Raw genomic sequence first — 230,686 nt, forward strand, 5'->3', positions numbered from 1 at the left:
AAATCGCTCGTCTCGCCGTCATCGGTGTACATCCGGCAGCGGGCGCTGCCATTTTCGTCCGGGCAGGCCCACAGGGTCAGGGCGGTGTCGTCCAGCTGGGCGGTGCAGCTGGCGGGTCTTGCCACCGGCACCGCATGGCCCGGGCGGATGAACAGCAGCACTTCGTCCAATGCGCAGCGGACGTAGTGGTGCCCGGCGGGCAGAAGCTCGGTGTCGTAGTCGTCTACACTGCGGATGCGGTAGAGCTTCATTGCTTCCGGCAGGTAGACATGCCGTCCGCTGGCGTTCTGGGTGTAGACAGGCGCTACCATCACACCCTCGCCCAGCAGCAGCTGGTCCTGCACCTCGCGGGCATCCGGGTCAGCGGGAAAATCAAAGCCCAAGGGCCGGAAGTAACTGGTATTTTCCAATGCCGCCTTCATGAAGGTACTATAAAGGTAGGGCAGCAGGGCATACCGCAGCCGGAGCATCTTCCGCAGGGCAGGCAGCATATCCGCAAAGCGGTAGTATTCCTGCATCCGGGAGCCGTCGGTGGCGTGGTTGCGCATCAGCGGCGTGAACAGGCCGAACTCCAGCCAGCGCAGAGCCAGATCAGGCGTAGTATCGTAGGAAAAACCGCACAGATCGGCACCGGTATAAAGAAAGCCGCACAGCTGCACGTTGGGCATCATCTGGATATTGGCCAGAAGCTGTGCCCATGTGGAAGCGTTGTCACCCAGCCAGATGCCGCCGTAGCGGTGGCTGCCGATGAAGCTGGAACGGCTGTAGAGCAGCGTGCGTCTGCCGGGCCGCAGGCGGGCAAAGGCTTCGCCTGCCGCACGGGTCATATTGCCGCCGTAGAGGTTGTGCACCCTGTCATGGCGCACCCGCTGGCCGTCCACATCGTGGTAGAAGCTGGCGTAGTCCTCGGGGGCGTTCATCAGGCCCAGCGCACCGCCCACCACCTTGCCAAAGAACTCATCCTGCACGATGTTGTCCTTCCGGCTCAGTTCGTCCATGCTCTCAAAGAAAGCCTTGAGCCGCTCGGGTGAGTAAAACAGCGCAGGCTCGTTCATATCGTTCCAGAAACCCTCGATGCCGCAGTCGGTCAGTGCCTTGTACTGCCGGCCGAACCACTCCCGCACCTCCGGGCGCAGGAAGTCCGCAAAGTAAGCCTTGCCGGGCCACACCGCCGCCACAAAGGGGGTACCGTCGGCTTTGGTGCAGAAGTAACCGTTTGCAAGGCCCTCGGCACAGACGGGGTTCTTCGGGTCGATGCGCACACCCGCATCGATGATGGGCACCAGCCGGATGCCCTGTGCCTTCAGTTCAGCGCTCAGGGCGGCAAGGTCCGGAAAGCGCTGCTTGTTTACGGTAAAATCCGCGTAGTCCTGCATGTAATCGATGTCCATGCAGATCATATCCAGCGGCAGATCGTTCTCTTTGTACTGACGGGCCACCTCCCGCACGTCCTCAGCGGTTTTGTAGCCAAAGCGGCTCTGTGCCAGACCAAAGGCCCACTTGGGCGGGATATAGCTGCGGCCGATGAGCTGCCGGAACTGGCGGCTGATATCGTTCAGGTCGTCGCCGGTAATGATGTAAAGCTCATAGTCCGGCTCTTCGGTAGAAAAGCGCAGGGTGTCGTATTCGGTGTAGCCGATATCGTAACGCACTTTGCCCGGGAAATCGATGAACACACCAAAGCATTCACGGCCCACACCGCCATCAATGAGCAGAAAATTGTGCGCACCATAGTAGGAAAGCTTATCCTCGCTGTGGCGGGCTTCATCGGTGTTGTTGGTCACGTAGTGCCAGCCGCGCTTGTTGATGCCGCGGGGCATTTCGCCCAGACCGTACACGATGGCATCCGGAGCCATCCGGTAGGCCCAGCCGTCTTCTTCGGCTGTGAGGAAGGGCACCGGCCCGGCGGAAACTGGGATCTCCTGCACCACACTGTCGGTGGGCAGGGGCAGGCCAAAACGGAAACGCTGGATCATAGGGGACCTCCTTGTAGCATCCTTGCCCTCTCCGTCACGCCTTTCGGCGTGCCACCTCTCTCAAAGTGAGAGATTTTGCCAAAGGCCTCATCTCCGAGGGGGCTGCCGAGCGAAAGCGAGACTGGGGGAGTGGACTTCTCATTTTCTTTATCTTACCCCGGACCACGCTGCAAAACAAGAGACAAAACCGGCACTTTTTTGCCACAAAACCGGCAGAACGCAGCCAGAGCATAAAAATATCGGCGGCAGGCGGCGGATGCAATTGCAAATTCCGGCCCATACTGTTATACTGGAACTGCTACTTTGAATCGGAAAATGGAGGAAACCCATGTATCGCAATGGAATCAAGCGCCTGCTGGCGGTGGTGCTGTCGCTGTGCGGCATGATCTGCCTGTCCTGGCTTTTTCTCATTCTGGCCGTCGCCATCAAGCTGGACTCGCCCGGCCCGGTGTTCTTCAAACAGAAGCGTGTGGGCATTGGCAAAAAGCACTTTTACATTTTAAAGTTCCGCACCATGCGCATCGATACGCCCCACGATATGCCCACCCATCTGCTGCACGACCCGGACCAGTATATCACCCGCATGGGTCATTTCCTGCGCAAGACCAGTCTGGACGAGCTGCCCCAGCTGTGGAACATCTTTGTGGGGGATATGGCGGTCATCGGCCCGCGGCCTGCTTTGTGGAACCAGTATGATCTGCTGGCAGAGCGCGACAAGTACCATGCAAACGATGTGCGCCCGGGCCTGACCGGCTGGGCACAGATCCACGGCCGCGATGAGCTGGAAATTGCGGAGAAGGCCAAGCTGGACGGCTGGTATGTGGAGCATCTGAGCTTTGGGCTGGATGTGAAATGCTTCTTTGGCACCATTGCCGCGGTGCTTAAGCACGACGGCGTGGTGGAGGGCGGCACCGGCACTCTGCACGAAGAGAAAAAGTGACTCCTTCTGCCGCCATGCCAAAGCCTCCTCCTTGAGAAAGACTTCCCCGGCCGGGGAAGATGTCGCGCCAGTGACAAAAAGGGGAATGGGTGGCATCGCGCAGCGATGACGGAAGGAGTTCGTTCGCCATATCTCTTGATTTATCCCCGGAAAACTTGATTTATCCCCGGAAAAGCGTATAATAAAACAGTACACAAGACGTCAAAGGAGGATTCCTGTATTATGGAACGCACCTATATCAACGAGGCTCAAAAGGCCATCGGCGGCACGGTCAAGGTGCAGGGCTTTATCGAGAACCTGCGCAACAGCAAGTATATGGCCTTTATCGTGCTGAAGGATATTACCGGCAAACTGCAGATCACGGTGGAAAAGGAAGATCACCCCGATCTGGTGGATACCATCGATCAGCTCACCCCGGATTCCGTCATCACCGTCACCGGCAAGGTGGTGGAGAACGACTACGTCAAGATGGGCGGCGTGGAGATGATCCCCGAGAGCATCGAGATCGAGAGCATCGCCAACGCTCTGCCCATCGTCCGCAAGGAGATCGCAGCCACCAAGAAAAAGAAGGCTGTGGAGCGCTCCAGCATCGACCAGCGCATCGATTACCGCTGGATCGACCTGCGCACCGACGAGAACCAGCTCATGTTCAAGGCACAGAGCTGCTTTGTGAACGCCATGCGCAAGTTCCTGCTGGACCGTAACTTCATCGAGATCCACACCCCCAAGCTGATCGCTGCTGCCAGCGAGAGCGGCTCTGAGGTGTTCAAGGTGGACTACTTTGACCGCAACGCCTATCTGGCACAGAGCCCTCAGTTCTACAAGCAGATGGCCATGGCTGCAGGCTTTGAGCGCATCTTCGAGACCGGCCCTGTGTTCCGCGCCGAGAAGAGCTACACCAACAAGCACTCCACCGAGTTCTCCGGCTTCGATCTGGAGTTCAGCTACATCACTTCCTATAAAGACGTGATGAAGATGGAAGAAGAGCTGCTGACTGCCGGTCTGCAGGCCGTCAAGGACAACTACGGCGACCAGATCAAGGAGATGTTCGGGCAGGAAGTGATCGTTCCCACCACCCCGTTCCCGGTGGTCAAGCTGGCAGACCTGTACAAGGGTCTGGAAGAAGAGTTCGGCTACACCGTCGATGAGAGCGAGAAGGGCGACCTGACCACTGAGGCCGAGCGCCTGAGCTATGAGTGGGTGAAGAAGCACTACGGCCACGAGTTCCTCTTTATCACCGATTACTCTGCCGAGAAGCGTGCGTTCTACCACATGCGCGACGAGAACGGTGTGCCCCAGGGCTACGACCTGATCTGGCGCGGTGTTGAAATCACCACCGGTGCCCAGCGTGAGCACCGCTACGAGGTGCTGAAGAAGCAGGCCGAGGAAAAGGGTCTGGCCGATGATGTCAAGTTCTATCTGGAGTTCTTCCAGTACGGCTGCCCGCCCCACGGCGGTTTCGGTCTGGGCATCGACCGCCTGACCATGCTGCTGTGCGGCCTGACCATCAAGGATGCCGAGTTCCTGTTCCGCGGCCCCAACCGTCTGACCCCGTAATTTTATAGAGATCATACCGAGAGCTGCCGTGCATTTTGCACGGCAGCTCTCTTTTGTTGGACGATTTAAAATGGCTCCGCTTCGCTCTGCCATTCTTAGCGGAAAATAATTTTTAGATTTTGGTCTAGCGGAATGCCTGCGGGCATTCCGCTAGACCATTTTCACAGATGGGGCTGTGACGGAAAACGGCTTTTGCATGGCATCAGTATCGATTGCAATAAGAAGGTGTCCGGCTTTGCCAGAGGGAGTTCAGCCGTCCCCCTGGGAGAAGGGAAAGCATCCTCGCCCTCTCAGTCAAATCCTTCGGATTTGCCAGCTCCCCCGAAAGGGGGAGCTTCTGACGCATCCGCAAGGCTTGCATTTTATCTGGAAACTGCGCCGTTACTGCAAAAAGCTCCCCCTTCGGGGGAGCTGGCGAACGAATGTGAGCCTGAGAGGGTTCAGCATGCTGAAAGCAAACAGGTAGCCCCTCCACAGCGCCGCGCTTTCGCAGAAAGCGGCGCTGTAAATGCTGTTTTCCTCTACGACCCCATCTGTGAAAAAGCAATTCAGGAAAATCCGCAGATTTTCCTGAATTGCAATTATAAAATAAATTTTCCGCTGAATATGCCCAGAGCAAGGCGGAGGGCATTCAAAATCGTTCCGGCATAATGCCCCGCCCTGTTTCATACGATTACAACAAGCGGACCGGAATCCTGTCCGGTGCACAGCGCAAACGGGAAGGGGAGAGCAATTTGGCAAATCAGGAACAGAAGAGCATCTGCCGCGAGATCGGCGCACGCACCGGCGGAGATATCTACATTGGGGTGGTTGGCCCGGTGCGCAGCGGCAAATCCACCTTTATCAAGCGTTTCATGGAACAGCTGGTGCTGCCCGCCATCGGCCCGGCGGCTGCGCGGGAGCGTGCCCGGGACGAGCTGCCCCAGTCGGCAGCGGGACGCACTATCATGACCACGGAACCAAAATTCATCCCGGAAGCAGCCGTGCCCCTGCAGTTGGAGGGCGGCGGCGAGTGCCGGGTGCGGCTCATCGACTGCGTGGGTTACATGGTGGAGGGGGCTATGGGCCACGAGGAGAACGACAAGCCCCGCATGGTCAAAAGCCCGTGGTTCGACCACGAGGTGCCCTTCGACCTTGCCGCCGAGACCGGCACCCGCAAGGTGATCTGCGAACATTCCACCATCGGCATCGTGGTCACCACCGACGGCTCTGTGAGCGACATCCCGCGGGAGGGCTATGCCAGAACCGAGAAGCGCATCGTGGAAGAACTGGATGCGCTGGGCAAGCCCTACATCATCCTGCTCAACAGCACCCACCCGGATGCGCCGGAGACGAAGCAGCTGGCCGAGGGCATGGCACGGGACTACGACCACACCGTGCTGCCGGTGAGCTGTGTGGATCTGGACGCGGAGGCACTCGGCAGCATCCTGCGGCAGGTGCTGTACGAGTTCCCGGTGCAGGAGCTGGATTTTGCCCTGCCGCGCTGGGTCACGATGCTGGAAAACGGCCACTGGCTGCAAACGCAGGTGTACGATGCGGCCATGCAGCTGGCGGCAAAGGTCTCCCGCATGAAGGATGTACCCTCCGGAACAGACGCACCTGCGCTGGAATGTGACGCGGTGCAGCGCTCGGCCATCAGCGGCATCGACCTTGCAAACGGCAGTGTGCGCATCACGGTGGAGCTGAAGCCGGAAATTTTCTATCAGGTGCTGAGCGAGCAGACCGGCCTTGCCATTGGCGACGAAGCGGGCCTGATGCCCTGCATCATGGAGCTGGCAAAGGCCAAACGGGAGTACGAGAAGGTGCGCAGCGCCCTTGAGCAGGTGGAAGCCACCGGCTATGGCATCGTGATGCCCACGGTCAGTGAGCTGAAACTGGAACAGCCCCAGATCGTGCGGCAGGGCACGAACTACGGCGTGCGGCTGGAAGCCTGCGCGCCCTCCATCCAGATGATGAAGGCCACCATCCACACCGAGATCAGCCCCATCGTGGGCACCGAAAAGCAGAGCGAGGACCTTGCCCGCAGCCTGCTGGCCGGCTTTGAGGACGACCCGGAAAAGCTGTGGGAATCCAACATCTTTGGCAAGAGCCTGCACGAGCTGGTGAACGAAGGGCTGCAGAACAAGCTGCTGCACATGCCGCAGGAGGCCCGCACCCGCCTGCAGGAAACGCTGGAACGGGTCATCAATGAGGGCTGCACCGGGCTCATCTGCATTCTGATCTGACCGCTACAAAACAGAAGAGGGAAGCGCCGCGCGGGTGCCTCCCTCTTTATTTGTTCACTTTTCTTCTTCGGTCAGCTTATTGATGAGCATTTGGTAGATCTCGTTGCCCTTGAGGATGAACTGCTTTTTTACCAGCTCGGCGGTCAGCCGGTCCGGTGTGCCGAGATCCAGACAGAACAGCTCACTGTCCAGCCCTTTCACCGTGCAGCGGATGGTGCAGTGGCCGTCCTCTTTTTCGGTAATGCTGGCACTGTACTTGGCTTCCTTGCGGGCCCATGTCTGGCAGCGCAGCACAGCGGCCACAGCGCGCTCCCGCACACTGCGGGGCAGGTCGTAGGCAAGCTCCTGCGCCACTTTGCGGCCCTTCTCGGTAATGGTATAGCTGCCCTTTGTCAGGGTGACGAGCTGCTGCCTGGTGATATCGTCCAGACACGAGCCGATCTCGAAATAGTTCACCAGCGCTTCTTCCATCAGGGCGTTTTCGATCTCCTGCCGGGTAATGGGTCCGGCATTTTTGACCAGATAGCACAGCAGCAGCCGGATCTCGGTGCTGCTGGTCAACCCGCCGGGACGTACACCGGCAGTAAAAGCATCATTGGCGGCCATCGTTCCATACATCCCCCTTGCATTCCTTTTCTTTTATAGTATAAAGGCTTTCACGCCGGATTGCAAGCCGCAGCGGCAAAATCTGTCTCAATGCGCTTGGGGCTTTCCGGCGTGGAGTACACCCAGTGGTCCAGATGGCCCTCGGTGATGAAATACTTCAGCTCGAACCGGTGGCGCTGGCTCAGGGCGTGGTTCACGATCACCAGCTTGATCTTCATTTTTTCCGGCAGGATGTTCTTGATGTAGACGCTCACCGCCTGCCCGGGCACAAGGTCGGTGCAGCTCTCGGCAAGGCCCGCGAGGTTGGGCGCGATCTCGATAAAGGTGCCGTATTCCTCCACGCTGCGCACGATGCCCACCACGGTCTCACCCACGGTGAACCCGGCCGCATTTTCCTCCCATGTGCCCAGCAGTTCCCGGATGGTCAGCACAAAGCGGCCCTGTACATCCCGGTTCTTGACGGCGCACAAGATCTGCTGGCCCACGCTCACCCGGTCGGCGGGGGAGGAGATGCGGCTCACCGACATGCAGTCGATGGGCAGCAGGGCACTGATGCCGCAGCCCACATCACAGAATGCGCCAAACGGCTCGATATGGGTCACGGTGCAGGGCAGGATATCGCCGGGCTGCAGGGTGTCCAGATAGTCGGCCTTGCACATCTGCTGCGCCAGCGCGCGGGAGAGCCGGTAGAAGGGCTGACCGTTCTCGTCGGTGTCCAGCGCCTCGATCACAAAGCAGGTGGGGCGGCCCACCCTCGTCAGCACCGCAATGTCCCGCACGGTGCCGTTTGCGGCACCATCGGCGCACTGGGCAAAGGGCATCACGGCTCTCACCCCGCCGATCTCGAACCGCAGCTGGCGCTGGGTATCAAAGGCCAGAGCAGTGGCCTGCAGGATCTCGCGGTTTGCCATGGCGGCGCGCAGTTCAGTGGGGGACAGGCGCGCAGCAGAACGGTAGTTGCCTTCGGTACGGTAAGCTTGCATCATCTTTCATTCCTCTTTCTCTGCTTTTTAGGCCGTGCTTGGAACGGCAGCGGCCTTTCTGTTAAAACTTATGCATCCGCATGGGCGGATATTTGCATTTTGTGCGGCTTTGCATTATACTATATCTGTATGCGCAGCAAACCGGCACGCCGGGCTTTGCGCACACACCGCCTGCTGTTTTGGGCAGGCAGAAGGGAGAAGCAGAGCTATGGACATTGCTGTAGGCGATACCATCCTCACCCGCAAAAAGCACCCCTGCGGAGCGTCCAGCTTCGAGGTACTGCGCGTCGGCATGGATTTTAAGATCCGGTGTACCGGCTGTGGGCGCGAGGTGATGCTGCCACGTGCTAAAATTGAAAAGAACATCAAAAAGGTGGTAAAACCCGGGCAGGCCTAGCGCCCGGCGCAGCACGCATCCGGGGCGGAAAGGCTCCGGAGCCGTTCGGCTGCACGAACATGAATCTGAGTTTGTAAGGAGAACTGCCGGAATTATGCCGAACATGTTTACCCAGATGGATGCTGTCTGCCACCGCTTTGAAGAGCTTTCCATCCGCCTGAACCAGCCGGATACCGCCGCAGACCCTGCGCTTTTCCGCAGGCTGATGCGGGAGTACCACGATGCAGAACCTGTGGTGCAGGCCTACCGCGCGTGGCAGACCGCACAGGATCATCTGGCACAGGCCAAAGCTCTGCTGGAAGAACCGGGCGCACTTGACCCGGACTTCAAGCAGATGATACAGCAGGAAATCAGCGAAAAAAGTCAAGATGTGGAAAAGCTGGAAAATAATCTCAAAATTTTGCTGCTGCCCAAGGATGTGAACGATGGCAAAAATGTCATTGTGGAGATCCGCGGCGGCGCAGGAGGGGAGGAAGCTGCCCTGTTTGCCCACAGCCTGCTGCGCATGTACACCATGTATGTGCAAAGCAGGGGCTGGCAGCTGGAAATGCTCAACCTCAACGAGACGGAGCTTGGCGGCGTGAAGGAGGCCATCTTTTCGGTGGACGGTGCCGGGGCCTACAACCGCCTCAAGTACGAGAGCGGTGTGCACCGTGTGCAGCGTGTGCCGGAGACCGAGACGCAGGGCCGCATCCACACCTCCACGGCCACGGTAGCTGTGATGCCGCAGGCCGAAGAGGTGGACTTTGCGCTGGACATGAAGGACCTGCGCATCGACACCTTCCGCTCCTCCGGCGCGGGCGGTCAGCACATCAACAAAACCTCCAGCGCCATCCGTGTGACACATCTCCCCACCGGCATGGTGGTAGAATGCCAGAACGAGCGCAGCCAGTTCCAGAACAAGGACAAGGCGCTGGAGATCCTGCGCAGCCGCCTGCTGGCCCAGAAGCAGAAACAGCAGCAGGATGCCATCAACGCCAGCCGTCAGGGGCAGGTGGGCACCGGCGACCGCAGCGAAAAGATCCGCACCTACAACTTCCCGCAGGACCGCTGCACCGACCACCGCATCGGCCTGACCGTGCACAATCTTTCCAAGATCATGGACGGTAATCTGGACGAGGTGATCGACGCACTGGCCACCCGCGAACAGGCCGAAAAGCTGCAAAAGCTCAACGAACAGGGCTGAAATGTGGCTTTGAAAATAAAACGATATCCTGTCGATAAATGCTGAAAAGCATAAATACTTTACAGATAGAAAGAACGATGATCCGTATGGAAATGAAAACTGAAATTTTGCCCGCATCGGACGAAAAGAGCATTGAAAAAGCCGCTGCCCTGCTGCAGAACGGTGAGCTGGTGGCCCTGCCCACCGAGACGGTTTACGGCATTGCTGCCGATGCCCGCAACGGCGAGGCTGTGAAGAAGATCTTTGTGGCCAAGGGCCGCCCGCAGGACAATCCCCTGATCGTCCACGTCACCGGACCGGAAATGCTGCCCGGCCTTGTCAGCGAGGTGCCGGAGCGCGCCCAGCTGCTGATGGCTGCGTTCTGCCCCGGCCCGCTCACCATCATCATGCCCCGCGGCCCGGAGGTGGCAGCGGAGTGCTGTGCCGGTCTGGACACCGTGGGCATCCGGATGCCCAGCCACCCGGTGGCCCGCGCCGTCATTGAAAAGAGCGGCTGCGCCTTTGCTGCCCCCAGCGCCAATCTTTCCGGCAAGCCCAGCCCCACCAACGCGCAGGATGTGTTCACCGATATGGACGGCCGCCTGCCGCTGATTTTGGACGGCGGCGAGTGCGACGTGGGCGTAGAAAGCACTGTGGTGTCGGTGGTGGGCGAAAAGCCCACCCTGTTCCGCCCGGGCCACATCACGCTGGAAGACCTCGAGCGTGCCCTCGGCGAAGAGGTGGAAGTGTCCAAAGCCATCCTCGAAAAGCTGCCGGAGGGTGCTGTGGTGCGCAGCCCTGGCATGAAGTACAAGCACTACGCCCCCAAGGCGGATGTGACCTTGCTGGACGGCACCTTTGAGCAGTTCAAAGCCTATGTGGATGCCCACGCCGAGCAGAATCCCAGCTGCCTGTGCTTTACCGGCGAGGCGGAAAAGCTGGGTGTGCCCTGCGTGGAGTATGGCCGCGAGGGCGACGGTGCCGATCAGGCAAAGCACATCTTCCGCTGCCTGCGCGCGCTGGATGAGCAGGGCGATGCCGTGGTCTACGCCCGCTGCCCGCAGAAGGACGGCCTTTCCATGGCGGTGTACAACCGCCTGATCCGCGCTGCGGCCTTCCGGGTGATCAAGCTATGATCGCGCTTGGCATCACGGGCCGCAGCGGCTGCGGCAAATCCACGGTCACGGCGGTGTTTTCGGCCCACGGTGTGCCGCTGGCCGATGCCGACCAGATCAGCCGTGAGATTTTACTGCCCGGCTCGCCGCTGCTGCCCCGGCTGGCCCAGCGGTTCGGCGCAGACATTTTAAAAGCAGACGGCACATTGGACCGCCGCCTGCTGGCTGACCGCGCCTTTGCCACCCCGGAAGGCAAGGCGGCGCTGGACAGCCTGACCCACCCGGAGATCGTGCGCCGCATCCGTGCGGCAAAGCAGGCAGCACAGGATGCCGGTGCACCGCTGTTCGTGCTGGATGGCGCGGTCATCGTGGGGACTGCGGCACAGGCCGAGTGCGACCGCCTGTGCGTGGTCACGGCACCGTTTGAGACCAGTGTGGCCCGCATCGTGGCCCGGGACGGCATCTCGGCCGAGATGGCCGCCCGCCGCCTGAACGCCCAGACACCGGAAAGCACCCTCACCGCGCAGGCAGACTATGTGCTGCGCAACGATTCCAGCCTTGCACATCTGCAGGCTGCGGCAGAGCAGCTCTGCACAAAGCTTCTGGCAGAAGGAGGTGCGGGAAAAGAGCTTTGAACAAACGATATAACGAACAAGATCCTGCACCGCAGTACGACCCGGAGACGGCCCGCATCCGCCGCGCTCTCCGCGCCCAGAAGGCACGCCGCCGCAAAAAAATGCGCAGCCGCAGGCTGTTCCTGCTGGGCATGGCGCTGATCCTGCTGTTTGTGCTGGTGCCCAACTTGTGGGGCAGGGCAGAACGGCTTTTATACCCCGCAAGTACGAAGTGCTGGTGGACCAGTGGGCGGAGACTTACGGCCTTGACCCGCTTCTGGTGGATGCCTTCATCCGCACCGAAAGCGGCTTTGACCCGCAGGCCACCTCCACTGTGGATGCCCGGGGCCTGATGCAGATGACCGAGGAGACCTTTATCTGGCTGCGCAGCAAGATCGCACCGGACGAAGGACTGCTCTTTGCAAATCTCTACGACCCGGAGACCAGCATCCGGTTCGGATGCTATTACCTGCACCTGTGCATGGAGCGCTACAACGGCGATGTTGCCACTGCCGCTGCCGCTTATCACAGCGGGTGGGGCACGGTAGATGCTCTTTTACAGATGGAAGAGCACTCCGCAGACGGCGAAACGCTGCAGGGCTTTCCCTATAACCAGATGAACCACTACGTAAAAAAGATCACTTCCTGCTATGCGCGGTATCAGCGTATCTATGCAGAAAGCTGAGAGGAGATAAGGAAAATGAGCGAGAAACTTACCGCAAAGCAGGCTGCCGAACAGCTGCTTTACAAGCCGGAGTACGCTGCCGACAAGAGCGCCGACGTGAAGGAGAAGGCTGCAGCCTTTGCCGAAGGCTACAAAGCCTTCCTGAACGCTGCCAAGACCGAGCGCGAAGCTGCCGCCGCCAGCGAAAAGCTGCTGCTGGAGGCCGGTTACGAAAAGTTTGAGCCGAAAAAGACCTATGCCCCCGGCCAGAAGATCTACTTTGTGCAGGAACACAAGGCGGTGGTGGCCGCTACCATCGGCCGGAAATCTTTTGAGGAGGGCTTCCGTCTGGTGATCGCCCACATCGACAGCCCCCGTCTGGACCTGCGCCCGAACCCGCTGTACGAAGCAGACCACCTCAGCTACTTCAAGACCCACTATTACGGCGGCATCCGCAAGTACCAGTGGGGCACCATGCCGCTGGCCATCCACGGCGTGTTCACCCGTGCCGATGGCTCCAGCGTGTCCTTTGCAGTGGGTGAGGACGAGAATGACCCCGTGTTCTGCATCACCGACCTGCTGCCCCATCTGGGTGCCGAGCAGAACGACCGCAAGCTCAGCGAGGGCATCAAGGCCGAGGAGCTGAACGTGCTCATCGGCTCCGACGCTGTGGAGGATGCCGACATCAAGGAGGCCGTCAAGCTCAACACCCTGATGCTGCTGCACGAAAAGTACGGCATCACCGAGCGGGACTTCACCCGCGCTGAGATCGAGGTGGTGCCCGCCCATAAGGCCCGGGACGTGGGCTTTGACCGCTCCATGGTGGGCGGCTACGGCCACGATGACCGGGTGGACGCATACCCCGCCCTTATGGCCGAGATCGAGACGAAAGATCCTGTGCACACCACCGTCTGCGTGCTGACCGATAAGGAAGAGATCGGCTCCGACGGTGTGACCGGCATGCAGAGCATGTATGTGTTCCACTTTATGCAGCTGCTGTGCCGCGCCGCCGGTCAGGACGACATCCTTGCCTTCCAGAACAGCGTGTGTCTCTCCGCCGATGTGACCGCCGCCTACGACCCCTCCTGGGCAAACGCCTTCGAGCCGCAGAACGGTACTTACGCAGGCCGCGGCGTGGCCTTCTTCAAGTACACCGGCAGCCGCGGCAAGAGCTCTGCCAGCGATGCTTCCGCCGAGCTGGTAGGGGACATCACCCGCCTGCTGGATGCCAATGGTGTGGCATGGCAGATCGGTGAGCTGGGCCGTCTGGATCTGGGCGGCGGCGGCACCATTGCCAAGTACGTGGCCAACCGGGGCATCCCGGTGCTGGACATCGGCGTGCCGGTGCTGTCCATGCACTCGCCCTTCGAGGTCATCCATAAGACCGACCTGTACATGGCTTACCGCACCTTTGCACTGTTCTGCCAGAACGCGGAATAAAGATTTAGCCCCGGATCGCCCGCAGCCGCGCGCATTCCGGGGCTTTTTTTGAAAAAACTTGACCTTCAAGTGTCTTTAAGGTGTAATGTGAGTGCGGAGGTGAAGCAAATGAACATCAAACAGGCTTCGAAACAGAGCGGGGTGTCTGCCCCCAATATCCGCTTCTATGAAAAAGAAGGACTTCTGAATCCCGCCCGGCTGCCTGGCAACGACTACCGTGATTACACGGAACAGGACATCCGCACTCTCCGGTTCATCCGGATGCTGCGGATGCTGGATGTGCCGCTTCCGGTCATCCGATCCGTGCTTGCAGGCGATGCATCGCTGGGGAGTGTCCTGCGGGAGCAAAAGACCGCACTGGAACAGCGCGCAAAGCAGCTGGAAGGGGCGGCGCGTTTTTGTGCAGAACTGGCCCGGCAGGACCCGTCTGTGGCATCACTGGATGTGGACGCCTGCCTGTCCCGGATGGAGGACCCTGCGCAGCCGCAGAACTTTTTCTGCGGCTGGGTGCAGGATTACCGCACGCTGGCGCAGGTGCAGCATCAGAGGCATTTTTCCTTTATTCCGGAGGGCAGCATCAACACCCCGCAGGAGTTCACAGCGGCCCTGCAGACCTACGCAAAGGCCAACGGGATGCAGCTCAGCCTGACAAAAGAAGGAATGTACCCGGAATTTTCGCTGGATGGGATCCTATACAAAGCCTACCGCAACCCGGGCAAGTACCGCGATGAGATCTGCTGTGATGCTGCATCTCCGGAACAGCTGAACACCGGGCTTCCGTCCCGGCGGGAAAAGCTGCTGCGCATCGCGCGTATCGTGCTGCCGCCGGTGTTCACCTTTGCCGCCATTCTGGCGGCAGGCTGGGTGGCGACCGGCGGAGCGGACTGGCTCTGGCTGGCAGCACTGGCAGCGGCAGGGGTCCTGCTTGGCCGCGGCTTTGAACACCGGCTGTAACTGGGCCAGTCTGCTCAGCTTAGCGGCAGAGCTTCGGCCACCGTCAGAAAGGTGTAGCCGTTGTCTGCATACCACCGGATGATGTCCGGCAGTGCTTCGGCGGTGGTGTGTGTGGAGGAAGAATCGTGCATCAATACGATGCAGTTCGTCTGCTGCCCGGTCTCGTGCACCACATTGCGGTAGATGGTGCCCGCGCTTGGGTGCCCGCCTACGGCGTCCTCGGCGCACACGTTCCAGTCCACCCACTGCCAGCCTTTTTGCTCTACTTCGGCTTTCAGCTGCTTCATCAGGCTTTTGCCGCCGTAGCGCCGACTGACGGTGTTGGTGCTGCCGCCCGGAAACCGTAGATACCGGATGCTCTCGGCATCCACATAGGGCGCAATGCGCTCCTTTAAAAGGGCAATGTCCTCCCAATAAGCGTCGCTGCTGCGGTAGATATCGCTGTACTCGTGGGAAGCAGAGTGCAGCGCGATCTGGTGCCCGGCGCTGACCGCTTCGGTGAGCAGGGGCAGATACTTCTCGTTGTAACCGGTAGCCACCACAAAAAATGTGGCGTGCACTCCGGCTGCGTTCAGCGCGCTGAGCACATCCGGTGTGGTCTTGCTGGGGCCGTCGTCAAAGGTCAGGCAGACCCACTTTTCCGGCAGCGGCTGGGCAGCAGGCTCCTGTTGCTCCTGTGCCAGAGCCGAAATGGCGGGGGAGAGCATCGAAGTGTCCGGTGCCGGGGTAAGATCCTGCGCCTGACATCCGGTGACGACCGGCGGCGCAGCAGATACAAACCCCATAATGAGGGCGAACAGCATCACGGCAGCAACTCTGGCCCGCCTGCGCCGTGCGAGATATTCTGCAAGCTTCAAGAGCAAAACCTCCTTTGTCTGTTTGGTTTGCTCTTATCAGAATATGAACGACGGCGGATTCTATGAAAAAATCAGCCCACTCTCTGGCGTTTGTCCAGCCGCATCTTGTCAGCGATCATCGCAATGAACTCGCTGTTGGTGGGTTTTCCCGCAGGTTATGGATGGTATAACCGAAGTAGCTGTTGAGGGTGTCCACATCACCCCGGTCCCATGCCACCTCGATGGCGTGGCGGATGGCGCGCTCCACCCGGCTGGCGGTGGTGCCGTTTTTCTTGGCGATTTCCGGGTACAGACGCTTGGTCACGGCGTTGATATACTCCGGCTCGTTCATGGTGAGCAGGATGGCATCCCGCAGGAACTGGTAGCCCTTGATGTGGGCAGGGACGCCGATCTGATGCAGGATCTCGGTAACGGTCAGCTCATCGCTGTCCACACTGGTGTGCAGGATGTGCTTTTCCGGGCCAAGTGCCGCCTTGAGCACCCGTGCGGCAAGCACGGTCTCATCAAAGGGCTTTACAAAGTAGTAGGCAAAGCCTTCGTCCAGCAGCTCCTGTACCATCTCTTCGCTCTGGAAGGCACCGGTCACGAAGAAGGAGGTGTGCCGCTCACCGGCGGCATTGTAGCGCTGCTTTACCGCAAGGGCATCCAGACCGGGCATAAAAGCATCCAGCAGGACCACCTGCGGGCGCACGGTGAGCATTTTCTGCAGGACCTTGTTGCCGTCCTTTTCCACAACGGTCACGTCCACGCCCTTCTGCTCCAGCGCTTCGCGGCAGGCGGCAGTGAACGGGGCACCAGTATCCGACATCAAAAATCTAACTTTGTCCATGGTTGTTTCCTCCAATGTGTGCAGTTCCCTTAACACCATGGATTTTACCATAATTTTCCAGAACTTTCAACGGTTTATATTGGTAAATTTTGGCAAAGAAAATCGAAATGCGCAAATTTTTTTGCAGATCAGCTTTATGGCTGCGCAGCATCGTCTGTCTTTTCAACAGCGCGGGCCTGCTTGAGCATGGTCTGAGCAAAAATGCCGTAGCCCCGCGTGGGGTCGTTTACCAGCACATGGGTCACTGCACCCACCAGTCTGCCGTTCTGCAGGATGGGACTGCCGCTCATGCCCTGCACGATGCCGCCGGTTTTGGCAAGCAGCTGCCGGTCGGTCACGCGCAGGATCATGTTGCGGTGGGGGTCTGCGTCGTTTACCTTTTCAATGCGGATGCGGTATGCCTTGGGCACCTCGCCGTCCACAGTCGTCCAGATCTCGGCATCGCCCGGCACCACCTCCTGCGCAAAAGCCATCTCCAGCTCCGGGCCGGAAAATGCAGCCCGTGTTCTGCCATAGACCCCGGTCTTGCCGTTGATGCAGATGCTGCCAAGCGCATGGGTGCTCAGAAAGCGGCCCTTCAGCTCACCGGGGCTGCCCACGGTGCCGCTGGTACACCCCACGATCTGGCAGGGGACGATCTCGCCGCTGCGCAGGGCCACGCTCTCACCGGTGTCGCTGTCGCTGATGGGGTGGCCAAGCCCGGCAAACACCCCGGCGACATTGTCCACAAAGGTCATGGTGCCTACCCCGGCGGAAGAATCCCGCACCCACATCCCGGCGCGCCACTGTCCGGCGGTGCTGTCCCACACGGGGGTCAGCCGGGTCTGGAATTGCTCACCATTGCGGATATAGACCACCTGCACCGGTGCGCCTGCGGCCGTTTCCAGAGCATCGTGCACGGCATCGTTCGTCTCGGTCAGGGTGTCATCCATGCGCACCACCCGGTCGCCCAGCCGCAGCCCGGCCTTCTTGGCGGGGTTTGCGGTGCCGTCCGGGGTGTTCAGGTCGGAAAAGCCCACAATGAGCGCACCCTCGGAGAACATCTTAACGCCGAAAGGCGTACCGCACACGGTTACCACCGGACGTGTTTCCACCAGAGCGCGCACAGTCTTGACGGGCAGCCACCCGCCAATGGACAAAGTGGCCTGATAGCTGCCCGCAGCCTGCGTGCTGGCCGCGTTGCGGGAGCCAGCGGTGCGCAGCGGCTGCACATAGGCAAAACGGGGCAGGGTAAGGGTCTGGCCGGGTTCCAGCAAAATTTCAGCAGGCAGACTGTGCCACAGCCAGCCCAGCACCGCCAGCGCGGCCACCAGAAGATAAGTTACCGCAATGCTGCCAGCGCGGCGTAGTTTTGATCTGCGCATCGGCAAAAAGCCCCTTTCCGCCATGGAAAATGATACGATCGTCCGGCGATAGTATGCGCTGTGAAGGGCGGAAATATCAATGCAGTGATTGACTTTTGCCGCCGGAACTGATACTATATTAAGGCGGTTTGGCCGCAGCTGCAGAATAGAAGAATACGCGGGTATGGTGGAATTGGCAGACGCGCAGGATTTAGGTTCCTGTGCCGCAAGGCGTGTGGGTTCGACCCCCACTACCCGCATAAGAGAAAAAACGCGATGAGTTCTCAGAATTCATCGCGCTTTCTTTTATATAATATATAGTGTTGTTCGAGGTCTGCTCCCTCGCACAAAAAGAAACCGGTACAAAATGGGTACACCCCTGATAGACATTCCTACGGGTTGGGACCCGCAGGCTAAGCAAACGCACTGTGGCTTTGCTTGCGGCATAAATGCCGCCGCCTTGTTCGAGATCCCCTCCCTCGCACAAAAAGAAAAACCAGCACACAATGTGTACTGGTTTTTGGTGCGAGGAAGGGGACTCGAACCCCCAAGGATAAACCACACGCACCTCAAACGTGCGCGTCTGCCAGTTCCGCCACCCTCGCATACCGTATTGTTTTCGCAGCCCTGAAATCTCTGAGGTGAAAGACCGTGATGCGGACTGCTTGAATATATTACCACGTTCCCGGCAGATAGTCAAGCGCTTTTTCTCTTTTTAAATGAAATTTTCGGGCCGTCATTTCTTAAGAATATGTTGGTTGAAATGCATGGATGGGTGTGATACTATATAACTAACTATCTCTGCTCAGTTGTTTTGGCAGCAGGGAAGAAGATGATAAGGATACGGCGGAAATGCATTTCTGCGCAGGGTGCAGACCGACCGGTTTTTTGAAAGGAATTTGAGTGGACGCAGGAATGAACGAGAAAAAAGAAAATGTTATTGTAAACGGTTTTTTCTGGCGCTTTGCAGAGCGGTGCGGTGTGCAGCTGATCTCAGCGGTGGTGTCCATCCTTCTGGCGCGCATCCTTACACCCGATGATTACGGCAAGGTGGCACTGGTGACGGTGTTCAACAATATCATGTATGTCCTGCTGGACTGCGGCATTGGCACCGCGCTGGTGCAGAAGAAGGAAGTGGACGAGCTGGATTACTCGTCGGCGTTCTTTTTCAGCATTGTGATCAGCTTTGTGCTGTATGGGGGAATGTTCGTGGCGGCACCGTATCTGGCTGCTTTCTACAATGACCCCAGCATGACCCCGATCTTTCGCGGCATCAGCCTGACAGTGGCGGTCTGCGGCATCAAAACGATCCAGCAGGCGCATGTGACCCGGAACATGAAGTTCCAGTATTTTTTCTATTCCGCCTTTGCGGGCGCGATCGTATCCACGGTCCTGGGCCTGGGCCTTGCCTACATGGGTTTTGGAGTCTGGGCGCTGGTGGTGCAGCAGGTATCCAATATCACGGTGGACACGCTGGTGCTGTGGAAGCTGTCCTCCTGGCGGCCTAAGATGGAGTTTTCGTGGCAGCACCTGAAAGGGCTGCTCTCTTATGGCTGGAAGCTGCTGGCCTCGTCGCTGAGCAGCGTCATCTACAACAACCTGCGCAGCCTGATCATCGGCAAGATGTACACCTCGGCGGATCTGGCGTATTACAATCAGGGCGATAACCTGACTTATAATATCGCGTCAAGCGTGGATACTTCCATTGAGAGCGTTTTGTTCCCGGTCATGTCCTCACTGCAGGATGACCGTGCGCAGGTCAAGAACATGACCCGCCGCTCCATCAAGACCTGTACCTATATTATTGCGCCGGTGATGATGAGCACTGCGTTCTGTGCCGAACCGCTGGTGCGCCTGATCCTCACCGAGAAGTGGCTGCCCTGTGTGCTGTTCCTCAGGGTGTTCTGTCTGGGGTATGTGTGCTGGCCGATCATCACGGCAAACCTGAATGCAGCCAAGGCGGTGGGCCGCAGCGATCTTTACCTGAAATGTCAGCTTTTGAACGAAGGGGTGTGCATCCTTCTTCTGCTGGCAACATTCCGTGTCAGCGTCGAGGCCATTGCATATGGTATGCTGATCACGAATGTTGTGACCCAGATCCTGGATGCACAGCTCAACAAAAAGCTGATCGGCTATGGCTATCTGGAACAGATGCGCGATATCCTGCCGACCCTGCTGCTGGCAGCGGGCGCGGGCCTGTGCATGTATCTGGTCATTTTCCTGCACCTGCCGGATCTGCTGACGGTGATCATTCAGGTGGTGGTTGGTCTGGGCATTTATCTGACAGGCTCTGCCATTCTGGAATTGGACACCTTTGAATATTTCAAGGATGTGCTGGCTCCGTCCATCCGGCAGAAGCTGAAACGCTGAAACCGGCATTTGGAATCGTGTAAAAATCCGTCGGGCGGGTGATGTCCGACGGATTTTTGTTCTTTTTGTCTAAAGTATACAAGAAGAAACATTAAAAACCGGCAAAGCGACCATTGAAAAAACGCAACTGATATACTAGAATATAAGTACAAGAGCGCGGCACACGGCTGCGCGGAAAATGCAAAGCAGAAAATATAAAACAGGAGGATTTTCCTATGCCTATGAAAATGGGTTGGCGCTGGTATGGCGAGGGCAACGATCCCATCAGCCTGAGCGACATCAAGCAGATCCCCGGCGTGACCAGCATCGTCTGGGCGCTGCACGACAAGATGCCCGGCGAGATCTGGGAGATCGACGAGATCCAGAAGGTAGCCGATCAGATCCACGCCTACGGCTTTGACATGGACGTGGTCGAGTCGGTCAACGTCCACGATGACATCAAGATCGGCCTGCCCACCCGCGACAAGTACATCGAGAACTACAAGCAGTGCATCCGCAATCTGTCCAAGTTCGGTGTCAAGGTCATCTGCTACAACTTCATGCCGGTGTTCGACTGGACCCGTACCGATCTGTTCCACCCCGTGGGCGACGGCTCCACTGCACTGTTCTATGAGAAGGACAAGATCAAGGGCGATTACAAGGCTATGGCTGAGTACATCATGTCCTTCACTGAGAAGTATAACATGACCTTCCCCGGCTGGGAGCCGGAGCGCATGGCAAAGCTGGACGAGCTGTTCAAGGCTTACGCCCCTGTCACCAAGGAAAAGCTGTGGGAAAACCTGAAGTACTTCCTGGAAGCACTGATGCCCACCTGCCATGAGTGCGGCATCAAAATGGCTATCCATCAGGATGATCCCCCTTGGGATATCTTCGGCCTGCCCCGTCTGCTGGTGGATGCTGAGAGCATCGACCGCTTCCTGAGCATGGTGGATGATCCGTACAACTGCCTGACCCTGTGCACCGGCAGCCTGAACGCAAACCCCAACAACAACTGTGCCGAGATCGTGCGCAAGCACTGCGACCGCATTGCCTTTGGTCACATCCGCAACATCCACCACTTCCCCAACGGCGACTTCTCCGAGGCTGCTCACCGCGACTGCTGCGGCGAGACCGGCATCATCGAGGTGCTGCGTGCTTACCATGACTGCGGCTTTGAGGGCTACATCCGTCCCGACCACGGCCGTCAGCTGTGGGAGGAAGGCCCCGGCAACTGCCGCCCTGGTTACGGCAAGTATGACCGTGCTCTGGGCGTTCAGTACATGCTGGGTGTCTGGGATCTGCTGGATCGTCTGGATGAAGAGAAAAAGAAGGGCTGATAAATATGAAGCTGTCTGAGATCAAAAACGGCAATCTGTCCGCCGAGTGGGCAGAGAAGGGCTATGAGCTGCCCAAATTCGATATCGAGGCTGTCAAGGCCAAGACCCACGCCGAACCCACCTGGGTGCACTTCGGCGCAGGCAATATCTTCCGTGCATTCCCGGCTGCCATCCTGAACGATGCGCTGAACACCGGCAAGTATGACCGCGGTGTCATCGTGGCCGAGAGCTTTGACTACGAGATCATCGACAAGGCTTATCGTCCCTACGACAATATGAGCCTGCTGGTCTGCCTGAAGTCCACCGGCGAGATCGAGAAGAAGGTGGTGGCTTCCGTTACCGAGAGCCTGAAGGCTGACTACTCCTTCGGCGAGGACTGGGCACGTCTGGTGGAGATCTTCCAGAACCCCAGCCTGCAGATGATCTCCTTCACCATCACCGAGAAGGGCTACGGCGTTGCTCCTGCTGATCTGGAACGCGGCCTGACCCCCGTGCTGGCCATGGGCAAGGTCACTGCTCTGCTGTACGAACGCTTCAAGGCCGGCAAGCTGCCCCTGACCGTCCAGAGCATGGATAACTGCTCCCACAACGGCGATAAGGTCAAGAACGCTGTCCACGCCTATGCTGCCAAGTGGGTGGAGCAGGGTCTGGTGCCCGCCGAGTTCCTGGCCTATGTGCAGGACGAGACCAAGATCACCTTCCCGTGGAGCATGATCGACAAGATCACCCCGCGCCCGGATGCCAAGGTCCAGCAGATGCTGGCCGACGACGGCTTTGAGGACAACTACACCATCGTCACCGAGAAGCACACCTTCACCGCTCCCTTCGTCAACGCCGAGGAGACCCAGTACCTGTGCATCGAGGATCACTACACCAATGGCCGTCCTCCGCTGGAGCTGGGCGGTGTGCTGTACTGCGACCGCGAGACCGTGGACAAGATCGAGAAGATGAAGGTGTGCACCTGCCTGAACCCGCTGCACACTGCCATGTCCATCTATGGCTGCATGCTGGGTTACACCCTCATCTCCGCCGAGATGGCCGATGAAGACCTGCGTGCCTTCATCCAGAAGATCGGTTACATCGAGGCAATGCCTGTGGTCGTTGATCCCGGCGTGCTGAACCCCTACGAGTTCATCGGCGCTGTCATCAACCGCCGTCTGCCCAACCCCTTCATGCCGGATGCTCCCCAGCGTATCGCAACCGATACCTCCCAGAAGCTGGCCATCCGCTTTGGTGAGACCATCAAGGCCTACGAGGCACGCGGTCTGGACAAGAGCAACCTGATCCTGATCCCGCTGGTGCTGGCAGGCTACGCCCGCTACCTGAAGGGCATCGATGACAACGGTCAGGCCTTTGAGCCTTCCACCGATCCGCTGCTGACTGAGCTGCAGGCCATCGTTGCTCCGCTGGAGGTCAAGGAAGGCGAGCAGGACTTCAGCTGCCTGAAGAAGCTGTACAGCCGTGTTGACGTGTTCGGCGTGGATCTGTATGCCGTTGGTCTGGGCGAGAAGATCGAGGCAATGGCCAAGGAGCTGTTTGCAGGCCCCGGCGCTGTGCGCAAGACCCTGCACAAGTATACGCTTGCCCGCTGATCGGCTGACGCAATAACATAAGCTATCTTCGCACCCGCGCTGCGCTTTGCTTTGCCGCAGCGTGGGTCTTTATAAAAGAAAAGAACTGCTGAACGAAATGTCAGCAGTTCTTTTTTGCGTGTGCATATTTTTGGGTTTAGCCTTTTCTGCAGTCGTGCAGCTTTTCTTTGGGCAGGATGCCGGCCAAAAACTTCCACACCGCTTCCATGCGGTCGTTCAGTAAGTAAGCTTTCTCTTTCTCTACGTAGAGGTACACCGCATTGTCCGTGCGGTAGGCGCAGTAAAAGCTGTCCCATGCGTGGCGGCTGGTGGGTTCGGGCTTGTCCTGCTGGCCGTACATCCACACAGCAATGCCGGTGTCGGCCAGCTCCACACGGTAGAAGGCACGCGGCAGGTGCATCTGTTTGATCTGCCGGGAAACGCTGCGGAAGAACGAGTAAAAGTAGCTCACCGGCAGGCCGATGCCCACAATGGCAAGCACAGCAGCCAGCAGCCCGGCACCCGAGCGCTTGCCCAGCTGCGAAAGGCAGACGGCGGCAAAAGCCAGCATGATGGCGGCAAAAACAGCGGGACGCAGCCATGCTTTGCGGTGATGGAATGCATCGAACACGGCAAAATCGCGGAAGCCCTGCTCACCCATGGTGGTGGAAACGGAGATGGTCTGGGACATAAAGTCGCCTCCTTTGTATTTATAGGCATCGTACCACAATTGCGCGGTTTAGGCAAGAGAAAAACATGCAAACCTTGCCAATCCGGCCCAAAGCGTGGTACAATAAATCGTTACCAAACGAAAGGAGGCGGCAGGCTTTGCAGCACCGCAAGCGGCAGATCACCCTCAAGCAGCGCATGGGCTTGTGTCTGGCAGCATTTTTTGCGGCCTTTGCCATGCAGCTTACGCTCAATGGCTACCAGTCCAGAGCAGTGCAGGCAGTACAGGACGCGCAGATGGGCTGCTTCAACGCCATCAGCCGCTTTCAGGGCGGTGTGGAAAGCTCTATTTCCGTGCTGGAGAACTACCGCTGGGAGAACAGCGAGCCGGAGGAGATCATTGACCGGCTGCAGTCGGCATCTTCCACCTGCAACGCATGGCTCTGGCGCATCGGTACCAGCCTGAACAGTCTGGAAAGCGTCAGCGATGAGCAGTGGGTGCTCTACAGCGCAGTGGATACGGTCTATCAGACCTACACCGGCCTGCTGGATGAGCTGGAAAACGACCTGCTCAGCGGCAACGATGCCGCAGCTTCCCAGCTGTATTATGCAAAGGTGGTGCCCTGCGGCGATTACCTGAGCCAGTACACCCTGCAATTGCTGGAAACCGCCATTCAGGATTCCCAGACCACCTACACCACCATCTCGGCCCTGAACGAGCGCATCACCATGCTGCAGACGGTGGTGGTGGCGCTGTGCGTGGCGCTGGGCTGCGTTACCGGTTTGCTGGTCATGCGTCTGCTCACGCCGGTGCAGCAGATGATTGCAGCCTCCCGCGCCATTGGCAAAAGTGAGTTCGACACCCCGGACATCCCGCTGCCCAAGCAGACGGAGATCGCTCAGCTGGCCGAGTCCTTCAACATCATGAAGCACTCCATGGCCCAGCAGGTGACCACCCTGCAGGAGAAAAACGAAATCGAGCGGGAGCTGCACCGCCAGAAGACCGAAGCACTGGAGCTGCAGAACCGCATGGAGCGCAGCCGGCTGCAGCAGCTGCGCAGCCAGATCGACCCGCACTTTCTGTTCAACACCCTGAATGTGATCCAGCAGACCGCCGGTACCGAGACGGCCTACCGTACGCAGGCGCTCATCATGGCGCTTTCGCACCTGCTGCGCTATAGCCTGATGAGCAACGATGAACAGGTGCCGCTCTCCCGTGAGGTGCGCATCGTGGATGAATATTACTCCATCTACCATGTCCGCTTTGGTGAGCGGGTGCGTATGGAGTGGCGCATTTCCGATTCGCTGGATCTTACCGAGACCATGGTGCCGTCCTTTATTTTACAGCCCATCGTGGAAAATGCCTTCAAGCACGGCATCTGCCCCAAAGAGGAGGGCGGTGTGGTGCGCATCCGCGTGAACCCTCTGCGGGAGAAGGGACTGCTGTGCATCCGCGTGGTGGATAACGGCGTGGGCATCCAGCCGGATCAATTACGACAGCTGCGCGGGGCGCTCAGCCAGCCCGGTGAGCGCTGGGAGCATATCGGCATTTATAATGTTGCGGCCCGCCTGCGTCTGCTGGATCGGAACAGCCGCTTTGTGATACGGTCCCATCCGGGACGCGGTACGGCGGTGGTGCTGTATCTGCCATTGGTGGAGAATGAGGAGGAGTTTGAGGAATGATTCGTCTGTTGATCGCGGATGATGAAGCACTGGAACGGGAAACGCTGGCGGACATCGTGGCCCGCCGCTTTGAGCACGAAGTGACCATCGAGACTGCCGAGAACGGCCGCAAGGCAGCGGATACGGCGGTGCTGTGGGGCGCAGACCTGATCCTGATGGACATTGAGATGCCCGGTATGAACGGTCTGGATGCAGCCCGCGCCGTGCTGGAACAGCGCCCGGAGTGCAAGGTGATCTTTGTTACGGCCTACAGTCTGTTCCAGTACGCCCACGAGGCCATGCATCTGGGTGCCTGCGATTATCTGCTCAAGCCGGTGAACCCGGACGAAGTGGAAGCTTCCATCCGCAAGGCCATCCGTCAGATCGAGGCGGGCCGCCGCCTTGCAGAGCTGGCTCCGGTGGAACCGGAGCCGGAAGCTGACCCGGAGAGCGATGCCGCCGAAGCAGGGGAGAACGACCGCAATGCACTGGTCATGGCCCATGTGCGCAAGTATATGGAGGATAACTATATGTTCGACCTCTCGCTGGACAGTGTGAGCGAGATCCTGCATATCAGCCCGGCGTATCTCTCGGCACAGTTCAAGAAGTACCAGAAGATGAACTTTCTGGACTGCCTGACCGAGCTGCGTATCAACGCTGCCAAGGAGCTGCTCACCGACCCGTTCCGTTCGGCAGCAGAGGTAGCTTCCATGGTGGGCTACGAGGATTCCAGCTATTTTGCCCGCACCTTTAAAAAACGCACCGGCATGACCCCCACCCAGTACCGCAGGGAAGCGGCCAAGGCTGCACGGGAGGCCCGTCTGTGACCCGCCGCCAGATGCTCACCGCCCTGTTCGGCGCGGCGGTGCTGGCACTGCCGGTGGCGGGCTGCGGCCATCAGCCGGTGCAGGACGAGCCGGGGGCGGAACTGATCCTGCGCTATGCGGAGAACCAGCCGAAGGATTATCCTACTACGCAGGCGGCGCTGGCCTTTGCGGATCTTGTGGCCCAGCGCACCGATGGCCGCGTGAAAGTGCTGGTGTACAGCGGGGGAGAACTTGGCGCGGAACAGAGCGTGATCCAGCAGATGCAGTTTGGCGGCATTGACTTCTCCCGCGTGTCCCTCAGCCAGCTGGCAGAGTATGAGCCGGCGCTGAGCGTATTGCAGCTGCCGTACCTTTACACCGACGCTGACCAGATGTGGCGCGTGCTGGATGGGTCCATCGGTGACGAATTTCTCTCCATGCTGGAGTCGCTGGAGCTGACGGGACTGTCATGGTTTGATGCCGGTGTGCGCAGCATCTACACCCGGCAGAAGGTGACAGGCCTTGCGGATCTGCAGGGCCTGACCATCCGCGTGCAGGAATCGGACATGATGAGCGAAATGATCACCGACCTCGGCGCAAAGCCGGTAAAGGTAGTGTACAGCAAGGTGTATGCCGCTCTGCACAACGGCGAGATCGATGGTGCGGAGAACAGCTGGCCCAGCTACGAGGCCATGGGTCACTACGAGGTGGCACCGTATTTCCTGAAGGACGAGCACACCCGCGTGCCGGAAGTGCAGCTGGCAAGCCCCATGGTGATGGAAAAGCTGGCCGCACTGGACGAGCGCTACCCGGAGATCATCCGCCTGTGTGCCCGGGAGAGCGCCAAGGTGGAGCGCAGGATCTGGGCGCAGCAGGAGGCGGAATCGGAAAGTGATCTGCGTGCAGCAGGCATTGAGGTGACAGAGCTGGACGAAGAAGAAAAGGCGAGGTTCCGTGCTGCTGTGCAGCCGATGTATGATCGGTTTGCCCAGCAGGGCGAATTGATCGCCCGCATCCGGCAGGCATAAGCCCCACAGCAAAGCCCGGAAAAGATGGGCAAAGAAATCAGGAAAACAGAATAAAGAACCGGCAAAGCGCTGTGTGCTCTGAACCCCAAAGGGAAGGGCATCCAGCGCTTTGCTTCTATCTGGAATACAGAAATGTATCCATCTGTTAGGCGAAGGTGCACAAACAAAAAGCAAAGCACTTGGCATTTTTCACAAAAGAAATTCTGACATTTTTTCAAAAAACAGGACATTTTTTGAAAGCCCTTGTTTCGTTTAAAAAATTTGCTAAAGTGTGTACAGTAAATGAACGGCATGCGGGTCCTGTGCAGACCGTGCTGTTCGGGAGATTTAAGGAGGACGATTTATTATGAAAAAGATCACTCGTCGCAGCTTTCTGGCAGCAGCCGGTGTTTCCGCCGCTGCTCTGGCTCTGACCGCATGTGGTGGCTCCAGCAATTCTGCTGCTGCTTCCACCTCTACCGCAGCTTCTTCCACCGCAGCTTCTGCTGCTGGTGATGCTACTGCTGCTGCAAACGATCCCAAGGTGACTCTGGTCTACGCCGAGGTCAACCCGCTGGATACCATCGTTGGTCAGACCGCTACCCACTTCAAGGAGAAGGTCGAGGAGCTGACCGGCGGTTCCGTCGTCATCGACGTGCAGGCTTCCGGCGTTCTGGGTTCTGAGAACGACGTTCTGGATGCAATTCTGGGCGGTTCTACCTCCATCGATATGAGCCGTATCTCCGCTTTCGCACTGACCAGCTACGGCTGCAACAAGTCCAAGCTGCTGTCTATCCCCTTCACCTTCGAGAACCGCGCACACTTCTGGAACTTCGCCAACAGCGATCTGGCACCTGAGTTCCTGAACGAGCCTCAGGAGCTGGGCCTGCCCGTTCGTGGTGTCTTCTACGGCGAAGAGGGCTTCCGTCACTTCTTCACGGTCAACCCGGTTTCCGGCATCGATGATTTCAAGGGCCTGAAGCTGCGCGTGTCCAACGACCCCGTCATGAACGGCCTGGTCGAGGGTCTGGGCGCTAACCCCACCGTCGTTTCCTTCGGTGAGCTGTACAGCGCACTGCAGACCGGCGTTGTGGATGGTGCTGAGCAGCCCATCGCAAACTACAAGTCCAATGCATTCCCCGAGGTTGCCAACAACCTGATCCTGGACGGCCACACTCTGGGCGCTGTTCAGGCTGTTATCACTGATAACGCATGGGGCAAGCTGACCGAGAACCAGCAGGCTGCCATCATGGAGGCCGGTGCTGATACGCAGGCCTTCAATGCAGACCTGTCCGAGACCGCTGAGAACAAGGTTCTGGATGAGCTGAAGAGCTCCGGCTGCAATGTCGTGGATGTTCCCGATAAGGCACCTTGGCAGGAAGCTTGCCAGAAGGTCATCAGCGAGAACACCTCCGATCAGGCTGAGCTGTATCAGCAGCTGCTGGACATGAAGGCATAATTGAAAAAGCCTTTCCTGTTCTGAGATAGTATATAGCCCGGCGGGGGACTACGGGATACGCCCGCAGACCTGCCGGGCTTTTTATATGGAGGAATTCATATGCCGAAAATCTTTACCACTTTGGATAAGATCAAGCCGGTGTACGACATCACCTACAAAGTGGTCCTGTTTATCTGCAAGCTGCTGCTGATCGCAGATATCCTCATCACTACCATGTCGGTCATCGGTCGTTACGTCTCGTTCATCCCGGACCCGGCATGGTCGGAAGAGGTTGTGCTGACCTGTATGAGCTACATGGCCGTGCTGAGTGCTGCTCTGGCCATCCGCCGCGGTGCCCATATCCGCATGACTGCGTTTGACGTGTATCTGCCCAAAATCGCCGTCAAGGTGCTGGATATTCTGGCCGATCTTGCCGTGTGCATTCTGGGTGTCATCATGATGGTGGTCGGCTGGAACTATGCCACCACTCTGGGCGGCCGCGGCTTCTACGTGTCCATGCCCTGGCTGAGCCGCTTCTGGATGTACTTCCCGGTGCCGCTGGCCGGTGTTGCCATGATCATCTTCGAGATCGAGGCACTGTACAACCACATCAAGAGCATTTTTGTAAAGGAGGAAGTGTAATATGACAGTTCAGACACTGGCAATCATTGTCCTTCTTGTCAGCTTCTTTGTAATGATCTTCCTGCGTTTCCCCATTGCATACGCCGTTGGTCTTTCCAGCGTGCTGTGCATGATGGTGCAGGGTCAGGCACTGACCGATGTCTGCCGTCTGATGGTCAAGGGCATCTCTTCCTTCAGCCTGATGGCCGTGCCGTTCTTCATCACCATGGGCGTACTCATGGGCTCCGGCGGCATTTCTGAAAAGCTGATCGCTCTGGCTGATGCCTGCGTGGGCTGGATGCGCGGCGGCATGGCAATGGTCAACATCGTTGCTTCCTACTTCTTCGGCGGTATTTCCGGTTCTGCATCTGCAGATACCGCTTCCATCGGCTCCATCATGATCCCCATGATGGTCGATCAGGGCTACGATGCCGACTTCTCCACTGCTGTTACCATCACCTCCTCCTGCGAGGGTCTGCTGGTTCCTCCGAGCCACAACATGGTCATTTATGCCACCACTGCCGGCGGCATCTCGGTCGGCAGCCTGTTCCTGGCAGGTTATCTGCCCGGTGCTCTGCTGGCCATCGTCCTGATGATCGGTTCCTACATCATCTCGGTCAAGGAGAATTACCCCAAGGGCTCTCCGTTCAGCATCAAGGGCTTCGTTAAGCAGCTGGGCACTTCCATCTGGGCACTGGCCGCTGTTATTATCGTTGTGTTCGGCGTTGTTGGCGGTGTGTTCACCGCTACCGAGTCTGCAGCTATTGCAGTTATCTACTCTCTGTTCGTGTCGGTGTTCGTCTACAAGGGTCTGGACTGGAAGGGTGTCTGGCATGCACTGGATGAGTGCGTGAACACTCTGTCCATCGTGCTGATCCTGATCGCCACCTCTGCAGTCTTCGGCAACTGCCTGACCATGCTGCATGTGCCGGATCTGGCTGCAAATGCCATTACCAGCGTCACCGATAACCCCTACATCATCGCTCTGCTGATCGATTTGATCATCTTGGTTCTGGGCTGCATCATGGATATGGCTCCCATCATCCTGATCGCTACTCCCATCCTGCTGCCCATCGCAACCTCCATCGGTATCGATCCCATCCAGTTCGGTATCATTGTGGTTCTGAACTGCGGCATCGGCCTGCTGACTCCTCCTGTCGGCGCTGTGCTGTTCATCGGCTCTGCCGTTGCAAAGCGCCCGATGGAAAAGGTCGTCAAGGCGACCCTGCCGTTCTACCTGTGCATGTTCGTTGCACTGCTGCTGCTGACCTTCATCCCCGACATCAGCCTGGCGATCCCCAAGCTGCTGGGCGGCTACGTCAGCCCCATCACCAACCCGCTGGGTCCTGTGTTCATCCACTGATGGCCTGACGGCGTAAGGTAAAACCGTTAAAGTCCTCTGCATGAAAGTGCAGGGGACTTTTTTGTATGCTAAAAACTTTATTTTCCCTCTTGCATTCTGTCGGAATCGTGCTATAATAGTAAGGCAATCGTTTCCAAGGCCGCTCGACGGGGTAGCCGATATTGAAGGTTGTGATGGGCACATACATTTATAATATGGCCCCAATAAGTCAGAACCAGAAATGAGGTGAAAAGAATGAAACAGGGTATCCATCCGAACTACGTTGACTGCACCATCACCTGCGCATGCGGCAACGTCATTAAGACTCGTTCCACCAAGCCTGAGATCCACGTCGAAGTTTGCTCCAAGTGCCATCCTTTCTACACTGGCAAGCAGAAGCTGGTTGACTCCGGCGGACGTGTTGAGCGCTTCAACAAGCGTTTCGGCCGTAAGTAATTATGGTTTTCTGAGCACCGTTTCCTTTGGGAGACGGTGCTTTTTTGCTGCCTTTTTGGTATATGAAAGGGCGGCCTTAATCATTCTTAAGAATTCTTTTTGCATCCCGCCACAGGATTGTCTTATTTTTTACACATTTTCGGTCTAAAATATACCAGCATTGAACTAGATGAAAAAGGAGCGTTTGCTGTGATCGAAGTATCGCATCTGAGCAAAAAGTATGGCACGCACCCTGCCATTGAAGATTTGTCCTTTACGGTGGGCGACGGCCAGATCTTCGGCCTGCTCGGCCCAAACGGCGCGGGCAAATCCACGATCATGAATATCCTCACCGGCTACCTTGCCCCCACCTCCGGTGAAGTGAAGGTGGCGGGCTTCAGCCTGCCGGAGCAGGCCCGGCAGGCCAAGGCCTGTGTGGGCTATCTGCCCGAGCAGCCGCCGCTCTACCCGGAAATGACGGTGCAGGAATATCTGGATTTTGCTGCAGAGCTGAAAGGCATCAAAAAGAAGGCCGACCGCAAAGAACAGGTGCGCAAAGCTGCCCGCCGCACCGGGCTGGAAGAGGTGCTGCCCCGGCTCATCCGCAGTCTGTCCAAGGGCTACCGCCAGCGCGTGGGCATTGCGCAGGCGCTGCTGGGCGCGCCGCAGCTCATCATTCTGGACGAGCCTACCGTAGGCCTTGACCCTGCACAGGTCATCGAGATCCGCAGACTCATTCAGGAACTGGGCAAGACCCATACGGTCATTTTGTCCAGCCACATCCTCAGCGAGGTGCAGGCGGTGTGCAGTCAGGTACTGATCCTGTCCAAGGGGCATTTGGTGGCGGTGGGTGCGCCGGAACAGCTGGCCGAAAAGCTGAACCCCGGCAGCCGTCTGCGCGCTACCGCTCTGGGCGGGGGGAAGACCGTGCTGAAAACAGTCGGCTCCATTCCGGGCATCCGCAAGGTGGAGATCGAATCCGAGGCCGACGGACAGGTGACCTTTACCGCAGAAAGTGCCGATGCTTCTGACCGCCGTGCCGAGGTGTCCCGCGCCCTTTCGCAGGCCGGATGCACGGTGCTGGCGCTGGCAGCGGAAAACAGGACGCTGGAGGAAGTGTTCCTTGCACTGACCGAAAACGAGTCTGAAACACCATCGGATGAAGGGGAGGAGAAAACGGAATGACCGCCATTTTAAAACGCGAAATCCGCAGCAGCTTTCATGGCATGATCGGCTACGTGCTCACCGCCTTTATGCTGGCGGCAACGGCCATCTATTTTGTTGCCCTGAATCTGGGCTACGGCCTGACGGATTTTGGCTATTACACGCTTTACCGCACCACGTTTGTGCTGCTTTTGTATATCCCGGTGCTCACCATGCGCTCCTTTGCAGAGGAACGCCGCACCCGCACCGATCAGCTGCTGCTTACCAGCCCGGTGTCTGTGTGGGAGATCGTGCTGGGCAAATTCTTTGCCCTGTGCGTCATCTTTGCACTGCCGTGCCTTGCCGATGCGGTCATGATCCTTGTACTGGCCGCACTGGGTGCCACCGGCACGGCCACGCTGGCAAACTTGGCCGCTCTGCTGTGCTATTATCTCATGGGCTGCGCCGCCATTGCCATTGGCGTGTTTCTTTCCAGCCTGACCGAGAATCAGATCATTGCTGCGGTGGCAGGTGTTGCCGCACTGCTGCTGGCCTACATGATGCCCAGCCTGCGCAGCATGTTCACCGCAGGCAGCGCAGTGGCGCTGGCCCTGTTCACCGCCATTGCGGCAGTGCTCAGTGTGGTGGCAGGTCTGCGTACCCGCAGCTTTACGCTGGGCTGCCTGACCTTTGCGGGCTGCTGTGTGGTGCTGACGGCACTGTTCCTGCTGCAGAGCAGCTGGCTGACTGAAGCGTTCAGCGCGGTGCTCAGCGGGCTGTGCCTGTTCACGCCGTTTGAAGAGTTTGTCAACAACAGCTTTTCCATCCCGACGCTGGTGTACTACCTGACCGTGACCATGCTGTTTTTGTTCTTCACGGCGCAGGGGCTGGAAAAGCGCCGCTGGAACTGAGGGAAGGGGAACAACATGAAAAATTTCAAAGTTTCTTCCTCCGCAAACGGCAAGGTGTTCCGCAATGGGCTGTACTCCACGGCCATTCTGGCAGCAGCCATCGTGTTGGCCGTGCTGATCAACCTGCTGGTGGGGGCCATCCCGAAAAAATACACCGAGTTCGACCTCTCTGCCGCCAAAATGTACACGCTGGGCGACAGCTCCAGACAGCTGATGCAGAGCCTGGATCAGGACGTGACTGTTTATTATCTCTGTGAGACCGGCAGCGAGGATGCCATTATCACCAAGCTGCTGGATCACTACGCCGACGAGAGCGGTCACTTCCACTGGGAGCAGAAGGACCCGGCGCTTTACCCGACCTTTGCAGCGCAGTACGGCGCAGAGAATGCATCCACCGGCAGTCTGATCGTGGTCAGCGGTGAGAACAGCGAAGTGCTGAACGCCGCCGAACTTTACGAGTACGATTACTCCGATTACTACACCACCGGCGCTGCCAACGTGACCTTTGGCGGCGAAAAGCAGATCAGCTCTGCCATCTACAAGCTGACTGCCGCAGCAGAAAGTCATGCCTACTACACCACCAACCACGGCGAGCAGGCGCTTACCTCCTCGCTGACCGAGGCGCTCAAGGCGCAGAATATCGATGCCCAGCCGCTGGATCTGCTCACCGGCACCATCCCGGAGGACTGTGATCTGCTCATCATCAGCGACCCCGCTTCGGATTTTGCAGCTGACGGCCTTGTGGATGAGATCGCGCAGCTGCAGGCCTATCTGGAAAACGGCGGCAAGGTGCTGCTGACCACCAGCGGCTATACCGAAACGCCCAATCTGGATGCAGTGATGGCACAGTTCGGCCTTGCGCGTGAGCCGGGCCTTGTGGTGGAGGGCGATGCGGGCCACGCGCTGTACGGCTACCCGTACTCGCTGTTCCCGGACTACGCGGCCGCCGACGAAAGCACCGCGCTGGACGGCGTGAATCAGAGCACCCATGTGATGCTCTCGGTGGCACAGGGCATCACCATTACCGAGACAGACGATGTGACGGCGGAGCCGCTGCTGTATACCACCGAGGATGCCTACAGCAAGCAGGACTTTGATGCCAGCTCTTCTTCCGCAAAGGAAGCCGGCGATACCGACGGCCCGTTCTCGCTGGCCGTATGGGCGCGCAATGACTCCACCGGTGCCGAGGTGATCTGGATCGGCTGCCCCAACATGGACAACGAGCAGGTGTACCAGTCCATCCCGGGCAACCTGACCTTCCTGCAGGGCTGTGCCGCTTCGCTGGTAGGGCAGAGCCTGCTCATCGACACCAAAGCACTGGAAGCTGCACCCATCACGGTCCCGGCTTCCGCATCCATGACGCTGGGCATGGTGTTCGTATTCGTGCTGCCCGCAGCAGTGCTCATTGCAGGTGCTGTGGAGGTGCTGCTGCGTCGCCGCAGGTAAGGGGGCACTGCCATGAAAACAAAACAGCGCACCCTTGCGGTGCTTCTGGTGCTGGTGCTTGTGCTGGGCGGGCTGCTGTGGTTTGTCAGCCGCAGCAATGCCGCAGAAGAGGCTGCTTCCAGCGCCGCCGCAGAGGGCAGCATCCTGCTTTCTTCTTTTGCGGCAGGCGATGTGACCAGCATCCGGTATGCCTATGGCGGCGAAACGCTTACCCTAAATTACGATTCCGGCAGCTGGACGCTGGCGGATGACCCGGACTATCATCTGGATGTATCTGCCTGCAATACCATGGTCACGGCGCTGGCATCCCTGAACGCCAAACGTCAGCTCACGGCTCAGCCCGGCGAGGACTACGGCCTTGCCGACCCGGCTGTTACGGTCACGGTGACGGCGGCAGGCGAGACGAATACCTTTGCCTTTGGCACCGAGAACCCGGTCACAGGAGATCTGTACGTGCAGAAGGCAGGGGACGATGCCGTGTACACCGTTTCTGGCAACAAGGCGGCCTGCTTTGAGCTGACCAAAGCGGACCTTTTTGGCGCGTTCAACCCGGCGGGACTGACAGCCTCCGCGCTGGAAAGTGTTTCCATTATGACGGGCAGCGGCACCCTTGCACTGAATGCAGTCTCTGAGCCTGCGGAAGCGGAGAGCGATTCCTCGGAAAGTGCGGCCGATTCCACCACCTATCAGACCGTGTGGCGGCTGGCCGATGAACCCTTTGCCGATCTGGACGACAGCAAGGTGCAGAGCATCCTCTCTGCTCTGGCAGGCTATGTGACCGCACAAATCACGGATGCCGACCCTTCGGCCTATGGCTTTGCTGCACCGCTTGCAACGGTGCGGGCCGCCTCTGCCGATGGGACCGTGACCCTCCACTACGCCGAAAATGCAGACGGCTGCTGGATGATGGTGGAGGGGGACAGTTCCGTCTATGCGGTTGACCTTGACACTGTGCAGGCCCTTCTGATAACGGCCGCTGCCTTAAAAGCGGAATAAAAACCTTTGCGCGCCGTATGCGGAAAGCCCGCTGCGGCGCATGTTTTTTTGTTGCGGCGTGTAAAGCTTCGGCAAACATTGGCAGAGTGATTGACATTTCAGCAAAGATTGATTAAGATAGACGAGACAGGGCAGAATAACTGCGCAATATAAGAGCCTGCTTTTGCAGGTTCTCCGGTCGTCATGGATGTTGTGCGGGGCTGGGTCGCCCTGGTACGAGGGATGGGGCATGGCCCTGTCTTTTTTCGTATCTGAGTTACAAGGAGGATAAAGTAAAAAATGGACAACTCGGTGATCGTTTCACTGCGGGATATCGTAGTGGAATTTGACGGTCAGCGCATTCTGGATGGGCTGAACCTCGACATCCATGACAAAGAGTTCGTGACGCTGCTGGGCCCTTCCGGCTGCGGCAAAACCACCACCCTGCGTCTGATCGCAGGTTTTCTGGAACCCAATTCCGGCAAAGTGCTGCTGAAAGGTGAGGACATTACCGGCGTGCCGCCCTATAAGCGCCCGGTGAACACCGTTTTTCAGAAATACGCACTGTTCCCGCACCTGAACGTGTTCGAGAACGTGGCCTTCGGTCTGCGGCTCAAAAAGATGGACGAAGAGACCATCCGCCGCAAGGTGCGCAACATGCTGGAAGTTGTTGGCCTGAAAGGCTTCGAGCGCCGCAGCATCAGCCAGATGTCCGGCGGCCAGCAGCAGCGCGTGGCCATCGCCCGCAGTCTGGTGAACGAGCCGGAGATCCTTCTGCTGGACGAACCCCTTGGCGCATTGGACCTCAAGCTGCGCAAGGAGATGCAGCTGGAGCTGAAGCGCCTGCAGCGCGAAATGAACATTACCTTTATTTATGTTACCCACGATCAGGAGGAAGCCCTTACCATGTCCGATACCGTCGTGGTCATGAACGGCGGCAAGGTGCAGCAGATCGGCACGCCGGAGGATATTTACAATGAGCCGAAGAATGCCTTTGTTGCAGACTTCATTGGCGATTCCAACATCGTGGACGGCGTGATGCACCGGGATTTTCTGGTGTCCTTCTCCGGCGTGGACTTCCCCTGTGTGGACCGCGGCTTTGCCCGTGAACAGAGCGTGCAGGTAGTGGTGCGCCCCGAGGACATCGAGGTGGTCTCTCCTGTGGAAGGCCAGCTTGTCGGCGTTGTGAACGATGTCATCTTCAAGGGTGTCCACTTTGAGATGCATGTGGAGTGCGAGGGCCGCGAATGGCTGATCCATTCCACCCGCGCCTGCACCCCCGGTGAGACCATTGGTATGCGCATCGGCCCCAACGAGATCCACATTATGGCGCGTTCAGAGGGGTGAGCCGCAATGATGAAGATTTACGATAAAAAGCTGGCCTATCCGTACTTTGTATGGATGACGCTGTTCACAGTGGTGCCTTTGATCATCGTGGTGTACTATGCATTTACGGATGCAAACGGAGCTTTCACGCTGGATAACCTCACCTCCATCAGCGGCTACGGCTCTGTGTTTGCCCGCAGCCTGCTGCTGGCCCTCATTGCCACGGTCATTTGTCTGGTCATTGCGTTCCCGGTGGGCTATTTTCTTTCCCGCCTGCGGGTGAACAAGCAGCACATCATGCTCATGCTGGTTATGCTGCCCATGTGGATGAACTTCCTGCTGCGCACCTATGCATGGATGGGCCTGCTCAGCATCAACGGCCCGGTGAACGCTGTTCTGGGCGTGTTCGGCCTTGGCCCCTTCAATATACTCAACACCTCCGGCGCGGTGGTGCTGGGCATGGTGTATAACTATGTGCCCTATATGATCCTGCCGCTGTACACCAGCATGACCAAGATCGACCAGAGCCTGGTGGAAGCTGCGCAGGATCTGGGCGCTTCCACCACCAAGACCCTTCTCCGGGTGCTCATTCCCATGAGCGTGCCCGGCATCAGCACCGGCATCACCATGGTGTTCGTCCCGGCGGTGTCCACCTTTGTTATCAGCCGTATGCTGGGCGGCGGCTCCAACCTGCTCATTGGCGATCTGATCGAGATGCAGTTTCTGGGCAACAGCTACAATCTGAACGTGGGTTCTGCCATGAGCCTTGTGCTGATGATCATTGTGCTGCTGTGCATGAGCTTCACGTCCAGCTTTGACGAAGATGAAATGGAGGGCGTGTCCTGATGAAAACGAAACATCTGCGCCTGATGCAGCGCGTCTATATCGTGCTGTTTTTCTGCTTCATGTACCTGCCCATTGCATACATGATCGTATTCAGCTTCAACCAGTCCAAGGGCTATTCGCTCTTCACCGGCTTTACCCTCAAGTGGTACTCCAGCCTGCTGCACAACTCCTCCATCCTGCATGCGCTGCTGGTCTCGCTGGAAGTGGCTCTGATCTCTGCGGTCATTGCCACTGTGCTGGGTACAGCGGCAAGTCTGGGCATTGCGTCCATGGGCCGCGGGAGCCGCCTTGTCGTCACCAACATCACCTATATCCCGGTGGTCAACCCGGAGATCATCACCGGCATCTCGCTCATGCTGCTGTTTGTGGCCTACCAGCGCTTTGCCGGGGGTGTCTCCTGGCTGCCGGATACCATCATGGGCTTCCCGACGCTGCTCATTGCGCATATCGCGTTCAATGTGCCATATGTCATCTTCAACGTCACGCCCAAGCTCAAGCAATTGGATATCAAGCTGTATGAGGCAGCGCTCGACCTTGGCTGCGACCCCAAGCAGGCCTTCTTCAAGGTCATCCTGCCGGAGATCAGCCCGGCCATCCTGTCGGCATTCCTCATCTGCCTGACCTATTCCATCGACGACTTCATGATCTCCTATTTCAACTGCGGCACGGTGGAAACGCTGCCCATCGCCATCTACTCCATGACCCGTAAAAAGGTCAGCCCGGAGATCTATGCGCTGTCCACCATCATGTTCGTGGTCATTCTGTGCATCATTCTGATCTCCAACGCAATGGAGAGCCGCAGCTACCGCCGCGACCAGAAGGCGCTGAGAGGGGAGGGCGTGTGATGAAACGTTTTGCTGTGTTGCTGCTGGCGCTGGCAATGGCGGTCTGCTGTGCAATGCCCGCCTTTGCCGCCGGCACCATCGAAGTCACCGAGGATGTCTCGGTATCGGACGATTACGACTGGACCCGCTTCAAGGGCCAGAACGTGGCCATCAATGTCTATAACTGGGGCGAGTACATCTCCAACGGCTCGGACGACAGCGTGGACGTGGTGGCGGCTTTTGAAAAGCTCACCGGCATCAAGGTGAACTACACCACCTTCGACTCCAACGAGTCCATGTACGCAAAGCTCAAGTCCGGTGCAGCCAACTACGATGTGGTCATTCCGTCGGATTACATGGTGGCAAAAATGATCGCCGAGGGGATGCTCAAGCCTCTGAACTACGACAATATCCCGAACTTCAAAAAGATCAATCAGGAATACGTGAATCCGGATTACGATCCGCAGAATGCCTACACCGTGCCCTATATGCTCTGCACCACCGGCATCATTTATAACACCACCATGGTGGACAAAGCGCCCACCAGCTGGGCCGACCTGTGGGACGAGCAGTACGCAGGCAATATCCTGATGTTCAACAACAGCCGCGATGCTTACGCCATTGCTGCTTTTAAGAGCGGCCACGATATCAACCCGCAGTCCACCGAAGAGGCGGATGAGGTGGTGGAAGAGCTGAAGGCTCAGAAGCCGCTGGTGCAGGCCTACGTCATGGACGAGATTTTTGATAAGATGATCGGCGGCGAGGCAGCCGTCGGTGTGTACTACTCCGGCGATGCCATCACCATGATCGACGATAATCCCGACCTTGCATGGGTGTTCCCGGAAGAAGGCAGCGTGCTTTCCGTGGACTGCATGACCATTCCTGCTGCCAGCGAACATCAGGAAGCTGCGGAAATGTTCATTAACTTCATGTGTGAGACGGATATCGGCAAGGCAAACGCCGAGTACATCGGCTACACCACCCCCATGCAGGATGTGTGGGAGGTGCTGGACGAGGATCTGAAGGAGAGCGAGATCGCTTATCCGTCCGAAGAGAAAGCCGCCAAGGAAAAGGTGTTCACTGCCCTGAGCGACGATGTGAACAGCGAGCTGGACGTGAAGTGGAGCGAAATGAAGAGCTACGACGAGGGTGGCAGCAGTTTGCTGTTCCTTGCGCTGCTGGCAGCCATGGTAGCGCTGGCCTGCTTCAACATCTGGCGCAAGGTCCGCAGGCGCAACCGCAATCAGTATTAAACGCAAAGGAGGCTGCTGCACAGAACAACGTGCAGTGGTCTCTTTTTATAGAAAGGAAAAACCATGGAACAGTTCTTTTACACCGAGACCATGACAGTCATGAACGCAGATGCCGACTTCCGCAGCCTGCTCAAGCCCAGCGCCCTGCTGCGCTATGTGGAGCAGATTTCGACAGACCACGCCCGCGCCTTTGGTATGGATGACCAGTTCTTCAAAGATCGCGGTGTGACCTTTCTGGTGGGCAAGCAGGCCCTGAAATTTGACCGCGTGCCCCAGCGTGCCGAAACGCTGACCCTTACCTCCCGGGCGCAGGTCAGCAAACACGGTTCGGTCAAACGCATCACCACCCTGACCGATGCCGAGGGCAAAGAGGTGGCTATGGTGGACTGCCGCTGGATCGTGGCAAGCCTTGCCGAGGGCCGTATCCTGCGGGAGCCGGGCTGGACGGTGGAGAATTTCTGGAACGATACGGTGGAGGACGAGCTGCCTTTGCAGCTGCACAAGTGCAAGGATGGTCTGACCAGCGCAGGGGAGTGGACGGTGCATTATTCCCAGTGCGATCTGAACGGCCATTTGAACAACGCATTCTATCTGGACCTTGTCTGCGATGCGCTGCCGCTGGAAGTGATGCGCAAAGGCCCCGTGACCTTTGCTTCTATCAACTACCACCGCGAGATCCCGATGGGAGAAACGGCAGAGGTGTTTTATGCTCCTTCGGCGGATGGCTGGTATGTGGTCGGAAAGCACAACGGCCAGACCAGCTTTGAGTGCTATCTGGAGGTGGGAAAGACAAACGTGTAAATCGTTGATTTCTCAAGAGAACCGCTGCGCCGCTTTTAGCTGAAAATAAGCGAGCAATGCAAAAAAGCGTCACCCGTGCAGAAAAAACGGCGCATTTTGAGAATTGCATCCTCTGAGGAACAGGGAGTACTCTTTTATTAGAAGGATCTTCTGATTGTCCAAAGGAGGATAAAACAAATGAAAAAACATCTCCGAGTCCTTGCGGCCGTTCTGGTACTGTGCTTCAGTCTGCTGTGCCCGGCGGCATCTGCCGCCAGTGTACAGACTGCGGCCTGCAAGCCGTCCACTGCAGCCGTTCAGACCATTTCTGCCGGCAAAAAGACGGAGCAGATGGTCTGGGTCCCAACGCACGGCGGCAAAAAATATCACAGCAAGTCTACCTGCAGCAATATGAAAGACCCGGAAAAGGTTACATTATCGACAGCAAAAGCGGAAGGCATCACTGCTTGCAAAAAGTGCTATTAAGAAAATAAAGAATGATCTGCAAAGCCCTTGCCGGAAATTTTCTGGCAGGGGCTTTATATGTGTCTACAAAAAGTTAACAAAAGAAATTACAGAAAAATTACAAAACCCTATTGCAAAATGGTTTCAAAAGAGTTACAATATGGTTACAGCAAGGGCATAAGCCCTGCTGAGTGTGAAATCTTTTTCTTCTTGTTTTTTGGGATATCGGGCACAGGTTCTCCTCCTCCGGCTGTTCTCCTTCACAGTCGTGATCCATGTGCCGCACAGGCGGTATCCCGCTTCGTGTGCAAAAAAGCTCGTCCGTTCTGGACGAGCTTTTTTGCATCCATAAATCACGCAAAAACCGGCTTCTCATGCGGGAAAGTATGACCTTACGCCATTTTGGTGGGCAATTTGCCTGTTTTTCTGCAAAGGACATTTACAAAGTTTGGCGCGGCGGGGGTTTGTATTCCGGCTGGCTTTGTGGTACAGTATATACAATCAATTTATAGGTTGCAAACATGAATCCGATTGATGTTGATGCGTTAAGAGAAAAGGAGTTTGAACATGGCTTATTTCTATAAAGAACCTTCCCGCACTTTCGGTGAATATCTGCTGATCCCCGGCTATTCCTCTGCAGAGAATATCCCCACGGCTGTCAGCCTCAAGACCCCGCTGGTCAAGTACCGCAAGGGCGAGGAGGAGTGCCCCCTGCAGATGAATATTCCCATGATCAGCGCCATCATGCAGGCGGTCTCTGGCGATAAGCTGGCCATTGCACTGGCCCGTCAGGGCGGCGTGTCCTTCATCTACGGCTCTCAGAGCATTGAGAACGAGGCTGCCATGGTGCGCCGCGTCAAGAGCTTCAAGGCCGGTTATGTCGTGTCCGATTCCAACCTGGCCCCCACTGCCACCCTGCACGATGTGCTGGAGCTGAAGGCGCGCACCGGCCACTCCACCATTGCCATCACTGCCGATGGCACTCCGAGCGGCAAGCTGCTGGGTATTGTTGCATCTCGTGACTACCGCATCAACCACACTCCGGATGATGCCCCTGTCACCACCTTCATGACCCCGCTTGAAAAGCTGGTCACTGCACCGGAGAACACCTCCCTGCACGACTGCAACAACATCATCTGGGATAACAAGATCAACACCCTGCCTCTGGTGGATGCCGAGGGCAACCTGAAGTATATGGTGTTCCGCAAGGACTACGACTCCCACAAGAAGAACGCCAATGAACTGCTGGATAAGAACAAGAGCTATGTGGTGGGCGCAGGCATCAACACCCGCGATTACGCTGAGCGCGTGCCCGCACTGGTGGATGCCGGTGTGGATGTGCTGTGCATCGACTCTTCCGAGGGTTACTCCGAGTGGCAGAGCCGCACCATCGGCTGGATCCGTGAGCACTACGGCGATACCGTCAAGGTGGGCGCAGGCAACGTTGTGGATGCCGAGGGCTTCCGCTTCCTGGCCGAGGCTGGTGCAGACTTCGTGAAGATCGGCATTGGCGGCGGTTCTATCTGCATCACCCGCGAGACCAAGGGCATTGGCCGTGGTCAGGCTACCGCTGTCATCGAGGTGGCAAAGGCCCGCGATGAGTACTATAAGGAGACCGGCATCTACGTGCCCATCTGCTCCGACGGCGGCATCGTCCACGATTACCACATCACTCTCGCACTGGCTATGGGCGCAGACTTCGTGATGCTGGGCCGCTACTTTGCCCGCTTTGACGAAAGCCCCACGAATAAGGTGCGCATCAACGGCCAGTATATGAAGGAGTACTGGGGCGAAGGCTCCAACCGTGCCCGCAACTGGCAGCGCTACGATCTGGGCGGTTCCAGCAAGCTGAGCTTTGAGGAAGGCGTGGACAGCTACGTGCCCTATGCCGGTCCTCTGGCTGACGGTGTGCAGACCACTCTGTACAAGGTCAAGAGCACCATGTGCAACTGCGGCGCTCTGTCCATCCCGGAGCTGCAGCAGAAAGCAAAGCTGACCGTGGTTTCCTCTACCTCCATCGTTGAGGGCGGCAGCCACGACGTTGTGCTGAAGAATGCTACCCCCAATATCATCAACGGTTAACACGTTTGTTCTGAAAGCCGCCCATGCTGTTTGTGTATGGGCGGCTTTTTCTTACCGGAAATTGACCGGGATTTTCCAAAAATGCTTGCACCGCTCTGCGTTTGGTGATATCATGATAGAAACGCACTGTCAAGACAGGCAGGCGCGCAAACCTTCCCACAGGTCAGAACGGCAGGGGACAGCAAGGAGCCTTTGCCGGGTGTAAAGAAGAGAGGATACTATTCATGGACGAAATCAAGGTTGTGCCTTATATTCCAGATGAGGACTACGACAACCCCGCAATGGTCGTGGATTTTTATGAATTTACAATGGCAAACTGCCTGTTCCTGCACGGATTCAAGGACACCACGCTGGTGTTTGATATGTTCTTCCGCAAGAACCCGGATGCTCAGGGCTACTCCATCAGCGCCGGTCAGCGCAAGCTGACCCGCTTCCTGCTGAACTACCACTTCAATGCACAGGATATCTGGTGGCTGCGCACCAAGGGCATGAGTGAGGAATTCTGCGAGTATCTGCGCACCTATCAGTGGAAGGGCGACATGTACGCTCTGCCTGAGGGCACGGTGGCATACCCGCATGTGCAGATGGTGCGCATCGAGTGCGACCTCGTGGGCGCAATTTTGATCGAGACCTACCTGCTGCAGACCATGAACTTCCACAGTCTGATCGCCACCAAGGCTACCCGCGTCACCGGCCTGAACACCCACACGCCCCGCAGCGTGATGGAATTCGGCACCCGCCGTGCGCAGGGCGAAAGCGCTGGCAACGATGGTGCATATGCTGCTGTTCTGGGCGGCTGCGTGGGCACTGCCAACTGTTTGGCCGAGATGAAGTTCGGCGCGGAGGTCAAGGCTGTGGGCACCGTAGCGCACAGCTTCATCGAGTTCTTCCCCACGGAGTTTGATGCCTTCAAGGCCTTTGCCGATACCTACCCGGATTCGGTCAGTCTGCTGCTGGACACCTATAATATCATGGAGAGCGGTCTGCCCAACCTCATTAAACTGGACGATTACCTCATCGAAAAATACCCCAACGACCCGAACCGCCGCGTCAAGAGCGCCCGTATCGACTCCGGCGACCTGGCCCGCGGCTCCAAGCGCCTGCGCAAGGCACTGGATGCGGCCGGTAAACCTTACATCAAACTGGTGGCTTCCAATGGTCTGGACGAAAAGAAGATCGCCAACATGGAGCTGTATGAGCACGCTCATTTTGACTCCTACGGCGTGGGCGAAAACCTGATCACCTCTGCTTCCGACCCCGTGTTCGGCGGTGTGTACAAGCTGGTGGCGGTCAAGCAGCCGGATGGCAGCTACACTCCCAAGATGAAGTGCTCGGATTCCGCCAGCAAGGCCATCATTCCGGGCAAGAAGATGCCGTGGCGTCTCTACGATGAAAATGGCCAGGCCCAGTGTGACCTGATCGCCATGGATGATGAAGTCATCGAGGCGGGCAAGCCCGTCACGATGGTCAATCTGGACTCCGATGCCATCGAGCGCACCGTCACCATTACCCCCACCAAGGTCAAAAAGCTGCTGGTGCCGCATGTGCTGAATGGTCAGCTGGCCATTGAGCTGCCTTCGATCGCAGAGAAGAAGGCCTACATTGCAAAGCAGCTCACCGAGGAGACCTGGGAGAGCGAGCTGCGTCTGGAGTGCCCGCATAAGCACTATGTGAACATGACCCCGGCTGTGGCCGAGTGCCGTTCCAAGATGTATGCAGAGCTGCACGGCGGCAAGGTGTAAAATAAGCAAAATAAAAAGCCCCTCAAGCGTAAGCTTGGGGGGTCTTTTTATGCCGCCGACGGGGGTCGAACCCGTACTCTGTCTCCAGAAAGGGATTTTAAGTCCCTCGTGTCTGCCAATTTCACCACAGCGGCATACAACGCTAATAATAATACAATAGAATGGCTTCTTTGTCAAGAAAAAGCACGGAGCCCGTCTCTTCATCCTCCATTCACGATTCATTTGTAAAAAGTGCTTTTTCTTTCCGTGGTTTCATGGTATAATAACCTTCAGATACGGTTTTCCGGGCCGTAGCCGCATGCTTTGGCAGCGCGGCAGAAGAGGGCAGAGCGGGCAGCGTACCGCTCTGCTGGGGCAGTGCCCGCAAGATAGGGCGGGCGGGAAATACAAAAAGAGAGGCGAATCGAGATGTTGGATATGATCAAGTGCAGCACCGGCGGCGCATACTATGCCCGCGGTGAATGGGTGCCTGCAGACGGCGAAGCAAGCGCCGCACTGGCAGCAAAGGGCTTTGATGCCGCAGCCATCGAGAACGCAAAGACCGGCACCATGGCCTACAGCATTCTGCAGGCCCACAACACCAGCGGCGATGCCGAAAACCTGAAGATCAAGTTCGATGCCATGGCCAGCCATGACATCACCTTTGTGGGCATCATCCAGACGGCCCGTGCGTCCGGTCTGGAGAAATTCCCCATTCCGTATGTGCTCACCAACTGCCACAACAGCCTTTGCGCCGTGGGCGGCACCATCAATGAGGACGACCACCGCTTCGGCCTGTCCGCCGCCAAAAAATACGGCGGCATTTTTGTGCCCCCGCATCTGGCGGTCATCCACCAGTACATGCGCGAAAAGTTTGCGGGCTGCGGCAAGATGATCCTTGGCTCGGACTCCCACACCCGCTACGGTGCTCTGGGCACCATGGCCATTGGTGAGGGCGGCGGCGAGCTGGCAAAGCAGCTGCTGGGCCGCACCTACGATGTGGCCCGTCCGGGTGTTGTTGCAATTTATCTCACCGGCTCTCTGCCTGCAGGCTGCGGCCCGCACGATGTGGCCATTGCGCTGGTGGGCAAGCTGTTCAAGAGCGGCTATGTCAAAAACAAGGTGATGGAGTTTGTCGGCCCCGGCGTTGCGTCTCTGCGTCAGGATACCCGCAACGCCATCGATGCCATGACCACCGAGACCACCTGCCTGTCCTCCATCTGGGAAACCGACGAAACGACGCAGAAATTCCTTGCGGTGCATGGCCGTGCCGCCGACTATAAGAAGCTGGCTCCGGCCGACCTTGCTTATTACGACGGTGTGGTAAAGGTAGACCTTTCTGCCATCCGCCCCATGATCGCACTGCCCATGCATCCCTCCAATGCATTTACCATTGAAGAGCTGAACGCAAACCTTGAGGATATTCTCCATGCCTGCGAGCAGGATGTGCAGAAGCTGATCGGCCGCAAGGATGTCAGCCTTGACCTGTGCAGCAAGATCGAGAACGGTAAACTGCGTGTGGATCAGGGCGTGATCGCAGGCTGCGCAGGCGGTCTGTACGACAGCATTTATGAAGCTGCCTCCATCCTCAAGGGCCACACCGGCGGCTGCGGTGACTACGCCCTGAGCGTGTATCCCGGCAGCCAGCCCATCATGATGGAACTGGTGCGCACCGGAGTCATCCACGACCTGATGGCCAGCGGTGCCACCGTCCGCACTGCGTTCTGCGGCCCCTGCTTCGGCGCAGGCGACGTGCCCGCCAACGGCGCGCTGTCTATCCGCCATACCACCCGCAACTTCCCCAGCCGCGAAGGCTCCAAGCCCGGCAACGGCCAGCTTTCCGGTGTGGCACTGATGGATGCCCGCAGCATTGCGGCCACCACGGCCAACGGCGGCATTCTGACCCCGGCTACCGATATCGACTATGATCCCACCGTGCCGGAGTATCAGTACGATCCTTCCAGCTACGATACCCGCGTGTATCAGGGCTTTGGCAAGGGCGATTACGATGCCCTGCTCAAGCTTGGCCCCAACATCAAGGACTGGCCCGAAATTGCACCGCTGGGCGATAACCTGCTGCTGAAGGTGGCATCTTACATCACCGACCCTGTCACCACCACCGACGAGCTGATCCCCTCCGGTGAGACTTCGTCTTATCGTTCCAATCCTCTGGGTCTGGCCGAGTTTACCCTCAGCCGCAAGGACCCGGAGTATGTGGGCCGTGCCAAGGCCGTGCAGGCCGAAGAAAAGGCCCGCCGTGCAGGCGAGGGCAGCGCCGAGGTGCTGGCCCAGCTGCACAAGGTGCCCGGCTGCGAAAACCTGACTTGGAACGATGTGCAGATCGCATCCACCATCTTTGCCGTCAAGCCCGGCGATGGTTCTGCCCGTGAGCAGGCGGCCAGCTGCCAGCGTGTGCTGGGGGCCGGTGCCAACATCGTTACCGAGTACGCCACCAAGCGCTACCGCTCCAACCTCATCAACTGGGGTATGCTGCCGCTGCAGCTGGTGGGCGCAACGCCCTTCGGTCTGGGCGACTATGTCTTTATCCCGAATGTCCGCGAGGCCCTCAAGGGCGACCTGCAGGATATCAAGGCCTATGTGCTGGGCGACACCGCAAAGGAGTTCAGCCTGTACATGGCCCCGCTGACCGCCGACGAGCGCAAGATCCTGGCCGACGGCTGCCTGATCAATTTCTATAAGCACTGATATGATAGAAGGCTTCCTCTTTGGGGGAAGCCTTTCTCTGGCTTTCTTGGGAGGTTCATTTTCCATGCCCGGCGATCTTCACAACCATTCCACCTGTTCCGATGGCTCTGTGCCCATCCACCGCCTGCCGCTCATGGCGGCGCGGGCGGGGCTGGACACCATGGCCATTTCCGACCACGACACCCTGCTCAGCGTAAACTACTGCTATGAGCACCCTGTGCAGGACGGCGTGCGCCTGCTTCCGGCCACCGAGCTGACCGGCTATGACCATGAGCATAAGCATCGCGTGCACCTGCTGTGCTACTTCCCGGACCCGGAAAGCCGGGAACTGAAGGAGCACTGCGACATCCTGCGACAGCGCCGCAACGAGTGCGGCCTGCAAAGCGCAAAGGAGATCGAAGCGCTGTACCCGCAGTTCCGCACGGAACAGGCGCTGGAATACGCAAAGGACAGCGGTGTGCTGTTCAAAAGCGGCATTATGGAAGCGCTGCACCAGCTGGGGCTGTGCGATGCTGTGTACGGCAAGCTGTACAGTTATCTCTTTGGCTGGGAGCCGCGCGGCGTGGTGCTGCATCAGGTAAAATATCCCTCGGTGCAGGAAGTGATCGCCACGGCGAAAGCTGCCGGTGCGGTGCTGGTATTTGCACACCCGACCGTTTACAAGAGCATGCCGCTGGTGCGTCAGCTTGCCAAAGAGGGCATCATCGACGGCATTGAGGTGGAGCACCCCCGCAACAGCCCGGAGGACAGGGCCGAGTGTGCTGCTCTGTGTGAGCAGTATGGGCTGATCCATACCGGCGGTACGGACTTCCACGGTGCAAACCACAAGGTGCCGCACCCGGTGGGCACCTGTACCACGGCAGACGATCAGGTGGCACGCATTCTGGAGCTGGCCCACAAGCGCCGCGGTATTGATGTGTGACCCGGTCACATTGACATTCCGGCACGCTGCTCTATAATAGAAGCAGACGATCTTCGTCGGGATTTCTGTCAAAAAGAGAGGATTTTGAACTATGAGCAAGGAATTCAGCTTCCCGAACAGCGGCACCTGTTCCAAGCAGACCAACTTTGTGCTGAACGATGACCACACCATTGCGTCCATGGAGGTCATTGGCGGCTGCAACGGCAACCTGAAGGGCATCTGCCGTCTGGTCAAGGGCATGAAGGCCGAAGATGTGATCGACCGCATGGAGGGCACGCTCTGCGGTTTCCGCAATACCAGCTGCCCGGATCAGATCGCCAAGAACCTGAAAAAGGCTCTGGCCGAAATGGACTGAAAAAATCAAACAGCGAAGGGGAGATGCCTGCGGGTATCTCCTTTTTGTTTTCCCATCCCGACAGAAAGAGATGTTTTTTTTCTGTGCTTCGGGGCTATACTTCTTGTGAAAACGAATTTCATCAGCAAGGAGCGGGCAAATGAGTATTTGGGAAAAACTTGGCTTTGGCGGGTACAAGGGCTTTTCGCACGAGTCGGATCAGCTGCTGCGCAGTGCGGTGGAGCTTGCCGGGAACCTTGGCTGCGAAAAAGCCGATACCGGCCACCTGCTGCTGGCGATCCTGCAGCAGGATCACGGGGCGGCAGCACGGTTTCTGGAGGGCAAGCAGATCCGGGAACCGGAGGTGCGCCGTCAGCTGGCCGAGAGCCGCCGCGCACCGGCTTTGCATCTGGACCGCTACGCTCTTGCGCCGGACCTCAAGCGCACCATGGATTACGCCATCATCGGGGCACAGAACGCGCACCTGAACCGGGCCGAGCCGGAACATCTGCTCTGCGCCATGCTGGAGGATGACGGCTGCACAGCAGGCATCCTGCTGGCATCCATGGGCGTGCAGCTCACAGATGCCGTGCGGGAGTGCCGCCAGCTGTCCGGGCAGTTCGTACTGCCGTATCAGACGCGGACCACGGTCAGCGCGCCGCGCGGCAGCCGCGCCAGTGATAAGTACTGCCGGGATCTGACCCGCCGTGCTGCGGAACGGGAACTGGACCCGGTGTTCTGCCGGGAAGCAGAGCTGGACCGCATGGTGGAGATCTTATGCCGCCGTCAGAAGAACAACCCCTGCCTTGTGGGGGAGCCGGGCGTGGGCAAGACCGCCCTTGCCGAAGGACTGGCCCAGCGCATTGCCACGGATCGTGTGCCCCGTGCGCTCAAGGGCCGCCGTCTGCTGGCACTGGATATGGCCAGCCTTGTGGCGGGCACCAAATACCGCGGTGACTTTGAGGAGCGGTTCAAGAACCTGCTGGAAGAGCTGGTGCGGGACGGCAGCTCCATCCTGTTCGTGGACGAGTTCCACACCATCGTGGGTGCCGGTGCAGCGGAGGGTGCCATCGATGCAGCCAGCATCTTAAAACCGGTGCTGGCCCGGGGCGAGATACAAATTATCGGCGCTACCACTACCGAAGAGTTCCGCACCCACATCCAGAAGGATGCCGCACTGGAACGCCGTTTCGGCAAGGTGCAGGTAGAGGAGCCTACGCCTGCGCAGGCGCTGGATATCCTCAATGGGCTTGCGCCGCGCTATGAGTGCTACCACAATGTCTGCCTTCCGCCGGAAGCGCTGCAGGCTGCGGTGGAGCTTTCGGTGCGGTATCTGCCGGGGCGCTTTCTGCCGGATAAGGCCATCGACCTTGTGGACGAAGCCTGTGCGGCGGCACGCATCCGGGCCGAGCAGGCAAAGCAGTCAAAGCCCACGCTGATGCCGGACGATATCGCCCATGTGGTGGCGCAGGCCAGCGGTGTGCCGGTGGAGCGGGTAGGTGAGCAGGAGCGGGAACGACTGGACAAGCTGGAAGAACGTCTCAACGCCGAGATCGTGGGCCAGAGCCGGGCTGTGGCTGCGGTGGCAGGTGCCATCCGGCGCAGCCGCACCGGTCTTGGCGAGCCGGGCCGGCCCATGGGTGCCATGCTGTTTCTTGGCCCCACGGGAGTGGGCAAAACGGCTCTTGCCCGAGCGCTGGCGGTCAGCTGGTTCGGCAGCGAAAAAGCCCTGCTCAAATTTGATATGTCGGAGTATCAGGAACAGCACACCGCTGCCCGGCTGCTGGGTGCGCCGCCGGGCTATCTGGGCCATGACGAGGGCGGACAGCTGACCGAAGCAGTGCGCCGCCGCCCTTACAGTGTGGTGCTGTTTGACGAGATCGAAAAGGCACACCCGGACATTCAGAACATCCTTTTGCAGATACTGGAAGATGGCCAGCTGACCGATGCCATGGGCCGCAAGGCGGATTTCCGCAACACCATTGTACTGCTCACCTCAAACCTCGGCGCACGTTTTTTGGCGGGTCAGAGCACGCCGCTGGGCTTTGCGGCGGGCAGCGAAGCCGTGTTTGAAAAGCAGTCTGCGCAGGCCATTGAGGAGGCAAAAAAGTGGTTCCGGCCAGAGCTGGCAGGCCGTTTGGACGAGATGATCGTATTCCGTCCGCTGGCCGACGACAGCCTGTGCGCCATTGCCGAAAAAATGCTGTGCCAGCTGGAGCAGCGTGCCGCCCGCAGCGGCTACCAGCTGCATCACACACCGCGGGTAGGGCAGGCGCTGGCAGCAAAGGCCCGCTCTGCCTACGGGGCCAGAGAACTGCGCCGCGCAGTGGACAGGGCAGTGGAGCAGGCACTTGCGGATCAGATCGCATCCGGTACGGCCTGCGTGGGCCAGCACTGGACAGCGGACTGCTCGGCGGATGGTGCCATCGTCCTGCGGGAGGACGAAACCGCAACACTGTAAAGCATCGGAAGCTCAAAAGGACCGCCCTGAGTTACAAGACCCGGGGCGGTATTTTTTTGTCTGCAGGGGGGGGCGGAGACATCCGCTCCTTTTTTGTGCGTACGGGGCAGGGACATTGTGAGATTGGCTCTTGCATCCTTTTGGTTTTCTGTTATCATAGAAGCAACAGAATTGCAGGAGGAAGTCCATGCGCACATTATTTCTTTTGAACCCAACTGCCGGTAAGGCCGATTGCACCCGTACGCTGCCGCAGCAGATCAATGCTGCCGCCGCGCGTGCAGGGCTTGCGCCGGAAGAATATGCCATTCAGGTCACAAATCACGCCGGTCATGCCCGGGAGCTGGCCAATGCCGCTGCGCAGCAGGCCCGGCAGAGCGGGGAAGAACTGCGGGTCTTCACTGCCGGCGGCGACGGCACCTTCAACGAAGCGCTCACCGGGATCTATGGCTATGCAAATGCAGCCGTGGGCTGTCTGCCCTTTGGCAGCGGCAACGATTTTCTGCGCACCTTTGGTACAAAGGAAGAGTTTCTGGATCTGGATGCCCAGCTGGCCGGTGGGCCGGTGAGCATCGATCTGATGCAGACCAGCCTTGGCCTTTCGGCCACCATCTGCGCTGCCGGTCTGGATGCGCAGGTTGCCTACGGCATCCCGAAGTTCCGGCGCATCCCGCTGTGCGGCGGCGAGATGGCCTATGTGCTTTCCATTGTGGAACAGCTGTGCGGACACATCGGCCGCAGGGTGGAGTACACCATCGATGGTGAAACGCTGGATGTGGACTGCCTGATGTGTGCCATCTGCAATGGCCGCACCTATGGCGGCGGCTTCTATGCAGCGCCGGAAGCACAGCCCGACGATGGCTGGCTGGATGTATATATCATCCGCAAGGTGAGCCGCGTGACCATTGCAAAGCTGCTGGGAATGTACAAGAGCGGCAAGCACTTCCAGAACGGTCAGCTCGTCAGGGCTGCAGAGCCGTACTTCATTTACCGCCGCGCAAAACAGGTGAGCCTGCGCGCTGCGGATGGCCGCGGGCCGATCGTTGCCACGGCAGACGGTGAATGCGCACCCAAGGAGCAGATCACTGTACAGGTACAGCCGCTGGCAGGGCGCATCCTTCTGCCAAAGCCTGCTTTTGAGCGCTTTGCAGCGCAGAGGACGGCACAGAGTGCAGACCGAACATGAAAAACCAGAAGAAGAGACAGCTTTTTTGTCCAAGAAGAAAGCTGTCTCTTTTTCGCTGTACGGCTGATTTTTTCATCTGTCATAAATTCTTAACAAAAAGAAGCAAAAAAGGTCTTGATTTTTTGGGTCAAGATGAGTACAATACACTTAGCACTCAGAGAAATGGAGTGCTAAAGAACCAAAGAGCCGACAGGAGGCCCTTTGGACACAGCAAAGTTTTAAATTATATTTTTACTATAGGAGGGCAAGAACTATGAAGATCATTCCTCTTGCAGACCGTGTTGTCATTAAGGCTGTTGAGGTTGAGGAGACCACCAAGGGCGGTCTGATCCTGACCGGCAGTGCTAAGGAAAAGCCCCAGGTGGCTGAGGTCATCGCTGTCGGCCCCGGCGGCGTTGTGGACGGCAAGGAAGTCAAGATGACTGTGAAGGTCGGCGACAAGGTCCTCACCAGCAAGTACTCCGGTACCGAGGTCAAGGTGGACGGCGAAGAGTGCACCATCGTCCGTCAGGGCGATATCCTGGCAGTCGTTGAGGACTGAGCAGTTTCCCCTCTGATATTTGAAAATTGAGCTTTAAAGGAGCGATTTGATTATGGCTAAGCAGATCAAGCAGGGCGAGGATGCCCGCAAGGCACTGTGTGCCGGTATCGATACCCTGGCAAACACCGTTAAGATCACCCTGGGCCCCAAGGGCCGCAATGTGGTGCTGGGCAAAAAGTTCGGTGCACCGGTCATCACCAACGATGGCGTGACCATTGCCAAGGAGATCGAGCTGAAGGACGAGTTCGAGAACATGGGCGCACAGCTGGTGCGTGAAGTCGCTACCAAGACCAACGACGCAGCAGGCGACGGCACCACCACCGCAACCGTTCTGGCACAGGCCATGGTCACCGAGGGCATGAAGAATGTCACCGCCGGTGCAAACCCCATGGATATCCGCCGTGGCATGAGCAAGGCTGTTGCCAAGGCTGTTGAGACCATCAAGGCTCACAGCCAGAAGGTGAAGGACAGCAACGATATCGCCCGCGTCGGCACTATTTCTGCAGGCGACCCCGAGATCGGCCGTCTGATCGCCGAGGCTATGGAGAAGGTCACCTCCGATGGCGTTATCACCATTGAGGAGAACAAGACCACCGCTGAGACCTACAACGAGATCGTGGAAGGCATGCAGTTCGACCGCGGCTACCTTACCCCGTATATGGTCACCGATACCGACAAGATGGTGGCTGATCTGGACAATGCCGCTATCCTGATCACCGATAAGAAGATCAGCGTGATTCAGGATCTGGTTCCCCTGCTGGAGCAGGTCATGCAGAATGGTATGAAGCTGCTGATCGTGGCTGAGGATATCGAGGGCGAGGCTCTGTCCACTCTGATCGTCAACCGCCTGCGCGGCACCCTGAACGTCTGCGCTGTCAAGGCTCCCGGCTTTGGCGACCGCCGCAAGGAAATGCTGCAGGATATCGCAACCCTGACCGGCGGCACCGTGGTCTCCTCCGATCTGGGCTATGAGCTGAAGGATGCTACCGTCCAGATGCTGGGCCATGCCCGTCAGGTGAAGGTCTCCAAGGAGAACACCACTATCGTTGGCGGTGCAGGCGATAAGGATGCCATCGCAGCCCGCATCGCTCAGATCCGCAGCCAGATCGAGACCGCTACCAGCGATTTCGACCGTGAAAAGCTGCAGGAGCGTCTGGCAAAGCTGGCTGGCGGCGTGGCCGTCATCAAGGTCGGCGCTGCTACCGAAGTTGAGATGAAGGACAAGAAGCTGCGCATCGAGGATGCTCTGAACGCAACCAAGGCTGCTGTTCAGGAAGGTGTTGTTGCCGGCGGCGGCACTGCTCCTATCAATGCGATCCCCGCTGTGCGTGAGCTGTGCGACACGCTGGAAGGCGACGAGCGCACCGGTGCCAAGATCGTTCTGAAGGCTCTGGAAGCTCCTCTGCGCCAGATCGCTAAGAATGCCGGTCTGGAAGGCAGTGTCATCATCGACAAGATCATCTCTGCCAACAAGCCCAACTACGGCTTTGATGCTCAGAACGAGGTCTTTGTGGACGATATGATCGCTGCTGGCATCGTTGACCCCACCAAGGTCACCCGTTCCGCTCTGGAGAACGCAGCCTCCGTCGCTGAGATGGTGCTGACCACCGAAAGCCTGGTCGCTGATCTGCCGGAGCCCCCTGCTGCACCCGCTGCTGCAGGCGGTGACATGGGCGGTATGGGCGGCATGTACTAATAGCTGCCAAAAAACCGCATGAATCCTTGATTTTTGGAGCGCGCAAAAGCGGATTTACGCCAAACTTACGCCACTTACGCCAAAAATCGAAGCGCACTATAGGGTAACAAAATCGGCACTCGCTGAAAAGCGGGTGCCGATTTTTGCGTCTAGGGGATTTGAAGACTCATGAAACCCACTGATGGATTCTGTGAGCGGCAGACTGTCAGCGGCTTTATTGTTGACGAAAAACAAAGGTAGGGATACAATAATAAAAAAGAATGTAAAACCGGAAGGGAGTGTGCCGCTGTGGAAAACCAGAGAGACTTCTGCACAGAATGCCGCAGAGAAACGAGCTACACCCTGAAGAAAATCAAAATCAACCAGACCATCCGGGAAAAGGAATATACTTTTGAGATCACGGCTACTTTCTGCAACAAATGCAGCGGCGAAATGGGTGTTCCTGGTCTGCTAGACTACAACATAAAGGAGATTGACGAGCAGTACCGCCACTCAAATATACTGCAACGATTGGAATGTTACTATGGCTAAATCGTGAAACGAAATGGAGGTTATCTTGATGGACACAAATGCTAAACGTTATCTTGAACTTATTAGCCAGCATTTACAGGAACACCATGCGGCTCTTTTTGTTGGGTCGGGATTCAGTCTTAATGCTGATAAAGTAACATCTGATGTTCCAGACATTCCATTGTGGGCTGGGTTAGCCCAAAAATTCAAAGAAAAGCTAGGAGATTCTGATCAAAACGACCCTCTCGCATTGGCCGAGAGTGTGGAAATTGCGTATGGCCGTAGTGAATTAGATCATCTACTTTTAGACAGTATAAAAGATGCCGATTATCGTCCCTCACCTTTGTATGAAAAACTTTTGCGGCTGCCTTGGAGCGATGTTTTTACAACGAATTATGATACGCTTCTTGAACGTGCTGGGGAAAATCTTGTAGAGAAAACATTTACGCTGGTAACCAACAAGAATGATCTTGTGGGCAGTTCTGGTGCAACAAGACTTATTAAACTTCACGGTTCATTTCCTTCGCAACGACCTTTTATTATTACGGCAGAAGACTATCGGACATACCCTCAAAAATTTGCTCCGTTTGTAAATACTGTGCAGCAGTCATTGTTGGAAAATACTCTCTGCATGATTGGATTTTCAGGGAATGATCCTAATTTCAATAAATGGATTGGCTGGATCCGTGATAATCTTGGTGCAGAGAATGCGCCTTATTTGTATTTATTAAGCCATGAATCTGTTTCGGACGTTCGGCGGGAGTGGTTACATAGGCGGAATATTATTGTCGTTGACCTATCCGAGATTTTTTCTGCCGAGACTCCGTATGATATCTATGAGAAAGCTTTGGATTATCTTTGGAATGCGTATAGTGAATTCCGTGTAACTGGGCAGAATTGGAAAATACGTCATTTTTTTTGACGAAAAGTTGGATCGGACATCTTCTATTAAAGAAGCAATTCCGGTGTTACGAAAAAATCATGATAGCTGTCCCAAAGTATTGACTCTTTCTGCTTCAAATAGAATAAAGCTGCGACATCTTCTATCTACAGCTCATGCGATTTTGGCTCACCATTGCGCACAAAAAGATGCTGATACAGAAAATGAGATGGCTTATCTGTATGAATATAACTGGTTGAACGAAAAGACTTTGATGCCTCTTTTGGATTCGGATATCGATTTGTATCAAAAAGTTCTTGCCAGAAATTCTGATATACGCAGTTCTGAAAAATGCGCTATTCTTTTATCGTTACTCCGTTCTTTTCGAGAATATGGTGACGAAGAAAAATGGAATATAAAGTATGTAGAGTTGGTTGCCATGAAAGCATATTTTACGGCAGAACAACAGGAACAAATTCGATGGGAAGAATGTTTACATTCTCTTTTTCGCTACGAATTTCAGAAATTGAAACAACAATTGAAAAAATGGCACGTTTCACCGGATCAAACTTTATGGGCGTTACGTAAATCAGGACTGTGCGCCGAAGTTGGTGAGTATGATGTGGCACTTTCACTTTTGCAAAATTCTCTTTCCAATTTGCGGCAGCGCATTTCACATCAGACTAGACCGGATACTTTCCTTGTATCATTAGAGAGCCCTATGATGAAATTGCAAAGCTATATTTCAGAAATTCGCCCTTCTGATGCAGAAGAAAAGAATATCACATTCGTAGATGAGCATCGCCGAACAGTCCATAGGCAATATGAGGTAGATTGGGCTGATGAAAATAAATATTTCACATCAAGGTTAGAAGCACACTGGGTTCCTTTTCAAACACATGAAACCAAACCGCGTTTTGACTTTGGAGTGAATTCATCTACGACACACTATGGAGGAGAAGATAAAGAAAGAATAGTTGCTTTTACTTTTCTTCAATTCCGTGAGGAAACAGGCATACCATTTCGTCTTGAAAATTATGTGGACGGCGCAAAGGCAGCTTGTGGAGCCGCAGAACGCATTGCGCTATATTGTCCGCTATGGGCTATTTTGACCGTTGTAAGGGCTGGTGAAGAAAAGTTTATAGAAAATGCGCTTACACGTGGTGTTCTCAGTACATGGACCCCCAAAGAAACAGATGAATGCTGCCAATTTTATATAGATGCAGTTTTACGTACGGAATTAGAATTTACCAACCATAAGACCGCTGGCGGTAATACTTTTGTGACAAAAGCAGCTACAGTTCTTTTGGAGGCACTATCTGAACTGTGTTCTAAATGTTCGGATGAAATGATGGTGCAACTTCTGGACTTTTTGAAGAAATTATACTCTTCTCCTCAAAAAGATCATTATTTGCAAGCTGCATCACTTGTAAAAAGGCTGATTCCTTTTTATCCTGTTGGGTTGCATCGTGAACTGCTTTTGCAGTTGTTAACTTTTCCTCTGCCGAATCTAGAACGACTTAGGATTCATCGTGATTTGCTGGATCCATTTGGAGTGCTTTTAGCACGATCAAAAGGATTCAAAGTTGAATCGGAAAAGTCCTGCCAGGAAATTGAACAGTTAATTATTTTGTCTCAATCGCATGATAATGGCTTAAGTGCTTTAAACCGGTTGCTCTATTGTGGAGAACAGGGACTGCTGACATCTGATCAGAAAAAATGGTTGGGAGATTTTATCTGGAAGGATGGGAAACCACATCTTCCTGAAAATTGGCTGGATACTGTTTGCCTGCATTTCCCGTCCCAGCGTGAGAGAGACGAAATTCAATACCTTTGTCAGTCTATTACAAATAAGATTGAGGAAAACACATCTGGGGTGATTTGTTTCCCGGGTGATAATGATATTTTTAATGAACTTGTAAATGTTTCTTTTTTCCGTGCAGATGAGTTTACATCAGAGGAAACAAGCCGGATTCTTGAAGCTAGTAAGGAACGAATAGCGGATCTTTCTGATAATATCAGTCGTGGAATTGATGCATTTGGCGATGAAGGAGTATTTGCTTCTCAAATATATCAGATACTGCACGCTCTTTGGATTTTTACTACTCTTCGTTCGCAGTGGACACCGACAGAAAAGGACTGTGCTGTAATGTCGGTAATCATAACACAATGTGACTCACATCATATCAGCCATCATGGTATAAAGCGATATTGGTCCATATTTTTGAAGCAGAACTTTGAATCAAAAAAGGATTTGGAGCATTCTTTGCGATCTGCTGATACCAAACGTGCGCACAGCTGTTATAATGTACTTGCAACTACAATATGTAATCCGGACAAAAGGTTGCTTCCAGATGATGAGCTTTGCATAGGATTAGAAGTTGTTGCTCAACAGATTGCCTGGGGCGTTCCAAAGCAGCTAGCAGCTGCGTTACAAACGGTTTCTTTTGCAGCAGAATATCGTCCTGATCTGTTAACGACACACCCGATGGAACTTATATTGACAGGCCTTTCTCAGTTATTGGAACAAACTCGAATTTCTTCGGACGATACAGTGGCAACGGCATCAGAGAAGGGCGACATTCGTCGATGGGCTGTGATTCTTGCAACAAAAATAGATGCTGGAAAAATTTCTAAAGATGGACAAGAAATTTTAAAAGATTGGCGTGCTGTTAGCCAAGATAAGGATGAGTTCGCCGAAATCAGGAATGGCCAGCGATAATGAATCAAAGTGTCCATGTCTGGATGTGAAAATTTCTTACCTGAACTCTAAAATGGCGGGATTGTTCTAAATGGCAAACAGCCGCCCAGCATGACCATAACGGTCAACTGCTGGGCGGCTGTTGTTGTACTTATACTTACGCCAAATGGAGTTTCTCTTTCAGCGCATCCTGAAGGACGCCGGAAAAGTTGATGTGTGCCGATTCGGCGGCATCGTTGAGCCAGCCGGGAATGGAAAGGGTTTTCTTTACGGGTCTGTACCGCTTTTCGTACTCTTCCATATCGAAAGGTACCATCACCACAAAATCTTCCGGGTCAACATGGAGCGCAGAAGGGACAGAAGGCTCTGGGCAGACTTTGCAATCTTCCAGCATAAGGCCGATGGCATCCTGTGCCATGCGGACAGCTTCGTCCATGGTATCGCCTTGGGTGAAGCAGCCCTCAATATCGGGGATCTCAACAGAGTACCCGGTTTCTTCCAGGTGAAAAATTGCAGGATAGAAAATAGCGTTCATAATGTGACCTCACCTTTTATAATTCAACAAACAATCAATGTACCTTCACTTAACAGGCCTACATTATTGGTTGGAAATTGTAGAATAGTCTATGCAGTGCTTTGCAGTTTCAGAATATGAAGTCTACAATCATCATATTCTTACTTTTTGAGTCCGGCTAATTTGAGAATGTTTTTCTCGGTACCGGGCTTCAGATCCTTTGCGTGAAATGGAACGACAGTGGTTTTGTTGGTAGTTGGGTTATGGTACTTGTAGTGTGACCCATTTGCACTGACTAAAACAAAGCCGTTCTGCTCCAGCAAGCGAATCATTTGCTTGGGAGTCATCGGCATGGCGGGTGCCCCTCCTTTCTTTCAGGATTACAGTTTTATTGTATACGTATTTTACGTATTTGTCAAGAGGGCAAATAAGCCGCCCAGCGACCTTACGGTCTCGCTGGGCGGCTTATTTTTTGCGTTTCCACAACAGATATTCCTCGTAGCGGTGCATCTCGTTCTGTTCTTCTTCGGTCAGGCGCTGGCGCTGTTTGCGGGCTTCGTCCGAGGGGTCGATGTCGGTCAGACCCAGTAGGTAGTCGGCAGAGGTGCCATAACGCTTGCAGAGTGCAATCAAAACTTCATGGCTGGGAGATGCTTTGTCGCGTTCCCATGTGCGGACGGTAGGCACTGAAACATGAAATTCTTTTGCTAAATCTTCTTGCGTTTCACCGTTTAATTTGCGTAACTCCGCGAGCCGTTCGCCAATCATCCTAATTCCCTGCCTTTCTTTGCTATCAGTATAAATAATATTGTCGCTCTTGACAAAAACCGATAATCCTGTTGTCAGTTTTGCTTAAAAGTGATAATATTATTATCATAATAGTGCGAAAGTGATAAGAATACTGACACTTCCGCCGCAACGCTAAGGCAAAGCGAGGGAATCCCCGTTGGAACAACTGATCGACTTTCACGCACCGGAAGTACAGGCGGTGCTGGATACGCTACTAGAAGATAAATCCACCGGTAAAAACATCATCTGGGCAACCGACCCTCCGGAGGAGCTGCAAACGGTAATGTACGAGCCGGTGACGGATAAATCTCCGATCACTGCGCAGCAGCTCAGGCTGACCCACTACGAGGTGGTGCTGCCCCGGATGATGAAGCAGACCGACACCCAGCAGCAGCGCACCCGCAAAAAGGCGAGGTATTCAGCCCGGCATGGGTCTGCAACAAGATGAATAACGCACTGGATGCCGACTGGTTCGGTGCGCTGGGGGCAGAGCAGACCACCGGGCAGTTCACTGTGGAGCTGCTCCAAGGCTGGCAGGCGGTGGAAACGCCGGTGCAGTTCCCGGTTTGCGGGGCAGAGCCCTGGCATGGGTGCAGTATGTGCAGAGCCGCCGCTTGGAGGTGACCTGCGGCGAAGCCCCTTTCTGGCATCCCGGTACGATGCCGCCACCGGCGAGATGATCCCGGTAGCCCGGCGCATTGGCATTCTGGACCGCAAGCTGCGTGTGGTAAGCGAGAACGCCGCCACCGAGGACGAGTGGCGCAAATATGCCACCCATGCGGTGCAGTCCACCTATGGCTATGAGTATCAGGGTGATAATTTGTTGCTGGCACGGGTCAACCTGCTGCTGACCTATGCAGAGCATCTGCAAGCTCGTTGGCAGCGCAAGCCAACAGAAAAGGAGCTGCAGCCCATCGCCACCATCATCAGCTGGAACCTGTGGCAAATGGACGGCTTGCACCTCTCTGTGCCAGGAGGCAAGCCTCAGCCGGAGGCAGAACAGCTTGATCTCTTTTCCATGTTCGGGGCGGCAGAGCCGCAGCCGCCCACGGTATCCTGTAAAGTGAAAAACTGGCGCAAGGGCAGCCATGGAACCGCCCAGAACTTTGAAACCATTCAGGAAGGGAGTACCAGCATGAAGTTTGATTATGTCATCGGAAACCCGCCGTATCAGGATGAAACCCTTGGCGATAACAAAGGCTTTGCACCGCCAGTATATAACAAATTTCTGGATGCGTCTTATGAAATTGCAGATAAGGTGGAAATGATTCACCCTGCACGGTTTTTGTTCAATGCTGGTTCTACGCCGAAGGCATGGAATGAGAAGATGCTGAGTGATCCGCACTTGACAGTCTTGCATTATGAATCTGATAGTTCAAAAATCTTTGCAAACACAGATATTAAGGGCGGTGTTGTAATTACATACCGCGACAAAGTGAAGAATTACGGTGCGATTGAGCATTTTATTGTGTTCGATGAACTAAGAAGTATTGCTCGTAAAATTGGAAAAACAGACTATGTACCGTTAAGCAAGGTGATTTATGCAGCAGAATCGTATCGTTTCACAGAAACGATGCACAAAGAGAACTCAAGCGTGGAGTCTCTGCTAAGTAAAGGTCATAAATACGACTTCAAGTCGAATGTTTTAAGTAAACTCGATAATATTGTGTTCTTCTCTGAAATGCCGAAGGACGGAAGTTCTTATATAAAGATTTTGGGTCTGGACGGAAGCAAGCGCACAGAGAAATGGATTAGAAAAGATTACGTTCGTGTCCCTGAAAATTTTGGGAGTTATAAGGTTTTTATCTCCAAAGCAAACGGTAGTGGTGCTTTTGGCGAAACTCTCTCAGCACCGATAATTGCTGAACCGGGCATAGGACATACGCAGACATTTATGTCTATTGGAAAATGCGAAAGTGAACAAGAAGCTATCGCAATAACAAAGTATGTAAAAACAAAATTTGCAAGGGCAATGCTTGGGGTACTAAAAATTACGCAGGACTGTCCGGCACCAAAATGGAAATACGTTCCCCTTCAAGACTTTACCGCCCATTCCGATATTGATTGGAGCAAGTCGGTGGCGGAAATTGACCGGCAGCTCTACCACAAATATGACCTGACTGCAGACGAGATCGAATTTATCGAGACCCATGTAAAGGAGATGGCATAATGGCTGGCATAACCCTGCGCACTGCCCGGCAGGTGGTGCCCATGATCTACGCCTATACCACCCCGGAAATTGCCCGGCACAACGGCTGGACGAAGATCGGCTACACCGAGCAGTCGGTGGACAAACGCCTGAAACAGCAGACCCACACCGCCGATGTGCTGTTCCACGAGGAGTGGCGGGGCAATGCCGTCTACGATGACGGCAGCGGTGAGGTGTTCACCGACCACGATTTCCACGCCTACCTCCGCAAGCTGAACGTGGAGAACGACCGCAAAAATGAGTGGTTCCATCTGGATGGGGAGCAGTCCCGGCGCTATTTTCAGGATTTCCGCATGAACCGGGGCAGGGTAAAGCTGGATGCCGCCATCCCCTACACTCTGCGGAAGGAGCAGGCAGAGGCCGTGGCGCAGACCAAAGCCTATTACCAGAGCCACCCCGGCGGGGAATACCTCTGGAACGCCAAGCCCCGCTTTGGCAAGACCCTCTCCGTCTACGACTTCTGCAAGCAGGTGGATGCACAGACGGTACTCATCGTCACCAACCGCCCCGCCATTGCCAATAGCTGGTACAGCGACTATGTGCGCTTTCTGGGCAGGGAGTCCGGCTATCTCTTCGTCAGCCATGTGGATGCCCTTGCCGGGCAGCCCCATGTGCTGGACGAGCAGGGCTATCTGGATGCCGCCGCGCAGGGCGAGGAACTGTATAAGCGCATTGAGTTCGTCAGCCTGCAGGATATGAAAGGCTCGAAATATTTCGGCGGCGAGTACGACAAGCTGCGCCACCTGACCGAGCTGAACTGGGATGTGCTGGTCATCGACGAAGCCCACGAGGGCGTGGATACCTACAAGACCGACCTTGCCTTTGACCGCATCCACCGCCGCTTCACGCTGCACCTGTCCGGCACGCCCTTCAAGGCGCTGGCGAACGATAAGTTTGCCGGGGATGCCATCTTCAACTGGACCTACGCCGACGAGCAGGCCGTCAAGCGGAACTGGCAGGGTGAACCGGGGCAGCAGAACCCCTATGCAAACCTCCCCATGCTCAACCTCTACACCTACCAGATGTCCGAGATCATCCGGGACGAGATCCGGCAGGGTGTAGAGATCGACGGCGAAACGCAGGAATTTGCCTTTGACCTGAACGAGTTCTTTAAGGTAAAGCCCAGCGGCAGCTTTGAGCACGAAGCCGAGGTGGACCGCTTTCTGGATGCCATGACCACCCAGAACAAATTTCCGTTTTCCACCCCGGAACTGCGTGCCGAGCTGAAACACACCTTCTGGCTGCTGAACCGGGTGGACAGCGCCAGAGCGCTGGCAAAAAAGCTGCAGGCGCACCCGGTATTCCGGGACTATGAGGTGATCCTTGCCGCCGGTGACGGCAAGCTGGACGACACGGACGAGAACCAGAAGAGCTTTGACCGGGTAAAAGCCGCCATCGCCCACCACGAAAAGACCATCACCCTGTCGGTGGGGCAGCTCACCACCGGCGTGACCATCCCGGAATGGTCGGCGGTGCTGATGCTCTCCAACCTGAAAAGCCCGGCGCTGTATATGCAAGCGGCGTTCCGTGCCCAGAACCCCTGCCTTTTCCATGAAAACGGCACCTTCCGCCGCAAAGAGAACGCCTATGTGTTCGATTTTGACCCCGCCCGCACCCTGCTGATCTACGAGCGGTTCGCCAACGACCTTTCACAGGACACCGCCAGCGGCAAGGGCGACACCGAGGAGCGCAAGGCGCACATCCAGAATCTGCTCAACTTCTTCCCGGTCATTGGTGAGGACGAGGAAGGGGAGATGATCCCGCTGGATGCAGAAAAAGTCCTCAGCATCCCCCGCAAGATCAAGTCCAAGGAAGTGGTGCGGATGGGCTTCCAGAGCAATTTCCTGTTCCAGAACATTTCCAACGTGTTCAGTGCCCCGCAGGAGGTGCTGGACATTCTGCAAAACTTCCAGCCCATCAGCGAAGCGAAAGCAAAGCCCATCCAGATCACCCCGGAGACCGGCGCAGACCTTTCCCTGAACGACAAGGGCGAGGTGGATTTGGACGAGGGCTACGTCATCGGCAAGGCGGCGGATGTGTTCGGGGCAAAAATTTACGAGAGCACCCCGGCGCTGGACACCGCCCTGCAAGACCTGACAGATGCTCCGGCTCCTGCCAAAGAAGAGCATCTGGAACCCCTGAAAAAGAGCATCACCAAGGAGATCATCACCCCCATGGTGGAGCAGGCAAAGCAAGAGTATGGCCGCGACCTGAAGCTGTCCGACCAGAAGCGGTTTGAGAGCACCGCCAAAGCCAAAATGGACGTGGCGGTGAACAAGGTGGTGGACAACTACCGCATCGACCAGAGCCAGTTGGAGACCCAGCGCACCCAGCAGCTGCAAAGCTGCACCACCGCCCAGCAGCGCCAGCAGGTGAACCGGGAGTTTGACGCAAAGCAGCAGCAGAGCACCGCCGCCCTGATGGAGACCTTGCAATCCACCATCCAGCAGGCAGCGCAGGAGATGCAGCAGACCATCGTGCGCACTGTGGAGACCAACCAGAAGGAGCAGGAGAAAAAGGGCTACGAGGACACCGTCCGTGACCATCTCCGGGGCTTCTCCCGCACCATCCCGTCCTTCCTCATGGCGTATGGCGACGAGACCGTGACACTGGCAAACTTTGATCAGATCATCCCGGACAAGGTCTTTCAGGAGGTCACCAGCATCACGCTGGAGCAGTTCCGCTTTTTGCGGGACGGCGGACCGTACATCAACCAGACTACCGGACAGGAGGAGCACTTTGCAGGCCACCTGTTCGACCCGGTGGTGTTTGACGATTCGGTGAAGGAGTTTTTGAACCTGAAGGTCAAGCTGGCGGATTACTTTGACGAGAGCCGCACCGAGGATATCTTCGATTACATCCCGCCCCAGAAAACCAACCAGATCTTCACCCCAAAGTGGGTGGTGAAAAAGATGGTGGACTTGCTGGAGCAGGAAAACCCCGGCTGCTTCGATGACCCCGGCAAGACCTTCCTGGACCCCTACATGAAGTCCGGCCTGTACATTACGGAAATCGTCAAGCGGCTCTACCGCAGCGAGAAGATGCGGCAAATCTTCCCGGACGATAACGCCCGGCTGGAACATATCTTTGCCAAGCAGGTCTATGGGCTTGCCCCGACAGAGATCATCTACCGCATTGCCATCAGCTATATTCTGGGCTTTGCAAAGGATCACGGCATCACTGCCCACCATATCCGTCAGGCGGATACGCTGGAATTTGCCAAGGCGGGCACCATGGAAAGGGAACTGGATAAGATCTTCAGAGATTGAAAAACAGAATACAGCATAAAACCAAGGGCGGCTGTCTGCATGTGTGCAGATGGCCGCCTTTTTGTGCTATGCCTGTTACAAAAATGAAAGCTGTTGGATACATCATATCGAACAGGACGAGCGGTCTCATTCTCTCTCTTTTACCAAAGTTTCCCTTGTGTTTTCTTGCAAGCTGACAAAAGTGGCGTGTTTTCAAAACTTTTTGTTGACACAACTCGATTTTTGTGGTAATCTATCCCAACAATTTAATATAACATATTTACTTAGAGTTTCAGCTCGGCTCCCGAAGGAGCCGGAGCAAGTTTTTAACTTTCTATCGCTACATAACGAACCCGAACCAAGGCCATCCCGGAAGGGATGGTCAGATTCAGGTTGTTGTGTGGCGATTTTTTATTGCCAAATCCAGCACCGCACCTTGAAAACCGCATGACCGTCTGCATGGGATACCCGGCGATGACCCCGCAAGGGAGAGCCGGAAAACGCCGCCGGAAGGGGGCAGGAAAGCCATGCAGGGAGAACGGCACACCCAATATCAACTGGTCAAAATGGCCAGTTGATGTGGTGAATGACACAAAGCGTCATTCACCAGAAAAACTTTCTGCGTTACGGCTGACCCCATGTGGACATTTTGACCACATGGGTGAATTGCCGCAGCTTGAATCAATGTAGACAATTTGTCCACATTGACTCCGTTCGTGTTACGTTTGACCTCGACTTGACATTTTGTCAAGCCACGGTGAAAAGTGGTGGGTTACGAAAACCGTAACTCACCACTTGGAAGTGGTAAATGGACAAAATGTCCACTTACCACCCAGCCATAACGCACAGATTTTGGTTGGTGGTCATTTTGACCATCAACCAAACAATTGCAACACTTTATTGTACAAAAGTGGCTGTTACCATTTTGATAACAGCCACGCTTCCGTAACACTTTTGGCAAATAATGCTTTTCATTATCCACCACACACCCGTAACAGCCAAAGGAGGATGCCTATGACAACAGAACAATGGGAACGCGAAAATCAGGACACCCTGATGGAATATTTCATTGATGGCGCCCCCAGTGTGCGCAGAATCCAATGTGAATACTGCCGCAAGGCTATCTACACCCAGACCCGAAACCGCAAATATTGCAGCTTTCAGACCTGCGGTCACAAGATGTTGAATCTGCGGAAAAGCCTTAAAAAGCGTGCCGAACGTGGAACGTATACCTGCGCTTGCTGCGGGGAGCAGTTCTTACCGATCCGGGCAGATGCCAGATATTGCAGCAATGCCTGCCGGCAGAAAGGCTACCGCCAGCGCAAAGCGAATGCTGCTTCTATCCGGTAAAGTGGTGCTTCCCATTTTGGAAAGTACCACTTTACCGTAACGACTAATCGCTCGCTCCCAAATCCCCACAGTGGGAATTTGGGCGATTATCTGAAATCAAGTTCCGCTTTCCGTAACTTGATTTTAGCCGTAACGAAGCCACCGGAGTTATCATTTTGAGAACTTCGGTTTTATCTGTAACACGTCACCCCCACTCCGTAAAAATCAGGTGATCAAAATGAGCACTTGATTCTACCTGTAACGCCTCAAGGTCGTTGAAAATCAGGTTGCCAAGATGACAACCTGATTCTGACCGTAACAGAATCAGTGGGTCAAAATGGCCCACTGAAAAAGCCGGACGAGCTGTTTTTCTGGACAGCTTGCCCGGAGCAAGAGTGCAGAGGTGCGGGTCGCCAGTGGCGACCTCAAAAGGCCGCAGGCATTTTGAAGCACCGACCGAGCCGACAGGCGAGACCGCAGCCCTTTGAAGGGAGTCAAGGGGGAACGCCTTGCCCAGTGATATGATGCTGTGCGTCATATCCTACTGGGTATTATCTGGCGCAAAACGGCGGCAGATCCAGCAGCTCCGCTGCTGCGTTCTCCCACGCCAAGAAGTCGAAACGGAGGGATGTCTATCTGAAATTAACACGACACAACGGACGAGCTGGGACCCATGGCACCTATAACCCCAAACACAATGACCGGAGTTTCAACCTTGCCAACAGCGAGCACATCGACCCGGAACGAGCCAAGGGCAACATCTACTGGGACTGCTTCCACGGTTTCCGTTCGGCTCTCGATCCGCAAGACCCGGATGATCTGGCTGCGACCTTCTCGGAGGTAGAGCAGCAATTCTACGAGAACCGCTATTCCAACTTTGTGGAAAGCCAGAACGAGCGCAACGCCAAGATCCGGCACACAGAGCGCAACCGCTCCATTCCCGACCTACTGTCCAGCCGCAAGACCTGCCCGGAGGAGACCATCTACCAACTTGGAACGCTGGATGAACACGCTTCGGCAGAGGACTTGCTGAGCGTCGTCACAGAGTTCATCGAGGAGTTCAAGGCCAAGTATGGCGACCACGTTCATGTGCTGGACTGGGCACTGCATCTGGACGAAAGCACACCCCACATCCATGAGCGTCATGTGTTCGACTGCGAGAACAAGTACGGCGAGGTGGCACCCCAGCAGGAAAAGGCGTTGGAAGCGTTGGGCTTCGAGCTGCCCGACCCGGCCAAACCCTCAGCCGCCGCAACAACCGCAAGATCACCTTTGATGCAGCCTGCCGGAAGATGCTGTTTGAGATCGCCAAGCGGCATGGTCTGGAATTGGAGGAAGATGCGGAGTACGGCAACCGCAAATATCTGGAAAAGCAGGATTTCATTCTTGCCAAGCAGAAGGAGCAGCTTGCCGCCCAGCAGAGCAAGCTGGACGAACTGACCCTCAAGGTCAACGACATGGAAACGCTGATCGATGAAGTTTCGGCAGCGGCCTACGACAAGGCGGTGGAGGTCGTGACGGACATGGTACGCACCGAGACCCGCAAGGAAGATATGCGGATGATCGAGGACACGAGGAAGTGGGTGCTGTCCCCGGAACGCAAGGCTCCGCAGGCCACGAGAGAGTACGCCGCCCATCGGTTGGATACCGTGTTGGACAAGTTCCTCAAGACCATGCAGACCACCGCCGCCCGTTTGCAGAACAAGCTGCTGAAGCCGGAAGTCCGGCAGAAGTGCAAGGAGCAGGTCAAGGAGAAAGCACGGGATTCCGTTCTGCAACTGCTGAACCGCTTGCAGGCAGAACAGGCGCAGCGGAATCCATCTGCACCGCCTACCGCCGAAAAATCAGAAAATCGTTTTCAATAATAGTACGAGGTGATGTTTATTGAGCAAGGAAGTCAACGAAGAACGTACTCCCAGAACCGTTGCGGACGTAAAAGAAATGCTGACCAAGCACTCCAACGGCGAGATCCAGCGAACGATTCAAAATTGCATCACGATTTTGCAGAACGACCATGTGCTGGCCGATGCCATCCGGCTGAACCTGTTGAGTGAGCGCATCGACATCGTAAAGCCTGTGGGCTGGCCCCGCTCCGGCAAGACGCTGAACGACACCGACATGAAGTATATCCTGCGGAGGATGGAGAAATACGGCATTTCCAGCGAAAAGAAAATCGAATCTGCCATCCGCATTGTTGCCAATGAGAACCGCTATCATCCCATCCGGGATTACCTGAACGGCCTGCAATGGGACGGCACGGAACGGATAGCCCACGTCCTGCACCATTTTCTCGGTGCTGCGGAGGACGAGTACACTTGCGAAGCTATGAAAATTTTCCTGCTGGGAGCCATCAAGCGCGTGTTCCAGCCGGGATGCAAATTTGAAACCATGCTCTGTCTGGTGGGCGGGCAAGGTGCGGGGAAGTCCAGCTTTTTCCGACTGCTGGCGGTCAAGGACGAATGGTTCTCGGACGACCTGCGGCGGTTGGACGATGACAACGTATATCGCAAGCTGCAGGGGCACTGGATCATTGAAATGTCGGAGATGATCGCCACCGCCAATGCCAAGAGCATCGAGGAGATCAAGAGTTTTCTCAGTAAACAGAAGGAGACCTATAAAGTCCCCTACGAAACACATCCTGCCGACCGTCTGCGCCAGTGCGTCTTTGCTGGCACGACCAATCGGCAGGATTTTTGCCCCGTGACCGCACGGGTAATCGCCGCTTCATCCCCGTTCCGGTGGATGCGGAACTGGCTGAGATCCACATTTTGGACAACGAGGAGGAATCCCGTGCCTATATCGACCAGCTTTGGGCAGAAGCCATGACCATCTACAACAGCGGCAACTACAAGCTGGCGTTCAGCCCCGCCATGCAGGAAACTCTGCTAGCCCATCAGCAGGACTTCATGCAGGAGGATGCGCAAGCTGGCATGATTTACGCCTTTCTGGAGGACTACACGGGTGACCGGGTGTGTTCCAAGCAGCTCTATGCGGAGGCGCTGGGCAACACCAACATCCCGGCAGAGTGGGAGACCCGCACTATCTGCGAGATCATGAACACGGGAATTTCGCGCGGCGATATCCAAGGCTGGCAGGCGCACAAGACCGCCAAGCGTTACCCGAAGTACGGTGTTCAGAAAGGCTGGGAGCGCGTAACCAGCCCCGAAACCGGGGCTGAAAATTTCTTCGAAATAACGGATGCGGAAGCCAAGCAGCTGGGCTTTCCCTTCTGACGGACACCGGTTACACGTCTGGTTACAGATTCGGTTACGTTCCAGTTACAGCGCAAAAGCCGCATGGCTGCTGCATTTTCCTCTTTCTGTAACCATGTAACCTTAAAAAGATAAGAAAAAGTATAAAACCTACCGGATGCCCTGTGTGCAGAAAAAGAGAATTTTCCTGCCCGGTTACAGGCGTTCGGTTACAAAGAATTGGAGGTCTGCCTATGAAGGAAGTTCGCGTTTGCGAAGCAATGAAGTCCCCGGTGGGGACTTCAAGCGACGGAACGGTCTTGCATCAGCAAGATGGAGGGACCAAGTCCCGACAAGTTCCCATTTGGGAAAAGAGCAATCTGACGCTGGAAGAAGCTGCGGCTTACTCTGGCATTGGCATCAACAAACTGCGTGAAATTACGAATGAAGATAAATGCAAATTCGTCCTTTGGGTGGGAAACAAGCGTCTGATCAAACGTCGCCTGTTCGATTGCTTTGTCGAGCAAGCATATTCTATTTGAGAGGCTGCCAAAGGCTGCAAATGTGAAACCGTCCTTTTCTCATTCGCTGCGGGTGGAAATCGCATGGTTGATGTGTTATACTGACACTGACCTTATAGATGCGCTTTTCACAGAAAGGAGTTTCTAAATGTCTGAAAAGCGCAAAGATAGCAAGGGTCGTGTTTTGAAGGATGGCGAAAGCCAAAGAGCAAACGGCACCTACGACTATCGTTATACCGATATCCACAAGAAACGGCGTTGTATTTACGCTAAATCCCTGACAGAGCTGCGGAAAAAAGAGGAAGAACTGTGGCGCGATCTGGCAGACGGCATCGACTACGCCGCCGGAGAGATGACGGTGGCTGATCTGGTTGACCGCTATATGAACCTGAAACGTGGGTTGAAACCCAATTCACTTCGGTCGTACAACACAGCGGTCAAGCGGATTCATGCTGACCCTTTCGGGCAAAAAGCCATCAAAACGGTAAAATTGTCCGATGCGAAAGGCTGGTTCGTGTTTCTGCATGACAGCGGTTTCAAGCAAAACACCATAGGAATCCTGCAAAGCGTTGTCAGACCGGCATTCGAGATGGCGGTGGAGGATGACATCGTCCGCAAGAATCCATTTAAGTTCAAGCTGTCGGATGTTGTGCCGAAGGACGCTTATGTGCGCAATGCCCTGACCAGAGAACAGCAGGAGAAATATCTGCAATTCGTTCAAGACTATGGAGGCAACTATTATGATGATATCGTCATTCTTATGGGAACCGGCTTGCGTGTGAGTGAGTTGTATGGCCTGACACGAGCAGATATCGACTTTGAACGGCACTGTATCAATGTCCGGCGGCAGCTTTGCCGGACGGCTGAAAAGCCCTACTTTGTCACACCGCCGAAAACAAAAAGCGGTATCCGCAATGTTCCCATGACAGATACCGTTTGTGCAGCGTTGCGGCGTGTAGTAAAAGCCAGAGCGTCCACGAAAGTGGAAGCGCTGGTGGATGGTTGCAGCGGATTTCTCTTTCTGGACAAGTCCGGAATGCCGAAGGTGGCAATGCACTTGGAAAACTATATGCGCGGCGTGCAGGGAAAGTTTGAGAAGGCGTACAGCAAACCTGTTCCGCGCATTACACCTCATGTGCTGCGACACACCTTCTGCACCAATGTTCAGCAGGCCGGGCTGGATGTAAAAAGCCTGCAATACCTGATGGGCCACTCCAATGCCAGTGTGACGTTGGATGTCTACACGCACAGCAGCTTTGAATCGGTTGAAAGAGCCTTTGAACAGATCGCCGGCAACCTGTGATTTTCGACGCATGAAGCGGAATTGCTTACGCCGAAACTTACGCCAAAACTTACGCCAAAACTTACGCCAATCACCCGGTAAGTGGCGTAGATTTGCGTAGAAAAGCGTGGATCGTGCAAAAACGGAGAATCTGGAAAAATCGGCTTGTGGCCTTGATAATTCTACAAAAGTCTACGTTTCCCGATATTCGTGATTCGGCTCCAAAAGTGTGGTTTGGAAGGGCGGCATGTACTAAGCCAAAACCGCCGCTCCCAAGAATCCCAATTTATAAAAAGAACGCAGGCAGAACTTTTCGCAAAGGCGAAGGCTCTGCCTGCTTTTTTGCACCCCTGCCGCACTTTTCTCTTCGCCGCAAATGTGCTACAATAGCCTTAGCATAAGGAAAAGGGGAACGCGCATGGCCAGAAACAGGCAGAACCTGAACATCATCTACATCTCGGACCGAATGCGGGAGACGCTGCGGCCCATAGCGTCCTGTGCGCTCACGGCGGTGGTGGCCCCCATGGGCTACGGTAAAACGACGGCGGTGCGCTGGTTCTTGGCAGAGCAGGCCAAGGCGGGGGCCGTGGTGCTGCAAGCCAGCATCTACTCAGATAACCGCTCCATCTTCTGGAAAAGCGTGCAGAAGGCCTTTGCCGCCGCCGGGCTGACGGTGCTGGAGGGCTACGACTGCCCCGCTGACGCCAGCGGCGCGGCTTTGCTGCTGGAGGACCTGTGTGCCGCGCTGGGCGGCAAAACGCCCTACTATCTTTTTCTGGACGATTTCCACCTGCTGGGGGACGAGCGGGTGGCGCAGTTTTTGTGTCGGCTGGCCTACCGCCTGCCCGAGAACGTCCACCTTATCGTGGCCAGCCGCAACCGCTTTCTGCCCGGGGAGCAGGTGGTGCGGCTGGGGCGGCGGCTCCACCACATCGAGGCCGACGGCCTCCGCCTGAACCGGGAGGAGCTGCTGGCCTACACCCACCGCTGCGGCGTGGAGATCACCGCCGCCCAGGCCGAGAGCCTGCTGCGCTCCTGCGAGGGGTGGTTCTCCGCCGTCTACCTGAACCTCCATGCCCTGGCCGAGCGGGGGAGCCTGCTGCAGCCGGGGTCGGACATCTACGCCATGTTCACCGCCGCCATGCTGGAGTCCCTGCCCGAGAAGACCCGGGGCTTCCTCGCTGTGATGGGGCTGGCCGATGAGTTCACGGTGGAGATGGCCCGGGCTGTTACCGCCCTGCCCGACGCGGAGGAGGTGCTGCGGGCCCTCACCCAGCAAAACGCCTTTGTCACCCGCCTGCCGGACGGGGTGAGCTTCCGCTTCCACCACATGATGAAAGAGTGCGCCGAGCGGCTCTTTGCCCAGCTGCCCGCCGCCCGGCAAACGGATGTCTGGCAGCGGTATGGCCGCTGGTATGCCCAAAAAGCCCAGTACCTCCACGCTTTGCAGGCCTTTGAGCACTGCGGCGACCGCGACGCAGCCCTTGCCGTCATCGAGGCGGACGCGGGGGATCTGCTTGCCTCCCTCAGCCCCGCCGAGCTGCTGCAGCGGCTGGACCGCTGCCCGGTGGAAGCGCTGCAGCGCCACCCGCTGGCCATTCTGGTGCTGATGCGCCGGATGTTCACCTGGCAGCAGATCCCCAAAATGATGGAGCTGAAAGCCCTGCTGGAAGCCGCCGTGGCCCAACACCCCGAGTGGCCCGCCGCCGAGCGGGGCAACCTGCTGGGGGAGTGCGACCTCATCCAGAGCTTCTTGTTCTACAACGACATCACCCAGATGAGCCGCCTCCACCGCAGCGCCAGCCGCCAGATGAGCCGCCCCGCCGTCACCCTGCGCAACAGCGGCAGCTGGACCTTCGGCTCCCCCTCGGTGCTGATGATGTACTACCGCGCCCCCGGGGAGTTGGGCAAAGAACTGGCCGAAATGTACGAGTGTATGCCCCATTACTATAAAATCACCAACGGCCACGGCCGGGGGGCCGAGCTTTTGATGGACGCGGAGGCCGCCTACCTGCAGGGGGCGTGGGAGAAAGCCGCCGTGCTGCTGGAGCGGGCCCGGGCCGACGCCGCCGGGCAGGAAAACATGACCCTCTGCTGCGACTTTTGGCCCTGCGGCTGGCCCTGTGCGGCAAGGGGAAAGAGGGGTACGATTTTGCCGCCAAGCGCGCCGCCCTGCTGCAAAAGCACGATGGGGTGCAGGTGCATCTGCTGGAAAGCATCGCCGCCTATTTCTATGCCCTGCAGGGCAGGCCGGAGCAGGCCCCGGAGCTGTTCCGGGAGCACAAGCTGGCCGAGGTGAGCTTCTTTGGGCCCTGCCGCCCCATGATGTCCCTCATCGAGCAGCAGGTCTGGCTGGCGCAGGGGGAGTACGTGAAGGTGATCGCCCACAGCGAGGGCCTGCTGCGCCGGTGCGAGGCCATGCACTACGGTCTGGTGGGCCTGCAGGCCCGCATTCAGCTGGCGGCGGCGCAGCTGCGCTTTGGCCAGCGGGCCGAGGCCCGGGCTGCGCTGGCAGCGGCTTTGCTGGACGCTGTGCAGGACGATTTCTGGGTGCTCTTTGTGGAGCAGTATCCCGCTCTGGCCCCCCTGCTGGAAGGGGAGGACTGGGCTGCCAGCGAGCCGCGTCTGGGGCCCTTCGTGGCCCGCATCCTGCCCGCAGGCCGGGCCTTTGCCGCCCGGCTGGGCCTGCCCGCCCCCGCGCCGGAGCTGCCCCTGACCGACCGCGACCGGGAGCTGGCCCGTCTGGTGGCCGGGCGGTGCACCAACAAGGAAATCGCCGCCGCCCTCTACCTCTCCGAGGGAACGGTGAAGCAGTACATCAACCAGCTGTACGCAAAGCTGGATATGGGCGGCGACCCCCGCACCCGCCGCGCCCGGCTGGCGGAGTGGTATCAGAAAAACGCCCCCCGGAATTAACCAAAAACTAACCCCGGGTTAATAGCAAAAACCAAAGCTCCACGGTATCCTAAAAGTGAACCGTGGAGCTTTTTTCCTGCAACAAAATTGGTAGAAAAAGGGAGGCTTTTGCAATGAAACGAAGATGGAAGAAATTCCTCGCCGGGGTGCTTTCCGCAGCCCTCGCGCTGAACCTCGCGGCCCCGCTGGCACTGGCGGGCAGCTCGACGATGGGAGCAGCTTGCGGGGTGACAAATGTACTTCTGTATCCGGAGTATGTCGGACGGGTCGATGATAATGAGAGGGTGCCGTACATTCAGGGTGAGGTATCCTATGACCATGGCCTTTTGACCTTTGACGGAGATGTGACGCTGGATACAACTTCGGACCCGTATAATTCTTCGCTGGTCGAAGCCCTCAGTGAAAAAAATCTGAGGCTGGTGGCAAATGGCAAAGTGACGGGCAGAACGAAAAGCAACGGCTTTGATGGAGCAAAGGAAATAGTAAGGGGAGAATACGATCTCTCCAATACCGATGCGGGAAACCAGTCGAAAGGAATTTTAGGCGCTACAAACGATAAAACGACGATTGCTTCCGATACTAGAATCACGCTGAAGGGTTTCCAGACGGGCATCGGCTGGGGAAGCGTTCAGATCGATGGCAAGGTGAAGATCACAAATGCAGAATGCGGCATCGCCAATTTCACTACCATGAACCCGGGCAGCGAGCTGGAGATCCATGCGGATCGGTACATCGGGAAGGATTGTCTTCTGACATACAACGGCGGCCATCTGCTTATGATTGTGGCGGAAAACGGCGACGGCAATAACATCGTCCAGGGGAGACTGAGCATCGGAAACGTAAGCAGGTTCTGGTATCGCACCGACGAGAATGGAGCGTATACGGAAATCAACGTGAAGGAAAATTATGAGAACTTTACGGCTGCCATAGGACAGAACCAAGACTATCTGGAACTGACGGATGTGGACCCGGACCAGCCGGAAAGTGAAACCTACGACCTCTGGGTAGCAGGCAAGCAGGTCACAAAGAGCAACCAAAGCGATGTGCTGGAGGATGGCGGGTCTGTGAAGTTTGACCCGACGACCAACACGCTGACCCTGAACGATGCCGATCTCACGCTGGATGGGGCCGCGGGCGGTTACTGCTGCATCGATTCCCAATTGGCGGAAGAGCTGACCATTACCGGCACAGCCACCCTTTCCAACGCCGATGGAATCCTTACGGAAGGCCCGCTGACGCTGGATAACGCAACCCTCACACTTACGGGCAATATCGATGGCGACGTTGGTGATGACGCGATCCGGGCAGGCCGCTCTGACGAGGACATCACCATCCAAAACAGCACCGTGACCATTGCAGGCACGAACTCGGAAGGCAATTTCTTCCAGTTTGGCATTCGGTGCGGCAAGCTCACCGTGGCGAACAGCACGCTGGATGTGAAAGCCGGCGGCTCGGCCGTCGTGGCGCAAACGAGTTGGAGGCTTCCGGCGCAGGCACCGTCATCACGGCGGAAACGGATGCATCGGAGGAACAGGATTATTATGCCCTCGAACTGGGACGCCTGATCATGTCTCACGGCCTTGATCTGGTGGAAGGCAAAATGAACGAGAGTAAGAAGGCGAAGATCGCCCGGCCGGAGCAGGCCCCCACGGACTTTAAGGTCTACTGGGTCGTCCATCCGGGGGACGAACCGGTGAATGGAGGAATGCAGTTCCCCGGTGCGATCACCGGCAGCGAGGAGGAAGCCCGCCTCTTTGAGGGCTGGTTCCTCGAAGACGGCACCCGTTTGGAGGATAGCCCCTACTACATGGGCCCGGGCGCGAACCATGTGGGCAACCTCGACCGGGACGTGACCTTCTATGGCCATTGGCGCACCGCCGAGAGCGGCGAGGGCAGCCCAGACGGCGGAGACGGCTTCGGCACCCTTCTTGCGGGCGTCGCAGTCGTGGGCGCGGCGGGCGTCGTGGCCTATCAGGTGGGCACGGAGCTCATCCTTGACCAGCTCCTGCCTGCAGGGGTGGCCGTGCCCCATACCCGCGCCGAGCTGGCAATGCTCCTCTGGAACACCGCAGGCCGCCCGGCCCCGGCCACTCTGCCCGCCTTTGCGGACGTAGCCGACCCGGAGCTGGCCCAAGCCGCCCAGTGGGCCATCGAGCAGGGCTACCTGAAAGCCCGCGCCGACGGCAGCTTTAAGCCGGACAAGGGCGTCGCCAAGTGGCGCGTCATCCGCGGCTACCGGGCAGTGACCGAACCATGACCGTGCAGGTAAAATAGCCCCACAGCACAAGGCCCCGCAGACCTTTTTCAAAGTCTGCGGGGCCGCTGCTTGTTTATCTATCAGCTTGGAACGCTGGATGAACACGCTTCCGCAGAGGACTTGCTCAATCTCGTCACAGAGTTCATTGAGGAGTTCAAGGCTAAATTCGGCGAACACGTTCATGTGCTGGATAGGGCACTGCATCTGGACGAAAGCACGCCCCACATCCATGAGTGCCATGTATTCGACTGCGAGAACAAGTATGGTGAGGTGACCCGGTAAGTGGCGTAGATTTGCGTAGAAAAGCGTGGATCGTGCAAAAACGGAGAATCTGGAAAAAATCGGCTTGTGGCCTTGATAATTCTACAAAAGTCTACGTTTCCCGATATTCGTGATTCGGCTCCAAAAGTGTGGTTTGGAAGGGCGGCATGTCCTAAGCAGCAGATGTGCTTACTCAATAAGTACCTTATGGAGACGGGATCTCTTCGGAGACTCCGTCTCTTTTTGTATAGAAACCACAGATGCAGCCCACTCTATCAAAAAGGGGTGAGCAGATGTCCGGCAAACGGGTATTGGCGTTGTATGCAGCTGTTCTGCTGGGGTTTGCGGTAGTTTTGTGCCGCCTGTATTTTCTGGCAGAGAACCATACCTATGCTGCCCGGGCCGAAGCACAGAGCACGGTCCGGCTCTCGCTGCCTGCCCGGCGGGGCAGCTTCTACGACCACAGCGGCCTGCTTCTCACCGGGCTGGAAACGCGGTATCTTGCCCTCTGCTTCCCGGGCGAAAACAACTACACACGCCTGTATGCATTTACGGACAGTGCCGGGCAGGCACTTTTGTACCGGAACCGCAACCGCTCCGCACCGTTTCTGCTGGAAGTGGACCGCGACCTTTCCGGGCGCGGCATACGCTGCTTTGCAACGGCACGGCGCTGCGCAGAAGTTCCGCTGTGCCAGCATCTGATCGGCTATCTGGATGCAGAAGGCCGCGGCATTGCCGGGCTGGAAAAGGCGCTGGACAGCCAGCTGGCCGGGACAAAGGAGCATGACACGCTGGTGTGCGCGGTCACAGCACAAGGACGGCTGCGGGCCGGGGAAACACCGCAGCTCACCCGGCAGGACAGCAGTGCGGTGGGCGTGCAGCTGACGATCTCCCGCCCGGTGCAGCGTGCCGCCGAAGCGGTGGCCGCAGACACCATGACCAGCGGCTGCATTCTGGTTCTGGACACGGCCACTGCTGCGGTTCGCGCCAGCGTCAGCGTACCGGGCTATGACTCGGATGACCTTGCCGCAAGTCTGGATGCACCGGACGGTCCGTTCCTGAACCGCGCACTGGAAAGCTATGCTGTGGGTTCAGTGTTCAAGCCGGTGCTGGCTGCGGCAGCGCTGGAGCAGGGCATCCTGCCGGAGTGCGAATGCACCGGTGCTGTGGTGGTGGATGGACAGATCTTCCGCTGCGCAGGCGGTGTTCCGCACGGAACGGTGGACATGACTGCGGCTCTGGAAAAAAGCTGCAACGGCTATTTTATCCGGCTGGGGCAGCAGCTGGGGGCAGAGACGCTTTTGCAGATGTCCCGGCAGCTTGGCTTCGGGCAGGAGGTGCCGGTGGCAGGTGCGCTGTACGCCGATGCCGGAAAGCTGCCGTCTGCCGGGGAGCTTGCCCAGAGCGGCCAGCTGGCAAATTTCAGCTTTGGGCAGGGCGGTCTGCTGGCATCACCGGTACAGATCGCCGCCATGATGAACACCATTGCTTCCGGCGGGGTGTACCGCACGCCTTTCTTTGTGTGTGGCTCGGTGGATGAAACTGACGGTACGCCGCTGGAAACGCTTGCACATCCGCAGTCAAGGCGGGTGATGAGCGCGGAAAATGCAGCGCTCCTGCGTAAAATGCTGCAGCAGGTGGTGGAAGAGGGCACCGCACAGGATGCTGCCTGGCTGGAAGAAGGGGCTGGCGGCAAGACCGGTACCGCGCAGACCGGGCAGTTCACACCGGATGGCACGGAACGCAAAAACTTGTGGTTCACAGGGTTTTACCCGGCGCAGCAGCCGCGCTACACCATTGTGGTGCTGCAGGACGGGCAGGTGAGCACGGAACATTCCAGCGCCGCCATCTTTGCCCGGCTGTGCGCAATGCTGGACCTTCTGGCATAAAAATGCACGGTTTCTGCTTGCTTTTTTGCGCTTGTTATGCTACTATATATTTGTATTTCTGCGTAGTTTTTGTTGAATTAAAATAAAGGAGCGTTTCAATCCATGTCTGTTATCGAAATTGTTGGCGGTGTGATCCTGCTGATCGCTTCGCTCGTCATCGTTTTCCTCACTCTCATGCAGCACACCCACGGTCAGGGCCTTTCCGGTGCTATCAACGGCAGTATGGGCGGCGCAAACAATGCCCGTTTGACCCCGGCTGATCAGATGCTGGCCAAGACCACCCGCATTGCAGGTATTGTTTTCTTTGTGGTTGCCATTCTGGCATGTCTGTTTGCAGGCCGTCTGGCAGGTTGACAAGGTTCGTGCAGCCCCGTGTAAAGGACGGGGCTGTTTTTCTGTGTTATGATAGGATGTCGGCGGCAGTCTGACCGCCGGGCAGGGTGGGGCAGCTGGCCCACGATTGGCAGCGCTGCGGCACGTTGGAGGCTGCGGCCATGGAAGAGCAAGGAGAAAAAATATTATGGCAATGCGCGATAAAATTGAGCACGCGATCCAGAATCAGCCGTGCACCGTCAAAGACCTCAAATCCAAATTCGGCGGGGACCGCGGCTCGGACCGCAAGGTGATGGAGGCTGTGGATCAGCTGGTGCACGAGGCGGTCATCTGCCAGCGTCAGGGCGTGTTCTTTACGGTGCGCTCCGGCCGTGCAGACAAGGCTCTGCTGTGCAAGGTGGTAAAACTGGGCAAGAATTTTGCCTTTGTCATGCTGGAGGACGGCACCAGCGATATCTTTATCCCGGGCCGTTTTACCCGCGGTGCCATGCCCGGCGACATGGTGCTTGTAGAAAAGTTTGAGCACCCCCGTGTGGAGGGCAGCGATGAAGGCGAGATCCTGGCCATTCTGGAAGAAAAGAACGATCTGGTGGGCACTGCCCGCCGCATTGATGGCCGCCTGAAGTTCGTGCCGGACGACTGCCCGGCCATCTCCATGCAGATGATGCGTGATTGCGAGGGCGGTGCAAAGGACGGCGACAAGGTGGCCGTGGAGATCCTGCAGCGCGGCAATCGGCAGGAAGATCACCGCGTGGGCGTTGCCATGCGGTTTGGCAGCTCGGACGAAGCAAAGCGCTGCGCAAAGGCCCTGCTCTATGCGCAGGATATCCACAGCCGCTTCCCGGATAAGGTTCGTGAGGAAGCCAAGAAGCTGGAGAACGCTGAGGTCTCTGAAAAGGACACCGAGGGCCGCATGGATCTGCGCGCCCTGCCCATCTTCACCATTGACAGTGCTGAGACCAAGGACATCGATGATGCCATCAGCCTGACCAAGACCCCGGAGGGCGGTTTTGAGCTGGGTGTCCACATTGCAGATGTTTCCAACTATGTCAAGCCCGGCAGCGAACTGGACAACGAAGCGTTTAACCGCGCAACCAGCGTCTACTATGCCGATCAGGTGGTGCCCATGCTGCCCAAGCAGCTTTCCAACGGCATCTGCAGCCTGAATGAGGGCGTGCTGCGTCTGGCCTTCTCCTGCCTGATGCATCTGGATAAGGATGGCAACCTGATCGATTACCGCTTTGTCAAGTCGGTCATCCGCAGCCGCGTCAAGGGTGTTTACTCCGAGATCAACGCCTTGCTGGCCGGCAGTGCTGACGACGAGCTGAAGGGCAAGTACCATGAAGTGCTCAGCCAGCTGCCCGCCATGAAGGAGCTGTACGGCCACCGTGCCCGCCTGCGCAAGGAGCGCGGCTGCATGGATATCGAGAGCGGCGAGGTGAAGCTGATCCTCGACGAGGACGGCCACTGCATCGATGTGAAAAAGCGCACCTCCGGCGAGAGCGAAGCTATGATCGAAGAGTTCATGCTGCTGGCCAACCAGTGCGCTGCCCACTTTGCCCGCGTGAAGCAGATCCCCTTCGTGTACCGTGTGCACGAGGAACCCAATGCTGAAAAGCTGGAGCGTCTGCACACTCTGCTGCAGGCCTGCGGCATCAACGATCACTTTGCCAAGGATGTGCCCACCCCCAAGGAGCTGAGCGCAATTCTGGAAGGTGTGCGCGGCGGCCCGTATGAGCAGATCATCAATACCGGTATGCTGCGCTGCATGTCCAAGGCTGTGTATGAGGAAAAGCCCAAGGGCCACTACGGCCTGGTGCTGAAGGACTACGCTCACTTCACCAGCCCCATCCGCCGCTACCCGGATCTGGCCATCCATCGCATCATGACCGCCCAGCTCAAGGGCATGGATAAGGATACCATGGTGCTGCGCTACAGCGACTTTGCCGAGAAGGCAAGCAAGCAGTCCAGTGAGCGCGAGATCATTGCAATGCAGATCGAGCGCAAGGCTGAGGACTGCTACAAGGCCGAGTATGCCCGCCGCCATCTGGGCGAGTGCTACGAGGGCCGCATTTCCGGCGTGACCCAGCGCGGCCTGTTCATTGAGCTGGACAACGGCGTGGAGGGCTTTGTGCCGGCTTCCAGCCTGACCCCCTCCGGTACCATGCTCACCGAGGGCATCCGCCTGTCCGACCCCGTCTCCGGCAAGAACTGGAGCCTGGGCGACACCATGATGATCACCATTGTGCGTGCGGATGTGAACCTGGGCAAGATCGACTTTGAGGTTGCTCCGGCAAGCACAAAGTAAGCAAAAAGATCAGAACACCTGTACGGCGTTTTCCTGCATAGGAAGAGACTGTACAGGTGTTTTTTGTCCGCGGACAAGAAGCGGTGGAAAAGGGGAGAACGACATGCTGAAAAACGAAACACTGCGCAGAGATGCAGATGCCATCATCCGTGCCAGCCTGAACGCTGTTCTGCCGGACGAAGCGGTGCGCCGCGCGCTGAAAAATTTCCGGCCGCAGGGCGGCAGGGTGCTGCTGGTGGCTGCCGGTAAGGCAGCATGGCAGATGGCCCATGCTGCAGTGAAATTTCTTGGCCGGGTGGATGGCGGTGTGGTCGTGACCAAATACGGCCACGTGAAGGGCACGATCCCCGGCGTGGACTGCTGCGAAGCCGGGCACCCCGTGCCGGATGAGAATGGCTTTGCCGCCACCCGGAAAGCGCTGGAACTGGTGCAGGGCTTAACGGCAGAGGATACGGTGCTGTTTCTGCTGTCCGGCGGCGGCAGTGCACTGTTTGAAAAGCCGCTGATCCCCGGCGCAGAGCTGCAGCAGATCACGGGCCAGCTGCTTGCCAGCGGTGCCGATATCGTGGAGATGAACACCATTCGCAAGCGCCTGTCCGGGGTCAAGGGCGGGCGGTTTGCACAGAGCTGTGCGCCTGCGCAGGTGTTCAGCATCGTGCTCAGTGATATTCTGGGCGACCCGCTGGATATGATCGCCAGCGGTCCGGCGGTGCCGGATACCTCCACCTGTGCACAGGCCCTTGCCATTGCGGAAAAATATCACCTGCAGCTTTCGGCACAGGCCAAGGCTCTGCTGGCACAGGAGACTCCAAAGGTGCTGGACCATGTTGCCACGCAGATCACCGGCAGCGTGCGGGAGCTGTGCAGCGCAGCAGCCAACGCCTGCCGGGAGCTGGGCTATGAGCCGGTGATCTTGACCGACAGGCTCTGCTGTGAAGCGCGGGAGGCTGGCAGCTTCCTTGGTTCCATAGCCCGCACCCACGCGGGGCAGGGCAAAAAGCTGGCCTTTCTTGCAGGCGGTGAGACGGTCGTCCATCTGACCGGAACAGGTCTGGGCGGGCGCAATCAGGAGCTGGCCCTTGCTGCAGCACCAATGATCGCCGGGCTGGATGCAGCGGTCTTTTCGGTGGGCAGCGATGGCACCGACGGCCCAACCGATGCTGCGGGCGGCTATGTGGACGGCAGCACGGCCGCAGCACTGGCGCAGAACCAGCTGAACGTGTACGATGTGCTGCAGAACAACGATGCCTACCATGCCCTCAAGGCGGTGGATGGGCTCATCATCACCGGCGCGACCGGCACGAATGTCAACGATGTGGCCGTGGTGCTGATCGGAAATCAAGGATAGAACAAAGCCACCGGGAGTTCTCTGCAAAAAGCGGAAGCGGAACGGATGGAGCTGCAGCGCCGCAAGGTCGGGTTTATCTGTAAGACTGTTGCAGCACCCTATCATGTTGCAGGCAGTCTTCTGACGATCGGCACCAGCTGCGGCTTTGCCCTCTACCCGGAAGAAGGCACGGATACAGACAAGATCACCCGTCTGGCTGACCAGCGGATGTATAAGCACAAGCAAAAGAACCATGCCTTGCAGGATCATGGATTATATGGGTAAAAAATAAGGTGCTGTCCGCACAGACAGCACCTTATTTTTATGGTTTACATGTGCAGCAGGCTGCGCTGCTCGCTGGCGCGGAACTTGAGTGCCGCAGCAATGAATGCCTTGAACAGCGGGTGAGCACGGTTCGGACGGCTCTTGAACTCCGGGTGGAACTGTGCGCCCAAATGAAAGTCACGGCCGGGCAGCTCTACAGTCTCTACCAGACGACCGTCGGGGCTGGTGCCGGAAATAACAAGACCGGCGTCCTGCATCTCCTGACGGAATTCGTTGTTAAACTCGTAGCGGTGACGGTGGCGCTCCCAGATCTCGGCCTCGCCGTAGCACTCGGCCATCTTGGTGCCGGGCATCACCTTGCAGGGGTATTTACCCAGACGCATGGTGCCGCCCTTGGGAATGTTGCCCTGCTGGTCGGCCATCAGGGCGATCACATTATGCTTGCCATCCGGGGTGAATTCGCTGGAATTTGCATCCTTGTAGCCCAAAACTCCCCGGGCAAACTCCATTACCATGATCTGCATGCCAAGGCAGATGCCAAAGTAGGGAACATGGTTCTCGCGGGCATACTGTGCAGCCTGGATCATGCCCTCAATGCCGCGGTCGCCAAAGCCGCCGGGTACGATGATGCCGTCCACATCTGCAAAGGCTTCCTTGCAGGCGGCCTGGTCGGTCAGGTCCTCGCTTTCCACCCACTTGATCTCCACCTGGCTGTCATTCTCGAAGCCTGCGTGGTACAGGCTCTCCATCACAGAGAGATAGGCGTCGTGCAGCTTGACGTATTTGCCCACCAGTGCAATGCTGCAGGTCTTGCTGCGGGTAGCAATGCGGCTGACCACCTGCTTCCACTCGGTCAGGTCGGCAGCGGGCACATCCAGCTTGAGCTTCTGCACCACTACCTCGTCCAGACCACCGGTGTGCAGCATCAGCGGGCACTGGTACAGGCTGGGCATGGTCAGGTTCTCGATCACACACTCCGGCTTCACATTGCAGAAGGTGCTGATCTTGCGGCGGATGTCGCCGCCCACACTGCCGTCTGCGCGCAGGATGATGATATCCGGGTTCACGCCCATGCCCTGCAGCTCTTTCACAGAGTGCTGTGCAGGCTTGGATTTGTACTCGTCCGAGCCGGAAATGTAAGGCACCAGCACCACATGGATGTAGCAGCAGTTGTCGCGGCCCTGCTCCAGACCCACCTGACGGATGGCCTCGAGGAAGGGCTGGCTTTCAATATCACCGGTCGTGCCGCCGATCTCGGTAATGACCACGTCAGCCTCGGTGGAAGAGGCCAGATTGTAGATGTAGCTCTTGATCTCGTTGGTGATGTGGGGAATGATCTGCACGGTCTGGCCCAGATATGCACCCTGACGTTCCTTGTTCAGTACGTTCCAGTACACCTTGCCGGTGGTCAGGTTGGAGTATTTGTTCAGATTCTCGTCGATAAAGCGCTCGTAGTGGCCCAGATCCAGATCGGTCTCAGTGCCATCGTCGGTCACGAACACCTCACCGTGCTGCAGCGGGCTCATGGTGCCGGGATCCACATTCACATAGGGGTCCAGCTTCTGGCTGGCCACCTTCAGGCCGCGGCACTTGAGCAGACGGCCCAGCGATGCAGCTGTGATGCCCTTGCCAAGGCCGGAGACGACACCGCCGGTGACAAAGATGAATTTGGTTTGTTTCTCTGCCATAGAATTTCCTCCTCTATTTTTGCTTTTCTGAATTCTTTCCCTTATAAACCTTTGTGAATTCTTTCAGGTGAACGGTCTTGCTCTCAGCCTTTCCCAAAATGAGCCGGTGAAAGCAAGGATACTTTTCCCAATCCAATATTATACACCCATGTCCTCATAATTTTCAAGGACTTCCTGTGCAATTTCTGTGCGGTCACGACGGGTATCCATGGCCTGTTTTTCTATGTAGCGGTGTGCCTCGGCTTCGGTCATGTGCTCGTGCTCCACAAGGCAGCATTTTGCCCGGCTGACCAGCCGCACCTGTGCGATCTTTTCCTGTAAGCGGGCGTTCTCCTGCCGGGCACGCAGCAGGCGGTGGTTGCCCGCCGCCGCCATGTGCATGGCCTGCACAAAAAAGGCGGTGCTGAAGGGCTTTGACAGCAGCAATACCCCCTGTTCGCTCAAAGGTCCCAAAAGCTGCTCAGCCTGTGCGGCCTTGACCAGAAACACGACACCGGCATCTGTTTTTTCCACAGCATTGATGCACACCTCATGCCCGAATTCATCGGGCAGGGGAGAGTTGACCACGATCAGCTCAAAATCCGATTCCGTCATGCGCCGCCGGGCTTCGGCCCCGCTGGGAATGATCACCGGGCGGCTGTAGCCCATTTCGGTCAGCCGTGCAGCGATATACTCGTTGGAGCTTGCACCGGCACTTACGATCAGTGCACGTCCCATTTCCTTCGCTCCTTTCTCCTACACACTCTCTTTTGCAGGGGTCAGATGGCGTTGAAGTAATGGGTACGCTCGTACTCAACAGGGTCGGACGCGTGTTTCAGTGCTTCGCAGCGCTTCAGTTCTTCCGTAAAGTAGCGGCTGGCAAGCTGCTCGGGCAGCACTCTGCGCAAAAATTCGCTCTCCTCCGCAGCCTGCACGGCCTCTTCCAGACTGGCGGGCAGAGTCTCAAGGCTGAGGCCCTCAGCCATAGAGGGGTCGAACAGATTCTTGTTCACGGGGGCAGAGAGCACCATGCGGTTCTCGATGCCGTCCAATCCGGCAGCCAGAACCAGACCAATGGCCAGATAGGGGTTGCAGGCAGGGTCCGGGCTGCGCAGCTCCATGCGGCAGTTGTCGCCCTTTACCTGCGGGATGCGCACCAGCTGGCTGCGGTTCTGGCGGCTCCAGCTCACATAGCGGGGCGCTTCATCGCAGCCAAAGCGCTGATAGCTGTTGGGCAGAGGGTTGGTGAACACGGTCAGCTCCCGGCTGTGGGCCAGCACACCGGCCATAAAGCTGCCTGCAATGCTGTCCGGGGCAATGTCGCCCTCAAACAGGTTGCGGCCATCCATGTAAAGGGACAGGTTGATGTGCAGGCCGCTGCCTGCCTGATCCGGCAGGGGCTTGGGCAGGAAGCTTGCATGGATGCCGCTGCGGGTGGCAATGGCGCGCACGATCTGCTTGAACATCATCACGTTGTCGGCGGTCTTGAGGGGGCCTGCGTGGTGGCAGTCGATCTCGTTCTGGCCGTTGCCGCTTTCGTGATGGCTGTGCTGAGGGCTCATGCCCATCTGCTCCATGGTCAGGCAGATGTCCCGGCGGAGGTTCTCGCCTGCATCCAGCGGGGCCACGTCAAAGTAGCCGCCAAAGTCGATGGGGATACGGGTGGGGCGGCCCCGGTCATCATTCTCGAACAGGTAGAACTCACACTCTGCGCCCACATTGCAAGTGATGCCCAGCTTTTTGAATTTGCGATTCACGCTGCGCAGAAAGCCGCGGCAGTTGCCGCCAAAGGGCTGGCCGTCCGGCTTTTCCACATCACAGAAAAACTGCATCACCCGGCCCTCGGTAGGCCGCCAGGGGAGAATGGTCACGGTGGAAAGATCCGGCCGCAGCACAAGATCGCTTTCCTCCACCTTCATAAAGCCGGCAATGGAGCTGCCGTCGAAGCAGACACCGTCTTCCAGAGCTTTGGGCAGATCGTTTGCCAGCACGGCAATGTTCTTCTGAGTGCCAAAGATATCGCAGAAGGCAAAGCGCACAAATTTGACGTTGTTGTCCTCCACAAAATCAAGGATGTCCTGTTGGGTCGAATAGCTCATAATGGTTTCCCTTTCAAATAAAACGCCTAAAGGCCTGCCCTCAGAATGGGAGCAGGTCTTTAGGCTGGTGTAAGAAATAGGAAAAGGAGAATGGCAATTTTAAATTCCGCAGCCTACGGATGCTATTCTGCTGTTACGCTGATGAAAGATCAGACGTAGTAGAGCATCTTGCTGTAGCTGGGCAGAGGCCAATAATCCTCACCGCAGATGGTCTCGGCGTCGTCCGCAGCGGCACGCAGAGCATCCATTGCAGGCAGCACGTTGTCGTGGAAAGCAACGGCCTTTTCTGCCTCGGTGGGCAATGCCTTGGAAGCATCCACTGCATCCTGCAGGGTATCGACAGCGTCGCTCATAGCATCGGCATCAGCAGAGAGCTTAGTCAGGGTCTTGGTCTCACTGCGCACGCTGATGTTCTCGCTCACAGCCAGTTTGGATGCTGCGGTATTGGCAAGCTCGCTCATGTAGGAGTTGACGGCAGGCAGCAGCTGCTTGCGGGCCATTTCCAGCATGGTCAGAGCCTCGATGTTGATGATCTTGGAGTAGTGCTCCATCTCCACCTCGTAGCGGCTCTCCATCTCTACCTTGGTCAGCACGCCGAACTCTTCCATCAGGGCAATGTTCTTGGGCTCGATCAGGGCAGGCAGAGCAGCGGGGGTGTTCTTCTTGTTGGGCAGACCGCGCTTTGCGGCTTCCTCTTCCCACTCGGCAGTGTAGCCGTTGCCGTTGAAGATGACGCGGCGGTGGTCGCGGATGGTGCGCTTGACCAGAGCGATCACAGCGCTGGTAAAGTCCTCAGCGCTCTCCAGCTCGTCGGCGTAGCCCTTCAGTTCCTTTGCGACGGCGGTGTTCAGGATGGTGTTGGCATCGCTCAGGTTCTCAGCGGAACCGGGCATACGGAACTCGAACTTGTTGCCGGTGAAGGCAAAGGGAGAGGTACGGTTGCGGTCGGTGGTATCCTTGCTGAACTTGGGCAGGACATCAACGCCCAGATCCATCTTCATCTTGACGGGGCCGGCATAGGGGGAATCGGATGCGATAGCATCGATGACAGCTTCCAGCTCTTCGCCCACGAAGATGGAAATGATAGCCGGAGGTGCCTCGTTGGCACCCAGACGGTGATCGTTGCCGGGAGTGGCAACGGAGGTACGCAGCAGATCGGCGTACTCGTCAACAGCCTTGATGACAGCAGCCAGGAACACCAGGAACTGCAGGTTCTCCATGGGGGTGTCGCCCGGGTCGAGCAGGTTCTCGTGGGTGGTGGACATGGACCAGTTGTTGTGCTTGCCGCTGCCGTTGACACCCTCAAAAGGCTTCTCATGCTGCAGGCAGACCAGACCGTACTTGGGAGCGATCTTTTTCATCATCTCCATCGTCAGCAGGTTGTGGTCGATGGCAACGTTGGTGGTGTCGAAGATGGGAGCCAGCTCATGCTGGCAGGGAGCAGCTTCGTTGTGCTTGGTCTTGGCGGGAATGCCCAGCTTCCACAGCTCTTCGTCCAACTCCTTCATAAACTCGGAGACCTCGGGACGAATGACACCGAAGTAGTGCTCTTCCAGCTCCTGACCCTTGGCAGAGGGGGCACCGAACAGGGTGCGGCCGGTGAGGATCAGATCCTGACGGGCTTCGTAATCTTCCTTCTTAATAAGGAAGTACTCCTGCTCGGGGCCGACGGTGGTGGAGACGTAATCCACATCCTTGCCGAACAGCTTCAGGATGCGAACTGCCTGATTGGACAGTGCGTTCATGGAACGCAGCAGAGGGGTCTTCTTATCCAGAGCCTCGCCGGTGTAGCTGACGAATGCGGTGGGGATGCACAGCACGTCATCCTTCACGAATGCGTAGCTGGTGGGGTCCCATGCAGTGTAGCCGCGGGCCTCGCAGGTGGCGCGCAGACCGCCGGAGGGGAAGGAAGATGCATCGGGCTCGCCGCGCACCAGCTCCTTGCCGGAGAACTCCATGATGGCGGTGCCGTCGCCCACAGGGGAAACAAAGCCATCGTGCTTCTCACTGGTGATGCCGGTCAGCGGCTGGAACCAGTGGGTGTAGTGGGTGGCACCCAGCTCCATGGCCCAGCGCTTCATCACGCTGGCCACAACGTTTGCCACCTCAATGTCCAGCGGAGCACCCTTGTGCAGGGTGTTCTTCAGGCTCTTATAGGTTGCGCTCGGCAGGCGCTCCTTCATCACATGTTCGTTAAAGACCTTGCTGCCGTAGATTTCCATAACATTCGCTGCCATAAATCCTACTCCTTACTTGATCTTATTTTTCTTACCCTTTCGTCTGCATTCTGGTCTGCCGCAATGCCGCACCCAGAAGTACGAAAGCTTCTTAACAAAAACGGCGCTGCGAGTCAGGAGGTGACCCACAGCGCCGTTGCTGTCTATGGTTTGATTATAGCCCCGGCGGGCCAAAAAGGCAATTGACAAATCTGACGATTCTGTACAAACAGCTTCCTGCATTTTTGGAGCATCCGCACTTGGTATGACTTTTTAAGAGAACGAACCCTCTCCGCCCGATGGGAAAAACCCTCTCAGTCATTGCTTGCGCAATGCCAGCTCTCCCGAAGGGCGAGCTTTTATCCAGCTGCCGGGTAAGTTTATTCATCATCGGAAAAGATCGTTGTTTTCCGTCCCTGCTCATAAAGCTCCCCCCTCGGGGGAGCTGGCAAAGCCGTCAGGCTTTGACTGAGAGGGTTCAGGCAGCGCAGCAAAAAGATGCATTTACCCGATGGGGTCCCTTCTGGTGAAAATGTGTTTTTAATATACGGTGCCATTGCCCGTTACGGCCCCGCTTTGTGAAAAAAGAGCTTCCGGAAAATCCGCAGATTTTCCGGAAGCTCAAATATTAAAAATAAAACTTCCGCTGAAGATACCCAGAGTGAAACGGAGGGTATTCAAATCGTTAAATCACCTGAAAGAGGAAGAACTTCAGATAATTCGTCTCCGGCACACCCCACAGGATCGGATGATCCGGTGCCTGCTGTTTCACCTCGATCTGCCGCAGCTGGCGGTGCGCATCCTTTGCAGCGGCGCGCAGCATCTTGATGAACAGCTCCTCGGTGGCAAAGTGGGAGCAGCTGGCAGTTGCCAGATAGCCGCCGCGGGGCAGCAGCTTCATGGCACGGTAGTTGATCTCCTTGTAACCGCGCATGGCGTTCTCCACAGTGCGGCGCGCCTTGGTAAAGGCCGGCGGGTCCAGAATGATAAAATCGTAGGGGTGTCCTTCTCTTTCCAAGCGGGGCAGCAGCTCAAAGGTGTCCTCGCACAAAAAGTCCATATTGGCCAGACCGTTGCGCTGGGCATTGCGCTGCGCCATGGCAATGGCCTCGGCGCTGATGTCGGCGGCGGTCACACGGGCAGCGCCGCCCGCAGCGGCGTTCAGTGCAAAGCTGCCGGTGTGGGTAAAGCAGTCCAGCACGGTGTGGCCTGCAGCAAGGCGTGCCACCGCCCGACGGTTGTACTTCTGATCAAGGAAGAAGCCGGTCTTCTGGCCGTTCTCGAAATCCACATGATAGTAAACTCCGTTCTCGCAGATCTCGGTCTGGGTGCTTGCCGGGTGAGTCTCACCTGGCAGCTCAAACCAGCCTTTGTTCTGCTCAAGACCTTCCTTTGCGCGCAGAGCCTCATCGTTGCGCTCGTAGATGCCGTCGATGGTCTGGCCGTCGGCGCGCAGGACTTCTGCCAGAATGGGGAAGAGGATGGGCTTGAGCTTTTCCATGCCCACGCTCAGGGTCTGCGTGACGAGGATGTTGCTGAACCGGTCCACAGTCAGCCCGGGGAACTGGTCGGCTTCGCCAAAAATGACGCGGCAGGCGGAAAGGTCTGCAGGTTCCAGCACGGTCTTGCGGTAGTTCCATGCATATTCCACCCGGCGGCGCCAGAACGCAGCATCAAAGGTGTCGTTGGCATTGCGGGAGATCAGCCGCACGCGGATCTTGCTCTTGAGCGAAACGAAGCCGGTGCCAAGGTAGGAACCCTTGGTGCTGACCACATCGGCCAGCGTGCCGTTTTCCGGCTCATTTTCCGGGGAATGGAGGATGTCGTTCTCATACACCCAGGGGTGCCCGCCCACCAGCAGGCCTTCGGCGTGTTTGTTGACGGTATACACAGGGTAAGCGCGTTCTTTCATATGGTTCTCCTTATCATGGACGAACTCCCTTCGTCCCGCGTTCGCAGACAGAAGGAGTAAAAATCTACTCTTTATAATAGCACAAAATCATGTTATTATAAATAAGAAATGCCAAAAAACCGCATGAAAGAGGGATGCATTATGGAAATTGAACGCAAATGGATGGTGAAGGGCTGGCCGGAGGGGCTGCCCCTCAGGGAGGAATTTGCCATGCGGCAGGGCTATATCAGCGTGCGGCCCACTGTGCGCATCCGGGAAGAAGCCCTCACCGGCGGCAGAACGGACTACATCCTCTGCTTCAAATCCGGGGGCGGCCTTGCCCGCGAGGAGATCGAGCGCAGCATCGACAAAGCGCTGTTTGAGGATTTGGAACACAAGATCATCGGCAAACCTCTCATCCCGAAGCTGCGCCGCAGCTACACCCTGCCGGACGGTTCTGTGCTGGAAGTGAACCATGTGGACGAAGGCCAGCCCACCGAGTTCTGGTATGCCGAGGTGGAGTACCCCACGGTGGAAGCAGCCCTTGCATGGCAGCCGGAAAGCTGCGGCCTTGGCGATTACCTTAAGGATGAAGTGACGAACCAGCCCGGCCAGAGCATGGGCGAATACTGGGTGGAGACAAGAGGATGAAAAAAGTAAAACTCAAACTGGAACTGCAGTACAACTCCCCGGTGATCCTCACATTTTTCCTGCTGTCACTTCTGGTGCTGTTCCTCGACCAGTGGACGGATGGGTGGACGACGATGCATCTGTTCTGTGTCTACCGCTCCTCGCTGAAGGACCCGCTGTTCTACATCCGGCTGTTCGGCCATGTGCTGGGCCATGCCAGCTGGGACCACTTTCTGAACAACATGCTGCTGCTGCTCGTTGTTGGCCCGCCAATGGAAGAAAAGTACGGCAGCAAGCCGCTTTTGTGCGGCATGGTGTTCACCGCTCTGGTCACCGGCGTGCTGCAATGCGTGCTGTTCCCACGTTCAGGGCTGCTGGGCGCGTCCGGCATCGTGTTCATGCTTATCATGCTTTCGTCGCTGGCGGGCTTCTCCGGCGGCATCCCGGTCACCATGCTGCTGGTTGCAGCGCTGTACTTTGGTCAGCAGGTGTACGATATCATTTTTGTGCACGACAATGTAGCAAACTTCATGCACATTGTGGGCGGCTTATGCGGCACTGCCTTTGGCTACTACAGTGCGTTGCACAGCCGCCGCAGGCCGGCAAAAGCGGTGAAGTTTTCCAGCACGAACAGCCGCCGGAAGCGCTGAACCCACTGTGGACATAGGCTGATTTTGAAAAATTTGCAAACAGGTATTGACAAACGAAAAATCCGTGGTTTAATATAGCCAAATTCAATACACTAAACCGTTGAAGCGGAGATAACGGCGAACCATGCCTGTACAGAGAGCCTGCGCAGCTGAGAAGCAGACCGGAAACAGTTCGTCAAGGAAAGTGTGACTTTGCGTTATATTTTCCCGAAATGGACCGCTGAGGGTGCAGGGAACTGCGGAGAACTTTCGCCGCACAGTATTCTGCAACGTAGGGCATACGTCAGTTGCCGGGGATGTGTTGGCATCCCGCCAAGTGCATGGGGTCATGCCCATGAAGTCAGGGTGGCACCGCGGATAAAAGGCCATATTTTATTCGTCCTTGACAGAAGAGAGTTCTTCTGTTAGGGGCGTTTTTCTTTTCCACTCCCTCGGCAGAAGAGCCGGGGGAGTTTTTGTTTTAGGGCTCCCTTGTTTCCGGCACTAAGGCTCATGCCTGTGGTTGCGGCCACGAAAACCTGAACAAAACAAATGCACCCGGTTGCTGCGGTTCTGCCCACAGGCCGGGTGCATTTTATATTTTAGGAAAAATTACAGGTCACTGCGCGGGGAAGCTGCCATGGCCCAGAAGTTCAGCTCGTGCTCCGAGCAGGCATGGAAGATCTCGCGGCAGCGGGCAAGGCGCTCGTCGCTCAGGCCTTCGCAGACTTTTTCTGCAAACGCGGCCCAGTCGCGGCAGGCCGCCTCATAGCCCTTGTCAGCATAGTCCACCACCAGTGCACCATAAAGGGTATCCTGCACGGAAGGCTTTTCTTCCAGCAGTTTCTGGAAGATCCAGCCATAGCTCAGCATACAGGGCAGGCAGGCCATCATGCACTCGGCTGCGCCCTCGCCGTTTTTGGCGGCTTCGATCATAGCGTCCACATAGGCACGGTTCTCCGGCCGCAGCGGCAGGCTCTGGATGCCTTCATCGGTCAGTCCAAAGTGCTTGAGATAGTGCAGGCGGGCTGCATCCTCGCTCTCATTCACGAAGGAAAGCAGGGAATAGTAGGTGCGGATGGTCTGCATATCCTTTGCCTTGGTCATGCCCCAGGCAAACACCTTGGCATATTCCCGCAGGTAAAGACTGTCCTCCACGATGTAGCCCTTGAAGCAGGCTTCATCCAGTGTGCCATCCGCAAGGGGTCTTTCCAGAAATTCTGAGTGCAGGCATTTCTCCCACACGGGCAGGCTTTCCTGCACCAGCTGCTGCACAAAGGTCTGCTCACTCACCCACAAACTCTCCCTTCAGTGCAAACATGTGGTTCATGGGGCCGGAGCCATGGCCCAGATCCAGCATGGCAGAAAGACAGCCGGAAATGTAGGCCTTTGCGCGCTCCACAGATGCATCCAGATCATAGCCCTTTGCCAGATTGGACGCAATGGCGCTGGATAGGGTGCAGCCGGTGCCGTGGGTATTGGGGTTTGCAATGCGCTTGCCGCGGAACCATTTGCCGCAGCCGTCCCGCCACAGAAGGTCGTCGGCATCGTTGATCTGGTGGCCGCCCTTGCACAGCACGGCACAGTGGTATTTCTCGCTGATCAGCTTTGCAGCGGCCTCCATTCCGGCCGCATCGGTGATCTTCATGCCGGAAAGGATCTCAGCCTCCGGAATGTTGGGGGTGACCACCTCTGCCATGGGCAGCAGCTTTTCGGTCAGTGCCTGCACGGCATCGTCCCGCAGCAGCTTGGAGCCGGAGGTGGCAACCATCACCGGGTCCACCACGATATGCTTTGCGCCGTAGGTGTGCAGCTTTTCGGCGATCACACCGATCAGCTCTGCCGAGGATACCATGCCGATCTTGACGGCATCCGGGTAGATGTCGGTAAAAATGGCATCGATCTCCTGTGCCAGAAATTCGGGCGTGGCTTCAAAAATGCCGGTCACACCTGTGGTGTTCTGGGCAGTCAGTGCGGTAATAGCGCTCATGGCGTACACGCCGTTTGCAGTCATGGTTTTGATATCGGCCTGAATGCCAGCACCGCCGCTGGAATCGCTGCCGGCAATCGTCAATGCAGTTTTCATGGTTACAACTTCCTTTGCAAAAAATGCGGAAATGCCCGCAAGGAGGCACCTCCGCACTTTGAAGCAGCAGTATCTCCCTACGTTGGCATTGTCCAAATCAGGTCACAGGTCTGGGCAAACAGCCCACTCTCAGCCTGCTTTTGCAGGCTCCCTTTTTCTGCGTTCAAGAATACCACAGTGCCGCTGCATTTGCAAGGGGATGGCCCTTTTCAATCGGCCCGCTGCGTGGTAAAATGGAAAAAACAAAGGGGGAAATACCATGAACATCACGGTCTATCTTGGAGCAAATGCGGGCAATGATCCTGCGCTGGCGGCAGCTGTCCGGGAACTGGGCAGCTGGATCGGTGCAAACGGGCACCGCCTTGTGTACGGCGGCTCCCGCAGCGGCCTGATGGGCCAGCTTGCCCAGAGCACACTGGACGCAGGCGGCACGGTGACCGGTGTGGAACCGCAGTTCTTTGTGCAGCAGGAGCTGCAGCACGATGGCCTGACCGAGCTGATCGTCACCAAGGACATGACCGAGCGCAAGACGAAGATGATCGAGCTGGGCGATGCCTTCATCGCATTCCCCGGCGGTACCGGCACGCTGGAAGAGATCGCAGAGGTAATGTCCAAGGTCTCGCTGGGCCAGTTGGACGCGCCCTGCATTCTGTATGATCTGAACGGCTACTACGACAGCCTGAAAGCACTGCTTGCCAAAATGATCGAGAAAGGCCTTTCCACGCCGCAGCGCCAGCAGGGCATCCGATTTGCGGCGAATCTGGAAGAGATCACAACAATTTTGAATAAAGCCTAAAGGAAACGCTTCCCCGGCCGGGAAGCGTTTCCTTTTTATATCATTCTCCCAGTGCAGTGCGGATATTTGCCAGCACCTTCTGGCTCAGCAGCACAAAAGCCTGCTTGGTGCGTCCGGCAGAAACATTCGCGCAATGCACATTCTCACGGGCAAAGAAGTCTTCACCCACCGGGCCGGCAGCGGCACGGGTGTCACAGAAGAAGTGGGTGCCCGGCAGAGCAAGCCACTGTTCCAGAGCAGCAGAGTCAAAGCCCGGGCCGATGGAGGTGTTGAACAGTACCTTGCCTGCGCCCAGCTGTGCAAATTCGTCCTTGCCCAGCAGCAGGACATTTTTGTTCAGGCAGGTGAACACCACCTCGCTCTCGGTCAGCAGCTGTGCCAGCGGCTTATAGGCCATGCCCACAGCTTCGGCATCCGGCTTGCGGGTGCGGCTGTAATAGGCAATGTCGGCACCCATGAACTGCAGCGCGTCGGCGATCATTTTGCCGGACACACCCAGCCCGATGATGCCTGCCTTCAGCCCGGTGATCTCCACCGGCTCGTCCCGCAGCATGGGCATCCCAAAACCGTGCAGGATGCCGGTGAGCTCATGCAGGACGTACTCCACAACGCCGCGGTCGCCGTAGTCCCGGATGCCCAGCACTTTGATGCCGCGGGTGCGGGCGTAGGCGATATCCACATTGGCGCTTTCCTCAGAATACAGGCTGCAGCACATGCCGATGTAACGGATATTCGGGCAGCGCTCGATCACATTTTTGCCCATGCGGGAGGTGTAGCTCAGAAGCACAGCATCGGCATCTCCGATGCGCTGCACGATCTGGTCATCGCTGGCCGGGATATCGCGGTACAGCACCACTTCTTTTGCGTACTGATGCAGCGCTTCCTCGGCGGAAGGAATCAGGCTTACCGGCTCAATGGCCACCAGTTTGTTGAACATCTGCAAAGCCCTCCTTTAATAGAAGCATACGGGGGAGGAGAGGTTGCGCAGCAGGGCAACTACGCTCCAACCGGCAATGGCGCTGGTGGAAGAGCAGATATCCACCACGGCCTTCACGCCCTCGATCTCGGCGGTGATGCAGTGGTCGTCGCCCACCCAGCCGGGTACCGAGTGCATGGTCACGCCGGTGATCTCCGGGCCGGTGGTGGCCAGCGAGGTGGCAACAGCCACATTCACGCGGCGGGGGAAGGTGGCAATGGCCTGCTTGGCATTGCCGGTGAACACGGTGGTCTTTTCGGTATCGGTCAGCAGGTGGTCGGCCCATACCGGCGTGTTGCGGAAGCCCTTGGCTCCGGTGTGGGTCTCAATGCCTGCCGTCTCGGCCAGCTTCTGCGCCTCGGCCATCAGGGTGACGGTCTGCAGCACATCAAAGCCGCCAATGGCACCGCTTGCCAGATGCACCTTGGCACCGCCCTCCACGGCAGCGGCCTTGACCCGCTCGTAAAAATCAAGGTCCGCAAAGGCACCAATGGAAATAATGACCAGATTCACGCCTTTTTTCAGTACAGGCACAGCCATGGCGCGCACAGCCTCCACCGAAGCGGTCTCCACGATGTACTCCGGCTCCAGCGCCAGCAGAGCATCCACATCATCGCAGACGGGACAGCCTACCGTTTCGGCGGTCTTTTCCGCCGAAGCACGGGTGCGGCTGGTCACGCCCACCAGCTCATAGTCCGGCAGCAGACCGTTCTTCCATGCATCGGCCACAATGTTGCCCAGAAATCCGCAGCCTACGATACCAAATTTTGTTTTCATATCCTAAACTCCTTTTTCTGCTTTTTCCAAAGAAAGCAGCATATTCCATTAAAGTATATCATATCAAAACAAAAAATGATATAATAAGGTGCAAGAAAGGAGAAGGCTATGTCGAAAACAAAGGAGCTTTTCTGGACGTTTTTCAAAATTGGAGCGTTCACGTTTGGCGGCGGCTACGCCATGGTAGCCCTGCTGCAAAATGAGTTTGTAGAAGAGAAAAAGTGGGTAACAAAAGAAGAATTTCTGGACATGGTGGCAATTGCGGAGTCTACGCCCGGCCCGGTGGCGGTGAACAGTGCCACCTATATCGGCTACAAGATCGAGGGTACGGCAGGTGCGGCAGCGTCCACGGTGGCGGTGTGTCTCCCGTCCTTCGCGGTCATTTATCTGATCTCGCTGTTCTTTGACCAGTTCCTCCGCCTGTCGGTGGTGGCAAGTGCGTTCCACGGCATTCAGGTGTGTGTGATCTATCTGATCCTCTCGGCGGGCCTGAAAATGCTGAAGCAGCTGGAACACAGCGTCTTCAATATTGTCATCCTGACCACGGTTGCGGCAGCGATGGTGGGCTGTTCCATTGCAGCAGTGTCCTTCTCTTCCATTTTTTACATCCTGTTCAGCGGTGCGGCCGGGCTGCTGGTGTATGCAGTACAGCAGCTGCGGAAGGGGGAGAAGAAGCCGTGATCTATGCAGAACTTTTCTGGAATTTCCTCATGATCGGTGCGTTGTCCTTCGGCGGCGGCTACGGGATGATCTCGCTGGTGCGGGAAACGGTCTTAGGACACGGCTGGCTGACGGAAGGCGAATTCCTCAGCTTTATTGCGGTGTCAGAGTCCACACCCGGCCCGCTGGCCATCAATATGGCCACCTTCATTGGTTCTTCACAGGGCGGCTTCTGGGGCGCGCTGTGCGCCACGCTGGGTGTGGTGCTGCCGTCTTTTGTCATTATCCTGCTCGTTGCATCGGTGCTGCAGAACCTGATGAAGTATGCGGGAGTCAACGCAGTTCTTGGCGGCGTTCGTCCCTGTGTGGTGGCGATGATCCTTGCAACGGCAATCAATATGGCACTTTCCACACTGCTGGGCTTTGCGGGCCGCAGCACCGACTTTGTACCGGATGCGCGCTCCATTGCAGTGTTTGTACTTTTGTGGGCGCTGCATCTGCTGTGCCGCAAAAGGAACGGCAAGGCACCATCCCCCATTCTCATGATCCTGATTTCCGCAGGGCTGGGCATCCTGTTCTGGGGAGCATAAAAAATAACGCGCCGGGTGGTTCTCGTTGAACGATCCGGTGCGTTTTGTTGTAAAAAGCCGGGCACAGGAAAACTCATGGCTCCCTGTGCCCGGCTTCAGCTTTTATTGGAATTTAGGCGCTGTGCGATCAAGCTGCAACAGAAGAAGCAGCTTCGCTGGAAGCAGCCTCAGAAGAAGTGGCCTCAGAAGAAGCGGCCTCGCTGGAAGCAGCCTCAGAAGAAGAACCGTTCTCCTCTGCAACAGCGGAAGAAGCGCTCTCCTCGGCCTCAGCAGCAACAGAAGTGCTGGTAGAAGCAGCCTCGGAAGAGGATGCAGCAGTGGAGGAAGCAGAACCGCCGCAAGCGGTCATGCCAACAGCCAGAGCCAGAGCAACAACAGCAACACAAACATTCTTGAGTTTCATATCTAAAATCTCCTTGCCATACGCAAATGTATTTTGCAGAAGGCCCTACAGGAAGTGCCTTTCTGCAAGTGGATATTCTAGTCTTTTTTGCGAAAAAATCAAGAGCTTTTTGGCTAAGAAGTGAGATTTCAATGATAATCTACGATTTTGTTATAATTTATCGCTAAAAGTCAAAGAGTTTTTGTTAAACTGATCGAAGCGCAGAGAAACTCAGGAAAGAATTTTTTACCGCGTTGTAATCACTTTGTAATTTCTTTCATTGTTTGTTCCCTTGAATTAAGACGGGAATGCATGTTCCCTAAAGAGAAATAAAGAAATGCAAAAGTGAGGATGATGCGGCTCCGGAAACGGAAAAGAACCATTTGTCACCTGACAGTTGACCTGCGGAGAAAGAAAAGATGGTAAACTTTGTGCAGCGAACCTGAACAAAAATATCAAAAAATGACAAGTGCTATTTGAAAGTGATTTTTATTGGACATAAAAAGTGGATAATACAGACACAGCAGGGGATGAACGGGTTCCCTGAAAATAAAACATGTGTTTTGGAGGAAATAAAGATGAAGTACTATGTTACATTGACCGGACTCAACTACCGCTTCGGCACTCAGCCGTTTACAGTAGGCCAGAAGGTAAAGCTGGTCAAGGAGCCGGAGAATGACTTTGACCGCGAAGCCATCCGCGCAGAACTGCCGGGTCTGGGCAAGGTGGGTTATGTGGCCAACAGCACTCACACCGTGCTGGGCGACTGTTACAGCGCAGGCCGCATTTATGATAAGATCGGCGCTGCTGCCACCGCAAAGGTGAAGTATGTGCTTGCCAATGCGGTGGTATGCAGCGTAAAGGCGGCGGATATGAGGCAGGCTGGCCTGCCGCCGGTCGATCCGGCTACGGGTCTGCCCTTTGGCAACGAAGAAGATGCAATCGCATTCTGACAGAAAAGCCCGTCACACTGTATTTTGTGTGACGGGCTTTTCTGCACCTTTTTGCTTCGGCGCACATACACCGGGCAAAGGGGGAATGTATCGTGAACCAGATCGTTTTCACTGCGTGGGTACTGCTGTTCCCGGCGGCGTGCACTACACTGGGGGCAGCAGGCGTGTTTTTGCTGCGGCGGCAGTCGCGGCCCTGCACGCAGCGCATCCTGTGCGGCATGGCAGCGGGCATCATGCTGGCGGCCAGTGTGTGGAGCCTGCTGCTGCCTGCTATCCAGCGCGGACAGACTTTGCCGCTTCCGGCATGGATCCCATCGGCAGTGGGGCTTGTGCTGGGCGCAGTGGGCCTTTTGCAGGTGGAACAGTTTGCCGGGCAACTGCTGGCAGGCGGGGCCGGGCACGGCGGACGTATGGTGCTGGCTGTAACATTGCACAACCTGCCCGAGGGTATGGTGGCGGGCCTTGCCGCTGCACTGGCATTGACCGGGGAGCCGGATGCCATCAGCGGTGCACTGGCGCTGAGCCTTGGCATCGGCCTGCAGAATATCCCGGAAGGTGCAGCAGTCAGCCTGCCGCTGGCCCATAACGGCCGCACCCGCAGTCAGGCGTTTTTTGCGGGAGCGGCTTCCGGGCTGGTAGAGCCGTTGGGGGCATTGCTTGCCTTTGCTCTGGCCGAATGGGTCAGTACTGCGCTTCCGTGGCTGCTCAGCGCAGCGGCGGGCTGCATGGTGTGCGTGACCGCACAGGAGATGATCCCGCAGGCCGTGGAGGGCGACGAGCCTGCCGGTGTTGTAAGCATCGTGCTGGGATTTGCGCTGATGATGGCGCTGGATGTGGCATTGTAAGAAAAAAGGGCTGCTGCAAAATCAATGCCGTTAAAATAACAGGATAAAAGCAAAGCGCAGTACAAAACGCGAAAGCGCAGAGAATGTACTGCGCTTTTTGGATTTTAGAGACCATCACATTTTCTGACTTTGGGCTATCCTATTTGATCGTTTCATGCGTGGGCCGTGAAATGATACCTCCCACCCCTTGCAATCTGCCTGCGTTTATGGTACAATATTCTGGCATTCAGAAGGATGTGTCGGACAGCGCCTGCTGCGTGGTTCGGCATACGGATGCGGGTCCTGTACGATGGATTCGCTGTGAACCAGGTCAGGTGGGGAACCAAGCAGCCTTAAGCAGTGCGTTCGTGCGTTTCAGTAAGCCTGCATCCGTATGCCGAGTTACGCAAGGCGGGGACAAAACCCCGTCAGCGCTGTCCTTTTTATTTTGCAGGAAAGGGGAGAGAACCATGTACCGTGCCTTGTACCGCAAATGGAGACCGCAGCGTTTTGAGGATGTGGTAGGCCAGCGGGCCATTGTTACTGCGCTGAAAAACCAGATCACGGCAAACCGTGTGGGCCATGCCTACCTGTTTACCGGTGTGCGCGGCACCGGCAAAACCACCTGCGCCAAGATCTTTGCAAAGGCAGTCAACTGCCTGCATCCGGTCAATGGAGACCCCTGCGGCGAGTGTGAGATCTGCAAAGGCATCGATAACGGCAGCATTCTGGATGTGGTGGAGATGGATGCGGCTTCCAACAACGGTGTGGACGATATCCGCGACCTGCGCGACGAAACAGCTTACACTCCCAGCGCCTGTAAATATAAGGTATACATCATCGATGAGGTGCACATGCTGTCCACAGCGGCATTCAATGCGCTGCTCAAAACGCTGGAAGAACCGCCTGCCCACGTCATCTTTATTCTGGCAACCACTGAGATCCAGAAGGTGCCCGCCACCATTCTTTCCCGCTGCCAGCGGTACGATTTTACCCGCATCGGGCCGGAGGATATCGCCCGCCGGGTGGAATACATTGCAGGTGAGGAAAAACTGGAGCTTTCGCCGGACGGTGCGGAACTGATCGCCCGTCTGGCCGACGGTGCACTGCGCGATGCGTTGTCCATTCTGGATACCTGCGCAGGCGTTACGGCGAAAATCGATGCCGATGTGGTGCGCCGCATGGCAGGTGTGACCGACCGCAGTTATCTGTTCCGCATTTCGGACGCACTGGAAGCGCAGGACGGTGCCACAGCACTGGCCCAGCTGGCACAGCTTCGCCAGCAGTCTGTGGATGTCAAGCGTCTGACAGAGGAATTGATCGCGCATTATCGTGCTTTGATGCTGGCAGCATTGCCGGGCGGGCAGAGCCTTCTGTCCGGCGTTTCGCCGGAGGAGGAGGCTTTGTATTTGGAAAAAGGCCCGCAGCTGGGCCAGCGGGAGGCCATTCGTGCCATCCGTGCGCTGGGCAGTGCGCTGGAACATATGACCCGCGGCAGCGACCAGCGGATCGAGCTGGAACTTGCACTATTTGGCTTATCCGAACCGCCCCAGCAGCCGCAGGCAGTTCCTGTGCAGGCCGCGCCTGTCCGTGCTGCAGCTCAACCCGCAGCGCCGCAGCCGTTTGCCTCGGCAACTGCTGTGCAGCCCTTTGCAAGCGCTCCGACTCCCCAGCCGCCAATACCGTCCGTTCCTGTGGTGCAGCCTGCAGCGGAACCGAAACCTGTAAAGGCAGAACCTTCCGTGCCGTCGGAAATATCTGTAGAGCAGACTTCACCCGTCCAGACCGAAGAGCTGCCGCCGCTGCCGGAGGAACCGCCCGTGCAGCAGGCTGGAATGCTGCCTTGGGACGAGCCTGCCGCGCAGGCCGCACAGCCAGCTACACCCGTGCCGGCAGAGTTGGAACCTGTTCCACAGCCAGAACCGCCCAAACCTGCACCCACGCCCGCTGCAAAGCCTGTGCCGGAAAAGCCACAGGATGCCGGGCAGGAAGGGACTGTGCTGTATCCGTACTGGCCGCAGGTGGTACAGCAGCTGCAGGAAAAAGATCCCATGCTCTACACCTATCTGCGCAAGTCCAAGGCTTACTTTGATGGCACCCGCGTGCTGATCGACGGCGGCAAGACCTTCCGCGATTTTATCCGCGCCAACAAGGACAGCCAGCGCCTGATCAAAAAGCTGATCAAGGATGTGTCCGGTACGGTGGTGCCCATTGGTCCCTATGAACCAAAGAGCGCTGGCAAAACGGTCTCCAACGCAGAGCAGTCGCTTCGTGCACTGGAAAAGCTGGGGTTGGATGTGTCCATTGAGGATTCCGCAAGGAAAACGAGATCATAAAAATACATTGCATCAATAAGGAGAAACGATTATGAAAGCAAGAATGCCCGCAGGCTTTGGCCGCCCCGATATGAACGCCCTCATGCGTCAGGCACAGAAGATGCAGGAAGATATGAAAGCCAAACAGGCCGAGCTGGAAGCTGCCGAGTACACCGGCAGCGCTGCCGGTGAGATGGTCACTGTTAAGATGAACGGCAAGCACGAAGTGCTGTCCATCACCATCAAGCCCGAGGCTGTGGACCCGGATGATGTTGAAATGCTGGAAGATATGGTGGCTGCTGCCATCAACGCAACCGTCAAGCAGGTGGACGAAACTGCCGAAGCTGAAATGGGCAAGCTGACCGGCGGCATGAACATCCCCGGTCTCTGATCCGGCAGGAGGGAAGAACATGGGCTATACTGCTGCCCCGCTGGAAAAGCTGATCGAAGAATTCAGCAAGTTCCCGGGGATCGGGCGCAAGGGCGCTACCCGCATGGCGTATCAGGTGCTGAGCATGTCGGACGAAGATGCCGCCGCACTGGCGGGAGCCATTCAGGGTGCCCACACCAAGCTCCATCGCTGCCGTATCTGCCAGAATTATACAGAAGCGGATATCTGCCCCATCTGTGCCAGTGCAAAACGCGACCCTTCTGTGATCTGCGTGGTGGAAACGCCCCGCGATGTGCAGGCGTTTGAACGCACAAGGGAGTATCACGGCTTGTACCATGTGCTGCACGGTCTGCTCAGCCCGATGGACGGCATTACTGCCGAACAGCTGTGCGTCAAGGAACTTCTGGCCCGCTTGGGCGACGGCAAGGTGAAAGAGGTCATCATGGCCATGAACCCCACGGTGGAGGGTGAAGCCACCGCCATGTATCTGGCAAAGCTTATCAAGCCTCTGGGCATCAAGACCACACGTCTGGCCTATGGCCTGCCGGTGGGCGCAAGCCTGGAATACACTGACGAGACCACTTTGTACCGTGCACTTTCTGGCCGCGGTGAGCTGTGAATTGGGAAAAATTTACAGTTTCTTCAAAAACAGCCCTTGCAAAACCATAAAAAAATGGTATACTGATACAACAAACCACAATGGAGAAAGGAGGCGCGCGGAATGGCACCCACTAAGGAGCGTCCGGCAACAAAAACCATTGCCACAAACCGTGAAGCGCGCCATGAATACTTCGTTCTGGAAGCGCTGGAAACCGGCGTTGAACTGAAAGGTACGGAGGTCAAGAGCCTGCGTGCCGGAGGGGTCAACCTGAAAGACAGCTGGGTCGATATTGAGGATGGTGAACTGCTGGTAAAGGGAATGCATATCAGTCCCTACGACCACGGAAACATGTTCAATCAGGATCCGATGCGCGTCCGGCGCCTGCTGGCACACAAAAGTGAGATCCGGCGGCTGCATCAGCAGTGCAAGCTGCAGGGATATACCCTTGTGCCGCTTTCGCTCTATTTCAAACATGGCCGCGTGAAAATGGAAGTGGGCCTTTGCAAAGGCAAAAAGCTCTACGATAAGCGTGCCGATGCCGCCCAGCGCGATGCAAAGCGTTCCATTGACCGTGCCATGAAGTCCAACGGCAAATACTATTGATCTTTTCAGACCGCTTCCTGAAGCGGAACTTTTTCAAAGCTTTCTGCACACCGCAAGGTGTGCTTTATAAGGGGGCGTAAAGGTTTCGACGGGGAGAGCGAGGTCTGGGCAGCGGGTAGCAGTGGGGGAACTGCTCTATAACTCCTCCAAAAAAATTAACTGACAATAACAATTCTCAGTTGCTCGCAGCCTGAGTGCTGCGCGTTCCGCCCACTCTTGTGTCGTGTGGGGTCGGGGCGTCCTTTAGACACAGCACCTGAACGGACTTAAGCTTTGCGGACCGGCAGGAACTCATGAAGCTACCAATGCGCTAGCCTGACGATCGGCGTGGCGCGGCGGGAATGTTGTAGATCGCCTGCACCCGGAGATACCTACACTGAACTCTTTTCGGACATGGGTTCGACTCCCATCGCCTCCACCACAAAAAGCACCTAGAAACGTTTGTTTCTGGGTGCTTTTCTTTTTGCTGAAACTGGTTTATAAAGCACTCTATATCACAGAACGATTCGCTATTAGGGCGGCTTTTGTCACAATTTGTACGTATTTCCAGCAAAACAGAATGATTGTATAAAATTTATACACCCGCTAAAGTTTGTTTGTTGTCTGCTGCGGCGGCGCGGGGTATACTGTTGCCATAAGGACGGCGCAAGGATGCCGAAAAAAGCAATAAAAAGCAGGGAGGCTTTTCTATGTACTATTCCAGTGGCAACTATGAAGCATTTGCAACTCCTAAAAAGCCGGAGGGTGTCGATCATAAATCTGCATATATCATTGGTTCCGGTCTGGCCGCACTGACAGCTGCATGTTATCTGGTGCGTGACGGCCAGATGAAGGGCGAGCATGTGCATGTGTTTGAGAAAGACCCCATCCCCGGCGGTGCCTGCGACGGCTACAAATACGATATCGGTTACGTGATGCGCGGTGGCCGCGAGATGGATAACCACTTCGAGGTCATGTGGGATCTGCTGCGCTCCATTCCGTCTCTGGAGACCGAGGGTGCCAGTGTGCTGGATGAGTACTACTGGCTGAACAAGGAAGACCCCAACTATTCACTGTGCCGTGCTACCGTCAACCGCGGCGAGGATGCCCACACCGATGGCAAGTTCGGCCTGTCTGATAAGGGTGCTATGGAGATCATGAAGCTCTTCTTCACCCCCAACGAGCAGCTGCAGGATAAGAAGATCACCGATTTCTTTGATGATGAAGTGCTGAACTCCAACTTCTGGCTGTACTGGCGCACCATGTTTGCCTTTGAAAACTGGCACAGTGCTCTGGAAATGAAGCTCTACCTCAAGCGTTATATCCACCATATCGGCGGTCTGCCGGATTTCACCGCCCTGCGCTTTACCCGCTACAACCAGTATGAATCTATCATCCTGCCCATGGTCACTTACCTGAAGGACCACGGCGTGCAGTTCCACTATGAGACCAAGGTCGTGGACGTGAAATTTGATATCAATGGCAAGCGCAAGCAGGCAAGCAGCGTGGTTGTGGAGCACGCAGGTGAGATCAGCTCCATTGACCTGACCGAAAATGATCTGCTGTTCATCACCAACGGCGGCTGCGTGGAAAGCTGCACGATGGGCGCACAGGACAAGGCAGCAGGCTTTGATCCCACCATCAAGCCGGGCAACGGCTGGGATCTGTGGAAGAAGATCGCTGCACAGGACCCCGCATTCGGCAATCCTGAAAAGTTCTGCTCCGACCCCGAACATTCCAACTGGGAAAGCGCCACCATCACTACGCTGGACGACAAGATCCCGCAGTATATCCAGAAGATCTGCAAGCGTGACCCGTTCAGTGGCCACACCGTCACAGGCGGCATCGTCACCGTTAAGGACTCCAACTGGCTGCTCAGCTGGACGCTGAACCGTCAGCAGCAGTTCCGAGACCAGCCCAAGAACCAGCTGTGCGTCTGGGTCTACGGCCTGTTCAGTGATAAGCCCGGCAACTACGTCAAAAAGGCCATGCGCGACTGCACCGGCAAGGAACTGTGCATGGAGTGGCTGTACCATATCGGTGTGCCCGAGGATCAGATCGAAGAGCTGGCCGAGCACAGTGCCAACACCATCCCGGTCATGATGCCGTATATCGATGCATTCTTTATGCCGCGTGCGATGGGCGACCGTCCTGATATCGTGCCGGAGGGTGCTGTCAACTTTGCCTTCCTGGGTCAGTTCGCCGAGACCGGCCGTGACACCATCTTCACCACCGAATACTCCATGCGCACCGGTATGGAAGCTGTGTACACCCTGCTGGACATCGACCGCGGTGTGCCCGAGGTCTGGGGCAGCACCTATGATGTACGTGCCCTGATCGATGCAACGGTCAAGCTGCGCGACGGCAAGAAGATCACCGACATGGATCTGCCGCTCATCCCGCGCCTTGCCATGAAGGAAGCTTTGAAAAAGATCGAGGGTACCGACCTTGAGAAATTCCTCAAGGAATACAATGCGATTTGAGCTCGTTGCTCTGATCCATTTTTAAATCCCCTTTGAAAACAGCCCGCTTTTGCAGTCAACGACTGGCTGCAGATGCGGGCTGTTTTTTGCCCCGAAAAGGAATAATGTTGCACAAAAAGTGTGACTTAGTACCGTGAATTATGAACAAATTGTGCGATTCCGGGTTGTTCTTGGGTGTTTTGTGTGTTATGCTTAATATAACAAGCGTCGGGCTGGTTCTGTGCGCCCGATAAAAACAAAAGAGAGTTTTAAGAGGAGGTCGTTTTTCCATGAAACAGCTTATCTCCCGCCGCAGCTTCCTGAAAGCCGCAGGTGTCACTACGGCCGTTGCTGCCGTGAGTCTGGGCGCACCCGCTGCGTCTGCATGTTACCCCGGCAGCTTTAAGGACATTACGATCCTGTACACCAACGATGTTCATACTTATATCGACAAAAAATCGCCGGAACTGACCTATGCTGCCATCGCAGCTTTGAAAAAGAGCTATCAGGATGCAGGCAAAAATGTCCTGCTGGTAGATGCGGGCGACCATATTCAGGGTACCGCATATGGTTCCATGGACGAAGGTGCATCCATCATCCAGCTGATGAACGCCGCTGGCTACGATGTTGCTACGCCCGGCAACCATGAATTCGACTACGGCATGGCCCGTGCAAAAGAGGTAATGGCTGAGGCAGATTTCCCGTACCTCTCCAGCAACTGGGTCAATTTGCCGCTGGGCAACCGCGTTCTGCCGGATGTCAAATACTTCACCATCGGTGGCCGCGTGATCGCATTTGTGGGCATCACCACGCCCGAGACCTTCACCAAGTCTACTCCGGCTTACTTCATGGATAAGAGCCAGAGCCGCTATATCTATGATATTCTGGGCGGTGACGACGGCCAGAAGCTGTACAAGGCTGTGCAGAAGTCCATTGATAAGGCCAAGGTTCTGGCTGACTACGTGATCGGTCTGGGCCATCTGGGCGTTGATCCTTCCTCTTCGCCCTGGACCAGCAAGGAAGTCATCGAGCACACCTCCGGCTTCGATGCATTCATCGACGGCCATTCTCACACCAAGATGGAGTGTGAGTGGGTGAAGGATCTGTCCGGCAAGGCTGTCGCCCTTACCCAGACTGGCTCTTATTTTGCAAATGTTGGTGAAATGACCATCAAGGCTGACGGCTCCATTGCCACCCGTCTGATCTCCTCTTACGAAGGTTCCGACAGTGCCGTTGCCGATATCCAGAACGCATGGGTCGCTTCTGTGGACGACATGCTGGGTGAGAAGATCGCTGTTGCCGATACGAACTTCTACATCTCCGACCCCGAGACTGGCAAGCGCCGCATCCGCATGGCAGAGACGAATCTCGGCGACTTCGTGGCCGACGGCATTTACTCCTACTTCAATGAGGTGGAACAGCTGCATTGTGACATCGCTATCATGAACGGCGGCGGCATCCGCGCCGATGAGAAAGCCGGCTACTGGACCTTCAAGACCTGCAAGCAGGTCAGCCCGTTTGGCAATGTGGCCTGTCTGATGTCTGTCACCGGCAAGCAGATCCAGGATGCACTGGAGTTTGCAGCCCGCTTTGCCGGAACGGAAAAGGAGAACGGCGGCTTCCTGCATGTGGCAGGCGCTTCCTACGAGATCCACGCCGATATCCCCAACACCGTGCAGACCGACGAGAAGAATGTCTGGATTGGCAGTGCCACCGGCACTCCGCGCGTGCAGAACGTGAAGATTTACAACAAGGCTTCCGGTACTTATGAACCGCTGGACGAGGGCAAGACCTACGCTTTGGCTGGCATGAACTACACTCTGCGCAATCTGGGCGATGGCTTTGCCATGTTTGATGGCGCAGAGCTGATCAAGGACTATGTGTCTGAGGATTACCTTGTGATGTCTACCTATGCCATGACCTTTGGCGGTGTAGATGCAGAGGGTCTGCCGCATTTGACCACCGCAAACAGCCCGCTGGCCGATTACCCGGGCTATCTGCTGGATTACGAGAATCCCTACGGCGCAGGCCGCATCAGCATTCTGTAATAACTGCATAAAAATGGGCGTACCGTCGCAAAGACGGTACGCTGTTTTTGTATAACAATATAGAACAAAAAAACCATCCGGCATAAACCGGATGGCTTTTGGTTGGGGATGAGAGAATCGAACTCCCACAAGTAGAGTCAGAGTCTACCGCACTACCACTATGCAAATCCCCAATATTCGATTGCGTTTCGCAGTATGAGCCGCTCAACGTGTGCTATTATACGCGGAAAAGTGATACTTGTCAAGCGTGATTTTGAAAAAATTGCAAACTTTTTTAAAATGCGCGCACCAGCGGAGAAGTTTCTGCTTTACCATAAACTGGCATATTCTGCACCGGTCTCTTCATATACTAAAATGTACAAACCTTCAAGATACACAAAGAAGAGGAGGACGGCCTATGCTGGAACGAACCCATGCCCAGAACACCCAAACTTTGCTTTCGAGCCGCATCCCGCGGGATACCGAGCACGAACGTTATCACCCAGAACTGGAAGAAGAGCTGAAGGAATGTCTGTTCTGCCTGCGGCGCAATGAGATGATGTTTGATCTGGAGGTGGATACAGACCTGATCGAGCAGCGCATTTACGAGCGGCAGGCGCTTTTGTGCCGCTACCGGTACTTACTGGCCAGGGCGCGGGAGCTGGGGCTGCACACCGTCCTGACGAAGTATCAGCCTGCTGGACAGGTTTGAACAGGTTGGCAGCATAAAAATCTTGACAGAAAGCCCCTTGCGTGTTATCATAAGCAAAGATAAATGCGTACTGGGCTTTGTCCGGCGCGATGAAATTTTGAGAGCTAGAGAGGTTTTCTATTATGGAACGTATTAAGACCATTGCTACTCGTGACCTGACCAAGAGCGTTAAGACCGGCGGCTGCGGCGAGTGCCAGACTTCCTGCCAGTCCGCTTGCAAGACCTCCTGCGGCGTGGCTAACCAGCAGTGCGAGAACAGCAACAAGTAATTTTTGCAACCCCCTGCCGCCTTTGCCGGGCGGCATTTTTTTGTATAATTGGAATGGAGAGTAAAATGGTACACCAGTATCAATTGAACGGCTATAACATCGTGCTGGACACCTGCAGCGGCTCGGTGCATGTGGTGGACGATGTTGCATACGATATCATTGCCATGTACCCGGAGCATACTGCTGACGAGATCGTTTCGGCTATGATGGCAAAGTATGGAGACCGCGAGGATGTCACGGAGGAAGATCTGCGTCAGTGCATCGATGATGTGACCAACCTGAAGGAAGCAGGCAAGCTGTGGACCCCGGATACCTATGAGAATATGGCTTTCGACTTTAAAAACCGCAACACCGTGGTCAAGGCCTTGTGCCTGCATGTTGCACACACCTGCAACCTGAACTGCTCCTACTGCTTTGCTTCGCAGGGCCGCTATCAGGGCGACCGTGCGCTGATGAGCTTTGAAGTGGGCAAGCGTGCCATGGACTTCCTGATCGAAAACTCCGGCACCCGCCGCAACCTTGAGGTGGACTTCTTTGGCGGCGAACCGCTGATGAACTTTGATATGGTCAAAAAGCTGGTGGCCTACTGCCGTGAGCAGGAGAAGATCCACAACAAGAACTTCCGCTTTACCATGACCACCAACGGTATGCTGATCGATGACGATGTGATCGATTTCTGCAACAAGGAGTGCCACAACGTCGTTCTGAGTCTGGATGGCCGCAAAGAGGTCAACGACCGCTTCCGCAAGGACTATGCAGGCCATGGCAGCTACGATACCATCGTGCCCAAGTTCCAGGAGTTCGTGAAGAAGCGCGGCGACAAGAACTACTACATGCGCGGCACCTACACCCACTACAACACCGACTTCACCAACGATATCTTCCACATGGCCGACCTCGGCTTTACTGAGCTGAGCATGGAGCCTGTGGTGTCTAAGCCCGGCGATCCCAGTGCCCTGACCGAGGAAGATCTGCCCATCCTGAAGGAACAGTACGAGATCCTTGCCAAGGAAATGATCAAGCGCAACCGCGAGGGCCGCGGCTTTACCTTCTACCACTACATGATTGACCTCACCGGCGGCCCCTGCATCTACAAGCGCATTTCCGGCTGTGGCTCCGGCACGGAGTACATGGCTGTTACTCCTTGGGGCGATCTGTACCCCTGCCACCAGTTTGTGGGCGACCCCAAGTACCTGATGGGCGATATCTGGAAGGGCGTTACGAACACTGCCGTGCGCGATGAGTTCAAGCACTGCAACGCCTATGCCCGCAAGGAGTGCCAGAACTGCTGGGCAAAGCTGTACTGCTCCGGCGGCTGTGCAGCAAACTCCTACCACGCTACCGGCAACATTACCGGTGTGTATGAGTACGGCTGCGAGCTGTTCAAAAAGCGAATGGAATGCGCTATCATGATCAAGGTCGCTGAGAATCAGGAACTTGCCGCCAAGGGCATCGAGGTGCCTATTGAGCTTGGTTCTACCTGTAACGCCTGTGCTGATGGCGAAGCCTGCGAATGAGCACGACCACGCCTATTGTGGATTTTGTGCGCCGTTACGCACAGTCCGGCACCTCGCGGCTGCATATGCCCGGCCACAAGGGCCAGAGCCTTTTGGGCTTTGAGCCGTGGGACATTACCGAAATAAAGGGTGCGGATGAACTGTATGGGGCTGACGGCATCATTGCCCAGAGCGAAGCCAACGCTACCCGGCTGTTCGGCACGGTGCATACCTATTACAGCACAGAGGGCTCGTCCCAGTGCATCCGTGCAATGCTGTGCCTTGCACTGCAGGCTGCGCCCGCAGCCGGACAGCGCCCGGTCCTGCTGGCAGCGCGCAACGCTCACAAAGCGCTGTTGTATGCGGCGGCGCTGCTGGATTTTGATATCCAGTGGCTCTGGCCTGCGCCGCAGGATGCCGGTGCACTTTGCAGCTGCCCGGTGTCAGCTGCAAAGCTGACAGGTGCTCTGCAGGGTTTGGCACAGCAGGGCAGGAAGCCCTTTGGCGTCTACATCACCAGTCCGGATTATCTGGGCGGTGTGCAGGATATTGCAGCGCTGGCCGAAGTGTGCAAGGATTTTGGCGTTCCGCTTCTGGTGGATAATGCCCACGGTGCTTACCTGCGTTTTCTGCCGCAGGGCGGTCAGCATCCTATTGCGCTGGGCGCGGCCATGTGCTGCGACTCCGGCCATAAAACGCTGCCCGTTGTCACTGGCGGCGCATACCTGCATCTGGGCAAAAATGCCCCCATTCAGGACGAAGCCGCTGTGCGCAATGCACTGGCATTGTTTGGTTCCACCAGTCCGTCTTACCTGATCTTGCAGTCGCTGGACAAATGCAATCAGGTTCTGTCGGAGGGTTATCCGCTGCGGCTTTTGCAGTGCTGCGGATATTTGACCCGCCTGCGCCGGGAGCTGAACGAAGCCGCTGCGGCAAAACACTGCCCGGAGCCGCTGGCACTGGAAAGCGAACCTCTCAAGGTCACGCTGGATGCTGCTACACTGGGCATGACCGGCACAGAGCTTGCAGAAGCGCTGCGCTGCGCAAAGGTCGAGTGCGAATATGCCGACCCGCGCTATGTTGTGCTGATGTTCACCCCGGCAAATCCGCCGCAGGACTTTGAACGGCTGACTTCTGCCGTTCTCCACATTGTGGAAAACCTTACAGGACCGTTCCCGCTCTCGGAAAAAAACGATCGTGAGCTTTTGGAGCTGGAACACGAATTGCACACCTGCTGCAGCATCCGGCAGGCCGTGTTTGCCCCGCAGGAGCAGGTGCCCACAGAGCAGGCGGTGGGGCGTATCTGCGCTATGCCGACGGTTTCCTGCCCGCCTGCGATCCCCATTGTGGTCAGCGGCGAGAAGATCACACCGGCTGCCGTCCGGCTGATGCAGAAATACCATGTAATGCAGGCGGCTGTCCTGCGCAAAACGATCTGATTGTTTCAAAAGGCCCAAAGGCATCGTGTGTTTTGCACGGTGCCTTTTTTGCGCGCATATCCTGCAAAGCATGTGCATACTTTTCCAGTAGAGACGGACAGGGAAAGGAGCACACTGCATGGAACTGAAGATCTTTCGGGATACGCTGCCGCAGGCAGGCACGAGCTGCACCGTCAAGGCAGAACTTCCGCTGGAAACCGAGATCCTGATTTCAGATTATCTTCCGCCGGTGTTCAAGCTGGTCAAATGCTTTGCAAAACCGGTGGTGCTGCAAAAGCAGCTGCAGCCCGGGCGGCTTACATTGGAAGGCTATCTGCGCTGCACTGTGTTTTATCAGGGCGAGGACGGGGCCGGGCTTTGCCAGACCGAGCAGAAGCTGCCGTTTACAAAGCAGCTGGAGGTGCCGGAATTCTCCTTCACCAGCTGGATGGCCATGGTAGAAGGGCAGACCGAATACCTCAACTGCCGGGCAGTAAACCCGCACCGCATCGAGGTGCGCGGAGCCTATGGTCTTGTGGTTACTATCCATACACAGGATAAACAGGAACTAATCACAGCGCTGGCCGATGGCGGCATTGAACAGAAATTGCAGACGCTGAACGGCGTGCGCAGCACCGCGGTGCTGGAAAAGCTGGTCACTGTGGAAGGGGAGCTTGTGTTTGCAAAGCCGCCCGCAGCCATTCTGGATATTACCGGCAGCGCCGCCGTGCGGGAGGTAAAGCTGCTGGCGGGCAAGGCAGTGGTCAAGGGCGAGGTACGTGCCCAATGCGCCTGGCGCGCGGAAGGTGAAAGCAGCCTGCAAAGTCAGGCGGCATCCCTGCCGTTCAATCAGGTGGTGGATCTGGAAGGCGTAGCAGAGGACTGCAGATGCATGTGCGTGCTGGAGCCGGTGGGCTTTGCCCTTGCGGAGGGCGAACAGGAAGCCAGCGGCCAACTGACAGCCAGCGTGATGATGCATTTGCACGCATGGCGGCCCTGCCAGCTGCAATACGTAGCGGATGCCTTTTCTACGCAGTTTGAAACCGCCGTCACGCCGCAGGAATTGGCAGCAGAAGATCTTGCCTGTATGCTGAACGAGACAGCATCTTCCACGGCCTCCGGGCCGCTGCCAGATGCGGATGCTCAACTGCGCGCCTGCTTTGTGTCTTATGGACCGGCGCAGGTAACACCTTACCGCGACGGCTGGGCCTTTACGGTGCGTGCCGTTGCTACCGCCTTTGCCGAGAACAGTCTTGCTGAACTGGAAAGCTACGAAAAAACACTGGAGCTTGTCTTTCCGCTTGCAGTAGAAGCCCCGCCGGGTGCACAGTTCAGCCCGGAATGCTGGCTGAGCACCGAGAACATCCAGTGCAGCTGCACTGGCGGCACATTGGAAGTGACGGTCACCGCCCGTGCCGAAGGAGCCATCCTCTGCCGGAGCACACATTCGGGCATCGGCAGCATTGAGCTGGGCGAACCGCTGACGACTCCGGACCCGGAGATCGCACTGCGCATCTACTATGCACAGGCAGGGGAGGAGTTGTTCGGCATTGCCAGACGGTTCCATGTGTCACCGGCACAGATCCTGACGGCAAATGGGCTGGAAGCCGGTACGCAGGTCCTGCCGCAGGCGATGCATTTTCTGGTGCCGGGCGCATAAATCGACGAAGAACGCTGCCTTTTCAGGCGGCGTTTTCCTTTTGTGCCGAAAAGAAAGTGAAAAAGCCCTTCCTTCTCTGTGTGCGGGAGAGTATAATAAAAAGCGGTGTTTGAAATAGGAAAGGAGTAAAAAACAAAGATGAATTCCAAAAGTAAGCTCCTTGCCCCGGAGCTTGTCAATGCAGAAAGGCCGGTTTGGGCTTTCAGCAAAAAGATTTTCTGTGAGGGCATGCGGGATGGCGTTCCCATTGCGCTGGGCTATTTTGCTGTTTCCTTCTCGCTGGGCATTGCGGCCCGCCGGGCAGGTTTTACCCCGTTTCAGGGCTTTCTGGTCAGCCTACTGAACAACGCTTCGGCAGGCGAGTACGCTGCATTTGCCATCATCATGGCCAATGCGACCTATCTGGAAGTGGCCATCATCACACTGATTGCCAATGCGCGCTATCTGCTCATGAGCTGCGCACTGGCCCAGCGCTTTGCGCCGGGCACACCCTTCTGGCACAGGCTGCTCATCGGTTATGATGTGACAGACGAGCTTTTTGGCATCACCATTGCACGGCCCGGCAGCCTGAACCCATATTATACCTACGGTGCCATTCTGCTGGCGGCACCGGCTTGGGCCATCGGTACGGCGTTGGGCATCATTGCGGGCAATCTGCTGCCGCTGCGGGCTGTCAGTGCGCTGAGCGTTGCCCTTTACGGCATGTTCCTTGCCATCATCATTCCTCCGGCGCGTAAGAGCAGGGTGGTAGCTGCACTTGTTGCCATCAGCTTTGCACTGAGCTTTGTGTGCAATTACCTGCCGGGTATCGCCGCTCTTTCGGAGGGCACGCGCACCATTTTGCTCACAGTGCTCATTTCCAGCGCTGCAGCAGTTCTTTTTCCGGTAAATCCAGAAGAGCAGGAGGAAGAGCATGACGCATAATCATTACATTTACATTGCAGTGATGGCGCTGGTATCCTATGCCATCCGCATCCTTCCGCTCACACTGATCCGCAAGCCCATCAAAAATCGCTTCATTCAGTCGTTTCTGTATTATGTGCCCTATGTGACGCTGGCGGTCATGACCTTCCCGGCCATTGTCAACGCGACCCAGAGCCCGGCTGCCGGTGCCATGGCGCTGGTGGTAGGCATTGCAGCTGCTTGGTTCGGCGCAAGCCTGTTTCAGGTATCTGTGGCCTGCTGTGCCGTCGTGTTCGTGCTGGAACTGTTCCTTTAAAATTTCTGTGCCCGGCAGGCTGTCATGCTGCTGGGCACTTTTTCATTGCCCTGCAGGAGGAAATTATCATGAAAAAAATTCTTATCACCGGTGCAGGCGGCTTTGTCGGCTCCCGCATTTTGCAGCAATGGCAGGGAAAGTACGAGCTTTGCGCCCTTCCAAAAGGCTTTTTCTGTACAGCCGATGAAGCTCTCACCCGTGCGCAGGTGGAAGCTTTGCATCCGGATGTGATCCTGCACACCGCCGCTCTTTCCGATACCAGTTACTGTGCGCAGCATCCGGCAGAAGCTTACCGTGCCAATGTGGAGCTGCCAGTCTGGCTGGCACGGGCTGCGCAGCAGACGAAGGCAAAGCTGGTGGCATTCAGCTCGGATCAGGTCTATGCTGGTGTGCAGCAGCAGGGGCCGCTGCCGGAAACACTGGCCCTGCATCCCGCAAACATTTACGGCCAATACAAGCTGAAAGCAGAGCAGCGTGTGCTGGAGCTCTGCCCGGACTCGGTCCATCTGCGTGCCAGTTGGATGTATGACCTGCCCGGCTATGAGCTGCCCATCCGGGGCAATCTTCCGCTGAATCTTCTGCGTGCCGCGCTGAAGGGAGAGGCTCTGCGCTTCTCCCGGAACGACCACCGCGGCGTGACCTATGTGCGGCAGGTGATTGAAAATCTGGAGCCTGCCATGACGCTGCCCGGCGGCGTATACAATTTTGGCAGCGGCAATGCTGAAAACATGGTATGCACCGCCCGGCAGTTTGCCGAAACGCTGGGAATCGCTGTGCAGATCGAGGAAGAAAGCTGGGGCCGGAACCTTGTGATGGACACCACAAAACTGGAACGCTTCGGCATCCGGTTCGACACCACTCAGCAGGGCATCCAGCGCTGTTTAAAAGATTACGGGCTGAGAACGCTGTAAAATTTCCATATCGCACAAAAATCAAATAAAACAAAACAAAAAAGCAGGAGTTCTGCGCGAAATTCTTCCGACCAAAGCGGAAAAAACGCACAAAGCGCCCTGCTTTTTGTGTTTCTCAGCGGGAAACAGCCGTTCACGAAAAAGTCATACTTAATTTACAAGGATACGCAGTTTTGCTATAATAAATCCGCTTTTTTGGTAAAGCAGTCGAAAAGAATGATTTTTGTCAAGATTTGAGGAGAGTGGAACATTTGAAGGAAGTCAAGCTCGAAGAGTCGGCGTATCAGTTCGACGCAAAAATGTCCCTGAAACAGGCCATCCCGCTGGGTCTGCAGCATGTCTGCGCCATGTTTGTGGGCAACCTGACCCCGCTGCTGATCATCACCAGTGCCTGCGGCATTGCGGGTGGTGAGTTCGCAGATCTGCAGGTCACGCTGCTGCAGAGTGCCATGTTCGTGGCCGGTGTGGTCACACTGGTGCAGCTGTTCACCATCGGCCCCGTGGGCGGCAGTGTGCCCATCATCATGGGCACCAGTTCCGGTTTTATCGGCGTGTTCAACAGTGTTGTCGGCAGCATGGGCGGCGGTGTGCTGGCCTATGGTGCCATTATGGGTGCATCCATCATCGGCGGCATCTTTGAAAGCGTGCTGGGCTTCTTCCTCAAGCCTCTGCGCAAGTTTTCCCGCCGGTCGTCACCGGTACGGTTGTACTTTCCATCGGTCTTTCGCTGATCTCGGTGGGCATCAATTCCTTTGGCGGCGGCAACAGCGCAAAAGACTTTGGCTCCATGGAAAATCTTCTGCTTGCCCTGTTCGTATTGGTGGTCATTCTGATCTTCAAGCACTGGACCACGGGCTTCCTCAGCTCTTCCGCGATTCTGATCGGCATTCTGGCCGGTTACGTTGCGGCCTTTGTCATGGGTCTGGTGCTGCCCACCACCGGTGTCACTGCCGATGGTGTAGAGTTTACCAAGGCATGGGTGCTCAACTGGAATAAGGTGGCACAGGCCTCTTGGTTTGCCATTCCCAAGCTGATGCCGGTCAAGATCGTGTTTGATATGCGCGCTATTATGCCGGTGATGATCATGTTCGTTGTTACCGCTGTTGAGACCGTGGGTGATATCTCCGGTGTCATGGAGGGCGGCATGAATCGTGAGCCCACCGATAAAGAGCTGTCCGGCGGTGTGATCTGTGACGGTCTGGGCTCCTCCTTTGCGGCTCTGTTCGGTGTACTGCCCAACACTTCCTTCAGCCAGAACGTGGGTCTGGTGGCCATGACCAAAGTGGTCAACCGCATGGCTCTGGCCTCCGGTGCCATCTTCCTGATCCTGTGCGGCCTGATTCCCAAGCTCGGCGCACTGATCTCCATTATGCCGCAGGCCGTTCTGGGCGGTGCTGCCGTTATGATGTTCTCTTCCATCGTGGTCAGCGGCATCCAGCTCATCACCAAGGAAAAGATGACCCCGCGTCAGCTTACCATCGTCTCGGTGGCTCTGGGTGTTGGCTACGGCATGGGTGCCAACAGCGGCATTCTGGCACAGGCTCCGCACGCTTTACAGCTGATCTGCGGCGAGTCCGGCATCGTTCCGGCTGCGTTCGTGGCGATCCTGCTGAATGTGCTGCTGCCGAAGGATGACAAGGCAGAATAAAGCTCAAAGCTTTTGCCGGGCCAGCGCTTCCAATTGCGCAAGTGCTTCGGGCGTGTCGGCATCGGCCAATTCATTCCGATCCGCAATGTAAACGGTGTGAACATGCGCGGGATATTTCCGAAGCAGAACACTTCCGCCCATGCCCTGCGGCAAGGTGAGCAGTTCCTGAAAAAGTCCTTTTTCAAACAGAACGGGACTTCCAGTAAGGGGAGACGGGTCGTTACGGACCCGGAATCCCAGACGGAAGATCTCCCGTTCTGTTTCTTTTTGCCGTTCCAGCCGAGTTCTTTGATCCCATCCGGAGATGCCTGCCATGGCTTCCACTGTCTCGCGGCACAAAAGCGGCTGGTCTCCCGGCAGGAACATGCAGCCAAAAAGCTCCGGAACCTGTTCCAGCAGCGCAGAAAGACCCAGCCGCACCGTATCGTTTCGACCAGGCAGATCGTGCAGCAGCACCGGAACGTTGCGGGAGCGGCAAAGCTGCGCAACTTCGTCCGAACGTGTCACCACGATGCGGGCCGAAAGCTTTGGAGTATCGGTCGCTGCAAATGCGCGGCATAGCATCGGTTCCCCGCAGAACGGCGCAAGGAGTTTGTTGGAGCCGAAGCGCTGGCTCAGACCGGATGCCATGATGACACAGCCCACCGGAAGAAGTTCTTTCATATAGTACCACTCTTTCTGAAACGAATTCACAATAGTATTATATCGAAATCTGTGTTAAAATAAAAGAACAGAGAAAAAAAGAGAGAGGAACCTGCATCTATGATGACGATCCGAGAATATAAGCAGGCCGAAAGTCTGGAAGAAGCGTGGCAGCTGAACCAGAAAAAGGCCAACCGTGTGCTGGGCGGCATGATCTGGCTCAAAATGGAGAACATCAATGTCGGTACAGCCATCGACCTGTCCGGTCTGGAACTGGACACCATAGAGGAGACCGAGGGCAGCTTTTCCATTGGTGCCATGGTTACACTGCGCCAGCTGGAAGAGCACGCCGGCCTTGCTGCGTATACCCATGGCGCAGTAAAGGAAGCGCTGCGGCATATCGTGGGCGTGCAGCTGCGCAATCTGGCAACTGTGGGTGGCAGCATCTACAGCCGGTTCGGCTTTTCCGATGTGCTCACGCTGTTTATGGCCATGGACTGTTCGGTGGAGTTGTACAAGGGTGGGATCATATCCCTGCAGGAGTATGCTGAGCGCCCTTATGACCGGGACATCCTTGTGCGGCTGATTGTTAAAAAGGAAGAAGCAGAATTTTTCTATCAGTCCGTGCGCAACAGCCAGACTGATATCCCGGTGCTTACCTGCGCTGCCGCCCGTCTGGAAAACGGCAGCTATCGCATTGCGATCGGTGCGCGGCCGCTCAAGGCTGTGCTGTTTGAGCTGCCGGCAAAGGCGGGTGTTTCTGCGCAGGAACTGGCGCAGAACTTTGCCGATGAAGTAAAGCAAAAAATTGTCACTGGCTCCAATATGCGCGGCAATGCCGAGTACCGCCGCCATCTGGCAGGCGTTCTGACAAAGCGTGCTGTTCTGGAACTGGAAGCACGCACGGCACAGGAGGAAAATTAAATGCAGATCACTCTTACATTGAACGGCATCAAGGTCACAGAGGATGTGGCTGCAGATATGCTGCTGATCGATTTTGTACGTGCCCACGGCTGCAAGAGCGTCAAGCGCGGCTGTGAGACCTCCAACTGCGGTCTGTGCACGGTGTTTCTGGACGAGAAACCGGTGCTGTCCTGTTCGGTACTGGCAGCGCGTGCCAGCGGCCACAGCATTACCACACTGGAAGGCCTGCAGGAAGAAGCCGCGGAGTTCGGCGGCTTTATCGCGGATCAGGGTGCAGAGCAGTGCGGCTTCTGCAACCCGGGCTTTATCATGAACGCGCTGGCCCTCTTCCGCGAGAATCCGTACCCCAGTGAGGAAGAAGTGAAGGAATATCTCTCCGGCAACCTCTGCCGCTGCTCTGGCTATGAGGGCCAGCTGCGCGGCATCATGAACTTTCTGGCATGGAAAAAGCAGAAGGAGGCCGCAGAATGAGTACCATCAACAAGCCTTTCCGTAAAAAGGATGCCATGCAGCTGGTCACCGGCCAGCCCGTCTATATGGACGATGTGATCCCGCAGGACTGCCTGATCGTAAAGCTGCTGCGCTCTCCGCACGCAAATGCCATCGTCAAAACGATCAATACGGCTGTAGCAAAAAAGGTGCCCGGCATCGAGGCAATCTTTACATGGGAGGATGTGCCGCAGGATGCGCCGCGCTACACGCAGGCTGGCCAGACCTATCCGGAAGCCAGTCCGCGTGACCGCCTGCTCATTGACCGCCATGTGCGTTTTGTGGGCGATGTGGTGGCCATTGTGGCCGGTAAGGACGAAAAGTGCGTGGATAAGGCTCTCAAGCTCATCAAGGTGGAGTATGAGGTTTTGGAAGCAGTGCTGGACTATCACACTGCCAAGGACAACCCCATTCTGGTGCATCCGGAGGACAACTGGGCCAGTCTGTGCCCGGTGGGAGCCGACAACAAACGCAACCTCTGCGCCCACGATGAGAGTGGTTCCGGCGATATCGATGCTGTATTGGCGGCCAGCGATGTAGTCATTGACCATGTGTACCACACCAAGGCCTGCCAGCAGGCCATGATGGAGACCTTCCGCACCTACTGCTCCATTGATACCTATGGGCGGCTGAATGTGCTCAGCTCCACGCAGATCGTGTTCCATGCACGGCGCAATATTGCGAACGCACTGCATATTCCCAAATCAATGGTGCGCGTGGCAAAGCCCCGCATCGGCGGCGGATTTGGTGCCAAGCAGACGGCGGTCAGTGAGGTATATCCGGCTTTTGTGACTTGGAAGACCAAAAAGCCCTCCAAGATCATTTTCAGTCGTGTGGAAAGCCAGATCGCATCCTCGCCGCGTCACGAAATGGAGATCCATGTGCGGCTGGGTGCCACGAAGGACGGCGTTGTGAAGGGCATTGATCTGTACACCCTTTCCAATACCGGTGCTTATGGTGAGCATGGCCCTACGACCGTGGGCCTTTCCGGTCACAAGTCCATCCCGCTGTACGGCAAGGCAGAAGCCTTCCGCTTTATCAGTGATGTGGTGTATACGAACCACATGTCTGCCGGTGCTTACCGCGGTTACGGCGCAACGCAGGGACTGTTTGCCGTAGAATCTGCTGTCAATGAACTGGCTCATAAGCTGAATATGGACCCCTTTGAGCTGCGGCTGAAAAACACCGTACAGGAGGGCGATGTGATGCCCGCCTACTATGGGGCTGTCAACACCAGCTGCGCGCTGGACCGCTGCCTTGTCAAGGTGCGGGATATGATCGACTGGGAGCACAAATACCCTGCCCGTGATATGGGCAACAGTAAGGTGCGCGCTGTCGGTATGGGCATGGCGATGCAGGGCTCCGGCATTTCCGGCATGGATGTGGGCAGTGCCACCCTGAAACTGAATGACGACGGCTTCTACACCCTGATGATCGGTGCGGCCGACATGGGCACCGGCTGTGACACTACACTGGCGCAGATCGCCGCCGAAGTGCTGGACTGCCCGCTGGACAATATCACGGTCTTCGGAGCTGATACGGATACCTCGCCCTATGACTCCGGCTCCTATGCGTCCAGTACCACTTACGTTACCGGCAAGGCCACCGAAAAGTGTGCCATGAAGCTGCGCGGCCAGATCTGCAAGCTGGGCGCAGAGCTGCTGGAATGCACCGAGGACGAGGTGGAATTTGATGGAAAAGATGTTTTCAAGAGCAAAGATCCCACACAGAAAAAGTCTCTGAGCGAGATCGCGTATGCTTCTCAGTTCGGCCACATGGTTCCGCTGGAAGCCACCGAAACGCATACTTCGCCTTTGTCGCCGCCGCCGTTCATGGTTGGTGCTGCTGAGGTGGAAGTGGATACTGAGACCGGCGAGGTAAAGCTGCTGGAATTTGATGCCTGTGTGGACTGCGGCACGCCCATCAACCCGAACCTGACCCGTGTGCAGGCTGAGGGCGGTCTGCTGCAGGGCATCGGCATGACTCTGACCGAAAACATCACCTACGATAAAAATGGCTACCCGGAAGAGAACTCTTTGTTCCAGTACAAAATTCCGGCCCGCACCGATGTGGGCAAGATCAAGGTTGAATTCGAGAGCAGCTATGAACCCAACGGACCCTTTGGCGCAAAGTCCATCGGCGAGGTCGTCATCAATACACCGCTGCCTGCCATTTCCGATGCCATCTATAACGCTATCGGCACCCGGTTCTATGAGCTGCCCATCACACCGGAAAAAATCGCCATGGCAGTTGCAGAAAAGCAGAAATGATCGACGAAAAAATTTTTCCGTTTCTTGCGGAGAAGGGACATGTTATTTCTCTGGTGGGCGGCGGCGGAAAGACCACACTGATGTACAATCTGGCTGCGCACTGCGCCCGCAAGGGCTGGCGGGTATTGGCCGCTACCACCACCCATATTATGCAGCCGCCCGGCGGGGTCTGGGCACAGACGGATGCAGAGCTTTTCCGTCTGTGGAAGTGCAGCAGTTATGCCGTGGCTGGAACCGCTGCACACGGCGGCAAATTGACGGCCCCGCCGCAGGCACAGCTGGAGCGCTGGATGACCCTTGCAGATATCGTGCTCATTGAAGCGGACGGCGCAAAACGGATGCCCTGCAAGGCACCCGCTGCGCACGAGCCGGTGCTTTTACCGCAGTGCGATACGGTTCTGGCCGTAGCAGGGCTTTCTGCGTTGAGGCATCCGCTCCGGGAGGTCTGTTTCCGGGCAGAGCTTGCCGCAGAGCTGCTTTGTGTTCCGCAGGATGCGCAGTTGACACCGGAACTTCTGGCAAATCTGCTTGCAAGTGAAGCCGGTGGAAGGAAGGCTGTAGGGGATCGCAGCTTTTATGTTGTACTCAATCAGGTCGATACAAAAGAGCAGGCTGCCCTGGCCCGGCAGGTGGCTGATATTCTGAAAAAAATTTATCGGATTTCCTGCGCTATGTCTCATTTCGAGAAAGGAGAACGTGCATGAGCAAAGAGGGCAAGATCGTGTTCTGCACCGGCGGCGGATGCACTGCAAAGCTGGGAGCGGGTGTGCTGAGCCGCATTCTGGAAAAGCTGCCGCGCGGTGCAAGAGACCCGAGCCTTCTGGTCGGGTACGACAGCCGGGATGATGCGGCTGTATACCGCATTACCGATGATGTGGCGCTGGTACAGACGGTGGACTTTTTCCGCCGATGGTGGACGACCCCTATACCTTCGGGCAGATCGCAGCGGCCAACGCCCTGAGTGATGTCTATGCCATGGGTGGCGAGGTTAAGACTGCACTGAACCTTGTCTGCTTCCCGGAGAGCATGGATCTGAACATTCTGGGCGAGATTCTGCGCGGCGGAGCCAAGAAGGTGGCCGAAGCGGGCGGAAGCCTTGCAGGCGGGCATTCCATTGCCGATACAGGTGTGAAATACGGACTTTCGGTGACTGGCCTTGTGGACCCGAAAAAAATGTATACGAATGATTCCGGCAGGCCCGGCGACAAGCTGATTTTAACAAAAGCTCTGGGCGTGGGCCTGATCTGCACGGCAAACCGTGTGGGCGAAGCGGCACCGGAAGATATGGCCGGTGCCATTGCGTCCATGACAACGCTGAACAAAAACGCTGCCGAGATCAGCCGAAAGTATACGGTCCACGCGGCAACCGATGTGACCGGTTTCAGTTTTCTGGGCCATCTGCACGAGATGATGGGCGGAAAGCTTTCCTGTATCATTGATGCACGGATGGTGCCGGTTCTACCGGGAGCCGAAAAAGCGGCAGATGATTTTTTGTATACCGCTGCCGGACAGCGCAACCGCAACCATACCGGCCCATATGTCACTTTTGAAAATGTGCCGTTTGCAATGGAAGAGGTGCTGTTTGACCCACAGACTTCCGGCGGACTATTGCTGGCCGTGTTGCCAGAAGAAGCAAATGCGCTGGAAGCAGAGCTGCAGGCCGCTGGCCTGCCCGCAAAGATCGTGGGTGAGATCATACCCAAAACCGAACAGGAAATCACTGTAAAATACTGATGGAGACCTACAATTATGATGCTGAAAGTTGATGCCCGTGGTGACGCATGCCCGCTGCCCGTTGTAAAAGCCAAAAAGGCGATCTCTGAACTGAAGGGTGCCGGTGAGGTGGAAGTGCTGGTGGATAATGAGATCGCCGTGCAGAACCTTACCAAAATGGCCCAGCAGAAAGGTTATCAGTACAGCGCCGAAAAGCTGGCCGAGCGGGAATACCGCGTGCTGTTCACGGTCGGCGAAGCGTCCGAAACACCCACTGAAGAAGCACCGGCCTGTGCACTGGACACCCGCACGGACACGGTGGTTGCCATCAGCTCTGATAAAATGGGCATTGGCGCAGATGACCTTGGCAAGTCCCTGCTCAAGGCCTTTGTGTTCGCACTTACCCAGCAGGATCAGCTGCCCAAAACAGTGCTGTTCTATAACGGCGGCGCGTCCCTGACCTGTGAGGGTTCGCCCATGCTGGATGACCTGAAGACACTGGAAGCACAGGGCGTGGAGATCATGACCTGCGGCACCTGCCTGAATTTCTATGGCCTGACCGAAAAGCTTGCTGTTGGCAGTGTGACCAACATGTACACCATCGTGGAAAAGCTGACGCAGGCAGGCAACGTGGTGAAACCGTGATCTATCTGGATAACGCTGCCACGACCCTGCGCAAGCCGCCGCAGGTAGAGCAGGCTGTGCTGGACGCAATGCGCACGGCAGGCAATCCGGGACGGGGTGCTCATGAGCCCACGCTGCACGCAAGCCGTCTTGTTTATGCTGCGCGGTGCGCAATGGCAAAGCTCCTCCACGCACCAGACCCGTCCTGTATTGCTTTTGCGGCAAATGCAACGGAGGCCTTGAACATTGCATTGGGTGGTCTTTTTGCACCGGGTGATCATATCATCACAACGGTATGTGAGCATAACTCTGTTCTGCGGCCGCTCTACCGGCTGCGGGAACAGGGCTTGCAGTTCAGTTTTGCAGGCGTGGATGAGCGCGGACGGCTGCAATATGATGACTGGGATAAGCTGGTTCAGCCCAATACAAAAGCGCTGGTCGTAACAGGTGCTTCCAATGTGACCGGCAACGGAACGGATCTTGCAAAAGCAGCGGGTTTTGCGCACCGGCACGGCCTGCTGCTGATCGTGGATGCGGCCCAGACGGCGGGTTCACAGCCCATTGACGTACAGGCACTGGGCATTGATGTGCTATGCTTCACCGGGCATAAGGCGCTGCTTGGCCCGCAGGGAACAGGCGGCTTGTATGTGCGCCCGGGGCTTTCCATCCAGCCATTGGTAGTGGGAGGCAGCGGCGTACACAGCTTTGATGAACAGCATCCCGCACAGATGCCCACCGCTCTGGAAGCCGGGACGCTCAATGTTCCGGGTCTGGCGGGCCTGTGTGCCGGTGTGGAATGGATTCTGGCTCAGGGCGTGGAAACGCTGTGTGCAAAAGAAACTGCACTGGCGGCGCTCTTTTATAAAAACATTCGAGATCTGCCGAACGTGAAGATCTACGGCGACCCGGAAATGGCGCTGCACGCTCCCATTATCTCGCTCAACATCGGAGACGAAGATTCAGCCCGCATTGCAGATATTCTGTGGGAGGACTACAGCATCTGTGTGCGTGCCGGTGCGCACTGTGCACCGCTGATGCATAAAGCGCTGGGCACGGTGGAACAGGGCGTGGTACGGTTCAGCTTTTCGCATTTCAATACGGAAGCCGAAGTGCTTCAGACAGCAGCCGCTGTTCAGGAGCTTGCACAGGAGACCTGATATGCGCATCAAAAAAACTTATATTGTTCTTTCATTCCGCACAACGCTGGATGCCATGGAATGGGAAAAGCAGTGCCTTGCGGAGAAGGTTCCGGGCAGGCTCATCCCACTGCCGCGCGAGATCTCCGCAGGCTGCGGCCTTGCCTGGCGGATGCTGCCGGAAGAATTTGAGCAGTGGCAGAACCGGCTGGACCCGGCACGTTACGATCAGGCCGCAGCAGTAGAACAGTAATAAAGATAAAACAGGAGAATGACGCATGGGTAAAATGCCGCTTTATACAATGCTGCAAAAAGCCCGTTCTATGGGCGGCTGGACGATGGTAGCCCAGTTAGAGGGCGATGCCGCGGGGAGCCAGCTGCTTTTGCTGGAGGGCAGGCCTGTGTGGCAGAGGGGAGACAGCACCGTACTGCTGCAGCACCTGACAGAACTGCAGGGCTGCACAGCAGCTGGTATCCACTCTGTTGCAGGCACAGACATCTTTGCGGAGCGCTTTGGCGCGGTGCCGCAGCTGGTAGTCTGCGGCGGTGGACATGTGGCTGCAGCCGTTGTGCAGCTTGCAAAGCTGCTGGGCCTGACGGTCCTTGCAATGGATGACCGCGAGGAATATGCACAGCAGCTGCGGCTGGCCGGAGCCGATAAAGTGCTCTGCCTGCCGTTTGATAAAGCGCTTGCGCAGGTACCTGACGGCGCAGAGACTTATTTTGTGGTCGTCACCCGGGCACATGCATTTGATGTGGACTGCCTGAAGGTGATATTAAAAAAGCCTGCAGCCTATGTTGGCATGATGGGCAGCCGCGGGCGTGCCGCACTGGTGCGCCGTCAACTTCTGGAAGCCGATATCGATGCCGAAAGAGTGGAGGCGTTGTACGCACCCATCGGGCTTTCCATCGGCTCACAGACGGCAGAGGAGATCGCACTTTCCATTCTGGCACAGATCGTATCGATCAAGAATGCGCGTCCGCAGACGGAGGGCTTTTCATCTGCCCTTCTGGAAGCCATGGCTCAGACAGATGCCGCCGGGCAGCAGGCGGTGCTTGCCGTGATTGCGGCGCGGCACGGCTCTACGCCGCGGGAAATCGGCGCAAAAATGCTGGTTCGCACAGACGGCTCTATTGTGGGCAGCGTGGGCGGCGGTATTATGGAGCACCGCACCATTCTGGCTGCACAGGAAATGCTGACGGGAGCTGCTCCGGCGTATCAACGGCTGCATTTTTCGGCAGACGGCAAAAATGATGATGCAGCAATTGCTGCCTGCGGTGGGTCTATGGAGATCGTATTGACTCGACTCCAGCCCGGAGAGGAGATCAAATGAAGAAGGATGCACTGATCCTTGTGCGCGGCGGTGGCGACCTTGCTACCGGCACCATTCACCGGCTGTGGAGCGCAGGCCTGCGTGTGCTGGTGCTGGAAGCGGAGCATCCGGCGGCGATCCGGCGGCAGGTTTCTCTGTGCGAAGCCGTTTATGAAGGTGAGACCGCCGTTGAAGGTCTGCGTGCGGTACGGATCGAAACTCTGGCGCAGGCAGAAGAAATCTGGAAACAGAATGCCGTTCCTGTTCTGGTAGACCCGCAAGGAAAAAGCATTGCGCCCGCAAAGCCGGATGTCCTTGTGGATGCGATCCTTGCCAAAAAGAATCTTGGCACAACGCGGGATATGGCACCCCTGACCATTGCACTCGGCCCCGGTTTCACGGCCGGGCAGGATGTGGATGTGGTGGTGGAGACCAAACGCGGCCACCGGCTGGGACGCATCATTCGGGAAGGCAGTGCCATCCCTGATACCGGCATTCCCGGAATCGTTGGAGGCTACGGAAAAGAGCGCGTGATCCATGCCGGCACGGCCGGTATATTTATGGATCTCCGCAAAATTGGAGATATTGTGGAAGCGGGTGAGACCATTGCGCAGATCCGCACGGCAGATGGTGCCATGATCTCTGTGACCACGCAGATCACGGGCATTCTGCGCGGACTTCTGCGCAGCAGTTATCCGGTAACGCCCGGTTTTAAGGTGGCCGATATAGACCCTCGCAAAGAGGAACTTTCCAACTGTTTCCTCATTTCGGATAAGGCCCGCTGCATCGCGGGCAGTGTGCTGGAACTTGTCTGCGCTCAACTGTGGAAATAAACCTGTAAAAGCAAAAACCTCCGCTTCCCAGCGGCAGTATCGACAGGGAAGCGGAGGTTTCTATTTTTCATTTCAGTTGCGGTAGCAGCGGTCCTGACCTACCAGCCAGTCCTCACACAGGCGCTGGGCTTCCTCCAAACTGCGGCTCTCGCAGTCGAAGAATGCACCGTGCATCGAGCGATAGGAGTAGTGAACTCTCGGAATACCGTTGCCATCCTTGAAGCGTTCGCAGCGTTCTTCACCGGGCATCAGAAAAAGTTGTTTCATGGTTCCTTCTCCTTTGATTTCAGCATTCCGGAGCGGCCGGCCGGGTGCAAGCCGCACAACGCTTGCTATTGTAGCACGCAGGGGAGAAGTTTGCTATTGTCTTTTTGGCCAAAGATATGTTTTGTTTTTCTCTGTGGTTGTGGCACAAAAGGGCTTGACAAGATCATTCGTACAGGATGCATTCCTGTTCCTGCATTTTCTTTTTTGCCGCTGACGCTTTGCATGGGCAGCTGCCTTGGCGTATGAAAAAACCGATGGAACGGATGAAAATATTTTGTGTACTTTTCACAGTTTTCTTCTCGAGATTTTGGTGGTACAATAGAAGCATTAAAATATATCCTTTCAGGAGGAGCACATGGCAGAAAAGAATATTGAACTGGATAGTGTAGAGGTCGCCGCAGCTGTTTTTGGCAACTGCGACCGGAACATCCGTCTGCTGGAGAACGAATTTTCTGTTACGGCGGTCTGCCGGGGCACGCAGCTGCGGCTTTCAGGCGAACCGGCCAATGTTGCCGCGGCCAGCCGCGCTGTGGAGGGAATGCTGCTTCTGATCGAGAATCATACACCGCTGGAAGACCAGACCGTGCGCTACTGCATCAGTCTGGCGCACGACGGAGCAGAAAAGCGGGTCAAGGAACTGACCGAAGATTTTGTTACCGTAACGGTCAAGGGACGGCCGATCCGGCCCAAAACACTGGGCCAGAAGGAATATCTCAATGCCATCCGCACCAATGCCATCACCTTTGGCGTTGGCCCGGCGGGTACCGGCAAGACCTATCTGGCCGTTGCCATGGCGGTAAAGGCTTTTAAAGCCAAGGATGTTTCCCGCATCGTGCTCACCCGCCCGGCAGTGGAAGCAGGTGAAAAGCTGGGCTTTCTGCCCGGTGATCTGCAGCAGAAGGTAGACCCTTATCTGCGCCCGCTGTATGACGGCCTGTTTGATATGCTGGGTGCCGAAACTTACGAGCGCCTTGTGGAAAAGCAGATCATTGAGGTTGCACCGCTTGCCTATATGCGCGGACGCACGCTGGATGATTCCTTTATCATTCTGGATGAGGCACAGAACACCACACCGGAGCAGATGAAAATGTTCCTCACACGTATGGGTGTCGGCTCCAAGGTGGTGGTTACCGGTGATGTGACCCAGATCGATCTGCCGGAACGCACCCGCAGCGGTCTTGTGGATGCACTGCACGTGCTTAAAAATGTAAATGGGATTGCACAGTGCTATTTTACTGAGAAAGATGTTGTGCGCCACCGTCTTGTGCAGGAGATTATCAAGGCTTACGAAAAGGCTGCACACCCTGAAAAATAAAATCACCAGAATTCATATAAAGCCATCAAAAACAGAAAGGAGTGGACTGATTTATGTCCAATAAAGTTTTGATCACCAATTCACAGAAGGCCGTCAAGGTTCCTTCCGGTCTGCGCATTCTCATCCGCCGTGCCTGTAATGCCGTGCTGGAGTATGAGCATTTTGAAGCTCCTGCAGAGATCAGCGTGACCTTTGTGGATAACGCCGCCATTGCTGAGCTGAACAACCAGTACCGCAACAAGCCCATGCCCACCGACGTGCTGAGCTTCCCTCTGGGTGTAGACGGCAAATATGATGTTGACGAGAACAACGGCTGCAAAATGCTGGGTGACATCGTCATCAGTATGGAGCGTGCACAGGAGCAGGCAAACCTCTACGGCCATCCGCTGCAGCGTGAGGTGGCGTTCCTGACGGTGCACTCCATGCTGCACCTGCTGGGCTACGACCACGAAAATGGCGGTCTGGAAGCCATGCGGATGCGTGAGAAAGAGGAAGCTGTTCTGCTGCAGCTGGGCCTGCCGCGCACCGTAAGCTATACCGAGTAATAGATTCACCGTGCGGTTGCCGCACAATACAGACAGGAGCTAGATTTTGAGTAACGCTACACCCATTCAGGGGCATTATGATACTTCTTCCGTTTTTGTGGCTGTCATTGGCCGTCCCAATGTAGGCAAATCCAGTCTGACCAACCTTCTGGTTGGCGAAAAGGTAGCCATCGTCACTTCCAAGCCGCAGACCACCCGTACCCGCATTACCGGCGTGATCACCCGCGGGCCGCTGCAGTATGTGCTGCTGGATACACCCGGTGTGCACAAGGCACGCAACAAACTGGGTAAACGGATGGATAAGACTGCCAGCGATTCCATTGCAGATGTGGATGTTTCCATGATGCTGTTTGAGCCTTACGGCGCACTGAATGAATCGGAAATGGTGCTGGTGGATATGCTGCGCAGCAGCGGCGGCCCGGCAATTGCAGTCATCAACAAGACCGACCTTGTCAAGGAGCCTGCTGATCTGGAAGCCCGCAAAGAAGAGCTGAAGGCATTGGGTGTATTCGACGATATCTACACCATCAGCGTCCGTGATAACGACGGCTGCGAAGTGCTGTTCGATGCTTTGAGCCGCTATGCTGTGGAAGGCCCGCATTATTTTGATGATGATGCCTACACGGATATGCCGGAAAAGGAGCTTGTGGCGGAGGTCATCCGTGAAAAGGCCCTGCTGTTCATGCGCGACGAGATCCCCCATGGCATTGCTGTTGTGGTGGAGCGCTTCAAAGAGCGCCCGGGCACCGACCTGATCGATATTGATGTAAATATCTACTGCGAGCGCGAAAGCCACAAGGGCATGGTCATTGGAAAAGGCGGTGCAATGCTGAAAAAAATTGCCAGTGCTGCCCGTGCAGACTGCGAAGAGTTTTTGGGCTGCCGCGTCAATCTGCAGTGCTGGGTAAAGGTAAAATCCGATTGGCGCGATAACGAGTTCCTGCTGAACAACTTTGGCTTCAAGCAGAACACCAATAACCGCTGACACTTGCCAAAGCAGGACAGAATTCCCTTGGATGAACGGTTAAAATAAACCTGACACTATCCGTAACAGGGAAGAGGTGCTGCAAATGGATGCACAAGCAAGCTGGCAGGCGTTTGCCTGCACGGGAAACATTCTTCGTTATCTCGATTATAAACAACAGCGGCCGGAAGAAACCCCGGCAGAGGACCAAGAAAATGGAAGCCTTTGTAACCACGGGTCTGGTGCTGAAGGAGACCCGCTATAAGGAATCGGACCGCATTCTGACGATCCTGACACCGGAACTGGGCGTGATCTCGGCAGCAGCGCAGAGCAGCCTGCGGCTGAAGAGCAAGCTGTTCAGCGCGTGCGGGCTGTTCTGCTACTCCGAGTTCACACTGGTGCCGGGCCGCAACATGTACACTGTGCGGGAAGCAGAAGTGAAAAATGTCTTTCACGGCATCTCGTCCAGCATTGAGGGCATGAGTCTTGCCATGTATATGGCTGAAATGGCAATGACCCTTTCGCCCACCGGGCAGGAGGCACAGCGGGAGCTTCGGCTGCTGCTCAACTGTTTCTATATGATCAGCGAGAGCAAAACGGATCTGCGGGTGATCAAGGCCGTGTTTGAACTGCGTACCATGAGCGAGTGCGGCTTTATGCCGCAGATCGTGTGCTGCCGCGATTGCAGCGCCTATGATGGTGCTGCGTTCTATCTGGATGTGCAGGAAGGCCATCTGCTCTGTGCAGACTGCGCCGCAAAAGCAGGAAAGACCTGCAACCTTGATCAGGGCGCACTGTATGCGCTGCGGCACATCTGCCTTGTGGACGACAAAAAAATATTTGCATTCAAAATTTCTGTGGGCAGTCTGGAAAAGCTTTCCGCAGTGGCAGAGCGCTATGCACTGACCCACATGGACAAGCCTTTGAAAAGCTATGACTTTTTAAAGACCCTGCTGCCCTGAGCATAAAGGGAACCTATGGAAACAAGTTACTTAAAAACTCTGGAACTGGATAAGATCGTCGCTCGTGCCGCAGAGGGCTGCGTGTGCAAGGAAGCGCGCGAAATGCTGCTTGCCACTCAGCCGCAGTGCGACCCGGACGAGGTGCGCTATGCGCTGGAACAGACCGATGCCATCAACACCCTGCTGATCAAAAACGGCTCCCCGCGCTTTGGCGGCGTGGAGAATGTCAGTCAGCTGGCGGCCCGCGCCGTAAAAGGCGGCGTACTTTCAATGGGCGAGCTGTTGATGGTGGCTGGTGCACTGCGCAATTTTCAGAATCTTTCAAGCTGGTATGGCGCTTCGGAGCACGACGCTCTGCCTACAGACGATCTGTTCTATGCGCTGGCACCGCAGCCGGGCCTGGAACAGCAGATCTCCAGCGCCATTCTGGCACCGGATGCCATGGCAGACACGGCCTCTCATACCCTGAACGACCTGCGCAAAAAGATCCGCGCAACGGAGAATAGCATCCGTGACCGTCTGGAGAGCATGGTCCGCAATATGGATACCTCCAAGTATCTACAGGAAAGCGTGGTTTCCATGCGCAATGGCCGGTATGTTGTGCCGGTCAAGAGCGAATACCGCGGTGAGGTGAGCGGCATTATTCATGATGTTTCGTCTACCGGAGCCACCGTCTTTGTGGAGCCGCAGGCCGTTGTGGAAGCCAATGCCCGCATTTTGCAGTACCGTGCGCAGGAAGCGCAGGAGATCGAGCGCATTCTGGTGGCCTTTACCGCACAGGTGGCCGCCATTGAGCCGCAGTTCCAGTACAGCTACAAGGCTATGCTGGAGATCGATGTTCTGCTGGCAAAGGCACGGCTGGCTTTGGATCTCAAGGCATTCAAGCCTGCTGTCCGCACCGACGATTCCTTCTCGCTGATCCGTGCGCGCCACCCGCTGATCGATCCTAAAAAGTGCGTGCCTGTGGATATTGCTCTGGGCAGGGATTACGATTCTCTGATCATCACCGGACCGAACACCGGTGGCAAAACCGTCACCTTGAAAACAGCGGGCCTGCTGTGCGCCATGGCGCAGTGCGGCTTTCTGATCCCGGCTGACGAGCGCAGCGAGATCTGCGTATTTGACGAATTTCTGGTGGATATCGGCGATGAACAGAGCATTGAGCAGAGCCTTTCCACCTTCTCCGGTCATATGAAAAAGATCACCGGCATTCTGGAGCTTGCCATGCCGCACACACTGGTGCTGCTGGACGAGCTTGGTGCCGGTACCGACCCCGCCGAAGGTGCTGCGCTGGCTGTGGCCATCATTGAAGAGCTGCGCCGCCGCGGCGTGCTGCTGATGGCCACCACTCACTACGCTGAGCTGAAGGTGTTTGCTCTGGAAACCAAGGGCGTTGTCAATGCCAGCTGTGAGTTTGATCTGGAAACGCTGCGCCCGACCTATAAGCTGAGCGTCGGCGTGCCGGGCAAATCCAATGCGTTCCTCATCAGCGAAAAGTTGGGCATCCCGGAGCGCGTGATCGAAGCGGCACAGCAGCATCTTTCCGCAGAGGATAAGCGTCTGGATGCCGTTCTGGGACAGCTGGATGATCTGAAGCTGCAGCTGAAGGAAAGCCAGAACGAGGTGGAAGAGCTGAAAAATGAAGCTTCCCACCAGCTGGAAGCCGCGCAGAAAAAGCGTGATGAGCTGATCCGTCAGGGCGAAAATGAACTGGAAGCTGCCCGTGCTAAGGCTCGTGCGCTGGCACAACAGGTGGAAAGTCAGGCTTACGCCTTGACCGATGAACTGCGTCAGCTGCAGAAGGACGAGCGCATGAGCACCCAGCAGAAAGCTCAGCGCGCCCGCGAGATCGCCAAAAAAGAATCGGAAAAGCTGTTTATCGGCTCTGAGGCGGTGCATAACCCCGTCAAGGAATTTGTGCCGCTGAAAGAGGTCAAGGTAGGGCAGGAGGTCTGCATTGCAGAGCTGAACCAGCTGGCCACCGTATTGGCCCTGCCGGATAAAAACGGCGATGTTCTGGTGCGTGCAGGCATCATCAAGACCAAAGTTCCGCTCAAGGGCTTGAAACAGCCGGAAAAGCTGGTCAAGGAAAAGAAACCGCAGACTAAAGCACAGCAGCGCTATTCCCGCCTGACCGGCGATGCCAACCGCCCGAACGGCAGGGTAGAGAGGGTACAGCGTTCCGCCAAGATGGAATGCAATCTGCTGGGCCTGACGGTGGACGAAGCGCTGCCGGAGGTGGATTCCTTTATCGACCGTGCCATCCTGAACGGACAGACAGTGGTTTATCTGATCCACGGCAATGGAACCGGTGCGCTGCGCACAGCTATCCACAAGCATCTGCGCGGCAACCGCATGGTCAAAAGCTTCCGTCTGGGCCGTTATGGCGAGGGTGAAAGCGGCGTGACCGTGGTAGAGCTGAAATAAAGAAAAAGCTATCCGAAGGATTTTTCGGGTAGCTTTTTCTTACATTGAAGGAATTTGCAGAGCAGGATCGTATTCTATAAAGAATGCTAATATAAGGATGTAAGCCAAAATGGCAAAACGATATTCCAATGCCGCGCACTCAAAAAGACGAAAACAGACTTCTCATGTGCTCAAAAATACGGTCATTCTGCTTTTTTGCGCAGTGGGCATCTGGTTTGGCAGCTCACTCTGGCATGCAGCGCTGACTCTGCAGACAGCTCAGCCAGCGGAAAGCATCGCCGGTGAAGAATTCCGTCCGCAGGTCGGTGATCCGCCTTACCGCGTGGTGATCGATGCCGGGCACGGTGGAGCAGACCCGGGTGCAAGGGGAGTGATCGAAGAAAAAGATATGACCGCAGCAACCGCCTCGGAACTGATCCGGTTGCTGCAGCAGGACTCTAATTTTATTCCGCTGCAGACCCGTGACAGCTTTGATGAAACCACTACGCCCGCCCAGCGTGCCGCCAGAGCGGACGAACAGGCACCGCAGCTGCTGCTTTCCATCCACGGCAACTCAGCTGCAAATGGCTCCACTGCATCCGGCTTTGAGTGCTATCCGGCAGTGCCGGGCCGGACTTGGCATCAGGAAAGCTTTTACTTTGCGCAGCTGCTTGCCAAAGGAATGCAGGCTGCAGGAGCATCTCTGCGTGGGCGCGGGGGAGTCCGATACATTTATTATCTGGAAAACGATCAGAAGCAACTGGTGGAAAGCACCCACACCGAGGTGCGTGCAGAGCGAAGCTTTACGTTGCTGGAAGATGTAAATTGTCCGGCAGTGCTGGCAGAGCAATGCTTTGTAACGAATGAAGCAGATGTTGCACAGTTCGGCAGCGAAGAAGGTTGTAAAAAAACAGCCCGCGTTTATTACGAAGCGATCTGTGCATACTTTGGCACACAGCCGCAGGCCGAGCAGCTTGCCGGGTTCACTTTAAATTAAAAAGTATCAGCATAGCATCACCAAAGGAGAAGAAGCGATAACATTCTGAACCCAACACCATACAGCCATCAGTATTTTAAGACCGCTGAACTCATAACCAGAAGAGAAGGGCGGTCTTATTTTTTTGATTGCATAATTTTCGTATAATGCACGTTATGCGAAATATAGGGAAGTGAAAAATCTCTATTTTCCTGAATCTGGCCTTTTTCCGCGACCTGCGGATCTGCAGCCATCTGTAATACCGTATGATTCAACTTTTGCGTTTTTTATATTTTTGTGTCTCATTAGTATTTTGGTGCTACAATCTTTTTATGGACTTACAAATTACAAAGCTGCACAGTCTGCCGCTGCTATGCGCGCTTGCATTTTATTTTTCCAGATTCTCTTTTTATGTTGCTATAAGTTCTGTGGTCATTCTGATCTTTTTATTTTTCTGTGAACGACCATTTGCTCGTGCGATTTCAAATCGCTGGCCAGATCACAGCTTATCATTCCATTATTTATATAAATATATCTATAAAAATACCGCCGATGACATATCCGCACTTTGGACGCGTCACAGACGGTATCGTTCCATTTTATGGGTATTCTTATGTGGTTCAGGAATTTCCGTTTCCAGCGTTCGCATCAGGCTTCATTGCAAGCACGGAAGCATCCAGCCCGATGCCATCCTGAGCCGCACCCTCAAAGGCTTTCATGGGCGCAGACGAAAGTTCCTCATCCAGAGCTGAATCCTCTGCTGTCTCCCCTGTTTCCTTTTCTGTTGTATCCAAGATGTGAGAAGATGCTTTGGGCTTTTTGACCTTGCCCAGCGGGTTTTCTTCAATAGCCGCGCGCACCTGAAATTCCTGTAGGTGCGTATAAATTTGTGTGGTAGACACGTTGCTGTGGCCCAAAAGCTGCTTGAGTGTAAGGATATCTACATTGCCGGTCTGATACATCAGAGTTGCGGCAGTGTGGCGCAGCTTATGTGTGGAAAAGCCTTTTAATCCGGCTGCTTTCATTGCACCGGTCACTAGCTGTTCTACCCTGCGGTTCGAGATACGCTCTTTGCGCCGTCGGGTAATAAAGACCGCCTTTTCCTGCGGCAGAAGCCCCTCCATCGTATTGCGTTTGCCCAGATACAGCCGCAATGCTTCCATGCAGGCATCATTCAGATAAACCATGCGCTCCTTGTGGCCCTTGCCAAACAGGCGTATCTGGCGGTTTTCCAAATCAATGTCGTCCAGATTCATGCCGACAAGCTCTGCCAGACGCATTCCACAGTTCAAAAACAGCGTCACCATGCAATAATCCCGCTCCGGAAAATCGCTTTGGGTCTGCGTGCTTTCCAATAACTCCATGGACTGCTCCGCCGTCAGATATTTGGGCAGTACCTTATCCTGTTTGGGTGGGTGGATGGCCGCAGTTGGATCTGTATCCAGCCGGTTGACCTGATTGACCAGGTAATCATAAAAGCCGTGCAGGCTTGCCAGCCGCCGGGCCGTTGAGGACTTTTTGTTGCCGCACTCGCGGTTTAAAAAGTACAGATATTCGTAGATATCCTCCTTTGTTACGGAGGCCCAGAATGCGGTGTCCAGCCCTTTGGGGTCGATATCCTTCATCTCACTGTCTTCGGGCACAAGCCCACGGCGGCGCTTCATAAAACGGCTGAATCCGCGCAGATCACAGTAGTAGCTGAACGCCGTGTTTGCGCTTTTGCCCGCGATCACTTCCAGATAGCGGACGTATTCCACAATGTCCGGCGCAGCATCATCGAAGGGCTTGTGCTTGCCGGGATTTTTCTCGTCCAGATAGATCGACATTGTTTTTCCTCTTATAAGCGGTCAGATTTCAGGGCATTGATCGCATCGGTGATATAAGCCGCGCCGATCAGCTGCATTCCAGGATAATCTGCCGGACTCAGATGATTCAGGCTGTGCTTCGGGATCACCGCACGTTCAAAGCCGATACGCTCTGCCTCATGCAGGCGCTGTTCCAGATTGGGTACGCTGCGCACTTCACCGCCAAGGCCGACCTCGCCAATGGCGATCAGCTTATCGCTGACGGGCCTGTCCAGCAGCGAGGAGACCATACTCAAGCAGACAGAAAGATCACAGGCAGTATCACGCAGCGCAATGCCGCCCACGATGTTGATATATACATCCAGGTTGCCAAAGAAATACCCTGCACGCTTTTCCAGCACAGCAATCAGCAGATTCATGCGGTTGTAGTCGTAGCCGCTGCAGGCACGGCGCGGTGCTGGAAAATTGGTTTTGGTTGCAAGGGCCTGAATTTCGCTCAAAATGGGACGGCTGCCCTCCATGGTACAGGCCACACAGTTGCCGGAAACGCCAAGAGGACGGCCTTCCAGCAGCATCTGTGAAGGGTTTTCGATCTCAGCAAGGCCCTGCCCCGTCATATCAAACATGCCCAGCTCATTGGTGGAGCCATAACGGTTCTTGGCCGCACGCAGGATGCGGTACGGCAGCATTTTATCGCCCTCAAAGTAAAGCACCGTATCCACGATATGCTCCATGACTTTGGGGCCTGCAATGGCACCGTCCTTGTTCACATGGCCCACAATGAACATGGGAATCTCCTGCTTTTTGGCCACGGCCAGCAGGCGGGCCGCACTTTCCTTGACCTGACTTACCGTACCGGCGGAGGACGAGATATCCATGCAGCGCATCGTCTGGATGGAGTCGATGACCACGAGGTCCGGCTTTTCTTTTTCGATCAGGCCGCAGATCTCGTCCACATCATTCTCCGCTGCCAGAAAGATGTTATCCTGCGGCACTTTCAGCCGGGCAGCGCGCAGCTTGACCTGCCGCACCGATTCCTCGCCAGTGATATACAAAACGCTGTGCTGGTTGGAAATAGCACCGCACAGCTGCAGAAGCATAGTAGATTTGCCCACACCCGGCTCACCGCTCAAAAGCACAACGCCGCCCAGCACAATGCCGCCGCCAAGTACACGGTCCAGCTCCGAAATGCCGGTCAGAATACGGCTTTTTTCTTCGGTCATGCTGATCTCAGAAAGGCGTTTTGCGGTCAGGGTGGTCACCCCTTCCGGGCGGGCGGCTGCCGCCTGTTTGGCTGCGGCAGTACCTGCTTTGGGGGCTTCCGCTACAACGTCCTCGTTCATCGTGTTCCAGCTGCCGCAGCTTGGGCAGCGGCCCATCCAGCGGGGGCTTGTCTCGCCGCAGTTGGAACACACATATACAGTTTTCAGTTTTGGTTCCTTCATCAAAAAAGCTCCTGTTACATTGTCTTGGCTTTATTATTCTCTATTGTAGCATATAACAAGCAAACCCGCAAGAAAAGCCCTTGCTCAAAGCCTGCTTCCAATGCTTGCAAGCGCTGCAGAAATGCCGCACAGCGGCACAAATAACGTCAGCGTCAGCAGATACTGCCGGATGAATCCATGTGGCCGGACGATCTCCCGGTCAGGCCCTGCTGCAAAAAAGGAACAGACGCGGATCTGGCTGCTCACCCGCAGAGAATCTGTGCCGAGCGTGCACAGCCCTGCAGAAGCAGCTGCCGCAGGCAGAAATGCAAGCAGCAGAAGCCACGTTTCTCTTTTCAGTGCCGTGTCGGAAAGCAGCTGCACAAACAGCGTCCCGTTTCCCAGCCCATAGAACATCGTAAACAAAAAGATCAAAACCGGCCCCAGTGCGGAAAAGCCCATCAGGAACAGAAGGGTCGCGGCCGCAGCCAGCGTAAGATATTCCATTCCGAAAAGGCTGGCCGCAGTATGTGCATCTGCAGCGGCAAACAGGCCGCGCCAGCTTTGCAGGTAATATTGCAGCCAGTCCGGCTGCTGCTTTTCGCAGAAAGCCAGAAGCACGCCAGCTGAGCCAGAGCCGATCAGAAAGGCACAGACGAGCAGCCAGCAGGTTTTCTGCCGGGTTTCCGTGTGATGTCTCTGCAGCGGTGAAGGCACTTCCGGTGCGGATCGTTCTGGCGGCAGTGTTTTCTGCGGCTGCGGCAGAAGCGCAGCTTCACCTGTGGGAAGCGGCTGCGCGGCTTCTGGCAAATGCGCTGGCGTTCCTGTTTGCTGATAGACCCACATGATCGAACCTCCTTGTTTTATTTGTTCAGCTGCGGCGCTTTTTCTCCCGGGTCACCATGCCCAGCAATCCGCCAATACTGCCGCACAGGATCAGCACAGCAAACCGCAGCAGCGGCGGCTCTTCCGTAAGCGTACCGGAAGGAACGCTGAGCACCACGAGCAATGCCGCATAAAACAGGCCCTGTACAAGCCCGCACAGCAGGCCGCGTTCCTTTTGCAAAATGCAGCGATCCAACCGCTGCAAAGGCTCCCTGCACCAACGGCTGCTGTTGCCAGCGGCGGTGCGGCGGCACCAGAATAACCCTGAGCTGTCATCAGCGCTGCCATTGCGGCCAGCCCGCCCGCTGTGACCATAACGCCGACTGCCCCCGCCAGCAGAAGAACCCGGAGTTCCGCCGGGAAAAGATTTTTCTCAGACATAAAAACGCGCCTCCCTGCCAGTAATCTATGCAGGAAGACGCGTTTGATATGCTCTTAATTGTTTGAAGAGAAAGCTTACTTCTTGTCAGCCTTGTCCATGTTCAGCTTTTCAACAGCGGAAATTGCAGTCTTGGTGAAGCGGATCTTCACACGGTCAGCACCGGTCTCCAGAACAAAGGTATCGTCCTTGATTGCAACAACACGGCCAATGACACCGCCAATGGTGGTGACCTGATCGCCGATCTCCAGGCTGCTGCGCATTGCGGCATCCTTCTTCTCCTGCTTCTTCTGGGGACGATAGATCATGAAGTACAGCAGAACCAGCATCAGAGCCAGTGTGAAGAACAGGCTGATGTAGCCTTCGGAAGTGGTAGTCAGAAATTGCATGGGGCAAAATCTCCTCTCAAAATTCAGATAAGTTTATTATACCTTTTTAAACGACCTGTTGCAAGGCTTATTCTCAAATTCGGGTATCCAGAAGCTTTACATATTTATCGTGGAAAGCCATGAAGGTGCCTGCATCCAGCTCATCCCGGATGCGCTCCATCAGATGGTTATAGAACCACAGGTTGTGCATGACGGCAAGGCGCATTCCCAAAATCTCCTCCGCTTTGAACAGGTGGCGGATATAGGCACGGGAATAGCTGCGGCAGACCGGGCAGCCACAAGCAGGATCAATGGGGCGTTCATCACGCTCATACTTTGCATTCTTAATGTTGATGATACCGCCCCAGGTGTTCAGGTGACCATGCCGTGCGTTGCGGCTGGGCATTACACAGTCAAACAGATCCACGCCGCGGGCAACGGCCTCGATGATATTGCCCGGCGTGCCCACGCCCATCAGATAGCGGATCTTATCCTTGGGCATGTGGGGCTCCACCTGACTGATCATTTCATACATCACCTCGGTGGGCTCGCCCACAGCCAGACCGCCGATGGCGTAACCGTCTAGATCGAGGTCTGCGATCTGCTTCATGTGCTCCACACGCAGATCAGCAAAGGTGCAGCCCTGATTGATGCCAAACAGCAGCTGATCGGGATTCACGGAAATGCCCTCGTGCTTCAGGCGGGCCATTTCAATCTTACAGCGTTTCAGCCAACGGGTCGTTCGTTCGCAGCTGGCCTTGGAATAATCGTGCTGTGCGGGGTTCTCTACGCACTCATCAAAGGCCATGGCGATGGTAGAGCCAAGGTTTGCCTGGATCTGCATACTCTCTTCCGGTCCCATAAAGATGCGGTGGCCGTCCAGATGGGAGGCAAAGGTCACGCCCTCTTCGGTGATCTTGCGCAGCTTTGCCAGACTGAATACCTGAAATCCACCACTGTCGGTCAGAATGGGGCCGTTCCAGCGGGTAAATTTGTGCAGACCGCCCATATCGGCTACCAGCTTGTCGCCGGGGCGAAGGTGAAGATGATAAGTATTGCACAACATCACCTGCGCACCGATCTCCTTAAGGTCATGGGCCGAAAGGCCACCCTTGATAGCACCGGCAGTAGCCACGTTCTGAAAAGCGGGCGTCTGCACCGTGCCGTGCACGGTCTTGAACTCGCCCCGCCGGGCGTCGTGTTCCTGCTTGAGCAGTTTGTAGGTCGTCAAAGAAGGCATAGTTTTTATTCCTTTCTGTGCACGGAAAACAGCCGTGCAATCTTCATGAAAAAGCCCGGGATCAGGCTCATCAACAACAGAATAGCGGGAAAAATAATCAAAGAATCAGCATCGCATCGCCAAAAGAGAAGAATCTATAGCGCTCCTCCACAGCCACCTTATAGGCAGCCATGGTCTTTTCGTAGCCATACAGGGCCGACACCAGCATGATAAGGGTGCTTTCCGGCAGGTGGAAGTTGGTGATCAGGCCGTCGATGCAGTTGAACTTCACGCCTGGATACAGGAAGATAGAAGTGTTGCCGCTGCAGGCGCGGATCTCGCCGTACTTTGCGGCAACAGCTTCCAGCGTGCGGCAGCTGGTAGTGCCCACTGCGATCACACGGTGACCGGCAGCCTTGGTATCGCGGATCATCTGCGCCGTTTTTTCGTCGATGCAGTACCATTCGCTGTGCATTTTGTGATCCGCGATCTCGTCCTCCTGTACAGGGCGGAAGGTGCCCAGACCCACATGCAGGGTCACTTCAGCAATGTTCACGCCCTTGGCGCGGATGGTATCCATCAGTTCCGGGGTGAAGTGCAGGCCAGCCGTGGGCGCTGCGGCGCTGCCAAGCTCCTTGGCATAGACGGTCTGGTACTGGCTCTGATCCTCCAGCTGCTTGGTGATGTAGGGCGGCAGAGGCATTTTGCCAAATTCGTCCAGCTTTTCATAAAGCGTCTCAGTATCGTAATAGAATGTAACGTACTTGTTGCCGTCCTCCATGGTCTCATCCACCACAGCAGTCAAGGAGCCATCGCCAAAGCTCACTTTGGTGCCGGGCTGCATCCGCTTGCCGGGCTTTGCCAGACATTCCCACTGGTCACCTTTGACCTGACGCAGCAAAAGCAGCTCACACACAGCACCGGTGGGCTGCTTGACGCCCACGATGCGGGCGGGCAGGACCTTGGAATTGTTTACCACCAGCAGGTCGCCCGGCTCTAAAAATTCCGGCAGATCGTGGAAGATCTTGTGCTGGATGCTGTCGTCTTTCTGGCTCAGCACCATCAGCCGTGCAGAGTCTCTGGGGTCAGCCGGCTCCTGTGCAATGAGCTCTTTGGGTAAATCATACCAAAAATCTTTTTTTAACATAGCGTTCAATTTGCCTTTCCGATGATTGACACGGACACCGTATCAATGATATCATAAAATCTGTATAAACAGTATCTATTATATTGCATCGCTGTCCGGTTTGCAAGCCGTGAATCTATGTAATAGAAATATTTATTGAGTTCGCTTTCACGAAAGGAAAGGTGCTGGAAATGGAAAAACAGTATAAAGTGGGTATCGTAGGTGCGACTGGTATGGTCGGTCAGCGTTTTGTGACGCTGCTGGAAAATCACCCCTGGTTCAAGCTGACCGTTCTGGCCGCATCCGGCCGCAGCGCCGGCAAGACCTATGAGGAAGCTGTCGGTCCCCGCTGGGCCATGACCTCCCCCATGCCGGAAAGTGTCAAGAAGATGGTAGTTTTGGATGCATCCAAGGTGGAAGAGGTTGCTTCTCAGGTGAATTTTATCTTCTGTGCAGTCAACATGCCCAAGGATGAGATCAAGGCTCTGGAAGAGGCCTATGCAAAGGCTGAGTGCCCGGTGGTGTCCAACAACAGTGCAAACCGCTTTACCCCGGATGTGCCCATGGTGGTGCCCGAGATCAACGCCGACCACATCGAGATCATCCCCGCACAGCGCAAGCGTCTTGGCACCAAGCGCGGCTTTATTGCCGTCAAGTCCAACTGCAGCCTGCAGAGCTACGTTCCCGCCCTGCACCCGTTGATGAAGGATTTTGGTGTCAGCAAGGCTCTGGTGTGCACCTATCAGGCCATTTCCGGTGCAGGTAAGACCTTTGACCGTATGCCCGAGATCGTGGACAACGTGATTCCCTACATCGGCGGCGAGGAAGAAAAGAGCGAGCGCGAGCCGCTCAAGCTGTGGGGCCACATTGAGGGCGACCATATCGTGAACGCCGAAAAGCCGGTGATTACCGCACAGTGCTTCCGCGTGCCTGTCTCCGACGGCCACACCGCTGCCGTGTTTGTAAGCTTTGAGAAGAAGCCCACCAAGGAGCAGATTTTGGAGGCATGGGCAAACTTCCGCGGCCCCGCACAGGAGCTTGACCTGCCCAGCGCACCCAAGCAGTTCCTGCATTACTTCACCGAGCCGGATCGTCCGCAGCCCAAGCTGGACCGCAACACCGAGAACGGCATGGCTGTGTGCATCGGCCGCCTGCGCGAGGACACCCTGTTTGATTACAAGTTTGCCTGCATGAGCCACAATACTCTGCGCGGTGCCGCCGGCGGCGGTGTTCTGCTGGCCGAGCTGCTGGCCGCAAAGGGCTATTTCGACTAAGTATATTTTGCGCAAAAGCGCATACAAAGGAGTTTTAGGCTATGAAGAATCCTGTCTTTACCGGCGCGGGTGTTGCCATTATCACCCCGATGTACGAGGACGGAAGCATCAACTTTGACGAGCTGGGCCGCATTATTGAGGATCAGATCGCGCACCATACCGATGCCATCATCATCTGCGGCACCACCGGCGAGTGCTCTACTATGACCGATGAGGAGCAGCTTGCCGCCATCAAGTATACGGTGGATGTTGTCAACCACCGCGTGCCCGTCATTGCAGGCGCTGGCTCCAACGATACCGACCACGGCTGCGCACTGGCCGCAAAGTCTGCCGAATGCGGCGCAGACGCTCTGCTGATGGTGACTCCCTATTACAACAAGACCACGCAGGCTGGTCTGGTTGCTCACTTTACCGCCATGGCTGAGGCCGGAGGCATCCCGGTGATCATGTACAACGTGCCTTCCCGCACCGGCCTGAACATTGCCCCGGAGACTGCTCTGGAACTGAGCAAGCATCCTCTGATCAACGGCATCAAGGAAGCTTCCGGCAACATCTCTCAGGTAGCCAAGATCGCACAGCTGTGCGGCGACGAGCTGAACATTTATTCCGGCAACGACGATCAGGTGGTTCCCCTGCTGGCTCTGGGCGGCAAGGGCGTGATCAGCGTCGTGTCCAATGTCAAGCCGGAGCTGGTGCACAACTGCTGCAAGGCATTCTTTGACGGCGATACCGCCAAGGCGCGTCAGCTGCAGTTGGAAATGCTGCCGCTGGCTGATGCGCTGTTCTGTGAAGTGAACCCCATTCCGGTGAAGTACGCCATGAATGTACTGGGCTGGGAAGCTGGCGAGTGCCGTCTGCCTCTGGTAGAGCCGAGCGAGGCACACAAGGAGTATATTGAAAAGGCTCTGCGTGCAGAGGGTCTTATTACAGAATAAGTTTTTGGCTGCAAAATGCCCGGCGGAGCGCTCTGTCCGGGCATTTTGCGATATGCCGATATGCAAAACGGGCAGGAAAGGATAAAAATTATGACGGATATTGTGATTCAGGGCATCGGCGGCCGCATGGGCCATGTGCTGTGTGATATGATCGCACAGCGCGAGGACTGCCGCGTGATTGCAGGCATCGACATAAAGGATGGTAAACAGAACGGCATCCCTGTGTATGACAGCCTGGAAAAGCTGGACGGCAAGGGCGATGTGATCATCGATTTCAGCTCTCCGGCCGCTGTGGAAAAGGCTCTGCCCTACTGTGAAGCTCACAAGCTGCCCATCGTGGTGTGCACCACCGGCCTTTCGGAAGAGCTGCAGCTCAAGGTGGTGCAGCTATCCCGCACGGTGCCGGTGTTCAAGAGCGCTAATATGTCTATGGGCATCAATGTGCTGTCGGAGCTGTGCAAGCGCGCTTCGGCTATTCTGGGTGTGAACTACGATGTTGAGATCGTGGAGCAGCACCACCACAACAAGCTGGATGCACCCAGCGGCACCGCTCTGATGCTGGCCGATGCCATCAACGAGCAGAATAATGGCGAATATCACTATGTGTATGATCGTTCTTCTGTCCGTCAAAAGCGCGACCCGAAGGAAATTGGTATCAGTTCCGTGCGCGGCGGCAGCATCGTGGGTGATCACGAAGTGCTGTTCTGCGGCCCGGACGAGGTGATTACCCTCAAGCACACCGCTTACTCTCGCAATATTTTTGCAAACGGCGCTGTGAATGCAGCAGTTTACCTTGCAAAAAAGGAGCCAGGCCTGTACAATATGGGTGATATGATCGCTGCACTTTAAAAAGCCTGATTGCTCTGCTTTTGGCAGAAACATGGTGGAAGGATGTGGACGCGGATGAACAAACAATCCCCGCAACAGCACCGGCGCAGACCGACTGCAAAACGCCGCGCCAGAAGGCAGGCTTTCTGGACAGCCGGAGCGATGCTGATCGTATTTCTGTTCTGCCTGCCATTGCTGCCAAAGTTCTTTCTGCAGGAAAGCATACCGACGGCAGAACCGGTGAGCACGGAAAGCTCTTCTGCAGGTTCTGCCACTGTATCACAGCCGGAAGAAGCAGAGCCTGCGCCAGAGCCGGAACCGCAGCCGCTGGTTCAGACTGTCCGCTTTTCTGCAACAGGAGATAATCTGATCCACGCTCCCATTTATAAGCAGGCGCAGCGCCGCGCTTCCGGAGAGGAAGCTTACAGTTTCGATTACTGTTACGAACATATTGCGCCTTTTTATGCACAGCATGATGTGAACTGGATCAATCAGGAAACGCTCTGCACGGATGAATTGGAGCCATCCTCCTACCCATGCTTTTCTACGCCGGGCGATTGCGCCCGTGCGCTTTACCGGGCGGGTGTGCGAGTGTTCAGCCTGTCCAATAACCACACCTACGATAAAGGCGCTTCCGGCATTGCCGCTACCCTGCGCTTCTGGGGCAGTATGCCGGAGGATGTTGTAACGACCGGTTTGTGGAAGGGAGAAAGCGACTACGGTCATATCCCGCTGCAGACTGTCAATGGTGTAACGATCGCATATCTTTCCTACACAGAGCATACCAATGGCATCCCGCAGAACAGCTCCATGCAGGCCAATGTGATCTATACCAGCCAGACCGATGTGATCGAGCAGCAGGTAAAAGCGGCACGTCAGCTTGCAGATTTTGTGGTGGTGGGTGTGCACTGGGGCGTAGAAAACAGCCATGCCATCGCAGATCCGCAGCGAACTCTGGCGCAGAACCTTGCAGACTGGGGTGCAGACTTGATCATTGGCACCCACCCGCATGTGCTGCAAAATGCACAGTGGCTGACTGCAGCAGACGGCAGGCAGGTGTTCACGGCCTATTCTCTGGGCAATTTTATCAGCACGCAGGAAAAGCCCGATCAGCTGGTCGGCGCAATTTTATCGGTTCAGCTTGAAAAAACGACCGAACCGGACGGCACTGTCCGTTGCAGCGTGCTCTCTCCCAGACTTCTGCCGACGGTGACCCACTATGATGCAGGCAAATCCAATGTGCGTACCTACCTGTTCCGCGATTATACCGAAGCCCTTACAAAGGCCCACGGAGTACGGAAGGCGTATCCAGATTTCAGCCTGGAAATGATTCAGTCCATTGCCCGGGAAAATATCGACCCGGAGTTTTTGCAGCTTACCTGAATATTTTTGTATTGTTGAAGCCCGCCTTTCGGGCAGAACGGAGGATCCTTATGTACGGAGTATCGAAGATCAATATTGAGCCGAGCCTCATGATGATCAGTGTGCAGGATGTAGAGTTCAAGGGCAACAGCCTCGCACGTTACCTGCAGATCTTTGCAGATAACGGTGTGGTCGTAGATATGATCAGCCAGAGTGCACCCCATGGCACCACCATTGATTTCAGCTTTACCGCTTCCAGCAGTGATCTTCCGCTGGTGATGAAGGCTATTTCCGTTGCAAATCTGGACAAGGATGCCAAGGCTTCCCCGCTGATCAGCGTGGGTTATTCCAAGCTGAACCTGTTTGGTGAAGAAATGGTCACCAGCTGCGGCGTAGCTGCCCGTGCACTGAATTCTCTGGCAATGGCCGGCATTGAAGTACTGCTTATCACCACCAGCGATCTGGATATTTCCCTGCTGGTCCACGCAGAGAATGAGGATGCAGCTTACGAAGCATTGAAGAAGGCTTACGAGCTGTAAATTCTGCAAGCAAGCGAGCAATCCTCCATCAAGTGAAAAAATGCCGGTGCACTCCAAAACAGAGTACACCGGCATTTTCATGTTCAATATTTTTACAGAGTGACCTTGTGGTAGATCTTCTTGCCCTTCTTGATCACAATACCCTTTGCCAGCTGCTCAGCAGTGAAGCCAACGGTGGGAGCGGCTACCTTCTCGCCATCCACCAGAACACCGCCCTGCACGACCAGACGGCGTGCCTCGCCGTTGGATGCTGCCAGACCAGCCTTGACCATCAGGGTCAGGATGCCGATGGAGCCATTGGTCAGGTCGGCCTCGGTCAGCTGAGTAGAAGGCATGTGCTCGGTATCCATTGCGCTGCCGCTGAACAGTGCGCGGGCAGCATTCTGGGCCTTTTCGGCCTCTTCTTTGCCATGGACCATGCTGGTCAGCTCGTAAGCCAGAATTTCCTTAGCTTCGTTCAGGCGCTGATCCTTCCATGTGCTCATCTCGTCGATCTGCTCCAGCGGCAGGAAGGTGAGCATACGGATGCACTTCATCACATCGGCATCGCCCACATTGCGCCAGTACTGGTAAAACTCGAATGGACTGGTCTTGTTGGGGTCCAGCCAGACAGCATTGCCGGCGGTCTTGCCCATCTTCTTGCCCTGAGAGTCGGTCAGCAGGGTGATGGTCATAGCATAAGCGTCCTTGCCCAGCTTGCGGCGGATCAGCTCGGTGCCGCCCAGCATGTTGCTCCACTGGTCGTCGCCGCCGAACTGCATATTGCAGCCGTAGTGCTGGAACATGTAGTAGAAGTCGTAGCTCTGCATGATCATGTAGTTGAACTCAAGGAAGGACAGGCCCTTCTCCATGCGCTGCTCGTAGCACTTGGCGCGCAGCATGTTGTTCACGGAGAAGCAGGCACCCACATCACGCAGCAGTTCCACGTAGTTCAGGTTCAGCAGCCAGTCTGCATTGTTCAGCATCAGTGCCTTACCCTCAGAGAAGTCGATGAACTTTTCCATCTGCTTTTTGAAGCATGCGGCATTGTGGGCGATATCCTCTTTGGTCAGCATCTTGCGCATGTCGGTACGGCCGGAGGGGTCGCCGATCATGGTAGTGCCGCCGCCGATCAGGGCAATAGGCTTGTTGCCTGCCATCTGCAGGCGCTTCATCAGGGTCAGGGCCATAAAGTGGCCTGCGGTCAGGCTGTCGGCAGTGCAGTCAAAGCCGATGTAAAAGGTTGCCTTGCCATTGTTGATCAGGTCGATGATCTCTTCATCGGTGATCTGGGCCACCAGGCCGCGGGCCTTGAGTTCTTCGTACAGAGTCATGATTTTTTCCTCCTGTTTGTGGGCAGAGGGAAAAATAAAACACCCCCTGCCAAAAATGAATTTGGCAGAGGGCGAGAAAATTCGCGGTACCACCTCTGTTTGCCGCTTCCTCACAGAAACGACCTCACGAGTGCACACCCCAGAGTAGAGAGACACTCCTGCGTTTGTAACGCTCGCACGCGGCACAGCCTATTAACCTGAACGGCATTCAGCCTGCAGCTCCGGGAGGTATTTCCCCTGTTGCTCTGCGGCCCCTTACACCAACCGGGGTTTCTCTGGGCAGAACACTTCAAGGTACTTGTTCCCTTCATCGCCATTAACAAGGACTACTTTATCACAATGCTTCGGGCTTGTCAACCCCTTATCTGCAGCGGCTTATTTTGCGCCAAGACCCAGCATTTCGCGGGCATTGGCACGCGAAAGCTCGGTAATGTGGTCGCCGGAAATCAGCCGGGCCAGTGCTTCCACCCTGCCCTCCTCATCCAGCGGATGGATCTCGGTATAGGTGCGGTCATTGGCTACATTTTTCTGAATCAGCAGATGGCAGTCCGCCAGTGCAGCGATCTGGGCTGTATGGGTGATGCACAAGATCTGGTGGCCCTGTGCGCTCTGGCGCAGTACCTCACCAATACGCCCGGCGGCTTTGCCAGAAACACCGCTGTCGATCTCATCATAGATCACAGTAGGCACGGCATCCTTATCGGCCATTGCATTTTTGATGGCCAGCGTGATGCGGCTCAGCTCGCCGCCGGAAGCAATTTTTGCAAGGGGTTTGGGCGCCTCACCGGGGTTTGTGGAAATGTAGAACTCGATGCTGTCCTGCCCATGGCTTGCCAGCGGGCCGCGGGTATGGCGCAGTGTCATGCGCACGCCCGGCATGTTCAGAAAATCCAGCGTGCCGGAAATACGCTTGTTCAGCTCTTCAAAAGCGCGCAGGCGCGTCTGGGTCAGTGCTTCTGCCTTTTCACGGGCCAGCGCATAAAGGCGGAGCTTTTCTGCCTGCAGGTGGTCATGCCGCTCCTGTGAGGACTGGATGCGCTCCAGTTCTTCCCTTGCATTCTGTCCAAAAGCGATCACGTCTTCTACCGTATCACCATATTTGCGCTTGAGCTTGTAGATCAGATCCAGACGCTGCTCAATCTCGTCCAGCTCCGCATCGTTGGTATCATAGGAATCCAGCCGACCGATCAAATCTGCGGCAACATCCTTTGCATTGTAATACAGATCCAGCAGCTGACTGGATGCACCGGCAAGTGCATCATCCAGCTGCGCGGCAGCATCCACTGCATTGGATGCCTCACCCAGCAGATCGACTGCGCCGGAGGCCTCGTCATCGCCCGAAAGCAATGCATAGCTCTGTGCGATCTTATCCCGGATGGCAGATGCATTGGCAAGGATCTTGCGGCGGCTTTCCAGCGTCTGTTCCTCTCCGGCGGTCAGTCCGGCATCCTCGATCTCCTGCACCTGATAGCTCAACAGATCAATCCTGCGCTGCTTTTCGGCTTCGTCGGTGATCATGGCATCCAGCTCCCGCTTGATGCGCACAAGCTCCCGGTACAGGACATAATAGTCCTGAAACTCCGCGCTGTTCTGCGCATAATCATCCAGAATGCCCAGATGTCTTGCCGGGTTCAGAAGGCCCACAGAGTCGTGCTGACCGTTGATATTGATAAGTCCTCCGCACAGCTCCCGCAGAACCGCAGCCGTTGCAGGCATTCCGTTGATGCGGCAGGTGCTTTTGCCCTCGGCTGTGATCTCGCGGCTGAGCATCAGTGCATCCGAGCGCTCGTAGCCCGCCTTCTCAAGGCTGTCCAGTACCGTACCGGGCACCTCCTCAAAGGCTGCACGGATCACCGCCTTAGAGGCCCCTGTGCGCACAAGATCCTTTGAAGTGCGGTTTCCCAGGATCGCATTGATGGAATCGATCAGGATCGACTTGCCGGCACCAGTCTCACCGGTAAGAACATTCAGGCCCGGCTTGAAATGTACTTCAGCCTTCTGGATCACAGCAACATTTTCAATTTGCAGGCTGCTCAGCATATCTTTTCTCCCGCGTTATTTTTATCCAATGTGTCTCGTCAGTTCCGAGCAGATCGTTTTTGCATCACGCTCCGACCGTGCAACGATCAGGAACGTGTCGTCGCCCGAAAGCGTGCCGACCACATTTTTCCACTGCAATGCGTCAAAAACCTCGCATGCGGCGTTGGCCATGCCAGAATAGCACTTTACCAGCACAACATGTCCGGCGTAATCTACCCCCAGCACGGATTCATGAAAGATCGTTTCAAACCTTCCCTGCGTTTTGGGGTTGAAGCTTTCGTTCCGGCTGGAGACATAGCGATACCCCTCTGCCGTGGCAGCTTTTACCAAACACAGCTCCCGGATATCGCGGGAAACGGTGGCTTGTGTTACCTCGAATCCCTCTTTGGAAAGGTGATCCAGCAGAACTTCCTGCCGGCTGATCGGGTGTTCCTGCACAAGCCGGAGAATCACCTGCTGACGTTCTCCCTTGCTTTTTACATCTTCCTTACGGCTGCGCGCCATCGTAAACTCGCCTCCCCTTTATCGTCTGCTGCGAAGCTTCTGGTCAATGGCCTGGAACTGATCTGCTTTTCCGAAGGTGATCAGCTTTACCACCTGATCGGAGAGCCTTACTTCAGCCGTTGCGCCGGCCTTGAGCGGACAGCCAGCTCTGCCATCGCAGCTGATAAACACTTCATCATCGGCCACCTGTCCCACACAGATATTCAGCTTGCGCTCCTGCGCAAACACCATGGCCGGGCTGGCCAGACTGTGCGGGCAGATAGGCGTTACAACAACGCCCTTCGTCTGGGAATCCAGGATCGGCCCGCCCGCCGCCAGCGAATACGCTGTGGAGCCGGTGGGCGTTGCAACGATCACACCGTCCCCACGGTAGTGCTCTACTAAAATATCATCGCAGTAAATGCTGAAATCGATCGCCTGCTGCAGGCGGCCCTTTGTGACCACCACGTCATTCAGGGCGTGGCCCTCCCAGCCATCGTGGCCAAGAACGCGGACATACAGCAGCATCCGGTTGTCTACGCTGAACTCTCCCCGTGCAACAGCGGAGAGCTTGGCTTCCATCTCGCTGACTTCGCAGGTAGCCAGAAAACCACAGCGTCCCAGATTGATGCCCAAGATCGGCTTTGTGTACCGAAGCGAAAGATTTGCCTCATGCAGAATGGTGCCGTCGCCGCCAATGGTCAGGATCACATCTGCCTGCTCAAGGCATTCCTCCAGCGGCAGATAAACCACTCCGGCCGTGCTGCAGCTTGCGCGCGGCTGTTCACACATCAGAACAGCTGCACCATGGTTCATTAGAATCTGCGCCGCGCGCAGTGCGATCTCGTTGGCAGAGGTCTTGCCGGGATTCGGCGAAATATAGATCGTCATGCGGGAAGCTCCTTTTTCTGGTCTGATGGCAGAGCCGCTCAGCGGTCCAGCGTGCTGTGGCTTGCCGCCACCACCTGCTCTGCAACGCTGTCGTCCAGCACGGAAGGTTCACCGCTCTTCTGCACGAACATCAGGTATTCAATGTTGCCCTCAGGTCCCTTTACCGGGCTGAAATCCAATCCGCGTACAGCAAAACCGTTTGCAGCAGCATAGCCCATGGCATTGTGCAGCACTTCACGGTGGGTAGCAGGGTCGCGCACCACACCGTTCTTGCCAACCTTTTCGCGTCCAGCTTCAAACTGCGGCTTGACCAGACAAACGCCCATGGCATCCGGCGTTGTGATTGCCTGTGCCACCGGGAAAATATGGTGCAGCGAGATAAACGAGACATCCACACTGAAAAACTCGATCTGCTCGGCAAGATCCTCCGGTTTGACATTGCGGATGTTCGTGCGCTCCATGTTCACTACGCGCTCGTCTGTGCGCAGGCTCCATGCAAGCTGTCCATAGCCGACATCCACCGCATAAACCTTGACGGCACCGTTCTGCAGCATACAATCCGTAAAGCCGCCGGTAGATGCTCCAATGTCCATGCAGACCTTGCCATTTGGTGTAAGCGGGAAACACTTCATAGCTTTTTCCAGCTTCAGGCCGCCGCGGCTGACATAGCCAATGTCGTGCCCGCGCACTTCCACCTTGGCATCTTCCTTAATCATCTCTCCGGCCTTGTCCACCTTTTGCTCATTGACAAAAACGATGCCGGACATGATCAGCGCCTTTGCGCGCTCACGGCTCTGTGTCAGACCATGCTGAACAAGATATTGGTCCAATCGAATCTTCACAGTAAATTTTCTCCTTTCGTCACGGCCATCTGCACGGCCTGTACAAGATGCGCTGCATCCAGACCGGTTGCCTGTTTGATCTGTGCCACACTGGCATGCGGAAGACACGCGTTCCGCACCGCGCAATGGATAAAGCGCCCATTCCATCCGTTTTGCTGCAAAGCATATTCCAGATGTTCACCAATGCTTCCGTTTGCAATGCATTCTTCCGCAAACAGGATTGTTTTATATTTCGACAGATCAGCGATCATTTTACCTGTAAAGGGATACAGCTTTACAGCCTTTATCACATCACACGCAATGCTTTTTTGCTGTAATTCACGTTCTGCCTGCAAAAGGTCGGCCAGTTCGTCGGCGTAACTCACCAGAACGATTGTTGCATCATCCGCCTTGCGCAGGAAATCATAATCTTCGCCGGTGCAGCCAAATTCCGCCAGAGCTGCATCTTGCCCACCGCGGGGATAACGAATTGCCCGTGGGCCATGGAAGCGGTCACTCAACAGCTTCTGCAGCCAGTAATTCAGTTCCTGATAATTGGAAGGCGCATACAGCGGCATTCCAAGCTGGCTCAGGAAAGCGGGATCGTAAATGCCCTGATGCGTTTCGCCATCCGCTGGGACAAAACCGGCGCGGTCGATGGCAAAAACTACATTCTCCCGCAGCAGATTTACGTCGTGGATGATCTGATCATAGGAACGCTGCAGAAAGGTGGAATAAATGCATACCACCGGCAGCATGCCCTGACTTGCAAGCCCGGCAGCAAAGGTCACAGCGTGCTGTTCTGCCATACCGACATCAAAAAAACGCTCCGGGTGGCTGTGCGCAAAAAACTGCAGGCCGGTGCCATACTTCATTGCTGCAGTGATGGCGCAGATATTCGGGTTCCGGTTGCCTTCCGTCACAAGAGCATTGCCAAATACCGTCGAGAACGATTCCTTTGGTGCCACCTCCGGGTCGGGCATTCCATCCGGATCAAATGCCGACACGCCGTGATAGTTGCCGGGGTTTACCTCGGCCGGCTGATAGCCCTTGCCCTTTTTTGTGATCACGTGCAGAAAATGTGGCCCTTGCCGGTTGCGGATGGTGCGCAGTGTGCGTTCCAGCTCTTCCACGTTGTGGCCATCCACCGGCCCGATGTACTGGAAGCCCATATCCTCGAACATGGTAGAGTGGTACATTGCCCGACGCAAAAGCGTCTTGCACTCGGTGATGTTTTTTTTCAGTGGAGCGCCCACCAGCGGTACTCCATCCAAAAAGCTGCGCACATTATCCTTGGCATCAAAATAGGCCGTGGTCGTGCGCAAATGAGTCAGATAGCGGGCAAGTGCACCGACATTTTTAGAAATGGACATCTTGTTGTCGTTCAGGATCACAAGAAGGTTGTCCAGCTGTTCAATGTTGTTCATGCCCTCGTAGACCATGCCGCCGGTAAAGGCACCATCGCCGATCACCGCGACCACAAGCCCTGCTTCATGATGCAGCTTTTTGGCCCACGCCATGCCGATCGCAAGCGAAAGCGCCGTGTTTCCGTGCCCGGCAATGAATGCATCGTGTTCACTCTCGTTCGGGTTCGGGAAACCGGAGATCCCGTCGAGCTGGCGCAGCTTATCAAACTGTCCGCGCCGACCCGTAAGGATCTTGTGTGTGTAGCACTGGTGACCGACATCAAACACGATTTTGTCCTGTGGTGTATCCAGAACACGGTGCAGCGCAACGGTAAGCTCTACCACGCCAAGGTTTGAGGCAAGATGGCCGCCCGTCTTGGAAATATTCTCCAGCAGAAACTGGCGGATCTCCGCGCACAGCTGTTTCACCTGCTGTTCATTCAGTTGCTTTAAATCTCTGGGCTGATTGATGCTGTCCAGCAGCAATGCTCCCATAAATCACACGTCCTTCAAATGAAGATTTTCTGTTGCTGCAGTGCGTTCCTGCGTGAAAAAAGAATGTCTCAAGCCAGCGGATACAGGAAGCCGACGGCTGCGCCGACCAGTACGCCTGCCACGACCTGCAGCGGCGTATGGCCGACCATCTCCTTCAGATGCATGTTCTGCAGGAAAGGAGCATTCTTCTCGCTCACTTCGATCCACTGATCGATCATCTGGTTCAGGACCTTGGCCTGCTCGCCAGTCTCATGCCGCACGCCCATGGCATCGTGCATGGTAATGATTGCCACCACGCTTGCCACTGCAAAAATGGCAGAGTCAACGCCCACACAGCGTCCGGTTGCAATGACCATGGCACAGACCGTTGCGCTGTGGGCACTGGGCATACCGCCATCACCCCACATGCGTTCCAACTGGAACTTGCCCAGCAGGATAAAATTGATGATGGTTTTAAGCACCTGCGCCACAAGCCAGCCGAGCAGTGAAACCGTAAGGATCTGATTGAAAGACAGGATGTTTTGAATAAGCTGCATAATCTTTTTCCTTTATTCTGTATGGATTATTTTTAGTTTTTACGCACAAGAAGCTGCTGCGCAAGCTGTTCCAGAAACGCAGCTTTTTCGCCAAAATTCCGGTGCAGTTCCGTGCAGGTCTCCTGATTCAGGTCATGTGCAAGCTTCATGGCACCTTCCGCACCATAAAGGGTCACAAAGGTAGTCTTTCCATTTTCGCTGTCGCTGCCAATGGGCTTTCCCAGCTGTTCCGGTGTGCTGGTAACATCCAGCACATCGTCCACGATCTGAAAAACAAGGCCCAGACCATAAGCATACTGTTCCAGCGCTCTGCACTGTGCTTCATCCGCTTTGGCCGCAGCCGCACCCATCTGAATGGCTGCATTGATCAGCGCACCCGTTTTATTGCGGTGGATCAGCCGAAGCTGGTCTTCTGTTGCGGCCAACGCTTCGTATTTCAGATCCAGTTCCTGCCCATAGACCATGCCGCGGCTGCCAGCGCCTGCACCCAGTGCCCGCGCTGCCTGTACACAGACAGACGCATCTGCCGGGGCATTGGCGACTGTCTCAAATGCTTCTGTCAGCAGCACATCACCGGCCAGCATGGCAGTTGCTTCGCTAAACGCCTTGTGGCAGGAAGGACGGCCGCGGCGCAGATCATCATTGTCCATGCAGGGCAGGTCATCGTGAATGAGCGAATAGCAGTGCAGCATTTCTACAGCAGCTGCAAACTGCTGTGCCGCCTGCATACTGCCGCCCAGCATATCGCAGACGCTGAGAACAAGAACTGCACGGATCCGTTTGCCGCCGCCCATCAGGCTGTAGCGTGCCGCACGGCACACCTCGGATTCTTCCGGCAGAAAACGGCCGCAGGCCTTTTCCAGCGCGGCCATTGCCTGCGCCAGATAATTCTGATACTGCTCCTGATAGTCCATTAGCTTTCCTCCTGCACTGTGCCCGCAAGCTTTGCGTCGATCTCGTCAATCTGCAGCGATGTTTTTTCCAGTGCAGCATGGCAGTACTCCATCAGAGAAGCGGCCTCTGCATACAGTTTGACCGAATCTGCAAGGGTCGTATCCTCGCTCTGCATCTGTGCAAGGAGCGTATTCAGCCGTTCCATGCCTTCCTCAAAACTTTTGGGTGTTCTCATTGATCTCCTCCACCGCTTCCACCCTGCACTTTGCACGGCGGGAAGCGCTGCGAACATAGATTGTTTTTTCCGGCTGCAGATCATCTGCATTTAAAATAGTACCGTTGGCTGCTGTGACCATCGTGTAGCCGCGCGCCAGCACCTTGTATGGATCCAGCGAACCAGTAAGTGCTGCCGCATGACCCAGCTGCAATTCTGCAGAATGCAGGCGTTTCTGCATCTGCTGACGGATGGCATCCTGCACCTGCTGCAGCTGACCCTGACTTTTTTGCCAGTTTCGGCGTGCAAGGCCCTGCTCCAACACAAAGTTGTATTGTTCCAGACCATTATAGCATAAATCAAAACGTTTTTGCATATTTTTGCGAATATTTTGCTGCAAATCCAGTAATATCCGTTCCTGCTCTGCCCGATCCGGTACAGCCAGCTCTGCTGCAGCCGAAGGTGTTGGGGCACGGCAGTCTGCCACAAAATCCAGAATGGTATAGTCGATCTCGTGGCCGATTGCGCTGATCAGTGGTTTTTTGCAGCGGTATGCAGCCCGGGCGATCATCTCTGCGTTAAAGACCCACAGGTCTTCCCGGCTGCCGCCTCCGCGTGCAACGATGATCTCGTCCACCTCTTTGCGCTGATCCAGCTTTTTGATGGCATCGGCCACCTGCTGCGCGGCTTCAAACCCCTGCACTGTCACCGGACACAGCAGCAGCCGTACCGATGGCCAGCGCCGTGTGAGCACATTGCGGATGTCCTGCAGGGCAGCTCCCGTCTTGCTGGTAACAACACCGATGCATTTAGGAAATTCCGGCAGCGGCTTTTTGTGCTCCGGTGCAAACAGGCCCTCCTGCTCCAGTTTCGCCTTGAGCTGTTCCAACGCCAGCTGTGCGGCACCAATGCCATCCGGGAACATATCGTTCACGTACAGCTGAAATACGCCGTCGCGCTCATAAAGGGTAGCGCGGCAGCGCACGACTACACGCATTCCCTCTTCCGGGCGGAAGGCAAGACGGCGGGCATCTGCGCGGAACATTACAGCCTTCACGCTGCTGGCTTCATCCCGCAGGGAAAAATAGCAGTGCCCGCTGCGCGCATTCTGTACAAAATTTGCGATCTCGCCGCGCAGGGCAAGGTCAAACAAAGCATCGTTGGCATCCAGCAGCGTTTTTACATAACGGTTGAGTGCTGAAACGGTAATCACTTCAGCCATAATCCGGCCTCCCGCGCTGCCAGGATCGAAACACCGATGGCATTATCGCTGGAATACTGTCCCGGCACAAAGTAGACCTGCGGCAGACGTTTCTGCACCCATGCACGGATGATATCGCTGCTCATCACTCCGCCAGCACATACCACCGGCAGGCCGGGGTATTCCTTCTGTGCAGCTTTGGTCATTTTTACCACTGTATCCGCCACACAGAGCAGGCAGTATTTGCACACATATTCCGGCGTTTTGCCTGCGGCAAGCAGGGCATTGCACTGGTTTTCCAGCCCGGAAAGGCTGCATTGCATCCCCTTCACGCTGGATTTTGGCTTGATCTCCTCAGTGCACTGTGCAGCCAGACGGGAAACCTCGGCACCCGCCGGGAAGCCAAAGCCAAGCCTGACCCCCACACGGTCCACAGCCTGTCCGGCATAAAGGTCTGTGCTGGTGCCAAGCGTTGTGATCCGGCGCACCTGATCGCAGAGCAGCAGGTCCGTGGTGCCGCCGGAAATATGGAACAGCAGAACTTTTTCAGCAAACAGCTGTTCCCCCTTAGCTGCAAACAGCGCTGCGGCAGCGTGACCCTGCTGATGGGTCGTCAGCACAAGTGGGATCCCTTTTGCATGTGCAAAGGCCGTTGCAGCATTGACACCTGCAAGAAAGCAAGGCATATAGCTGCCTTCTACCGGGCGGGGCTTTTGCGATACGCCCACAGCATCAATCTGCGTCAGATCAAATTCCTGCGCCAGTTCCTGCATCATCTCCGGCAGCGCGACCGTATGATGAAACAGTGCATCGCTTTGCCGCAGGCCCAGCTGGCCCGCTTTTACCGGCAAAAAGCGCTTCTTTGCGCAAACAACCTCTCCAGCTGTATCAAACACTGCCAGAGAGGTTGCATAGTTGCTTGTATCAATGCCAAGCGTATAACGGCTCACTGTTCGGCCTGCTCCGCATCCAGACCGTGATCCCGGGCCACTGCGCCAAGCAGACCGTTCACGAACTGGTAATCTTCGTCCGCACCATACTTTTTCGTCAGTTCCACCGCCTCGTTGATGGCAACACCGGGCTTATTCTCGCCGCCAAACAGCATCTCGGCAACTGCCAGACGCAGGATGGTCAGGCTGACACGAGGCAGGCGCTCCATGGTCCAGTTGCGCAGATGTGCACGGATCTCATCATCCACCTCGGCAGAATGATCGTAGTATGCGTTCAGCAGATGCTTGCTGAAACCATCCACAGGGTGCTCTTCATCGTTTTCTTCATGGCTGGTAATGGCCTCTGCCAGCGGGATATCACCAAAGGTCTGCGAAAATGCCAGCAAAAATGCATTCTCGCGTGCTTCTCTACGGGGCAAAATATTTTCCATAATGTTCCTCTCGCAGCACGAAGCCTCTCCGGCCAGAGCACAGAGAGGATCGGCTTCCAATTCTGAATTTTATTTTACTTCTCTGCTGCAGTGGTTTCTGCAAGGCCGGCGATCACCAGATTGACGCGGCTCACAGTGACATTGGTCATGTTCTGCACAGCGTTCTTCACGTTTTCCTGCACCTTTTCGGCTACAGCAGGAATGCGTGCGCCAAAGCTCATCATCAGGTTCAGAGTGATGTTTGCGGTACCATCCCGCATTTCCACCACGACCGGAGACTGGATGCTGGATGCTTCCAGCAGATCCTTGAGCTTTTTATTTTGTCTGCCGCAGGAAACCTCGGCAACGCCGTCAATTTCCAATGCTGCGCAGCGTGCGATCTTGCCAATGACTTCGGTGGAGATCTGAAGGCTGCCGCCCCGAAGATCTGTATTCTGAAAATCCATTGTGTTGTCCTCCATTCAAAAGCGGGCACAGCCTGCTTTTTCTTGTTTGAAATGGTCCTGCCTGAAACGATCAATGCCATACGCAGGACAACATCATTCTTTATTGGTAGAGTTATTATACCATCAAAGCGGGTGCGATTTCAATACTTGTTTCGGAAAACTCTGCCGCACCTTCTTATTTGACCTCCACCACCGTGATGTTCTGGGCAGTCACAGTGCTTTTGTTCAGCACCACATCCCGGATCTGTGCCACCTGTTCCGCTGTGAGCGGTTCACCGGAGGTCATCACGGTAAGGTCTGCCCGGCCGGACTGCAAAAAGCACAGGCAGTCTGCAAAACCTTTGGCTTTGATCAGCGTTTCGATCTCATTCTCCGCATTCAGATCTTCCAGATTTGCGGTCATCTGGGCGGTATATTCCTTCTTTTCCTCTGCGGAAAGCGACGAGGATTTCATCGTTTTCTTGATGGAATCCATCGCCTCATCGTGGGCCTTCTGTCGCTTAAGCCGAGCCTGCTCAAAAAACTTTGCACCGCTGTCACTGGCAACGCTTACAAGCTGCGCTTCACCATAGTTTTTGTTGGCGCTGGACACCGCTTCGGCCTCTGTGGGCAGCTCATCCAGAACCGTCTGCGCCTGTACCGGGACATCCTCAGCCTCTGCCGCGACCATTGCAGCATTGTCCGGCAGTTCCGTGGGCACATCGCTGCGGGCGTACTGCCAGTTCAAGTATACGGCAATCACCAGTGCGGCAGCCAATGTAACAGCTGTGGCCCTGCGGGTATTTCTGGAAAGTGCTCTCATAAATCGTTCCTCCTTATAAAAGCTGCAGGGTCTCAGCCCTTGCGCTGTTCCACACAAATGCGGTTGGATGGCAGATCCAGCAGTGCGCTTACCAGTTCGGTGATCCGGGCAGCAACGCGGATGTCTCCGCCGCCCTCGCACAGCACGGCCACACCGCACACCTGCGGCAGACATACCGTTTCGGTCAGGGCTGAACCATCTTCCAGCAGGACATGGGTCTGCTGGGACTGCATTTCTCCGGACTGTGTATCCAGCGCATAAATGGCTTCTTCCCCAGTCTCCAGCGTGACCATCACGGTCGTTTTGCCCGCACCGCTCATCTGTGAGATCAGATGTTCCAGCCGGTTCTCCAGCTGTGCCTGATATTCCGTGCCGCTCTGGGCAGACTTTGTGTTTTTTGTGCTGCCCGCTGCCGCGTTCTGCGGAAAAAGTTCCGACAGCAGGATCAGCAGCATTGCCAGAACGCCTACTGCCGCAGCAAGCCTTGCTCTACCCTGTTTTCCTTTACATTTCCGGGCAAAATCTTTCACGGAATCTCCGAACGAAATGCCCCCTGCTTCTTTCATTCGGTGTCCTCCTGTACTTCCAGTATCGGTGCCATGCCAAGCTCCTGCTGCAGATATGCCGCGATCCGGCTCTGCTCTGCGGATGTGCACGCCGCCGGGAGGATCACAAGCACCTTTTCTGCCCGAACGGTCTGTTCTGTCCGGGTCAGTGTGATCTCAAGTTTCACCTTTGTACCAAAGCGCCGCTCACACTCTGCGCAAAGATCCGCTTCCAGCCGTTCCTGCGCTCCCTGCAAGAGCGATGTCTCCGTACTCTGGATGTTGACCGCTGCCGGAGCAGCCGCCGCTGCACTTTTCAGTTCCAGCTTCATCTGCGGGGCCAGCCGGAACAGGATCACTAGAATATATAGCCCGGCAACGGCTTTTATGCATCTGCCCGCCCAGCCTGCGCCCGCCAGCAGCGTCGTGATCTCCGCACAGATACAGGCAATGCAGAACGCCGATGCCGCCGTCTGAAATGCGTGCATTTCCTATCCGCCTCCCGTCATCATCAGAAGCCCCACACCTACCGTCAGCAGTTCAAAAAACAGTGCCGTTACTGCTGCCATGCATTTTACCGCTTCGGCCATGCAGTCAAACAGCGCCTGACAGCGCCGGTTCTCCGCAAGGCCGCACAGAAGCCTGCATCCTGCAAGGAATAGCAAATGGAGCAGAAGCTGCAGATACAGTGGCAGAAATTCGGCCCCGATCACGGCAAGTGCCGCAAAACCCAGACTGCTTTTGAGCAGCTGCATTCCGGCAAGAAATACTTCTGCCGTATCGCTCAGAGCCTGCCCGATCACCGGCACGCCGCCGGTAAGCAGCTGGCCCAACCGCAGTGCAGAACGGTCCAGCTGAACCGTTACCGCTCTTTGCAGCCCTAACAGCACTGCAAAAATCCGCCCAGCCCAGACAAGCCCCCTGCGCAGCAACGCGCCCATGACACGGCACGTTTCCGAAAGCCCCTGCTGGGTGCTGATGCAGCACGCCATGCTTACCGCAAGGTAGCTCTGCAGCAGCGGACTGACCACAAGCACCGTACCCTGTGCCAGAAAGCACAGCCCGGTCAGCAGCAGACCGCTTGCCGCTGTGCTGGCATTCACCTCTCCACCGGCAGCGAGCACACCGCTGTACACCGGAAGAAAACCCAGAAGGTAGTTTTTCCACCCCTCCATCCGCTCACAGGTCAGCTGTGCAAGGCTGATCAGATCTCCCCACAAAAGAGTGCCGCAGCCCACAGCCGCAGCCAGTTCCAACAAGGCGCTGTCGGCTGCTCCTCCCACCAGAAATGAAAGCACGATCAGCAACAGTAAAAACAGCAGAACATCCGCATAGCAGTGTGCCATCTGCCGGATCATCTCTGCCGGTGATCCCGGCAGGAGCGCGAGCAGAGATTTGAGCGGATCTTTGGCAAAGGACTCTGCGCTTTGCGGAGCTTTTTCCAGATAAGGCTGCCAAAGCTCCTGTCCGGGCAGGCCCTGCAGCTGTGCCGCAGCGGCATCAGGTGCAAAAGCCAGAAAGCATACGGTGCACAATACAAACGCTGCCGCTTTTTGCAGGAATTTTTTTATCATGCGGCAAGCCCCCAGATCTTCTGGCAGATCTCTTCCAGCAGAGGAAATGCTGCCGCCAGAACCAAACATCGGCCCGCAAACCCGGCGCACCATGCCAAAGTATCCGCACCAGCTTCTTCGCACAGAGTCCGCGCGTAATCGGTCAGCAGCAAAATTCCGGCACAACGCAGCAGACAGTCAAATGCAGGCCCGTCCACCCGGCGGCTGAAAGCCAATATATTCCGAAGCAGCTCCTGCACCGCCACTCCAAGCTGCAGCAGCACAAACAATGCTGCGCCAACGGACAGCAGAAACGCATAGGCCGGTGCATCCTTCCGCAGCAGAAGCTGCGCTGCTGCAAAGACGACCACTGCCCCCAGAATGGAAAAAGATGTACTCATAGTGCAAACAGCGACTTGATGGTAACGAACAGTGCGCTGATCTGCTTGACAAGGATGGAAAGCACTACCACAAGACCCGCAAGGGTCGTCATCATGGCCTGATCCTCCCGGCCGGAACGGATCAGCAGCTGGTTCAGGACTGCCACGATAATACCGATCGCTGCAATTTTGAACACAAGGTCGATCTCCAAGTTTTCGTCCTCCTGCCACTACAAAAGAATCAGTGCTGCCACCGCGCCGGCTGCAAGGCCAAGCCTGCACGGTAAGCCTTGCCCGGATGCCGCTTTCTGCTGCGCCTGGTGCAGGAATGCTTCAAAACGGGCAGAGTAATAATCCAGTCGTTCGCATTCCTGTGCCGCTTCGCTTTGGCCAAGGCCGGCAAAGCACTGCTCAAAGCAAAGGCGTTCCGCATCATCAAATCTTTCCGGTGCCGGAATTTCCTGCAGTTTTGGCGCTGCATCGCTTTCCAGCAGCTTTTCCTGCACGAGACACCGCTGCAGTTGTTCCAGATCCAGCCTGCGGTAAGCAATCTCCTGCCGGATGCGCTGCAGCAGCTCCACGGTGCGCTGCAGCTGCAGGATATGCTGCTCTGTTCTGACCTGAAATGCCGAACCGGTCAGCCACCCGCACAGCAGGAGCAGTGCAGCCGCTGCCCAATGAAAAAGCCGCATCATACCGTGCAGACCTGCCGGACTTTTCCCGGCGCTGTGCAGCCGTGCAGCAGTACAAATGCACGCAGCATTCCATGCCGCTGTAGCGCCTGCACCTGCGGCCGCCGGGCGGCTTCTTCCACGCTTGCGGCATGGACGCTTGCAACAAAGTCCACCCCGCTGTAAAAGCCCTGTTCCAGCGCTGCAGTTTCGGCAAGCGTGCCCAGCTCGTCCAGCAAAATAACCTGCGGCGAAAGCGTGCGCAGTGCCATCTGCACGGCCCGTTCCTTAGGGATGCCGGACAGCAGATCCAGCGGCGGCATCTTCTCGGAATCACCCGGCGGAAAGATCTCGCAGCGCTCGTCCACCACGCAGGCTCGCCGCTGCATCCCGGCCAGTTCTCGTGCGATCTGACGCAGCAGCGTCGTCTTGCCGCTGTCCGGCTCGCCGACCAAAAGCATCCCAATAAAATGCTTTTTCAGTTGCACCAGAAGTTCGTCCGGCAGCTGTACCGGAACCGCCCTTGCAATGCGCAGGTTCAACCCCTGCACCTGCTGCAGAACCGTCTGGCCGTCGCGATCCACATAGCGTCCTGCCACACCCACCCGACAGCCGGAGGGTGTGGTCAGAAATCCATACGCAAGCTCCGTCTGGTGTGCATGTACCGCGCCGCCGCACAGGGTGTGAAAGATCTCTTCGATCTGAAACTGATCCAATACACGCTCCCTCAGCTGCAGCGGGCACTCCGGCAGGTCCTGCAGCGGGAGCTGCCGACCCGACAATGTAACAAAAACACCACAGCCTGTCCGGAACCGAAGTTCATGGATCTGCGCTGCCGTCTGTGCTGGCAGCTGTCCCAATGGCCCGGCCAGCCATGAGGGAAGCAGGCGTATCGCCCGATAATACTCATCCACACTGTCCTCTCCTTTTTCAGGCTCATTGCCTGCTATGAGTATATGCCTGTCCCTGCCGGATAGAACCTGCGGACATAAAAATATCCCCGCAGCACAAAACTGCGGGGATATCCATTGGAGCGGTTTTATCAGGTGTTTTCGTCGCTGATCATTGCCAGAAATTCTGCCTCGGTCAGCACCGGGATGCCAAGCGCCTGCGCCTTGGTCAGTTTGGAGCCTGCTGCCGTGCCTGCCACAACATAGGCCGTTTTCTTTGAAACAGAACCGCTAGCCTTACCACCGTTTTTCACGATCAGTGCTTCCGCCTCATTGCGGGAAAGAGTTTCCAGCGTGCCGGTGACCACCAGCGTTTTCCCTGCCAGCTTATCACCCTTCGGTTCGCCCTTCCACTGCATATTCAATCCGGCATCGGCCAGACGATGGACAAGGTCGGTCGTTCCCTCTTTTGCAAAGAATTCCACGACGCTCTGCGCCATTACGCCGCCAAACCCATCGATCTCGCTGATCTGCTCTGCACTTGCTTCCCGGACAGCCTGCAGCGTACCGAAATGCTCTGCCAGCAGGGCCGCAGCTTTATCGCCAATGTTGCGGATGCCAAAGCCGAACAGGAGCTTATCCAGATTGTTCTGCTTGGAAGCCTCGATGGCGTTCAGCAGGTTATCGGCGCTCTTTTCCTTGAACTTATCCAGCGTCAGCAGCTGTTCCCGCGTCAGCGTGTAGATATCCGCTGCGGAGTGCACCATGTCCTTCTCCACCAGCTGGGTGGCAACTGCTGTGCCAAGGCCCTCGATATCCATTGCATCGCGGGAAGCAAAATGGATGATATTGCGCAGTGCCTGTGCCGGGCACTCGGGGTTAACACAGCGCAGAGCTGCTTCATCCTCCAGATGAACAACTGGCGCACCGCAGGAGGGACAGACCGCGGGCATCTCATAGGGCTGTGCATCCTCTGCGTGATTGGTAACACCGATCACTTCCGGGATGATATCACCCGCCTTGCGCACCTGAATGGTATCGCCGATGCAAAGGCCAAACTGATGGATAAAATCCTCATTGTGCAGGGTCGCGCGGGCAACGGTAGTACCCGCCAGAAAGACAGGGTCAAAGCAGGCCGTCGGGGTAAGAACACCGGTGCGGCCAACTGCGACCTCAATGCTGCGCAGCGTTGTCTCCTTTACCTCTGGCGGATACTTAAACGCAATTGCCCAGCGTGGGAATTTGTTGGTGGAACCCATCAAATCGCGCTGTGCAAAATCGTTCACCTTGATTACTGCACCATCCATATCAAAATCCAGTTTGGCACGGTGCTGACCGATCTGCTCGATCTCGGCAATGGCCTGCTCAATGTCATGCACGATATGATAGCGCGGCGAGACCGGCAGGCCAAGGCTCTTGAGGTAATCCAGACTTTCAGCATGCTTGGTAAGCGTTTTGCCGCGGATCTGCTGCACATTGAAAACAAAGATAGAAAGGCCCCGGCTTCCGGTGATCTTTGCATCCTTCTGGCGCAGCGAACCGGCAGCCGCATTGCGCGGATTTTTAAAGGGCGCTGCACCCTGCAGCTCCTGCTCCGCACACAGCTTCTGGAACGCGCCATGCGGCATATATACCTCACCGCGCACTTCCAGAAATTCCGGTGCATCCTTCAACTTTTTGGGAATGCTGCGGATGGCGCGGACATTGGCGGTCACGTCCTCGCCCACCACGCCATCGCCGCGGGTAGAGGCACGAACCAGCTCACCGTTTTCGTATTCCAGACTGCAGGAAAGGCCATCGATCTTGATCTCCACCACATACTCCGGCTCTATGCCGGCTTCCCGCACGCGGCGGTCAAAATCCCGCAGCTCATCATACGAAAATGCATCCAGCAGGCTTTCCATTTTTACCGCATGGGTCACCTTGGGCAGCTTGCTGCTGGCCGTGCCGCCTACCTTCTGGGTAGGCGATGATGCCGTGACCAGCTGCGGAAACTGCGCTTCCAATTCTTTCAGTTCCCGGGTCAGAGCATCATACTCAAAATCTTCAAGCTCCGGGGCATCCTGGTCATAGTAAAGCCGATTGTTTTTCTCAATCACAGCGCGCAATTCTTCCACGCGCTTTTTTGCCTGTTCCAACTCCAAACGTTCCACTCTCCCGCTATCCGGTTTCTCCCGCGCTGCCGTCCGGCACTACCGCCTGAAAATGCATCGCAGAAAACTATTTTGATTATAACACATCCAGCCGCGCTCTGCAAAGAGAAAACGGATACAATTTGTATAAGTGCTTTGAAATCTGCACGTGTAATCGTTTTCAATCATCGCTGCGGATTGATTTAAAATCAACACGTGGAGATACTCTTTGTTTATTCTTTTAATAAAGCAACGTATTATCGTGTGATTTCTCAACATCCATGACGAGTGAATCGTCCTGTGGTATCGTTAAGTCACCAGCCAAAACACACACAGAAAGGGCAACGCATTCGTCGTGAATGCTTCAGGCCTTTACCCCCGGCATCGTCCTCATGATGGTCGTGTTCCGTTCGTCACCACGGCAAAGAAAGCCGGTGTGGATGAGCATGTCATTAAAAAGATTGTCGGCCACTGTATTGATGATGTTGCCGAAAAGTCGTATACTAAAAGAGGCATTGAAAGAGGCATTGAGTGGATTCGTCATTTCATGCAATGCATCGTACCATCCTAGATTTTGTACTATTATTTTAGGAGAAAAGCTGTTCCGATTTGTGAATTAAGTATCATACCGTTTCAAGAGGAGATCAAGCTGCCATGGATTGGGAAACATTAAGATCAAGCTGTCTTGCCTGCACCCGCTGCGAGCTGTGCAAGACCCGCACCAATGTGGTGTTCGGTCAGGGTGTGGAAGATGCCGAAGTTCTGTTTGTGGGCGAAGGCCCCGGCCAGAATGAGGATGAGCAGGGTCTGCCCTTTGTGGGGCGCAGCGGCCAGCTGCTGGACAAATATCTGTTTGCCATCGACCTTGACCGCACGAAGAACTGCTATATTGCAAACATCGTCAAGTGCCGCCCGCCGCAGAACCGTGACCCCCAGCCTGCTGAGAGCGAAGCCTGTATGCCCTGGCTGCGGGAGCAGTTCCGCCTGCTGAAGCCAAAGATCGTGGTCTGCCTTGGCCGCATTGCCGCCCAGCGGATGATCCGAAAGGATTTCTCCGTGACCAAGGAGCATGGCCAGCTGTACGAAAAGGGCGGCATCCTGTTCATGGGTACCTTCCACCCCGCCGCTCTGCTGCGCAGCCCGCAGAACAAGCCTGCAGCCTTTGCTGATTTTACTGCCCTGCGGGACAACATTGAAACGGTGTGCAAACACACCTATCATAAAGACTGAATCATTCCCGCTGCAAGAACCAAACACCTTCCTTTTGCATACTCTAAAACAAAAAGAGAGGTGTTCGATTATGGAAACTGCACGACATGATTCCATTGATTTCTTTCTGGGTGCCACAACGCCTGCCGGTTTCAAGGGCTATTTTGAACCGCTGCGCCACGAACCCGGTATGCAGATGTACCTGATCAAAAGCGGGCCGGGCTGCGGCAAATCCACCCTGATGAAGCGGCTTGCCCGTGCTGCCGAACAGCGCGGCGAACTGACGCAGCGCATCCACTGTGCCAGCGACCCGGACAGTCTGGACGGCGTGATCCTGCCCGGGCAGCACAGGGCCATCGTGGATGCCACTGCGCCCCATGTGGTGGAGCCGGATGCTCCCGGTGCGGACGAAGTGGTGGTGAGTTTGTACCACACTATCGATGCAGAAAAGCTGCACCAGTGCACCGATGAGGTCAAGGCGCTGTTTGCCCGCAACGCCCTGCTGCGCAGCCGCGCTGCACGATATATTGCATCGGCAGGCAGCCTTTTGCTGGACAGCCGCCGCGCCGAAGCCTGCAGCGCCAATTTTGACAAGGTGCGCCGTTATGTCAAACGGCTGTGCACCCGGGTGATGCCGCGCACGGAAGGCATTGGCAGCGAAGAGCTGCGCCTGCTTTCCGCCGTCACCCCCAAGGGTGAAATGTTTTATCAGGGCACTGCACAGGCATTGGCGGATAAGTTTATCGTGTTCCGGGATGACTACGGCGCGGTGTCCCGCCTGCTGCTGGAGCTGATTCGTGCCGAAGCCCTGACGCGGGGCTACCACATTATTACCTGTCCATGCGCCATGCACCCGGAGGATAAGATCGACCATATCCTGATCCCGGAGTTGAAGCTTGCCTTCCTGACGGATAATCGCTGGCATCCGGTGCATCTGCCCAGTGTGCAGGCTGTGCGGTGCACCCGCTTCCTTGACAGGGAAAATCTGGCAGCGTACCGGGCACGGCTGCGCTTTAACGAGCGTGCTGCCGCCGAACTGCTGGAACAGGCCAGTGCCCTGATGGCACAGGCCAAGAGCTGCCACGATGAGTTGGAGACCTATTACCGTGCAGCGGTGGATTTTGGCAAAGTGGATGAAGCGGCAGCAGAATGCATGGAGATGTTCGGCCTGAAATAATCAGTTTACGTCGACGAACCGGGAGTTTCTCTGAAGACCGTCCGCTGGGGTGGGACCCTGTTGCCGTGAGGCAATAGGGCGGGCGATGGAATGGCCCGAATCGTGTCTGAAGAGAAATTACCGGTTCGTCAGTGTATCCCAAAAGCGGAGGTGAAATGCTTTGGCAACGGTTCATCTGCCCATCCGGCAGCTGGTGGAATTTCTGCTGCGGACCGGCAGCATTGACAGCCGGTTTACGGGGTTTGACCGTGCACTGGAAGGTGCCCACATCCACCGCAAATTGCAAAAAGCTGCCGGAGACGGCTATCAGGCTGAGGTATTTCTCTCCGTAGAGCGGCAGGCAGAGGACATCACTTTTACCCTTGAGGGCCGGGCTGACGGCATTTTTACCGATGAGACTGGCACGGTAGTCATTGATGAGATCAAGACCACCGCTGTGCCGCCGGAAGAGATCACTGAGGATATGAACCCCTGCCACTGGGCACAGGGCATGGTGTACGGTGCCATTTATGCCACACAGCAAAGCCTGCCGGAACTGAACGTCCGGCTGACTTATTATCAGATAGACACCGATCAGATCATCCGCTTTATCCGCCGCTTTACGCAGCAGGAGCTGGATGAATTTCTTGACAAATTATTGTGCCAGTATGCTCCGTGGGCGCAGCGCCGGATAGCGTGGGATGTAAAGCGTACTCAGAGCCTTGCGGCACTGCAGTTCCCGTTTGCGCAGTACCGGCCCGGACAGCGGGCTATGGCGGGCGAGATCTACCGCGCCTGCCGCGCTGGCAAGACCGCCGACTGCAAGGGCGGTACGCGGCTGTTCTGTCAGGCTCCTACCGGCATTGGCAAGACCATGAGCGCGCTTTTCCCCGCGCTGAAAGCCATGGGCGAAGGCAACGGAGAAAAGCTGTTCTATCTCACGGCCCGCAACACGACCCAGACTGCCGCCGAGGATGCCTTGACCCGGCTGCATACGGCCCAGCCAGAGCTTGCCCTGCGCAGTGTGACGTTGACCGCCAAGGAAAAGGTCTGCCTGCATCCGGACGCAGAGGGACATCCCGCCTGCCTGCCGGAGCTTTGTCCCTACGCCAACGGCTACTACGACCGCATCAAGGATGCACTGACAGCTCTGCTGGACGGTACCGGCAGCTTTGACCGCGCAGCGCTGGCCGGGGCGGCAAAGCGTTTTTCGGTGTGTCCCTTTGAACTGGGGCTAGACCTGAGCGAGTGGTGCGATGTGGTCATTGGGGATTACAATTACCTGTTCGATCCGGTGGTGCACCTGAAGCGGTTCTTTGATTCTTCCGGCGACTGGTTGTTTTTGGTCGATGAAGCACATAACCTGCCCGACAGAGCCAGAGCAATGTATTCTGCACGCTTTTGTAAAAGCAGCCTGACCGAGGCAAAACGCGCATTGGGCAAGGGCAAAAGTGCTTTAAAGACCGCTCTGACCAAAGCAGACAAAGCCCTGCTGGAAGCCCGGAAAGCCTGCATACAGCTTGCACCCCGGCACAGCAGCCAGACCGATGCCGCAGACCCGGCACAGACCAGTCTTTTGCCTGAAAACACTGCCCCCGCACTGGAACTACCCGAACCGCTGTATGCACAGGACAGTACTGTGTTTTTGCAGGAGCCGCCCTCTGCCCTGCTCAGTCCGCTGCGGGCCGTACAGGCACCTTTGCAGGACTGGCTGGAAGCGAACCCGGATGCCGAAGTACATGCACAGTTGCTGGAGCTTTATTTTGCTGTACAGGACATCACCCGTGCCGCCGAACGATACGACAGCCACTTTGTCACTCAGCTTACCGCGCGCGGCAGAGAGCTTGAATTGCAGCTGCTGTGTCTGGACCCGGCACCTTTTGTGGATGCCAGCCTTGCCGCAGGGCGCAGCGCAGCGCTGTTCAGTGCAACACTGGCTCCGCCCTCGTTCTACCGCAGTGTTCTGGGCTGCAGCGGTGCACGTGCCGTCGCACTGGACAGTCCCTTCCCGGCTGAAAATCTGGGGCTGTATTGCCTGCCGAATATCTCTACCCGCTACCGCGACCGCGAAGCCAGCGTGCAGGCAGTTTCGGATGCACTGGCCCGGCTGGTGCAGGCCAGAACCGGAAACTACTTTGCCTTTTTCCCAAGCTACGCATATCTGCGGCAGGTACACGAAGATTTTGCAGCACGTTACCCGGGCATTCGCACCCTTGTGCAGGAAAGCCGTCTGGATGATGCCGCTCGGGCTGAATTTCTGGCTCAGTTTGTGCCGGACCCGGCCGAAACACTTCTGGGTTTTGGCGTGATGGGCGGTATCTTTGGTGAGGGAGTTGATCTTGCAGGCAGCCGCCTGATCGGGTGCGCCATTGTGGGTGTGGGCCTGCCGCAGGTAAATCCGCAGCAGGAAATGCTGCGCCGTTATTATGACGCACAGAACGGCTTTGGATTTGATTATGCCTACCGCTATCCCGGCATGAACAAGGTACTGCAGGCCGCAGGGCGCGTGATCCGCACGCCGGAAGACAGAGGTGCGGTGCTTTTGCTGGACGACCGGTTTGCCCAGCAGGAATACATCCGGCTGTTCCCTCCTCACTGGCGGCATATCCGCTATCTGCGCAGCTGCGAAGAGCTGGCCGCTGCCCTGCAGGACTTCTGGAATAAATGAGACCCAAGCAAAAAGGCACTGCCGCACCCAAAACAGGAGCGGCAGTGCCTTTGCTTCTTTTTTGTTTTATTTTGCTGCTTTCCGGTTCTGCTGCAGGCTATCCCACGAGGGCATTTCATTGCGCAGCTTTTCCCACATGGGCATTGCCGTGCCGGTCTGCCTGCGCAGAGCATCGAACGCTTCGTCCAGATACTTCATTTCGGACACTGCGTGCATGGCGTGATCCGAAACGCACAATCTGCCCAGCGGTGTTTTTGTCATGGTAAACACCATCGCTTCCATCTTACGGCGGGCCGATGTGCCGGGCTGGAAATTATCGGTGTTGTTGGCATCGTTCACCGGGATGCCCGCATCCTTGAGCATCAGGCAGGCTTCATAGGCGGCATCCAGAATGGCGCCGCGCTGCTGCTTGGTGGCCCGGTGCAGATCGCCGTTGCAGGCATAGCATACATAGCACGCCGGCAGAACGAATGCAATGTGGCACTTGAGCCATTCATCCATATCGCCATAGAAGGTCAGCTTGTATTTTGCACCGTCAAAGGCGGTCTTGAGCCGGGTTCGGAAGGTGCCAGAAAGCGGAGTTGTGGCACCGCCCACCGTCATGCCAGCACTGGCGTACACACTGACCACATGGTCGTGTTCACGGCGGCCTGCCGTGCCCTGAAAGCCGAATGCGATCTTATCCGCCGGGCGCTGCATGAATTCCAGCACCTGCTTTGCCTGCGGGTTGTTGCCCACAAACACAAAATACTGGCTCTTGTTGGCCTTGAGCACAGGAAGCACATCCGGCAGCTGGCCCGCCTGCACGACCACAAAGACGAGATCATAATAATCATCCGGGGCGAGAGTGTCCACGGTTTTGATCCGTTCCGTTGTGGTCTTGCGCTGCACCCAGTGGCGGATGACCAAACCCTTCTGGTCGATCATTTCCTTCCACTCTCCGCGTGCAAGAAGCGTGACAACGTTCTTTTTGTTCTGCATCAGCACATGGGCCAGCTCGCAGCCCAAAACGCCTGCACCGTAAACCAGAATCCTCATCCAGATACGCCTCCCTTATGTGTGTTAAGGTTTGCTTACTTTTTCAAAAACGAGAAAAAGCCTTTTTTCTCGTAAGGTGCACTGCTTACGCCCTTGACCTCATAGCCGGTTGCATTGATGGCATCCCGCAGCTTCTGCTCGTCCAGCGGCTGTTCCGAGTGGATCACCGTCTGGGCTTTTGCCTGCGAGGACGACACCCTTTTCACCTCCGGGAAGGCCTTGCGCACGGCTTCGTTGACATGGCTCTCGCACATGCCGCACATCATACCATCTACTTTTACGATCGTTTCAATCATTTTATTCTCCTCCAGATCTTCTGCGCGCATCGGCCCGTTGACGCAGAATCTGTTAGGAAGCGCTAACCGCAGTTTCAAACAAAACGCCGCCAGGAACTGCCCGGCAGCGGTGCGGAGCGGTTCCCTGTTCTGTGGTGGGTCTGCTCAGAAAATGCACGCATGATTTCTTGTCTTCATCATATCACACCAGTGGGCTAAATGCAAGATGATAAATACCCCATCCCGGTTTTTGCGCTTTTCACTCATGCACCCGGTATCCTGCTGCCGTGGTCAGTATTCAATGCCCTGCCGGGCGGAAATTCCCCTCTGATAAGGGTGGCGGTGGCACTTCATCTCCGTGGCATAGTCGGCGGCATCCAGCATCCACTGCGGCGCAGCATGGGCAGTAAGCACGCATTCCTGCTCTGCCGGGCGTTCCAGCACAGCCTTTTGCAACAGGGCTTTATCCACCATATCCAGTTCCCATGCGCTGCCCGCTTCGTCCAAAATCAGCAGGTCGGCAGGGTCGGCCATGGCAGCTGTGAGGTTCGCATTCTGCAGCTGGCGGGTGGCTTCCTTTTCCGCTTCGTTCATCTGGAACACGAATTTCTGCCCCGCCTTGCCGCGGTACACCTTTGCACCCAGCTGTTCCAGCAGCGGCACCTCGCCGCTTTTGCCGCCTTTGAGGAACTGCAGGATCACCACCCGCTTTCCGCTGCCCATGGCCCGCAAAGCAAGGCCCATGGCAGCGGTGGTCTTACCCTTGCCATCACCGTAATATAGATGTAACAGTCCTGTACGCTTCATGGTCATTTCTCCTTTTGTCTTTGCGTTTATGGTAACACAAACCCAGCAAAAAAGGAAGAGGAAGCACCCGAAGGCGCTTCCTCTTTCAAACAATGCGATATTTACTGATACAGAGGGAAATCCCGGGTCAGCTTCAGCACACGGTCACTGATCTCGTCCTTCTTCTCGTCGTAGTGCCAGATGCAATCGGCGATGCAGTCGGCGATCACCTTCATCTCGGCCACGCCCATGCCGCGGGTGGTAACAGCCGGGGTGCCCAGACGCACGCCAGAAGTCACGAACGGGCTGCGAGTCTCGCCGGGGACAGTGTTCTTATTGGCGGTGATGTGCACGCTGTCCAGACGTGCTTCCAGCTCCTTGCCGGTGCACTCCTCGTCACGCAGGTCGATCAGCATGAGGTGGTTGTCGGTGCCGCCGGATACCAGCTTGACACCGCGTACCTGCAGCTCTGCTGCCAGAGCCTGTGCATTCTCCACGATCTTGCGGGCATATTCCTTGAACTCCGGCTTCAGTGCTTCACCAAAGCAGACAGCTTTTGCGGCGATCACATGCTCCAGCGGGCCGCCCTGGGTGCCGGGGAACACGGCAGAATTGATGCGCTTTGCAAGAATGGGATTGTTGGTCAGGATCAGACCGCCGCGGGGGCCGCGCAGGGTCTTGTGGGTGGTGGTGGTAACAACATCAGCATACGGCACAGGGCTCTGGTGATAGCCGCCTGCCACCAGACCGGCAATGTGGGCCATATCCACCATCAGATATGCACCATAGCCGTGGGCGATCTCAGCAATCTTCTCAAAATCGATGGCACGGGGATATGCAGACGCACCGGCCACGATCAGCTTGGGGCGCACCTTCTTAACCTGCTTTTCCAGCTCAGCATAGTCGATCACGCCGTCGGCATTGACACCGTAAGAGACAAAGTTATAGTTCTTGCCGGACATGTTTACCGGAGAACCGTGGGTCAGATGGCCGCCCTGAGACAGGTCCATGCCCATGACAGTATCGCCCAGATCCAGCAGAGCAAAATAAACTGCCAGATTGGCCTGTGCACCGGAGTGGGGCTGAACATTGGCATATTTTGCGCCGAACAGCTTGCAGGCACGCTCGATGGCAATGTTCTCCACCTCGTCCACATAGACACAGCCGCCATAGTAGCGCTTGCCGGGCAGGCCCTCGGCGTACTTGTTGGTCAGGATGCTGCCCATTGCGGCCATGACGGCGGGAGAGACGATGTTCTCACTGGCGATCAGTTCAATGTTCTGGCGCTGACGGTTCAGCTCGCGATCCATGGCTGCGGCCAACTCCGGATCAACGGTATTGACCAGACCGATGGTGTCCATCATTTCATTGTACATAATATTCTACCCCTCTCAATTTCCGGAGAAAGCCCCGGATCTCTGGATCTCTTCAAGCCACCCTGCTCCGCGCACGAACCGAATTGCTTTCTTTTATCATAGCAGAAAGCTGCAGAATCTTCAACTTCCATTTTGCCAAAAGGCTTGCTTTTTTCGTCTGAAGTGTTTATTATACTTGTATAAAAATGCAGTGTCGTTTTTGTATATTTTTCAAGTCAGTCAACCTTCAGATGAAGCGAGGTGTTCTCTGGTGACGGTCAGTGAAGCAAAGCAGACCCAGCGCAAAGCGGGCCGTGCCGCACGCAAGGCTCTCGGCCCGGAAGAACGCAAGGCTGCAAATGCCGCTTTGTGCGCATTCCTCTGGCAGCTGGCTGCCGTGCAGAATGCGCAGACCATCCTGCTGTACGCAGCGTTTGGTTTTGAAGCCGACCTTGCTGCCTTTGCCGCCGAAGCAGCAGCTCAGGGCAAAACGCTGGCCTATCCGGTGTGCGGCGAGGCGTATTCCCTTACAGCCGCTGTGCCCGGCCCGGACGGCTGGGAGATGGGACAGTACGGCATCCGCACCCCCATCCTGAGCCGGTCGGAGATTCTGCTGCCGGAAGCGCTGGATCTGATCCTTGTACCCTGCACGGCTTTTGATGCAGACTGCTTCCGGGTCGGCATGGGCAAGGGCTATTACGACCGGTATCTTCCCCGCTGCAAAAACGCGGTGAAGATCGGCATTGCATTTGAGGCACAGCGGGTGGAACATGCTGCTGTAGACGAGCACGACCAGCGGCTGGATGCCTATGTAACAGAGAGGGGTATTTACAAATGGAAATGACTAAGCTGAGCTGTGAGAAATTTCTCGCAGAGCTGGCCAGCAAAGCCCCCACGCCGGGCGGCGGCGGAACGGCGGCGCTGGTGGGTGCTGCCGGTGTAGCGCTGGGTAATATGGTGGGCAACCTGACCACCGGCAAAAAGAAATATGCCGCCGTGGAAGCAGACATTCAGGCCCTGAACACAAAGGCCGATGCCCTGCGCAAAGAGCTGGAGGTGCTGGTGCAGGCCGATGCCGATGCCTTTGCGCCGCTGGCTGCGGCCTACGGCCTGCCCAAGGACACACCAGAGCAGGCTGCACACAAAGCCGCCGTGCTGGAAAAGGCGCTGGATGCCGCCTGTGCCGTGCCACTTGAGATTATGGAAAAGTGCGCCGAGGGCATTGCTCTGGTGGAAGAATACGCCGCCAAAGGCAGCGTGATGGCCGTCTCGGACGCAGGCTGTGCAGCCGCTCTGTGCAAGGCAGCCTTGCAGGCCGCAAGCCTGAATGTGTTCATCAACACAAAGCTGATGGCAGACCGTGAGCGCGCTGCTGCGTTGGACGCAAAAACAGACAAACTGCTGGATGAATTTGTGTCGCGGGCAGACGCTGTTTTTGCATCCGTGACGAACAAATTGCGGAATAAGTGAGGAAAAATATTATGGCAACGATTTTGAAGGGCGCACCCGTTGTAGCCGCTATGAACGAACGCAATGCGGCGCTGTGTGAGCAGCTCAAGGCAAAAGGCATCACTCCCACGCTGGCCGTGGTGCGTGTGGGTGAGCGGGAGGACGACCTCTCCTACGAGCGCGGCGTGATCGCCCGCTGCGGCAAGGTGGGTGTGGAGGTAAAGCAGTTTCTTCTGCCCGCCGATGCTTCGCAGGACGATCTGCTGAAGGTGATCGCCGAGGTGAACGCAGAGGATACCATCCACGGATGCCTGCTGTTCCGTCCGCTGCCCAAGCAGTTCAATGACCGCACTGTGCGTGCGGCGCTGGCTCCGGAAAAGGACATTGACGGCATCACGGACGATTCTCTGGCCGGTGTGTTCACTAATACCGATCTCGGCTATGCTCCCTGCACCGCGCAGGCCTGCCTTGAGATCTTGAAGTATTACAACATTCCGCTTTCCGGCAGGCGCGCTGTCGTAGTGGGCCGTAGCCTTGTGGTAGGCAAGCCCGCAGCCATGATGCTGGACCGCGAGAACGCCACCGTGACCATCTGCAATTCCCGCACGCAGAACCTGCCCGCCATCTGCAAGGAAGCAGATGTGGTAGTAGTGGCCATGGGCAAGATGGGCGCCGTGGGTGCCGACTGCCTGCGTGAGGGCCAGACCGTGGTAGACGTGGGCATTCATGTGAACGAAAATGGCAAGCTGTGCGGTGACGTAAAGTTCAGCGAAGCAGAGCCGGTAGTGGATGCCATCACGCCGGTACCCGGCGGTGTGGGCACTGTGACCACCTCGGTGCTGGTGGGCCATGTCGTGCAGGCTGCAGTCAAAAAGGCCGGGCTGTAACGAATGATAGAACTATAAAATAAAAGACGCTTGATACACTGCTGTATGCTTCCCTGCCGGGAAAACATATTCAGACAAGACCAAGCGTCTTTTTTGATTGCTATATTTTAGCCGCGGACAATGAGCAGCAGCAAAGCCGAAGCCACACACTGCATGATCAGCCAGCGGGCCACCACCTGCTCGTCGCTCCAGCCCTTATTCTTGCGGGCGTGGTCGTGCAGAGGGGTGCGGGTGTTCTTGAGGATGGAAATGTGCAAAAAGCGCTTCAGGCTGATCTTCAGGATGCCCAGACTGCCATCCACGATGAACACGATGGCTGCCAGCAGGAAGGCAAACGGATGGCCGCATTTGAGGGACAGCATTGCGATAAAGAAGCCCATTGCGCGGCTGCCGGCATCGCCCATCAGCAGGCTGGACGGCTTTGCGTTGGACCACAGATAGGCCAGCAGCGCACCCATGAACACAACGCCTGCGGTGCCGTACTCGGCCAGCTCTGTTTTATAGGCCAGCAGGTAGGTGCCGATGGTCACCACTGCAACACTTGCCGAAAGGCCGTCCACGCCGTCGGTGCAGTTGACCACATTGATGCTGGTCCAGATCAGAATAACGATCAGCAGCAGGTACACAGCATACGGCAGAGTGAAACTCCACTGCAGGAAATTCACACCGCAGCCGTTGAAGTTGAGGTAGGTCACACCTGCAACAATGGCAATGGCAAAATCAATGATACCCTTTTTATACTCGTTCCATGCAGTTTCAGCAGCATCATCAAAGTAGCCGGACAGCATGGATGCAATGAGCAGGATGGTGTAGATGACGTATTCCACCTTGAACGGCAGGAATGCCAGCGATACCAGTGCGATGCACAGCACGAAGATCAGGCCGGAACCACGGGCCTTACCCTTGGAAAGCGCACCGTTCACCGCAAACTCGCGGCCATGGTCGTGCGGAAGCTTATCGTGAAAAACGGAGTCCATCAAAGCCGTAAGGGCAAACGCCAGCAGGAATGCCAGAGCATCGACACCGCGCTGTCCTACGACCGAAAGCAGTAATTCGATCATATTCAAAGTTCCTCTTTCTTTTATGTTTGTGAGAGAAGTGTATCACGCTATCCATAAAAAATCAATCATTCCCGGAGAAAAATCCACGTTTGATTGACTTTCTGCAGCGCCGCACTTATAATAGTATATCAGTCTGTCGAAAAAGTTTTTGTTTCTATAAAAGGAGAACTCATGTCCATCTCTCTTGAGCAGCTTTCGGCGCAGATGCGCCGGGGCGAACAGGTGCCGCTACGGCACACCATGCAGGTGGTGCTCACACTGAGCATCCCATCCATCCTGCAGCAGATCGTGGTAACTGCGGTGGAGTACATCGACGCAGCCATGGTGGGGCATATTGGTGCATCTGCTACGGCATCCATTGGCATCGTCAGTTCCAGCACGTGGCTCATGCATGGAATGCTGGCCGGTCTATATATGTCCTTTGCCATTCAGGTAGCACAGTATCTGGGTGCAGACCGGCAGAACGATGCACGCGGTGTATTGCGCCAATCTATGATCTTCAACCTTGTGGTGGGCCTCGCAGCTGCGGCCTTCGGCATTGGCATCAGCCGTTTTCTGCCCGGATGGCTGGGCGCCGACCCTTCCCTGCAGGCGGATGCATCGGCCTACTTTGCCATCTGGTCGGCTTCCCTGCCCTTTTTGATGATCATGGGAACCTACTCTTCCATGCTGCGTTCCTCCGGCGATGCCCTGACACCGGGCCTTATCAGCGTGCTGACCTGCGTGCTGGATGTGATCTTTAACTTCTGCCTTATCAATCCCACCCGTGAGATGGTGGTGTTTGGCCGCACAATGACCGTCTGGGGCCTTGGCTGGGGGGTACCGGGCGCAGCACTGGGCACCGCCCTTGCTACCGCTATCAGCGGTGTGCTGACCCTTGCCATCCTACTGCTGCGGGACGGCCCGCTGTGCATCCACAAGCCCGGCTCCTGGCACATTACCAAAGCCTGCCTGCAGAACCTGTGGAAGGTAGGCGCACCGCTGGCTGCAGAGCGTGCAGTTCTTTCCTCGGCGCAGGTGCTGCTCATCCGCATCGTATCCGGCCTTGGCACCACCGCCATTGCTGCCAACAGTCTGGGCGTGAGCGCCGAAAGCCTGTGCTACATGGCAGGCTATGGCATTCAGGATGCATCCCTTGCACTGGTGGGGCAGGCCGTGGGCGCAAACCGTCGGGATATGGCAAAAAACTTTGCCTGGCTGTGCACCGGCATGGGCATAGGCATCATGGCGCTGACCGGTGTTGGCATGTACATTTTTGCGCCAAACCTGATGGGTATTTTCACCGCAGATGCGGCAGTTATTGCGCTGGGCGCACAGGTGCTGCGCATTGAAGCACTGGCCGAACCGATGTTCGGTGCCAGTATCGTTGCCAGCGGTGCCATGCAGGGTGCCGGAGACAGCACGGGATGCTTTGTGCTGAACCTTGTCAGCATGTGGGGCATCCGGCTCACGCTGGCTTCCCTGCTGGCTCCGCATTTTGGGCTGGTGGGCGTATGGATGGCCATGAGCTTTGAGCTGACCATGCGCGGTGTGCTGTTCCTTGTGCGGCTGGTACGCGGCAGATGGCTGGACAAAGGGGCATTAGCCTGATCGACCGCTGGCGGATATATTTTCCTCTGAATAACAGCTCCCCGGCCGGGAACCGCACTGCGGGACCTGACCGGGGAGTTTTGCTGTGGTTATACGATTTGAGAAGAAGAAAAAATGGAGAACAAGTTACTTTCTGCCGTGCAGGATGGGAGACAGCGGCTTGTAGATCAGCATACACAGCACTGCATCCAGCAGGCCTTTGACCAGCGTGAAGGGCATATTGAAGATGACAAGGCACTTGATGAGGCTGTCTGCAGAAGGCAGGATGGCCTGATACATGCCGAGGATGGCTTCCAGCGGCATGTGGTAGAACTGTACATAGGCCGGATAGGTGATGAAGTAGTTGGACGGTACGCTGAACACAGCCATGGCTGCAGCGCCTGCAATAGCACCAATGATGGCGGTCTTGCGGCTCTTGTGGTGCTTATAGATAACGCCTGCCACAGCGGAGAAAACCGCACCCAGCATGAAGTTGCACAGCTCGCCCACGCATGCAGTGGAAGTGCCCTTGATAACGATGTGCAGCAGGTTCTTCATAAAGCTGATGACCACACCGTACACCGGGCCGAGAGCAAAGGCACCCAGCAGAGCCGGCAGGTCAGAAAAGTCCATCTTGACGAAGGACGGAATGAGCATCGGAATGGGAAACTCAATGAACATCAGGATAAAGGCCACCGCGCTGAGCATGGCGGCAACAGTAAGATTGTGAGTCGTGCTTTTTTTCATGGTAATGATCCTTCCCGGGGTAAGATGCCCCTTACAAAAATTGTTCCGAAAGCTCTTTTCGTATCTTGTTTTTTGGAACGGGAAGGACAAATAGAAAAGCGCCCTGCTGCAACAAAAACACTGCAACAGGGCGCGTAGACAACGATTTGCCTGCCGTTTCTTGCATCCGGACTATACCGTTGGTCCCGGAGTTGCACCGGGTCAGCACCCTTGCGGGTGGTCGCGGACTTTACCGCCAGTGGGGAATCTCACCCCGCCCTGAAACGAACTTTCTGGCACAAAGTATAGCGTGGCAGGCCCAGCTTGTCAAGAGGGCATCTTAAAATTTGTGCAAAAAATGTCAAAGTAACTCTTTCAAGCGCCCTTCTCTGTAAGCTCTTGCCCGGGTGGGTGCGGTATGGTATCATAGATGGGTCGTATAAAATTCAGGAGGTTATCATGATCTTTTCTATTCGTGATCTTTCGTTTGAGCTTGGCTCTGTACTGCTGGAGGGCTGGTTTGCACTGGCTGCGCGCGCAGGGTGCGCACTGCTCATTCTGCTTGCCGCATGGCTGGTACGCCGCTGGCTGAGCAAAAGGGGCATTCCGGCATTGCTGGCCCGCAAGTGGCACTTTAACGGCACTCCCATCCTGCTGCGCAGCTTTGCGGTACCCATCCAGCGCATGTGCACTGCGGTTGGCGTATATCTGGCGGCAGCTTCCCTGCCCTGGGCCATTCCCGGCATTGCCAAGCTGCTGTTGGTCTGCTTCCGCCTTGTCATGACCCTGCTGGTCTGCGAAGGCCTGTATGCGGCATCGGATCTGGCCGACCTGCTGCTGGCTTCCTGCAGCCCGGAGATCCGCTCCAACAAAACACTCTGCTCTTTGCTGGACACCGCCTACAAGGTGCTGGTGATCGTGCTGTGCGTGGCAGCGTTGGCACAAGAAGTGGGCTTTCCCATCGGCAGCATTGTCGCCGGTGCCGGTCTGGTTGGTCTGACCATCTCGCTGGCCGCACAGGAAAGCGCCAGCAACCTGTTTTCCGGCATCGTGATTCTGCTGGACAAGCCCTTCTCGGTGGGCGACTGGATCACTGTGGGCGATGTGGAAGGCGAAGTGATCGACATCAACTTCCGTTCCACCCGCATCCGCTCGCTGGATAAAACCATCAATGTGGTGACGAACAGTAAGATCTGCTCTTCCACCGTGCAGAACGCCGCCCTGCGCACCATGCGGCCCTACAAGTTCAATCTGGGTGTCACCTATGGCACCACCCGCCCGAAGCTGGAACAGCTGATGAAAGACTTGCAGACCATGCTGGACGCAAGCCCTTACACCAACAAGGGTACCAACATCGTACAGCTTGCAAACTTTGGCGATTCCAGCATCAACATTCTGGTCTCCGCCTACCTGCTGACCAACGCCTACGCGGAATTTTTGCAGATGCAGAACGACCTGAACCTGAACATTATGGACATCATGCAGGCCGACGGTGTGGATTTTGCGTTCCCCTCCACCAGCGTGTATATCGAAAAGAACTGAGCAAACCTGTAATGGGGCTGTTGCAAAATAGCGCTAACGAAAAGCGGAAAGCAAAAATCTCATCTTTTTCCCTCAAAAAGAGTAGAATTTTTCGGAACTGAAAATGCAAAAAGCTGAGCACCTGCTTTTTCACAGATGCTCAGCTTTTCTATACTCATTTTTTGAAATCTGCCTTTGAGACCTCAACATTCTGCCCGTTTTGTACGGTGAATGCGGCGGCTATTTTCAATCAGTCAGCTCAAGACTGGCAGGCAGTGATCAGGCTCATCTTGTAGACCTCGTCGGCGTTGCAGCCACGGGACAGGTCGTTGATGGGAGCGTTCAGACCCTGCAGGATGGGGCCGTAAGCTGCATAACCACCCAGACGCTGAGCAATCTTATAGCCGATGTTGCCGGCCTCGATGCAGGGGAAGATGAAGGTGTTGGCCTGACCAGCCACCTTGCTGCCCTTGCACTTGACCTGTGCAACTTCGGGAGCAACGGCAGCGTCAAACTGCAGCTCACCGTCCACAGCCAACTCGGGATCCATTTCCTGAGCCTTGATCACAGCGTCATGGCTCAAAGCAACGGTGCCGCCCTTGCCGGAGCCCTTGGTGGAGAAGCTCAGCACAGCAACCTTCGGATCGATGCCGAACAACTTTGCGGTCTTAGCGGTCTCAATAGCAACCTCAGCAAGCTTTGCAGAAGCGGCGATCTTGACCTCGCCGGTAGCCTTATCAATGGTATCGGTATAGTCGATGTTAACAGCACAGTCGCCCATGGCAATGCGCTTCAGGCCCTCTTCACCGCAGTCACGGTCCAGAATGAAGCAGGAGCTGACCAGATGTGCGCCCTTCTTGGTCTTGACCAGCTGCAGAGCGGGACGAATGGTGTCGGCAGTGGAGTAAGTAGCGCCGCCCAGCAGGCAATCAGCCTTGCCCATCTTCACCAGCATGGTGCCGAAGTAGTTGGACTTCTTCAGCAGAGCGGTGCACTCCTCAGCGGTCTGCTTGCCCTTGCGCAGCTCCACCATGGTGTTGACCATCTCATCGAAACCGGCATAGTTCTCGGGGTCGATGATCTCGGCAGCGGAAATATCAAAGTTACCGGCGGCAGCAGCAGCCTTGCACTCAGCCTCGTTGCCCACCATGACGACCTTCAGCACGCCCTCGGCCAGCAGCTTTGCAGCGGCCTCCAGAATGCGGGGATCATTGCCCTCGGTGAAAACGATCGTCTTAGGATTTGCCTTCAGCTGTGCTACCAGCGGTGCAAACATATCAGCCATTGTGATTACCTCCGAATTTACTTTCCAATATTCACATCCAGATATCTGTTGGACACAAGGATGCCTTTCTCTTTTATTCTAGCACATACGGCAAAAAGTTCAAGACAAAATTGGCTTTTTGTGCTACAATTTTTGCCTCACGCATCATCGTTATTTTCCTGCCAAAGTAGTAAAACACGCCCTGCGTATTCCTTCACAATTTCCCGTAATCCACCTTCCACAAATTTCAATTTTAAGCTATGCACTTTTCATCCACGATTTTTCTTTTTTAAAATGCAGAAAGCTCCAGTCAGTTCATATATTTTTTGCGTTAAAACGCAAAAAAGAGCCGTCCTCCCGATTCTTCGAGAGAACAGCTCCATAGTATTGGCTTTATAAATATCAGATAGAAATGGTGTTACACACGTCGATCAGCACCGGGTCAAGCGTCTTAGTCATTTCAAGAGCTTCATCCACAGGGTAATCCACCAGCTTTTCGCCCTTCATGCCGACGATGCGGTTATACTTACCCTGCTCCAGCAGGCACACGGCATGGTAGCCCATTGCAGAAGCGTTCACACGGTCACGCAGAGTGGGAGAACCACCGCGCTGGACATGACCCAGAATGGTGGCGCGGGAGTCGATGCCGGTGCGTGCCTGAATCTCGTTTGCGATTTCCTGTGCATGGCCGACACCCTCGGCAACAATAATAATGAAGTGACGCTTGCCGGTCTTCTGAGTCTCAGCGATCTTATCCAGAATATCACGCTGCATGTCAAATTCCTTCTCCGGCAGTAGAACAGCCATAGCGCCGGAAGCAATTGCAACATTCAAAGCAATATAACCGGCGTTGCGGCCCATGACCTCGACCACACTGCAGCGGTCGTGGCTCTGGGTGGTATCGCGCAGCTTGTCGATCATCTCCAGCGCGGTGTTCATGGCGGTATCGTAGCCAATGGTGTAATCGGTGCAGGAAATATCGTTGTCAATCGTGCCGGGCAGACCGATCATCGGAATGCCGCGGTGGGCCAGCTCACGAGCGCCGCGGTAAGAACCGTCGCCGCCAATGACCACCAGCGCATCAATGCCCAGTTCGCGGCACTTCTCTGCACCCTTGTCCTGACCTTCCTTGGTCTTGAATTCCAGACAGCGGGCGGTATACAGAATGGTACCGCCTGCAGAGATGATGTTCGACACACTGCGCAGGTTCATCTCAAAGCATTCGCCGTTCAGCAGGCCATTGTAGCCACGCTGAATGCCGATCATGCGGTAACCCTTATGCAGGCCGGTACGGACTACGGCGCGCACGGCAGCGTTCATGCCAGGAGCATCACCACCGCTCGTCAATACGCCAATCGTTTTGATCTGCTTTTCCATACGAGAGTTTCCCTCCAATTTGTTTCTTCATTTACCCAATGGTATCACAGCGCTCTCCGTTTTAACGCTGTCCAAAGCACTTCATTTGCCTTGAATCATTATAACACAAACGCCTTATTTTGGAAACAGCCATCCCGCCGGATTTGCGTTAAGATTCGTGCACGGAAATGTCATTTTGTTGCAATGTTGTCCGTTCCGACCAGCCTTTCCAGCTCTTTGAACAGCAGCGGATGGCCGGATGCGTACAGATGGCGCGGCACACGCAGATACTGCTTGGTATCGGTCAGATACAGGAGCACCGGCATGTCCCCATCAAAAATGCCAAGCAGATTGACCACCTTTGCATATTCCCTGCTGCTGCGGGAAGGCACACGGATATACAGCTTCTTTGCTGCCGTTTTCATCGGGTCCGGCCTGCCGTTATCCAGTCGGGCCGGATCGTAATTTTCGATCGGGACGATGCTCTCTGCCAGCAGCTTGGAAGCTTCATCCTCCCGTACCGACAGTCTGCCATCGATCACGACGACTGCATTTTCGTGCAGTGAATCCCGGAAAGCATCCAGCACCTTTGGGAATACGATCACTTCCATGGTGCCGGTCAGATCTTCTACGCTGGTAAAAGCCATCATGCTGTTGGACTTTGTGGTCATCATGCGGCTTTTTACCACCGCGCACACAATGCGCACTTTTTCTCCATCCTTCACATGGGCATCTTCCCCTGTAAGATCCTTGATGGTGTGGGATGCAATGCGTGCCGATTGTTCCCGGTAAGCATCCAGCGGATGACCGGACAGATACAGGCCGCTGACTTCCTTTTCCTGCTGGAGCAGTTCCTTATGGCTGTATTCCGGCAGCTGCTTTATTTCATAGTTATCCTCGGAAGCACCGCTCTGTGCTTCCCCGCTCATCACCGAGAACAGATCCAGCTGTCCATCCAGATTGCGCCGAGAGTCGGTCTCAATGCTCTTCAGAATGCCCTCTACGGCCTCCACATGGCTGTGGCGGTTGTTGCCCAGATGATCGAATGCGCCGGCCTTGATGAGGCACTCCACTGCCCGGCGGTTCAGTTCATTGCCATGCATCCGCTTGCAGAAATCGTACAGGCTGGTGTAAGGCTTCTTCTGCCGCCCCTTCACCACATTCTCGATCAGGTTGCGGCCCACATTTTTGACCGCATTCAGGCCAAAGCGGATCTGACCGCTTCCATCCGCCGTGAAGCCGCCGTTGGAAACATTCACATCCGGCGGCAGCACCTTGATGCCAAGGCGGGCACACTCGCCGGAATATTCAATGACCTTATCCGTGTTATCCAGCACACTGGTCAGCAAAGCCGCCATGAACTCACTGGGATAATGGCACTTGAGGTAGGCCGTCTGGAATGCCACATAGGCATAGCAGGCCGCATGGCTCTTATTGAACGCATATGAAGCGAAACTGGACATTTCATCGTAGATCTCATTGGCCACTTTCTCAGAGATGCCGTTTGCCACACAGCCGGGACATTCGTTGCCGGGATCGGTGCAGCCGTACACAAAGTGCTCCCGCTCGGCCTCCATGACGGCATGTTTCTTTTTGCTCATGGCACGGCGGACATTGTCTGCCTGACCAAAAGAAAAACCTGCCAGCTCCCGGAAGATCTGCATGACCTGCTCCTGATAGACGATGCAGCCATTGGTCACATCCAGAATGTGGGCCAGCTGTGGGGTCTTATAGCTGATTTTGTCCGGCTCGTGGCGGTTGCGCAGGTAGGTGGGGATCGAATCCATGGGGCCGGGACGGTACAGGCTGATCAGAGCGATAATGTCTTCTAGGTTCTGCGGCTGCAGGCCCACAAGCACCTGCTTCATGCCGGAAGATTCCAGCTGGAACACACCCTCGGTGTCTCCCTGCCCCAGCATCCTGTAGGTGTCCGGGTCGTCGTAATCCAGCTTCTGGATGGAGAACTCCGGGTGGTGCTTCTGCACAGCAGTTTCCGCGTCATGAATGACGGTCAGCGTGCGCAGGCCCAGAAAGTCCATCTTCAAAAGGCCAAGTTCTTCGATCTCGGTCATGTTGAACTGGGTCACAGGCAGGCCGTCGTTGGTGGCCAGCGGCAGATAGTAGTCCGTAGGCTCCGGGGTAATGACGACACCCGCCGCATGGGTGGAAGCATGGCGGGGCATGCCCTCCACCTTCAAGGCCGTGTCGATCAGCTCTGTGACCTGCGGGTCGGTATCGTACATCCGCTTAAGTTCCGGCGATACCTCCAACGCACGCTTCAGCGTCATTTTCAGCTCCATGGGCACCTGCTTTGCCACAACATCTACCTGCTGATACGGAATGCCCATCACGCGGCCCACATCGCGGATGGCGTTGCGGGCGGCCATGGTGCCAAAGGTGACGATTTGAGCCACATGGTCTGCACCATATTTCCGGTTGACGTAATCGATCACTTCCTGACGGCGCTCGTAGCAGAAGTCCACATCAAAATCTGGCATACTGACGCGCTCCGGGTTCAGGAAGCGCTCAAAGATCAGGTTATAACGGATGGGGTCGATATCCGTGATGCCCACGCTGTAAGCCGCAATGCTGCCTGCGCCGGAGCCACGGCCCGGGCCTACCGGGATACCCTGACTCTTGGCGTAGTTCACGTAGTCCCACACGATAAGATAGTAGTTCGTGTAGCCCATCTTTTTGACCACGCCGATCTCGTATTCCAGACGGTCTTTGTTGGCCTGCGGAACATTGGGGCCGTAGCGGCGCTCCAGACCTTCCCAGCAGAGCTTTTCAAAAAACGCCTGATTATCCATACCGTTCGGCGCTTTGTAATATGGAATTTTAGTATGTCCAAAATCAAAATCAAAGTTACACTGTTCGGCAATTTTGGCGGTATTCTCGCAGGCTTCCGGCACCATGGAGAACAGCTCGTACATTTCGTCTGTCGTTTTGACATAGAACTCGTCGGTCTGGAACTCCATTTTATCCGCATCCTGAATGGTCTTTCCGGTCTGGATGCAGAGCAGGATGCCCTGCATTTTGGCATCCTCCTTGCGCAGATAGTGGGAGTCGTTGGTGGCTGCCATGGGAATGCCGGTCTCCCGTGCAAGCTTGATGAGCTGCGGCAGCACAGTATTATCCTCTTCCAGACCATGGTCCTGAAGCTCGATATAATAGTTTTCCTCGCCGAAGAGGTCTCGATACCACAGCGCTGCTGCTTTGGCGCGCTCATAATCGCCCGCCAGAATGGCCTGTGGAACTTCGCCTGCCAAACAGGCCGACAGACAGATCAGACCTTCGTGATATTTTTCCAGCAGTTCCTTATCAATGCGGGGCTTGGAATAAAAGCCCTCCACAAAGGCGGCCGACACCATTTTGATCAGGTTTTTGTAGCCGGTCTCATTTTTGCACAGCAGGATCAGGTGGTTGTTGCCGTCGATCTTATTTACCTTGTCAAAGCGGGTGCGGGTGGCCACATACACCTCACAGCCGATGATGGGCTTGATGCCAGCCTTTTTTGCAGCCTTATAAAACTGCACGCAGCCGTACATCACGCCGTGGTCGGTGCAGGCAATGGCGGTCTGTCCGCACTCTTTTACGCGATCCATCAGCTGGTCAATGCGGCAGGCACCATCCAGCAAGCTGTACTCTGTGTGGATGTGCAGATGGACAAAAGGCCGGGTATTGGCTAATGCTTCGCTCATGCTTTTGCCTCCTGTTCCAGATTCTGCCGCAGATTTTCGGCCAATGCCTCCAGCTTCTTCATCCGGTGCGACAGGCCGGATTTGCTCACGGGTGGCTCAAAGCAGCCGCACAGCGCTGTGAGCGAAAGATCCGGGTACTGCATCCGCTTGGCAGCGGCCTCCTGCAGTACCTCCGGCAGAGTGCTAAGGGCATCCTGCTCTTCCAGAAAGCGGATGGCCTTCAGCGTCTGCGCATTGGCACGGGCCGTTTTGCCAAGGTTTGCCGTATCACAGTTGGTCTGTCGGTTGGTCTGGTTGCGCACCTGTTTGAAGGCTTTTTGTGCATGCATTTCCTCTGCAGCGTTTCCAGCGCCCATAAAGCTGAGCAGACGTTCCACATTGGCCCCGGTCTTGACGTAGATCAGGTTCACGCCGTTGCGGCGGGTGCGGTGCGGTGCAAACTCATGCTCTGCCAGCAGCGCTTCAAAGTCCCGTGCCAGATTGGTGCGGGAGGTAAGAAATTCCAGATTATATTCTTTCTGCGGATCAATGACCGTTCCACTGCACAAAAAAGCTGCGCCAATGTACGCACTGACGCAGGTCTGACAGCGGATAAGGCGGGGATCGATCTGCAGGCTGGTCTCGCTGCCCGTGGTGCCGAACAGCTCGTGCACCCGGGCCACCTGCTCCGGTGCGCGGATGTTGAATTCATACAGCACGCCGCTGGGCCGCTGCTTGTGCAGGATCTCGCCCTGCACGCCGCAGCGTGCGAACAGCTGCTGGGCAGCCTGCACCGTCTCCTGCTGCTCGGTTTGCACCACCAGACCCTTTGCATCAAAATATTTGGCAAAGCACGCAATGCCATAAGCTGCCGCACGCACACAGCAATCCTTCTGGATACTGCGCTGCGCGATCTCCTCCCGCGCGCGGGATGCAAAACTACTCATACTTCCTCGAATTCTGTCAGCGTTTGACATCACGGTGCTGCACGCCCGGCTCGTAGCCGAGTTGCGTGCAATACTCCGCGATCTTACGCGCAAATGTAATAGAACGGTGCTTGCCGCCGGTACATCCCACCGCAATGGTCAGCTGGCTTTTGCCCTCCTTGACGTACAGCGGCAGTGCATACTGCAAAAAGTTCTCATACCGCTTGAGCAGTTCCTGCGCTTCCGGGTGGCTCATGACAAAATCCACCACATCCTGATCAAGGCCGGTCTTATGCTTGAGTTCCGGCACGTAGAAGGGATTGGGCAGGCAGCGCACATCCAGCACAAGGTCTGCCTCCGGCGGGATGCCGAATTTGAATCCAAAGGACATCACGGTCAGGCGCATGGCGCCCTTGGCTCCGCCATTTTTTGCAAAAAGATCGCAGATGCGTTCTTTGTTTTGTGCTGTAGAAAGCAGGGCGGTATTGATGACGTAATCTGCACGCTCCTGCAAAGGCTTCAATATTTTGCGTTCCTTTGCAAAGGCCTCCCGGGTGGAAATGCCCTCGGCAATGCTGATGGGGTGGCGGCGGCGGGTCTCGCTGTAGCGGCGCATGAGTACATCGTCCGGGGCATCCAGAAATAGAATTTTATAATCCACACCCTGCTCATCCAGCTTGTCGAGCGCACGCTCGATCTCTTCGCTGGTGCGGCAGCCGCGCACATCCATGGAAAGAGCCACCCGCTCCAGCTGGCTGTCGCCTGCTTCCGAGAATGCAGTGATGCTGGGCAGCAGTCCGGCCGGAACATTATCTATACAGAAAAAACCGATATCTTCCAGCGCATTCATAGCCACCGACTTGCCTGCACCGGAAAGTCCGCTGACGATCAACAGCTCCATAATCTGATCTACCGCTCCTTTTTTGCTTTTTCCGTTATCGGACGACCCGGATCTCTTTTTCAAGGTCGTAGCCCGTCTTTTCCTTTACGATGGCGCGCACCTCGTCACAGAGTGCCAGCACATCAGCACAGGTAGCGCCGCCAAGGTTTACCACAAAGCCGCAGTGCTTATCGCTGACGGCTGCGCCGCCGTGGCGGTAGCCGCGCAGGCCGCACTGGTCGATCAGCGCAGCCGCAAAAGCACCCGCCGGGCGCTTGAAGGTGCTGCCGGCGCTGGGCTTATCCAGCGGCTGCTTTTCCACACGCTTGGCCATCAATTCATCCATTTTTGCACGGATGTCCGCTGCGTTTCCGGGCTGCAGATGGAACTGTGCCGAGAGGATGCAGCCGCTGTTCTCTTCAAAAATGCTGTGGCGATAGCGGAGATCCAGCTCTGCGGCAGGCACTTCTCTGACCTCGCCTTCTGCCGCCAGATACCGCACTGTGGTGAGCACGTCCTTCATCTCGCCGCCGTAGGCACCCGCATTCATATACACTGCGCCGCCCACCGTGCCGGGGATGCCGTAGGCAAATTCCAGCCCGGACAAGCCATGCTTCAGTGCCGCCTTACACAGTGCCGCAAGGCGGACACCTGCGCCTGCGGTCAGGACTGTATCTTCCACCGCGATCTCTGCGTCCAGTGCCGAAACATCGATCACCACGCCGGAAAAGCCTTCGTCCGCAAACAGGATGTTGCTGCCGTTGCCCAGCAGGTAATAGCGGACAGCCTGCTCCTTGCAAAGCGCAACTGCACTGCAGAGCTGCTGCTCGTTTTCCGGCATGACAAACAGCTGTGCCGGGCCTCCGATTTTAAAGGTACAGTGCGCCGCAAGCGGTTCATTCTCCCTGAACGGGATCGCCGCTGCCTGCAGTTTCTGCTTGAATCGTTCCATGATAACTTGCTCCTTTTGCGGTGTGGGATCAATCCATTTTATCGTCCAGACCCAGACGGATCAGCAGTTCACGCGCTGCGTTGTAACCCATCTTCTTCTGGCGGTTGTTGATGGCTGCAGTTTCCAGCACGACAGCCAGATTGCGGCCCGGTGAGACCGGAATACTGGTGCTGGGAATGCTGACGCCAAGAATGTCGTAGTATTCGTTTTCCAGACCGGTGCGCTGGTAGTTCTTAGTGGGGTCCCATGCTTCCAGCTGAACCACAAGGTCAAGGCTTTCGCTCAGTTTGACCGCGCCCACGCCGTACACACGGGCCACATTGATGATGCCAATGCCGCGCAGCTCAATGAAGTGGCGGATATTCTCCGGGGCAGTACCCATGATCTGGCGGTTGGACACCTTGCGCAGCTCCACCGCATCATCTGCCACAAGGCGGTGGCCGCGCTTGACCAGCTCGATGGCAAGCTCGCTTTTGCCAATGCCGCTGTCGCCCAGGATCAGGATGCCTTCGCCGTACACTTCCACCAGCACACCATGGCGGGTGATACGCGGTGCCAGTTCCAGATTCAGCACACTGATCAGGCTGCCCATCAGAGTGCAGGTGGTCTCATTGGAGCGCAGCAGTGCAACACCATGCTTCTGGGCCAGCTCCTGCATCTCCGGGAAAGGAGTCAGTTCTTCGCTGCGGCAGACGATAACAGCCGGCGGCTGCTGACGGAACAGCTGATCCAGCGCCTCGTAGCGTTTTTCCGGTGAAAGGCCGGACAGAAAGTTCATCTCGGCCAGACCCATGATCTGCAGACGCAGCTTATCAAAATAATCATAATAGCCCGCCAGAAACAGACCCGGGCGGTTCACTTCGGCGATCTCCACACAGATCTGATCCAGTTCCTTCGGCGTATAGACAACTTCCATACTGACACGGTCGGTCAGCGTTTTGAGCGAGACATTGAATGTGCCCATTCTTGTTCCTCCTGTGCTCCCTTTTGCTGCACAGCCCTGCCTGCTGTCAGGTACCGTGCAGGATTCCTTCTTATTATTATAATAGAACGATCGGTAAAAAACAATATTGTGCGGGCGGCTTTTTCGCAGCCCGGCAAGAATGCACGCAGCAGCGCAGCCATGTACTGATTTTTTACATTTTTCTTACCTTTACACGGATTTTACATTCCCTCGATTTTGGATTTTACATTGCATCTGTATACTCAAAATCAGGAGAAACACATCAAAAACACGTCAAACAAAAGTGAGGAAATCTTTATGACCATCTTCAATGTCTTTTCCCTGCTTGGAGGTCTTGCCCTGTTCCTGTTCGGCATGGACATCATGGGCAAAGCACTGGAAAAGCAGGCCGGCGGCCAGCTGCAGAAGATCCTGAGCAAGCTGACTGACAACCCCCTTAAAGGCTTTTTCCTTGGCCTGTGCGTCACCGCTGTGATCCAAAGTTCCAGCGCTACCACGGTCATGGTGGTCGGCTTTGTCAACAGCGGCATCATGGAGCTGCATCAGGCCATCGGCGTGATCATGGGCAGCAATGTGGGCACCACTGTCACCAGCTGGATCCTGAGCCTTTCCGGCCTGCAGGGCGACAGCCTCCTCATCAATCTGCTCAAACCCACTTCTTTCAGTCCTTTGCTTGCATTTATCGGCATTTTGCTGTATATGTGTAAGAGTGAGAAGAAAAAAGGCGTGGGTACCATCCTCATCGGCTTTGCCGTGCTGATGACTGGCATGACCACCATGTCTAACGCCGTCCTGCCCCTGCAGAACGAGGCATGGTTCACCAGCCTGTTCACCCGCTTTTCCAACCCCCTTCTGGGCGTTCTGGTGGGTGCCCTTGTTACCGGCATCATCCAGAGCTCCAGCGCCAGCGTGGGTATTCTGCAGGCGCTGAGCGCCACCGGCGTGATCACCTACGGCAGTGCCATTCCCATTATCATGGGTCAGAACATCGGCACCTGCGTTACCGCGTTGATCTCCTCTGTGGGTGCCAACAAGAATGCACGCCGTGCTGCCATGGTCCATCTGTACTTCAACATCATCGGTGTGACCATCTTCCTTGTCGGCTTTTACGGCCTGAATACGGTCTGCCACTTTGTTTTTGTGAACACCACCATCGAGGCATGGGGCATCGCTGTGGTGCACTCGGTGTTCAATATCGTGGCAACGCTGGTGCTGCTGCCCTTTGCAAACCTGCTGGAAAAACTGGCCATCCTCACCATTCCGGATTCGCCGGAAAAGGAAAGCTTTGCGCTGCTGGATGACCGCCTGCTGAACACCCCTGCCGTGGCCGTAGAACGTGCACGCTCTGCAACTGCTGAAATGGCAGAGCTTGCCCGTGTGGGCGTGATGCAGGCCATGAGCCTGACCCATGAGTGGAACGATACACTTGCGCAGAAGGTCCGCGAGGAAGAGACGCAGGTAGACCGTTACGAGGACGCTCTCGGCACCTATCTCGTCAAGCTTTCCAGCCGTGAGCTGAACCATGCCGACAGCCAGAGCGTAAATACCCTGCTGCACACCATCAGCGATTTTGAGCGCATCAGCGACCATTCCGTAAACCTGATGGAATCTGCCGAGGAGATGCACACCAAAGAAATCCAGTTCTCGCAGGATGCCCGCGACGAGCTGCAGGTGCTGGAGGATGCGGTGCAGGATATTCTGAACCGCACCACTGATGCTTTCCGCAAGGGTGATCTGCATCTTGCCAGCAAGGTGGAACCGCTGGAAGCCGTGGTCAACGAGCTGGTACGTGCCATCAAGGCCCACCACATTGCCCGCCTGCAGGCCGGCAGCTGCTCCATTGAATATGGCTTTGTGCTGGACGACCTGCTGACCAACTATGAGCGTGTGTGCGACCACTGCAGCAACGTAGCCGTTGCACAGATCGAGGTTGCACAGGACAGCTTTGATACCCACGCATACCTCAACGAGCTGCGTCACGGCAATGACACCAAGGAAAGTGAGGAATTCCATCGCCGTCTTGACCGTTACCGTGAACGCTATCTCTTCCCTGAAAATCAATCTGCGGAGGATTTTGACAAATGATCTATATTGTTGAAGACGATGCCGCCATCCGGGAGCTGGAACAGTATGCCCTGCAGTCCAGCGGATACGAAGTGACCAGCTTTGAAAGCTCTGAGCCGTTCTGGCAGGCCATGCACGCTGCAGAGCCGGAACTGGTGATCTTAGACGTGATGCTGCCCGGTGAGGACGGTTTTTCCATCCTGAAAAAGCTGCGCAACACCCCTTCCCTGCGCAGGCTGCCCATCATTATGGTCACGGCTAAGTCCAGCGAGCTGGACACCGTGCGCGGGCTGGACTGCGGTGCCGATGATTACATCTCAAAGCCTTTTGGCATCATGGAATTTTTGAGCCGGGTGCGCGCCGCCTTGCGCCGCTCGGCTCCGGAAGCACGTCCCAACGTACTCAGCTTTCACGAGATCCTGCTGGACAATGCCCGTCACAACGTGACTGTGAGCGGAACGCCGGTGGAGCTGACCTACAAGGAGTACAGTCTGCTGCGTTTGCTGCTGGAAAACACCAATCTGGTGGTGACACGCGAGACCATTCTGCAGGTGGTGTGGGGCACCGACATTTCGGTGGAGAGCCGCACTGTAGATATGCATATCCGCACCCTGCGCAAAAAGCTGGGGGATGCCGGCAAATACATCTGCACTGTGCGCAAGGTGGGTTACAAGCTGACCGATGAAGAGGAGGCCGGTGAAGAATGAAGCTGCGCAGCATGGAAGAAAAGATCAGCTACCGCCTGTTCCTGATGGGCTTCCTTGGTCTGCTGTTCACGGCGGCGCTTTGCATCTTTGTTTTTCACAAGGCATTCACGGCTCAGGCATGGACCAGCCTTGAGCGGGAAGCCGATCTGGTAAGCGCCGGTTATGATTTGGTGCAGGACCCGCAGCAGCTTTCGTCCTTTGTTACCAATAATCTGCGCATCACCCTGATCTCGCAGGACGGCAGCGTGCTGTTTGAATCTGCTACCGATCAGCCCATGGAGAACCATCTCTCCCGCCCGGAGATCCGTCAGGCCATGACCGAAGGTGTGGGCCGGGACATCCGCGATTCCCATACCATGGGCTACGAGACCTATTACTATGCCGTACTGTTGCCCAACGGTGAGATTTTGCGCATGGCACAGGATGCAGAAACGGTCTGGTCTATTTATGATTCGACCCTGCCTGCCATCGTGCTGAGCTGCGTTGCACTCATGCTGGCCGCCGCTGTGCTGGCAGCTCTGCTCACCCGTGCATTGGTCTCCCCTGTGCTGAGCATGACCGAAGATCTGGATCATATTCAGGACAATGTTCCCTATAAGGAGCTTGTCCCCTTTGCCGAAAGCATCCACTCTGACCGCATCCTCCGTGAGAACAATGAAAAGATGCGGCAGGAGTTTACTGCCAATGTCAGCCATGAGCTGAAGACCCCGCTGACCAGTATTTCCGGCTATGCGGAGCTGATCGAGACCGGCATTGCAAAGCCTGAGGATGTGCCGGGCTTTGCCCAGAAGATCCATGTGGAGGCCAGCCGTATGATCCAGCTGGTGAACGATATCCTGCAGCTTTCCAGTCTGGACAACGCCAGCGAAGCCGGTTCTGAGCCGGAGATGGAGACAGTGGATCTGCTTACCGTTGCCAAGGACTGCGTAGAGCGCCAGAAGCTGAATGCCCGCCGGGCATACATCTCGCTGAACTGTCTGGGCGAAAGTGCTCTTGTGCACGGCAACCGTGCCCTGCTGGACGAGCTATGCCAGAACCTGTGCGATAATGCGATCCGTTATAATCGTCCCGGCGGTAAGGTACAGATCACCACAGCCTGCAGCCGCGACGGACACTGCACCCTGACTGTGGCCGATAACGGCATCGGCATCCCGAAAGAAGCACAGTCCAGCGTGTTTGAGCGCTTCTATCGTGTGGATAAGAGCCGCAGCAAGGCTACCGGCGGTACCGGTCTGGGCCTTGCCATCGTCAAGCATATCGCACGCATCCACAACGCACGCATCAAGCTGGAAAGTCAGGTGGATGTGGGCACTACCATTACTGTCACCTTCCCCACTGCCAACTGAATCACATCGGTAAAAATCTCACGTCTGCCTGCAATTGCGGGCAGGCGTTTTTTATTGTTATCTTTTCTCTGCCCACACCGTTCTGCAATGCACTGCGCTGCTGCAGATGCACAAGGTCGATGCCCTGCTGCCAGAAAGACTGCACCGTCTGCGTGCACAGTTCTGCCAGCTGTTCGCACTGTGCGGCGCTTGGCTGCGGCGTATCATAGCTGCGCTGACAGTCCAGCCACAGACTGGCAGTTTCTTCCCGCAGGGTGACAGACACGCTGCATCGGCGAACCGTTACCGGCTCACCTTCCAGCCAGAAAGTATGCACGCCTCCCATTTCCAGCAAAAGCCGCGCTGTTTCCGCCTGCCGGGCCTCCAGCTCAATGCTGTTTTCCACTCGCCAGAGGATGCTTGTATCTGCAAGTGCCACTTCCTGTTTCTCTGCCCGCAGCTGCGGCAGAAGCATTCCGTCCTGATACTGGTAAAGCCTCGGCATCTGGTCTGTGCACTGCTTGAGCAACTCAAGCAGTTTGTTCGGAAATTCCTGCTTTTCCGCTGGAAGTTCCTCCAAAAATCCATCGTCCATCTCCAGCACAGAAACTTTTGCCGATACCCTGCCCTGCCTGTTTTCCAGCACCGTACGCTCATACGCTGCAAGCAGCTCTGCCGATGCATCTTGATCGATCAGCAGATAATCGCACAGACGGTAATCCGCCTTTTGCGGCAGTTGCTTTTGCGCCGCCGCCAGCGCTTTTGCCAGCGTGTCCGCCTGCGCCAACTGCAGCTGCACAGCCCCAGAAGCCTCGGATGCATCGGCGGCAGCTTCCGGAGCCTGATACAGCAGCCCTACGGTGATGGACTGTTCCTTCTGAGCAAGATACAGCGCACGAACCATGCTTTTTTCGGTGGTCTCGCAGCGCAGAAAAATCAGGCACCACCCGATCAAAAGCATCGCACTGAGAGAGCGCAGTTTCTTCTGCTTCATTTTACCGCTCCTTTCCCGCACTGCACCGCGCGCTGCCACACGGTACGCACTGCACCGCGCGCTGCCACACGGTACGCACTGCCGCGCAGAGAAAGCCGGTGCGGAAGATCGCGCAGGTGAGCCAGATGAGCAAAAGCAGCGCATCCATGCGGGAGAAAACATCTGCACTCCATGCCCGCAGCAGTTCCTGTTCCGGGTAATCCGCTGCGCCAAATACGAGGCACATCCCGGCAGTAAGACCCGCCTGTGCCAGAAAGGTGAGCCATGGCAGCCAGGACATGCTGCGCGGCTCTTCATAACCTGCAAGAAGCGGCCAGAACAAATACTCCGCATACAGCGGAACACGCGGCCAGCGGGCCAGTTGCACAGCATCTGCCGTCAGCAGGTGCGCCCAGTCCATCTGCCCGGCAAGCCCTGTCAGACAGACCAGCCCACCCAGCAGCACGAACCACCACAGCACCCGTGCCGGAGCATCCCAGCCGGAAGGCGGAATACACCACCCTGCCCAGAGCAAAAGCGGCAGCAGGCCGATCAGCGCCATGGAGCGGAACTCCTGCTGGCAGATGTTCTGGGCCTGCATTACGGTTCCAAACAACTCTGCCAGAAACCATGCTCCTGCGGAAAACAGCCAGATCCACTGCATGGCTGCCCGCTGCCAGCAGGCAGAGAACACCCCACTGATGCATGTGAGCAAAAGAGCCTGAACCGCTCCATGAATGATCATCCCACGCGGAGAGATACCGGTCTGCATTTCTTCTGCCAGCGCAGCTGTCCACACGCTCAGTGCCAGCACGGGAGCAGAAAAGCCTTTCTGTTTTTGTATCATTTTCCCTCCCGTTTCTGCCAGATATTAAAGTCGTGCGCTGAAAGACGGCGGTAGTTGCGGCGGATGATGCCATCCTCTGCCATGGGCCGCTGTGGGAACGGATGCGCCGCCAGATATGGCACCTGCAGGCAGGCTGTGCCGGAAAGACTGAGCAGAACTGCAAAAAAAGCCCCCGCAAGGCCCACCGGCCCGGCAAGACCTGCAGCCAGCACCACACCCAGACGCAGCAGCGTAGCAGGCTCGTACAAAGAGGGCGTGACGAACACCGCGATGGCCGTGATGCTTGCCACAAAGATCACCGGCGTGCTCATAAGCCCGGTGGCAATGGCAGCATCGCCGATGATCAACGCGGACACCAGACTGACCGAATGTCCCAGCGACTGCGGCATCCGCAGACCTGCTTCCCGGATGACCTCCAAAATGAGTATGACCAGCAGCATTTCCGCAAACAGCGGCAGCGGTGTGGCCTTCTCCGCCGCTTCGATCTTGTACAGAAGCTGCGGTGGGATCAGCTCCGGCAGGTAGACCGCCAGACAGACGAACACACCCGGCAGAAATACTGTGAGGTAGAACGAAACATATTTGAGGATGCGCAGAAAAGAGGAAAACACGGCGGTGGATGCATAATCGTCCAAGCACTCAAAATTTTCGCAGAAAAGAGCCGGAAGCACCATGGCAGAGGGACTTCCGTTGACCAGCACCACGATCTTGCCCTCACAGATCTTTGCCGCCGCCACGGCAGGCCGCTCGGTGTAGCTTACCGGCGTGAACAGCCGCGCCTTGCCCGGCAGCAGCCACGGCACAAAGTAACTGGAATCCAGCAAAAGCTCCGGCTTTGCAGCGGCAAGCGCTTTGCGCACACGGATCACCATGGCGGAGTCTGCCCTGTTTTTGCAGTAGCAGATGGCGTATTCCGTTTGCATTTCGGTATCGGCCTGCGCCACCTCCTGCACCAGATGTTCGGTACGGATGAGCCGCCGCAGCAGGCTCAGATTGACCCGCAGCAGGTCGGCAAAGCCTTCGCGGGAGCCGCGCAGATTGCCCTCCCCGGAAGGCTCGTCTACCGAGCGGAACTTCAGTCCCTGCACCGAGAAGGCAATGCCCTTTGCGCAGCCGTCCAGCAGTAAGACCGCCATGCCTGCCGTCATTCGTTTGATCAGATCAGCCAGATCTGTTACCGGCTCACTTTCTGCCGGAAAGGCTGAGCCGTGCAGGATCAGCTCAAAGACCTGCGGCCCGGTGCAACGCTGGCCTGCCTGCTGCGGCGGTGCCTGACGGCTGGCCGCATCCAGTAAAAGCTCCCACAAAGAATCCAGGCTTGCCATGCCGTCAAACAGCAGGATACTTCCCCTGCAATGATAAATCGTGATCTCCTTGGCATAATAATCCGCAGAGGTGCCAAACATTTTGTCCAGCACCGCAAGATTTGCCGCAAGGCTCTGTGATAACTGCCGCATCCAACCACTCCTTTGCACAGCAGTATGCCCGGCTGCAGCGGCATCCATTCCGCCAGAAACGACAGGAGGTCTTGTTACTTGAAGCTTCTGATCTGCCGCACTATCATCATTTATCTGTGCGTTCTGTTTGCCATGCGGCTGATGGGCAAGCGCCAGCTGGGCGAACTGCAGCCCGAAGAACTGGTGTCCACCATTCTCATTTCCAATCTGGCATCCATCTCCATTGAATCGGAAGAGGTGCCCATCACATCCAGCCTGATCCCGCTGTTTCTCATTGCAGCGCTGGAACTGCTGGGCTCCGTGCTGAGCTTCCGCAGCCAGAAATTCTTCAACTTTCTTTCCGGCAGACCAAAGACGGTGATCTTGGACGGGCAGATCGATCAGAAAGCCTTGCGGATGCTGCGGCTGACCACAGCTGACCTGATGGAAGCGCTGCGCGGTAAAAATATTTTTGACCCACGGGAGGTCTCCTACGCGGTGATCGAGACGAACGGCACCCTTTCGGCAGCACTGCGGCCAGAAAAAGAGCCAGCCCGTCTTGCTGACCTGCAGCTGAAGGTGACCCATACCAACGCCACCATTCCCTTTGTGCTGGACGGACAGGTGCTGGAAGACAACCTGCGCTGGTGCGGCAAGGACCGCACGTGGCTGGAACGCACGGCGCAGGCCAACACCCTGCTGCCGGAAGAAATTTTGCTGCTGATCGGCAACGAGACCGAGGATTATTTTTTGCTAAAAAAAGAGAACCGCCGTGCCGGCGGCTCCCATTGAGGTGAGCGGATGAAGCGGATCTATGCATGTATCGCCATTGTGGCCGTACTGTTGAGCGTGGCCTTTTACAGCAGCTGGAAGGTGCAGAGCTTTGCGGATGTGATCTCGGCAGACCTTGACACCGCCGCCGAAGCCATCCGCAATGCCGACTACCCTGCCGCCCGGCAGGCGCTTGCTGATGGTGCCGACCGGTGCGACCAAATGCGCACCAAAATGAACCACCTGCTGCGCACCGCAGATTTTACCGAGCTGGAAGCTGCACTGCGGGCGGCGGACGGACACCTGGAAATGGGTGCCCCAGAGGAAGCCTTTGGTGAGCTGCGCCGCGCACAGGTACAGGTGGAAACACTGGAATGGCTCTCGCACCGGCTGGTATAAACAAAAACACCGGCCCTGCCCCATTGGGCAAAAGCCGGTGTTCTGATGCAAATTATTTCTGTGGTTCCTTGCGGTCGCCCATCAGCTTTTTCAGCTCATTGAAAAAACTCTCCACATCAGCGAACTGGCGGTAGACGGAGGCAAAGCGAACATATGCCACTTCGTCGATCTTCTTCAGTTCCTGCATGGTCAGCTCACCGATGCGCACGCTGGGGATCTCACGGTCGTAGGAGCTGAGCAGCGTCTGCTCAATGCTGCTTACCGCACGCTCCAGCGATTCGTAGCTGACCGGCCGCTTGGCGCAGGCACGCACCATGGCGTTGAGCAGCTTCTGCCGGTCGAACGGCTCACGGGAGCTGTCCTTTTTGATGACCACAAGCGGAACAGTCTCCACGACCTCATAGGTCGTAAAGCGCATATGGCAGCTCAGGCATTCGCGGCGGCGGCGGATGCGCTCACTGTCTTCGGTGGGGCGGGAATCGATCACTTTGGATTCCTCGGCTCCGCAATAGGGACACTTCATGTTCTGTTCCTCCTGTCCGGTCTGACCGGGCTGTGTTTTTAGGCTTTGGTCTTGGGCTTGCGCTCACTCCACAGCACCCACGCAGAGGTGGAAACGCACAGCGAAGTGTACACGCCGCTGATCATGCCCATCATCAGCGGGAACGCAAAGGTAAAGATGCTGTCCAGACCATACAGCTTTGCCACGATGCACATAACGCCCAGCGCCATCACCGTGGTAATGGTGGTGATCAGGGTGCGGCGGGCGGACTGGTTCACCGAGTGGTTCACCAGCTCTTCAAAGGATGCCTTTTTACCCATCAGGGTGCGGTTCTCGCGGATACGGTCGTAGACCACAACGGTATCGTTGATGGAGTAGCCAAGGATGGTAAGCATGGCGGCAATGAAGTTGCCATCCAGCGCAGTGCGCAGCAGCACGAAGGTGCCAAACACCACCATCAGGTCGTTCACAAGCGCCAGCACTGCCATCATGCCGCCGGTCAGGCCGCCGATGTTCTTGAAGCGCAGGGCGATGTACAGCAGAATCAGCATCAGTGCAAACACCACGGCAACCAGACTCTTCTGCAGGAACTTGGTGCCCATGGCAGCGCTGACGTTGCTCAGCGACAGCTGTTCAAAATTGTTGTCCGGGCAGCTTTCGTTCAGGCTGTCCAGCAGCTTGGCCACCTGCTCGGTAGTCACTGTTTCGGTACCGGGCATCGAGATTTTCAGGGTCTGGCCACCGGTAGCAACATTCTCGCCGGTCTGCAGGGTCAGGCCGTTATTCTCCAATGCAGAGGATGCAACCTTCTGCACATCCGACATGGTAAAGCTGCCCTCGTAGCTCAGGGTGATCATGGCACCGCCGGTGAACTCGGTATCCAGATGGACACCCAAAACCACTGCGCACAGCACGATGGCTGCCATCAGGCAGGAGGAGATCGTCAGGAAGCGCTTGCGCAGGCCCACAAAGTCGATGGGCTTCTTCTCGGTTTTTCCTTGCCGGGCTTTTCAGCGCCGTAAAGCCAAGGATTGCGCAGTGCCTTGATGGATGCCGCACCGCGGATCATCACACGGGTAGCAAACACGCCAAACACAAAGTTCAGCAGCACGCCGGTGAGCAGCGTGTAACCGAAGGCATAAATAGTGCCTGCGGTGGAGGGGCCAAAGGCAAAGAACACAAAGTGGAGTGCCTTTGCAAACATGCCGTCCGAGGGGCCAAAGGCACCCATCAGCACGATGGCCACGATGACGATGGTCACGTTGCCGTCAACGATGGGGGTCAGGCCGCGGGCAAAACCGCTCTTGAGCGCTCCATCCAGAGACTTGCCGTTTTTCAGCTCTTCCTTGATGCGTTCTGCCGTGATAACATTGGCATCCACGCCCATGCCGATGGCAAGGATGATGCCTGCGATGCCGGGCAGGGTCATGGTAAAGCTTTCAAACACCGGGAAGTAGCCGGAAACGAACGCCAGCGTTGCTGCCACCTGACCAGCCAGTGCAATACATGCAAGGAAGCCCGGCAGACGGTACAGCATCGTCATGAACACCACGATCAGTGCAAAGGCGATCAGGCCGGCCAGAACCATGGCGCTCAGGCTGTTCTCGCCCAGACTGGGGCTGACGGTGGAATAGCTGTCCACCGTCAGTGCAAAGGGCAGTGCGCCGGAGTTGATCTGGCGGGCCATCTTGACGACCTGCTCCTGCGTGAAAGGATTGGAAGCCGAGCTTGTAATGATGGCAGAGCCATCGGTAATAGCGGTGTTGACCGTGGCCGTGCTCACGTTTTCATCGTCCAGCCAGATGCTGATGGTGCCGCCCGATGCAGCCAGCTTTGTGGTAGCATCGCCAAATGCCTTGGCACCGTCATCGGTGAACTTCAAGGAGACGAAATATTCCGAAGCACCGCCATTACTGACGGGGCCATACTGAGCTGCGGCGCTCTCGATCATGGAGCCGTCCAGGATCAGCTCACCGTCCGCACTGCTTCCCTCGCGGAAGGTCAGATAGGCGGTGGTGCCGATCTCATCGATCGCAGCTTCCGGGTCAAAATCTGTCTCACCGGACTGCCACGGGAACTCCAGGATCAGACTGTCGGAATTGTTATCCACATACAGCTCATAGTCGGTCACGTTCAGCGCCACGAGACGGTTCTCAATGACGAGCTGGGCTGCTTCCAGCTGTTCTTCGGTAGCATCGTAGCCATCCGACGGCACAAAGGTGACGTTGACACCGCCCTTGATATCCACACCGAAGCGGATATCCTTTGCACCTTTGATGTAGGTCGTGGTCGTATCGCCGTACTTGGCATACACACCGAAGAACGCAGTATACACAAATACCACGATCAACAACACTGTGGCGATCAGATGCCATGCTTTGCCTTTTGTTTTCATAAAATTCAGGGAACCTCCAAAAGCAGCAGTTCTTGCAGCTGCCGCCCGTATTCTAGTGCGGACCGCCTGCTCCGGCGGGCCTTATCATTTCCGCAAGGGGGCCGTCGTGCCGGCTTTCTTGCGACAAAACTCCCCTGACGGCCCAGACGGGCCGCACAGAGGAGATAAAATCAAAAAATGTTAGTCTGCCTTGTCAGCCAGCAGTTTTTCTGCCACAGCCAGACGCACACAGATGCACAGCAGTTCGGAAGCGGTTTCCACCTCGTCCAGACTGGGATAGGTGGGCGCAATGCGCAGGTGAGAATCCTCGGGGTCCTTGTGATAGGGATATGCAGAACCGGCACCGGTCAGGGTCAGACCCGCATCCTTGCACAGACCCGCCACGCGCTTTGCACAGCCGGGCATCACATACAGGCTGATGAAGTAGCCGCCCTTGGGGTCCGTCCAGTGGGCAATATCCCCGCAGGGGATGAGGTTGTTCTTGAACGCGGTCTTGACGGCATCAAAGCAGGGCACCAGACGACGACGGTGCTTTGCCATGTGGGCCAGCACACCTTCCTTGTTCTTCAGGAAGCGGACGTGGCGCAGCTGGTTCATCTTGTCGTAGCTGATGATCATGACCGAGAAGCGCTTGCAGATATACTTCATGCTGCTCTCGCTGCAGGCAATGGCAGAGACGCCTGCGCCCGGGAAGGTGATCTTGCTGGTGGAAGTGAACATGAACACACGGTTTTCGTTGCCGTACTTCTTGCTCTCGTTCAGCAGCACCGGAGTCTCGATGATCTCATCGGTCAGGTGATGGACGATATAGGCTTCATCCCAGAAGATCTTGAAATCAGGCGCAGCGGTCTTCATCTTGGCAAAACGCTCGATGGTCTCATCGCTGTAGGTGTAGCCATCGGGGTTGGAATACTGCGGCACACACCAGATGCCCTTGATGTCAGGATCCTCGGCCACCAGCTTTTCCACAATGTCCATATCCGGGCCATTGGGGGTCATAGGCACACTGATCAGCTCAAAGCCAAACTCCTCGGTAATAGCAAAGTGACGGTCATAGCCGGGCACCGGGCAGAGGAACTTGCGCTTCTCCACCTGAGACCAGGGGCACGGAGACTCCGGGAAACCGAACACATAGCCGATATTGACGAGGTTATACATCAGCTGCAGGCTGGAGTTGCCGCCCACGAACACTTCCTCCGGCTTTACGCCAAAGACATCCGCAAACAGCACGCGGGCCTCCTGCAGGCCTTCCAGCTCGCCATAGTTGCGGGCATCCGTGCCAGCATCGGTGGTGTAATCATTCATCTTCAGCAGGTCCATGGCCAGATCCATCTGGTGAGGGCCGGGCTTGCCGCGGGCCATATTCAGCTTGAGGCCCTTGGCCTGAAATTCCTTGTACTTTGCTTCAAGCGCTGCCTTTTCGGCAGTGAGTTCATCACGATTCATTGCAAGATAATTTGCCATTAGAAACACACTCCTTTATCGTACTTCCTGTTACCCATAGCGCCAGAGCGGCATTTTGCGGAGCATTCCTGCCAGGGAGCGTTCCCCATGCCATTCCAGACCTTAATATTATAGTACATTTTGCCCTCAGAAACAAGAATAATAAAGCAAAAAGCCCTGCCAAAAGCAAAAAGCTTTTGAAACAGAGCTTGAATGCCGGGTCTTTGCTCCCCTGCTGTACGCTAAAAGCGTCAGCTCAGAGCGACCTGATTTTTATAGCGCTTGCGCACCGCGCCGTATTCCAGATGTGCTTCGCCGCCTTCCACGGTATCTTCATCCACAGTTACGCGGATGATGGTAGCATCGGTGGGCACCTCGTACATGATGGGCAGCAGAATGCTTTCCATCACGCTGCGCAGGCCGCGGGCACCGGTCTTGCGCTCGATCGTCTTGCGGGCAATGGCGTGGAGCGCTTCATCCGTGAAGTTCAGTTCCACATTATCCATGCTCAGAAGTTCCTTATACTGCTTCACAAGGCTGTTGCGCGGCTCCTTGAGCACGCGAACCAGAGCGTCCTCGTCCAGATCGTCCAGCACGGTAATGACCGGCAGACGGCCGATCAGTTCCGGGATCAGGCCGAACTTGACCAGATCGTGGGGTTCCACCTTGCGCAGCAGAGCCTTCTCTGCTTCGCTGGAATTATCCTTCAGGCTGCTGCCGAAGCCCAGTGCGGACTTATCGGTGCGGCGCAGGATATACTTATCCAAGCCATCAAATGCACCGCCGCAGATGAACAGGATGTTGGTGGTGTCGATCTGGATGAACTCCTGCTGCGGGTGCTTGCGGCCGCCCTGCGGAGGAACATTGCTCACAGTGCCCTCCAAAATCTTCAACAGGGCCTGCTGCACGCCCTCACCGCCCACATCGCGGGTGATGGAGGGGTTCTCACTCTTGCGGGTGATCTTGTCGATCTCGTCGATATAGATAATACCGATCTGTGCCTTCTGCACATCAAAATCCGCTGCTTGGATCAACTTGAGCAGAATGTTTTCCACATCCTCGCCCACATAACCGGCTTCGGTCAGGGTGGTGGCATCGGCAATGGCGAAGGGAACGCCCAGCATTTTTGCCAGAGTCTGTGCCAGCAGGGTCTTGCCCACGCCGGAAGGACCCAGCAGCAGCACGTTGGACTTCTGCAGCTCCACATCGCTGCCCTTGCCGCTGAGGATGCGCTTGTAGTGGTTGTAGACCGAGACGGCCAGCACACGCTTTGCCTCGTCCTGACCGATCACATACTGATCCAGACCTTCCTTGATCTCAGCCGGGGTCAGGATGTTGATATCCAGATTGTCCGCAGGCTGGATGTGTGCACGGTTTGCACCGCGGGCCGGTCGGGCGCTTTTGGGCTGATCCGGCTTGTCGGAAAGCAGGTCGTGGCACAGGCCGATGCATTCGCTGCAGATATTGACACCGGGGCCGATGATCATACGCTCCACTTCGTCCTGATGCTTTCCGCAGAAGCTGCAGACCAGATCCTTTTCGTTTTTGTCTCTGCCGGAATTGTTATTTGCCATAGCTGTTTTTCCTTATCCTGGGTAAATTAAATGTCGGCGGCTCAGCGGTGGGCAATGACCTCATCGATCAGGCCGTATTCCTTTGCCTGCAGTGCGGACATATAGTTGTCGCGCTCGGTATCCAGCTGGATCTTTTCCAGCGGCTGGCCGGTGTACTCGCTGAGCATGCGGTTCATCTTATCGCGGATATACACCATGTGCTCGGCATGGATCTTGATATCGGTGGTCTGGCCGGAAAGGCCGCCGCCCTGCCCGCCAATCAGCGGCTGATGGATCAGAATTTCCGAGTTGGGCAGTGCAAAACGCTTCCCCTTGGTGCCGCTTGCCAGCAGGAAGGCACCCATGGAAGCTGCCATGCCCATGCAGATGGTGGAAACATCGCACTTGATATACTGCATGGTATCGTGGATGGCCATGCCGGCGCTGATGGAGCCGCCGGGGCTGTTGATATACAGGCTGATGTCCTTGTCCGGGTCCTGCCCTTCCAGATACAGCAGCTGTGCCACAACAAGGCTGGCGGAGGTATCGTTGACATCCTCGCTCAGAACGATGATGCGATCGTTCAAAAGACGGGAGAAAATATCATAGGAACGCTCGCCATGGGACGACTGTTCCACAACGTAAGGAACAAAACTCATAAAGTTCGCCTCCTGAAATGGAATATAGTATTTGCAAAATTGACCGATACGGTTTCCCTGCCGGTTCTGCCGTATCGGTCAATTTTTACAACCTTTGATTGAAACCGTGCAGCATACTGCCCGCTTCAAAGGAACACAGGAGCTGATTACTCAGCGTCTGCAGCCTTCTCTTCCTCAGCAGCCTTCTCCACGATGTTTGCGTGGCTCTTGATGAAGTCGATGGCCTTGTTGATGGCCAGATCCTTCTTCAGGTCGTCAACATTGACCAGCTCACGAACCTTGTCCTCTTCCATCTTGTACTGGTCAGCGATGCGCTTGATCTCAGCGGAAACTTCCTCCTCGGAAGCCTCGATGTTCTCAGCAGCAGCAACAGCCTCCAGAGCCAGACGGATCTTGACCTGCTTCTCAGCCTGCGGCATGAAGGAAGCGCGGAACTGCTCCATAGTCTGGCCCATATACTTCAGGTAGTCCTCGAGGCGCAGGCCCTGCTGCTCCACGCGGAATGCGAAGTCGTTGACCATCTCGTCCATGCGGGCATCATACATTGCCTGGGGGATCTCACCCTCCATGCTCTCGATGACCTGATCCACCAGAGCGTTCTCAACAGCCAGATCGTCCTGCTTGTCCAACTGCTCCTGATTGTTCTTGCGGATGGAAGCCTTGAACTCGTCCAGAGTGTCGTACTCAGAGCAATCCTTAGCCAGCTCGTCATCCAGAGCAGGCAGCTCCTTGTACTTCACTTCGTGCAGCTTGATCTTGAACACAGCAGCCTTGCCAGCCAGTTCGGCAGCCTGATACTCGGTGGGGAAGGTAACATTCACGTCGAACTCTTCGCCAGCGGAGTGGCCCACGATCTGATCCTCAAAGCCGGGGATGAAGCTGCCGCTGCCCAGAGTCAGGCTGTAGTGCTCAGCCTTGCCGCCCTCGAAAGCCACGCCATCGACGAAGCCCTCGAAGTCGATATCAGCGATGTCGCCGTTCTCAGCAGCGCCCTCACGGGTCAGCTCACGGGCATTGCGCTCCTGCACACGCTTCAGCTCAGCTTCAACAGCCTCGTCAGAAACAGTATGGACAGTCTTTTCAACTGTCAGACCATTGTAGCTGCCAATCTTGACTTCAGGCTTGACAGCGACCTTGACGGTCAGGGTGACACCGTTGGTCTCATCAGCAGAGTCAACAGTGACCTCCGGACGGCCGACCGGCTCAACGCCAGCTTCCTTGACAGCAGCCTCGAAAGCCTCGGGGAACAGCTCATTGATGGCATCATAGGTAAAGACATCAGCGCCGTACATCTTCTCGATCAGAGCGCGGGGAGCCTTGCCCTTACGGAAGCCGGGAACAGCGTACTTCTTGCCTTCCTTCTTGAAAACATCGGCAACAGCCTTCTTGAAAGCCTCTGCGTCGATGGAGAACTGCAGTTCTGCCATGCTCTTCTCGAGCTTTTCACACTTGATGAAATTCATTTGTTTTTCCTCCACTCAAAAATTCTATTGCGCAGGGCAGGAAGTTTTTGCCCTTTGCAACCGCGCACTGCGTCCTGGATGAACTTGCTTTTGCAATATGCGGGGACGCGCGCGCTCAATTGGGTGCAACAATCGCGTCAAAAACTATTATAGCACGCTCCTGACACAATTGCCAGCCCAAATTGTTAATTTTTATTGGTTTTAACGGTTCAATTGATGCGGTACGGGCAAAAACGCAGCCCATCGGCACTGACCAGCTTGTAGTGGATGCCATCCACATCGCCCTGCACCGCATAGCGGATGGCATTGCCGTGCAGATGGCCATAGTAGCAGGTCCTGATGCTGTATTCCTTTAAGGTGGCTACGATCTCCGGCGCACTGGTGCCGGTATACACCGGCGGATAGTGCAGGAACACCAGCTTTTCCAGCCCGGGTTCGGCGGCATCCAAGCTCATGCGCAGCCGTCCGATCTCGCGGTTCATCACCTTTTCGTCGTGGGCCTCGCCTGCATCAAACAGCCAGCCGCGGGTACCGCACAGTGCATACCCCTCTACACTGTAAGAGTTGTTGTGCAGAATGTGCAGGGTATCAAAGCCTTCTGCTTTGAGGTAGGCATTCATCTTGTTCACGGTAGACCACCAGTAATCGTGGTTGCCCTTCATGATGATCTTCTGCCCGGGCAGGCTCTGCAGAAATTCAAAATCCTTACGGGTATCGGTCAGGCGCATGGCCCAGCTGATATCGCCCGCCAATACAATGGTATCCTCTGGTTTGATGAGCTTGCGCCAGTTTTTCTCAAGGCGCTCCACATAATCATTCCAGCCGGGAAAAATATCCATCGGCTTGGAAGCGCCCAGAGAAAGGTGGGTATCGCCAAGCACAAAAAGTGCCATGTTTTTTCTCCTGTTCTAAATGCAGCAGGATGCGTTATTCCTGATAGCCCAGCGCCACCTCGGCGATCTGCGCAGGATCGATCACGGTGTTAAAGCGCTCCGGCTTCTGGCGCAGCGCGGCAAGGCTTGCCGGTGCGGTATGCGCGGTAGCTGCTTCCAGCTGCTGCATTGCTTCAAAATCATTTTCCGGGGCGGTGCGGCCCAGTGCTTCCAGCACACTGCGCGGGAACTTGAAGGGAGACGCGGTGGACAGCACCACCATGGGCACGCCCTCGCGCTTTTTCTGCGCTGCCACATGGAACGCAACGGCGGTGTGGGTATCACACAGGTAATTGTCCTTCTCGTAGCGGACACGGATCTCCCCTGCCACTTCTTCCTCACTGCTCCAGCCGCAGGAGAAGTTCTCCTGAATGGCAGCCAGCGTCTCCGGACGCACAGTATAGCTGCCAGTCTCGGCAAGGCTCTTCATCAGGCCCGCCACCTCGGCATCACTGCCGGTGACATGGTACAGAAGGCGCTCGAGGTTCGAGGACACCAGAATGTCCATGCTGGGCGAGGTGGTCTTGAAGAACTCCCGCTTTGCGGTGTAGGTGCCGGTGGTGAGGAAATCGGTCAGCACGTTGTTCTCATTGGAAGCGCAGACCAGCTTGCCTACGGGCAGGCCCATGCGCTTTGCATAGTAGCCTGCCAGAATGTCGCCGAAGTTGCCGGTGGGTACGCAGAAGTCCACTTCATCGCCGAAGGTGATCCTGCCCGCCTTGAGCAGCTGGGCATAGGCGGCAAAGTAATAGACGATCTGCGGCACCAGACGGCCCCAGTTGATGGAGTTGGCGCTGGACAGGCGGATGTTCCGCTTGGCAAGCTCTGCTGCAATGGCAGTGTCACCAAAGACCTTCTTCACACCGGTCTGTGCATCATCAAAGTTGCCGCGCACAGCGTACACTGCCACGTTGGCGCCCTCCTGCGTTGCCATCTGCAGGCGCTGGATCTCGCTGGTGCCGCCCGTGGGATAGAACACTGCGATCTCCACGCCCGGGATATCATGGTAGCCGTCCAGAGCTGCCTTTCCGGTATCGCCGCTGGTCGCCACAAGGATCAGGGTCTTTTCCGTGCGGCCCAGATTCTTTTTGGCTTCCACCAGAAGCTTCGGCATCAGCTGCAGAGCATAATCCTTGAATGCACAGGTAGGGCCATGCCACAGCTCTAAGGCATAGGTGTCCCCTTCCACCGGGGCAAGATAGCCTGCCTTGCCGCCAAAGGCCTCTCCGTAGGTCTTGTGGGCAGCTTCAGTCAGGAAATCCTGCGAGTAGTCGGTCAGATATTCTTTGATGACGGCAGCTGCCATGGCCGGGTAGTCCAGCTCGCACAGTGCCTTCACATCCACCTGCGGAAAGCTTTCCGGTACAAACAGACCTCCCTCGTTGGACAGGCCCTGTGCGATTGCTTCCGAGGAAGTCACTTTGCGGTTTTGGTCTCTGGTACTAAAAAACTGCATTGTTGTCGCTCCTTTTTCGCCGTAGAACGTGCAAAGCACGCTCTTCTGCTGTGGCAGAGAAGCCCTCTGCCCGTACATTTTCCCACCGGGGCCGTTGCTTTACGTGAGAAAAGCGCCCCTTATAATATGTACCATCCAGCGCCCGCTGTCAAGAGGGAACACTTCTGCCACGTCAAATCGCACCGGTGCATCGCTCAGGCCATTCTGCTGCAGATAACACTGTGCTGCACGGATCAGGCGGCGCTGTTTGGGCCGGTCCACCGCTTCTGCCGGGCTGGCCAGAGAGCCTTCCGCACGGGTCTTGACCTCACAGATGACAATGGTCCCATCCGGCTCCTGCACCACAACATCCAGCTCACCCATCCGGGTGTGGAAGTTGTGTGCCAGCAGCCTGCAGCCCTGCTTCTGATACCAGCGGGCCGCAGCAGCTTCTCCCCTGCGCCCTGTCTCGGCGCGGTTCACTTTCCGTTCTCCGGCCAGTAGCCCTGCTTTTTGAGGAAGCTGCGGCGGTAGAACGGCTGGATGCCGTACTGGGCGATCAGCTCATAGTGGAGCTTGGTCGGGTAGCCCTTGTGCTTTGCCAGCTGATACTGCGGATACTGTCTGTCCAGTTCCAGCATATAGCGGTCACGGCTGACCTTGGCAAGGACGGATGCTGCGCCGATGCTGGCACTGGTGGCATCGCCCTTGACCACCGGCTGTGCCGGGACCAGCAGCCCTGCCGGGGTGCGGTTTCCATCCACGAGAACAAGGTTCGGCACGATGTCCAGCTCTTCCACAGCCTGCTTCATGCCGCCCATGGTGGCGTTGAGGATGTTGTCCCGGTCGATGATCTCCGGCCCCACAAAAACAATTTTGTAGGCCAACGCCTTTTCAATGATCTCATCAAACAGAGCTTCCCGCTTTTTCTCGGTAAGCTTTTTGGAGTCGTTGATGCCAAAGACCGGATTCTCCGGGTCCAGAATACAGGCCGCTACGCACACCGGGCCGCACAGAGGGCCGCGTCCGGCTTCGTCCACGCCTGCAAAGCAGCCATACTGACTGCGTACAGCGGCATCGTACTCATACAGCGGAGCCGAGATCTCCTCGTCGGAACGGCGCTTCATTCGTCATCCTCCTCGGCAAAATCAGCCAGATCATCCCGCTGCGGCGGACGCTCCAGCGAGATGCGGCCCCACTTGCAGGCGCGGAACTCGTCCACCAGCATAATGGCGCAGCGCTCGGTGTTCACCTCGCCGCCGCGCACCAGCAGACCGCGCTTGCGGCCGATGGCTTCCATCAGCTCGTAGGGCGGCAGGGCCAGCGTTTCGGCATCCAGCTTGTAGCGCTGGGCCACAAGGTCGGGGTAGTTGCGGCGCACCTCGTCCAGCAGGTTCATGGCCAGCTCTTCCACATCCAGAATATCATCCTTGATGGAGCCGATAAAGGCCAGATTGGACGCAATGGTCTTGGAGTCAAACTTCTTCCACAGTACGCCGGGCATATCCAGCAGATCAAATTTGTCGGTGCTGACCCACTGTTTGCCCTTGGTTACGCCCGGGCGGTCTGCCGCCTTGGCGCGGGCAGAGCCTGCAAAGGTGTTGATGAAGGTGGATTTGCCCACATTGGGGATGCCGCACAGCATCACCTGTGTTTTGGCACCGCCCATGCCGCGGTTCTGGCGGCGTTCCAGCAGGCCCGCCAGTTCTTTTTCAATGGCAGCCTTTACCGCATTGGCACCGCCCTTCTGCTTGGCGCTGATGGCCACACAGCCGGCATCTGCCGCACGGAAATACTTGATCCACTCTTCCGTTACAGCCGGGTCTGCCAGATCGGCCTTGTTCAGCGCGTATAGTTTCGGCTTGCGGGCCGTGATGCGCTCGATCTCCGGGTTCAGGCTGGAAAGCGGGATGCGGGCATCCAGCAGCACAAGGCTGGCATCCACGTGCTGGATCTCCTGCTCCATCATGCGCAGGGTCTTGGTCATGTGGCCCGGGAACCACTGAATATTGTACTGGTTTGCAAAGCGGGTATCCATTTCGTTCATTTTACCACCCCAAAATCTGTAAAGGGCATAAAGCACACAAGCACCTTGCCCAGAATATCCCGTTCATCGATGCAGCCCACATAGGTGGAACGGCTGTCCAGTGATTGGTTGCGGTTATCACCCATCACGAACACCGTGCCCTCCGGCACCGTATACGGGAAAGTTACATCATAGCCAAGATAGGTAGGCTCTGCAATGTAGTCCTCCTGCAAGACCTCGCCGTTCACCGCCACGGTGCCGGTCGCATAATCGATGGAGACCGTATCGCCGCCTTTGGCGATGACACGCTTGACCAGCGGTTTACCGTAGGAGGTATAGCTGTCCACAATGACCACGTCACCACGCTGCGGTGTATAGCCTGCTCCCCACACGATGAGCTTATCACCGTTCACCAGTGTGGGCACCATGGAGCTGCCGTCCACCTGAATGATGCGGAAGAAAAACGAAAAGATCAGCACCAGCACCAGCGCTGCCGAGATCAATGCCTCGTACCATTCCAGCAGGTTCTGCCCACGCACGGGCTTTGCCTGTTCCTGTTTTTCCATATCCGGTACACCTCACCTTCTGGTTTTACACTGCTGACCCGATTATACCGCAGCCGACAGGCTCTTCGCAAGAACGGTGCCTGCAAAAAGCCGCATTTTTTCCGAAATTTTGATAAAGAAAAAAGGGACAACAAGGTTGTCCCTTTTTTCCCGTTTCAAATCGGGGATGATCAAATATCGCTCTTGACCTTGGCAGCCTTGCCCGTACGACCACGCAGGTAGAACAGCTTTGCGCGGCGAACCTTGCCCTTGCGGACAACGGTGACCTTCTCAACGAAGGGGCTGTTGATGGGGAAGACACGCTCGATGCCGACACCGTAAGCAACGCGGCGAACGGTGAAGGTCTCAGCAACGCCGCCGTGCTTCTTTGCGATCACAGTGCCCTCAAAGGCCTGAATGCGCTCACGGTCGCCTTCCTTGATACGAACATCAACGCGGACGGTATCGCCAACGTTGAACTGAGGCTTTTCAGCCTTGATGCTGCCTTCAGAAATAATCTTCAGTGCGTCCATTTTTGAATCCTCCATTTGTTTTTAGACGTTCATACACGGCACTTTGCCGTCAGAGGACCGCCCGTTTAATGATATTGTCATTAACCCCGCTGTGGTCTCAGCGGACACTAACGCCTAAATAGGATATCACAAAACCTGCGTGAATGCAAGCGTTCTGACCAAAATAAATGCAAAAATTTTCTGTTTTGCCCAACAGACGGTCTTTCACGCTCCGATCAGACAAACAGCTGCTTATCTGCCGTCAAAAACTTTTTGCGCAGGATGTTGGCGCTGACGGCAGGCAGGCCGAATTTTTCTTCCAGAAAGCCGGTCAGCAGCGAGGGGTTCAGGTTCAGTTCCTGTGCGGCCGGCATGCACAGATCAATGTGCAGGCTGTCCCCCTCCGTGGTGTACTCCACCTGCGGCGATGTAATCCTTCAGCTCAATGATCTTGTTGCCTTTTTTGCCGTGCTTTTCCACCGGAGCGCTTTCCAGCGCATTGTACGCATCCAGCGCCGCAGCCGCTGCCGCCGGGTAGGTGATGCGATAGCATGCGTAGGCAATGAGGTCCGCCTTCATCTGCACCGGGCCAACGTGCGTGATCACGATGCCTGCGGGCATGATGGCATTGAGGGCCGCTTTCCACTGCTCAAAATCCGGGGCTTCCGCTTCGGTCTTGACATCCACGCACTCGCACTCGCTCTCCTGCCCCAGCGAAAGCGGGCAGGCAAAGGTCATATAGATGTGGGGGTTGAAACCCAGCGTATGCCACACCGGCAGGCCGCTGCGCTTGAGCACCCGCTGCATCACCCGCTGCAGGTCCAGCAGGGAGATGTAGGAGGCCTCATTCTTTTTCTCAAACGAGATTCTGACTGTAATCAAAGCAGGGACCTCCTAACAGATGATTTGCGCCGCAGCCGTGGCAGGCACGGTTGCAGGGCTGGGTGGTCTGGGCGGCAAGAGCCTTTTGGTACTCCCGCACCAGATATTCGTGGGTAACACCGTAGTCCATATGGGACCAGGGCGTCACTTCGTCCAGACCGATGGGCCGCTGGCAATAGAATGCCGGGTCGATGCCCAAATCGGCAAAGGTCTGCAGCCAAGTATCGTACTTGAAGCACTCCTCCCAGCCGTCGAAGTAGCAGCCGCGCTTGTAGGCTTCCACAATGACCGGTGCCAGACGGCGGTCGCCCTTGGCGAACACGCCCTCCAGAAAGCTGGTGGTGCTGTCGTGATAGTTGACCTTGATCTTGCGGCTGCGCACACTTTCCAGCAGGTGCTTCTGCTTGGCGCGCAGCATTTCTTCAGTGTCCATGGGCACGAACTCAAACGGCGTATGGGGCTTGGGCACAAAGCAGGCACAGCTGATCGTCACCTGAACGCCCTTTCCCTTGCCGCGCTTGGGCAGAGAATAGTAAAGATCGACCACCTTCTGCGCCGTCTCTGCGATGCCCTCAATGTCCTCCATGGTCTCGGTGGGCAGGCCCATCATGAAGTAGAGCTTGACCGAGGTGTAGCCCGCGTTGAATGCAATGGTGCAGGTCTTTTCGATCTCATCCCATGTGACATTCTTGTTGATGACGTTGCGCAGGCGCTGGGTGCCGGCTTCGGCGGCGAAGGTCAGGCCGCTCTTGCGCACCTTGGTGGTCTTTTCAATGAGGCTCTGGGAGAAATTGTCCACGCGCAGCGAAGGCAGTGACAGACTCACATGCTCCTTGGGTGCCCACTCGTTCAAATCGTCCAGCAGCTCTTCCAGCTGGCCGTGGTCAGAGGTGGACAGGCTGGAAAGGCTCAGTTCTTCATAGCCGGTGTTGGCGCACAGCTCCTGCGCCGCCCTGTTCAGAAGGCCCGCGTCACGCTGGCGCATGGGACGGTACAGAAAGCCCGCCTGACAGAAACGGCAGCCACGCACACAGCCGCGCAGCACCTCAATGCTGGCGCGGTCCTGAATGGCACCCACCATGGGCACCACGAAATTCGTAGGCGGGGCAAACTCGTTCAGGTCCTTGATGATCGCCTTGGTGATGCGCGCCGGGATGCCCGGCTCATTGGGGGTGATGGCCTTGACCCGGCCATCTTCGTAATACTCCACATCGTAGAACGCCGGGATATAGACACCGGGGATCTTTGCAATGCGCAGCAGCAGCTCCTTTTTGGAGACGCCGCCCTCCTTCTTGGCCTTTTCGATCTCGGCGCAGATGCCGGGCAGCTGGTTTTCGCCCTCACCCAGCTGGACCACATCAAAAAAGTCCGCAATGGGTTCCGCGTTGCAGGCGCAGGGGCCACCCGCCACGATCAGCGGCCAGCTTTCATCGCGATCCTTGGAATAGAACGGGATGCCCGCCAGATCCAGCATAGCCAGAATATTGGTATAGGAAAGCTCGTACTGCAGGGTGAAGCCCACTGCATCAAAAGCGGTGAGCGGATCCTTGCTCTCCATGGTGTAGAGCGGCAGACCAAGACGCTCCATCTCGGCCTTCATATCCAGCCACGGCATAAAAGCACGCTCGCACCACCAGTTTTCGTGGCTGTTGAGCAGCTCATACAGGATCTTTTCGCCGAGGAAGGACATACCTACCTCATAGGTGTCCGGAAAGCAGAACGCAAAGCGGACATCCACTTTTTCTTTGTCCTTATATACACTGCCGGGTTCTCCGCCGGTATAACGACCAGGCTTCTGTACCCGTCCCAGTGCTTCTTTCAGTTTTGGATCAAACATCGAGTCCTCCAATAAACAGTCCATTTTTACACGTCATTTTATTGTACCCGAAATGAGCTGTTTTTTCAATCATTTCCCTTAAACTTTTTGCCTGCACGCCGCATTTCGCACAGGCAGGATGCCAGCTGCGCCCCATCCAGCGGTGGAACGGGCAGCAGATTGAATCCCCCGGTCAGCAGATTTGCCGCCCAGAAGGCACTGCCGCGGATGGTCAGTTCCTGTTCCAGCCGCAGCGCCCAGATGCCTGCCAGCATGAAATTGACCGCCGGGCCTGCAGCAGCCAGCCAAAAGAGCCGCCCCGGTGAAAGGCCCCGGGCCGGAGCGTCCATCCGCATACAAAAGCCGGTCATGGTCACCTCAATGACCGGAAAGCGGCGCAGAAACACACAATACACCAGAATGTGCCCGCACTCGTGCAGGAACGCCGCCAGCAACCCCAGCCGCAGAAAGCCGCTTGCATCAAAGTAGAGCAGAAAATACAGTGCGCTACACAAAAGCAGCGGGTCGCGGAACACCAGCGGCCCCAGCTGCCGGGAATCATGCAGCTTCATGAGGAAAGGCCCAGCGCATCCGCCGGGTCACAGGCTGTTCCCTGCCGGTACAGTTCAAAATGCAGGTGTGCTCCCGTAGCGCGCCCGCTGCGCCCTGCTGCGCCCAGCAGCTGCCCTGCTTCCACCACCTCGCCCGGGCGGACATAGGCGTACTGCAAATGGGCGTAAAGTGACTCGCTGCCATCTGTATGGAGAACACGCAGACAGGTGCCATAGCTTGTGCTGCGGTATGCCTGCACCACCGCACCGCCTTCCGCAGCAAGCACTTCTGTTCCCTCTGCACAGGCAAGATCAATGCCCTTATGGAACGTCCTTTCCCCGGTAAAAGGATCCTGCCGCCAGCCGTATCCGTCCGAAACACGGTACTGTGTGGTGTCCAGCGGGAAACAGAGCTTCCCCGTTTTTTTCTGCGCCCGCACCGGAAGCACCACGCACACCAGCAGTCCGGCTAAAACTGCCAGAAAAATCACCCTCCGTCTGGGCTGCTCCCTGCCGTGCCCGGCTCGTCCCCATCGCTTTGCCCGCACCTTCTGCCTCCCGCCTTCCGTTTGCTTTTTATTTATGCAGGCAAACACGCAAAAAGACCCGGCAGAGGGTTTGCTCTGTCGGGTCTTGCAAATATTATCTGCGTAACTTGAAAAAATCCAAAATCCGTTTCAGGCGGCTTCTGGGGGCGGGTGTCTCCACCACCACCGGCTTTATCGGCTTGGCTGCAGGGGCAGGCTGCGGCTCTGTACGCTTTTTATGATTGACCATCTGTTCCAGCTGGTCAAAGCGGTCGCCGCTTTCCGGTGCCGCAGCAGATTCCGGGTGAGAAACTTCTGCCTGTTTTGCAGCGGGAGCCGCTTCCGTTTTCGCAGGTTCTGGCTTTTCTGCTTCGGCAGAAGGTTCAGGCTGTTTTTCCTGCACAGCGGCAGAAAGCTTCCAAGGCTCCGGCTGCGTCCAGTCATTTTTCAACAGCTCATACATGCCCATCTGGCCGTTCACCAGTGCTTCGCCCTCAGCGGGCTTTACCTTCTGGTAGCTGCCGTCCGGGCGCATCTCGCGGGCATTGACATTATCCCGCAGCTGCAGCTGCAGAATGTCGGTAAGCTTCCGCACCAGCACGGGATCCTCCACGCGCACGCCCACCTCCACGCGGCACTCGGTGTTGCGGGTGAGGAAATCGCCGGATGCAATATAGATGCGGGTATGTGCACCATCGAAGAAGCTGTAAATGCGGCCATGCTCCAGATAACGACCCACAAGGCTGCGGATATGCAGGTTCTCCGTCTTGCCGGGCACGCCGGCGCGCACGCAGCAGATGCCGCGCACGATCATATCAATGCGCACACCGGCACAGCTGGCTTCCTGCAGCTTGAGGATGATATCCCGGTCGCTGATGGAATTGTTTTTCAGGATCATGGATGCCGGACGGCCCATGCGGGCGGCGGCAATGACACGATCCATCTCTTCCAGCAATACGCTCTTGAAGCGCAGCGGTGCTACCAGCATCCGGTCGCTCTCCTCAGTCAGCTTCTGCACAGCAAGGTTCTGGAACACATTGGAAGCTTCCTCGCCAATGCCATGGTCTGCCGTAATGAAGGAGTAGTCCGTGTAAAGCTCACTGGTCTTTTCGTTGTAGTTGCCGGTGCCGATCTGGGTGATATAAGAGTAGCCCTCTTTGCTCTTTTTGGTGATAAGGGTCAGCTTGGAGTGCACTTTGTAATCATCAAAGCCATAAATGACCGTACAGCCTGCGCTTTCCAGCTGCTTCGACCAGTCGATATTGTTCTGCTCGTCAAAGCGGGCGCGCAGCTCCACCAGCGCCACCACCTCTTTGCCGTTCTCAGCGGCTTCCATCAGCGCCTGCACGATCTGGGACTCCCGCGCCATACGGTACAGTGTCATTTTGATGGAAATGACCTCAGGATCATGGGCAGCCTTTTTGAGCATGGCAATGAAGGGCCGGATGGACTGGTACGGGTAGCTGAGCAGCACATCGTGCTTCTGCACTTCAGCGGCAAGGTCGTAGTCCGGCGGCGGCAGCATGGGCCGTGCAGCCGGGTAGAACAGTTCCGGCCGCCCCTCCGCTTCCATGCGGCCGGTGAGCTTGTAGAAAAAGCTCAGATCCAGCGGGCTTTTCTGCTCGAACACCCGTTTATGGGTGAGCAGCAGACGGTTGCACAGCAGGCGTTCTACCTCCGGGGCCGGAGCAGGCGTGATCTGCAGACGCACCGCAGCCAGCTTACGGCGGCGCTTGAGCAGCTCGGTCATGATCTCGCGGTAGTCGATATCATGATCCATCATGCCCTCTTTTACGTCGATATCCGCATTGCGGGTAACGCGGAAAAGACATTTTTCCTGAATCGTCTCTTTGCCAAAGATGCTGGCCGCAAAGTGCAGCACCAGCTCTTCGGTAAGTGCAAACTGCGTTTCGCCGTCTTTTTTTACAACGTGCATCCGTTCCATCTGGCTGGAAATGGGAATGATTCCAAGGCTCTGCCCTGCCGGGTGTTTTTCCTTGAGCAGAACGCCAAGGTAAATCTCCTTATTGCGCAGGAATGGGAACGGATGGCGGTTATCCACGATCTGCGGGCTGAGGATGGGGAACAGCTCCGTTTGGAAGTACTTCTTCCAGAAGTGCTCGTCCTCCTTGGACAAGTGGTCAAGATCCACCTTGCGCCAGCCGCACTCCGCCAGTGCTTCCAGCGCCTTTGCGTAGTATTTATCGCACTCCTCCTGCAGCTGTGCCGTTTTGGGCATGATGGCAGTCAGCTGTTCCGCCGCAGACATGTTGGTCTTGTTTTCCCTCTTGACCTTTTTGCCCTGTTCCTGTTCCAGATTGGCGCGCTCCTGCAGAGAACCCACGCGCACCATAAAAAACTCGTCCAGATTGGAACCGTAGATCGCAAGAAATTTGACCCGCTCTGCAAGCGGAACATTTTTATCCTTTCCCAGCGCAAGAACGCGCCGGTTGAAATCCAGCCAGCTCAGTTCCCGGTTGATAAAAATGGTATCGTCACTCATAATCATTCCCCTTTTTGCTGCGCCGGGCCGCCGGCTGCGGCTCAGCTCACGGTTGCCATTCCTGCCCAGGAATCCACAATGGTCTGTGTCAGGCCCGGAACATTGGCTGCATCTTCTACCCGTTCAAACGGGCCATTCTGCGTCCGGTAATCCAGAATCGTCTGTGCGCGCTTTTCCCCTACGCCCGGCAGTGTGCACAGCGCAGAGAGATCGGCAGTGTTCAGATCCACCAGCACATACTGTTCCAGCCCGGTCGTATCCGGCAGGACCTGCGGTTCGGTAGCCTGCAGCGGCACGGCAAAGCCAAAGGCCAGCACTGTGCACAAAACCACCGCCGCCAGCGACAGCGCAAGAAAGAGTTTTTCCTTCTTTTGCAGGACCAGAAGATGCGTTTCTCTCATTGTACCTGACTTTCCTCCAAAAAGAAAGGCTTCTGCGAAAGAATTTGCAGAAGCCTTGCACAAATTTTACGCCAAATTTTCAGCATCCCGCACCATACGGTACAGCACTTCCACTGCAGAACCTGCCGCAGCATCGGTCAAAGTGACCTTTTGGGCAGCAAGACGCAGCTCAGCCGGGGCATCCGCAGCTGCGGTGCTCTGGCTGGAAGCGCGCACCATGTCCAGCATAGGCAGCCCTCCGGCAAGTACTAGCACATCTTCCGGGTCGATGCCCACCGGCATACACACGGCATCCAGCATTTCACGGCCGGAGACGGTTCTGGGGGTCAGGATCAGCGTATCCGCTGCGGCACGCTCGCCCAGCAGCACCGCTGTGCGGTCGCCCAGAGATTTTTCCAGCAGCGAGATCATGGGCACTGCCTTGCTGTCCTGATACAGCAGCACCCGCAGCACTTCTTCCCCCTTGATGTCTGCCGCGTTTGCCAGCAGATAAGGGGTCCATTCCTGCCGCAGATGACGTTCCAATGCCTCGCTCATGCGCAGCACGCGGGTAGTACCGTCGGTCATCTGCAGGGCAATGCCCACGCCCTCTGCCACCGGCAGGCGGGCGAACAGGTCGGCATCCTGCCCGGCAAAGGTGCACAGCGGCTGGCGGGTGCCATCGGAAAAATGGTAGGCCATGGCACCGCCGCACACCAGCGCAGGAGCGCTGAGCCGTACACTGCCCAGAATGGACCGCACTGCCCGCGGCGTGCGCTGGGAAAACACCGTAAAACGTCCGCCGCGGCGGACGAACAGCTGCAGCACATCCCGCACCACCTGCGTCAGGTTGCCGTCGGCACCCAAAAGCAGATGGTCCAGATCACACAGTACAAGCGTTGAAGAAAGATGGTTCATACCGTTCCCCTCCTGAGCGTTGCAAGAAAATGAGTGAAGTATTCCGGCAATTCCGAATCGAACCGCAGATGTTCGCCGGTGATCGGGTGCACAAAGCCAAGCGTTTTGGCGTGCAGGCACTGGCCGTGCAGACTGGTGATGCAGTTGTGCGGGCCGTACACCGGGTCGCCCGCCACCGGGTGCTGGATGGATGCCATGTGCACGCGGATCTGATGGGTGCGGCCGGTCTTCAGGCGGCATTCCAGCATGGTAAAGTTGTTCAGCCGTTCCAGCACCTGATAGCCGGTATAGGCATATTTGGTGTGCGGCTCACTGGCCGGGTAGACCGCCATCTTTTTGCGGTCGGTCTTGCTGCGGCCCAGATTGCTTTCCACAAAGCCCTCATCTTGTGCAAAGCCGCCGTACACGATGGTGCGATACGCGCGCTCCACACTGTGCACCGCCATCTGTTGGGAAAGGCCGATGTGCGTTGCATCGTCCTTTGCCACCACCAGCAGGCCGCTGGTGTCCTTATCGATGCGGTGCACGATGCCGGGGCGGATCTCGCCGCCGATACCGGACAGGCTTCCCTTGCAGTGCCACAGCAGCGCGTTCACCAGCGTGCCGTCCGGGTTGCCGGGAGCTGGGTGCACCACCATGCCTTTGGGCTTGTTGACCACCAGCAGATGCTCGTCCTCATAGACGATTTCCAGCGGGATGTCCTGCGGCACGGCCTCAATGGGCTTTGCGTCCGGAATTTCCAGAACGATGGTGTCGCCCGCCTTGAGCTTCAGGCTTTTGGCAACCAGCCTGCCGTTGCACAACACATGACCGTCGGCCACCAGCGCCTGCAGAGCAGACCGGGAAAGGCCGGTGTCCTCGCCGCTCAGAAAGCGGTCGATGCGCTGGCCTGCCGTCTCCTGCTCCACCACAAATTCACGCTGTTCCATGGCTCACTGCTCCTTCGGGGACTGCCCGTTCTCAGCGTGCAGCTCTTCCAGAAAAATTACCAGCACCCAGAGGCCCACGCCCACACACACGCAGATATCCGCAAAATTGAACACCGCAAACTGCATGAACAGCAGATTGATGTAGTCCACCACCTCGCCGTTGAGCACACGGTCGATCAGGTTGCCGATGCCGCCGGCAAGGATCAGCAGTAGCGCAGCCTGCTGCAGGTATCTGCCGCGGCTGCGGAAGAACAGCCCGTAGGCCACAAAGATCAGCGCTATGCTGGTAGCGATGATGAGGAACAGCTGCTTGCCGCTGAGCAGGCTGAACGCCATGCCCGGGTTGAGCACGAACCGCAGCTCCACCACATGGGGGATCAGCGGCATTGCACCAATGGGCTGCAGCACATTGGTGGCCCACAGCTTGATGGCCTGATCGATGCCAATGAGTGCCGCAGCCGCGAGCAGATTAAAAACAACAAATGCCATAGGATACTCCCAAAATCATTCAGTATAAAAAACGGCGCTCCCCGGTATAAGGGAGCGCCGCCCTTTAAAACATTGTTTTATGCGGAACGCTTAGGCTTCCACAACGCTGGCGCAGCGTGCGCACAGGGTGGGATGTGCGGCATGGCTGCCGATGGAAGAAGAATACTTCCAGCAGCGTTCGCACTTTTCGCCGGTGGCATGTGCAGCAGCAACGCCCAGGCCTTCAACAGCACTTGCAGCGCCGCCTTCGCCCTTGACCAGCTCTACCTGAGAGACGATCATCAGGTCGGCCAGCTCGTCCATGGGGATGCTGTTGAGCAGGCTGTACACAGTATCATTGCAGTACAGGGTGACGGCAGCCTCCAGAGAAGCACCGATGACCTTTTCGGCACGGGCCTGCTCCAGGACCTTCTTCACCTCATCACGGACGGCGATCAGCTGTGCCCACTTTGCCTTGAAGGCTTCATCGGCGGCATACTGGCCGGCCTTGGGCATCTCCTCAAAGACAACGTACTTGTTCATGCCCTCAGTCTTGGGCATGAAGTCCCAGATCTCCTGACTGGTGAAGCACAGGATAGGAGCAATGATCTTGTCCAGAGCTACAAGGATCTTGTACATGGTGGTCTGAGCAGCCTTGCGGCCTGCGCCGTTGGTGCAGTACAGGCGATCCTTGGTCACATCCAGATAGAAGTTGGACATTGCAACAACGCAGAAGTTGTACACTGCATGATAGACCTTGTTGAAGTCGTACACAGCGTAGCCTGCGCTGGTGTTGACCATCAGGTCATCCAGAGCAGCCAGTGCCCAGCGGTCGATCTCCTGCAGCTGATCGTCAGCCACACAGTCGGTGTTGGGATCAAAGCCGTCCAGATTGCCCAGAATGAAGCGGGCGGTGTTGCGGATCTTGCGGTAAGCCTCGCTCAGCTGCTTGAAGATGTTCTTGCCGGCACGCACATCCACGGTGTAGTCGGAAGAAGCCACCCACAGACGGATGATATCAGCGCCGTAGTCCTTGATGATCTCGCTGGGCTCCACGCCGTTGCCGGCGCTCTTGTGCATCTGCTTGCCCTGCTCATCCACGACCCAGCCGTGGCACAGAACAGACTTATAGGGTGCGCAGCCCTTGCTTGCAACGCTGGTCAGCAGACTGGACTGGAACCAGCCGCGGAACTGGTCGCCGCCTTCCATATACATATCAGCCGGGAAGCGCAGTTCCGGACGCTCCTCCAGCACAGCGGCGTGGGTGGAGCCGGAGTCGAACCAGACATCCATGATGTCGGTGTCCTTGGTCCACTCGGAAGCACCGCACTTTTCGCACACTTCGCCTGCGGGGATGATCTGCTCGGCTTCGTACTTATACCATGCATCGGAACCTTCCTTGCGGAACAGGTCGCTGACAGCCTTGATGGTGGCATCGGTGATGTGGTAGGTGCCGCACTTCTTGCAGTAGAATGCGGGAATGGGCACGCCCCAGGTGCGCTGGCGGCTGATGCACCAGTCGTTGCGGTCGCGCACCATGCCCTTCATGCGGTCATGGCCCCAATCCGGCATCCAGGTAACGGTGTCGATGGCCTTGTAGACATCCTCGCGGAACTTTGCGATGGAGCAGAACCACTGTTCCGTTGCACGGAAGATGATGGGGTGATGGCAACGCCAGCAGTGCGGGTACTGATGCTTGATGTGCACCTGACCCATGACAGCACCGGACTCGGTCAAATCGGCCAGAATGGTCTTGTTGGCAGCCCACACGCGCTGACCTGCATACTTACCGGCCAGCTCGGTCAGATAGCCGCCATCGTCCACGGGGACGGTGATGGGCACCTGCGGATACTTCTGGCAGACGTTGAAGTCGTCCACGCCGTGGCCGCCTGCGGTATGGACGCAGCCGGAACCGCTTTCCAACGTGACGTGATCGCCCAGAATGACCCAGCCTTCCTTGGGCAGGTAGACGTGGTTGTAGCGCATCAGCTCGAACTCGGTACCGGGGACCGGCTCACCCACGATCTCGTAGTTCTCGATGTGGCAGGCATCCATGACGCTCTTGACCAGTTCGGTGGCCATGATGTGGAATTCATCGCCGATCTTGACGAAGGAGTACTCGAACTGGCCGTTCAGGCAGATCGCCTCGTTGGCGGGCAGAGTCCAAGTGGTGGTGGTCCAGATGACGAAGTAGGTCTTGTCCATCGGGATGCCGTGCTTTGCCAGCACACCGTTGGGGTCCTGAGAGACGTGGAAACGCACGAAGATGGAATCGCAGTCGTCCTCGCCGTACTCGATCTCGGCCTCTGCCAGAGCCGTGCGACAGTCCGGGCACCAGTACACGGGCTTCAGGCCCTTGTAGATGTAGCCCTTCTTTGCCATCTCGCCAAAGATCTCGATCTGGCGTGCCTCGAACTCAGGCTTCAGGGTCAGATACGGATGTTCGAAATCGCCGATAACGCCCAGACGCTTGAACTGGTCGCTCATGATGTCGATGTGCTCGGTAGCAAACTTTTCGCAGATCTGGCGCAGTTCCAGCTTGGAAATGTCCTTCTTCTTATCACCGACGGAGGACAGAGCCTTCAGCTCGATTGGCAGGCCGTGGGTATCAAAGCCGGGCACATAGGGAGCCTGGAAACCCTCCATGTTCTTATCGCGGATAATGATATCCTTGATGATCTTGTTCAGGGCAGTACCCATGTGGATATTACCGTTTGCGTACGGAGGGCCGTCGTGCAGGATGAACTGCGGCTTGCCCTCGTTGTGCTTCATGAGCTGATTGTACAGGTCGTTGTCGTCCCAATCCTTCAGCATGACCGGCTCCTTCTTGGGCAGGCCGGCACGCATTTCAAACAGGGTCTTGGGCAGGTTCAGAGTACTATCGTACTGCGATTTGTTCTTAGCCAATGGTTTACACTCTCCTCTACATTTCCTTATGGGGTTGCCTTACTCGCTGAACTTGATACCCTGAAAAGCATCGTAGTCCGGCTCGTCCGGCTTAAAATCAGCAGGAGGCGCGGGCGGCGGGTCCAGCTTGAGCTGGCTCTCATCCTTTGCCCAGAAATCCTCGCTGCTGTCAGCTGCCTTGTCGTCGTCATTTTCAACAACGGCAGCAGGTTCTGCATCTTCCTGTGCGGGCTGTGCAGGCTCTGCTTCCGGCTCCTGCACGTCCGCTGCCTGCGGCTGGGCTGCAGCGGCAGGCTCACTTTCCTCTGCAGCAGGCTCTGCCTGTTCGGCATCCTGTGCAGCCGTTTCCTTCTGGAACTCCGGCAGACGGCTCAGCGACTCCACATGGCTGCGGTACAGGTTGAGCACATCAGACTTGAAGCGGGTCACTTCCAGACGCACGCGGTCATACTCGCGCTCCTCTGCAAGGCGCTTCTCGTTTGCTTCGTTCTCGATCTCGTCTGCACGGTCGTTTGCCTTCTGCAGCAGTTCGTTGGCATCGCGGATGATATCATCACCGCGCAGATTTGCACGATGGATGATCTCTTCTGCTTTCTGGTTTGCTTCGCGGATGACATTTTCGCCCATGCGCTGTGCATTGATCAGCGCGCTCTTGAGCATTTCACCATCTGCCTCAAAGCTCTTCAGTTCATCGTGCAGCTTCTGGTTTTCAGCAGTCAGGTCCGCAATCTGCTTGCGAAGCTGTTCCGCCTGCGCATCGTCTTCCCGCAGCTGTTCTTCCACCTTATCCAGAAAACGGTCTACGTCCTCTGTGCGGTAGCCGCGGAGGTTTTTCTCAAATTGCACAGAACGGACATCCTGCGGAGTCAGCATAGTCATTTCCTCCCGTTGCTTTTAATATTGAAAAAATTCGATGATTGACCGATCTTTTCTGCTTTTGCCGGGCAGTGCAGTCAGGTTGAAGCGGCCCTTGCCGCGCACCGTGAACACATCGCCCTCATATACCTGCGCATGAGGTTTATCCGCCGGCAGGTGGTTGATCTCCACCCTGCCCGCCTCGATCAGTTCCGAAGCCTGTCCTCGGCTGCAGTGCAGCATAGCTGCCAGCACAGCGTCCAGCCGCAGGGACGATACCGTTGCACTGTGCATCTCACGCTCCGCCTGCGGAAACTGCGGCACCTCGTCCAGCGTCAGCAGTTCCGTGGTCAGCTCCGTGTGCCCAGCCTGAAACAGTTCCCGGCAGATCAGCTGTGCTGCCGGTTCCAGCGCAAACACATAAGCTGTGCCCGGCTGATCCTCCGGCAGAACGATATCTCCCAGCGCCTCGCGCCGCAGCTCAAGGCCCATCAGACTGCCCAGGTAATCCTTGTGGGCGGGCAGCGCAGCCCCCGCCTGTGCACAGCATTGCAGCCGCACACAGCAGATGGGTGCTTCGCCGCAGCTGTACTCCGGCTCGATACAGAGCACCCTGCGCTCCGCATTCAGCCAGCCGCCCTCAAACCGGAAGCCCTCCTGCACACCGGCACGGCCCAGTGCCGCGCGGGCCAAGTCTTGCTCGCGGTCACTCAGGAAAGCCGAATACCGCGCAATGTCCCGGGAAAAGGCCGTGTGGGCCAAGTCCTCGATATGGCGCATGAGATAGCGTTCTTCATCGGTACGCGCAGGGATGAACCCGCGCGCCGCCTTGGGCTGCGGATCAATAGAACGCGCCATTGTTCTCCAGCTCGTCCAGCAGATCACCCATGATATCCACGTTGTACGGAGTGATGATGAAGGTGCTGTTGGCCACGCGCTTGATCTGGCCATTGTTTGCATATGCAACACCGGACAGGAAATCCACCAGACGGCGGGACACTTCCTTGTTGGTGGACTCCAGATTGAGCACCACGGTGCGCTTGTTGTTCAGGTGGTCAGCAATGGTACTGGCATCCTCAAAACGCTCAGGCTTGACCAGAACGACCTTGAGCTGAGTGGTGGCATTGATGTTGACCACCTTGCCGTTCTTCTTGGCACCCTCAACAGGCTCTTCATTTTCGTCGTCAGCACCAAGGCCGATGCCATTGTTATTGTTTACCATCTGGGGGCCATCGTCAATGTACTGATCCTCGTAATCGTCTTCCTGGTCAAACAGACCTTTCTTAATGCTGTCAAGCAAAGACATACAATCTGCTCCTTTCATTCGGGCAGCATGGCGCTGCCTGGCGTTCTTTGCAAATAGATGCAAATAATAGCTTTATCTATTATCGGATTTTTTGCCTCAGATGTCAATAACTACAAAAGCTTTCCATCATACAAATTTTGTCCGGAAACGATTATTTCGTCATAAAGCCTCACCTTGCTGACCGAGCCCTCGGTCCCTTCGGGCAGAACAAGGATGTAATCGCCGTCCGTGATGAGGGGATGGTCTGCGTCCACCGGGTCGATCGGGCAGAAGCGGGCAATGTTGCCAAGTTTCACGTACACACCTGGAATGTAGTTTTCGCCCTGCGTTTGTGCCTCGGTGCCATCCTCTTTTAAATAGTGCACAGCCGCAGCAGGCACCCGCAGGCCGCTGCGCTCTCCTACCGAGATGCGTGCTGCAGCCCGGTTCAGGCAAAGCACATCGCCGTTGATGGAGTTGCAGGCAAGCACAAAGCGGGCAAGGCCGCTGTCCTGATCGATCTCCACCTCGGTGACGGTGGCCTTGAGGCTGTTTTCCACCTGACCCGGGAAGCTGATCTCCACCGCTGTGCTCAGCGGCTTGCCGTTCTGACCCAGCAGCTTTTCGCCCTGCTTTGCAGTGCACACGCCCACATAGCGCCATGTGAACCCTGCCACGATCTTACCGGCGCAGCCGTCCAGTGCCAGCACTGGGTCGGACTGCAGATAGCCCTGCAGCTCCTGTGCGTTCAGTGCAAGGATATCATCGGCACTGGCATTGAGCCGTCCGCTGCTGGAAGAGCGCACAAAATAGCCGGTCTGCGGTGCAGTGATCTGCGCCGGGCTGCCCAGCTGCGCCTGCACGCTCTGGGACTGCTGGACCAGCGCAGTGATCTGATCGGTAAAGTTTGCAGCTTCGCCCGTTACCACCCAGAGCTTGTTCTGGGCCAACAGGTAGGCATTGGCATCATCATCCACCGCTTCATAATCGCTGTCGTCCAGCGTATCCAGCAGGTCATACAGCGCAGAAGAACGTTCTTTTAAAAGGGTATCCAGCTGCAGCGCAGAAGTGTTCTGCGATTTCTGCAGCAGGTTGATCTGATCATTCAGCTGGTTCAGCTGCAGGCGCAGCGAAGCCTGCGAAGCGTTGCTGTACACCTCTGCCACTGCGGTGCCCGCTGAAACGCGCTCGCCGTCGGCAGCAAGATATCCAAGGTTTCCGCTGCCTGCCACATAGCTTTCGTCGAACAGCAGAACTCCGTCGGCTTCCACCGTATCCGAAATGACCGCAGGCAGCGCAGTCTCATAAACATTCTGCGGGAACAGGATATGTGCGGCCTGATACACCACATAAATTGCTGCCAGCAGCAGAAACGCGATCAGCACGCCTGCCAGAGTGGTAAGCACATGCGGCGCATGGCGTTCCTTCTGGGTCTCATCCGGCATATCGATCATCCTTTCGCTAAAAATTCGCTAGTTTTGCGGATGGCAGTCTGCACTGCATCCGGTGCACCGGCATCCAGCCAGACCACATCGTCCATATGGCGGAACCAGGTCAACTGGCGCTTGGCATAGTTGCGGGATGCCTGCTTGAGCTTTTCCGTGCAGGCTTCCAGTGGAGCTGTCTGCTCAAAATACGGAAAGAACTCCTTGTATCCGATGGCCTGCGCTGCCGTGCGGAAGCTTTCCCGGTTCTGCCAGACATGCTCCGCTTCCTTTATAAGGCCCGCTTCCAGCATTTTGTCCACACGCAGGTCAATGCGGCGGTAAAGTACCGCGCGCTCTGGGAAATCCAGACCGAGGATCAGGCTGCGGTAGGGCCGCTCCGGTGGGAGAGACTCCGCCTTCTGTTCGCTCAGCTTTTTGCCGGTGGCACGATAATGTTCGAGTGCGCGCAGCACCCGCACCTGATTGTTCGGGTGGATAGCCGCAGCAGCTTCCGGGTCGGCCTGCTTCAGTTCTTCGTACATGGCAGCACCGCCTTTTGCAGCCAGTTCCGCCGCCAGTTGCTCCCGCAGACCGGCAGGTGCTTTTTCCTCTGTAAAGCGCACCCCATACAGAAAGCTCTGAACATACAGCCCTGTGCCGCCCACAAGGATGGGCAGCTTCTTCCGGGCAGAGATCTCTTCTTCCAGCTTTCCGGCCATGGCGGTAAAGTCTGCCACGCTGAAAGCCTTGTCCGGTGT

At 56.3% G+C, this 230,686-nt stretch carries 210 protein-coding genes, 4 tRNA genes, 2 other RNA genes, 5 pseudogenes, 2 riboswitches and 1 other annotated feature (2 of these 224 only partly in view); of the genes and pseudogenes, 121 read left to right on the forward strand and 100 right to left on the reverse strand.

Features of this window, described 5'->3' with window-relative positions; all coding sequences use genetic code 11:
- Positions 1-1,976, reverse strand: the 5' portion of a protein-coding gene (locus PXT33_RS07485) for a TIM-barrel domain-containing protein (RefSeq protein WP_332376239.1). Its footprint begins 40 nt before the window's first position; 1,976 of the gene's 2,016 nt are visible here — the first part of the coding sequence; it begins with the start codon at positions 1,974-1,976; its stop codon lies beyond the left edge, outside the window.
- Between the two features lie 328 nt (positions 1,977-2,304).
- On the opposite strand from PXT33_RS07485, the gene PXT33_RS07490 reads away from it, so the two are divergent.
- The 4 genes from PXT33_RS07490 to spoIVA all read left to right on the forward strand — a co-directional run bounded on the left by PXT33_RS07490 (position 2,305) and on the right by spoIVA (position 6,698).
- Positions 2,305-2,916, forward strand: a complete 612-nt coding sequence (locus PXT33_RS07490; protein ID WP_097774899.1) for a sugar transferase — start codon at positions 2,305-2,307, stop codon at positions 2,914-2,916.
- 222 nt (positions 2,917-3,138) lie between these two features.
- Entirely contained in the window at positions 3,139-4,473 is a 1,335-nt protein-coding gene (aspS, locus tag PXT33_RS07495) for an aspartate--tRNA(Asn) ligase (RefSeq protein WP_005941202.1), read from the forward strand.
- A gap of 192 nt (positions 4,474-4,665) precedes the next feature.
- Positions 4,666-5,124, forward strand: a complete 459-nt coding sequence (locus PXT33_RS07500; RefSeq protein ID WP_347070266.1) for a hypothetical protein — start codon at positions 4,666-4,668, stop codon at positions 5,122-5,124.
- A gap of 83 nt (positions 5,125-5,207) precedes the next feature.
- Complete coding sequence (spoIVA, locus tag PXT33_RS07505) at positions 5,208-6,698, forward strand: stage IV sporulation protein A (protein ID WP_044953602.1); 1,491 nt, start codon at positions 5,208-5,210, stop codon at positions 6,696-6,698.
- Positions 6,699-6,752: 54 nt separating this feature from the next.
- On the opposite strand, the gene PXT33_RS07510 is transcribed toward spoIVA, so the two are convergent.
- A complete protein-coding gene (locus tag PXT33_RS07510) occupies positions 6,753-7,304 on the reverse strand; it encodes a DUF4364 family protein (protein ID WP_118527808.1) in 552 nt (183 codons plus the stop codon).
- A 50-nt stretch (positions 7,305-7,354) separates the two neighbouring features.
- The gene (locus PXT33_RS07515; protein ID WP_294648633.1) at positions 7,355-8,290 is read right to left on the reverse strand and encodes a S1 RNA-binding domain-containing protein; all 936 of its coding nucleotides are present in this window, start codon (positions 8,288-8,290) and stop codon (positions 7,355-7,357) included.
- A 205-nt stretch (positions 8,291-8,495) separates the two neighbouring features.
- Between PXT33_RS07515 and PXT33_RS07520 the strand changes: the two genes are divergently transcribed.
- The 7 genes from PXT33_RS07520 to PXT33_RS07550 all read left to right on the forward strand — a co-directional run bounded on the left by PXT33_RS07520 (position 8,496) and on the right by PXT33_RS07550 (position 14,636).
- Positions 8,496-8,684, forward strand: a complete 189-nt coding sequence (locus tag PXT33_RS07520; protein ID WP_005941184.1) for a DUF951 domain-containing protein — start codon at positions 8,496-8,498, stop codon at positions 8,682-8,684.
- Between the two features lie 94 nt (positions 8,685-8,778).
- A complete protein-coding gene (gene prfA, locus PXT33_RS07525) occupies positions 8,779-9,870 on the forward strand; it encodes a peptide chain release factor 1 (RefSeq protein ID WP_097777901.1) in 1,092 nt (363 codons plus the stop codon).
- Between the two features lie 86 nt (positions 9,871-9,956).
- Positions 9,957-10,985, forward strand: coding sequence for an L-threonylcarbamoyladenylate synthase (locus tag PXT33_RS07530; RefSeq protein WP_044953601.1), 1,029 nt, complete (start codon positions 9,957-9,959; stop codon positions 10,983-10,985).
- A complete protein-coding gene (gene coaE, locus PXT33_RS07535) occupies positions 10,982-11,599 on the forward strand; it encodes a dephospho-CoA kinase (RefSeq protein ID WP_097777900.1) in 618 nt (205 codons plus the stop codon). Before PXT33_RS07530 ends, coaE begins: the two co-directional genes overlap by 4 nt.
- A 169-nt stretch (positions 11,600-11,768) precedes the next feature.
- Entirely contained in the window at positions 11,769-12,263 is a 495-nt protein-coding gene (locus tag PXT33_RS07540) for a lytic transglycosylase domain-containing protein (RefSeq protein WP_347070267.1), read from the forward strand.
- A 15-nt stretch (positions 12,264-12,278) separates the two neighbouring features.
- On the forward strand, positions 12,279-13,682 hold the full coding sequence (locus PXT33_RS07545) for an aminopeptidase (RefSeq protein ID WP_097774905.1): 1,404 nt from the start codon (positions 12,279-12,281) through the stop codon (positions 13,680-13,682).
- Between the two features lie 108 nt (positions 13,683-13,790).
- Positions 13,791-14,636: a MerR family transcriptional regulator gene (locus PXT33_RS07550; RefSeq protein ID WP_332376244.1), complete on the forward strand. Its 846-nt coding sequence runs from the start codon at positions 13,791-13,793 to the stop codon at positions 14,634-14,636.
- 14 nt (positions 14,637-14,650) lie between these two features.
- Here PXT33_RS07550 and PXT33_RS07555 read toward each other — a convergent pair whose 3' ends face one another.
- From PXT33_RS07555 to spoIVB, 3 genes and pseudogenes are all read right to left on the reverse strand, one after another.
- On the reverse strand, positions 14,651-15,493 hold the full coding sequence (locus tag PXT33_RS07555) for a polysaccharide deacetylase family protein (protein ID WP_332376245.1): 843 nt from the start codon (positions 15,491-15,493) through the stop codon (positions 14,651-14,653).
- 71 nt (positions 15,494-15,564) lie between these two features.
- Positions 15,565-16,322 (reverse strand): annotated as a pseudogene (gene spo0A / locus PXT33_RS07560) (sporulation transcription factor Spo0A).
- Between the two features lie 134 nt (positions 16,323-16,456).
- Complete coding sequence (spoIVB, locus tag PXT33_RS07565; protein ID WP_332376248.1) at positions 16,457-17,686, reverse strand: SpoIVB peptidase; 1,230 nt, start codon at positions 17,684-17,686, stop codon at positions 16,457-16,459.
- A gap of 157 nt (positions 17,687-17,843) precedes the next feature.
- Between spoIVB and PXT33_RS07570 the strand changes: the two genes are divergently transcribed.
- Positions 17,844-17,925, forward strand: a tRNA-Leu gene (locus tag PXT33_RS07570).
- 261 nt (positions 17,926-18,186) lie between these two features.
- Here PXT33_RS07570 and PXT33_RS07575 read toward each other — a convergent pair.
- A tRNA-Leu gene (locus PXT33_RS07575) sits at positions 18,187-18,270 on the reverse strand.
- A 310-nt stretch (positions 18,271-18,580) separates the two neighbouring features.
- Between PXT33_RS07575 and PXT33_RS07580 the strand changes: the two genes are divergently transcribed.
- From PXT33_RS07580 to PXT33_RS07590, 3 genes are all read left to right on the forward strand, one after another.
- The gene (locus PXT33_RS07580; RefSeq protein WP_154255438.1) at positions 18,581-20,035 is read left to right on the forward strand and encodes a lipopolysaccharide biosynthesis protein; all 1,455 of its coding nucleotides are present in this window, start codon (positions 18,581-18,583) and stop codon (positions 20,033-20,035) included.
- A gap of 215 nt (positions 20,036-20,250) precedes the next feature.
- Positions 20,251-21,351 carry a mannonate dehydratase gene (gene uxuA / locus PXT33_RS07585; protein WP_154258830.1) on the forward strand — a complete coding sequence of 367 codons (1,101 nt, stop codon included), beginning with the start codon at positions 20,251-20,253 and terminating at the stop codon, positions 21,349-21,351.
- A gap of 5 nt (positions 21,352-21,356) precedes the next feature.
- Positions 21,357-22,943, forward strand: coding sequence for a mannitol dehydrogenase family protein (locus tag PXT33_RS07590; RefSeq protein WP_332376250.1), 1,587 nt, complete (start codon positions 21,357-21,359; stop codon positions 22,941-22,943).
- A gap of 136 nt (positions 22,944-23,079) precedes the next feature.
- On the opposite strand, the gene PXT33_RS07595 is transcribed toward PXT33_RS07590, so the two are convergent.
- Entirely contained in the window at positions 23,080-23,613 is a 534-nt protein-coding gene (locus tag PXT33_RS07595; protein WP_332376252.1) for a YcxB family protein, read from the reverse strand.
- 137 nt (positions 23,614-23,750) lie between these two features.
- Here PXT33_RS07595 and PXT33_RS07600 point away from each other — a divergent pair, with 137 nt between their 5' ends.
- The 19 genes from PXT33_RS07600 to PXT33_RS07690 all read left to right on the forward strand — a co-directional run bounded on the left by PXT33_RS07600 (position 23,751) and on the right by PXT33_RS07690 (position 44,695).
- On the forward strand, positions 23,751-25,274 hold the full coding sequence (locus tag PXT33_RS07600; protein WP_332376254.1) for a histidine kinase: 1,524 nt from the start codon (positions 23,751-23,753) through the stop codon (positions 25,272-25,274).
- Positions 25,271-26,080, forward strand: a complete 810-nt coding sequence (locus PXT33_RS07605; protein ID WP_005937194.1) for a response regulator — start codon at positions 25,271-25,273, stop codon at positions 26,078-26,080. Before PXT33_RS07600 ends, PXT33_RS07605 begins: the two co-directional genes overlap by 4 nt.
- Positions 26,077-27,087 (forward strand): TRAP transporter substrate-binding protein, encoded by a 1,011-nt coding sequence (locus tag PXT33_RS07610; protein ID WP_332376256.1) that lies wholly within the window; start codon positions 26,077-26,079, stop codon positions 27,085-27,087. The genes PXT33_RS07605 and PXT33_RS07610 overlap by 4 nt, the downstream gene beginning before the upstream one ends.
- A 346-nt stretch (positions 27,088-27,433) precedes the next feature.
- Positions 27,434-28,525, forward strand: coding sequence for a TRAP transporter substrate-binding protein (locus PXT33_RS07615; protein WP_005937202.1), 1,092 nt, complete (start codon positions 27,434-27,436; stop codon positions 28,523-28,525).
- Between the two features lie 99 nt (positions 28,526-28,624).
- Positions 28,625-29,146, forward strand: coding sequence for a TRAP transporter small permease (locus tag PXT33_RS07620; protein WP_005937205.1), 522 nt, complete (start codon positions 28,625-28,627; stop codon positions 29,144-29,146).
- A 1-nt stretch (position 29,147) separates the two neighbouring features.
- Entirely contained in the window at positions 29,148-30,488 is a 1,341-nt protein-coding gene (locus PXT33_RS07625) for a TRAP transporter large permease (RefSeq protein WP_005937207.1), read from the forward strand.
- A gap of 234 nt (positions 30,489-30,722) precedes the next feature.
- Positions 30,723-30,923: a 50S ribosomal protein L31 gene (gene rpmE, locus PXT33_RS07630; protein ID WP_005937210.1), complete on the forward strand. Its 201-nt coding sequence runs from the start codon at positions 30,723-30,725 to the stop codon at positions 30,921-30,923.
- Positions 30,924-31,112: 189 nt separating this feature from the next.
- Positions 31,113-32,087, forward strand: a complete 975-nt coding sequence (locus PXT33_RS07635) for an ABC transporter ATP-binding protein (protein WP_207698209.1) — start codon at positions 31,113-31,115, stop codon at positions 32,085-32,087.
- On the forward strand, positions 32,084-32,956 hold the full coding sequence (locus PXT33_RS07640; protein WP_207698208.1) for an ABC transporter permease: 873 nt from the start codon (positions 32,084-32,086) through the stop codon (positions 32,954-32,956). The genes PXT33_RS07635 and PXT33_RS07640 overlap by 4 nt, the downstream gene beginning before the upstream one ends.
- A gap of 15 nt (positions 32,957-32,971) precedes the next feature.
- Positions 32,972-34,402 (forward strand): Gldg family protein, encoded by a 1,431-nt coding sequence (locus tag PXT33_RS07645; protein WP_154258838.1) that lies wholly within the window; start codon positions 32,972-32,974, stop codon positions 34,400-34,402.
- Positions 34,403-34,414: 12 nt separating this feature from the next.
- The gene (locus PXT33_RS07650; RefSeq protein WP_332376257.1) at positions 34,415-35,398 is read left to right on the forward strand and encodes a DUF4340 domain-containing protein; all 984 of its coding nucleotides are present in this window, start codon (positions 34,415-34,417) and stop codon (positions 35,396-35,398) included.
- 279 nt (positions 35,399-35,677) lie between these two features.
- On the forward strand, positions 35,678-36,724 hold the full coding sequence (gene potA / locus PXT33_RS07655; RefSeq protein WP_097774916.1) for a spermidine/putrescine ABC transporter ATP-binding protein: 1,047 nt from the start codon (positions 35,678-35,680) through the stop codon (positions 36,722-36,724).
- Between the two features lie 9 nt (positions 36,725-36,733).
- Positions 36,734-37,549, forward strand: coding sequence for an ABC transporter permease (locus tag PXT33_RS07660; RefSeq protein WP_154255474.1), 816 nt, complete (start codon positions 36,734-36,736; stop codon positions 37,547-37,549).
- The gene (locus PXT33_RS07665) at positions 37,549-38,394 is read left to right on the forward strand and encodes an ABC transporter permease (protein WP_005937234.1); all 846 of its coding nucleotides are present in this window, start codon (positions 37,549-37,551) and stop codon (positions 38,392-38,394) included. The genes PXT33_RS07660 and PXT33_RS07665 overlap by 1 nt, the downstream gene beginning before the upstream one ends.
- A complete protein-coding gene (locus PXT33_RS07670) occupies positions 38,394-39,626 on the forward strand; it encodes a spermidine/putrescine ABC transporter substrate-binding protein (RefSeq protein WP_332376258.1) in 1,233 nt (410 codons plus the stop codon). The genes PXT33_RS07665 and PXT33_RS07670 overlap by 1 nt, the downstream gene beginning before the upstream one ends.
- Positions 39,627-39,689: 63 nt before the next feature.
- Entirely contained in the window at positions 39,690-40,427 is a 738-nt protein-coding gene (locus PXT33_RS07675; protein WP_223387781.1) for an acyl-[acyl-carrier-protein] thioesterase, read from the forward strand.
- A 177-nt stretch (positions 40,428-40,604) separates the two neighbouring features.
- Positions 40,605-40,892, forward strand: a complete 288-nt coding sequence (locus PXT33_RS07680) for a hypothetical protein (RefSeq protein WP_332376259.1) — start codon at positions 40,605-40,607, stop codon at positions 40,890-40,892.
- 546 nt (positions 40,893-41,438) lie between these two features.
- Positions 41,439-42,953 carry an IMP dehydrogenase gene (locus PXT33_RS07685; RefSeq protein ID WP_154258848.1) on the forward strand — a complete coding sequence of 505 codons (1,515 nt, stop codon included), beginning with the start codon at positions 41,439-41,441 and terminating at the stop codon, positions 42,951-42,953.
- A gap of 224 nt (positions 42,954-43,177) precedes the next feature.
- The gene (locus PXT33_RS07690; RefSeq protein ID WP_005937257.1) at positions 43,178-44,695 is read left to right on the forward strand and encodes a nicotinate phosphoribosyltransferase; all 1,518 of its coding nucleotides are present in this window, start codon (positions 43,178-43,180) and stop codon (positions 44,693-44,695) included.
- Between the two features lie 50 nt (positions 44,696-44,745).
- On the opposite strand, the gene PXT33_RS07695 is transcribed toward PXT33_RS07690, so the two are convergent.
- Positions 44,746-44,829: transfer RNA gene (locus tag PXT33_RS07695), tRNA-Leu, on the reverse strand.
- Between the two features lie 283 nt (positions 44,830-45,112).
- Here PXT33_RS07695 and PXT33_RS07700 point away from each other — a divergent pair.
- From PXT33_RS07700 to PXT33_RS07745, 10 genes are all read left to right on the forward strand, one after another.
- Complete coding sequence (locus tag PXT33_RS07700; RefSeq protein WP_405002404.1) at positions 45,113-47,380, forward strand: hydratase; 2,268 nt, start codon at positions 45,113-45,115, stop codon at positions 47,378-47,380.
- Between the two features lie 64 nt (positions 47,381-47,444).
- The gene (locus PXT33_RS07705; protein ID WP_097774920.1) at positions 47,445-48,302 is read left to right on the forward strand and encodes a PHP domain-containing protein; all 858 of its coding nucleotides are present in this window, start codon (positions 47,445-47,447) and stop codon (positions 48,300-48,302) included.
- A gap of 91 nt (positions 48,303-48,393) precedes the next feature.
- On the forward strand, positions 48,394-48,657 hold the full coding sequence (locus tag PXT33_RS07710; RefSeq protein WP_005937268.1) for a TIGR03905 family TSCPD domain-containing protein: 264 nt from the start codon (positions 48,394-48,396) through the stop codon (positions 48,655-48,657).
- Between the two features lie 139 nt (positions 48,658-48,796).
- A complete protein-coding gene (locus PXT33_RS07715) occupies positions 48,797-51,097 on the forward strand; it encodes an ATP-dependent Clp protease ATP-binding subunit (RefSeq protein ID WP_332376262.1) in 2,301 nt (766 codons plus the stop codon).
- Between the two features lie 187 nt (positions 51,098-51,284).
- Positions 51,285-52,280: a diacylglycerol kinase family protein gene (locus PXT33_RS07720; RefSeq protein WP_120019824.1), complete on the forward strand. Its 996-nt coding sequence runs from the start codon at positions 51,285-51,287 to the stop codon at positions 52,278-52,280.
- 253 nt (positions 52,281-52,533) lie between these two features.
- Positions 52,534-52,821: a co-chaperone GroES gene (gene groES / locus PXT33_RS07725; protein ID WP_005937287.1), complete on the forward strand. Its 288-nt coding sequence runs from the start codon at positions 52,534-52,536 to the stop codon at positions 52,819-52,821.
- A 52-nt stretch (positions 52,822-52,873) separates the two neighbouring features.
- Positions 52,874-54,517 carry a chaperonin GroEL gene (gene groL / locus PXT33_RS07730; protein WP_332376264.1) on the forward strand — a complete coding sequence of 548 codons (1,644 nt, stop codon included), beginning with the start codon at positions 52,874-52,876 and terminating at the stop codon, positions 54,515-54,517.
- 288 nt (positions 54,518-54,805) lie between these two features.
- Complete coding sequence (locus tag PXT33_RS07735) at positions 54,806-55,048, forward strand: hypothetical protein (protein WP_332376265.1); 243 nt, start codon at positions 54,806-54,808, stop codon at positions 55,046-55,048.
- 28 nt (positions 55,049-55,076) lie between these two features.
- Positions 55,077-55,949 carry an SIR2 family protein gene (locus PXT33_RS07740; protein WP_332376266.1) on the forward strand — a complete coding sequence of 291 codons (873 nt, stop codon included), beginning with the start codon at positions 55,077-55,079 and terminating at the stop codon, positions 55,947-55,949.
- 43 nt (positions 55,950-55,992) lie between these two features.
- Entirely contained in the window at positions 55,993-58,629 is a 2,637-nt protein-coding gene (locus PXT33_RS07745) for a hypothetical protein (protein ID WP_332376267.1), read from the forward strand.
- A gap of 136 nt (positions 58,630-58,765) precedes the next feature.
- Here PXT33_RS07745 and PXT33_RS07750 read toward each other — a convergent pair whose 3' ends face one another.
- The 3 genes from PXT33_RS07750 to PXT33_RS07760 all read right to left on the reverse strand — a co-directional run bounded on the left by PXT33_RS07750 (position 58,766) and on the right by PXT33_RS07760 (position 59,890).
- Positions 58,766-59,143, reverse strand: a complete 378-nt coding sequence (locus PXT33_RS07750; protein ID WP_347070268.1) for a type II toxin-antitoxin system HicB family antitoxin — start codon at positions 59,141-59,143, stop codon at positions 58,766-58,768.
- A gap of 140 nt (positions 59,144-59,283) precedes the next feature.
- Positions 59,284-59,475 carry a type II toxin-antitoxin system HicA family toxin gene (locus tag PXT33_RS07755; RefSeq protein WP_112114942.1) on the reverse strand — a complete coding sequence of 64 codons (192 nt, stop codon included), beginning with the start codon at positions 59,473-59,475 and terminating at the stop codon, positions 59,284-59,286.
- A 112-nt stretch (positions 59,476-59,587) separates the two neighbouring features.
- Positions 59,588-59,890 carry a helix-turn-helix transcriptional regulator gene (locus tag PXT33_RS07760; RefSeq protein WP_332376268.1) on the reverse strand — a complete coding sequence of 101 codons (303 nt, stop codon included), beginning with the start codon at positions 59,888-59,890 and terminating at the stop codon, positions 59,588-59,590.
- Between the two features lie 178 nt (positions 59,891-60,068).
- Here PXT33_RS07760 and PXT33_RS07765 point away from each other — a divergent pair, with 178 nt between their 5' ends.
- From PXT33_RS07765 to PXT33_RS07855, 19 genes and pseudogenes are all read left to right on the forward strand, one after another.
- Positions 60,069-60,359, forward strand: coding sequence for a hypothetical protein (locus tag PXT33_RS07765; protein ID WP_347070269.1), 291 nt, complete (start codon positions 60,069-60,071; stop codon positions 60,357-60,359).
- Positions 60,356-60,535, forward strand: coding sequence for a hypothetical protein (locus tag PXT33_RS07770; RefSeq protein WP_347070270.1), 180 nt, complete (start codon positions 60,356-60,358; stop codon positions 60,533-60,535). Before PXT33_RS07765 ends, PXT33_RS07770 begins: the two co-directional genes overlap by 4 nt.
- Positions 60,498-62,081, forward strand: coding sequence for an Eco57I restriction-modification methylase domain-containing protein (locus PXT33_RS07775; protein WP_347070271.1), 1,584 nt, complete (start codon positions 60,498-60,500; stop codon positions 62,079-62,081). The genes PXT33_RS07770 and PXT33_RS07775 overlap by 38 nt, the downstream gene beginning before the upstream one ends.
- Positions 62,081-65,389: a DEAD/DEAH box helicase family protein gene (locus PXT33_RS07780; RefSeq protein ID WP_347070272.1), complete on the forward strand. Its 3,309-nt coding sequence runs from the start codon at positions 62,081-62,083 to the stop codon at positions 65,387-65,389. Before PXT33_RS07775 ends, PXT33_RS07780 begins: the two co-directional genes overlap by 1 nt.
- Positions 65,390-66,382: 993 nt before the next feature.
- The gene (locus PXT33_RS07785) at positions 66,383-66,718 is read left to right on the forward strand and encodes a hypothetical protein (protein ID WP_332376271.1); all 336 of its coding nucleotides are present in this window, start codon (positions 66,383-66,385) and stop codon (positions 66,716-66,718) included.
- Between the two features lie 1,271 nt (positions 66,719-67,989).
- Positions 67,990-68,562, forward strand: coding sequence for a hypothetical protein (locus PXT33_RS07790; RefSeq protein WP_347070273.1), 573 nt, complete (start codon positions 67,990-67,992; stop codon positions 68,560-68,562).
- Positions 68,563-68,638: 76 nt separating this feature from the next.
- Positions 68,639-69,930 (forward strand): annotated as a pseudogene (locus tag PXT33_RS07795) (VapE domain-containing protein).
- Positions 69,931-70,142: 212 nt separating this feature from the next.
- On the forward strand, positions 70,143-70,430 hold the full coding sequence (locus PXT33_RS07800) for an excisionase (protein WP_405002379.1): 288 nt from the start codon (positions 70,143-70,145) through the stop codon (positions 70,428-70,430).
- A gap of 127 nt (positions 70,431-70,557) precedes the next feature.
- Complete coding sequence (locus PXT33_RS07805; RefSeq protein ID WP_332376272.1) at positions 70,558-71,712, forward strand: site-specific integrase; 1,155 nt, start codon at positions 70,558-70,560, stop codon at positions 71,710-71,712.
- Positions 71,713-72,109: 397 nt separating this feature from the next.
- Positions 72,110-73,990 (forward strand): hypothetical protein, encoded by a 1,881-nt coding sequence (locus tag PXT33_RS07810; RefSeq protein WP_347070274.1) that lies wholly within the window; start codon positions 72,110-72,112, stop codon positions 73,988-73,990.
- The gene (locus PXT33_RS07815) at positions 73,885-74,607 is read left to right on the forward strand and encodes a LuxR C-terminal-related transcriptional regulator (protein ID WP_347070275.1); all 723 of its coding nucleotides are present in this window, start codon (positions 73,885-73,887) and stop codon (positions 74,605-74,607) included. Before PXT33_RS07810 ends, PXT33_RS07815 begins: the two co-directional genes overlap by 106 nt.
- Positions 74,608-74,720: 113 nt before the next feature.
- Positions 74,721-76,172 carry a hypothetical protein gene (locus PXT33_RS07820; RefSeq protein WP_347070276.1) on the forward strand — a complete coding sequence of 484 codons (1,452 nt, stop codon included), beginning with the start codon at positions 74,721-74,723 and terminating at the stop codon, positions 76,170-76,172.
- A gap of 2 nt (positions 76,173-76,174) precedes the next feature.
- Complete coding sequence (locus PXT33_RS07825) at positions 76,175-76,864, forward strand: hypothetical protein (RefSeq protein WP_347070277.1); 690 nt, start codon at positions 76,175-76,177, stop codon at positions 76,862-76,864.
- A 75-nt stretch (positions 76,865-76,939) separates the two neighbouring features.
- A pseudogene (locus PXT33_RS07830) lies at positions 76,940-77,137 on the forward strand (hypothetical protein); the annotation flags it as partial.
- A 281-nt stretch (positions 77,138-77,418) separates the two neighbouring features.
- Positions 77,419-79,014, forward strand: coding sequence for a penicillin-binding protein 2 (locus PXT33_RS07835; protein WP_332376275.1), 1,596 nt, complete (start codon positions 77,419-77,421; stop codon positions 79,012-79,014).
- Between the two features lie 102 nt (positions 79,015-79,116).
- Positions 79,117-79,368 (forward strand): preprotein translocase subunit SecG, encoded by a 252-nt coding sequence (secG, locus tag PXT33_RS07840; protein ID WP_005937305.1) that lies wholly within the window; start codon positions 79,117-79,119, stop codon positions 79,366-79,368.
- A 166-nt stretch (positions 79,369-79,534) separates the two neighbouring features.
- Positions 79,535-81,655, forward strand: coding sequence for a ribonuclease R (gene rnr, locus PXT33_RS07845; protein WP_332376276.1), 2,121 nt, complete (start codon positions 79,535-79,537; stop codon positions 81,653-81,655).
- Between the two features lie 103 nt (positions 81,656-81,758).
- Entirely contained in the window at positions 81,759-83,003 is a 1,245-nt protein-coding gene (locus tag PXT33_RS07850) for a glycerate kinase (RefSeq protein ID WP_005937311.1), read from the forward strand.
- Positions 83,004-83,048: 45 nt separating this feature from the next.
- Positions 83,049-83,267 (forward strand): diguanylate cyclase domain-containing protein, encoded by a 219-nt coding sequence (locus PXT33_RS07855; protein ID WP_154255457.1) that lies wholly within the window; start codon positions 83,049-83,051, stop codon positions 83,265-83,267.
- Positions 83,268-83,311: 44 nt separating this feature from the next.
- Here PXT33_RS07855 and PXT33_RS07860 read toward each other — a convergent pair whose 3' ends face one another.
- From PXT33_RS07860 to PXT33_RS07880, 5 genes are all read right to left on the reverse strand, one after another.
- A complete protein-coding gene (locus PXT33_RS07860; protein ID WP_118527002.1) occupies positions 83,312-84,955 on the reverse strand; it encodes a CTP synthase in 1,644 nt (547 codons plus the stop codon).
- 138 nt (positions 84,956-85,093) lie between these two features.
- The gene (locus PXT33_RS07865) at positions 85,094-85,672 is read right to left on the reverse strand and encodes an ANTAR domain-containing response regulator (RefSeq protein ID WP_005937320.1); all 579 of its coding nucleotides are present in this window, start codon (positions 85,670-85,672) and stop codon (positions 85,094-85,096) included.
- 41 nt (positions 85,673-85,713) lie between these two features.
- Positions 85,714-87,033, reverse strand: coding sequence for a glutamine synthetase family protein (locus tag PXT33_RS07870; RefSeq protein WP_005937322.1), 1,320 nt, complete (start codon positions 87,031-87,033; stop codon positions 85,714-85,716).
- Positions 87,034-87,182: 149 nt separating this feature from the next.
- Complete coding sequence (locus PXT33_RS07875) at positions 87,183-89,270, reverse strand: glutamine synthetase III (RefSeq protein ID WP_332376278.1); 2,088 nt, start codon at positions 89,268-89,270, stop codon at positions 87,183-87,185.
- A 664-nt stretch (positions 89,271-89,934) separates the two neighbouring features.
- On the reverse strand, positions 89,935-91,161 hold the full coding sequence (locus PXT33_RS07880) for a class I SAM-dependent rRNA methyltransferase (RefSeq protein ID WP_332376279.1): 1,227 nt from the start codon (positions 91,159-91,161) through the stop codon (positions 89,935-89,937).
- 141 nt (positions 91,162-91,302) lie between these two features.
- On the opposite strand from PXT33_RS07880, the gene PXT33_RS07885 reads away from it, so the two are divergent.
- Complete coding sequence (locus PXT33_RS07885) at positions 91,303-91,791, forward strand: CYTH domain-containing protein (RefSeq protein WP_118527011.1); 489 nt, start codon at positions 91,303-91,305, stop codon at positions 91,789-91,791.
- Complete coding sequence (locus tag PXT33_RS07890; protein ID WP_005941761.1) at positions 91,788-92,420, forward strand: rhomboid family intramembrane serine protease; 633 nt, start codon at positions 91,788-91,790, stop codon at positions 92,418-92,420. Before PXT33_RS07885 ends, PXT33_RS07890 begins: the two co-directional genes overlap by 4 nt.
- 591 nt (positions 92,421-93,011) lie before the next feature.
- On the opposite strand, the gene PXT33_RS07895 is transcribed toward PXT33_RS07890, so the two are convergent.
- Both PXT33_RS07895 and thiD read right to left on the reverse strand, forming a co-directional pair.
- A complete protein-coding gene (locus tag PXT33_RS07895; RefSeq protein WP_347070278.1) occupies positions 93,012-93,692 on the reverse strand; it encodes a TENA/THI-4 family protein in 681 nt (226 codons plus the stop codon).
- On the reverse strand, positions 93,685-94,485 hold the full coding sequence (gene thiD / locus PXT33_RS07900) for a bifunctional hydroxymethylpyrimidine kinase/phosphomethylpyrimidine kinase (RefSeq protein WP_332376281.1): 801 nt from the start codon (positions 94,483-94,485) through the stop codon (positions 93,685-93,687). Before thiD ends, PXT33_RS07895 begins: the two co-directional genes overlap by 8 nt.
- A gap of 56 nt (positions 94,486-94,541) precedes the next feature.
- A riboswitch (TPP riboswitch) is annotated at positions 94,542-94,649 on the reverse strand.
- 95 nt (positions 94,650-94,744) lie between these two features.
- Between thiD and PXT33_RS07905 the strand changes: the two genes are divergently transcribed.
- Positions 94,745-95,281 carry a TIGR00730 family Rossman fold protein gene (locus tag PXT33_RS07905; protein WP_332376282.1) on the forward strand — a complete coding sequence of 179 codons (537 nt, stop codon included), beginning with the start codon at positions 94,745-94,747 and terminating at the stop codon, positions 95,279-95,281.
- 40 nt (positions 95,282-95,321) lie between these two features.
- On the opposite strand, the gene PXT33_RS07910 is transcribed toward PXT33_RS07905, so the two are convergent.
- Both PXT33_RS07910 and PXT33_RS07915 read right to left on the reverse strand, forming a co-directional pair.
- Positions 95,322-96,218, reverse strand: coding sequence for a D-isomer specific 2-hydroxyacid dehydrogenase family protein (locus PXT33_RS07910; protein WP_207698185.1), 897 nt, complete (start codon positions 96,216-96,218; stop codon positions 95,322-95,324).
- A gap of 15 nt (positions 96,219-96,233) precedes the next feature.
- The gene (locus PXT33_RS07915; protein WP_332376283.1) at positions 96,234-97,034 is read right to left on the reverse strand and encodes an aspartate dehydrogenase domain-containing protein; all 801 of its coding nucleotides are present in this window, start codon (positions 97,032-97,034) and stop codon (positions 96,234-96,236) included.
- Positions 97,035-97,142: 108 nt separating this feature from the next.
- On the opposite strand from PXT33_RS07915, the gene PXT33_RS07920 reads away from it, so the two are divergent.
- Both PXT33_RS07920 and PXT33_RS07925 read left to right on the forward strand, forming a co-directional pair.
- Complete coding sequence (locus tag PXT33_RS07920) at positions 97,143-97,715, forward strand: chromate transporter (RefSeq protein WP_005941745.1); 573 nt, start codon at positions 97,143-97,145, stop codon at positions 97,713-97,715.
- Complete coding sequence (locus tag PXT33_RS07925) at positions 97,712-98,284, forward strand: chromate transporter (RefSeq protein WP_332376284.1); 573 nt, start codon at positions 97,712-97,714, stop codon at positions 98,282-98,284. Before PXT33_RS07920 ends, PXT33_RS07925 begins: the two co-directional genes overlap by 4 nt.
- A 127-nt stretch (positions 98,285-98,411) precedes the next feature.
- On the opposite strand, the gene PXT33_RS07930 is transcribed toward PXT33_RS07925, so the two are convergent.
- Complete coding sequence (locus PXT33_RS07930) at positions 98,412-98,687, reverse strand: hypothetical protein (protein WP_332376285.1); 276 nt, start codon at positions 98,685-98,687, stop codon at positions 98,412-98,414.
- A gap of 557 nt (positions 98,688-99,244) precedes the next feature.
- On the opposite strand from PXT33_RS07930, the gene PXT33_RS07935 reads away from it, so the two are divergent.
- The 10 genes from PXT33_RS07935 (at position 99,245) to PXT33_RS07980 (ending at position 108,842) form a co-directional block, all read left to right on the forward strand.
- Positions 99,245-99,619, forward strand: coding sequence for an HIRAN domain-containing protein (locus PXT33_RS07935; protein WP_332376286.1), 375 nt, complete (start codon positions 99,245-99,247; stop codon positions 99,617-99,619).
- A 92-nt stretch (positions 99,620-99,711) separates the two neighbouring features.
- Positions 99,712-100,464 carry a ZIP family metal transporter gene (locus PXT33_RS07940; protein WP_165852537.1) on the forward strand — a complete coding sequence of 251 codons (753 nt, stop codon included), beginning with the start codon at positions 99,712-99,714 and terminating at the stop codon, positions 100,462-100,464.
- A 273-nt stretch (positions 100,465-100,737) separates the two neighbouring features.
- Positions 100,738-100,836, forward strand: an RNA gene (gene ffs / locus PXT33_RS07945) — signal recognition particle sRNA small type.
- Positions 100,837-100,913: 77 nt separating this feature from the next.
- Positions 100,914-102,779 (forward strand): DNA polymerase III subunit gamma/tau, encoded by a 1,866-nt coding sequence (gene dnaX, locus PXT33_RS07950; RefSeq protein ID WP_332376287.1) that lies wholly within the window; start codon positions 100,914-100,916, stop codon positions 102,777-102,779.
- A 31-nt stretch (positions 102,780-102,810) separates the two neighbouring features.
- The gene (locus tag PXT33_RS07955; RefSeq protein ID WP_097774953.1) at positions 102,811-103,149 is read left to right on the forward strand and encodes a YbaB/EbfC family nucleoid-associated protein; all 339 of its coding nucleotides are present in this window, start codon (positions 102,811-102,813) and stop codon (positions 103,147-103,149) included.
- 19 nt (positions 103,150-103,168) lie between these two features.
- Positions 103,169-103,768 (forward strand): recombination mediator RecR, encoded by a 600-nt coding sequence (gene recR / locus PXT33_RS07960; RefSeq protein ID WP_005941730.1) that lies wholly within the window; start codon positions 103,169-103,171, stop codon positions 103,766-103,768.
- Between the two features lie 102 nt (positions 103,769-103,870).
- Positions 103,871-104,353 carry an SsrA-binding protein SmpB gene (gene smpB, locus PXT33_RS07965; protein ID WP_005941729.1) on the forward strand — a complete coding sequence of 161 codons (483 nt, stop codon included), beginning with the start codon at positions 103,871-103,873 and terminating at the stop codon, positions 104,351-104,353.
- 70 nt (positions 104,354-104,423) lie between these two features.
- Positions 104,424-104,774, forward strand: a transfer-messenger RNA (tmRNA) gene (gene ssrA, locus PXT33_RS07970).
- A gap of 268 nt (positions 104,775-105,042) precedes the next feature.
- Entirely contained in the window at positions 105,043-106,815 is a 1,773-nt protein-coding gene (locus tag PXT33_RS07975) for an oleate hydratase (protein ID WP_097775570.1), read from the forward strand.
- Positions 106,816-107,084: 269 nt separating this feature from the next.
- Positions 107,085-108,842: a bifunctional UDP-sugar hydrolase/5'-nucleotidase gene (locus PXT33_RS07980; protein ID WP_294647459.1), complete on the forward strand. Its 1,758-nt coding sequence runs from the start codon at positions 107,085-107,087 to the stop codon at positions 108,840-108,842.
- Positions 108,843-108,941: 99 nt separating this feature from the next.
- On the opposite strand, the gene PXT33_RS07985 is transcribed toward PXT33_RS07980, so the two are convergent.
- A tRNA-Gln gene (locus tag PXT33_RS07985) sits at positions 108,942-109,015 on the reverse strand.
- Between the two features lie 224 nt (positions 109,016-109,239).
- Here PXT33_RS07985 and PXT33_RS07990 point away from each other — a divergent pair.
- The 9 genes and pseudogenes from PXT33_RS07990 to PXT33_RS08030 all read left to right on the forward strand — a co-directional run bounded on the left by PXT33_RS07990 (position 109,240) and on the right by PXT33_RS08030 (position 118,154).
- Entirely contained in the window at positions 109,240-109,533 is a 294-nt protein-coding gene (locus tag PXT33_RS07990; RefSeq protein ID WP_005942150.1) for a hypothetical protein, read from the forward strand.
- Between the two features lie 122 nt (positions 109,534-109,655).
- On the forward strand, positions 109,656-109,802 hold the full coding sequence (gene scfA / locus PXT33_RS07995; RefSeq protein WP_005926683.1) for a six-cysteine ranthipeptide SCIFF: 147 nt from the start codon (positions 109,656-109,658) through the stop codon (positions 109,800-109,802).
- Between the two features lie 65 nt (positions 109,803-109,867).
- Entirely contained in the window at positions 109,868-111,319 is a 1,452-nt protein-coding gene (gene scfB / locus PXT33_RS08000; protein WP_165853647.1) for a thioether cross-link-forming SCIFF peptide maturase, read from the forward strand.
- The gene (locus tag PXT33_RS08005; RefSeq protein WP_332376290.1) at positions 111,316-112,737 is read left to right on the forward strand and encodes an amino acid decarboxylase; all 1,422 of its coding nucleotides are present in this window, start codon (positions 111,316-111,318) and stop codon (positions 112,735-112,737) included. Before scfB ends, PXT33_RS08005 begins: the two co-directional genes overlap by 4 nt.
- 118 nt (positions 112,738-112,855) lie before the next feature.
- Positions 112,856-114,376 carry an SPOCS domain-containing protein gene (locus PXT33_RS08010; protein WP_005942145.1) on the forward strand — a complete coding sequence of 507 codons (1,521 nt, stop codon included), beginning with the start codon at positions 112,856-112,858 and terminating at the stop codon, positions 114,374-114,376.
- Between the two features lie 138 nt (positions 114,377-114,514).
- A complete protein-coding gene (locus tag PXT33_RS08015; protein ID WP_332376291.1) occupies positions 114,515-115,300 on the forward strand; it encodes an AzlC family ABC transporter permease in 786 nt (261 codons plus the stop codon).
- Entirely contained in the window at positions 115,290-115,595 is a 306-nt protein-coding gene (locus PXT33_RS08020) for an AzlD domain-containing protein (RefSeq protein WP_005942135.1), read from the forward strand. Before PXT33_RS08015 ends, PXT33_RS08020 begins: the two co-directional genes overlap by 11 nt.
- A 68-nt stretch (positions 115,596-115,663) precedes the next feature.
- Entirely contained in the window at positions 115,664-116,506 is an 843-nt protein-coding gene (locus PXT33_RS08025) for a sugar nucleotide-binding protein (protein WP_332376292.1), read from the forward strand.
- A 299-nt stretch (positions 116,507-116,805) separates the two neighbouring features.
- Positions 116,806-118,154, forward strand: a pseudogene (locus tag PXT33_RS08030) (uracil-xanthine permease family protein).
- Between the two features lie 3 nt (positions 118,155-118,157).
- On the opposite strand, the gene PXT33_RS08035 reads toward PXT33_RS08030, so the two are convergent.
- Positions 118,158-118,817, reverse strand: a complete 660-nt coding sequence (locus PXT33_RS08035) for an NTP transferase domain-containing protein (protein WP_005942125.1) — start codon at positions 118,815-118,817, stop codon at positions 118,158-118,160.
- 99 nt (positions 118,818-118,916) lie between these two features.
- On the opposite strand from PXT33_RS08035, the gene PXT33_RS08040 reads away from it, so the two are divergent.
- The 10 genes and pseudogenes from PXT33_RS08040 (at position 118,917) to yqeB (ending at position 128,098) form a co-directional block, all read left to right on the forward strand.
- Positions 118,917-119,720 carry an FAD binding domain-containing protein gene (locus tag PXT33_RS08040; protein WP_332376294.1) on the forward strand — a complete coding sequence of 268 codons (804 nt, stop codon included), beginning with the start codon at positions 118,917-118,919 and terminating at the stop codon, positions 119,718-119,720.
- Entirely contained in the window at positions 119,721-120,191 is a 471-nt protein-coding gene (locus PXT33_RS08045) for a (2Fe-2S)-binding protein (RefSeq protein WP_005942122.1), read from the forward strand.
- Complete coding sequence (locus PXT33_RS08050) at positions 120,188-122,479, forward strand: molybdopterin cofactor-binding domain-containing protein (RefSeq protein ID WP_332376295.1); 2,292 nt, start codon at positions 120,188-120,190, stop codon at positions 122,477-122,479. Before PXT33_RS08045 ends, PXT33_RS08050 begins: the two co-directional genes overlap by 4 nt.
- A complete protein-coding gene (yqeC, locus tag PXT33_RS08055; protein WP_332376296.1) occupies positions 122,476-123,183 on the forward strand; it encodes a selenium cofactor biosynthesis protein YqeC in 708 nt (235 codons plus the stop codon). Before PXT33_RS08050 ends, yqeC begins: the two co-directional genes overlap by 4 nt.
- Positions 123,180-124,213: pseudogene (gene selD / locus PXT33_RS08060) on the forward strand (selenide, water dikinase SelD). Before yqeC ends, selD begins: the two are co-directional and overlap by 4 nt.
- An 18-nt stretch (positions 124,214-124,231) precedes the next feature.
- The gene (yedF, locus tag PXT33_RS08065; protein ID WP_332376683.1) at positions 124,232-124,837 is read left to right on the forward strand and encodes a sulfurtransferase-like selenium metabolism protein YedF; all 606 of its coding nucleotides are present in this window, start codon (positions 124,232-124,234) and stop codon (positions 124,835-124,837) included.
- A complete protein-coding gene (locus PXT33_RS08070; RefSeq protein ID WP_332376298.1) occupies positions 124,834-125,973 on the forward strand; it encodes an aminotransferase class V-fold PLP-dependent enzyme in 1,140 nt (379 codons plus the stop codon). The genes yedF and PXT33_RS08070 overlap by 4 nt, the downstream gene beginning before the upstream one ends.
- Before the next feature lies 1 nt (position 125,974).
- Positions 125,975-126,205 (forward strand): DUF3343 domain-containing protein, encoded by a 231-nt coding sequence (locus tag PXT33_RS08075; RefSeq protein WP_097775510.1) that lies wholly within the window; start codon positions 125,975-125,977, stop codon positions 126,203-126,205.
- Positions 126,206-126,230: 25 nt separating this feature from the next.
- The gene (locus PXT33_RS08080) at positions 126,231-127,286 is read left to right on the forward strand and encodes an XdhC/CoxI family protein (protein ID WP_332376299.1); all 1,056 of its coding nucleotides are present in this window, start codon (positions 126,231-126,233) and stop codon (positions 127,284-127,286) included.
- On the forward strand, positions 127,283-128,098 hold the full coding sequence (gene yqeB, locus PXT33_RS08085) for a selenium-dependent molybdenum cofactor biosynthesis protein YqeB (protein WP_298637894.1): 816 nt from the start codon (positions 127,283-127,285) through the stop codon (positions 128,096-128,098). Before PXT33_RS08080 ends, yqeB begins: the two co-directional genes overlap by 4 nt.
- A gap of 72 nt (positions 128,099-128,170) precedes the next feature.
- On the opposite strand, the gene PXT33_RS08090 is transcribed toward yqeB, so the two are convergent.
- On the reverse strand, positions 128,171-128,365 hold the full coding sequence (locus PXT33_RS08090; protein ID WP_097781781.1) for a DUF3873 family protein: 195 nt from the start codon (positions 128,363-128,365) through the stop codon (positions 128,171-128,173).
- 355 nt (positions 128,366-128,720) lie between these two features.
- Here PXT33_RS08090 and PXT33_RS08095 point away from each other — a divergent pair, with 355 nt between their 5' ends.
- The 6 genes from PXT33_RS08095 to PXT33_RS08120 all read left to right on the forward strand — a co-directional run bounded on the left by PXT33_RS08095 (position 128,721) and on the right by PXT33_RS08120 (position 135,554).
- Positions 128,721-129,680 carry a PhoH family protein gene (locus tag PXT33_RS08095; RefSeq protein WP_005942102.1) on the forward strand — a complete coding sequence of 320 codons (960 nt, stop codon included), beginning with the start codon at positions 128,721-128,723 and terminating at the stop codon, positions 129,678-129,680.
- Between the two features lie 53 nt (positions 129,681-129,733).
- On the forward strand, positions 129,734-130,225 hold the full coding sequence (gene ybeY / locus PXT33_RS08100; RefSeq protein WP_097775507.1) for an rRNA maturation RNase YbeY: 492 nt from the start codon (positions 129,734-129,736) through the stop codon (positions 130,223-130,225).
- A 46-nt stretch (positions 130,226-130,271) separates the two neighbouring features.
- A complete protein-coding gene (era, locus tag PXT33_RS08105; protein ID WP_154255692.1) occupies positions 130,272-131,210 on the forward strand; it encodes a GTPase Era in 939 nt (312 codons plus the stop codon).
- 194 nt (positions 131,211-131,404) lie between these two features.
- A complete protein-coding gene (gene recO, locus PXT33_RS08110; protein ID WP_044953693.1) occupies positions 131,405-132,151 on the forward strand; it encodes a DNA repair protein RecO in 747 nt (248 codons plus the stop codon).
- Between the two features lie 15 nt (positions 132,152-132,166).
- A complete protein-coding gene (locus PXT33_RS08115; protein WP_294647448.1) occupies positions 132,167-134,578 on the forward strand; it encodes an endonuclease MutS2 in 2,412 nt (803 codons plus the stop codon).
- A gap of 109 nt (positions 134,579-134,687) precedes the next feature.
- Positions 134,688-135,554 (forward strand): N-acetylmuramoyl-L-alanine amidase, encoded by an 867-nt coding sequence (locus tag PXT33_RS08120; RefSeq protein ID WP_243111868.1) that lies wholly within the window; start codon positions 134,688-134,690, stop codon positions 135,552-135,554.
- 599 nt (positions 135,555-136,153) lie between these two features.
- Here PXT33_RS08120 and PXT33_RS08125 read toward each other — a convergent pair.
- The 7 genes from PXT33_RS08125 to queA form a co-directional block, all read right to left on the reverse strand.
- Positions 136,154-137,359 (reverse strand): tyrosine-type recombinase/integrase, encoded by a 1,206-nt coding sequence (locus PXT33_RS08125; protein WP_332376301.1) that lies wholly within the window; start codon positions 137,357-137,359, stop codon positions 136,154-136,156.
- 11 nt (positions 137,360-137,370) lie between these two features.
- Complete coding sequence (gene radA / locus PXT33_RS08130; protein WP_242821940.1) at positions 137,371-138,717, reverse strand: DNA repair protein RadA; 1,347 nt, start codon at positions 138,715-138,717, stop codon at positions 137,371-137,373.
- A 150-nt stretch (positions 138,718-138,867) separates the two neighbouring features.
- Positions 138,868-139,608: a hypothetical protein gene (locus PXT33_RS08135; RefSeq protein ID WP_332376302.1), complete on the reverse strand. Its 741-nt coding sequence runs from the start codon at positions 139,606-139,608 to the stop codon at positions 138,868-138,870.
- A gap of 25 nt (positions 139,609-139,633) precedes the next feature.
- Positions 139,634-139,852: a TIGR04086 family membrane protein gene (locus tag PXT33_RS08140; protein ID WP_347070279.1), complete on the reverse strand. Its 219-nt coding sequence runs from the start codon at positions 139,850-139,852 to the stop codon at positions 139,634-139,636.
- A 251-nt stretch (positions 139,853-140,103) separates the two neighbouring features.
- The gene (yajC, locus tag PXT33_RS08145) at positions 140,104-140,415 is read right to left on the reverse strand and encodes a preprotein translocase subunit YajC (RefSeq protein ID WP_005942086.1); all 312 of its coding nucleotides are present in this window, start codon (positions 140,413-140,415) and stop codon (positions 140,104-140,106) included.
- A 73-nt stretch (positions 140,416-140,488) separates the two neighbouring features.
- Complete coding sequence (tgt, locus tag PXT33_RS08150; RefSeq protein WP_332376303.1) at positions 140,489-141,634, reverse strand: tRNA guanosine(34) transglycosylase Tgt; 1,146 nt, start codon at positions 141,632-141,634, stop codon at positions 140,489-140,491.
- 97 nt (positions 141,635-141,731) lie between these two features.
- Positions 141,732-142,760 (reverse strand): tRNA preQ1(34) S-adenosylmethionine ribosyltransferase-isomerase QueA, encoded by a 1,029-nt coding sequence (gene queA / locus PXT33_RS08155; protein WP_005942082.1) that lies wholly within the window; start codon positions 142,758-142,760, stop codon positions 141,732-141,734.
- Positions 142,761-142,930: 170 nt separating this feature from the next.
- Between queA and asd the strand changes: the two genes are divergently transcribed.
- From asd to PXT33_RS08180, 5 genes are all read left to right on the forward strand, one after another.
- Entirely contained in the window at positions 142,931-144,013 is a 1,083-nt protein-coding gene (asd, locus tag PXT33_RS08160) for an aspartate-semialdehyde dehydrogenase (protein ID WP_332376304.1), read from the forward strand.
- Positions 144,014-144,054: 41 nt separating this feature from the next.
- On the forward strand, positions 144,055-144,948 hold the full coding sequence (gene dapA, locus PXT33_RS08165) for a 4-hydroxy-tetrahydrodipicolinate synthase (protein WP_332376305.1): 894 nt from the start codon (positions 144,055-144,057) through the stop codon (positions 144,946-144,948).
- Positions 144,949-145,038: 90 nt separating this feature from the next.
- Positions 145,039-145,797 carry a 4-hydroxy-tetrahydrodipicolinate reductase gene (dapB, locus tag PXT33_RS08170; RefSeq protein ID WP_332376306.1) on the forward strand — a complete coding sequence of 253 codons (759 nt, stop codon included), beginning with the start codon at positions 145,039-145,041 and terminating at the stop codon, positions 145,795-145,797.
- Positions 145,798-145,851: 54 nt separating this feature from the next.
- A complete protein-coding gene (locus PXT33_RS08175) occupies positions 145,852-147,159 on the forward strand; it encodes a CapA family protein (protein WP_332376307.1) in 1,308 nt (435 codons plus the stop codon).
- A gap of 50 nt (positions 147,160-147,209) precedes the next feature.
- Positions 147,210-147,677, forward strand: coding sequence for an ACT domain-containing protein (locus PXT33_RS08180; RefSeq protein WP_097775498.1), 468 nt, complete (start codon positions 147,210-147,212; stop codon positions 147,675-147,677).
- 92 nt (positions 147,678-147,769) lie between these two features.
- On the opposite strand, the gene tyrS is transcribed toward PXT33_RS08180, so the two are convergent.
- The 22 genes from tyrS to ligA all read right to left on the reverse strand — a co-directional run bounded on the left by tyrS (position 147,770) and on the right by ligA (position 166,792).
- Positions 147,770-148,990 carry a tyrosine--tRNA ligase gene (gene tyrS / locus PXT33_RS08185; RefSeq protein ID WP_097775497.1) on the reverse strand — a complete coding sequence of 407 codons (1,221 nt, stop codon included), beginning with the start codon at positions 148,988-148,990 and terminating at the stop codon, positions 147,770-147,772.
- A 64-nt stretch (positions 148,991-149,054) separates the two neighbouring features.
- Positions 149,055-149,310: a binding site (T-box leader), on the reverse strand.
- Between the two features lie 55 nt (positions 149,311-149,365).
- Positions 149,366-151,030 (reverse strand): DNA repair protein RecN, encoded by a 1,665-nt coding sequence (gene recN / locus PXT33_RS08190; RefSeq protein WP_332376308.1) that lies wholly within the window; start codon positions 151,028-151,030, stop codon positions 149,366-149,368.
- Positions 151,031-151,051: 21 nt separating this feature from the next.
- Positions 151,052-151,534 (reverse strand): arginine repressor, encoded by a 483-nt coding sequence (locus PXT33_RS08195; protein ID WP_005942062.1) that lies wholly within the window; start codon positions 151,532-151,534, stop codon positions 151,052-151,054.
- Positions 151,535-151,552: 18 nt separating this feature from the next.
- On the reverse strand, positions 151,553-152,404 hold the full coding sequence (locus PXT33_RS08200; protein WP_332376309.1) for an NAD(+)/NADH kinase: 852 nt from the start codon (positions 152,402-152,404) through the stop codon (positions 151,553-151,555).
- Between the two features lie 38 nt (positions 152,405-152,442).
- Positions 152,443-153,246 (reverse strand): TlyA family RNA methyltransferase, encoded by an 804-nt coding sequence (locus tag PXT33_RS08205; RefSeq protein WP_005942058.1) that lies wholly within the window; start codon positions 153,244-153,246, stop codon positions 152,443-152,445.
- Positions 153,243-155,126: a 1-deoxy-D-xylulose-5-phosphate synthase gene (gene dxs, locus PXT33_RS08210; RefSeq protein ID WP_332376310.1), complete on the reverse strand. Its 1,884-nt coding sequence runs from the start codon at positions 155,124-155,126 to the stop codon at positions 153,243-153,245. The genes PXT33_RS08205 and dxs overlap by 4 nt, the downstream gene beginning before the upstream one ends.
- Positions 155,127-155,194: 68 nt before the next feature.
- The gene (locus PXT33_RS08215) at positions 155,195-155,662 is read right to left on the reverse strand and encodes a divergent PAP2 family protein (protein ID WP_005942054.1); all 468 of its coding nucleotides are present in this window, start codon (positions 155,660-155,662) and stop codon (positions 155,195-155,197) included.
- A 32-nt stretch (positions 155,663-155,694) separates the two neighbouring features.
- On the reverse strand, positions 155,695-156,576 hold the full coding sequence (locus tag PXT33_RS08220) for a polyprenyl synthetase family protein (RefSeq protein WP_120079276.1): 882 nt from the start codon (positions 156,574-156,576) through the stop codon (positions 155,695-155,697).
- Positions 156,576-156,791 carry an exodeoxyribonuclease VII small subunit gene (xseB, locus tag PXT33_RS08225; protein ID WP_223387585.1) on the reverse strand — a complete coding sequence of 72 codons (216 nt, stop codon included), beginning with the start codon at positions 156,789-156,791 and terminating at the stop codon, positions 156,576-156,578. The genes PXT33_RS08220 and xseB overlap by 1 nt, the downstream gene beginning before the upstream one ends.
- Positions 156,769-157,992: an exodeoxyribonuclease VII large subunit gene (xseA, locus tag PXT33_RS08230; RefSeq protein WP_332376311.1), complete on the reverse strand. Its 1,224-nt coding sequence runs from the start codon at positions 157,990-157,992 to the stop codon at positions 156,769-156,771. Before xseA ends, xseB begins: the two co-directional genes overlap by 23 nt.
- The gene (locus PXT33_RS08235; RefSeq protein ID WP_097781770.1) at positions 157,980-158,921 is read right to left on the reverse strand and encodes a glycoprotease; all 942 of its coding nucleotides are present in this window, start codon (positions 158,919-158,921) and stop codon (positions 157,980-157,982) included. Before PXT33_RS08235 ends, xseA begins: the two co-directional genes overlap by 13 nt.
- The gene (gene nusB, locus PXT33_RS08240; RefSeq protein WP_005942043.1) at positions 158,918-159,352 is read right to left on the reverse strand and encodes a transcription antitermination factor NusB; all 435 of its coding nucleotides are present in this window, start codon (positions 159,350-159,352) and stop codon (positions 158,918-158,920) included. Before nusB ends, PXT33_RS08235 begins: the two co-directional genes overlap by 4 nt.
- A 74-nt stretch (positions 159,353-159,426) precedes the next feature.
- Complete coding sequence (locus PXT33_RS08245; protein WP_005942042.1) at positions 159,427-159,813, reverse strand: Asp23/Gls24 family envelope stress response protein; 387 nt, start codon at positions 159,811-159,813, stop codon at positions 159,427-159,429.
- Between the two features lie 160 nt (positions 159,814-159,973).
- Positions 159,974-160,600 (reverse strand): SpoIIIAH-like family protein, encoded by a 627-nt coding sequence (locus tag PXT33_RS08250; protein WP_332376312.1) that lies wholly within the window; start codon positions 160,598-160,600, stop codon positions 159,974-159,976.
- A gap of 32 nt (positions 160,601-160,632) precedes the next feature.
- On the reverse strand, positions 160,633-161,166 hold the full coding sequence (locus PXT33_RS08255) for a stage III sporulation protein AG (protein WP_332376313.1): 534 nt from the start codon (positions 161,164-161,166) through the stop codon (positions 160,633-160,635).
- Positions 161,163-161,633 carry a hypothetical protein gene (locus PXT33_RS08260; protein ID WP_332376314.1) on the reverse strand — a complete coding sequence of 157 codons (471 nt, stop codon included), beginning with the start codon at positions 161,631-161,633 and terminating at the stop codon, positions 161,163-161,165. The genes PXT33_RS08255 and PXT33_RS08260 overlap by 4 nt, the downstream gene beginning before the upstream one ends.
- A gap of 3 nt (positions 161,634-161,636) precedes the next feature.
- Positions 161,637-162,719, reverse strand: a complete 1,083-nt coding sequence (locus PXT33_RS08265) for a stage III sporulation protein AE (protein WP_332376315.1) — start codon at positions 162,717-162,719, stop codon at positions 161,637-161,639.
- Positions 162,716-163,099 carry a stage III sporulation protein AD gene (locus PXT33_RS08270; RefSeq protein WP_332376316.1) on the reverse strand — a complete coding sequence of 128 codons (384 nt, stop codon included), beginning with the start codon at positions 163,097-163,099 and terminating at the stop codon, positions 162,716-162,718. Before PXT33_RS08270 ends, PXT33_RS08265 begins: the two co-directional genes overlap by 4 nt.
- Positions 163,096-163,290 (reverse strand): stage III sporulation protein AC, encoded by a 195-nt coding sequence (spoIIIAC, locus tag PXT33_RS08275; protein ID WP_005942027.1) that lies wholly within the window; start codon positions 163,288-163,290, stop codon positions 163,096-163,098. The genes PXT33_RS08270 and spoIIIAC overlap by 4 nt, the downstream gene beginning before the upstream one ends.
- Before the next feature lie 18 nt (positions 163,291-163,308).
- Complete coding sequence (locus PXT33_RS08280) at positions 163,309-163,773, reverse strand: hypothetical protein (protein WP_120019879.1); 465 nt, start codon at positions 163,771-163,773, stop codon at positions 163,309-163,311.
- Complete coding sequence (locus PXT33_RS08285; protein WP_097775486.1) at positions 163,770-164,663, reverse strand: ATPase, T2SS/T4P/T4SS family; 894 nt, start codon at positions 164,661-164,663, stop codon at positions 163,770-163,772. The genes PXT33_RS08280 and PXT33_RS08285 overlap by 4 nt, the downstream gene beginning before the upstream one ends.
- Positions 164,664-164,791: 128 nt before the next feature.
- Positions 164,792-166,792, reverse strand: a complete 2,001-nt coding sequence (ligA, locus tag PXT33_RS08290) for an NAD-dependent DNA ligase LigA (RefSeq protein ID WP_332376317.1) — start codon at positions 166,790-166,792, stop codon at positions 164,792-164,794.
- A gap of 633 nt (positions 166,793-167,425) precedes the next feature.
- Here ligA and PXT33_RS08295 point away from each other — a divergent pair.
- The 3 genes from PXT33_RS08295 (at position 167,426) to PXT33_RS08305 (ending at position 171,804) form a co-directional block, all read left to right on the forward strand.
- A complete protein-coding gene (locus tag PXT33_RS08295) occupies positions 167,426-168,001 on the forward strand; it encodes a uracil-DNA glycosylase family protein (protein WP_005942018.1) in 576 nt (191 codons plus the stop codon).
- A 70-nt stretch (positions 168,002-168,071) separates the two neighbouring features.
- Complete coding sequence (locus PXT33_RS08300; protein WP_097781765.1) at positions 168,072-169,157, forward strand: hypothetical protein; 1,086 nt, start codon at positions 168,072-168,074, stop codon at positions 169,155-169,157.
- A 160-nt stretch (positions 169,158-169,317) separates the two neighbouring features.
- On the forward strand, positions 169,318-171,804 hold the full coding sequence (locus tag PXT33_RS08305) for an ATP-dependent DNA helicase (protein ID WP_332376319.1): 2,487 nt from the start codon (positions 169,318-169,320) through the stop codon (positions 171,802-171,804).
- A 66-nt stretch (positions 171,805-171,870) separates the two neighbouring features.
- On the opposite strand, the gene PXT33_RS08310 is transcribed toward PXT33_RS08305, so the two are convergent.
- From PXT33_RS08310 to glyA, 4 genes are all read right to left on the reverse strand, one after another.
- On the reverse strand, positions 171,871-172,842 hold the full coding sequence (locus PXT33_RS08310; protein WP_097775482.1) for a ketopantoate reductase family protein: 972 nt from the start codon (positions 172,840-172,842) through the stop codon (positions 171,871-171,873).
- 35 nt (positions 172,843-172,877) lie between these two features.
- Positions 172,878-173,138 carry a heavy-metal-associated domain-containing protein gene (locus PXT33_RS08315; RefSeq protein WP_044953687.1) on the reverse strand — a complete coding sequence of 87 codons (261 nt, stop codon included), beginning with the start codon at positions 173,136-173,138 and terminating at the stop codon, positions 172,878-172,880.
- A 270-nt stretch (positions 173,139-173,408) separates the two neighbouring features.
- Positions 173,409-173,924: a cob(I)yrinic acid a,c-diamide adenosyltransferase gene (locus PXT33_RS08320; RefSeq protein ID WP_097775481.1), complete on the reverse strand. Its 516-nt coding sequence runs from the start codon at positions 173,922-173,924 to the stop codon at positions 173,409-173,411.
- Positions 173,925-174,025: 101 nt separating this feature from the next.
- Positions 174,026-175,279 carry a serine hydroxymethyltransferase gene (gene glyA / locus PXT33_RS08325; protein WP_332376320.1) on the reverse strand — a complete coding sequence of 418 codons (1,254 nt, stop codon included), beginning with the start codon at positions 175,277-175,279 and terminating at the stop codon, positions 174,026-174,028.
- A gap of 250 nt (positions 175,280-175,529) precedes the next feature.
- Here glyA and PXT33_RS08330 point away from each other — a divergent pair, with 250 nt between their 5' ends.
- The 3 genes from PXT33_RS08330 to PXT33_RS08340 are packed head-to-tail and all read left to right on the forward strand — an operon-like array spanning position 175,530 to position 177,594.
- Complete coding sequence (locus PXT33_RS08330) at positions 175,530-176,102, forward strand: 5-formyltetrahydrofolate cyclo-ligase (RefSeq protein ID WP_332376321.1); 573 nt, start codon at positions 175,530-175,532, stop codon at positions 176,100-176,102.
- Complete coding sequence (locus PXT33_RS08335) at positions 176,093-176,728, forward strand: cyclodeaminase/cyclohydrolase family protein (RefSeq protein WP_154259869.1); 636 nt, start codon at positions 176,093-176,095, stop codon at positions 176,726-176,728. Before PXT33_RS08330 ends, PXT33_RS08335 begins: the two co-directional genes overlap by 10 nt.
- A gap of 11 nt (positions 176,729-176,739) precedes the next feature.
- On the forward strand, positions 176,740-177,594 hold the full coding sequence (locus PXT33_RS08340) for a tetrahydrofolate dehydrogenase/cyclohydrolase catalytic domain-containing protein (protein ID WP_332376322.1): 855 nt from the start codon (positions 176,740-176,742) through the stop codon (positions 177,592-177,594).
- A 107-nt stretch (positions 177,595-177,701) separates the two neighbouring features.
- On the opposite strand, the gene PXT33_RS08345 is transcribed toward PXT33_RS08340, so the two are convergent.
- Positions 177,702-178,655, reverse strand: coding sequence for a phospho-N-acetylmuramoyl-pentapeptide-transferase (locus PXT33_RS08345; protein WP_097775477.1), 954 nt, complete (start codon positions 178,653-178,655; stop codon positions 177,702-177,704).
- A 171-nt stretch (positions 178,656-178,826) separates the two neighbouring features.
- Between PXT33_RS08345 and PXT33_RS08350 the strand changes: the two genes are divergently transcribed.
- The gene (locus PXT33_RS08350; RefSeq protein ID WP_332376323.1) at positions 178,827-180,245 is read left to right on the forward strand and encodes an MATE family efflux transporter; all 1,419 of its coding nucleotides are present in this window, start codon (positions 178,827-178,829) and stop codon (positions 180,243-180,245) included.
- Between the two features lie 126 nt (positions 180,246-180,371).
- On the opposite strand, the gene PXT33_RS08355 is transcribed toward PXT33_RS08350, so the two are convergent.
- Positions 180,372-180,971 (reverse strand): ECF transporter S component, encoded by a 600-nt coding sequence (locus tag PXT33_RS08355; RefSeq protein WP_005941988.1) that lies wholly within the window; start codon positions 180,969-180,971, stop codon positions 180,372-180,374.
- A gap of 150 nt (positions 180,972-181,121) precedes the next feature.
- A riboswitch (FMN riboswitch) is annotated at positions 181,122-181,241 on the reverse strand.
- Between the two features lie 168 nt (positions 181,242-181,409).
- Here PXT33_RS08355 and PXT33_RS08360 point away from each other — a divergent pair.
- Positions 181,410-182,492, forward strand: a complete 1,083-nt coding sequence (locus tag PXT33_RS08360; RefSeq protein WP_044953685.1) for a mechanosensitive ion channel family protein — start codon at positions 181,410-181,412, stop codon at positions 182,490-182,492.
- 238 nt (positions 182,493-182,730) lie between these two features.
- Here PXT33_RS08360 and pta read toward each other — a convergent pair whose 3' ends face one another.
- The 7 genes from pta to hprK form a co-directional block, all read right to left on the reverse strand.
- Positions 182,731-183,756, reverse strand: coding sequence for a phosphate acetyltransferase (gene pta / locus PXT33_RS08365; RefSeq protein WP_005941982.1), 1,026 nt, complete (start codon positions 183,754-183,756; stop codon positions 182,731-182,733).
- Between the two features lie 381 nt (positions 183,757-184,137).
- Complete coding sequence (gene pfkA, locus PXT33_RS08370; protein WP_005941980.1) at positions 184,138-185,112, reverse strand: 6-phosphofructokinase; 975 nt, start codon at positions 185,110-185,112, stop codon at positions 184,138-184,140.
- A gap of 170 nt (positions 185,113-185,282) precedes the next feature.
- Positions 185,283-188,792 (reverse strand): DNA polymerase III subunit alpha, encoded by a 3,510-nt coding sequence (locus PXT33_RS08375; protein WP_332376325.1) that lies wholly within the window; start codon positions 188,790-188,792, stop codon positions 185,283-185,285.
- Positions 188,789-189,718 (reverse strand): DNA-binding protein WhiA, encoded by a 930-nt coding sequence (whiA, locus tag PXT33_RS08380; protein ID WP_005941975.1) that lies wholly within the window; start codon positions 189,716-189,718, stop codon positions 188,789-188,791. Before whiA ends, PXT33_RS08375 begins: the two co-directional genes overlap by 4 nt.
- A gap of 16 nt (positions 189,719-189,734) precedes the next feature.
- Positions 189,735-190,598: an RNase adapter RapZ gene (gene rapZ / locus PXT33_RS08385; protein ID WP_154255707.1), complete on the reverse strand. Its 864-nt coding sequence runs from the start codon at positions 190,596-190,598 to the stop codon at positions 189,735-189,737.
- A 34-nt stretch (positions 190,599-190,632) separates the two neighbouring features.
- The gene (gene murB, locus PXT33_RS08390) at positions 190,633-191,529 is read right to left on the reverse strand and encodes a UDP-N-acetylmuramate dehydrogenase (protein ID WP_207698057.1); all 897 of its coding nucleotides are present in this window, start codon (positions 191,527-191,529) and stop codon (positions 190,633-190,635) included.
- Between the two features lie 28 nt (positions 191,530-191,557).
- Entirely contained in the window at positions 191,558-192,493 is a 936-nt protein-coding gene (hprK, locus tag PXT33_RS08395) for an HPr(Ser) kinase/phosphatase (RefSeq protein WP_120079314.1), read from the reverse strand.
- Positions 192,494-192,790: 297 nt separating this feature from the next.
- Here hprK and PXT33_RS08400 point away from each other — a divergent pair, with 297 nt between their 5' ends.
- From PXT33_RS08400 to PXT33_RS08410, 3 genes are read left to right on the forward strand one after another with little or no spacing between them, the layout of a single operon-like run.
- Entirely contained in the window at positions 192,791-194,578 is a 1,788-nt protein-coding gene (locus PXT33_RS08400; RefSeq protein ID WP_097782128.1) for a Na/Pi cotransporter family protein, read from the forward strand.
- A complete protein-coding gene (locus PXT33_RS08405; protein ID WP_097775630.1) occupies positions 194,575-195,264 on the forward strand; it encodes a response regulator transcription factor in 690 nt (229 codons plus the stop codon). The genes PXT33_RS08400 and PXT33_RS08405 overlap by 4 nt, the downstream gene beginning before the upstream one ends.
- Entirely contained in the window at positions 195,261-196,610 is a 1,350-nt protein-coding gene (locus tag PXT33_RS08410; RefSeq protein WP_298637913.1) for an ATP-binding protein, read from the forward strand. Before PXT33_RS08405 ends, PXT33_RS08410 begins: the two co-directional genes overlap by 4 nt.
- A 1-nt stretch (position 196,611) precedes the next feature.
- Here the strand turns inward: PXT33_RS08410 and PXT33_RS08415 are convergent, their stop codons facing one another.
- From PXT33_RS08415 to PXT33_RS08425, 3 genes are read right to left on the reverse strand one after another with little or no spacing between them, the layout of a single operon-like run.
- Positions 196,612-197,583, reverse strand: a complete 972-nt coding sequence (locus PXT33_RS08415) for a hypothetical protein (protein ID WP_298637914.1) — start codon at positions 197,581-197,583, stop codon at positions 196,612-196,614.
- A gap of 1 nt (position 197,584) precedes the next feature.
- The gene (locus PXT33_RS08420) at positions 197,585-198,409 is read right to left on the reverse strand and encodes a hypothetical protein (protein WP_332376327.1); all 825 of its coding nucleotides are present in this window, start codon (positions 198,407-198,409) and stop codon (positions 197,585-197,587) included.
- Positions 198,406-199,866 (reverse strand): spore germination protein, encoded by a 1,461-nt coding sequence (locus PXT33_RS08425; protein ID WP_223387566.1) that lies wholly within the window; start codon positions 199,864-199,866, stop codon positions 198,406-198,408. The genes PXT33_RS08420 and PXT33_RS08425 overlap by 4 nt, the downstream gene beginning before the upstream one ends.
- A 78-nt stretch (positions 199,867-199,944) precedes the next feature.
- Here PXT33_RS08425 and PXT33_RS08430 point away from each other — a divergent pair, with 78 nt between their 5' ends.
- Both PXT33_RS08430 and PXT33_RS08435 read left to right on the forward strand, forming a co-directional pair.
- Positions 199,945-200,637, forward strand: coding sequence for a DUF421 domain-containing protein (locus PXT33_RS08430; RefSeq protein ID WP_223387565.1), 693 nt, complete (start codon positions 199,945-199,947; stop codon positions 200,635-200,637).
- A gap of 9 nt (positions 200,638-200,646) precedes the next feature.
- Positions 200,647-201,015, forward strand: a complete 369-nt coding sequence (locus PXT33_RS08435) for a DUF4363 family protein (RefSeq protein ID WP_005941949.1) — start codon at positions 200,647-200,649, stop codon at positions 201,013-201,015.
- Positions 201,016-201,067: 52 nt separating this feature from the next.
- Here the strand turns inward: PXT33_RS08435 and nrdR are convergent, their stop codons facing one another.
- The 30 genes from nrdR to miaA all read right to left on the reverse strand — a co-directional run.
- A complete protein-coding gene (nrdR, locus tag PXT33_RS08440; RefSeq protein WP_044953681.1) occupies positions 201,068-201,538 on the reverse strand; it encodes a transcriptional regulator NrdR in 471 nt (156 codons plus the stop codon).
- 38 nt (positions 201,539-201,576) lie between these two features.
- Positions 201,577-202,485, reverse strand: coding sequence for a protein translocase subunit SecF (secF, locus tag PXT33_RS08445; protein ID WP_347070280.1), 909 nt, complete (start codon positions 202,483-202,485; stop codon positions 201,577-201,579).
- Complete coding sequence (gene secD / locus PXT33_RS08450) at positions 202,461-203,912, reverse strand: SecDF P1 head subdomain-containing protein (protein WP_347070281.1); 1,452 nt, start codon at positions 203,910-203,912, stop codon at positions 202,461-202,463. Before secD ends, secF begins: the two co-directional genes overlap by 25 nt.
- Before the next feature lie 180 nt (positions 203,913-204,092).
- The gene (locus PXT33_RS08455) at positions 204,093-205,376 is read right to left on the reverse strand and encodes an aminotransferase (protein WP_005941939.1); all 1,284 of its coding nucleotides are present in this window, start codon (positions 205,374-205,376) and stop codon (positions 204,093-204,095) included.
- Positions 205,377-205,606: 230 nt separating this feature from the next.
- Positions 205,607-206,929: an ATP-dependent Clp protease ATP-binding subunit ClpX gene (gene clpX, locus PXT33_RS08460; protein WP_332376330.1), complete on the reverse strand. Its 1,323-nt coding sequence runs from the start codon at positions 206,927-206,929 to the stop codon at positions 205,607-205,609.
- A 41-nt stretch (positions 206,930-206,970) separates the two neighbouring features.
- Positions 206,971-207,567, reverse strand: a complete 597-nt coding sequence (gene clpP / locus PXT33_RS08465; RefSeq protein WP_005941935.1) for an ATP-dependent Clp endopeptidase proteolytic subunit ClpP — start codon at positions 207,565-207,567, stop codon at positions 206,971-206,973.
- Positions 207,568-207,713: 146 nt separating this feature from the next.
- A complete protein-coding gene (tig, locus tag PXT33_RS08470) occupies positions 207,714-209,030 on the reverse strand; it encodes a trigger factor (RefSeq protein WP_249235965.1) in 1,317 nt (438 codons plus the stop codon).
- Between the two features lie 209 nt (positions 209,031-209,239).
- Entirely contained in the window at positions 209,240-209,923 is a 684-nt protein-coding gene (locus tag PXT33_RS08475) for a metallophosphoesterase (RefSeq protein WP_005941928.1), read from the reverse strand.
- 34 nt (positions 209,924-209,957) lie between these two features.
- Positions 209,958-211,418, reverse strand: a complete 1,461-nt coding sequence (gene thrC / locus PXT33_RS08480; protein ID WP_097775638.1) for a threonine synthase — start codon at positions 211,416-211,418, stop codon at positions 209,958-209,960.
- A 99-nt stretch (positions 211,419-211,517) separates the two neighbouring features.
- Entirely contained in the window at positions 211,518-211,880 is a 363-nt protein-coding gene (locus PXT33_RS08485; protein WP_120079326.1) for a YraN family protein, read from the reverse strand.
- Positions 211,877-212,524: a ribonuclease HII gene (locus PXT33_RS08490; RefSeq protein ID WP_097777741.1), complete on the reverse strand. Its 648-nt coding sequence runs from the start codon at positions 212,522-212,524 to the stop codon at positions 211,877-211,879. The genes PXT33_RS08485 and PXT33_RS08490 overlap by 4 nt, the downstream gene beginning before the upstream one ends.
- Complete coding sequence (gene ylqF, locus PXT33_RS08495) at positions 212,521-213,444, reverse strand: ribosome biogenesis GTPase YlqF (RefSeq protein WP_005941918.1); 924 nt, start codon at positions 213,442-213,444, stop codon at positions 212,521-212,523. The genes PXT33_RS08490 and ylqF overlap by 4 nt, the downstream gene beginning before the upstream one ends.
- Entirely contained in the window at positions 213,441-213,989 is a 549-nt protein-coding gene (gene lepB, locus PXT33_RS08500) for a signal peptidase I (protein ID WP_097775640.1), read from the reverse strand. Before lepB ends, ylqF begins: the two co-directional genes overlap by 4 nt.
- A gap of 170 nt (positions 213,990-214,159) precedes the next feature.
- Positions 214,160-214,501 (reverse strand): 50S ribosomal protein L19, encoded by a 342-nt coding sequence (gene rplS / locus PXT33_RS08505; RefSeq protein WP_022257134.1) that lies wholly within the window; start codon positions 214,499-214,501, stop codon positions 214,160-214,162.
- Between the two features lie 215 nt (positions 214,502-214,716).
- Positions 214,717-214,899 carry a hypothetical protein gene (locus PXT33_RS08510; protein ID WP_347070282.1) on the reverse strand — a complete coding sequence of 61 codons (183 nt, stop codon included), beginning with the start codon at positions 214,897-214,899 and terminating at the stop codon, positions 214,717-214,719.
- Positions 214,862-215,362, reverse strand: a complete 501-nt coding sequence (locus PXT33_RS08515; RefSeq protein WP_347070283.1) for a TIGR03936 family radical SAM-associated protein — start codon at positions 215,360-215,362, stop codon at positions 214,862-214,864. The genes PXT33_RS08510 and PXT33_RS08515 overlap by 38 nt, the downstream gene beginning before the upstream one ends.
- Positions 215,337-217,199 (reverse strand): TIGR03960 family B12-binding radical SAM protein, encoded by a 1,863-nt coding sequence (locus PXT33_RS08520; RefSeq protein WP_097775642.1) that lies wholly within the window; start codon positions 217,197-217,199, stop codon positions 215,337-215,339. Before PXT33_RS08520 ends, PXT33_RS08515 begins: the two co-directional genes overlap by 26 nt.
- 65 nt (positions 217,200-217,264) lie before the next feature.
- Complete coding sequence (locus PXT33_RS08525; RefSeq protein ID WP_120020213.1) at positions 217,265-217,750, reverse strand: peptidase; 486 nt, start codon at positions 217,748-217,750, stop codon at positions 217,265-217,267.
- Complete coding sequence (locus PXT33_RS08530; RefSeq protein WP_332376335.1) at positions 217,747-218,220, reverse strand: M23 family metallopeptidase; 474 nt, start codon at positions 218,218-218,220, stop codon at positions 217,747-217,749. Before PXT33_RS08530 ends, PXT33_RS08525 begins: the two co-directional genes overlap by 4 nt.
- A 151-nt stretch (positions 218,221-218,371) precedes the next feature.
- On the reverse strand, positions 218,372-220,759 hold the full coding sequence (ppk1, locus tag PXT33_RS08535) for a polyphosphate kinase 1 (protein ID WP_332376336.1): 2,388 nt from the start codon (positions 220,757-220,759) through the stop codon (positions 218,372-218,374).
- Between the two features lie 41 nt (positions 220,760-220,800).
- The gene (locus PXT33_RS08540) at positions 220,801-221,160 is read right to left on the reverse strand and encodes a ComEA family DNA-binding protein (RefSeq protein ID WP_223387556.1); all 360 of its coding nucleotides are present in this window, start codon (positions 221,158-221,160) and stop codon (positions 220,801-220,803) included.
- A 66-nt stretch (positions 221,161-221,226) separates the two neighbouring features.
- Positions 221,227-222,057, reverse strand: coding sequence for an HAD hydrolase family protein (locus PXT33_RS08545; protein WP_154259900.1), 831 nt, complete (start codon positions 222,055-222,057; stop codon positions 221,227-221,229).
- On the reverse strand, positions 222,054-222,986 hold the full coding sequence (locus tag PXT33_RS08550; RefSeq protein ID WP_005941869.1) for an RluA family pseudouridine synthase: 933 nt from the start codon (positions 222,984-222,986) through the stop codon (positions 222,054-222,056). Before PXT33_RS08550 ends, PXT33_RS08545 begins: the two co-directional genes overlap by 4 nt.
- Positions 222,987-222,989: 3 nt before the next feature.
- Positions 222,990-223,475, reverse strand: coding sequence for a signal peptidase II (gene lspA, locus PXT33_RS08555; protein ID WP_005941866.1), 486 nt, complete (start codon positions 223,473-223,475; stop codon positions 222,990-222,992).
- A 90-nt stretch (positions 223,476-223,565) separates the two neighbouring features.
- Positions 223,566-226,361 carry an isoleucine--tRNA ligase gene (gene ileS / locus PXT33_RS08560; RefSeq protein ID WP_207698042.1) on the reverse strand — a complete coding sequence of 932 codons (2,796 nt, stop codon included), beginning with the start codon at positions 226,359-226,361 and terminating at the stop codon, positions 223,566-223,568.
- 39 nt (positions 226,362-226,400) lie between these two features.
- A complete protein-coding gene (locus PXT33_RS08565; RefSeq protein ID WP_332376341.1) occupies positions 226,401-227,234 on the reverse strand; it encodes a DivIVA domain-containing protein in 834 nt (277 codons plus the stop codon).
- A 21-nt stretch (positions 227,235-227,255) separates the two neighbouring features.
- Complete coding sequence (locus tag PXT33_RS08570) at positions 227,256-228,074, reverse strand: S4 domain-containing protein (RefSeq protein WP_120079346.1); 819 nt, start codon at positions 228,072-228,074, stop codon at positions 227,256-227,258.
- Positions 228,058-228,522 carry a cell division protein SepF gene (locus PXT33_RS08575; protein WP_044953672.1) on the reverse strand — a complete coding sequence of 155 codons (465 nt, stop codon included), beginning with the start codon at positions 228,520-228,522 and terminating at the stop codon, positions 228,058-228,060. Before PXT33_RS08575 ends, PXT33_RS08570 begins: the two co-directional genes overlap by 17 nt.
- Before the next feature lie 110 nt (positions 228,523-228,632).
- Entirely contained in the window at positions 228,633-229,946 is a 1,314-nt protein-coding gene (locus PXT33_RS08580) for an HlyD family efflux transporter periplasmic adaptor subunit (RefSeq protein WP_332376343.1), read from the reverse strand.
- Positions 229,947-229,951: 5 nt separating this feature from the next.
- A protein-coding gene (gene miaA, locus PXT33_RS08585; RefSeq protein WP_405002405.1) for a tRNA (adenosine(37)-N6)-dimethylallyltransferase MiaA crosses the window boundary here: on the reverse strand, positions 229,952-230,686 show its 3' portion. The gene runs 186 nt beyond the window's last position; only the last 735 of its 921 coding nucleotides appear in the window; its start codon lies off the right edge, out of view; its stop codon occupies positions 229,952-229,954.

The organism is Faecalibacterium taiwanense, from assembly GCF_036632915.2.
GTDB classification, from domain to species: domain Bacteria; phylum Bacillota; class Clostridia; order Oscillospirales; family Ruminococcaceae; genus Faecalibacterium; species Faecalibacterium taiwanense.

Bases quoted from the DNA above. Each gene is read 5' to 3' on its own strand.
- lspA (WP_005941866.1), bottom strand. From the start codon at position 223,475: ATGGCATTTGTTGTTTTTAATCTGCTCGCGGCTGCGGCACTCATTGGC.
- PXT33_RS08115 (WP_294647448.1), top strand. From the start codon at position 132,167: ATGGAAACAAGTTACTTAAAAACTCTGGAACTGGATAAGATCGTCGCT.
- PXT33_RS08010 (WP_005942145.1), top strand. From the start codon at position 112,856: ATGGAACTGAAGATCTTTCGGGATACGCTGCCGCAGGCAGGCACGAGC.
- PXT33_RS07770 (WP_347070270.1), top strand. From the start codon at position 60,356: ATGAATAACGCACTGGATGCCGACTGGTTCGGTGCGCTGGGGGCAGAG.
- PXT33_RS07700 (WP_405002404.1), top strand. From the start codon at position 45,113: ATGATCAAGTGCAGCACCGGCGGCGCATACTATGCCCGCGGTGAATGG.
- PXT33_RS07545 (WP_097774905.1), top strand. From the start codon at position 12,279: ATGAGCGAGAAACTTACCGCAAAGCAGGCTGCCGAACAGCTGCTTTAC.
- PXT33_RS07865 (WP_005937320.1), bottom strand. From the start codon at position 85,672: ATGGGACGTGCACTGATCGTAAGTGCCGGTGCAAGCTCCAACGAGTAT.
- PXT33_RS08280 (WP_120019879.1), bottom strand. From the start codon at position 163,773: ATGATGCGGCTTTTTCATTGGGCAGCGGCTGCACTGCTCCTGCTGTGC.
- xseA (WP_332376311.1), bottom strand. From the start codon at position 157,992: ATGGCTGAAGTGATTACCGTTTCAGCACTCAACCGTTATGTAAAAACG.
- recN (WP_332376308.1), bottom strand. From the start codon at position 151,030: ATGCTGAGCAGCCTGCAAATTGAAAATGTTGCTGTGATCCAGAAGGCT.
- PXT33_RS07920 (WP_005941745.1), top strand. From the start codon at position 97,143: ATGTCGAAAACAAAGGAGCTTTTCTGGACGTTTTTCAAAATTGGAGCG.
- groES (WP_005937287.1), top strand. From the start codon at position 52,534: ATGAAGATCATTCCTCTTGCAGACCGTGTTGTCATTAAGGCTGTTGAG.
- clpX (WP_332376330.1), bottom strand. From the start codon at position 206,929: ATGGCAAATAACAATTCCGGCAGAGACAAAAACGAAAAGGATCTGGTC.
- secG (WP_005937305.1), top strand. From the start codon at position 79,117: ATGTCTGTTATCGAAATTGTTGGCGGTGTGATCCTGCTGATCGCTTCG.
- PXT33_RS07740 (WP_332376266.1), top strand. From the start codon at position 55,077: ATGGACACAAATGCTAAACGTTATCTTGAACTTATTAGCCAGCATTTA.
- PXT33_RS07580 (WP_154255438.1), top strand. From the start codon at position 18,581: ATGAACGAGAAAAAAGAAAATGTTATTGTAAACGGTTTTTTCTGGCGC.
- PXT33_RS07890 (WP_005941761.1), top strand. From the start codon at position 91,788: ATGAAAAAAGTAAAACTCAAACTGGAACTGCAGTACAACTCCCCGGTG.
- PXT33_RS07805 (WP_332376272.1), top strand. From the start codon at position 70,558: ATGTCTGAAAAGCGCAAAGATAGCAAGGGTCGTGTTTTGAAGGATGGC.
- PXT33_RS07760 (WP_332376268.1), bottom strand. From the start codon at position 59,890: ATGATTGGCGAACGGCTCGCGGAGTTACGCAAATTAAACGGTGAAACG.
- PXT33_RS08265 (WP_332376315.1), bottom strand. From the start codon at position 162,719: ATGATAAAAAAATTCCTGCAAAAAGCGGCAGCGTTTGTATTGTGCACC.
- spoIVB (WP_332376248.1), bottom strand. From the start codon at position 17,686: ATGCGCAGATCAAAACTACGCCGCGCTGGCAGCATTGCGGTAACTTAT.
- rapZ (WP_154255707.1), bottom strand. From the start codon at position 190,598: ATGGAGCTGTTGATCGTCAGCGGACTTTCCGGTGCAGGCAAGTCGGTG.
- rplS (WP_022257134.1), bottom strand. From the start codon at position 214,501: ATGGACGCACTGAAGATTATTTCTGAAGGCAGCATCAAGGCTGAAAAG.
- PXT33_RS07935 (WP_332376286.1), top strand. From the start codon at position 99,245: ATGAAGTACTATGTTACATTGACCGGACTCAACTACCGCTTCGGCACT.
- PXT33_RS07800 (WP_405002379.1), top strand. From the start codon at position 70,143: ATGAAGGAAGTTCGCGTTTGCGAAGCAATGAAGTCCCCGGTGGGGACT.
- radA (WP_242821940.1), bottom strand. From the start codon at position 138,717: ATGGGCCGCTGCCCAAGCTGCGGCAGCTGGAACACGATGAACGAGGAC.
- potA (WP_097774916.1), top strand. From the start codon at position 35,678: ATGGACAACTCGGTGATCGTTTCACTGCGGGATATCGTAGTGGAATTT.
- PXT33_RS08360 (WP_044953685.1), top strand. From the start codon at position 181,410: ATGATCTTTTCTATTCGTGATCTTTCGTTTGAGCTTGGCTCTGTACTG.
- PXT33_RS07755 (WP_112114942.1), bottom strand. From the start codon at position 59,475: ATGCCGATGACTCCCAAGCAAATGATTCGCTTGCTGGAGCAGAACGGC.
- coaE (WP_097777900.1), top strand. From the start codon at position 10,982: ATGATCGCGCTTGGCATCACGGGCCGCAGCGGCTGCGGCAAATCCACG.
- PXT33_RS07595 (WP_332376252.1), bottom strand. From the start codon at position 23,613: ATGTCCCAGACCATCTCCGTTTCCACCACCATGGGTGAGCAGGGCTTC.
- PXT33_RS08490 (WP_097777741.1), bottom strand. From the start codon at position 212,524: ATGAAGCGCCGTTCCGACGAGGAGATCTCGGCTCCGCTGTATGAGTAC.
- ybeY (WP_097775507.1), top strand. From the start codon at position 129,734: ATGTCCAATAAAGTTTTGATCACCAATTCACAGAAGGCCGTCAAGGTT.
- PXT33_RS08545 (WP_154259900.1), bottom strand. From the start codon at position 222,057: ATGAACCATCTTTCTTCAACGCTTGTACTGTGTGATCTGGACCATCTG.
- glyA (WP_332376320.1), bottom strand. From the start codon at position 175,279: ATGTACAATGAAATGATGGACACCATCGGTCTGGTCAATACCGTTGAT.
- clpP (WP_005941935.1), bottom strand. From the start codon at position 207,567: ATGAGTTTTGTTCCTTACGTTGTGGAACAGTCGTCCCATGGCGAGCGT.
- yqeC (WP_332376296.1), top strand. From the start codon at position 122,476: ATGATCGACGAAAAAATTTTTCCGTTTCTTGCGGAGAAGGGACATGTT.
- xseB (WP_223387585.1), bottom strand. From the start codon at position 156,791: ATGAGAACACCCAAAAGTTTTGAGGAAGGCATGGAACGGCTGAATACG.
- tgt (WP_332376303.1), bottom strand. From the start codon at position 141,634: ATGCCTTCTTTGACGACCTACAAACTGCTCAAGCAGGAACACGACGCC.
- PXT33_RS08220 (WP_120079276.1), bottom strand. From the start codon at position 156,576: ATGGACTATCAGGAGCAGTATCAGAATTATCTGGCGCAGGCAATGGCC.
- PXT33_RS08035 (WP_005942125.1), bottom strand. From the start codon at position 118,817: ATGAAAGAACTTCTTCCGGTGGGCTGTGTCATCATGGCATCCGGTCTG.
- tyrS (WP_097775497.1), bottom strand. From the start codon at position 148,990: ATGACTCTGTACGAAGAACTCAAGGCCCGCGGCCTGGTGGCCCAGATC.
- PXT33_RS07875 (WP_332376278.1), bottom strand. From the start codon at position 89,270: ATGGCAGCGAATGTTATGGAAATCTACGGCAGCAAGGTCTTTAACGAA.
- ppk1 (WP_332376336.1), bottom strand. From the start codon at position 220,759: ATGAGTGACGATACCATTTTTATCAACCGGGAACTGAGCTGGCTGGAT.
- PXT33_RS07825 (WP_347070277.1), top strand. From the start codon at position 76,175: ATGTCTCACGGCCTTGATCTGGTGGAAGGCAAAATGAACGAGAGTAAG.
- murB (WP_207698057.1), bottom strand. From the start codon at position 191,529: ATGGAACGATTCAAGCAGAAACTGCAGGCAGCGGCGATCCCGTTCAGG.
- PXT33_RS07685 (WP_154258848.1), top strand. From the start codon at position 41,439: ATGGCTTATTTCTATAAAGAACCTTCCCGCACTTTCGGTGAATATCTG.
- dapA (WP_332376305.1), top strand. From the start codon at position 144,055: ATGAAGAATCCTGTCTTTACCGGCGCGGGTGTTGCCATTATCACCCCG.
- PXT33_RS08375 (WP_332376325.1), bottom strand. From the start codon at position 188,792: ATGAGCGAAGCATTAGCCAATACCCGGCCTTTTGTCCATCTGCACATC.
- PXT33_RS08575 (WP_044953672.1), bottom strand. From the start codon at position 228,522: ATGTCTTTGCTTGACAGCATTAAGAAAGGTCTGTTTGACCAGGAAGAC.
- queA (WP_005942082.1), bottom strand. From the start codon at position 142,760: ATGTTAAAAAAAGATTTTTGGTATGATTTACCCAAAGAGCTCATTGCA.
- PXT33_RS07855 (WP_154255457.1), top strand. From the start codon at position 83,049: ATGGAGCTGCAGCGCCGCAAGGTCGGGTTTATCTGTAAGACTGTTGCA.
- PXT33_RS08580 (WP_332376343.1), bottom strand. From the start codon at position 229,946: ATGCCGGATGAGACCCAGAAGGAACGCCATGCGCCGCATGTGCTTACC.
- PXT33_RS08355 (WP_005941988.1), bottom strand. From the start codon at position 180,971: ATGAAAAAAAGCACGACTCACAATCTTACTGTTGCCGCCATGCTCAGC.
- PXT33_RS08270 (WP_332376316.1), bottom strand. From the start codon at position 163,099: ATGAGTACATCTTTTTCCATTCTGGGGGCAGTGGTCGTCTTTGCAGCA.
- PXT33_RS07665 (WP_005937234.1), top strand. From the start codon at position 37,549: ATGAAAACGAAACATCTGCGCCTGATGCAGCGCGTCTATATCGTGCTG.
- uxuA (WP_154258830.1), top strand. From the start codon at position 20,251: ATGCCTATGAAAATGGGTTGGCGCTGGTATGGCGAGGGCAACGATCCC.
- PXT33_RS07590 (WP_332376250.1), top strand. From the start codon at position 21,357: ATGAAGCTGTCTGAGATCAAAAACGGCAATCTGTCCGCCGAGTGGGCA.
- PXT33_RS08350 (WP_332376323.1), top strand. From the start codon at position 178,827: ATGTCCATCTCTCTTGAGCAGCTTTCGGCGCAGATGCGCCGGGGCGAA.
- PXT33_RS08080 (WP_332376299.1), top strand. From the start codon at position 126,231: ATGGGTAAAATGCCGCTTTATACAATGCTGCAAAAAGCCCGTTCTATG.
- PXT33_RS07790 (WP_347070273.1), top strand. From the start codon at position 67,990: ATGCTGTTTGAGATCGCCAAGCGGCATGGTCTGGAATTGGAGGAAGAT.
- PXT33_RS07510 (WP_118527808.1), bottom strand. From the start codon at position 7,304: ATGGCCGCCAATGATGCTTTTACTGCCGGTGTACGTCCCGGCGGGTTG.
- pta (WP_005941982.1), bottom strand. From the start codon at position 183,756: ATGGCTGATATGTTTGCACCGCTGGTAGCACAGCTGAAGGCAAATCCT.
- PXT33_RS08550 (WP_005941869.1), bottom strand. From the start codon at position 222,986: ATGGAACAGCGTGAATTTGTGGTGGAGCAGGAGACGGCAGGCCAGCGC.
- dapB (WP_332376306.1), top strand. From the start codon at position 145,039: ATGACGGATATTGTGATTCAGGGCATCGGCGGCCGCATGGGCCATGTG.
- PXT33_RS07680 (WP_332376259.1), top strand. From the start codon at position 40,605: ATGAAAAAACATCTCCGAGTCCTTGCGGCCGTTCTGGTACTGTGCTTC.
- recR (WP_005941730.1), top strand. From the start codon at position 103,169: ATGGGCTATACTGCTGCCCCGCTGGAAAAGCTGATCGAAGAATTCAGC.
- PXT33_RS08045 (WP_005942122.1), top strand. From the start codon at position 119,721: ATGCAGATCACTCTTACATTGAACGGCATCAAGGTCACAGAGGATGTG.
- PXT33_RS08200 (WP_332376309.1), bottom strand. From the start codon at position 152,404: ATGACGATCTATATTTCGCCGAATCCCGGCAAGACCTCTGCCAACGAG.
- PXT33_RS08245 (WP_005942042.1), bottom strand. From the start codon at position 159,813: ATGGAGGACAACACAATGGATTTTCAGAATACAGATCTTCGGGGCGGC.
- PXT33_RS07710 (WP_005937268.1), top strand. From the start codon at position 48,394: ATGAGCAAGGAATTCAGCTTCCCGAACAGCGGCACCTGTTCCAAGCAG.
- PXT33_RS07625 (WP_005937207.1), top strand. From the start codon at position 29,148: ATGACAGTTCAGACACTGGCAATCATTGTCCTTCTTGTCAGCTTCTTT.
- PXT33_RS07785 (WP_332376271.1), top strand. From the start codon at position 66,383: ATGACAACAGAACAATGGGAACGCGAAAATCAGGACACCCTGATGGAA.
- nusB (WP_005942043.1), bottom strand. From the start codon at position 159,352: ATGGAAAATATTTTGCCCCGTAGAGAAGCACGCGAGAATGCATTTTTG.
- tig (WP_249235965.1), bottom strand. From the start codon at position 209,030: ATGAATTTCATCAAGTGTGAAAAGCTCGAGAAGAGCATGGCAGAACTG.
- PXT33_RS08025 (WP_332376292.1), top strand. From the start codon at position 115,664: ATGAAAAAAATTCTTATCACCGGTGCAGGCGGCTTTGTCGGCTCCCGC.
- PXT33_RS08520 (WP_097775642.1), bottom strand. From the start codon at position 217,199: ATGTTTGATCCAAAACTGAAAGAAGCACTGGGACGGGTACAGAAGCCT.
- PXT33_RS08120 (WP_243111868.1), top strand. From the start codon at position 134,688: ATGGCAAAACGATATTCCAATGCCGCGCACTCAAAAAGACGAAAACAG.
- PXT33_RS08435 (WP_005941949.1), top strand. From the start codon at position 200,647: ATGAAGCGGATCTATGCATGTATCGCCATTGTGGCCGTACTGTTGAGC.
- PXT33_RS08475 (WP_005941928.1), bottom strand. From the start codon at position 209,923: ATGGCACTTTTTGTGCTTGGCGATACCCACCTTTCTCTGGGCGCTTCC.
- PXT33_RS07780 (WP_347070272.1), top strand. From the start codon at position 62,081: ATGGCTGGCATAACCCTGCGCACTGCCCGGCAGGTGGTGCCCATGATC.
- rnr (WP_332376276.1), top strand. From the start codon at position 79,535: ATGGCAATGCGCGATAAAATTGAGCACGCGATCCAGAATCAGCCGTGC.
- PXT33_RS07820 (WP_347070276.1), top strand. From the start codon at position 74,721: ATGAAACGAAGATGGAAGAAATTCCTCGCCGGGGTGCTTTCCGCAGCC.
- PXT33_RS07605 (WP_005937194.1), top strand. From the start codon at position 25,271: ATGATTCGTCTGTTGATCGCGGATGATGAAGCACTGGAACGGGAAACG.
- PXT33_RS08005 (WP_332376290.1), top strand. From the start codon at position 111,316: ATGAGCACGACCACGCCTATTGTGGATTTTGTGCGCCGTTACGCACAG.
- secD (WP_347070281.1), bottom strand. From the start codon at position 203,912: ATGAAAACAAAAGGCAAAGCATGGCATCTGATCGCCACAGTGTTGTTG.
- PXT33_RS07620 (WP_005937205.1), top strand. From the start codon at position 28,625: ATGCCGAAAATCTTTACCACTTTGGATAAGATCAAGCCGGTGTACGAC.
- PXT33_RS07910 (WP_207698185.1), bottom strand. From the start codon at position 96,218: ATGTTCAACAAACTGGTGGCCATTGAGCCGGTAAGCCTGATTCCTTCC.
- PXT33_RS07850 (WP_005937311.1), top strand. From the start codon at position 81,759: ATGCTGAAAAACGAAACACTGCGCAGAGATGCAGATGCCATCATCCGT.
- PXT33_RS07905 (WP_332376282.1), top strand. From the start codon at position 94,745: ATGAACATCACGGTCTATCTTGGAGCAAATGCGGGCAATGATCCTGCG.
- PXT33_RS07915 (WP_332376283.1), bottom strand. From the start codon at position 97,034: ATGAAAACAAAATTTGGTATCGTAGGCTGCGGATTTCTGGGCAACATT.
- PXT33_RS07810 (WP_347070274.1), top strand. From the start codon at position 72,110: ATGGCCAGAAACAGGCAGAACCTGAACATCATCTACATCTCGGACCGA.
- PXT33_RS08075 (WP_097775510.1), top strand. From the start codon at position 125,975: ATGCGCATCAAAAAAACTTATATTGTTCTTTCATTCCGCACAACGCTG.
- PXT33_RS08260 (WP_332376314.1), bottom strand. From the start codon at position 161,633: ATGCACGCATTTCAGACGGCGGCATCGGCGTTCTGCATTGCCTGTATC.
- PXT33_RS08255 (WP_332376313.1), bottom strand. From the start codon at position 161,166: ATGAAAGAAGCAGGGGGCATTTCGTTCGGAGATTCCGTGAAAGATTTT.
- yqeB (WP_298637894.1), top strand. From the start codon at position 127,283: ATGAAGAAGGATGCACTGATCCTTGTGCGCGGCGGTGGCGACCTTGCT.
- PXT33_RS07880 (WP_332376279.1), bottom strand. From the start codon at position 91,161: ATGAAAGAACGCGCTTACCCTGTGTATACCGTCAACAAACACGCCGAA.
- PXT33_RS08020 (WP_005942135.1), top strand. From the start codon at position 115,290: ATGACGCATAATCATTACATTTACATTGCAGTGATGGCGCTGGTATCC.
- aspS (WP_005941202.1), top strand. From the start codon at position 3,139: ATGGAACGCACCTATATCAACGAGGCTCAAAAGGCCATCGGCGGCACG.
- PXT33_RS08410 (WP_298637913.1), top strand. From the start codon at position 195,261: ATGAAGCTGCGCAGCATGGAAGAAAAGATCAGCTACCGCCTGTTCCTG.
- PXT33_RS07645 (WP_154258838.1), top strand. From the start codon at position 32,972: ATGAAAAATTTCAAAGTTTCTTCCTCCGCAAACGGCAAGGTGTTCCGC.
- PXT33_RS07860 (WP_118527002.1), bottom strand. From the start codon at position 84,955: ATGGCAGAGAAACAAACCAAATTCATCTTTGTCACCGGCGGTGTCGTC.
- PXT33_RS07980 (WP_294647459.1), top strand. From the start codon at position 107,085: ATGAAACAGCTTATCTCCCGCCGCAGCTTCCTGAAAGCCGCAGGTGTC.
- PXT33_RS07650 (WP_332376257.1), top strand. From the start codon at position 34,415: ATGAAAACAAAACAGCGCACCCTTGCGGTGCTTCTGGTGCTGGTGCTT.
- yajC (WP_005942086.1), bottom strand. From the start codon at position 140,415: ATGCAATTTCTGACTACCACTTCCGAAGGCTACATCAGCCTGTTCTTC.
- PXT33_RS08095 (WP_005942102.1), top strand. From the start codon at position 128,721: ATGGCAGAAAAGAATATTGAACTGGATAGTGTAGAGGTCGCCGCAGCT.
- PXT33_RS07955 (WP_097774953.1), top strand. From the start codon at position 102,811: ATGAAAGCAAGAATGCCCGCAGGCTTTGGCCGCCCCGATATGAACGCC.
- dnaX (WP_332376287.1), top strand. From the start codon at position 100,914: ATGTACCGTGCCTTGTACCGCAAATGGAGACCGCAGCGTTTTGAGGAT.
- thrC (WP_097775638.1), bottom strand. From the start codon at position 211,418: ATGCAGTTTTTTAGTACCAGAGACCAAAACCGCAAAGTGACTTCCTCG.
- smpB (WP_005941729.1), top strand. From the start codon at position 103,871: ATGGCACCCACTAAGGAGCGTCCGGCAACAAAAACCATTGCCACAAAC.
- PXT33_RS08175 (WP_332376307.1), top strand. From the start codon at position 145,852: ATGAACAAACAATCCCCGCAACAGCACCGGCGCAGACCGACTGCAAAA.
- yedF (WP_332376683.1), top strand. From the start codon at position 124,232: ATGCTGAAAGTTGATGCCCGTGGTGACGCATGCCCGCTGCCCGTTGTA.
- PXT33_RS07520 (WP_005941184.1), top strand. From the start codon at position 8,496: ATGGACATTGCTGTAGGCGATACCATCCTCACCCGCAAAAAGCACCCC.
- PXT33_RS08310 (WP_097775482.1), bottom strand. From the start codon at position 172,842: ATGAGGATTCTGGTTTACGGTGCAGGCGTTTTGGGCTGCGAGCTGGCC.
- PXT33_RS07975 (WP_097775570.1), top strand. From the start codon at position 105,043: ATGTACTATTCCAGTGGCAACTATGAAGCATTTGCAACTCCTAAAAAG.
- asd (WP_332376304.1), top strand. From the start codon at position 142,931: ATGGAAAAACAGTATAAAGTGGGTATCGTAGGTGCGACTGGTATGGTC.
- PXT33_RS07990 (WP_005942150.1), top strand. From the start codon at position 109,240: ATGCTGGAACGAACCCATGCCCAGAACACCCAAACTTTGCTTTCGAGC.
- PXT33_RS07670 (WP_332376258.1), top strand. From the start codon at position 38,394: ATGAAACGTTTTGCTGTGTTGCTGCTGGCGCTGGCAATGGCGGTCTGC.
- PXT33_RS07750 (WP_347070268.1), bottom strand. From the start codon at position 59,143: ATGAACGCTATTTTCTATCCTGCAATTTTTCACCTGGAAGAAACCGGG.
- PXT33_RS08425 (WP_223387566.1), bottom strand. From the start codon at position 199,866: ATGCGGCAGTTATCACAGAGCCTTGCGGCAAATCTTGCGGTGCTGGAC.
- PXT33_RS07550 (WP_332376244.1), top strand. From the start codon at position 13,791: ATGAACATCAAACAGGCTTCGAAACAGAGCGGGGTGTCTGCCCCCAAT.
- PXT33_RS07715 (WP_332376262.1), top strand. From the start codon at position 48,797: ATGAGTATTTGGGAAAAACTTGGCTTTGGCGGGTACAAGGGCTTTTCG.
- PXT33_RS08400 (WP_097782128.1), top strand. From the start codon at position 192,791: ATGACCATCTTCAATGTCTTTTCCCTGCTTGGAGGTCTTGCCCTGTTC.
- PXT33_RS08300 (WP_097781765.1), top strand. From the start codon at position 168,072: ATGGAAACTGCACGACATGATTCCATTGATTTCTTTCTGGGTGCCACA.
- PXT33_RS08295 (WP_005942018.1), top strand. From the start codon at position 167,426: ATGGATTGGGAAACATTAAGATCAAGCTGTCTTGCCTGCACCCGCTGC.
- thiD (WP_332376281.1), bottom strand. From the start codon at position 94,485: ATGAAAACTGCATTGACGATTGCCGGCAGCGATTCCAGCGGCGGTGCT.
- PXT33_RS07660 (WP_154255474.1), top strand. From the start codon at position 36,734: ATGAAGATTTACGATAAAAAGCTGGCCTATCCGTACTTTGTATGGATG.
- recO (WP_044953693.1), top strand. From the start codon at position 131,405: ATGGAAGCCTTTGTAACCACGGGTCTGGTGCTGAAGGAGACCCGCTAT.
- groL (WP_332376264.1), top strand. From the start codon at position 52,874: ATGGCTAAGCAGATCAAGCAGGGCGAGGATGCCCGCAAGGCACTGTGT.
- PXT33_RS07675 (WP_223387781.1), top strand. From the start codon at position 39,690: ATGGAACAGTTCTTTTACACCGAGACCATGACAGTCATGAACGCAGAT.
- PXT33_RS08040 (WP_332376294.1), top strand. From the start codon at position 118,917: ATGATGACGATCCGAGAATATAAGCAGGCCGAAAGTCTGGAAGAAGCG.
- PXT33_RS08405 (WP_097775630.1), top strand. From the start codon at position 194,575: ATGATCTATATTGTTGAAGACGATGCCGCCATCCGGGAGCTGGAACAG.
- PXT33_RS08525 (WP_120020213.1), bottom strand. From the start codon at position 217,750: ATGAAGCTGCATGATTCCCGGCAGCTGGGGCCGCTGGTGTTCCGCGAC.
- nrdR (WP_044953681.1), bottom strand. From the start codon at position 201,538: ATGAAGTGTCCCTATTGCGGAGCCGAGGAATCCAAAGTGATCGATTCC.
- scfA (WP_005926683.1), top strand. From the start codon at position 109,656: ATGGAACGTATTAAGACCATTGCTACTCGTGACCTGACCAAGAGCGTT.
- PXT33_RS08135 (WP_332376302.1), bottom strand. From the start codon at position 139,608: ATGTGGGTCTATCAGCAAACAGGAACGCCAGCGCATTTGCCAGAAGCC.
- PXT33_RS08565 (WP_332376341.1), bottom strand. From the start codon at position 227,234: ATGCTGACTCCGCAGGATGTCCGTTCTGTGCAATTTGAGAAAAACCTC.
- PXT33_RS07530 (WP_044953601.1), top strand. From the start codon at position 9,957: ATGGAAATGAAAACTGAAATTTTGCCCGCATCGGACGAAAAGAGCATT.
- hprK (WP_120079314.1), bottom strand. From the start codon at position 192,493: ATGGGCACATTCAATGTCTCGCTCAAAACGCTGACCGACCGTGTCAGT.
- PXT33_RS07615 (WP_005937202.1), top strand. From the start codon at position 27,434: ATGAAAAAGATCACTCGTCGCAGCTTTCTGGCAGCAGCCGGTGTTTCC.
- PXT33_RS07515 (WP_294648633.1), bottom strand. From the start codon at position 8,290: ATGATGCAAGCTTACCGTACCGAAGGCAACTACCGTTCTGCTGCGCGC.
- PXT33_RS08215 (WP_005942054.1), bottom strand. From the start codon at position 155,662: ATGCAGCTTATTCAAAACATCCTGTCTTTCAATCAGATCCTTACGGTT.
- scfB (WP_165853647.1), top strand. From the start codon at position 109,868: ATGGTACACCAGTATCAATTGAACGGCTATAACATCGTGCTGGACACC.
- lepB (WP_097775640.1), bottom strand. From the start codon at position 213,989: ATGGAAAAACAGGAACAGGCAAAGCCCGTGCGTGGGCAGAACCTGCTG.
- PXT33_RS07930 (WP_332376285.1), bottom strand. From the start codon at position 98,687: ATGAAACTCAAGAATGTTTGTGTTGCTGTTGTTGCTCTGGCTCTGGCT.
- PXT33_RS08320 (WP_097775481.1), bottom strand. From the start codon at position 173,924: ATGAAGCGTACAGGACTGTTACATCTATATTACGGTGATGGCAAGGGT.
- PXT33_RS07720 (WP_120019824.1), top strand. From the start codon at position 51,285: ATGCGCACATTATTTCTTTTGAACCCAACTGCCGGTAAGGCCGATTGC.
- PXT33_RS08335 (WP_154259869.1), top strand. From the start codon at position 176,093: ATGGAAATGACTAAGCTGAGCTGTGAGAAATTTCTCGCAGAGCTGGCC.
- PXT33_RS07870 (WP_005937322.1), bottom strand. From the start codon at position 87,033: ATGAGCTATTCGACCCAACAGGACATCCTTGATTTTGTGGAGGACAAC.
- PXT33_RS08420 (WP_332376327.1), bottom strand. From the start codon at position 198,409: ATGATACAAAAACAGAAAGGCTTTTCTGCTCCCGTGCTGGCACTGAGC.
- PXT33_RS07690 (WP_005937257.1), top strand. From the start codon at position 43,178: ATGGACGAAATCAAGGTTGTGCCTTATATTCCAGATGAGGACTACGAC.
- prfA (WP_097777901.1), top strand. From the start codon at position 8,779: ATGCCGAACATGTTTACCCAGATGGATGCTGTCTGCCACCGCTTTGAA.
- PXT33_RS07640 (WP_207698208.1), top strand. From the start codon at position 32,084: ATGACCGCCATTTTAAAACGCGAAATCCGCAGCAGCTTTCATGGCATG.
- PXT33_RS08455 (WP_005941939.1), bottom strand. From the start codon at position 205,376: ATGGCAAATTATCTTGCAATGAATCGTGATGAACTCACTGCCGAAAAG.
- PXT33_RS07885 (WP_118527011.1), top strand. From the start codon at position 91,303: ATGGAAATTGAACGCAAATGGATGGTGAAGGGCTGGCCGGAGGGGCTG.
- dxs (WP_332376310.1), bottom strand. From the start codon at position 155,126: ATGGGAGCATTGCTGCTGGACAGCATCAATCAGCCCAGAGATTTAAAG.
- PXT33_RS08315 (WP_044953687.1), bottom strand. From the start codon at position 173,138: ATGATTGAAACGATCGTAAAAGTAGATGGTATGATGTGCGGCATGTGC.
- PXT33_RS08050 (WP_332376295.1), top strand. From the start codon at position 120,188: ATGAGTACCATCAACAAGCCTTTCCGTAAAAAGGATGCCATGCAGCTG.
- PXT33_RS08180 (WP_097775498.1), top strand. From the start codon at position 147,210: ATGTACGGAGTATCGAAGATCAATATTGAGCCGAGCCTCATGATGATC.
- ylqF (WP_005941918.1), bottom strand. From the start codon at position 213,444: ATGAACGAAATGGATACCCGCTTTGCAAACCAGTACAATATTCAGTGG.
- PXT33_RS08015 (WP_332376291.1), top strand. From the start codon at position 114,515: ATGAATTCCAAAAGTAAGCTCCTTGCCCCGGAGCTTGTCAATGCAGAA.
- PXT33_RS08090 (WP_097781781.1), bottom strand. From the start codon at position 128,365: ATGAAACAACTTTTTCTGATGCCCGGTGAAGAACGCTGCGAACGCTTC.
- PXT33_RS08570 (WP_120079346.1), bottom strand. From the start codon at position 228,074: ATGGCGCGTTCTATTGATCCGCAGCCCAAGGCGGCGCGCGGGTTCATC.
- pfkA (WP_005941980.1), bottom strand. From the start codon at position 185,112: ATGGAAAAGCAGATCAAAACGATTGGCGTATTGACGAGCGGTGGTGAT.
- PXT33_RS08340 (WP_332376322.1), top strand. From the start codon at position 176,740: ATGGCAACGATTTTGAAGGGCGCACCCGTTGTAGCCGCTATGAACGAA.
- PXT33_RS08250 (WP_332376312.1), bottom strand. From the start codon at position 160,600: ATGAGAGCACTTTCCAGAAATACCCGCAGGGCCACAGCTGTTACATTG.
- PXT33_RS07835 (WP_332376275.1), top strand. From the start codon at position 77,419: ATGTCCGGCAAACGGGTATTGGCGTTGTATGCAGCTGTTCTGCTGGGG.
- PXT33_RS08125 (WP_332376301.1), bottom strand. From the start codon at position 137,359: ATGTCGATCTATCTGGACGAGAAAAATCCCGGCAAGCACAAGCCCTTC.
- rpmE (WP_005937210.1), top strand. From the start codon at position 30,723: ATGAAACAGGGTATCCATCCGAACTACGTTGACTGCACCATCACCTGC.
- PXT33_RS08415 (WP_298637914.1), bottom strand. From the start codon at position 197,583: ATGAAGCAGAAGAAACTGCGCTCTCTCAGTGCGATGCTTTTGATCGGG.
- PXT33_RS08345 (WP_097775477.1), bottom strand. From the start codon at position 178,655: ATGATCGAATTACTGCTTTCGGTCGTAGGACAGCGCGGTGTCGATGCT.
- whiA (WP_005941975.1), bottom strand. From the start codon at position 189,718: ATGAGTAGTTTTGCATCCCGCGCGCGGGAGGAGATCGCGCAGCGCAGT.
- PXT33_RS08540 (WP_223387556.1), bottom strand. From the start codon at position 221,160: ATGAGAGAAACGCATCTTCTGGTCCTGCAAAAGAAGGAAAAACTCTTT.
- PXT33_RS07490 (WP_097774899.1), top strand. From the start codon at position 2,305: ATGTATCGCAATGGAATCAAGCGCCTGCTGGCGGTGGTGCTGTCGCTG.
- PXT33_RS07705 (WP_097774920.1), top strand. From the start codon at position 47,445: ATGCCCGGCGATCTTCACAACCATTCCACCTGTTCCGATGGCTCTGTG.
- PXT33_RS07775 (WP_347070271.1), top strand. From the start codon at position 60,498: ATGGGTGCAGTATGTGCAGAGCCGCCGCTTGGAGGTGACCTGCGGCGA.
- PXT33_RS08195 (WP_005942062.1), bottom strand. From the start codon at position 151,534: ATGGCGCGCAGCCGTAAGGAAGATGTAAAAAGCAAGGGAGAACGTCAG.